General features: G+C 71.3%; 185 protein-coding genes and 1 tRNA gene (1 of these 186 cut by a window edge). 83 read left to right on the forward strand and 103 right to left on the reverse strand.

Features of this window, described 5'->3' with window-relative positions; all coding sequences use genetic code 11:
* Positions 1 to 197: 197 nt before the first annotated feature.
* The 5 genes from AAHG03_RS10285 to AAHG03_RS10305 form a co-directional block, all read right to left on the reverse strand.
* A complete protein-coding gene (locus AAHG03_RS10285) occupies positions 198 to 599 on the reverse strand; it encodes a PilZ domain-containing protein (RefSeq protein ID WP_342150538.1) in 402 nt (133 codons plus the stop codon).
* Between the two features lie 84 nt (positions 600 to 683).
* Positions 684 to 911 (reverse strand): hypothetical protein, encoded by a 228-nt coding sequence (locus tag AAHG03_RS10290; protein WP_342150540.1) that lies wholly within the window; start codon positions 909 to 911, stop codon positions 684 to 686.
* A gap of 140 nt (positions 912 to 1,051) precedes the next feature.
* Positions 1,052 to 1,477, reverse strand: a complete 426-nt coding sequence (locus AAHG03_RS10295; RefSeq protein ID WP_342150541.1) for a helix-turn-helix domain-containing protein — start codon at positions 1,475 to 1,477, stop codon at positions 1,052 to 1,054.
* Entirely contained in the window at positions 1,465 to 1,746 is a 282-nt protein-coding gene (locus tag AAHG03_RS10300) for a type II toxin-antitoxin system HigB family toxin (RefSeq protein WP_342150542.1), read from the reverse strand. The genes AAHG03_RS10295 and AAHG03_RS10300 overlap by 13 nt, the downstream gene beginning before the upstream one ends.
* Before the next feature lie 51 nt (positions 1,747 to 1,797).
* The gene (locus AAHG03_RS10305; RefSeq protein ID WP_342150543.1) at positions 1,798 to 3,855 is read right to left on the reverse strand and encodes an NAD(+) synthase; all 2,058 of its coding nucleotides are present in this window, start codon (positions 3,853 to 3,855) and stop codon (positions 1,798 to 1,800) included.
* Between the two features lie 393 nt (positions 3,856 to 4,248).
* Between AAHG03_RS10305 and AAHG03_RS10310 the strand changes: the two genes are divergently transcribed.
* From AAHG03_RS10310 to AAHG03_RS10325, 4 genes are all read left to right on the forward strand, one after another.
* A complete protein-coding gene (locus tag AAHG03_RS10310) occupies positions 4,249 to 7,497 on the forward strand; it encodes a DNA translocase FtsK (RefSeq protein ID WP_342150780.1) in 3,249 nt (1,082 codons plus the stop codon).
* 160 nt (positions 7,498 to 7,657) lie between these two features.
* A complete protein-coding gene (locus AAHG03_RS10315) occupies positions 7,658 to 8,605 on the forward strand; it encodes a LolA family protein (RefSeq protein WP_342150544.1) in 948 nt (315 codons plus the stop codon).
* Positions 8,606 to 9,016: 411 nt separating this feature from the next.
* Positions 9,017 to 10,651 (forward strand): putative bifunctional diguanylate cyclase/phosphodiesterase, encoded by a 1,635-nt coding sequence (locus AAHG03_RS10320; RefSeq protein WP_342150545.1) that lies wholly within the window; start codon positions 9,017 to 9,019, stop codon positions 10,649 to 10,651.
* Positions 10,652 to 10,668: 17 nt separating this feature from the next.
* Positions 10,669 to 11,115, forward strand: coding sequence for a BLUF domain-containing protein (locus AAHG03_RS10325; RefSeq protein ID WP_342150546.1), 447 nt, complete (start codon positions 10,669 to 10,671; stop codon positions 11,113 to 11,115).
* Between the two features lie 218 nt (positions 11,116 to 11,333).
* Here the strand turns inward: AAHG03_RS10325 and AAHG03_RS10330 are convergent, their stop codons facing one another.
* Positions 11,334 to 11,621 (reverse strand): GIY-YIG nuclease family protein, encoded by a 288-nt coding sequence (locus AAHG03_RS10330; protein WP_342150547.1) that lies wholly within the window; start codon positions 11,619 to 11,621, stop codon positions 11,334 to 11,336.
* A 195-nt stretch (positions 11,622 to 11,816) separates the two neighbouring features.
* Here AAHG03_RS10330 and xth point away from each other — a divergent pair, with 195 nt between their 5' ends.
* Positions 11,817 to 12,626 (forward strand): exodeoxyribonuclease III, encoded by an 810-nt coding sequence (xth, locus tag AAHG03_RS10335; protein WP_342150548.1) that lies wholly within the window; start codon positions 11,817 to 11,819, stop codon positions 12,624 to 12,626.
* A gap of 223 nt (positions 12,627 to 12,849) precedes the next feature.
* Here xth and AAHG03_RS10340 read toward each other — a convergent pair whose 3' ends face one another.
* Positions 12,850 to 14,244, reverse strand: coding sequence for an amino acid permease (locus tag AAHG03_RS10340; protein WP_342150549.1), 1,395 nt, complete (start codon positions 14,242 to 14,244; stop codon positions 12,850 to 12,852).
* 232 nt (positions 14,245 to 14,476) lie between these two features.
* Here AAHG03_RS10340 and AAHG03_RS10345 point away from each other — a divergent pair, with 232 nt between their 5' ends.
* The gene (locus AAHG03_RS10345) at positions 14,477 to 16,186 is read left to right on the forward strand and encodes a DEAD/DEAH box helicase (RefSeq protein WP_342150550.1); all 1,710 of its coding nucleotides are present in this window, start codon (positions 14,477 to 14,479) and stop codon (positions 16,184 to 16,186) included.
* A 477-nt stretch (positions 16,187 to 16,663) separates the two neighbouring features.
* Here the strand turns inward: AAHG03_RS10345 and AAHG03_RS10350 are convergent, their stop codons facing one another.
* Complete coding sequence (locus AAHG03_RS10350) at positions 16,664 to 17,575, reverse strand: hypothetical protein (protein ID WP_342150551.1); 912 nt, start codon at positions 17,573 to 17,575, stop codon at positions 16,664 to 16,666.
* A gap of 654 nt (positions 17,576 to 18,229) precedes the next feature.
* Between AAHG03_RS10350 and AAHG03_RS10355 the strand changes: the two genes are divergently transcribed.
* Genes AAHG03_RS10355 through AAHG03_RS10370 form a run of 4 tightly spaced genes read left to right on the forward strand, consistent with a single transcriptional unit; the run spans position 18,230 to position 21,860 of the window.
* Positions 18,230 to 19,684, forward strand: a complete 1,455-nt coding sequence (locus AAHG03_RS10355) for an ATP-binding protein (RefSeq protein WP_342150552.1) — start codon at positions 18,230 to 18,232, stop codon at positions 19,682 to 19,684.
* Between the two features lie 10 nt (positions 19,685 to 19,694).
* Positions 19,695 to 20,423 carry a response regulator transcription factor gene (locus AAHG03_RS10360; RefSeq protein ID WP_342150553.1) on the forward strand — a complete coding sequence of 243 codons (729 nt, stop codon included), beginning with the start codon at positions 19,695 to 19,697 and terminating at the stop codon, positions 20,421 to 20,423.
* Positions 20,420 to 21,085, forward strand: coding sequence for a TenA family protein (locus AAHG03_RS10365; protein WP_342150554.1), 666 nt, complete (start codon positions 20,420 to 20,422; stop codon positions 21,083 to 21,085). Before AAHG03_RS10360 ends, AAHG03_RS10365 begins: the two co-directional genes overlap by 4 nt.
* Entirely contained in the window at positions 21,066 to 21,860 is a 795-nt protein-coding gene (locus tag AAHG03_RS10370; RefSeq protein ID WP_412759739.1) for a DJ-1/PfpI family protein, read from the forward strand. Before AAHG03_RS10365 ends, AAHG03_RS10370 begins: the two co-directional genes overlap by 20 nt.
* Positions 21,861 to 21,867: 7 nt before the next feature.
* On the opposite strand, the gene AAHG03_RS10375 is transcribed toward AAHG03_RS10370, so the two are convergent.
* Positions 21,868 to 22,734, reverse strand: a complete 867-nt coding sequence (locus AAHG03_RS10375) for a Brp/Blh family beta-carotene 15,15'-dioxygenase (RefSeq protein WP_342150555.1) — start codon at positions 22,732 to 22,734, stop codon at positions 21,868 to 21,870.
* A 92-nt stretch (positions 22,735 to 22,826) separates the two neighbouring features.
* A complete protein-coding gene (locus AAHG03_RS10380; protein WP_342150556.1) occupies positions 22,827 to 23,579 on the reverse strand; it encodes a bacteriorhodopsin in 753 nt (250 codons plus the stop codon).
* A gap of 293 nt (positions 23,580 to 23,872) precedes the next feature.
* Between AAHG03_RS10380 and AAHG03_RS10385 the strand changes: the two genes are divergently transcribed.
* Positions 23,873 to 25,363 carry an amino acid permease gene (locus AAHG03_RS10385; protein ID WP_342150557.1) on the forward strand — a complete coding sequence of 497 codons (1,491 nt, stop codon included), beginning with the start codon at positions 23,873 to 23,875 and terminating at the stop codon, positions 25,361 to 25,363.
* A gap of 63 nt (positions 25,364 to 25,426) precedes the next feature.
* Here AAHG03_RS10385 and AAHG03_RS10390 read toward each other — a convergent pair whose 3' ends face one another.
* From AAHG03_RS10390 to AAHG03_RS10410, 5 genes are all read right to left on the reverse strand, one after another.
* Positions 25,427 to 25,768 carry a DUF6883 domain-containing protein gene (locus AAHG03_RS10390; protein WP_342150558.1) on the reverse strand — a complete coding sequence of 114 codons (342 nt, stop codon included), beginning with the start codon at positions 25,766 to 25,768 and terminating at the stop codon, positions 25,427 to 25,429.
* A 3-nt stretch (positions 25,769 to 25,771) separates the two neighbouring features.
* Entirely contained in the window at positions 25,772 to 26,086 is a 315-nt protein-coding gene (locus tag AAHG03_RS10395) for a hypothetical protein (RefSeq protein WP_342150559.1), read from the reverse strand.
* Positions 26,083 to 26,988 carry an MBL fold metallo-hydrolase gene (locus tag AAHG03_RS10400; protein ID WP_342150560.1) on the reverse strand — a complete coding sequence of 302 codons (906 nt, stop codon included), beginning with the start codon at positions 26,986 to 26,988 and terminating at the stop codon, positions 26,083 to 26,085. The genes AAHG03_RS10395 and AAHG03_RS10400 overlap by 4 nt, the downstream gene beginning before the upstream one ends.
* Before the next feature lie 187 nt (positions 26,989 to 27,175).
* Entirely contained in the window at positions 27,176 to 28,372 is a 1,197-nt protein-coding gene (locus AAHG03_RS10405; protein WP_342150561.1) for a murein L,D-transpeptidase family protein, read from the reverse strand.
* Positions 28,373 to 28,709: 337 nt separating this feature from the next.
* Positions 28,710 to 31,322, reverse strand: a complete 2,613-nt coding sequence (locus tag AAHG03_RS10410) for an ATP-binding cassette domain-containing protein (protein ID WP_342150562.1) — start codon at positions 31,320 to 31,322, stop codon at positions 28,710 to 28,712.
* Positions 31,323 to 31,623: 301 nt separating this feature from the next.
* Between AAHG03_RS10410 and AAHG03_RS10415 the strand changes: the two genes are divergently transcribed.
* From AAHG03_RS10415 to AAHG03_RS10430, 4 genes are all read left to right on the forward strand, one after another.
* Positions 31,624 to 33,360 carry a DUF3341 domain-containing protein gene (locus AAHG03_RS10415; RefSeq protein WP_342150563.1) on the forward strand — a complete coding sequence of 579 codons (1,737 nt, stop codon included), beginning with the start codon at positions 31,624 to 31,626 and terminating at the stop codon, positions 33,358 to 33,360.
* Positions 33,357 to 34,532, forward strand: coding sequence for a hypothetical protein (locus AAHG03_RS10420; protein WP_342150564.1), 1,176 nt, complete (start codon positions 33,357 to 33,359; stop codon positions 34,530 to 34,532). Before AAHG03_RS10415 ends, AAHG03_RS10420 begins: the two co-directional genes overlap by 4 nt.
* Before the next feature lie 105 nt (positions 34,533 to 34,637).
* The gene (locus AAHG03_RS10425; protein ID WP_342150565.1) at positions 34,638 to 35,411 is read left to right on the forward strand and encodes a class II glutamine amidotransferase; all 774 of its coding nucleotides are present in this window, start codon (positions 34,638 to 34,640) and stop codon (positions 35,409 to 35,411) included.
* A gap of 467 nt (positions 35,412 to 35,878) precedes the next feature.
* Entirely contained in the window at positions 35,879 to 36,613 is a 735-nt protein-coding gene (locus AAHG03_RS10430) for a sigma-70 family RNA polymerase sigma factor (protein ID WP_342150566.1), read from the forward strand.
* A 232-nt stretch (positions 36,614 to 36,845) separates the two neighbouring features.
* Here the strand turns inward: AAHG03_RS10430 and AAHG03_RS10435 are convergent, their stop codons facing one another.
* Together AAHG03_RS10435 and AAHG03_RS10440 are read right to left on the reverse strand one after the other, a co-directional pair.
* A complete protein-coding gene (locus AAHG03_RS10435; protein WP_342150567.1) occupies positions 36,846 to 37,370 on the reverse strand; it encodes a Ros/MucR family transcriptional regulator in 525 nt (174 codons plus the stop codon).
* A 336-nt stretch (positions 37,371 to 37,706) separates the two neighbouring features.
* Positions 37,707 to 38,120: a hypothetical protein gene (locus AAHG03_RS10440; RefSeq protein ID WP_342150568.1), complete on the reverse strand. Its 414-nt coding sequence runs from the start codon at positions 38,118 to 38,120 to the stop codon at positions 37,707 to 37,709.
* Positions 38,121 to 38,303: 183 nt separating this feature from the next.
* On the opposite strand from AAHG03_RS10440, the gene AAHG03_RS10445 reads away from it, so the two are divergent.
* Positions 38,304 to 39,479 (forward strand): vWA domain-containing protein, encoded by a 1,176-nt coding sequence (locus AAHG03_RS10445; RefSeq protein ID WP_342150570.1) that lies wholly within the window; start codon positions 38,304 to 38,306, stop codon positions 39,477 to 39,479.
* A 129-nt stretch (positions 39,480 to 39,608) separates the two neighbouring features.
* Here AAHG03_RS10445 and AAHG03_RS10450 read toward each other — a convergent pair whose 3' ends face one another.
* Together AAHG03_RS10450 and AAHG03_RS10455 are read right to left on the reverse strand one after the other, a co-directional pair.
* A complete protein-coding gene (locus AAHG03_RS10450) occupies positions 39,609 to 39,929 on the reverse strand; it encodes a 2Fe-2S iron-sulfur cluster-binding protein (protein ID WP_342150572.1) in 321 nt (106 codons plus the stop codon).
* 129 nt (positions 39,930 to 40,058) lie between these two features.
* A complete protein-coding gene (locus AAHG03_RS10455; RefSeq protein ID WP_342150574.1) occupies positions 40,059 to 40,400 on the reverse strand; it encodes an Hpt domain-containing protein in 342 nt (113 codons plus the stop codon).
* Positions 40,401 to 40,744: 344 nt separating this feature from the next.
* Between AAHG03_RS10455 and AAHG03_RS10460 the strand changes: the two genes are divergently transcribed.
* Positions 40,745 to 49,006, forward strand: coding sequence for an apolipoprotein A-IV repeat region-like domain-containing protein (locus AAHG03_RS10460; protein ID WP_342150576.1), 8,262 nt, complete (start codon positions 40,745 to 40,747; stop codon positions 49,004 to 49,006).
* Positions 49,007 to 49,248: 242 nt separating this feature from the next.
* On the opposite strand, the gene AAHG03_RS10465 is transcribed toward AAHG03_RS10460, so the two are convergent.
* Together AAHG03_RS10465 and AAHG03_RS10470 are read right to left on the reverse strand one after the other, a co-directional pair.
* Entirely contained in the window at positions 49,249 to 49,689 is a 441-nt protein-coding gene (locus AAHG03_RS10465; protein ID WP_342150578.1) for a DUF1489 family protein, read from the reverse strand.
* A gap of 96 nt (positions 49,690 to 49,785) precedes the next feature.
* On the reverse strand, positions 49,786 to 51,012 hold the full coding sequence (locus AAHG03_RS10470) for a hypothetical protein (RefSeq protein WP_342150580.1): 1,227 nt from the start codon (positions 51,010 to 51,012) through the stop codon (positions 49,786 to 49,788).
* A gap of 150 nt (positions 51,013 to 51,162) precedes the next feature.
* Between AAHG03_RS10470 and AAHG03_RS10475 the strand changes: the two genes are divergently transcribed.
* A complete protein-coding gene (locus AAHG03_RS10475; RefSeq protein WP_342150581.1) occupies positions 51,163 to 52,341 on the forward strand; it encodes an MFS transporter in 1,179 nt (392 codons plus the stop codon).
* 299 nt (positions 52,342 to 52,640) lie between these two features.
* Here AAHG03_RS10475 and AAHG03_RS10480 read toward each other — a convergent pair whose 3' ends face one another.
* Complete coding sequence (locus tag AAHG03_RS10480; protein ID WP_342150582.1) at positions 52,641 to 55,754, reverse strand: efflux RND transporter permease subunit; 3,114 nt, start codon at positions 55,752 to 55,754, stop codon at positions 52,641 to 52,643.
* Positions 55,755 to 55,791: 37 nt separating this feature from the next.
* Positions 55,792 to 56,964 carry an efflux RND transporter periplasmic adaptor subunit gene (locus tag AAHG03_RS10485; protein ID WP_342150583.1) on the reverse strand — a complete coding sequence of 391 codons (1,173 nt, stop codon included), beginning with the start codon at positions 56,962 to 56,964 and terminating at the stop codon, positions 55,792 to 55,794.
* 215 nt (positions 56,965 to 57,179) lie between these two features.
* Here AAHG03_RS10485 and AAHG03_RS10490 point away from each other — a divergent pair, with 215 nt between their 5' ends.
* The 4 genes from AAHG03_RS10490 (at position 57,180) to AAHG03_RS10505 (ending at position 61,173) form a co-directional block, all read left to right on the forward strand.
* Positions 57,180 to 58,322: an ABC transporter permease gene (locus AAHG03_RS10490; protein WP_342150585.1), complete on the forward strand. Its 1,143-nt coding sequence runs from the start codon at positions 57,180 to 57,182 to the stop codon at positions 58,320 to 58,322.
* 122 nt (positions 58,323 to 58,444) lie between these two features.
* Positions 58,445 to 59,179, forward strand: a complete 735-nt coding sequence (locus AAHG03_RS10495) for an ABC transporter ATP-binding protein (RefSeq protein WP_342150782.1) — start codon at positions 58,445 to 58,447, stop codon at positions 59,177 to 59,179.
* Between the two features lie 179 nt (positions 59,180 to 59,358).
* Positions 59,359 to 60,441, forward strand: coding sequence for an MlaD family protein (locus AAHG03_RS10500; RefSeq protein ID WP_342150586.1), 1,083 nt, complete (start codon positions 59,359 to 59,361; stop codon positions 60,439 to 60,441).
* Positions 60,442 to 60,561: 120 nt separating this feature from the next.
* Positions 60,562 to 61,173, forward strand: a complete 612-nt coding sequence (locus AAHG03_RS10505; RefSeq protein ID WP_342150588.1) for an ABC-type transport auxiliary lipoprotein family protein — start codon at positions 60,562 to 60,564, stop codon at positions 61,171 to 61,173.
* A gap of 210 nt (positions 61,174 to 61,383) precedes the next feature.
* Here the strand turns inward: AAHG03_RS10505 and AAHG03_RS10510 are convergent, their stop codons facing one another.
* The 8 genes from AAHG03_RS10510 to AAHG03_RS10545 all read right to left on the reverse strand — a co-directional run bounded on the left by AAHG03_RS10510 (position 61,384) and on the right by AAHG03_RS10545 (position 69,545).
* Positions 61,384 to 63,720: a TonB-dependent receptor family protein gene (locus tag AAHG03_RS10510; protein ID WP_342150590.1), complete on the reverse strand. Its 2,337-nt coding sequence runs from the start codon at positions 63,718 to 63,720 to the stop codon at positions 61,384 to 61,386.
* A 92-nt stretch (positions 63,721 to 63,812) separates the two neighbouring features.
* Positions 63,813 to 65,207, reverse strand: coding sequence for a PepSY-associated TM helix domain-containing protein (locus AAHG03_RS10515; RefSeq protein ID WP_342150592.1), 1,395 nt, complete (start codon positions 65,205 to 65,207; stop codon positions 63,813 to 63,815).
* 43 nt (positions 65,208 to 65,250) lie between these two features.
* A complete protein-coding gene (locus AAHG03_RS10520; RefSeq protein ID WP_342150593.1) occupies positions 65,251 to 65,622 on the reverse strand; it encodes a hypothetical protein in 372 nt (123 codons plus the stop codon).
* A gap of 312 nt (positions 65,623 to 65,934) precedes the next feature.
* Positions 65,935 to 66,315 (reverse strand): hypothetical protein, encoded by a 381-nt coding sequence (locus AAHG03_RS10525; protein ID WP_342150594.1) that lies wholly within the window; start codon positions 66,313 to 66,315, stop codon positions 65,935 to 65,937.
* A 103-nt stretch (positions 66,316 to 66,418) separates the two neighbouring features.
* Entirely contained in the window at positions 66,419 to 66,565 is a 147-nt protein-coding gene (locus AAHG03_RS10530) for a hypothetical protein (protein WP_342150596.1), read from the reverse strand.
* 365 nt (positions 66,566 to 66,930) lie between these two features.
* Complete coding sequence (locus AAHG03_RS10535) at positions 66,931 to 68,277, reverse strand: HAMP domain-containing sensor histidine kinase (RefSeq protein WP_342150597.1); 1,347 nt, start codon at positions 68,275 to 68,277, stop codon at positions 66,931 to 66,933.
* Between the two features lie 110 nt (positions 68,278 to 68,387).
* Entirely contained in the window at positions 68,388 to 69,059 is a 672-nt protein-coding gene (locus tag AAHG03_RS10540; protein WP_342150598.1) for a response regulator transcription factor, read from the reverse strand.
* A gap of 186 nt (positions 69,060 to 69,245) precedes the next feature.
* Positions 69,246 to 69,545, reverse strand: a complete 300-nt coding sequence (locus AAHG03_RS10545; RefSeq protein ID WP_342150599.1) for a PepSY domain-containing protein — start codon at positions 69,543 to 69,545, stop codon at positions 69,246 to 69,248.
* A gap of 189 nt (positions 69,546 to 69,734) precedes the next feature.
* Here AAHG03_RS10545 and AAHG03_RS10550 point away from each other — a divergent pair, with 189 nt between their 5' ends.
* The 4 genes from AAHG03_RS10550 (at position 69,735) to AAHG03_RS10565 (ending at position 73,997) form a co-directional block, all read left to right on the forward strand.
* The gene (locus AAHG03_RS10550; RefSeq protein ID WP_342150600.1) at positions 69,735 to 70,397 is read left to right on the forward strand and encodes a thermonuclease family protein; all 663 of its coding nucleotides are present in this window, start codon (positions 69,735 to 69,737) and stop codon (positions 70,395 to 70,397) included.
* Positions 70,398 to 70,575: 178 nt separating this feature from the next.
* Entirely contained in the window at positions 70,576 to 70,734 is a 159-nt protein-coding gene (locus tag AAHG03_RS10555; protein WP_342150602.1) for a hypothetical protein, read from the forward strand.
* Between the two features lie 59 nt (positions 70,735 to 70,793).
* On the forward strand, positions 70,794 to 70,916 hold the full coding sequence (locus AAHG03_RS10560; protein WP_342150603.1) for a hypothetical protein: 123 nt from the start codon (positions 70,794 to 70,796) through the stop codon (positions 70,914 to 70,916).
* An 84-nt stretch (positions 70,917 to 71,000) separates the two neighbouring features.
* Positions 71,001 to 73,997 carry an AMP-binding protein gene (locus AAHG03_RS10565; protein WP_342150604.1) on the forward strand — a complete coding sequence of 999 codons (2,997 nt, stop codon included), beginning with the start codon at positions 71,001 to 71,003 and terminating at the stop codon, positions 73,995 to 73,997.
* A 1-nt stretch (position 73,998) separates the two neighbouring features.
* Here AAHG03_RS10565 and AAHG03_RS10570 read toward each other — a convergent pair whose 3' ends face one another.
* Positions 73,999 to 74,208, reverse strand: a complete 210-nt coding sequence (locus AAHG03_RS10570) for a hypothetical protein (protein WP_342150606.1) — start codon at positions 74,206 to 74,208, stop codon at positions 73,999 to 74,001.
* Positions 74,209 to 74,342: 134 nt separating this feature from the next.
* A complete protein-coding gene (locus AAHG03_RS10575; RefSeq protein WP_342150608.1) occupies positions 74,343 to 76,607 on the reverse strand; it encodes a xanthine dehydrogenase family protein molybdopterin-binding subunit in 2,265 nt (754 codons plus the stop codon).
* A 147-nt stretch (positions 76,608 to 76,754) separates the two neighbouring features.
* Between AAHG03_RS10575 and AAHG03_RS10580 the strand changes: the two genes are divergently transcribed.
* From AAHG03_RS10580 to AAHG03_RS10640, 13 genes are all read left to right on the forward strand, one after another.
* A complete protein-coding gene (locus AAHG03_RS10580; RefSeq protein WP_342150610.1) occupies positions 76,755 to 76,997 on the forward strand; it encodes a hypothetical protein in 243 nt (80 codons plus the stop codon).
* 6 nt (positions 76,998 to 77,003) lie between these two features.
* The gene (locus tag AAHG03_RS10585; RefSeq protein ID WP_342150612.1) at positions 77,004 to 77,360 is read left to right on the forward strand and encodes an MmcQ/YjbR family DNA-binding protein; all 357 of its coding nucleotides are present in this window, start codon (positions 77,004 to 77,006) and stop codon (positions 77,358 to 77,360) included.
* 65 nt (positions 77,361 to 77,425) lie between these two features.
* On the forward strand, positions 77,426 to 77,563 hold the full coding sequence (locus AAHG03_RS10590; protein ID WP_342150614.1) for a hypothetical protein: 138 nt from the start codon (positions 77,426 to 77,428) through the stop codon (positions 77,561 to 77,563).
* Positions 77,564 to 77,568: 5 nt separating this feature from the next.
* A complete protein-coding gene (locus AAHG03_RS10595) occupies positions 77,569 to 77,874 on the forward strand; it encodes a hypothetical protein (protein ID WP_342150615.1) in 306 nt (101 codons plus the stop codon).
* Complete coding sequence (locus tag AAHG03_RS10600; protein WP_342150616.1) at positions 77,871 to 78,107, forward strand: hypothetical protein; 237 nt, start codon at positions 77,871 to 77,873, stop codon at positions 78,105 to 78,107. The genes AAHG03_RS10595 and AAHG03_RS10600 overlap by 4 nt, the downstream gene beginning before the upstream one ends.
* A 4-nt stretch (positions 78,108 to 78,111) precedes the next feature.
* On the forward strand, positions 78,112 to 78,330 hold the full coding sequence (locus AAHG03_RS10605) for a hypothetical protein (protein WP_342150617.1): 219 nt from the start codon (positions 78,112 to 78,114) through the stop codon (positions 78,328 to 78,330).
* Positions 78,331 to 78,498: 168 nt separating this feature from the next.
* Positions 78,499 to 80,187, forward strand: a complete 1,689-nt coding sequence (gene kaiC, locus AAHG03_RS10610; RefSeq protein WP_342150618.1) for a circadian clock protein KaiC — start codon at positions 78,499 to 78,501, stop codon at positions 80,185 to 80,187.
* A gap of 2 nt (positions 80,188 to 80,189) precedes the next feature.
* Positions 80,190 to 80,561: a circadian clock KaiB family protein gene (locus AAHG03_RS10615; RefSeq protein ID WP_342150619.1), complete on the forward strand. Its 372-nt coding sequence runs from the start codon at positions 80,190 to 80,192 to the stop codon at positions 80,559 to 80,561.
* Positions 80,558 to 80,911: a circadian clock KaiB family protein gene (locus AAHG03_RS10620; RefSeq protein WP_342150620.1), complete on the forward strand. Its 354-nt coding sequence runs from the start codon at positions 80,558 to 80,560 to the stop codon at positions 80,909 to 80,911. The genes AAHG03_RS10615 and AAHG03_RS10620 overlap by 4 nt, the downstream gene beginning before the upstream one ends.
* Positions 80,904 to 82,640 (forward strand): ATP-binding protein, encoded by a 1,737-nt coding sequence (locus AAHG03_RS10625; RefSeq protein WP_342150621.1) that lies wholly within the window; start codon positions 80,904 to 80,906, stop codon positions 82,638 to 82,640. Before AAHG03_RS10620 ends, AAHG03_RS10625 begins: the two co-directional genes overlap by 8 nt.
* A gap of 304 nt (positions 82,641 to 82,944) precedes the next feature.
* Positions 82,945 to 84,357, forward strand: a complete 1,413-nt coding sequence (thrC, locus tag AAHG03_RS10630; RefSeq protein WP_342150622.1) for a threonine synthase — start codon at positions 82,945 to 82,947, stop codon at positions 84,355 to 84,357.
* 6 nt (positions 84,358 to 84,363) lie between these two features.
* A complete protein-coding gene (locus tag AAHG03_RS10635; protein WP_342150623.1) occupies positions 84,364 to 85,659 on the forward strand; it encodes a M16 family metallopeptidase in 1,296 nt (431 codons plus the stop codon).
* 153 nt (positions 85,660 to 85,812) lie between these two features.
* Complete coding sequence (locus AAHG03_RS10640; RefSeq protein WP_342150624.1) at positions 85,813 to 85,959, forward strand: hypothetical protein; 147 nt, start codon at positions 85,813 to 85,815, stop codon at positions 85,957 to 85,959.
* A 271-nt stretch (positions 85,960 to 86,230) separates the two neighbouring features.
* Here AAHG03_RS10640 and AAHG03_RS10645 read toward each other — a convergent pair whose 3' ends face one another.
* The 3 genes from AAHG03_RS10645 to AAHG03_RS10655 are packed head-to-tail and all read right to left on the reverse strand — an operon-like array spanning position 86,231 to position 88,941.
* Positions 86,231 to 87,547 carry a Gfo/Idh/MocA family protein gene (locus tag AAHG03_RS10645; protein ID WP_342150625.1) on the reverse strand — a complete coding sequence of 439 codons (1,317 nt, stop codon included), beginning with the start codon at positions 87,545 to 87,547 and terminating at the stop codon, positions 86,231 to 86,233.
* A 36-nt stretch (positions 87,548 to 87,583) separates the two neighbouring features.
* Positions 87,584 to 88,426, reverse strand: a complete 843-nt coding sequence (locus AAHG03_RS10650; protein WP_342150626.1) for a phosphatase PAP2 family protein — start codon at positions 88,424 to 88,426, stop codon at positions 87,584 to 87,586.
* Positions 88,423 to 88,941: a 2'-5' RNA ligase family protein gene (locus AAHG03_RS10655; protein ID WP_342150627.1), complete on the reverse strand. Its 519-nt coding sequence runs from the start codon at positions 88,939 to 88,941 to the stop codon at positions 88,423 to 88,425. Before AAHG03_RS10655 ends, AAHG03_RS10650 begins: the two co-directional genes overlap by 4 nt.
* A gap of 109 nt (positions 88,942 to 89,050) precedes the next feature.
* Here AAHG03_RS10655 and AAHG03_RS10660 point away from each other — a divergent pair, with 109 nt between their 5' ends.
* Positions 89,051 to 89,995 (forward strand): alginate O-acetyltransferase AlgX-related protein, encoded by a 945-nt coding sequence (locus AAHG03_RS10660; RefSeq protein ID WP_342150628.1) that lies wholly within the window; start codon positions 89,051 to 89,053, stop codon positions 89,993 to 89,995.
* Between the two features lie 244 nt (positions 89,996 to 90,239).
* Here the strand turns inward: AAHG03_RS10660 and AAHG03_RS10665 are convergent, their stop codons facing one another.
* Positions 90,240 to 93,599: an SEL1-like repeat protein gene (locus AAHG03_RS10665; RefSeq protein WP_342150629.1), complete on the reverse strand. Its 3,360-nt coding sequence runs from the start codon at positions 93,597 to 93,599 to the stop codon at positions 90,240 to 90,242.
* Positions 93,600 to 94,039: 440 nt separating this feature from the next.
* On the opposite strand from AAHG03_RS10665, the gene AAHG03_RS10670 reads away from it, so the two are divergent.
* The 6 genes from AAHG03_RS10670 to AAHG03_RS10695 all read left to right on the forward strand — a co-directional run bounded on the left by AAHG03_RS10670 (position 94,040) and on the right by AAHG03_RS10695 (position 100,823).
* Positions 94,040 to 95,830, forward strand: coding sequence for an acyl-CoA dehydrogenase C-terminal domain-containing protein (locus AAHG03_RS10670; RefSeq protein ID WP_342150630.1), 1,791 nt, complete (start codon positions 94,040 to 94,042; stop codon positions 95,828 to 95,830).
* 161 nt (positions 95,831 to 95,991) lie between these two features.
* Positions 95,992 to 97,200 (forward strand): acetyl-CoA C-acetyltransferase, encoded by a 1,209-nt coding sequence (locus AAHG03_RS10675; protein ID WP_342150631.1) that lies wholly within the window; start codon positions 95,992 to 95,994, stop codon positions 97,198 to 97,200.
* A 120-nt stretch (positions 97,201 to 97,320) separates the two neighbouring features.
* A complete protein-coding gene (locus AAHG03_RS10680; RefSeq protein ID WP_342150632.1) occupies positions 97,321 to 97,806 on the forward strand; it encodes a DUF2059 domain-containing protein in 486 nt (161 codons plus the stop codon).
* Positions 97,807 to 97,895: 89 nt separating this feature from the next.
* Positions 97,896 to 100,100, forward strand: coding sequence for an FAD-dependent oxidoreductase (locus AAHG03_RS10685; RefSeq protein ID WP_342150633.1), 2,205 nt, complete (start codon positions 97,896 to 97,898; stop codon positions 100,098 to 100,100).
* Between the two features lie 83 nt (positions 100,101 to 100,183).
* Positions 100,184 to 100,567, forward strand: a complete 384-nt coding sequence (locus AAHG03_RS10690; protein WP_342150634.1) for a hypothetical protein — start codon at positions 100,184 to 100,186, stop codon at positions 100,565 to 100,567.
* 91 nt (positions 100,568 to 100,658) lie between these two features.
* Positions 100,659 to 100,823: a YqaE/Pmp3 family membrane protein gene (locus AAHG03_RS10695; RefSeq protein WP_091941568.1), complete on the forward strand. Its 165-nt coding sequence runs from the start codon at positions 100,659 to 100,661 to the stop codon at positions 100,821 to 100,823.
* Here AAHG03_RS10695 and AAHG03_RS10700 read toward each other — a convergent pair whose 3' ends face one another.
* From AAHG03_RS10700 to AAHG03_RS10710, 3 genes are read right to left on the reverse strand one after another with little or no spacing between them, the layout of a single operon-like run.
* Positions 100,824 to 101,294, reverse strand: a complete 471-nt coding sequence (locus tag AAHG03_RS10700) for a secondary thiamine-phosphate synthase enzyme YjbQ (RefSeq protein ID WP_342150635.1) — start codon at positions 101,292 to 101,294, stop codon at positions 100,824 to 100,826.
* The gene (locus tag AAHG03_RS10705; protein WP_342150636.1) at positions 101,291 to 103,246 is read right to left on the reverse strand and encodes a cisplatin damage response ATP-dependent DNA ligase; all 1,956 of its coding nucleotides are present in this window, start codon (positions 103,244 to 103,246) and stop codon (positions 101,291 to 101,293) included. The genes AAHG03_RS10700 and AAHG03_RS10705 overlap by 4 nt, the downstream gene beginning before the upstream one ends.
* A complete protein-coding gene (locus tag AAHG03_RS10710) occupies positions 103,243 to 104,301 on the reverse strand; it encodes a ligase-associated DNA damage response exonuclease (RefSeq protein WP_342150637.1) in 1,059 nt (352 codons plus the stop codon). Before AAHG03_RS10710 ends, AAHG03_RS10705 begins: the two co-directional genes overlap by 4 nt.
* Before the next feature lie 49 nt (positions 104,302 to 104,350).
* Between AAHG03_RS10710 and AAHG03_RS10715 the strand changes: the two genes are divergently transcribed.
* Together AAHG03_RS10715 and AAHG03_RS10720 are read left to right on the forward strand one after the other, a co-directional pair.
* Positions 104,351 to 105,301: a class I SAM-dependent DNA methyltransferase gene (locus AAHG03_RS10715; RefSeq protein WP_342150638.1), complete on the forward strand. Its 951-nt coding sequence runs from the start codon at positions 104,351 to 104,353 to the stop codon at positions 105,299 to 105,301.
* A gap of 88 nt (positions 105,302 to 105,389) precedes the next feature.
* Positions 105,390 to 106,145 carry a YoaK family protein gene (locus AAHG03_RS10720; protein WP_342150639.1) on the forward strand — a complete coding sequence of 252 codons (756 nt, stop codon included), beginning with the start codon at positions 105,390 to 105,392 and terminating at the stop codon, positions 106,143 to 106,145.
* 108 nt (positions 106,146 to 106,253) lie between these two features.
* Here the strand turns inward: AAHG03_RS10720 and arfB are convergent, their stop codons facing one another.
* Positions 106,254 to 106,679 (reverse strand): alternative ribosome rescue aminoacyl-tRNA hydrolase ArfB, encoded by a 426-nt coding sequence (arfB, locus tag AAHG03_RS10725; protein ID WP_342150640.1) that lies wholly within the window; start codon positions 106,677 to 106,679, stop codon positions 106,254 to 106,256.
* A 24-nt stretch (positions 106,680 to 106,703) separates the two neighbouring features.
* A complete protein-coding gene (locus AAHG03_RS10730) occupies positions 106,704 to 106,982 on the reverse strand; it encodes a BolA family protein (protein WP_342150641.1) in 279 nt (92 codons plus the stop codon).
* 138 nt (positions 106,983 to 107,120) lie between these two features.
* On the opposite strand from AAHG03_RS10730, the gene AAHG03_RS10735 reads away from it, so the two are divergent.
* The 4 genes from AAHG03_RS10735 (at position 107,121) to cobT (ending at position 111,470) form a co-directional block, all read left to right on the forward strand.
* Positions 107,121 to 107,816 carry a J domain-containing protein gene (locus tag AAHG03_RS10735; RefSeq protein WP_342150642.1) on the forward strand — a complete coding sequence of 232 codons (696 nt, stop codon included), beginning with the start codon at positions 107,121 to 107,123 and terminating at the stop codon, positions 107,814 to 107,816.
* A 239-nt stretch (positions 107,817 to 108,055) separates the two neighbouring features.
* Positions 108,056 to 109,039, forward strand: coding sequence for a cobaltochelatase subunit CobS (gene cobS, locus AAHG03_RS10740; protein WP_342150643.1), 984 nt, complete (start codon positions 108,056 to 108,058; stop codon positions 109,037 to 109,039).
* A 17-nt stretch (positions 109,040 to 109,056) separates the two neighbouring features.
* Positions 109,057 to 109,554 carry a DUF29 domain-containing protein gene (locus AAHG03_RS10745; RefSeq protein WP_342150644.1) on the forward strand — a complete coding sequence of 166 codons (498 nt, stop codon included), beginning with the start codon at positions 109,057 to 109,059 and terminating at the stop codon, positions 109,552 to 109,554.
* Positions 109,555 to 109,559: 5 nt separating this feature from the next.
* Entirely contained in the window at positions 109,560 to 111,470 is a 1,911-nt protein-coding gene (gene cobT, locus AAHG03_RS10750) for a cobaltochelatase subunit CobT (protein ID WP_342150645.1), read from the forward strand.
* 160 nt (positions 111,471 to 111,630) lie between these two features.
* Here the strand turns inward: cobT and AAHG03_RS10755 are convergent, their stop codons facing one another.
* A complete protein-coding gene (locus AAHG03_RS10755) occupies positions 111,631 to 112,554 on the reverse strand; it encodes a transporter substrate-binding domain-containing protein (RefSeq protein ID WP_342150783.1) in 924 nt (307 codons plus the stop codon).
* 168 nt (positions 112,555 to 112,722) lie between these two features.
* On the opposite strand from AAHG03_RS10755, the gene AAHG03_RS10760 reads away from it, so the two are divergent.
* Positions 112,723 to 114,489, forward strand: a complete 1,767-nt coding sequence (locus tag AAHG03_RS10760) for a glycosyltransferase (protein WP_342150646.1) — start codon at positions 112,723 to 112,725, stop codon at positions 114,487 to 114,489.
* Here AAHG03_RS10760 and AAHG03_RS10765 read toward each other — a convergent pair.
* The 4 genes from AAHG03_RS10765 to egtB all read right to left on the reverse strand — a co-directional run bounded on the left by AAHG03_RS10765 (position 114,440) and on the right by egtB (position 118,094).
* Complete coding sequence (locus AAHG03_RS10765; protein ID WP_342150647.1) at positions 114,440 to 115,033, reverse strand: SCO family protein; 594 nt, start codon at positions 115,031 to 115,033, stop codon at positions 114,440 to 114,442. The genes AAHG03_RS10760 and AAHG03_RS10765 overlap by 50 nt on opposite strands.
* Before the next feature lie 130 nt (positions 115,034 to 115,163).
* The gene (locus AAHG03_RS10770) at positions 115,164 to 115,592 is read right to left on the reverse strand and encodes a DUF992 domain-containing protein (RefSeq protein WP_342150648.1); all 429 of its coding nucleotides are present in this window, start codon (positions 115,590 to 115,592) and stop codon (positions 115,164 to 115,166) included.
* A 218-nt stretch (positions 115,593 to 115,810) separates the two neighbouring features.
* The gene (egtD, locus tag AAHG03_RS10775) at positions 115,811 to 116,788 is read right to left on the reverse strand and encodes an L-histidine N(alpha)-methyltransferase (RefSeq protein ID WP_342150649.1); all 978 of its coding nucleotides are present in this window, start codon (positions 116,786 to 116,788) and stop codon (positions 115,811 to 115,813) included.
* Positions 116,789 to 116,831: 43 nt separating this feature from the next.
* Positions 116,832 to 118,094 carry an ergothioneine biosynthesis protein EgtB gene (egtB, locus tag AAHG03_RS10780; protein ID WP_342150650.1) on the reverse strand — a complete coding sequence of 421 codons (1,263 nt, stop codon included), beginning with the start codon at positions 118,092 to 118,094 and terminating at the stop codon, positions 116,832 to 116,834.
* A gap of 203 nt (positions 118,095 to 118,297) precedes the next feature.
* Here egtB and murI point away from each other — a divergent pair, with 203 nt between their 5' ends.
* Both murI and AAHG03_RS10790 read left to right on the forward strand, forming a co-directional pair.
* Positions 118,298 to 119,167, forward strand: coding sequence for a glutamate racemase (gene murI, locus AAHG03_RS10785; RefSeq protein WP_342150651.1), 870 nt, complete (start codon positions 118,298 to 118,300; stop codon positions 119,165 to 119,167).
* A gap of 98 nt (positions 119,168 to 119,265) precedes the next feature.
* Positions 119,266 to 120,036 carry a DUF6065 family protein gene (locus AAHG03_RS10790; RefSeq protein ID WP_342150652.1) on the forward strand — a complete coding sequence of 257 codons (771 nt, stop codon included), beginning with the start codon at positions 119,266 to 119,268 and terminating at the stop codon, positions 120,034 to 120,036.
* A gap of 108 nt (positions 120,037 to 120,144) precedes the next feature.
* Here the strand turns inward: AAHG03_RS10790 and AAHG03_RS10795 are convergent, their stop codons facing one another.
* The 3 genes from AAHG03_RS10795 to AAHG03_RS10805 form a co-directional block, all read right to left on the reverse strand.
* The gene (locus AAHG03_RS10795; protein ID WP_342150653.1) at positions 120,145 to 120,489 is read right to left on the reverse strand and encodes a diacylglycerol kinase; all 345 of its coding nucleotides are present in this window, start codon (positions 120,487 to 120,489) and stop codon (positions 120,145 to 120,147) included.
* Complete coding sequence (locus tag AAHG03_RS10800; protein ID WP_342150654.1) at positions 120,486 to 121,538, reverse strand: AbrB family transcriptional regulator; 1,053 nt, start codon at positions 121,536 to 121,538, stop codon at positions 120,486 to 120,488. The genes AAHG03_RS10795 and AAHG03_RS10800 overlap by 4 nt, the downstream gene beginning before the upstream one ends.
* Before the next feature lie 80 nt (positions 121,539 to 121,618).
* The gene (locus AAHG03_RS10805) at positions 121,619 to 122,062 is read right to left on the reverse strand and encodes a PACE efflux transporter (RefSeq protein ID WP_342150655.1); all 444 of its coding nucleotides are present in this window, start codon (positions 122,060 to 122,062) and stop codon (positions 121,619 to 121,621) included.
* A gap of 91 nt (positions 122,063 to 122,153) precedes the next feature.
* On the opposite strand from AAHG03_RS10805, the gene AAHG03_RS10810 reads away from it, so the two are divergent.
* Positions 122,154 to 123,053, forward strand: coding sequence for a LysR family transcriptional regulator (locus tag AAHG03_RS10810; protein ID WP_342150656.1), 900 nt, complete (start codon positions 122,154 to 122,156; stop codon positions 123,051 to 123,053).
* Here AAHG03_RS10810 and AAHG03_RS10815 read toward each other — a convergent pair.
* Positions 123,045 to 123,995 (reverse strand): LysR substrate-binding domain-containing protein, encoded by a 951-nt coding sequence (locus AAHG03_RS10815; RefSeq protein WP_342150784.1) that lies wholly within the window; start codon positions 123,993 to 123,995, stop codon positions 123,045 to 123,047. The two genes, AAHG03_RS10810 and AAHG03_RS10815, sit on opposite strands and share 9 nt — an antisense overlap.
* Before the next feature lie 145 nt (positions 123,996 to 124,140).
* Here AAHG03_RS10815 and AAHG03_RS10820 point away from each other — a divergent pair, with 145 nt between their 5' ends.
* Positions 124,141 to 125,730 (forward strand): catalase, encoded by a 1,590-nt coding sequence (locus AAHG03_RS10820; protein WP_342150657.1) that lies wholly within the window; start codon positions 124,141 to 124,143, stop codon positions 125,728 to 125,730.
* 137 nt (positions 125,731 to 125,867) lie between these two features.
* On the opposite strand, the gene AAHG03_RS10825 is transcribed toward AAHG03_RS10820, so the two are convergent.
* The 5 genes from AAHG03_RS10825 to AAHG03_RS10845 form a co-directional block, all read right to left on the reverse strand.
* Positions 125,868 to 126,584, reverse strand: a complete 717-nt coding sequence (locus AAHG03_RS10825) for a BA14K family protein (RefSeq protein WP_342150658.1) — start codon at positions 126,582 to 126,584, stop codon at positions 125,868 to 125,870.
* 172 nt (positions 126,585 to 126,756) lie between these two features.
* Complete coding sequence (lnt, locus tag AAHG03_RS10830) at positions 126,757 to 128,445, reverse strand: apolipoprotein N-acyltransferase (RefSeq protein ID WP_342150659.1); 1,689 nt, start codon at positions 128,443 to 128,445, stop codon at positions 126,757 to 126,759.
* A 24-nt stretch (positions 128,446 to 128,469) separates the two neighbouring features.
* A complete protein-coding gene (locus tag AAHG03_RS10835; protein ID WP_342150660.1) occupies positions 128,470 to 129,609 on the reverse strand; it encodes a hemolysin family protein in 1,140 nt (379 codons plus the stop codon).
* 45 nt (positions 129,610 to 129,654) lie between these two features.
* On the reverse strand, positions 129,655 to 130,140 hold the full coding sequence (gene ybeY, locus AAHG03_RS10840; protein ID WP_342150661.1) for an rRNA maturation RNase YbeY: 486 nt from the start codon (positions 130,138 to 130,140) through the stop codon (positions 129,655 to 129,657).
* A 70-nt stretch (positions 130,141 to 130,210) separates the two neighbouring features.
* Positions 130,211 to 130,489: a hypothetical protein gene (locus AAHG03_RS10845; RefSeq protein WP_342150662.1), complete on the reverse strand. Its 279-nt coding sequence runs from the start codon at positions 130,487 to 130,489 to the stop codon at positions 130,211 to 130,213.
* 47 nt (positions 130,490 to 130,536) lie between these two features.
* Between AAHG03_RS10845 and AAHG03_RS10850 the strand changes: the two genes are divergently transcribed.
* Positions 130,537 to 132,669, forward strand: a complete 2,133-nt coding sequence (locus AAHG03_RS10850) for a sodium-translocating pyrophosphatase (protein WP_342150663.1) — start codon at positions 130,537 to 130,539, stop codon at positions 132,667 to 132,669.
* Between the two features lie 124 nt (positions 132,670 to 132,793).
* On the opposite strand, the gene AAHG03_RS10855 is transcribed toward AAHG03_RS10850, so the two are convergent.
* On the reverse strand, positions 132,794 to 133,036 hold the full coding sequence (locus AAHG03_RS10855) for a hypothetical protein (RefSeq protein WP_342150664.1): 243 nt from the start codon (positions 133,034 to 133,036) through the stop codon (positions 132,794 to 132,796).
* Positions 133,037 to 133,205: 169 nt separating this feature from the next.
* Here AAHG03_RS10855 and AAHG03_RS10860 point away from each other — a divergent pair, with 169 nt between their 5' ends.
* Entirely contained in the window at positions 133,206 to 134,366 is a 1,161-nt protein-coding gene (locus AAHG03_RS10860; protein ID WP_342150665.1) for an L-dopachrome tautomerase-related protein, read from the forward strand.
* 61 nt (positions 134,367 to 134,427) lie between these two features.
* Here AAHG03_RS10860 and AAHG03_RS10865 read toward each other — a convergent pair whose 3' ends face one another.
* The 5 genes from AAHG03_RS10865 to AAHG03_RS10885 form a co-directional block, all read right to left on the reverse strand.
* Entirely contained in the window at positions 134,428 to 136,140 is a 1,713-nt protein-coding gene (locus AAHG03_RS10865) for an adenylate/guanylate cyclase domain-containing protein (RefSeq protein ID WP_342150666.1), read from the reverse strand.
* A gap of 260 nt (positions 136,141 to 136,400) precedes the next feature.
* A complete protein-coding gene (locus AAHG03_RS10870; protein WP_342150667.1) occupies positions 136,401 to 139,502 on the reverse strand; it encodes an efflux RND transporter permease subunit in 3,102 nt (1,033 codons plus the stop codon).
* Positions 139,503 to 139,539: 37 nt separating this feature from the next.
* A complete protein-coding gene (locus AAHG03_RS10875; RefSeq protein ID WP_342150668.1) occupies positions 139,540 to 140,763 on the reverse strand; it encodes an efflux RND transporter periplasmic adaptor subunit in 1,224 nt (407 codons plus the stop codon).
* Entirely contained in the window at positions 140,760 to 141,368 is a 609-nt protein-coding gene (locus tag AAHG03_RS10880; RefSeq protein ID WP_342150669.1) for a TetR/AcrR family transcriptional regulator, read from the reverse strand. Before AAHG03_RS10880 ends, AAHG03_RS10875 begins: the two co-directional genes overlap by 4 nt.
* The gene (locus AAHG03_RS10885) at positions 141,365 to 141,631 is read right to left on the reverse strand and encodes a hypothetical protein (RefSeq protein WP_342150670.1); all 267 of its coding nucleotides are present in this window, start codon (positions 141,629 to 141,631) and stop codon (positions 141,365 to 141,367) included. Before AAHG03_RS10885 ends, AAHG03_RS10880 begins: the two co-directional genes overlap by 4 nt.
* 366 nt (positions 141,632 to 141,997) lie before the next feature.
* Here AAHG03_RS10885 and AAHG03_RS10890 point away from each other — a divergent pair, with 366 nt between their 5' ends.
* Both AAHG03_RS10890 and AAHG03_RS10895 read left to right on the forward strand, forming a co-directional pair.
* On the forward strand, positions 141,998 to 142,735 hold the full coding sequence (locus AAHG03_RS10890) for a hypothetical protein (RefSeq protein WP_342150671.1): 738 nt from the start codon (positions 141,998 to 142,000) through the stop codon (positions 142,733 to 142,735).
* Positions 142,736 to 143,028: 293 nt separating this feature from the next.
* Complete coding sequence (locus AAHG03_RS10895; RefSeq protein WP_342150672.1) at positions 143,029 to 145,350, forward strand: Tex family protein; 2,322 nt, start codon at positions 143,029 to 143,031, stop codon at positions 145,348 to 145,350.
* A 54-nt stretch (positions 145,351 to 145,404) separates the two neighbouring features.
* Here AAHG03_RS10895 and AAHG03_RS10900 read toward each other — a convergent pair whose 3' ends face one another.
* Positions 145,405 to 145,845: a DUF779 domain-containing protein gene (locus AAHG03_RS10900; RefSeq protein WP_342150673.1), complete on the reverse strand. Its 441-nt coding sequence runs from the start codon at positions 145,843 to 145,845 to the stop codon at positions 145,405 to 145,407.
* Positions 145,846 to 146,186: 341 nt separating this feature from the next.
* Here AAHG03_RS10900 and AAHG03_RS10905 point away from each other — a divergent pair, with 341 nt between their 5' ends.
* A complete protein-coding gene (locus tag AAHG03_RS10905) occupies positions 146,187 to 148,865 on the forward strand; it encodes a nitrate reductase (RefSeq protein ID WP_342150674.1) in 2,679 nt (892 codons plus the stop codon).
* Positions 148,866 to 149,061: 196 nt separating this feature from the next.
* Positions 149,062 to 150,519: a siroheme synthase CysG gene (cysG, locus tag AAHG03_RS10910; RefSeq protein WP_342150675.1), complete on the forward strand. Its 1,458-nt coding sequence runs from the start codon at positions 149,062 to 149,064 to the stop codon at positions 150,517 to 150,519.
* A gap of 275 nt (positions 150,520 to 150,794) precedes the next feature.
* On the opposite strand, the gene AAHG03_RS10915 is transcribed toward cysG, so the two are convergent.
* From AAHG03_RS10915 to AAHG03_RS10950, 8 genes are all read right to left on the reverse strand, one after another.
* The gene (locus AAHG03_RS10915) at positions 150,795 to 152,957 is read right to left on the reverse strand and encodes a molybdopterin-containing oxidoreductase family protein (RefSeq protein ID WP_342150676.1); all 2,163 of its coding nucleotides are present in this window, start codon (positions 152,955 to 152,957) and stop codon (positions 150,795 to 150,797) included.
* Positions 152,958 to 153,223: 266 nt separating this feature from the next.
* The gene (gene glgB, locus AAHG03_RS10920; protein ID WP_342150677.1) at positions 153,224 to 155,590 is read right to left on the reverse strand and encodes a 1,4-alpha-glucan branching protein GlgB; all 2,367 of its coding nucleotides are present in this window, start codon (positions 155,588 to 155,590) and stop codon (positions 153,224 to 153,226) included.
* 132 nt (positions 155,591 to 155,722) lie between these two features.
* Positions 155,723 to 158,989: a maltose alpha-D-glucosyltransferase gene (gene treS / locus AAHG03_RS10925; protein ID WP_342150678.1), complete on the reverse strand. Its 3,267-nt coding sequence runs from the start codon at positions 158,987 to 158,989 to the stop codon at positions 155,723 to 155,725.
* Positions 158,990 to 159,123: 134 nt separating this feature from the next.
* A complete protein-coding gene (locus tag AAHG03_RS10930) occupies positions 159,124 to 162,501 on the reverse strand; it encodes a maltotransferase domain-containing protein (protein ID WP_342150679.1) in 3,378 nt (1,125 codons plus the stop codon).
* 65 nt (positions 162,502 to 162,566) lie between these two features.
* Complete coding sequence (locus AAHG03_RS10935; RefSeq protein WP_412759740.1) at positions 162,567 to 167,474, reverse strand: malto-oligosyltrehalose synthase; 4,908 nt, start codon at positions 167,472 to 167,474, stop codon at positions 162,567 to 162,569.
* Positions 167,475 to 167,485: 11 nt separating this feature from the next.
* Positions 167,486 to 169,291, reverse strand: coding sequence for a malto-oligosyltrehalose trehalohydrolase (treZ, locus tag AAHG03_RS10940; RefSeq protein WP_342150682.1), 1,806 nt, complete (start codon positions 169,289 to 169,291; stop codon positions 167,486 to 167,488).
* Between the two features lie 244 nt (positions 169,292 to 169,535).
* The gene (locus tag AAHG03_RS10945; RefSeq protein ID WP_342150683.1) at positions 169,536 to 170,018 is read right to left on the reverse strand and encodes a DUF2852 domain-containing protein; all 483 of its coding nucleotides are present in this window, start codon (positions 170,016 to 170,018) and stop codon (positions 169,536 to 169,538) included.
* An 87-nt stretch (positions 170,019 to 170,105) separates the two neighbouring features.
* On the reverse strand, positions 170,106 to 170,732 hold the full coding sequence (locus AAHG03_RS10950) for a TetR/AcrR family transcriptional regulator (protein ID WP_342150684.1): 627 nt from the start codon (positions 170,730 to 170,732) through the stop codon (positions 170,106 to 170,108).
* A gap of 410 nt (positions 170,733 to 171,142) precedes the next feature.
* Between AAHG03_RS10950 and zigA the strand changes: the two genes are divergently transcribed.
* The 3 genes from zigA to speG are packed head-to-tail and all read left to right on the forward strand — an operon-like array spanning position 171,143 to position 173,284.
* Positions 171,143 to 172,360 carry a zinc metallochaperone GTPase ZigA gene (gene zigA, locus AAHG03_RS10955; protein ID WP_342150685.1) on the forward strand — a complete coding sequence of 406 codons (1,218 nt, stop codon included), beginning with the start codon at positions 171,143 to 171,145 and terminating at the stop codon, positions 172,358 to 172,360.
* Complete coding sequence (locus tag AAHG03_RS10960) at positions 172,360 to 172,680, forward strand: hypothetical protein (protein WP_342150686.1); 321 nt, start codon at positions 172,360 to 172,362, stop codon at positions 172,678 to 172,680. Before zigA ends, AAHG03_RS10960 begins: the two co-directional genes overlap by 1 nt.
* A 55-nt stretch (positions 172,681 to 172,735) precedes the next feature.
* Positions 172,736 to 173,284 carry a spermidine N1-acetyltransferase gene (gene speG, locus AAHG03_RS10965; protein ID WP_056238068.1) on the forward strand — a complete coding sequence of 183 codons (549 nt, stop codon included), beginning with the start codon at positions 172,736 to 172,738 and terminating at the stop codon, positions 173,282 to 173,284.
* A 162-nt stretch (positions 173,285 to 173,446) separates the two neighbouring features.
* Here speG and AAHG03_RS10970 read toward each other — a convergent pair whose 3' ends face one another.
* On the reverse strand, positions 173,447 to 174,736 hold the full coding sequence (locus tag AAHG03_RS10970) for a hypothetical protein (RefSeq protein WP_342150687.1): 1,290 nt from the start codon (positions 174,734 to 174,736) through the stop codon (positions 173,447 to 173,449).
* A gap of 420 nt (positions 174,737 to 175,156) precedes the next feature.
* Here AAHG03_RS10970 and fabZ point away from each other — a divergent pair, with 420 nt between their 5' ends.
* The 5 genes from fabZ to AAHG03_RS10995 are packed head-to-tail and all read left to right on the forward strand — an operon-like array spanning position 175,157 to position 178,920.
* Positions 175,157 to 175,630, forward strand: a complete 474-nt coding sequence (gene fabZ, locus AAHG03_RS10975; RefSeq protein ID WP_342150688.1) for a 3-hydroxyacyl-ACP dehydratase FabZ — start codon at positions 175,157 to 175,159, stop codon at positions 175,628 to 175,630.
* A gap of 5 nt (positions 175,631 to 175,635) precedes the next feature.
* Positions 175,636 to 176,442, forward strand: a complete 807-nt coding sequence (gene lpxA, locus AAHG03_RS10980) for an acyl-ACP--UDP-N-acetylglucosamine O-acyltransferase (RefSeq protein WP_342150690.1) — start codon at positions 175,636 to 175,638, stop codon at positions 176,440 to 176,442.
* A gap of 2 nt (positions 176,443 to 176,444) precedes the next feature.
* Positions 176,445 to 177,293, forward strand: coding sequence for an LpxI family protein (locus AAHG03_RS10985; RefSeq protein ID WP_342150691.1), 849 nt, complete (start codon positions 176,445 to 176,447; stop codon positions 177,291 to 177,293).
* Positions 177,290 to 178,453: a lipid-A-disaccharide synthase gene (lpxB, locus tag AAHG03_RS10990; RefSeq protein ID WP_342150693.1), complete on the forward strand. Its 1,164-nt coding sequence runs from the start codon at positions 177,290 to 177,292 to the stop codon at positions 178,451 to 178,453. The genes AAHG03_RS10985 and lpxB overlap by 4 nt, the downstream gene beginning before the upstream one ends.
* Positions 178,450 to 178,920, forward strand: a complete 471-nt coding sequence (locus AAHG03_RS10995; protein WP_342150695.1) for a YaiI/YqxD family protein — start codon at positions 178,450 to 178,452, stop codon at positions 178,918 to 178,920. The genes lpxB and AAHG03_RS10995 overlap by 4 nt, the downstream gene beginning before the upstream one ends.
* Positions 178,921 to 179,049: 129 nt before the next feature.
* Here the strand turns inward: AAHG03_RS10995 and AAHG03_RS11000 are convergent, their stop codons facing one another.
* The 4 genes from AAHG03_RS11000 to AAHG03_RS11015 all read right to left on the reverse strand — a co-directional run bounded on the left by AAHG03_RS11000 (position 179,050) and on the right by AAHG03_RS11015 (position 183,288).
* Entirely contained in the window at positions 179,050 to 180,444 is a 1,395-nt protein-coding gene (locus AAHG03_RS11000; protein WP_342150697.1) for a hypothetical protein, read from the reverse strand.
* Positions 180,445 to 180,528: 84 nt separating this feature from the next.
* Entirely contained in the window at positions 180,529 to 182,676 is a 2,148-nt protein-coding gene (locus tag AAHG03_RS11005) for a helicase-related protein (RefSeq protein WP_342150699.1), read from the reverse strand.
* Between the two features lie 104 nt (positions 182,677 to 182,780).
* Positions 182,781 to 183,032, reverse strand: a complete 252-nt coding sequence (locus AAHG03_RS11010) for a hypothetical protein (RefSeq protein ID WP_342150702.1) — start codon at positions 183,030 to 183,032, stop codon at positions 182,781 to 182,783.
* 178 nt (positions 183,033 to 183,210) lie between these two features.
* Positions 183,211 to 183,288: transfer RNA gene (locus tag AAHG03_RS11015), tRNA-Pro, on the reverse strand.
* Positions 183,289 to 183,620: 332 nt separating this feature from the next.
* Between AAHG03_RS11015 and AAHG03_RS11020 the strand changes: the two genes are divergently transcribed.
* The 3 genes from AAHG03_RS11020 to AAHG03_RS11030 all read left to right on the forward strand — a co-directional run bounded on the left by AAHG03_RS11020 (position 183,621) and on the right by AAHG03_RS11030 (position 186,544).
* The gene (locus tag AAHG03_RS11020) at positions 183,621 to 183,935 is read left to right on the forward strand and encodes a hypothetical protein (protein WP_342150703.1); all 315 of its coding nucleotides are present in this window, start codon (positions 183,621 to 183,623) and stop codon (positions 183,933 to 183,935) included.
* Between the two features lie 330 nt (positions 183,936 to 184,265).
* A complete protein-coding gene (locus AAHG03_RS11025; protein WP_342150704.1) occupies positions 184,266 to 184,970 on the forward strand; it encodes a carbonic anhydrase in 705 nt (234 codons plus the stop codon).
* Positions 184,971 to 184,981: 11 nt separating this feature from the next.
* Positions 184,982 to 186,544 carry a SulP family inorganic anion transporter gene (locus AAHG03_RS11030; RefSeq protein ID WP_342150705.1) on the forward strand — a complete coding sequence of 521 codons (1,563 nt, stop codon included), beginning with the start codon at positions 184,982 to 184,984 and terminating at the stop codon, positions 186,542 to 186,544.
* Between the two features lie 103 nt (positions 186,545 to 186,647).
* Here AAHG03_RS11030 and hflX read toward each other — a convergent pair whose 3' ends face one another.
* Positions 186,648 to 188,045 (reverse strand): GTPase HflX, encoded by a 1,398-nt coding sequence (hflX, locus tag AAHG03_RS11035; protein ID WP_342150706.1) that lies wholly within the window; start codon positions 188,043 to 188,045, stop codon positions 186,648 to 186,650.
* 214 nt (positions 188,046 to 188,259) lie between these two features.
* Between hflX and AAHG03_RS11040 the strand changes: the two genes are divergently transcribed.
* Positions 188,260 to 188,493 carry a hypothetical protein gene (locus tag AAHG03_RS11040; protein WP_342150707.1) on the forward strand — a complete coding sequence of 78 codons (234 nt, stop codon included), beginning with the start codon at positions 188,260 to 188,262 and terminating at the stop codon, positions 188,491 to 188,493.
* A gap of 107 nt (positions 188,494 to 188,600) precedes the next feature.
* On the opposite strand, the gene hfq is transcribed toward AAHG03_RS11040, so the two are convergent.
* From hfq to AAHG03_RS11085, 9 genes are all read right to left on the reverse strand, one after another.
* Positions 188,601 to 188,855 carry an RNA chaperone Hfq gene (gene hfq / locus AAHG03_RS11045; RefSeq protein WP_003600267.1) on the reverse strand — a complete coding sequence of 85 codons (255 nt, stop codon included), beginning with the start codon at positions 188,853 to 188,855 and terminating at the stop codon, positions 188,601 to 188,603.
* Positions 188,856 to 189,042: 187 nt separating this feature from the next.
* Positions 189,043 to 190,413: a nitrogen assimilation response regulator NtrX gene (gene ntrX, locus AAHG03_RS11050; protein WP_342150708.1), complete on the reverse strand. Its 1,371-nt coding sequence runs from the start codon at positions 190,411 to 190,413 to the stop codon at positions 189,043 to 189,045.
* Positions 190,410 to 192,779 carry a sensor histidine kinase NtrY-like gene (locus tag AAHG03_RS11055; RefSeq protein ID WP_342150709.1) on the reverse strand — a complete coding sequence of 790 codons (2,370 nt, stop codon included), beginning with the start codon at positions 192,777 to 192,779 and terminating at the stop codon, positions 190,410 to 190,412. The genes ntrX and AAHG03_RS11055 overlap by 4 nt, the downstream gene beginning before the upstream one ends.
* A gap of 242 nt (positions 192,780 to 193,021) precedes the next feature.
* Positions 193,022 to 194,521, reverse strand: coding sequence for a glucose-6-phosphate dehydrogenase (zwf, locus tag AAHG03_RS11060; protein ID WP_342150710.1), 1,500 nt, complete (start codon positions 194,519 to 194,521; stop codon positions 193,022 to 193,024).
* Between the two features lie 77 nt (positions 194,522 to 194,598).
* Positions 194,599 to 196,257: an efflux transporter outer membrane subunit gene (locus AAHG03_RS11065; protein ID WP_342150711.1), complete on the reverse strand. Its 1,659-nt coding sequence runs from the start codon at positions 196,255 to 196,257 to the stop codon at positions 194,599 to 194,601.
* Entirely contained in the window at positions 196,257 to 199,577 is a 3,321-nt protein-coding gene (locus AAHG03_RS11070) for an efflux RND transporter permease subunit (protein WP_342150712.1), read from the reverse strand. The genes AAHG03_RS11065 and AAHG03_RS11070 overlap by 1 nt, the downstream gene beginning before the upstream one ends.
* A gap of 292 nt (positions 199,578 to 199,869) precedes the next feature.
* Positions 199,870 to 203,010, reverse strand: a complete 3,141-nt coding sequence (locus AAHG03_RS11075; RefSeq protein WP_342150713.1) for an MdtB/MuxB family multidrug efflux RND transporter permease subunit — start codon at positions 203,008 to 203,010, stop codon at positions 199,870 to 199,872.
* Positions 203,011 to 203,287: 277 nt separating this feature from the next.
* The gene (locus AAHG03_RS11080) at positions 203,288 to 204,694 is read right to left on the reverse strand and encodes an MdtA/MuxA family multidrug efflux RND transporter periplasmic adaptor subunit (RefSeq protein ID WP_342150714.1); all 1,407 of its coding nucleotides are present in this window, start codon (positions 204,692 to 204,694) and stop codon (positions 203,288 to 203,290) included.
* A 180-nt stretch (positions 204,695 to 204,874) separates the two neighbouring features.
* Positions 204,875 to 205,048, reverse strand: coding sequence for a hypothetical protein (locus AAHG03_RS11085; RefSeq protein ID WP_342150715.1), 174 nt, complete (start codon positions 205,046 to 205,048; stop codon positions 204,875 to 204,877).
* Positions 205,049 to 205,473: 425 nt separating this feature from the next.
* On the opposite strand from AAHG03_RS11085, the gene AAHG03_RS11090 reads away from it, so the two are divergent.
* The 3 genes from AAHG03_RS11090 (at position 205,474) to AAHG03_RS11100 (ending at position 208,648) form a co-directional block, all read left to right on the forward strand.
* Positions 205,474 to 206,634: an aminotransferase gene (locus tag AAHG03_RS11090; RefSeq protein ID WP_342150716.1), complete on the forward strand. Its 1,161-nt coding sequence runs from the start codon at positions 205,474 to 205,476 to the stop codon at positions 206,632 to 206,634.
* A 369-nt stretch (positions 206,635 to 207,003) separates the two neighbouring features.
* Positions 207,004 to 207,408 carry a DUF4112 domain-containing protein gene (locus AAHG03_RS11095; RefSeq protein WP_342150785.1) on the forward strand — a complete coding sequence of 135 codons (405 nt, stop codon included), beginning with the start codon at positions 207,004 to 207,006 and terminating at the stop codon, positions 207,406 to 207,408.
* Positions 207,409 to 207,445: 37 nt separating this feature from the next.
* Complete coding sequence (locus AAHG03_RS11100) at positions 207,446 to 208,648, forward strand: ABC transporter permease (protein WP_342150717.1); 1,203 nt, start codon at positions 207,446 to 207,448, stop codon at positions 208,646 to 208,648.
* A 219-nt stretch (positions 208,649 to 208,867) separates the two neighbouring features.
* On the opposite strand, the gene AAHG03_RS11105 is transcribed toward AAHG03_RS11100, so the two are convergent.
* From AAHG03_RS11105 to gloB, 5 genes are all read right to left on the reverse strand, one after another.
* On the reverse strand, positions 208,868 to 211,123 hold the full coding sequence (locus AAHG03_RS11105; protein WP_342150718.1) for a glycoside hydrolase family 3 N-terminal domain-containing protein: 2,256 nt from the start codon (positions 211,121 to 211,123) through the stop codon (positions 208,868 to 208,870).
* A 136-nt stretch (positions 211,124 to 211,259) separates the two neighbouring features.
* Positions 211,260 to 212,420, reverse strand: coding sequence for a GGDEF domain-containing protein (locus AAHG03_RS11110; protein WP_342150719.1), 1,161 nt, complete (start codon positions 212,418 to 212,420; stop codon positions 211,260 to 211,262).
* A gap of 103 nt (positions 212,421 to 212,523) precedes the next feature.
* Positions 212,524 to 213,516, reverse strand: a complete 993-nt coding sequence (locus AAHG03_RS11115; protein WP_342150720.1) for a site-specific tyrosine recombinase XerD — start codon at positions 213,514 to 213,516, stop codon at positions 212,524 to 212,526.
* Positions 213,513 to 213,665, reverse strand: coding sequence for a histidine kinase (locus tag AAHG03_RS11120; protein ID WP_342150721.1), 153 nt, complete (start codon positions 213,663 to 213,665; stop codon positions 213,513 to 213,515). The genes AAHG03_RS11115 and AAHG03_RS11120 overlap by 4 nt, the downstream gene beginning before the upstream one ends.
* A gap of 169 nt (positions 213,666 to 213,834) precedes the next feature.
* On the reverse strand, positions 213,835 to 214,614 hold the full coding sequence (gene gloB / locus AAHG03_RS11125; RefSeq protein WP_342150723.1) for a hydroxyacylglutathione hydrolase: 780 nt from the start codon (positions 214,612 to 214,614) through the stop codon (positions 213,835 to 213,837).
* Positions 214,615 to 214,850: 236 nt separating this feature from the next.
* On the opposite strand from gloB, the gene AAHG03_RS11130 reads away from it, so the two are divergent.
* From AAHG03_RS11130 to AAHG03_RS11145, 4 genes are all read left to right on the forward strand, one after another.
* Positions 214,851 to 215,585 (forward strand): class I SAM-dependent methyltransferase, encoded by a 735-nt coding sequence (locus AAHG03_RS11130; protein ID WP_342150786.1) that lies wholly within the window; start codon positions 214,851 to 214,853, stop codon positions 215,583 to 215,585.
* 122 nt (positions 215,586 to 215,707) lie between these two features.
* Positions 215,708 to 216,415, forward strand: a complete 708-nt coding sequence (locus AAHG03_RS11135; RefSeq protein ID WP_342150724.1) for a MarC family protein — start codon at positions 215,708 to 215,710, stop codon at positions 216,413 to 216,415.
* Between the two features lie 237 nt (positions 216,416 to 216,652).
* A complete protein-coding gene (dapB, locus tag AAHG03_RS11140; protein ID WP_342150725.1) occupies positions 216,653 to 217,450 on the forward strand; it encodes a 4-hydroxy-tetrahydrodipicolinate reductase in 798 nt (265 codons plus the stop codon).
* A 213-nt stretch (positions 217,451 to 217,663) separates the two neighbouring features.
* Positions 217,664 to 218,302, forward strand: a complete 639-nt coding sequence (locus tag AAHG03_RS11145; protein ID WP_342150726.1) for a 2,3-bisphosphoglycerate-dependent phosphoglycerate mutase — start codon at positions 217,664 to 217,666, stop codon at positions 218,300 to 218,302.
* A 122-nt stretch (positions 218,303 to 218,424) separates the two neighbouring features.
* Here AAHG03_RS11145 and bchI read toward each other — a convergent pair whose 3' ends face one another.
* The 11 genes from bchI to AAHG03_RS11200 all read right to left on the reverse strand — a co-directional run bounded on the left by bchI (position 218,425) and on the right by AAHG03_RS11200 (position 227,526).
* Positions 218,425 to 219,435, reverse strand: coding sequence for a magnesium chelatase ATPase subunit I (gene bchI, locus AAHG03_RS11150; protein WP_342150727.1), 1,011 nt, complete (start codon positions 219,433 to 219,435; stop codon positions 218,425 to 218,427).
* Positions 219,436 to 219,775: 340 nt separating this feature from the next.
* Positions 219,776 to 220,117: a hypothetical protein gene (locus tag AAHG03_RS11155; RefSeq protein ID WP_342150728.1), complete on the reverse strand. Its 342-nt coding sequence runs from the start codon at positions 220,115 to 220,117 to the stop codon at positions 219,776 to 219,778.
* Position 220,118: 1 nt separating this feature from the next.
* Positions 220,119 to 220,586, reverse strand: coding sequence for a PTS IIA-like nitrogen regulatory protein PtsN (gene ptsN, locus AAHG03_RS11160; protein ID WP_342150729.1), 468 nt, complete (start codon positions 220,584 to 220,586; stop codon positions 220,119 to 220,121).
* 117 nt (positions 220,587 to 220,703) lie between these two features.
* Complete coding sequence (gene hpf, locus AAHG03_RS11165) at positions 220,704 to 221,312, reverse strand: ribosome hibernation-promoting factor, HPF/YfiA family (RefSeq protein WP_342150730.1); 609 nt, start codon at positions 221,310 to 221,312, stop codon at positions 220,704 to 220,706.
* Between the two features lie 240 nt (positions 221,313 to 221,552).
* Positions 221,553 to 223,094: an RNA polymerase factor sigma-54 gene (rpoN, locus tag AAHG03_RS11170; RefSeq protein ID WP_342150731.1), complete on the reverse strand. Its 1,542-nt coding sequence runs from the start codon at positions 223,092 to 223,094 to the stop codon at positions 221,553 to 221,555.
* 386 nt (positions 223,095 to 223,480) lie between these two features.
* On the reverse strand, positions 223,481 to 223,768 hold the full coding sequence (locus AAHG03_RS11175) for a GIY-YIG nuclease family protein (RefSeq protein WP_342150732.1): 288 nt from the start codon (positions 223,766 to 223,768) through the stop codon (positions 223,481 to 223,483).
* A gap of 123 nt (positions 223,769 to 223,891) precedes the next feature.
* Entirely contained in the window at positions 223,892 to 224,758 is an 867-nt protein-coding gene (lptB, locus tag AAHG03_RS11180; protein ID WP_342150787.1) for an LPS export ABC transporter ATP-binding protein, read from the reverse strand.
* A gap of 16 nt (positions 224,759 to 224,774) precedes the next feature.
* The gene (locus AAHG03_RS11185) at positions 224,775 to 225,506 is read right to left on the reverse strand and encodes an LptA/OstA family protein (RefSeq protein WP_342150733.1); all 732 of its coding nucleotides are present in this window, start codon (positions 225,504 to 225,506) and stop codon (positions 224,775 to 224,777) included.
* Complete coding sequence (gene lptC, locus AAHG03_RS11190) at positions 225,503 to 226,228, reverse strand: LPS export ABC transporter periplasmic protein LptC (protein ID WP_342150734.1); 726 nt, start codon at positions 226,226 to 226,228, stop codon at positions 225,503 to 225,505. The genes AAHG03_RS11185 and lptC overlap by 4 nt, the downstream gene beginning before the upstream one ends.
* Positions 226,229 to 226,447: 219 nt before the next feature.
* Entirely contained in the window at positions 226,448 to 227,074 is a 627-nt protein-coding gene (locus AAHG03_RS11195; protein ID WP_342150735.1) for a ribonuclease D, read from the reverse strand.
* Positions 227,075 to 227,160: 86 nt separating this feature from the next.
* The gene (locus tag AAHG03_RS11200; RefSeq protein ID WP_342150736.1) at positions 227,161 to 227,526 is read right to left on the reverse strand and encodes a ComEA family DNA-binding protein; all 366 of its coding nucleotides are present in this window, start codon (positions 227,524 to 227,526) and stop codon (positions 227,161 to 227,163) included.
* Positions 227,527 to 227,775: 249 nt separating this feature from the next.
* Here AAHG03_RS11200 and AAHG03_RS11205 point away from each other — a divergent pair, with 249 nt between their 5' ends.
* Positions 227,776 to 228,111 (forward strand): CsbD family protein, encoded by a 336-nt coding sequence (locus tag AAHG03_RS11205; protein WP_342150737.1) that lies wholly within the window; start codon positions 227,776 to 227,778, stop codon positions 228,109 to 228,111.
* A 196-nt stretch (positions 228,112 to 228,307) separates the two neighbouring features.
* Here the strand turns inward: AAHG03_RS11205 and AAHG03_RS11210 are convergent, their stop codons facing one another.
* Positions 228,308 to 229,021, reverse strand: the 3' end of a protein-coding gene (locus AAHG03_RS11210) for a sensor domain-containing diguanylate cyclase (protein ID WP_342150738.1). 807 nt of this gene lie beyond the right edge of the window; the window shows 714 of its 1,521 coding nt (coding positions 808-1,521); the start codon falls outside the window, past its right edge; the stop codon is at positions 228,308 to 228,310.

Genomic DNA, 229,021 nt, shown 5'->3' on the forward strand with positions numbered 1-229,021 from the left:
GAACCGGCTCGATCGCTGCCCACTCCGCGTCCGTCAGATCAAACCGTGCCATTCACGATCCTCCATGGCTGGAGGACCAACGATCAGCGTGGGCAACCGTGCCAATCGTTATGAGTTCGCGGCCTAGACCGCTGGAGCCCTCCTTCGAGGCCGCTGCGCGGCCCCTCAGGATGAGGGGGATGGGTGGGACAGACGGCTCAGGCCGCGCTCGCCTTCGCAGCCCCGAGCGTGGCGAGCACCGAGCGCAGGGCCGCGTTCTCGGCTTCCAGCTCGGCGATCCGGCGCAGCAGCACGCCGATGGAGGCGTCGGGCATCGGCGGCGGCTCGGCGGCGGCCGGTTTCGCTTGGTGGTCGGTGAAGACGATGCCGACGCCGCCGTCGCGGCGCCAGCGCAGGGCGGAGCGGAAGGTCTCGTCCTTCTGCGGGATGTAGAGGTCGAACACCTCGGGCAGGGTGCTGGTCTCGGAGAGTTCCAGCCGCGCGCCGGTCTCCGACATGTCGCGGATCAGGCAGTCCATCGAGGACGCGCCCTTGTTGAAGAGGATGCGCCCTTTCAGGAAGGTGCGCTTGCGGATGTCCTGGCGCTGCTCGCTGCTCATGGAGTCGGCCTCCGTCCCCGACGATTCCGGAGAGCCTACCCGCCAGCCGTTAAGGAAAGCTCGACTCGATCGCCGAGTCGGGCCTCAGGAGACTTTCTCGTCGAGCGCCTGGAACAGGTAGAAGCCGTTGAAGCGCACGGCGGTGGCGGCGGCGCGGTCGTCGAAGCCGGGCGGGGGGCTCGCCTGCCCGTCGATCTTGCCGCCGAAGGTCCAGCGGCGCCCGCCCACGAAGCGCGGCACGGCGTGGCTCTCCGGCACCGCGCAGCACAGGGCCTCGCCGCCCTTGCGCCGGAACACGTTGTAGCTGCGCATCGCTCGCCTCCACTTCGCCGCTTCGTCGAGCGGGGCGGATAGCCCATCAATCGGTCCGGTTTGTGTCGGCCAAGCCCCCATCGTGGCCGGGGGAGGGCGGGGTGTGCGGCGGCGCACGGGGCGGTGCGCCGACCGCTCCGTCAGAGGAACGATCCCGGCGCGACGCCGAACCGCTCCGCGAGACGCCGGATCTGGCCGAGGTTCAACGCCCGCCGTCCGCTCAGGATTTCCGAAACCACCCCTTGGCTACCCACCTCCGGCAGGTCGCCCTGGCGCAGACCGTGCTGCTCCATCAGCAGGCGCAGGATGTCGGCAGGTGTCGCGTCGGGCAGTCGATGCTGCGCCTCGTCGTACTCGCCGATGAAGCCGCCGAGCATGTCGAGCAGACCCGCGAGCGGGTGCCCCTCCTCGCCCGCGCCCGCATCGAGCAGCCCGTTCATCACCCGCACGGCGGCGTCGTAGTCCGCCGCGTCGCGGATCGGATGCAGCGGCACGCGTTCGGCCAGCGCCCGGAAATGGCCGGTCAGCGTGTCGAGTTCGTCATGGCTGAACGTCAGGGCTTCCATGCGTCGTATTCCCTGTGCGTGAAGACGTGGCGCACGAAGAGTTTCTGCGTGTCGAAATGGATCGCGGCGACGATCCGGTACTTGTTGCCGCCGATGTCGAAGACGTAGAAATCCTTGACGCGATCGGTCGCGTTGAAGGCGCGCTTGAGGTCGGCGAAGCTGCGGAACGTGCTCGCCTCGACGATGCGGCGCCACGCCTGAAGCGCCGTGGCCGCGGGCGGATGGAGCGCCGCGAAATCCACCAGCGCCTTGTTGGAGATCACCCGCATGCCGCCCTGTATCTCAGAATGAGATACAGGGCAAGGTTGCGAGGGTCGCCCTCACTCCGTCGGCACGTTCCGCTCCAACTCGTCCAGCCACGCCCGCGCGGTCGAATCGGAGGGGGCGCGCCAGTCGCCCCGGGGCGACAGGGCGCCGCCCGCCGAGACTTTTGGGCCGTTGGGGAGCGCCGAGCGCTTGAACTGGCTGAAGCGGAAGAATCGGTCGAGGAACACGGCGAGCCAGCGCCGGATCGTCGGCAGGTCGTAGGCGACGCGCTTGGCTTGCGGAAAATCCGGCGGCCAGTCGCCCCGCCCCGCATCGCCCCAGGCGTGCAGCGCCAGGAACGCGATTTTCGAGGGCGCAAAACCGTGGCGCAGGGTGAACCAAAGATTGAAGTCCTGCAGCGCGTAGGGGCCGATCTTGGCCTCCGTGCTCTGCGGCCCCTCCCCCTCCGAGGCGGGCACGAGTTCGGGCGAAATCTCGGTGTCGAGCACGGCGCGCAGCGTCCGGTTCTCGGCCTCGCCGAACTGCCCGGAGGCGATGACCCAGCGGATCAGGTGCTGGATCAGGGTCTTGGGCACGCCCGCGTTGACGCCGTAATGGCTCATCTGGTCGCCGACGCCGTAGGTGGACCAGCCGAGCGCCAGTTCCGACAGGTCGCCGGTGCCGATGACGATGCCGCCGTGCTGGTTGGCGAGGCGAAACAGGTAGTCGGTGCGAAGCCCCGCCTGCACGTTCTCGAAGGTGACGTCGTAGACCGCCTCGCCCCGCCCGAACGGATGGCCCATGTCGCCGAGCATCTGCCGGGCGGCGGGGCGGATGTCGATCTCCTCGAAGGTGGTGCCGAGCGCCCGCATCAGGGCGTGGGCGTTGGTCTTGGTCTCGTCCGAGGTGGCGAAGCCCGGCAGCGTGTAGGCCAGGATATCCTTTCGCGGCAGGCCAAGGCGGTCGAAGGCTTTCGCCACGACGATCAGCGCGTGGGTGGAATCGAGCCCGCCCGAGACGCCGATCACCGCCCGCTTGGTGCCCGTCGCTGCGAGCCGCTGGGCGAGGCCCGCGACCTGGATGTTGTAGGCCTCGTAGCAATCCTGGGCGAGGCGGGCCGGGTCGGCGGGCACGAAGGGAAAGCGCTCGACGCGCCGCTTCAAACCGAGATCGCCGGACGGCGGATCGAGGCGGAACGGGACCGTGCGGAAGGCCGCGCCGCGGGCCCGCGCGTTGTCGTCGAGGCTGCCGGCCTGACGCCGTTCCTGGGTCAACAGATCGAGGTCGATGTCGGCGAGCGTCGCCACCGGCCCCTCGGGGAAGCGCTCGCCCTCAGTCAGCCGCACGCCGTTCTCGTCGATGCTGGTCTGGCCGTCCCAGGACAGGTCGGTGGTGGATTCGCCCGCGCCCGCGGCGGCGTAGACGTAGGCGCACAGGCCCCGCATGGAGGCGGCGCGGGTCAGGAGTTCGCGGGAATCGGCCCGGCCCACGGTGATCGGGCTGCCCGAGGGGTTGGCGATGACGGTCGCGCCCGCCAGCACCGCCTCCATGCCCGGCGTCTGCGGCACCCACAGGTCCTCGCAGATCTCGATGGCCAGCCGCAGGCCCGGCACGTCCTCGGCCGTAAACAGCAGGTCGGTGCCGAACGGCGCCTCGACGCCGGCGACCCGGATGGTCTCGGCCGTGATCCCGGCGCCGGAGGCGAAGTGGCGCTTTTCGTAGAACTCCCGGTAGTTCGGCAGGTAGCTTTTTGGGACGACGCCGAGCAGGCGGCCGCCGTGGATCGCGAGCGCCGTGTTGTAGACCCGGTGGCGCCAGCGCAGGGGCGCGCCGACGACGAGGACGGGGGTCAGCCCCGCGCTTGCCGCGACCAGCCGGGCGATCCCGGCCTCCACCGCGTCGAGGAGCGCGGTCTGAAGGAATAGGTCCTCAATGGCGTAGGACGAGACGCAGAGTTCGGGGAAGACCGCGAGCGCCGCGCCCTCCGCGTGGCACGTGTCGGCGAGCGCCAGAATCGCCGCGACGTTGGCCGCCGGGTCGCCCGGATGGCTGCGCCCGGTGCAGGCCGCGACCCGGGCGAAGCCGTGGGCATAGAGCGAGCGGAAGGGTTTGGGCGGGTTGCTCTGGCTCACCGTGACCTCGACGCTCGCCTTCCGCCGGAAAAGGACGGAAAGCCTGATTAACCAATGGGTTGAAGGCGTATCCTCACCCTTTCCGGCAGCAGCCGAGGGCAAGTCCCCGAAAAGGCCGCCAAGGGTTCAACCGTGCAGGAGAATATCCGGTTCGGTGGCGATCCGCACCGCGCCCGCGGGACGGGTGATCCGCGGGGAGGGCAAGCGTTCGTTAACGACGATCCGCCTAACTGGGGGAGAACCGCTCCAGGGGGAGCCGGAACCTTGTTTCGAGTCATCTCACAGATCATGCGCGCTTCGGGACGGCCTCCGCATTCGCATCGAGATCCGTCGCGGCCGAGCCGCGGCGGTGACCGGCTGGACCTCTCGGCGGGCGGCCTCGCCCACCGGCTGATGAACCTGCGGTCCAACATCGCCCGGCGCCTCGTCGGCGCCCCGCCCGCTCCGCCGCGGGCGCTGCCCCGCGCGCTCCCGCATCCCCTCGCCCACGCGGCCGAGCCGGCGCTCCCCGGCCCGGACGGGTTCGATTCCGGCGCGATGCCGAGCTGGCTCGTGCCGCCGGGCGCCATGCTCGGCCGTGGCTCGGCCCAACCGGCTTGGGAGCCGCAGGAGCCCGCCTTCGAGATGCCCGCCCCGGCCCGGCCCTACGAGGCCTACGGCGATGGGGCCGATCCGGCTTTCGAGAGCCGCATCGACACCCGCGCCTCCGGGCCCGGCATCCTCGTGCGCACGCCGCGCCGCCCCGCCGCCATCGCCCCCGAGGCGCCGGCCGTGCCGGCCGTCCACGCGATGCAGAAGGGGCTGGCCCAGGCGATGCCGCAGCTCAACCCCGAGCCCGCCGTGCGCTTCACCCGCACGCCCGATCCGGTGCTGATGGAGCGCCGCCGCCGGGCGCTGGAGGCCGAGCAGGAGGCGCGAGACCGCGCCCAGGCCCTGCTCGACGCCCAGGTCGCCGCGCAAGCCGCTGCGGAAGCGGCTGCCCGCGAGGCCGAGCAGGCGCATCTGGCCGCCCTCGAAACCGCCGAGCGCGAAGCCGCGGAAGCCGCCGCGCGGGCCGAGGAATCGGCGCGGGCGCTCGCCGCGCAGACCGTGGAATCGGCCGTCGGCGTGCCGAGCTGGCGCCGCCCGTTCGTACCGCCGCCGGGCGTCAGCTTCTTCCGCACCCCCGACCGCCGGCCCAAAGCCGTCGAGCCCGCCCCCGCCGCGGTCGCGCCGGAGCCGGTCACGATCGAGGCCGTCGCGCTGCCCGTCGAGGCCGCCTTCGACGCCCCGTTCATCCCGCCGGTCCCGGCCGAGCCGTCCGATTGGGCCGACGTGCCCGATTGGTCGGAGCTGCACGGCTGGTTCGGCCCCGCCGAGGGTCAGGTGGTCGAGGTCCGGGTCGTCGGGGCCCATGCGTCCGAGACCCTGGCCCCCGAGGTCCAGGCGCCCGAGGTCTCGGCCGTCGAGGCGTCGCTGATCGAAGCCTTCACCGTCGAGGCCGTCCAAGTCGAGCCGGCTCCGGTCGAGCCCGCCCCGGCCCCGGAGCGCCCCGCCTTCGCCGCGGCCCCGCGCCGCCGGCTGCACGCGATGGCGGCCCGCGCCGCGATCTTCCCCGCCGACACCTACGAGGCTCTGAGCGGCCCCGGCTTGGTGACGGCCGAGGCGCCGGTCGCGGAGGCGGCCCCCTCCCCTGCCCCGCAGGCCGTCGTCGTCCAGCCGGAAGTCTTGGCTCCGCAGCCGGTCGCCCAGCCGGCCCAGATCCAGCCCATCGCCCAGACGGTCGCCGCGGTCCAGCCGCTGACGATCGCCGCCCGCCCGGTCCTGCTGCGCAGCAAGGCCGCGCCCGCCGACGAGGCCGCCCTGATCGCCGAGGCGTTCGAGGAGCCCGCCGACGAGGCCGCCCCCGAGCCCGTCGCCGAGGAGCCGGCCCCCGTCGCCGTCGAGGCCGAGAACCGGCCCCGCGCGTATCTGCCCGAGCGCCCGGCCCTGATCCCGGCCGGTCGCCATCTGGAGATGACCTTCGTCGGCAACGCCGACTACACCCTGCCCTCGCTCGAATTGCTGGCCGAGCCGCCGCTGCCCGACGGCGAGGAGGTCGATGCCGACGAGCTGGAGCAGAACGCCCTCAACCTCCAGCAGACCGTGCAGGACTTCGGCGTCCGCGGCGATATCCTGGCCGTGCGCCCCGGCCCCGTCGTCACCCTCTACGAACTGGAGCCGGCGCCGGGCACCAAGTCGAGCCGCGTCATCGGCCTGTCGGACGACATCGCCCGCTCGATGTCCGCCGTCTCCGCCCGCGTCGCCGTGGTGCCGGGTCGCAACGTCATCGGCATCGAGCTGCCGAACCCGGTGCGCGAGACCGTGTACCTGCGCGAACTGCTGGCCTCGGTCGATTTCGTCGAGACCAAGCACAAGCTCGCCCTGTGTCTGGGCAAGAACATCGGCGGCGAGCCGATCATCGCCGACCTCGCCCGGATGCCGCACCTGCTGGTGGCCGGCACCACCGGCTCCGGCAAGTCGGTCGCCATCAACACCATGATCCTCAGCCTGCTCTACCGCCTCAAGCCGGAGGAGTGCCGCCTGATCATGGTGGATCCGAAGATGCTGGAGCTGTCGGTCTACGACGGCATCCCGCACCTGCTCTCCCCCGTCGTCATCGACCCGAAGAAGGCGGTCATCGCCTTGAAGTGGGCCGTGCGCGAGATGGAGGAGCGCTACAAGAAGATGTCGAAGATCAGCGTGCGCAACATCGACGGGTACAACGCCCGGATGAAGGAGGCGCGCGAGCGGGGCGAGATCATCACCCGCACGGTCCAGACCGGCTTCGACCGCACCACCGGCGAGGCGGTGTTCGAAGAGCAGGAGATGGACCTGTCCGCCCTGCCCTACATCGTCATCGTGGTCGATGAGATGGCCGACCTGATGATGGTGGCCGGCAAGGACATCGAGGGCGCGATCCAGCGGCTCGCCCAGATGGCGCGCGCCGCCGGCATCCATCTGATCATGGCGACGCAGCGTCCCTCGGTCGATGTCATCACCGGCACGATCAAGGCGAACTTCCCGACCCGCATCTCCTTCCAAGTGACCAGCAAGATCGACTCGCGCACGATCCTGGGCGAGATGGGCGCCGAGCAGCTGCTCGGCCAGGGCGACATGCTGTTCATGGCGGGTGGTGGCCGCACCACCCGTGTCCACGGCCCGTTCTGCTCGGATTCGGAAGTCGAGACCGTCGTGGCGCACCTGAAGCGCCAGGGCCGGCCCTCGTATCTCGAAGCGGTGACGGCCGACGACGGCTCGTCCGACCAGCCGGAAAAGCCCGCCAAGGGTTCGAAGGCCGCCGCCGCCAAGGCCGAGAAGGACGACTTCGCGGAAGTCGAGGAGGCCGACGCCCCGGTCTTCGACATCGGCGCCTTCGCGGCGACCGCGGGGGCGGAAGGCGGCGAACTCTACGAGCAGGCCATCGCCGTGGTGCTGCGCGACCGCAAGGCCTCGACCAGCTACATCCAGCGCCGCCTCCAGATCGGCTACAACCGCGCCGCCTCGATCATGGAACGGATGGAGATCGAGGGCATCGTCGGACCGGCCAACCACGCCGGGAAACGCGAGATTCTGGTCGAAGGCCTCGCCGGTGCGCCTGCCGGCGGCTACGACGACGAGTAGAATCAAAATCCGGCCCCGTCGCATATTCGCCACAGGGGCCGGCTCTATCGCAGATCACGATGTCGGACCCTCGGTGCCCCCTCGGCGCCGAGGCCCGTCCGCACCCGATGGGGCCGCCCCGCCCGGCCCCCACGCCCGCACTCTGGGAGATGCCCACACGATGACTGGCCGACGCTTCCGCCCCGCCGCCGGTCCGCTGCTCGTGATGGCCGCGCTGGCGCTCCAGCCGCAGCCCGCGCACGCTCAGGTCTCGTCCTTCCTCGACGGCCTGTTCGGCCGGAAAGAGGAGCCCCCGGCCCCGCCCGCGGCCCCCGAGCCCGAGCCGGAGCCCGCTCCGGCCGTGCCCAAGAAGGCGGAGAAGCAGTCTAAGCCCGCCAAGGAGAAGGCGGCGGCAGCGGACAAATCTCAAGAGAAGACCGGCAGCATCAAGCCGACGGCGGCCAAGCCCGGCGCGCCCGCGCCTGCCGCGGCGGCGCCCGCCGGCACCCGCGTCGCGGCGGTCGGCGCGCCGAACCTCGGCGCCTCGTTGCAGGATGCCGACCCGGCCCAGATCGTCGCCGGGGCCAACGCCTACTTCAACAGCTTCCAGACGCTGACCGGCTCGTTCATCCAGATCGGCGCCGACGGGCGGCGCATCGGCGGCAAGCTCTCGCTGGTCAAGCCCGGCCGCCTGCGGTTCGAGTACGACCAGCCCTCGCCGCTGGAAGTGGTGGCCGACGGCACCTCGGTCGCCGTGCGCGACCGCAAGCTCAATACCCAGGACCTCTACTTCATCTCGCAGACGCCGCTGAAATTTCTGCTGCGCGAAAAGATGGACCTCGCCCGCGACCTGACGGTGACCGAGGTCACGAACGATCCGGGCGGCGTGCGCATCGCGCTGGAGGACCGCTCGACGCTCGGCGGCACCTCCAAGATCCAGCTCTATTTCGACGCCGAGATGAAGACCCTGTCGCAGTGGCGGATCACCGATCCGCAGGGCTACCTCACCACGGTCCAGCTCACCAACCTGCAGAAGGGCAAGGCGGTCGATCAGTCGATGTTCTTCATCAATTACGGCCGCGCCGAGGACAAGGCGATCCAGCGCCAGCTCCAGGGGCAGAACCCCTGAGACCGGGTTCGAGGGGATCGCCTCGGCTTGCCGCCCCGCGCCGTCATCGCGAGGCGAAACTGACGCGATCCAGGGCGCGCGGCATACGGAAACGGCGAGACCGCGCCGACGGACGCGGCTCTGTGAGCGATCTCTCCGGCCCCTTCGGAGCGCTGGATTGCTTCGGCTCCTCCTCGCAATGACGGTGTGAGGCGAAACCCGAAGCGATATCAAAAGACGCTCAGGGCCGTAACATAGGCTATCGGCGCGCCGAAAACCCACTTAGGTTACCCTCGAAACTGCGAAAAACCCGGTTAGATTCGGGACTACGCCCAAGACGGCGAGCGAATTTAACAATCCCTTCAAGTCTCGGCCGCTCAATGACGGTGCCGCCACGCTGAGGCGGCGTCATCCGAGACGTGACCCGGCCGCATGCCCGCCCCCTCCGCCGTGACGTCCCTCCCCGCCGGCCCGTTCGAGGCGGCGCTCGCCGAGATGGCCACCCCCCTGCTCCTGCTCGACGCGGGCGGCAGCGTGACCTTCGCCAACGACCGCGCCGCGGTGCTGTTCGCCGGGAGCCCGCCGGTCGGGCGCGCCCTCCCCGCCCTGCTCGCCGCCCGCGGCGCGGCCGAGCCGGGGGCCTTCGACGACGCCCTGCGCGCCGGCCGCCCGGCCCGCGAAGGCCTCGCGCTCAACGGCGGGCGCCGCGTCGAGGCGGCGTTGGCGCCCCTGTCGAGCGGCGGCTTCGCGCTCACCTTCGAGGACGTGACCGAGCATGTCCGCAGCGCCGCGCTCGCCCGGCTGGAGCCGCTGACCGGCCTGTGCAACCGCGCCGAGCTGCACGAGCGCCTGGGCGCCGAACTCGCCGCCGCCGAGCGGGCCGGCGCGCCGCTCGCCGTGCTCCTGCTCGATCTCGACCGGTTCAAGGCGGTCAACGACACGCTCGGCCATCCGGTCGGCGACGCGCTGCTGCGCAAGGTGGCCGAGCGCCTGCGCAACGCCGCCCGCCGGGAGGACGTGATCGCCCGCCTCGGCGGCGACGAGTTCGCCCTGGTGCAGGTCGGCCGGGCCGGCGCCGACCAGCCGCGGGCGGCCGAGGCGCTGGCCGCCCGGCTCGTCGATCTCGTCGGGCGCACCTACGTGCTCGACGGCCAGATGCTGAACGTCGGCGCCAGCGTCGGCATCGCCCTCTATCCCGACGACGGGCGCGGGGCCGACGACCTCCTGAAGCACGCCGACCTCGCGCTCTACCGCGCCAAGGCGGACGGGCGCGCCACCTACCGCTTCTTCGAGCCGGCGATGAACGTCGCGGTGCAGGCCCGCCGCAGCCTGGAGATCGACCTGCGCCGGGCGCTCGCGCTCAAGCAGTTCACCCTCGCCTTCCAGCCGCAGATCAGCCTGGAGACCGGCGCGGTGTCGGGCTTCGAGGCGCTGCTGCGCTGGCACCACCCGGAGCGCGGCCCGATCTCGCCCGCGACCTTCATTCCGCTGGCCGAAGAGATCGGCGTCATCGTCGGCATCGGCGAGTGGGCGCTGCGCACCGCCTGCCGCGAGGCCGCGTCCTGGGCGCAGCCGGCCTCGATCGCCGTCAACCTGTCGCCGGTCCAGTTCCGCGGCGGCAAGCTGGTCGAGACCGTGATGCTGGTCCTGGCCCAGACCGGCCTCGACCCGGCCCGGCTGGAGCTGGAGATCACCGAGGGCGCGCTCCTCGACGATACCGACGGGGTGCTCACCGTGCTGAACGGCCTGCGGGCGCTCGGCGTGCGCATCTCGATGGACGATTTCGGCACCGGCTACTCGTCCCTGAGCTACCTGCAGAAATTCCCCTTCGACAAGATCAAGATCGACCAGTCCTTCGTGCGCGGCATGGCCGGCAGCGCCGAGTGCGGGGCGATCGTGCGGGCCATCGCCCGGCTCGGGGCGAGTCTCGGCATGCGCACCACCGCCGAGGGGGTCGAGACCGCCGACCAGCTCGACGCGATCCGGGCCGAGGGCTGCTCGGAAGTCCAGGGCTACCTCACCGGCCGCCCGATGCCCGCCGACCAAGCCGCCGCCCTGCTCATCTGACCCGCTGCGAGGCCCCCATGACCGACGATCTGCGCCGTCTCGTCTACTACAGCCGCAACCGCACCGTCGGCGCGCCCGAGGCCGTGGACGCCACGATCCGCGCGATCCTCGCGACGAGCCGGACCAACAACGCCCGCGTCGGCGTCACCGGCGCGCTGATGTTCAACGCCGGCTGCTTCGCCCAGGTGCTGGAGGGCCCGAGCGACGCCGTGGAGGCCACCTTCGAGCGCATCCAGCAGGACGAGCGCCACGGCGACGTCTCGCTCCTGGCCTACGAGGCGGTCGCGACCCGCCTCTTCACCGACTGGTCGATGGCCTATGTCGGCGCGTCAAAAGCCGAGGCCGACCGCTACGGCGATGTCGCCGACACCAGCGGCTTCGACATCGCCCGCATGACCGGCGACCGCCTCTGCGCCGTGCTGCACGGCCTCGCCCTGGAGGAGGAGGCGGCGGTCGCGGCCTGAGAGAAGGCTTGGACGCCCCCGTCACCACACCGCCGTCATTCCGGGGCCGCGCAGCGGAACCCGGAATCCATCCGTGATGCGGGAAGCCCGGTCGAAGCCGAACCGTCGCGGCCAGTCGTGGATTGCACACCTCCGGCGCGCCCCTTCGGGTCTAGGTTCGCTTCGCGCCCCGGAATGACGGGGAGAAGAGGAGAAGGGATGCACGAGGTACGGACCGGTCAGGCATTCAGCCGACCGTAGAGATCGTCCCAATCCGGGTTCATCGCCTCGATCAGCGCGACCTTCCAGGCGCGGTGCCATTTCTTGATCGCTTTCTCGCGGGCGATGGCTTCGTCGATCCGATCGTGGAGCTCGTACCAAACGAGGCGATCGACGGCGTGACGCGCGGTGAAGCCTGGCGCCGCCTTCGTCTTGTGCTCCCAGATGCGCCGAGACAGGTTGCGCGTGACGCCGAGATAGAGCGTGCCGTCCCGCTTGCGCGCCAAGAGGTAGACGGCACAGATCACGTTGTCCTCCGCCGTCGATCCGAATCGCTGAAGAGCGAATCCGATATCTACGGCTGGCTGCAAGACCCGTCTTCGGCCGCGCATCACGGGTGGATTCCGGGTTCCGCTGCGCGGCCCCGGAATGACGGGAGGGCGGTTCCCGTTCCGCCCAGCCTCGGTTATCGGAGCGAGGCTTACTCCTCTCAGGCTGTCCCCGTGCGCCTCACCGTCACGACCTGGAACATCAACTCGGTGCGGCTGCGCATCGAGTCCGTGCTGCGCTTCCTGCGCGAGGTGCGGCCCGACGTGCTGTGCCTGCAGGAGACCAAGTGCCCGGACGAGCTGTTTCCGCTCAAAGCTTTTGAGGGCACGGGCTACGAGAACGTCGTCTACGCCGGCCAGAAGGGCTATAACGGCGTCGCCATCCTCTCGCGCTTCCCGCTCCTGACCCGCGAGGTCATGAGTTTTTGCGGCAAGCCGGACGCGCGCCACATCTGCGCGGCGCTCGGGCCCGAGGCCGGACAGGCGGCGGGGATCGTGCTGCACGATTTCTACGTGCCGGCCGGGGGCGACGTGCCCCATCGCGAACTGAACCCGAAATTCGCGCACAAGCTCGACTTCCTGGCCGAACTGCGCGCCTGGGGCGGGCGCCGCGTGTCCGGCCCAGCGATTCTGGTCGGCGACCTCAACGTCGCGCCGCTGGAGCACGATGTCTGGTCGCACAAGCAGTTGCTCGACGTGGTGAGCCACACCCCCGTCGAGACCGAGGCGCTGGAGACTCTTCGTAATGAGGCCGGCTGGATCGACGCCGCCCGCCTGCTCACCCCGGAGCCGGAAAAGATCTACACGTGGTGGAGCTACCGCTCGCCCGATTGGGCGGCGGCCAACAAGGGCCGGCGCCTCGACCACGCCTGGGTCTCGCCCGATCTCGCCGGCACGGTGCGCCGGGTCGAGGTGTTCCGCGAGGCGCGCGGCTGGGACAAGCCCTCCGACCACGCGCCGGTGACGCTGACCCTCGAATTATGAAGCCGGGAACGCACGGTGCCCCTCCGGCATTGGACTGGCAACCCAACAGTCCAAACGGAGACAAGCCCCGCATGCGTGGCATCCTGCGCCAGATCCTCGTCGTCTTCCTGTTGCCCAAGGCCATTTCGTGGGTCCGCCGCCGCTACGGCGGGGGCCGCCACGCAGGCCCGTCCCACCGCTCCTACTGATTTTCTCCGGCCCGGATCACCCGATCCGGGCCGTTTCATATCCGGCGGCGGCCGTAGCCGAACCAGATCGCCAGCCCGACCGCGAGCCAGAGGGCCAGCCGCAGCCACGTGTCGCCGGGCAGGCTCGCCATCAGTGCGAGGCAGGCGAGAATCCCCAAAATCGGCACGACCGGCCCGCCCGGCACCCGGAACGGGCGCGGACGCTTCGGTTCGGTCCGGCGCAGGATCAGCACGCTGGCGCAGACGAGCCCGAAGGCCAGCAGCGTGCCGATGCTGACCAGTTCGCCGAGTACGTCGATCGGCACCAGCGCCGCCACCAGCGCGGTCGCGATCCCGATCAGCCCCTGCGCCGCCCACGGCGTCCGCCAGCGCGGATGCACGCTCGCGAAGAAATCCGGCAGCATCCGGTCGCGGGCCATGGCGTAGAAGATGCGCGCCTGCCCGTAGAGGGCGGTGAGCGTCGCGGTGGTCAGCCCCAAGAGCGCCCCGACCTTGATGGCGAGCGCGAAGCCGCTGAGCCCGGTGGCGTCGATGGCCTTGGCGATCGGGTCCGGCACGGCCAGCTCCCGATAGGGCACCAGCCCGGTCAGCACGCCCGCGACCGCGATGTAGAGCAGGCTCGTCACGATCAGCGCGCCGATGATGCCGATGGGGGCGTCGCGCTGCGGGTTGCGGGTCTCGCCCGCCGCGGTGGCGATGGTCTCGAACCCGACATAGGCGAAGAACACCACGCCGGCCCCGCGAAAGATTCCGCTCCAGCCGAAGGCGCCGAACGCGCCCTCGTTGGCCGGCACCAGCGGCGACCAAAGCTCGGGCTTGAGATGCGCCGCCCCGATCCCGACGAAGGCCAGGATGATCGCGACCTTGAGGGCGACCAGCGCCGCGTTGACCCGCGACGCCCCGCGATTGCCCGCGATCAGCAGCGCGGTCAGCGCCAGCACGATCCCGGCGGCGGGCAGATTGACGACCCCGCCCTCCCCCGGCGCGGCGGCGAGCGCCGCCGGGAGCTTGAGCCCCGCATCGGCCAACAGACTCTGGGCGTAGCCCGACCAGCCGACCGCGACGGTGGCGGCGGCCAGCGCGAATTCGAGCACGAGGTCCCAGCCGACGATCCAGGCCGCCAGCGCCCCGAAGGTGGCCCGCGCGTAGGAATAGCTCGACCCCGCCACCGGCATCATCGCGGCAAGCTCCGCGTAGCACAGGCCCACGAGCCCGCTGGCGATGCCGCCGAGCACGAAGGACAGCATCAGCCCCGGCCCGGCATAATGCGCGGCGGCCGTGCCGGTCAGCACGAAGATGCCGGCGCCGACCGTGGCGCCGACGCCGATGCAGACGAGGCTGAACGCCGAGAGGTTTCGGGCAAGCTCCGGCTCGTCCGCCCGCGCGGCGGGGATGTCGGCGAGGCGTCCGCTCAGGGGCGTGTCGGCCATGCGCTCCTCGTGTGATCGGTTCGGCGACGATACGGGGGTTTCCCGGGCCCTGGCGAGAGCGGCCCGTCCCCCGTCCGGTCACGGTGCAGGGAGCGGGCCGCACGGCTGGCCCGGAGCCTTCGGCCCGGCGCAACGCCGCCGCGCGGCCCGCGTAGTGGTCGGCGTGCCTTCGAGGCGCTAGAAGCGGCCTACCGATTCCCGATCCGGCCCCTTTGGCCGTGAAGGCGACCCCTTGCCCTTTCCGCCCCTACCCACCCCCCTCGCCCGGGCGCTCGACGCGCGCAGCTACGCCGAGCCGACCCCCGTCCAGCAGGCCGTGCTCGACGCGGAAAGCGGGCGCGACCTGCTCGTCTCGGCTCAGACCGGCTCGGGCAAGACCGTCGCCTTCGGGCTCGCCATCGCGGGCACGCTGCTCGACGAGAACGAGGCCCTGCCCCCGCCCGGCGCCCCGCTGGCGCTCGCCATCGCGCCGACCCGCGAACTCGCGCTCCAAGTCCAGCGCGAGCTGATGTGGCTCTACGCCGAGACCGGCGCGCGGGTGATCGCGAATGTCGGCGGCATGGACCCGCGCCGCGAATCGCGCGCGCTGGAAGCCGGCACCCACATCGTCGTCGGCACGCCGGGGCGCCTGCGCGACCATCTCGAGCGCGGCCGCCTCGTCACCGACAATCTCCGCGCTGTCGTCCTCGACGAGGCCGACGAGATGCTCGACATGGGATTCCGCGAGGATCTCGAATTCATCCTCGCCGCGACCCCGCCCGCGCGGCGCACGCTGCTGTTCTCGGCCACCCTGCCGAAGGCCATCGTGACGCTGGCCGAGCGCTACCAGCGCGACGCCCTGCGGTTGGCGGTCGCGGGCGAAACCCGCGGCCACGCCGACATCGCCTACCGCGCCGTGCGCGTGATGCCGCGCGAGGTGGAGCACGCCGTCGTCAACGTGCTGCGCTTCATCGATGCACCCGTCTCAATCGTGTTCTGCAACACCCGCGACGGGGTGCGCCATCTCCAGGCTTCGCTGACCGAGCGCGGTTTTTCCGCCGTGGCGCTCTCGGGCGAACTGGGACAAGGCGAGCGCAACGCCGCGCTCCAGGCGCTGCGCGACGGCCGCGCCCGCGTGTGCGTCGCCACCGATGTGGCCGCCCGCGGCATCGATCTGCCCGGCCTCGACCTCGTCATCCACGCCGACCTGCCCCACGACGCCGAGGTGATGCAGCACCGCTCCGGCCGCACCGGCCGCGCCGGTCGAAAGGGCACCAGCGTCGTGCTGGTGCCGGCCTCGCGGCGGCGGCGCGCCGAGCAGATGTTCGCGATCGCCAAGGTCAACGCCGAGTGGAGCGGCCCGCCCACCGCGGACGAGATCCGCGTGCTCGACCGCGAGCGGATGATGGCCGACCCGCTGCTCGCCGAAGTCGAGTCGGACGAGGACCGCGACTGGGAGAAGGAATGGGCCGAGGCGCTGTTGGAGCGCTTCCCGCCGGAGCGGCTGGCGGCCTCGCTGGCCCGGCTCTACCGCTCGCGCATCCCCGTGCCGGAGGACGTGACCGATCCGGGCTTCGAGCCGCCGCGCCGCGCTGACCCTCGCGTCGGCGCCCCCATCGGCGCCCCGCGCGTCGGCGACGACGAGCCCGGCGTCTGGTTCCGGCTCAACATGGGCCGGCGCGACCGGGCCGAGCCGCGCCGCCTCCTGCCGATGCTGACCCGCCGCGGCGGGATCGGCCGCGGCGACATCGGCGCGATCCGCATCTTCGACCGCGAGACCACCTTCGAGATCCGCGGCAGCGCGGCCGACGCCTTCGCCGACGCCTTCGCCCGCCGCGGTCCCCCGGACGTGCGCGTCGAGCGGATGCAGGGCGAAGCCCCCGCCCCCGGCAAGCCGCCCAAGAGCCCGCGCGCGGCCAAGCACCGCCGCGAGGTCGTCGGCAAGACGGCGCAGAAGCGCTGATTCTTCTGGGATTTTTTGGAAGGGTTGCCGCAGCCGCCACGGCTCGGGGCAACTCGCGCCTTCATGGCGAGGCGGAACTGACACAATCCAGGGTGCGACCGTGCTGGATGAGGCGAGACAGTATCCGTCGTCCCGTCATCGACGGAGCGACTTGGTCGGAGAATGCGGAGCGCTGGATTGCGTCAGTTCCGCCTCGCAATGACGGCGTGATCGAACGGACGCGTCGTTGAGACGGTCTCCGGGTCGATCGCTGGTCTGCCGAGCGCTCTGAACGCCGGACGGGACCAGTCCCCATGCGTTGGCCGGACGAGGCGCCTCTCCTCCCCCTTGCGGGGAGGAGATGGAGGTGGGGGTGGTTCAGGCGGAACCGTCACGGTGCCTTCTGCCCGACCCCCACCCCTGACCCCTCCCCGCAAGGGGGAGGGGAACGCGCCTTCCTCGGTTCGAGTCGCTCGTCAGGGAGCGAAGCCCTCGCCCCTACTCCCCGTCCTTCTTGCCCATCAGCCCGCCGACGGTGGCGTTCCAGCCGTCGCGGAGCTGGCGTCCGCCGGGGATCTTCATGCCGAGCAGTTCCGGCTCGTCGTCCGCCACGGCGGCGGCGGGCGCCGGCGCGGCGGGGGTGGCTTCGGCCGTCGTCACGCGGGTGCGGGCGGCCGGCTTGCGCGCGGCCTCCTTCTCGGCCTTGTCGGGGCGCGGCGTCGCCTTCGCCTCGGCCTTTGGCGTCTGCGGCTTGGGCGTCTCCGGCTTGGCCGGCAGGGAGACGAAGCGGGCCGGCTGCTCGGCCTTGGCCCGCACCGTCTCGGTCCGCGCCGGCGCCAGCGGTGCCGCGACCTTCGCCGGGACGACGGCCGCCGCGGTGCGGGCCGGCGCCAGGGTCGAGGCCGGCTCGATCGGCAGGTTCGGGCGCCCGGATGCGGCGCGGACGGGCTCGGCCTTCGGTTCGGGCTTGGGCGCTTCGACCTTGGCGACCGCTGGCTTCGCGGTCTCGGCGCGGGCCGGCTCGACCTGAGCGGGCGGGGCCTTGGCGGCCTGGATCGGAGCGGCGGGCATCTCCGCCCGCTGCGTCGGCGGCTCGGCGGGGGGCAGCGACAGCCGCGTCGGCGCTGGCGCCGGTCCCTCGGCCAGAGCCGGCACCCCATCCTTCAGGTCGGGCCATTGCGAGGCCACGGGCGCGACCGCGACCGGCCGCACCCGCGGGTCGGCGAGGCCGGAGAAGAACGAGAACGCCCCCACGGTGAAGCCCGCGAGCGCGGTGCCGCCCAGCACGATCCCGGCGGCGAGGCGCAGGCGCGGGCGGCCGGCGCGCGGCGGACCGGCGTTCGGGCGAGTCTCGGACGGGTGGATCGCCACCGACATGCGGCCGGCCTCTTGCACGTTGTACCCCTGCAACAACTCCGCCCCGACAATGCGGCGGCAAGATGTCCTGACAGTCCGATCCAGTGTTCGACGGGCCGCCATCCGCGCGAAAGCGTCCGCGAATCTGACGACGACCCTCGCCCGGCCAGGACTTTCGGAGTCTTGCCGGCTCACGCGAGCCTAACCCGGGAACTCACGACTCTTAACGGCGACAGGTTTAACGGAGGGTGCATGGCGCCCTCCGCCCCGGTGGTGCGCGGCGGGACGAGGGGACGGCGTGCCCGGTTCGGACGGCGAGGAGTCTCTTCCCCGTCGTTGGCTCCCGCGACGGCGGGGCGGCGGGTGTCTGCCGAGGGCCCGCCCCAACGGCGAGGACTTCTCCTCGTCGTTGGCCCCCGCGACGGCGGGGCGGCGGGCGTCCGCCGGGCGCGCCGCGTTCGACCATCGGTCGGACGCGGCGCAACTGAGATAAGAGAAACATCAGTGCCCCGGCCCCGGCCGCGGCGCCCGGCGGCATGGACTTTCACCCCCCGATCGGCCACGGTGCCGGTGTCGAAACCGCAGGAATTCGAGACCTTTAACCGATGCGGACTTGCCGAATGATCCCGAGCGCCCCGCGCCGGCCGTCGGCCTGACCGATCGCGAGGCTCCGTGCCGAACCCCGCCGCTCCTCCCGCTCCCGTCGAGATGCCCCCGAGCCAGGCGCCCGCCCCCGCGGTGACGGCGAAGAACCCGGCCGCGCCGTTCTGGGCCGGTTGGTCGACGCGCACGCGGCTGGTCCTGACCGTGCTGGCGATCGACGCGCTGGTCGCGCTGTTCTCCTGCGGCCTCATCGTCCTCAACGCCCGCCACGCCGTGAAGGTGGAGATGGACGCGAGCCTCGCCACCGTGGAGCCGCTCGTCGCCGAGACGATCCAGTCCCTGCGCAGCCCCAGCCCCGACAGCGTGCTCCACGCCCTCGACCTGCGCTTCCGCGCCCTGCGCCACGTCCGCGTCGCGATCCTCGACGCCGCGGGCGCGCGGGTCGGGGCGAGCCCGTCCCGGCCGCGGCGGGAGGCGCAGGAGGCGCCCGCGTGGTTCGTTGGGCTGATCGCCCCGGCCCCGCGCCAGCACGACCTGCCGATCGCGATCGGCGGGGAGCGCATCGGCACCGTGGCGATCACCACCGAGCCGCTCGACGAGATCGAGGAGGTGTGGGGCTATGCCCGCTCGCTCGCGCTGGCGAGCCTCGTTCTCAACCTCTCGGTGCTGGCCGCCCTCATCGTCGCGCTGGGGCGCATCCTGCGCCCGCTCGACCAGCTCGCCGCCGGCCTGACCCGGCTGGAGCGGCACGACTACACCGCCTCCCTCGACCCGCCGGCCTCGCGCGAACTCGCCGTCATCGCCGGGCGCTTCAACCGCGTCGCCGGGGCGCTCGCCGAGGCGCGGGCCGCCAACGGCCGCCTCAACCGCCAACTCCTCACCGCCCAGGACGACGAGCGCCGCCGCACCGCGCTCGAACTCCACGACGAGTTCGGCCCCTGCCTGTTCGCGCTGGAGGCCAACGCCGCTTCCGTCGCCCGCCTCGCCGCGGGCGAGACGGCGATCGACCGCGCCCGGCTCAGCCAGCGCGCCGCCGACATCGGCAGCATCGTCGGCCAGGTGCAGACGCTCAACCGCGACCTGCTCAACCGCCTGCGCCCGCACGCGCTCGGCGAGGTGCCGCTCACGGATTGCCTCAACCTGCTCCTGCGCGATTTCTCCCGCCGTCATCCGGGCACGACCTTCGAGGGCCGGTTCGAGGCGCTGGCGCGGGGCTACGGCGACCTCGTCGATCTCACCGTCTTCCGCTGCATCCAGGAGAGCACGACCAACGCCGTGCGGCACGGCGCCGCCGCCCATGTCTGGGCCGAGGCGCGCGAGGTCGCCGAGGACGGCGGGCGATGCTTACGGATCGACGTGCGCGACGACGGCAGCGGCGTCGCTCCCGACCACCGCGTCGGCCTCGGCCTGTCGGGCATGCGCGAGCGGGTCGAGGCGCTGAGCGGGCGCTTCACCCTTGACAACGGCGCGCCGGGCACGGTTGTCCGGATCGTCATCCCGATCGACCCCGAGCACGACGGCGAGGATTTTTCCGCCCCGCCCGTGCCCCAGGAAAAGTGATGCGCCGGCCATGAACGCGCAGACGATGTCCGCGACCTCGCCCAAGGGGGAGGCGCCGCGAGGGCTGCCCGGCCGCGGGCCGGTGGGCAAGGACGCGGCGAGCGTCGCGCCGGTCCTCGTCATCGACGATCACCCGATCGTGCTCCAGGGCTGCCGCCGGGTGCTGGAGGATGCCGGGATCGAGACCGTGGTGGAGGCGACCGGCGTGGTCGCGGGCTACCGCGCCTTCCACCGCCTGCGCCCGCAGGTCGTGATCTGCGACCTGACCTTCCAGGGCTCGGGGCTGGCCGGCCTCGCCCTGATCCGCCGCATGCGCGCCATCGAGCCCGAGACCCGCGTGCTGGTCTTCTCGATGCACAACGATCCGGTCATCGTCTCCCGCGCGCTGGAGGCCGGGGCGCTCGGCTACGTGCTCAAGGACCACGCCTCGAACGAGCTGTTCCAGGCCTTCGAGCGGGTGCGCGTCGGCGAAGTCTTCCTCGACCGGCGGCTCGCCACCGAAGTCGCGATGCTGCGCGCTGACCCGCGCCGCACGCCCGAGACGCAACTCACCCCGCGCGAGCAGCAGATCCTGGCCCGCCTCGCGCAGGGCAAGTCCTACGGCGCCATCGCGGCCGACCTCTCAGTCTCCTACAAGACCGTCACCAACGCCTGCTCGCAGATGCGCCAGAAGCTGCGCGTGCGCACGCTCGCCGAACTGATCCACGTGGCGGTGACGCAGGCGCAGCGGCAGGGATGAGCCGGTTCTCGCAAGACGCCTGGGCGCGGAACCTCTCCGCCTACGAGGCGATCCGCACCATGCCGTTCAACGCCGAACTCGCGGCGGGCACGCTGGGGGCGGACAGATTCCGCCGCTACATCGTGCAGGACGCGCATTACCTGATCGGCTTCGGCCGGGCGCTCGCGCTCGCCGCCGCCAAGGCGCCGGACCCCGACCGGATCGTCCAGTTCGCCCGCGGGGCCGAGACCGCCATCGTGGTCGAGCGCGCGCTGCACGGCGGGTTCTTCCAGACCTACGGCATCGACCCTGCGACCTTTGCCGCCACGCCGCTGTCGCCTCCTTGCGACCACTACGTCTCGTGGCTGATGGCGAGCGCCTACGCCGAGCCCTACGAAGTGGTGCTCGGCGCCCTGCTCCCGTGCTTCTGGATCTACGCCGAAGTCGGCCGCGACATTTTTTCGAAATCTGCCGCGGACAATCCGTACCGGGCCTGGATCGATACCTATGCGGGGGAAGACTTCGCGCAGGCCGTCGCCGCAATGATCGCCGCGACCGACGCGGCGGCCGAGGGCGCTTCCCCGGCGCTCCGCGAGCGGATGCACCGCGCCTATGCCCGCGCGACCCAGCTCGAATACCTGTTCTGGGACGGGGCTTATCGCGATGTCGCCTGGCCGGTCTGACGACGCGGCGACACTCGACCGCCGCGCCTTCACGGCGGCGGCGCTCGCCGCCGCGCTGGCCCTGCCGGAACGAGCCATGGCCCTCACCGAGCCCACGGCGCCATCGAACGTCACAAAAACAATCGCGATCCTGCTCTATCCGGGCATGACGGCGCTGGACGTGGTCGGCCCCCAGACCATGCTCGCGGGCCTCGGACCCGTCGAGTGGGTCGCCGCCCGCACCGGGCCGGTCATGAGCGACACCGGCCTGTCGCTCGTCGCGACCCACGATTTCGACTCGTGTACCCGCGACCTTGAGGTTCTCCTCGTTCCCGGCGGCGACGGCACGCCCGCGCAGATGCGCGACGCCGCCACGCTGGCCTTCCTCGCCGACCGGGCCGCGCGCGCCACTTGGGTGACGAGCGTCTGCACCGGCGCGCTGATCCTCGGCGCCGCGGGCCTGCTGCGGGGCTACCGCGCCACCTCGCACTGGTGCGTCCGCGACGCGGTGCTGCCGTTGCTCGGCGCCGAGCCCGTCGATGGGCGCGTGGTGTTCGACCGCAACCGCGTCACGGCGGCGGGCGTCTCCGCCGGCCTCGACTTCGCCCTGGCGCTCGCCGCCCGCCTGCGCGGCGATGCCTATGCCAAGACCGCGCAGCTCGTGGCGGAATACGCGCCGCAGCCGCCGTTCACTGCCGGCACCCCGGCCGCCGCCGGACCCGAGATCGCGGGGGCGGCCGGGGCGATCCTGGCCGACCTCGTCGCGGGATCGCGCGCGGCGGCCTCGGAACGCTGAGCGGTCTTCAGCCGCGCAAGCCCGCCTCCGGACGCGGCCGGGCGGAGGCGATCCGGTCGAGCAGCACGTGGGGCGCCGTCAGCGCGGACAGCATCTGCAGGGTCAGCGCCAGGAGCGTGGCCGTCGGGCCGGGCGAGCCCGGCGCGTAGAGCGGCCACAGGCCGGCGCCGAGCCCGAGGGTGAGGGCGAAGATCGGCAGCGCGGCGCGCACAGCCCGGCCCATCGTGTCGATGGCGGGCGCCCGCACGGGATCGCGCACCAGGGCGCGCATGTGGCGCGGCCCGTGCAGGCCGACGAAGTACAGGGCGAAGGCGGTGAGCGGCGGCAGCAGCCAGAAGGCGGCCGCAAGACCCGCGCATTCGGCCAGCACCGCGCGGCGCGGCCGGTGGATGGCGAGCCACAGGACGGCCCCGGCGAGCCAGAGCCAGGCCGCCGCACTCCACCACGTGGGCAACTCCGGCATCGGCACGCGTGCGACGAGCGCGAAGATCTGGGCGGTTTCCTCCGGTCGCAGCAGCGCCGGGAGCGCGATCGGCAGCCCCCCGCGCACGAGCGCCTCGATGGGGCGGCCGGGCCCCGCATCCTCCTCGCCGAAATGCAGGACCGACAGAGCCAGGAAGCCCGCCAGGGTCACCAGCGGCGCGACTTGCCATGCGACGAGCACCAGCGCCGACAGGCCGAGATACGGCAGGGCGAAGATTCCGAACCACAGCCGGCCGAAGCGCGGGCGCAGCAGGGGCGCGGCCACCGCGCCGTCGAGCGCCCCGTGGGGCACGCCGAGCACGATGGTCGCCGCCAGCGCCGCGAGCCAGGAGGCGTCCCGCGGCAGGAGCGCCGAGGCGCTCAGGCCGAGCCCGACCAGGGCGGCGGCCACGATCCTGGCCGAGTGCGGGAGCCGTACCCCCACCGCCGGGAGGGCGCGGCTCGCCCCGAGGGGCGGAGCGAGGGGGCGAGCCGCGCCGGCCATCAGGCCGCCCGGCGCAGCGGCGTGGCCGAGGGGCGGGTCTCGGTCAGATCGCGATCGACCGCGCGGGTCGTCTGGATCGTCGCCATCAGGCCATAGGCCACCTTGGCGGTGAGATCGAGCACCGCGACGATGCCCAGCGCCAGGGTCGGCGACAGGAGGCCGAGACCGTCCTGCCCGACGAGCAGCACCACCGGATAGGCGCACCAGACCACGGTCAGGAACACGGCGTTGCGCAGGAAGGCCGCGCGCACGTCGCCGCGCTCCGCCGCGTTCTCCTCGCGCAGCTGCACGAAGATGCCGTAGAACACCGCCAGGAACGCGCCGCAGGAGATGGCGAACCACGTCCACTTCACCCAGGCGACCTCGGACAGGCCGAAGGCCAGGGCGGTCACGATCATGATCAGGTCGGAGCCGATCAGGCCCCACACCACCGCCGGGCGGCGCAGGCCCGAATGCATCGCGGTGCGCGAGAGGCCGACGAGCAGCAGCGGCGTGGTGAAGGCCCAGTCGATGTAGCGGGCGAAGTAGAACTGGCGCGCGGCCTCCGCCGCCTCGGGCCCGGCTGGGAGGACAAGGCTGCCCTGCCCCGTAGCCATCGCGAAGTACGAGCAAGCGGCGATGATCGGCACGATCCCGTGGATGATCGTGTCCGCCTCCTCGGCTTGCGTCCGCCGTTTGCCCAGGAACAGGATGGCGGCGGCACCCGCGGCCATGCCGGCAAAGCCCAGCCAGAGCCAGAACTGAGGCGTCATCGATTTCTCGTTGTGTTGGGATGAAGGAAGCGCTGCGAACGTGGCGGCGCTTCCGGGCAATCTGGGCCGGGAGGGGATGTTTCTAGGACTGTGGTCACAGTCGCGTGAGGACAGGGCCTCCGCCCCACGCCGCAGCCCCCGCGGCGCGCATCCCGCCGCCTCCGGCCCGTCCCTTGCACGCCGAAGTCGCGTCAGCCCGTTGCTAGGCCGGCGGTTTCGGGATTGATCTCGGTTTCGAGAGAACCAGATCGGTTTACGGCAAAGGTTTTCTCCGGCGGGAGTGGCGGACGGACATGGCGTCAGGCTTGGCGAGCGACCTGTTTCGGATCAAGACGCTGGAGCGGCTGAACGCCGACGCGGAGGCCGGCGACAACAAGCTGGAGCGCCATCTCGGGCCCTGGAGCCTGATCGGGCTCGGCATCGGTGCGGTGATCGGGGCGGGGCTGTTCTCGCTCACCGGCATCGCCGCCGCCGAGCATGCCGGCCCCGCCGTCGTCATCTCCTTCGCCATCGCGGCGATCGCCTGCGCGTTTGCCGGCATGTGCTACTCGGAGCTCGCCGGCATGATCCCGGTGGCGGGCTCGGCCTACACCTACGCCTACGCCACCATGGGCGAGTTCATCGCCTGGATCATCGGCTGGGACCTCGTGCTCGAATACGCGGTGGGCGCCGCCACCGTCTCGGTGAGCTGGTCGCGCTACGTCACGCGCTTCCTTCAGGACACGGTGGGCGTCACGTTGCCGGGGGCGCTGGTCCACTCGCCGTTCGAGACCTACCAGCTCGCCGACGGCACCATGGCCCACGGCCTCGTCAATCTGCCTGCGATCTTCATCATCGTGGCGGCCTCGGCCCTGCTGATGGTCGGCATCCGCGAATCGGCCCGCGTCAACGGCGCGGTGGTGCTCGTGAAGATCGCCGTCGTGCTCACCGTGATCGGGGTGGGCCTGTTCTACATCAAGGCGCAGAACTACGACCCCTTTCTGCCGGCCAACACCGGCACCTTCGGCGAGTACGGCTGGAGCGGCGTGATGCGGGCGGCGGGCGTCGTGTTCTTCGCCTATGTCGGGTTCGATGCGGTCTCGACCGCGGCGCAGGAGGCCAAGAACCCCCAGCGCAACATGATGATCGGCATCCTCGGCTCGCTGTTCATCTGCACGATCCTCTACATCGCCTTCGCGGGCGTGCTGACCGGCCTCGTCCACTACGACGCCATGAAGGGCGACGCGGCGCCGGTGAACACGGCCATCGCCCAGACGCCGTTCCCGTGGCTCAAGGGCCTCGTCACCTTCGGCGTGATCTGCGGCTTCTCGACCGTGATCCTCGTGCTGCTGCTCGGCCAGAGCCGGGTGTTCTACACCATGAGCCAGGACCGGCTGCTGCCGGGCTTCTTCTCGGCGATCCACCCGAAATGGAAGACGCCCTACCGCTCGAACCTGTTCTTCATGGTGTTCACCAGCGCGCTCGGCGGCTTCCTGCCGATCAGCCAACTCGGCCACATGACCAGCATCGGCACGCTCTTGGCCTTCATCCTCGTCTGCATCGGCGTGATCATCCTGCGCCGGACCCAGCCCGACGCGCCGCGCGCCTACCGCACCCCGCTGGTGCCGCTGGTGCCGATCCTCGGCGTGGTCTCCTGCGCCGCCATGATGGTCTCGCTCGACGGCGAGACCTGGCTGCGCCTGATCATCTGGCTCGGCATCGGGCTGATCATCTACTTCGCCTGGAGCCGCCGCCACAGCCGCATCGGGCGCGAGGAGGGGGGCCGGGCGACGACGGCGATGTGAGGGTTTTGGCTCGGGTCGAAGCTATCCGAAGGCCTTGCCGAACGCCCTCGGCAAGGCCATTCGCTATTCGGCCTGCGGGATCGCGGTGATGAAGCGCGCAGGCCCCGCTGCGTCCTTGATCCAGCCTGTCCGGATCACCGGATTGCGACCGTCCGGCGTGCTGATCGGGCCGACGACGTTCCAGCGCTGCCCGTACGCATCGTCCGGTAATCGAGTGACGAGACCTGTCTCGGGATGGCGGTGGATCGCGTCGATCAGCCTCTGTGGATCGTCAGGATCGAAGCCGAAGCTCGTGAAGAAGCGGTAGCGGCTGTCAGCCTTGGCTGACGCTTGGCTCAAGAGGTAGTCGGTGATCTTCCTCCGGTCGACGACGCGAACGAAGAGAGGGTGGTCCGCGTCGAGCAAGCGTCAGTCGTCGTCGATGACGACGTTCAGTTCGTGCGCCACAACGGTCACGACAGCGTCGAACGGCTCCACGACATCGACGACATAAGCCTCGCCGCCTTTCAGAACCTCCACCACCGTGCCGGACGCACCGGCCGGTACGCGCTCCCCGTCCCAGGAGGTCTGATCGCTGCGGAGTGCCACCGTGCCGAAGAGGACGGGGGCCGTCGGCCACCGTTGCAAGTCCCCTTCCAGGCGAACCGGTTTCGTCATCGGGAGAAGGTAGTCCGGCGAAACCGCCTTTGCAAAGTCCCGCAGCAGCGTGATCGCCGCCCTCAAGCCCGCCGCGCCACGGCCCGCACCGGCGGCTCGGCCAAAGCCACCAGGGGGCGGCCGACTTCGATCGACTGGCGCTCGCGGGCGATGAAGGCGGTGGGCATCTCGGCCTGCATCTCGGCCTCGACCCCGCGCAGTTGCGCGTCGGAATGGCAGGGATGGAGGTGGATGATGGCGAGCGCCTTGGCGTGGGCGGCTTTGGCCAGCTCCACGCCCTTCTGCCACGTGGAATGGCCCCAGCCCTTGCAGCAGGGATATTCGCCCTCGGTGAACATGCCGTCGTAGACGATCAGGTCGGCGCCCTCGACGAAGCGCAGCAGCGCCGGGTCGGGCCAGTTGGCGCCGTGCTCGATGTCGCTGATGACGCACAGCCGCTTGCCCGCGTGGTCGAAGCGGAAGCCTGTCGAGCCCTGCGGATGGTCGAGCAGGATGGTGTCGACCCGCGACCCGTCGGCGAAGGTCAGCGGCTCGCCCGCCCGGAAGCCGTGGTGGCGGAAGGTGCAGGGCAGGATGTCGAGGGTGACGGGGAAGAGCGGCGGCGAGAACAGCCGGTCCAGCGCCGCCTGGGCGCTCTGCCCGTCGAGATTCCCGCAATAGGTGTGGATGGTGCGCTCCGCGTCGAGCACGGCGGGCTTGAAGAAGGGCAGGCCGGCGCTGTGGTCGAGATGGAGATGGCTGAACAGCAGGTCGATCTCTTTCGGCAACTCGTCGCGGCAGCCGCGGCCGAAGGCGCCGAGGCCGGAGCCCGCGTCGATCACGAACAGGCGCTCGCCGCAGCGGACTTCGAGGCACGGCGTATTGCCGCCGAACTCGGCCGTCTCCGGGCCGCTCGTAGGCGTCGAACCGCGTACGCCCCAGAAACGTAAGGTGAGGGCGTCGTCCTTGGCCGGACTCGTCAGGGTCATGGGTCGCTACCGTTGCCCGGGCGGGGTCCCGAGCCTTCCACAGTGACAGCGCCGCCGCACGCATCCGCTTGACGATCCGCGGCGGTCCTTCGGCCTTCTATGCGGCCGGAGTGTACCGCGCTGAGATGGGCGGCGGCCATGCGGGTGCGTGTGCGAGCCCGCACACGGCGTTTTGATCTGTGTAAAGTCAGCGCTGCGCCACGCGCTCGACCGTCGGTTGCGGATCGGCGAAGGCGGGCGGAGCAAGGCCGCCGTCGAGGGCGGCGCGCACGAGGCGCGGCAGGGTCTCCTCGTAGCGGGTGGCGGACGCGAACAGGGGCGTCGGCCCGCCCTCGAACGGCGCCCGGTAGGCCGCGCGATACGAATAGAACGGCGTGCCCGGCCCGATCACCGCGGCCCACAGGCTCTCCGGCATCGCGGCGGGCGGCACCGGTTTGCGCCGGGCGGCGATCAGCACGACCTCCTGGCCGGCATAGGCCAAGGCCTCGGGTCGGCTGATGTCGCCGACGGGAAAGCCCTGGCTGATGCGGTGGGCCCAGAAGGCGTGCTGGCCGCCGTCGGAATAGGTGGTGCGCACGGCCGCCGCCCCCTCTTCCGTCATCTCGGCGATGCGCTCGTTCTCGCTCCGGTGGAGCGCCTGCGCGGCGGCTTCCTTGTCCGGGTCTCGCGAAGGCTGGAAGGCGTAGCGCCCGGCGGCGACCCCGACGACCGGCTCCTCGCCGGTGGCCTCGAACCGGTCGGAGCCCTCCTTCAGCTGGCGCCAGAAGCCGATGTTCGGGTCGGTGCGGTGGCGGGCCATGTTGGCGGCCGTCATCCGGAACGGGAAGGCCTGGAACTGGAAGGCCGTCTGCCCGCCGGCAAAGGCCTCGCGGGCCACCGCGAACAGCTCGCCCGCGACCTGATCCGTCATGGCGAAACACCCCATCGACGAGCAGATGCCGTGCACCATGATCGCCGAGCCGGTGGCGCCGTGGGCCCGGTCGTAGGCGTTGGGATAGCCGATGTCGAAGGAGAGGTAGTAGCGCGAGTTCGGGTTCATCTGGCTCTTGGCCACGGTGTAGAACCCCTCCGGCACCTGCCGGTCGCCGTTCTTCGTCTTGGGCCCGAGCTGCCCCGACCAGCGGCAGATCGGGTAGGTCTTGATCGGCACGTAGCGCCCGGCGCCGTTGCGCTTCCACAGCTCGATCTCGGATTCGCGCTTGTAGGCCCGCAGCAGGATGGGGGACGCGGCCGTGGTGCCCTTAGCGGTCATCAGCGCCAGGGTGGCGGCAGGGATCGGCTGGCTCGCCTTGTCGGCGCGGGCCGGCACCGCGACGGCGAACAGCGCGAGGAGCGCCAGCAGGAGGCGGCGGAGAAGGGCAGCGGGCGCGTCGGGGAGGAGCATGCACCGTCTCGATCGAGACCGGCGGAGAAGTGCCTCATGAAACTCCCGACCCCATGCGGGCCCGCATGGGGTCGGGAGTTTCATGAGAGACACTTAGGCCGGCGCCGCCCGCGGCGGCACGGCCCAATGCCTGCGCGACGTTTGAGGCGGATTTGCGGGGGCCGACGCTCAAGGTGTGAAGGACCGCCGTATCCCCACAAACCCCCTCATCCTGAGGTGCGAAGCGTAGCGTAGCCTCGAAGGAGGGTTCCAGTGCGCTCAGCGATCCCTGGAGCCCTCCTTCGAGGCCCGCCGAGGCGGGCACCTCAGGATGAGGGTGAGGGTGGGATATGCCAAGTCACGCCGGCGCCCGCTGGGCGGGCGCTTCCAGCCGCAACCCGTCGATGCCGGTCACCGTATTCCGCTCCACCCGGATCACCGCGTCGAACGGGGCCTGACGGCGGAGCGTCGCCTCGTCGGGCAAGCAGACGATCAGGCCGGCGCCCGCGCGGACGGCGCGCAGGCGGGCGATGCGGGCGGTGATCTCGTCGGGCTTGCGCTCGTCCAGCGTCGAGCCGACGACGAGGATGTCGGGGCGGCGCACGAGGCAGCGCACGAACTCGATCGCCACCCGCTCGCGCGGGCCGATGGCGCCCTCCCCCAAAACCGCGCGCTGGCCCGGCGCCGTGCCCGCGGTGCCGGCGGCGATGCGGGTGGCGAGCCCCAGACGATAGACCGTCGGCTCCAGCCCCTGCTCGGCCAGCACCCGGCGCACCAGCGTGCGGACCCGTGCCTCGGCCCCGGCCTCCCCTTGCGTGATGCGGCCGAACAGCAGGTTCTCCTCGAGACTCGCGGCGGCGGTGAGCCGGGCGGGATCGTAGAACTCGACCTTCTCGCGGTAGCGCGGGGGGAGCAGCGCGGCGAAGGAGTGGCGGGCGGCGACGAGGCGCTCTTCCAGCGCGACGTCGATCAGGCCGAAGCGGTGGCGGGTCTCGTTGTAGCGCAAAGCGAGCCCGATCAGCCGCTCGCGGTCGCGCTGCCCGGCCGGGCCGCGGCGGAAGGCGCGGGCCTCCGGCTGGCGGGCGACGAGATCCTCGAAATAGCCGCGCTCGTCGGCCGGGAACAGCGAGAAGGTCTCGAACAGCGGGTGACCGTCGGGGAGGTCAGAGAAGATTTCGACGGTGGAGCGGGCGACCTGCAGCCCGACCTCGACCAGCGTCCGGGTCAGGTCCTCGGCTTCCAGCACGGCGCGCAGATAGGGGTGGGCGGCGAGCCGCGCGGGCGAGAAGGCCGGGCCGACCGCCTCGCCGAACAGCAGGTTCTCGCCGAGATCGGCCTGATGGTTGTAGCGGGCGGGGTCGAACGGCTCGACCAGCCGCTCCATCCCCTGCGCGGCGAGCGCCTCGCGCACGGCCCGGCGGGCGGCGACCACGGCCTCGGCGGTGGCGGGGTCGTCCTCCGGGTCGACCGAGGCTTCGAGGCCCCGCTCGTAGACGAAGGCGTCGAGTCCGGTGAGCTTGAGGATGGCGATGCGCTCGGCGATGCCCGACGCCTCGCGGTCGCCGCTGCGGGCGCCGTAGAGCAGGTTCTGGCGAAGCGTCCCCTCGATCAGGATGGCCTCGGCGCCCGCGAGCGCGATGCGCCGGGCCCGCTCGGCGGGCTCGAAGGCGCGCAGCGGCGTGCCACCATAGGTGAGCGCGCCCGCGGTCGGCTCGATCTGGCCGGCGAGCAGAGCGGCCAGCGCCCGCACGCCGCTGCCGCGCGGGCCGACGAGGGCGATGTGGGCCGGCATCGGCAGGGTGAGATCGACGCCGGTGAGCCGCTCGCCGCTCGCCGGATCGTAGGCACCCACGCCCTTGGCCGCGAGCACGCCCGCTTGCGGGAACGGCGCGAAGTCGCGCGCCGCGCCGGCGGGCCTCGGTTCCAGCGCCTCGACGATGGCGGCGATGTCGCGAAACAGCGGGGCGACGGCCCGGCGCTCGGCCCAGAGCCGCAGGCAGGCCGAGACGAGGAGCGCGGCGATGCCGAAGGCGCCCGCGGCCGCGGCGAGCGCGCCGGGGAGCACGTTGTCGGCTTCTGTCGCCGCCTCGCCCTGCCACAGGGCGGTGGCGATGAGGAGCGCGGGCAGGATCACCACGAGCGCCAGCGCCGGAGCGCGGGCATAGGCGAGCCGGGCTTCCGCCCGCACCAGGGCCGAGCGGGCGGCCCGCGCGCGAAGCCCGAGGCGGCGGCGCTCGAACGCTGCGGCGCCGTGGGCGCGCACGGCGGGCATGCGGCGGATCAGGTCGCGCAGGCCCGCTTCCGTGGCGGCGGTGTCGTCGCGGCGCAGGCGCGCGCGGGCGGCGGCGCGGCCGAGCAGCAGCGCGCGGGCGAGCCCCGTGGCGACCAGCAGCAGCGCGACCACCGGGACGAGGCGGGGCGCGGCGAGTTCGGCCATCACCAGCGCCAGCAGGATCGCCGCGACGGTCAGCCCCGGCAGGACGACGCCGACCGCCGAGACCATCCCCATCCGGGCGAGCGCCCGCCCGACCAGGCCGGGCAGCGCCCGCAGGTCTTCCCGCGCGCCGGGCGGCGAGGCGAGAATGGCTTCCCGCGCCCGCGTCCGCAGCCGCGCGGTCGCCCGCGCCTGGACCGAGAAGCACAGGAGCGCCACGACGCCGCCGAGCGCGGCGAGCGCCAGCGCCGCGACGCTGAGCGCGGACAGCGCCATCAGCGGCAGTTCGGACGGCGGCAGGAGCCAGCCGGAGAACAGCACCGGCGCCTCGTTGAGGTGATGGCCCGGCAGCGGCAGGGCGATGCGCAGGAACGGCAGCGCGTCGGGGCTCGAGCGGGTCAGCACGGCGATGAGGTCGCGCAGGCAGATCAGCACGAACAGCGCGAGCGGGCTCCCGAGGCCGACCGCGAGCCCGAGCGCCGCCGCGTGGCGCCGCGGCGCGGAGGCCCAGGCGAACAGGATCGGATCACGCTGCATGAGCGGGCCTTGCGGCGAGGCCGTTCGCGGTGGTTCGATGGGGCATCGGCGGCTCGCACGGCGATTTCAGATGGGCGGCGAAGGCGGCGCCCCGCCCTCTTCGCATGGATAGGCTGCGGCGCAAGCCCGGTGCGCCGGACGGCCCCATTGCATTCGGGCATGGCGGTTGCTCTTTGAGGTGCGCCGGGACACATCCCGCGGCGGGTCGCCGGCCCGATTCCGCCTATCGTATCCGTTCAGAATGAGGTCCGGTCCGGCGGTCATGACGCGGCGTCCGCCCTTCCCTCCCCCGGCTGCGGGCTTGGGCCCCTCGGCCGACGAGCGCCTGCTCGGCCCCCCGGTCGTGTCGCCCACCGTCACCGTGGCGGGGATCGGCGCGGCCGCCGCCCGCGCCGTGCTGGCGCCCGCGGGCCCCGCCCGGCGGCTGGCGCAGATCGCGCTGCCCGTCGCGCTCCTGGGCTGGCTCGTCCTCGCCCCGGTGCAGGCGCCCTTCCCTGCGGCCGGATTCGGCTGGTGGGCGGGGCTCGCCTCCGGCTGCCTGACCATCTTCGGGCTGTTGCTGCTCGCCCGCGTCGATTGGCGCTGCGGCATCGGCCGGCTCGCCCAGACCGCGGCGCTTGCCGCCTGCCTCGTGGCGCTGCTCCACCCCGCCCCCGGCGACCGGACCGCGCTGATCGCGCTGACGCTCTGCGCGCTCGGCCTGTGGGCGGCGGCCCTCGTGCCCGATCTCGCCGACCTGCGCGCGCGGCCGGAGATGCCCCCGTGGCGCGCCCGGCTCTACCGCCGCGCCGCGCTCCGGTGGCACGGATCGGCCCGGCAATGGCTCGCCTGGGAGCGGGCCTGCCGGGCGCTGGCGCTGGCCGGCCTGCTCGCGGCCTTCGCGCTCCAGACCGACCTCGCCCTGACGCTCGCAAGCCTCGGCGACCGCTCCGACACCCTGCTGCCCGTCGCCCTCGTGGTCGGCGCGGTGCTGTCGGGGGCGGGGCTGATCGCGGCGCTCGCCGCCGCCCTGCGCCGTGCACCGGGCTTCGACGGCTTCGTCACCGGGCGCCATCTCGACATCCTCGGGCGCCTGATCCTGGCGCTCGGCCTCGCCGGGCTCTACTGCCACGTCACCGAGGCCGTGGTGGCCGGGCTCTACGGCGCTCCGCCCGAGCGCGCCGCCCTGGCCGAGCGGCTGGCAGGCACCGGGGCGCCGGCCTTCTGGACGCTGCTGGGGGTCGGTCTGCTGCCGACCCAGGCGCTGTGGGTCGGCGCGGCGCGGCACAGCCCCGTCACCCTCGGCCTCGTCGGCGCCCTCGTCGCGCTCGGGGCCGGGGCCGGCCATGTCCTGCTCGTGCCGCCCCCCGCGACGGGCTACGCGGCGGCCCTGCTCGCCGAGATGGCCGGGCCCGCCGCCCTGTTCGGGCTCGGGTTGATCGCCGCCTTCCGCCTCGTGCCCGCGGTCTCGGTCGCCGAGATGCGCGGGCTCGCCCTCATGCACAACCGCAGACCCGTCACCCTCCCCGCCGGGGCCGCCGGCCCGCCGCCGGAAGCCGGGCTCGCCGCCGCCTTCGCCTCCGAGGCCGCCCTGGTCGAGGCCCTGCGCGGCCTCGGCACGCTCGACGCGCTCCCCCTCGAAGCCCACGGCCCCGCGCCGATGCCCGAGGCCGCCGCCGCGCTGCGGCGCGACGAGCGGGCGGTGCGCGAGGCTGCTCTGGTCGGCGGCGCGCTGGCGGGCCTCGCCTTCCTCGCCGCCGAGGTGCTGCGGGCGCCCGGCAGCCTCTCCGACATCCCCGCTCTCGCCTGGGCGCGGCTGGCGATTCCCGCGCTCGCCGCGGCGGCGGCGGGCGCCGCCCTCGGGGCCGGCGCGGCGCTGGCGTGGCACCTGCGCCGGCCCGCCGCCGCGCCGCCCTCGGACTGGCGCGAGGTCTTCGTCCTCACCCTCATGCCCGATACCCAAAGCCCCTCCGCGGGCGCGCTCGCCCGGCGCCTGTCGGCCCTGCCGGAGAAGGCCGGGCGACCGCTCGCCCTGCGCCGGGCGGAGCCCGCATCATGAGCGTCGACGAGCGCGGCGCCGCCGCCCGCAAGGCGCTCGGCGCCAAGACCGCCGCCGGCTACTTCCTCGATCCCGCCCGGCGCTCGCTCGCCGCCTTCGTGGCCGGCGCCGCCTGCCTCGCCCTCGTCGCATGGCTCGACGGTCTGGCGCGGCTCGCCCCATCCTACCTCGCAGCCTGGACCTGCCTGCTCGCCCTGCCCGCGGGCGCGCTGCCCGTCGCCATCATGATCGAGCGGGCCGATGCGTGGCGCCCGCAGCCCGAGACCGCGCTGCTCGAGACGCTGCGCGGCCTGCTCGCCCTGATGCCGGTGGCCGCTTTGCTCGCCCTGCCGATCCCCTTCCTCGCCCCCCTGCTCTATCCCTGGACGCAAGGCGCAGAGATCGGAGGCGGACCGGACACGCCGTTCGCCGCCCTGTGGTTCTCGCGCGCCGCCTTCGCGGTCCGGCTCGCCGTCACCTTCGCCCTGTGGATCGGGCTCGCCCTCCTCTTCGCCCGGCGCGGCGGCGAGCCCTGGGGCAAGGCCGGGCGGATCGACGACGGGCGGGCGGTGCTGGGGCTCGGCCTCCACACCGTGGTCGGGACGCTGGCCGCCGACGACCTCGTGATGGCGGTGGACGGGCGCTTCCACGCCGCCGCCTTCGGCCTGCTCGCGATGGCGGCGTGGTCGAGCCTCGCGCTCGCCGCCGCGGTGCTGATCGCCCCGCCCGACATCGGCCCGGCCCGGCGCCGCCACGACCGGATGACGCCGCTCGCCGTCCTGCTCCTCGTCTCGGCGGGCCTGCACGCGGTGCAGTTCCTGATGCTCGGCTCCGACCCGGCGGCGGCCGCATGGTACGGCGTCCGCGGCGGCACGGCGGGCCGCGCCCTCATGATCGTCTCCGGCCTCCTCGTGGCGCTCGCCGCCGCCCTCACCCTGCGGCCGGGCGACAACCGCACCCGGTTCGTCGCGGCCTTCGTCGTGGCGGCGCATCTCGCCGAGATGGCGTGGTTCGTCACGCCCTCCTTCGCGGGCAAGTTCCGCATCGGCACGACCGACCTGCTGGCGCTCGCCGGCGTCGCCGGGCTCGCCATGGGGCTGACGCCCCCGCTGCGGCGGCTGTTTCCGGGGCTCGCCGTCACCCCCGCTTGGCCCGGCCGCGAGGCCGCCCGGCGCTTCACCGAGCGGCGTTGAGCGGCTTTTCTCGCGGAAAAACTCTCCCTTTCCGCGGCGCACGCTCTACACTCGCCCTCCCGTCCGGCATTCCCCGCGCGACACCGAAAAGACGACCCGCGACCCATGTGCGAACTGCTCGGAATGAGCGCCAACGTGCCGACCGACATCCGCTTCTCGTTCGCGGCGCTCGCGAAGCGCGGCGGGGAAACCGGTCCCCACGCCGACGGCTGGGGCATCACCTTCTACGAGGGCCGCGGCTGCCGCGCGTTCCACGATCCCGAGCCCAGCGCCCGCTCCGAACTTGCGAAGCTTCTGCGCCGCTATCCGATCAAGAGCCGCATCGTCGTGGCCCACGTGCGCAAGGCCAACCGCGGCCGGGTCAGCCTGGAGAACACCCATCCGTTCTCCCGCGAATTGTGGGGAAGGCGCTGGACCTTCGCCCATAACGGCCAGCTCAAGGGCGTGAAGAAGCTGCCGCTCGGCGGGTTCGAGCCGGTCGGCACCACCGACAGCGAATACGCCTTCTGCTGGATGCTGTCGCAGTTGCAGGCGCGCTTCCCCAAGGCGCCGCGCCCGGCCCGGCTCGAATCCGTGATCGCCGGGCTCGCCCGCGACCTATCGGAACTCGGCGTGTTCAACATGCTGCTCTCCGACAGCCGCACCCTCTACGCCCATTGCGGCAAGCGCCTGTGCTACCTCACCCGTCGCGCCCCCTTCGGCACCGCGACCCTGATCGACGAGGATTGGCGCGTGGACTTCGCCCAGGAGACCACCGAGACCGACATCGTCACCGTGATCGCCACCCGCGCGCTGACCCGCGACGAGACCTGGACCGAGCTGTCCCGCGGCGACACCCTGGTCCTCACCGACGGCGACGTGCGGGTGATCGGGGGCTGACGCCGCCGCAAACGCCCGTCATTCCGGGGCCGCGTAGCGGAACCCGGACCCGGAGGGGCGCGCCGGAGGCGTGCAATCCACCCGTGATGCGCGGCATCACACGGCGTCGCGGCCAGTCGTGGATTCCGGGTTCGCTTCGCGCCCCGGAATGACGGTGGAGCATTCCGGGCCACCGCGAAAAGCATCCGCAGTCCGACGGCGGTCCGATCAAGGTTCCGCGAGCCGGCGGCGCGCCCATCACTGGCGTGCGGCGCGCCTCGTCCGATTTGCCGCATCCTCGGGTCGTCGGTGCGGGGCCATCTCTTCTCATGGGTGTGGCTTTCACGCCCCAGACTGCGCAAGCGCGGCCGTATTCGCCCGCCGCAGGGTGCGCCGGAGCGTCCGATGCGCTACAACTATGTTAAGCCACGCTCGGACCCGCGACCGCCGCCCGAGACCCTCGCCGCTTCAGTGATCGCCAGAGCCCGATGCACAACGACACCGACGCCACCCTGGATCGCCCCGCGATGACCGACGGCCGGCCCAAGCTCTCCGATTCCATCCGCACGCATCTCGGCGACCACCTGCGCACCGTCTACGAGACGCTGGGCGCGGGCGAGGACACGCCGACCCGCTTCTCCGACCTGATCGGCAAGCTCGAAGCCGCCCTCAGGGCGCAGGGCGAGCGGGTGGACCCCGAGTTCCGCAACGGCCTGCTCGCCGCGGTGCCGTCGCTCCGGGCGTTTGCCCTGTCGCTGACCTCGAACCCGGCCCGCTCCGACGACCTCGTGCAGGACACCCTGTTGAAGGGTTGGCAGCACCGCGCCCGGTTCCAGCCCGGCACCAACCTCAACGCGTGGCTCTTCACGATCCTGCGCAACATCTTCTACTCGGACCACCGCAAGCGCGTGCGCGAGGTCGAGGATCAGGACGGCTCCTACGCCGCCCGCCTCGCCACCGCCCCGCACCAGGGCGACCGGCTCGACGTGGAGGACCTCCAGACGGCACTCGCCAAGCTGCCGCCGGACCAGCGCGAGGCGCTGGTGCTGGTCGGCGCCGAAGGCGTCTCCTACGAGGAGGCCGCCACCATCATGGGCTGCAAGGTCGGCACGGTGAAGAGCCGCGTCAGCCGCGCCCGCGGGCGCCTGGCCGAGCTGCTCGGCTACGACGAGGAGGATCTGTCCTCCGACCGGTTCATCCAGTCGGCGATGCCGGACGCCTGATCGGCGGGTTTTCGTCGCTGACAGTCTTCCAAACGAGAAGAGGCCGCCCAAGGGCGGCCTCTTCTCGTTCGTGCTTGTGTTCACGGATCGCGGCGAACCAATCGTCGGATCGCGCTCGCCTTATCCAATGAGTGCGGAGCCCTGGATTGCTTCGGCTCCGCCTCGCAATGACGGTGCGGGTATTCGACACTCCCACCACGCTCACGCGATGGGAGTCTTCCCAATCCTCGGATCAGGCCGCGGCCTTGCGGCGACCGCCGGTCTTGCGGCCTTCGCCCGCGGCCTTGCGCGGGGCGGGCGTCTCGGAGACGGCCTCGTCCGCGGCGGCGGTCTTGGGCGCGGGCTTGCGGCGCTGCTGGCCGAGGCCGAGATCCTTGGCGAGCGCCGAGCGGGCCGCCGAGTAGTTCGCCGAGACCGTCGGGTAATCGGCCGGCAGGCCGTAGCGGCGGCGGTAGCCCTCGATGTCGAGGCCGTGCGTGGTCAGGTGGCGCTTGAGCGTCTTGTACGGCTTGCCGTCGATGAAGGAGATCAGCGCGTCCGGCGTGATCGACTTCTTGATCTGGGCGGACGAAGCCTTCTCGATTTCTTCTTCCTGCGGGGCCTGCGGCGCCGACAGGCTGGTCAGGGCGGCATGCACCTGCGTGATCAGGGCCGGAAGCTCGGCCGACGGAAGAGAGTTATTCGAGACATAGGCCGAGACGAGATCCGCGGCGAGTTCGACACGATCGAGCTGAGACACCTGACTGGCTTCCGACATGCTGCAATTCCTGATTTGCCCCACGATCTTCGAAGTATAAGGATTGCCGCACAGTTCAAGTGGGTTTCAGGGGGTTTTCCCGGGAAGTGACTACCAAAATCGAGAAATCGTGTGGTGCAGCGCCGTCATTCGAGCGATCTGGCCCTCCGCACGGTTCCTTTCGCACCGTTCAAGGTGATCTGGGCAAGCTGAGGTTCGGTCGAGACGGGGCGGCTGACCGGTTGATTCGGGTGCTTCACAGAGGCGTGCCGCGCTTGAGGTCACGAGAACCGGTCGAAGCGCGGCGCGTGCGGAGGATTGTCGATATTCATACGATGCAGGTCCGTCCCGGCCGGATCAGAACCCGAACGAGGTCTGCACCGCCGGCCCGCTCGGGGCCGGGCGCGGTGACGGGCGATGGGCCGGTTTGCGTTCCGGCTCGGGCAGGCTGCAGCGGTAGACGACCGCGTCCGGCGGACCCAGGGCGGCGTGGAGCGGCACCGTCACGGTGTCGCCGGAGAAGCGCCAGTGGCGGGTGCCGCGGTCCCAGTAGAGCCACACCGTGGTGTCGTGGCCGGCCACGTCGAACACCGCCGCGCGCTTCGACAGGGCCCGCACCGTCCGCGGTTCGTACAGGCCCTTGCGGCGGTAGGCCTCCTGCGAGGCCGCGTCCTGGCGCTCGACGAAGGTGTTCTGGACGATGCGGAGCGTCGCGCCGGGCTTGCGCAGGAACTTCTTGAAGTCGCTCAAGGAGCGCAAGACCACGGGCATCGCCTTCATCCTGTCGTCACGTCACGCACGCGCTCCGCATGGGTCCGACGCAGCTTCAATGAGGCGGGTGACGGTTGTGTGCCGCGCGCGAAGACCCGCGGGGTCGATATCCACCGGAATCCGCCGTCCTCCACAGGACGCCGCCGGCTTGACCCGCCGGCCCGCCTCGGGCGTTCTGCCCCGATGCTGCTCTCCTTCTTCACGAGCCTGCGCGAGGCCCGCGTCCCGGTCAGCTTGCGCGAATACCTCACCCTGCTTCAGGCGATGGAGCGGGATCTGCCCGAGAAGCGCGTGGAAGAGTTCTACTTCCTCGCCCGCACCGTGCTGGTGAAGGACGAGGCCCATCTCGACCGGTTCGACCGCGTCTTCGCCACCGTGTTCAAGGGGCTGGAGACCTTGGGCGAGGCGGTGGAGCCCGCGGCGATCCCCGAGGAATGGCTGCGCAAGCTCGCGGAAAAATACCTCACCGAGGCGGAGAAGGCCGAACTGAAGGCGCTCGGCTGGGACAAGCTGTTCGAGACCCTCAAAGCACGCCTCGCCGAGCAGCGCGAGCGCCATCAGGGCGGCTCGAAATGGATCGGCACCGGCGGCACCTCCCCCTTCGGCGCCTACGGCTACAACCCGGAAGGCATCCGCATCGGCCAGGACGGCAACCGCAACTTCCGCGCCGTGAAGGTGTGGGACAAGCGCGAGTTCCGGGACCTCGACGACACCCGCGAACTCGGCACCCGCTCCATGCGGGTCGCGCTGCGCCGCCTACGCCGCTTCGCCCGCACCGGGGCGGCCGACGAACTCGACCTCGACGGCACCATCCGCGAGAGCGCCCGCCAGGGCTTCATCGACGTCAAGCTGCGGCCGGAGCGGCGCAACGCCGTGAAGGTGCTGCTGTTTCTCGATGTCGGCGGCTCGATGGACTGGCACGTGGAACTGGCCGAGGAGCTGTTCTCCGCCGCCCGCTCCGAGTTCAAGCACTTCGCCCACTTCTACTTCCACAACTGCCCCTACGAGGCGGTGTGGACCGAGAACCGCCGCCGCCACGAGGAGCGCATCCCGCTCCTCGACGTGATCCGCACCTACCCCTCGGACTACCGCGTGGTGTTCGTCGGCGACGCCTCCATGAGCCCCTACGAGATCGCCCATCCGGGCGGCTCGGTCGAGCACTGGAACGAGGAGCCGGGCGCGGTCTGGATGCAGCGCGTCCTCGACCATTTTTCGAAGGCGGTCTGGCTCAACCCCGTGCCGCCGGAGAACTGGGCCTACACCCAATCGATCGGCATGATGCGCCGCCTGATGGCCGACCGCATGTTCCCGCTGACCCTCGAAGGCCTCGACGGCGCCATGCGCGCGCTCCTGCGATAAGTCCGGGATTGCAAAGGGATCATCCCTTTGCCGGGGCACCGGGGCGGAGCCCCGGTTTCCTCGTCAACCAGGGCTTTGCCCTGGACCCACGAAAGGGATGATCCCTTTCGAAACCCGTGACGAGGTCGCTCAGCCCTGGCGCGCGGGCGTCGTGACGGTCAGGCCGTCGAGGTCCGGGCTCACGCGGATCTGGCAGGACAGGCGCGAGGTGGCGCGTACGTCGGAGGCGAAGTCGAGCATGTCCTGCTCCATCGGCTCGGCCGGGCCGACCTTCTCGGCCCATTCCGCATCGACGTAGACGTGGCAGGTGGCGCAGGCGCAGGCCCCGCCGCACTCGGCGTCGATGCCGGGCACGTTGTTGCGGATCGCCGTCTCCATCACGGTCGAACCGACCTCGCCGTCGATCGTGCGGGCCGTACCGGCGTGATCGACGAAGGTGATCTTGGGCATGCCTAGCTCCAGGGGCGTCTTTCGCGCGCCGCGCGCGTTCCGACGGATGGCGATTGCTTGGGGGCCGCCGCGCCAGAATGCAAGCCGAGAGATCGACGCGCGGGCTCGCGTGAAACGCGCCCGAGGGCTTCAGGTGCCGGAGCCGGGGCCGTCTTCTTCGATATGCGCCAGCGTGTCCGCGACCGCCGCCTCCAAGGCCGCGAGATCGGGCGCCGCCTCGCCCGCGCGGAGCGCGGCCTCGACCGCGGCACTGACGGCGGCCACCCGCGCGGCGCCGACGCCGAGCGCCGCGCCCTTGAGCGTATGGGCGAAGTCGGCCCGCTCCGCCGCAGGTCGGTCGACGGCGGCGATCAGCGGCATCAGCCGCCGGCCCTGTGCGACGAACAGGCCGAGCACCTCGTCGGCGAGGTCGGCATCGCCGAAGGTCTGCGCGCCCAGATGCGCGCGGTCGATCAGGGGAAGCTCACTCATATAAGCCGTCTCGTCACGGTCTTGTCGGGGCGGGTCTCTTCACCCTGCGGCCCATCCCCTGTGGGCGGCTCGGGCCTATCCACAGCGCAGGCCCCCGCGGGGCGTACCGGTTTAACCCGCGGCGCGTCAGAGTTCGAAGCGGACACCCCCTGCCAGGTCCCGGCTTGGTAACCATTCCGTTAAGGTTTTATGGGGGCTCCGCCGGGTCCGCCTATCCGGGGCGCGATCCGCAGGACTAAGGTGCCCCGGTCAAACGGGTAAATCCGTCTTCGCTGCTGAGATCGCCTCGGGTTAAAGCCCTTTGCGCCTCGCGGCCGGACGGCGATGCGTAACGAGGCGTTTGCATGGCCACCGACAAGAAGCTTAAAGATCCGGCGGAGGCTGCCCTCTCCGCGATCGAACAGGCTTTGAATCTGGACATTCCGGCCGCCCGCGTCGAGCCGCGGCTGCCCGATGTCGGCGACAACGATCCCCTGTCCGATCCGCTGGCCGAGGCCAACGGGCGGCGCATCCCCAATCTCGACCTCGATAGCGTCGGCGATCTCCCGCCGCCCGAGCGCCGCTCCCGCCGCGAGGGCGGCCTGTTGCCGCCCGACCGTTCGCTCGTCGCCAACGACGACCGCCAGAACATCGGCATCCTGCAGCAGACCCTGCGCGTGCGCCCCTCGCGCAAGCCGTATGTCTTCGCCGGCATCGCCTCGTTCCTGTGGCTCAACGGCCTCGTCGCGCTCGCCTGGAACCAGTCCGGCGGCGACCTGAAGGCGTTTGTCACCGGGCTCACCGCGCTCCAGGCCGCGGTGGTGGCCACCGCCATCGCCGGGCCGATCGTGCTGTTCCTCATCACCGCGATGCTGGCGGTGCGCGCCCACGAGATGCGCCTCGTCGCCCGCGCGGTCGGCGAGGTCGCGATCCGGCTGGCCGAGCCCGAGAGCTTCTCGACGGATGCCGTTCTGACCATGTCGCAGACGGTGCGCCGCGAGGTCGCCGCGGTCGGCGACGGCGTCGAGCGGGCGCTGGCGCGGGCCGGCGAACTCGAAACGCTGGTGCGCGGCGAGATCTCGACCCTGGAGCGGGCCTATTCCGACAACGAGATCCGCATCCGCACCCTCGTCGATGAGCTGATCGCGCAGCGCGAGTCGATCGTCGCCAACGCCGACCGGGTGCGCGGCGCCATCGCCGGCTCCCACGAGAACCTGTCCTCCGAACTCGACGGCGCCGCCGAGCGCATCGTCGCGGCGATCACCGGCGCGGGCGACCGCGTGACGGGCGCGCTCGATTCCCGCAGCGGCGCCATCACCGCGGCGCTGACCGAGGTCGGCGACCGGGTGGTCGGCAACGTCTCGACCCGCGGCGACGACCTCGTGCGCCAGATCGAGGCCACCAGCGCGGGCGTGCGCGGCAGCCTGGAGACGATCGGCACCGACCTCACCGCGACGCTCCAGCAGCGCGCCGACGAGGTGACGAAGGCCTTCGAGCGCACCGGCGGCGCGCTCACCCGCACGCTCGCCGACAATGCCGGCGCGGTGGCGAAGTCCTTGGCCGAGACCGGCACCACCCTGATCGCGGCGCTCGACAGCCAAGGCGGCGCCGTGCGCGAGACCTTCGAGCGCTCGGCCAAGGGCCTGGAGGAGACCTTCCTCTCCCGCGGCACCGAGCTGACCGACCGCTTTGCCGAAACCGGCGGCGTCATCACCGCCCGCTTCGCCGAGACCGGCGAGGGCCTGCGCCAGCAATTCGCCGCCACCGGCACCGGCATCGCCGAGGACATCTCCGCCCGCGGCGCGGCGCTCCGCGCCGAGATCGAGACCGCCGGCACCGGCGTGTCGGAACTCATCGAGGGCCGCGGTCGCGACGCCCAGGCCGCCCTGGCCATCGCCGCCGGCAGCGTCGCCCAGGACTTCTCAGCGCGCGCCGAGCGGGTGCGCGACGAACTCGTCGCGGCCGCCACGAAGGCCGCCGAGGGCGTGGACGGTCGCGGCGGCGAACTCGCCGGCCGGATCGAGGCCGTCGCCGGTCGCATCGACGAGACCATCACGGTCCGCGGCGCGGCGCTGGCCTCCGGCCTCGACGGTTCCGCCGAGCGCGTCGCCGGCCTGATGACCGGGCATGCGGCGCAGGCCGTCGCCCAGGTCGAGCAGGCTCTGGCCGGCCTCGGCCAGGGCTTCGCGTCGAATGCGGACCGCACCGCCGCCACCCTGCGCGAGAGCGTCGAGCGCCTCGGCGCCGACTTCACCGCCCGCTCCGGCGGCGCGAGCCAAGCCATCCGCCGCGGGGCGGAGGAGGCCGTTCTGGCGCTGACCGCCAGCGTCGGCGAGGTCGAGACCCGCCTGCGCGAGGCCGCCGTCGCCGCCGCCGCGCTGCTCGCCGCCGGCACCGCCGAGTCCGCCGAGCGGATCGCCCGCGCCTCCGACGAGACCGCGGGCGCCGCGAGCGCCCGCGCCGACGAGATGGCCGCCCGCCTTGGCGAGGCCGGTGAGGCCCTGCGCCGCGCCGCCGACGAAGCCGCCAGTTCCGTGGCCGCCCGCTCGACCGACGTGGTCGCGGGCTTCCGGGGTGCCGCCGAGGGCGTCGGTTCCGAACTCTCCGCCCGCGCGGAAGCCGCCGTGCAATCCCTGCGCGACGCGCTCGCCCGCGTCTCCGACGAGCTGTCCACCCGCAGCACCGAGGCGACCGGCGCGCTCGCGCTCGCAGCCGGCCACGCCGGCGGCGAGATCGCCAGCCGCACCGACCAGTCGCTCCAGGCCCTGCGCGACGCCCTGCACCGGGCCGGCGACGAGCTGTCCGCCCGCAGCTCCGAGGCCACCGGCTCGCTCTCCCTCGTGGCCGGTCAGGCCGGCGGCGAGATCGCGGCCCGCACCGAGCGCGCCGCCGACGAGCTGCGCGGCCTGCTGCATCAGGTCGCCCAGGAGATCGCCGCCCGCGGCGCCGAGGCCACCGGCACGCTGGCGCTGACGGCGACCCAGGCCGGCGGGGCGTTCGGCGACCGCGCCGAGCGCGCAGCCCAGGAGATGCGCGATCTCCTCGACCGCGTGTCGGCCGAGATCGCCGCCCGCGGCGACGCGGCGAGCGGCGCGCTCGCCCGTACCGCCGAGCAGGTCGGCGCCGAGATCGGCGGTCGCGCCGAGGGCTCGCTCCAGACCCTGCGCGAGACGATTGCCCGCCTCGGCGAGGAACTGACGGCGCGCAGCAACGAGGCGACCGCCGCGCTCGCCCGCACCGCCGAGCAGGCCGGCAGCGAGGTCGGCGGCCGGACCGAGGCATCGCTTCAGACGCTACGCGAGACGATTGCCCGCCTCGGTGAGGAGCTGGCCGCCCGCAGCCAGGAGGCCACCACGGCGCTGGCCCGCACCGCCGATCAGGTCGGCGGCGACGTGACCGGCCGCACCGAGACCGCTCTGCTGGCGCTGCGCGAGGCGCTCGCCCGCCTCGGGGACGAGGTCGCGGCCCGCGGCGAGGCCGTCTCCGGCGAGATGGCCCGCACCGCGCAAGGGCTCGGCGCCGACCTCTCGGCCCGCCTCGGCGAGCTGGAGGGCGCGCTCAGCGATCACGGCCGCGGCGCCGTCGGCCTCATCGGCACCCATTCGGACGAGGCCCGCGCCAAGCTGGAGGGGGCCGGCCGCGAAATCGTGCTCGCCATCACCGAGCACGCCGCCCGCGTCGGCGACGCGCTCAACCGCAGCCACGCCGCCTTCGCCGAGACCGCCGAGGGCCGCGCCAAGGCCGTGGACGACGTGCTCGGCAACCGCTTGGCCGCGCTCCAGGACATCATCGCCCGCGGCGACATCCTGGCCGAGCGGATCGACGGCGGCGCCCGCGCGCTGGGCGAGACCGTGGACGGCCGCCTCTCCGACATCGACCGCACCCTCACGACCCGCGGCCAGTCGCTGGTGACGGCGCTGACCGACAGCGAGCGCGCCATGGCCGAGACGGTCGCGGCGCGCATCGCCGAGATCGAGGCCGGCGCCGCCCGCCGGACCGCCGAGATCGGCGAGACCTTCGCCTCGCTCGCGGGGCAGGTCGACGACCGCCTCGGGGCGCGGGCCACCGCCCTCAACGAGGCTTTGGTGCTGCGCACCGCCGAGATCGCCCGCACCCTGTCGGAGGGCGACCGCTCGCTGGGCGATGCCCTCGACCGCCGCGTCGCCGACCTCGCGCAGAACCTCGACCGCGCCGCGGGCGACGTCGTGCGCCGCCTCGACGAGGGCGCCGGCCGCCTCGACACCGGCGTGCTCGCCCGCCTCGGCGCGCTGTCGGCCACCCTCGACGAGCGCACCCGCCAGCTCGACGAGAATTTCGGCGTCCAGGCCCTGGAGGCCGTGCGCCTGATCGAGACCCGCACCCGCGAGGTGGACGAGGCGCTGACCCGCCGCATCCGCGAACTGGTCGGCCTGATGGAGACCCGCAGCGGCGGCGCCAGCGACGCGCTCACCGGCCAGATCGCCGCGATCGAGCGCCTGTTCGACGAGCGCGCCGAGAGCCTGTCGCGGCTCTTCGATGAGCGCGGCGGCTCGGTCGCCGACGACCTCGAAAGCCGCGGCCGCGCCGTCACGGACGGCCTCGGCCGGCGTCTGGTCGAGATCGCCTCGCTGTTCGACCAGGGCGGCACCTCGCTGGGCGAGCTGCTCGACCGGCGCGGCACGGCGCTGCTCGCCGGTCTGCGCGACCTCGTCGCCCAGACCGACGGCCTGCTCGGCGACGGCGGCGGGCGCCTGCGCGCGGCGCTGGACGCCCACCGCGACGAGATCCGCGCGCTCCTCGACGGGCGCGGCGAGGAACTGCGCGGCCTGATGACGGACGGCGCCGAGGCCGTGCGCGGCCGGTTCGACCAGGGCCTCACCGGCCTGCGGGCGACGCTGGACGAGCGCGCCCACGCGGTGCAGGATGTCCTCGACGGCCGCACGGGCGAGATTCGCGCGCTGCTCGACAGCCGCACCACCGAACTGCGCGGCCTCGTCGAGGGCGGGGAGGCGGGCCTGCGCGCGACCTTCGAGACCGGCGTCGCCGGCCTCGGCGGCACGCTGGACGAGCGCACCCGCGAGGTGCGCGACCTCCTCGACGGCCGTGCGGGTGACATCCGCACCCTGCTCGACAGCCGCACCCTGACGCTCCGCGACCTCGTGGAGGGCAGCGAATCCGGCATCCGCGGCGGCTTCGACGCGGCGCTCGCCACCCTGCGCCAAGCCCTCGACGAGCGCACCCGCGAGGTGCAGGACGTGCTCGACGGCCGCGCGGGCGAGATCCGCTCGCTGCTCGACAGCCGCACCACCGAACTGCGCGGCCTCGTCGAGGGTGGCGAAGCCGGTCTCCGCGGCGGCCTCGACACCGGGCTCGCCGCCTTCCGCCAGACGCTCGACGAGCGCGCCCGCACGGTCCAGGACCTGCTCGACAGCCGCACCAACGAGATCCGCGCGCTGCTCGACGGGCATGCCGGCCGCCTCGACGCCGACGTCCAGGGCCGCATCCTGCCGCTGCACGACACGCTTGCCGAGCGCGCCAACGCCCTCGTCACCACGCTGGAGGGCGGCCTGACCCGCGCCGCGGGCGAGGTCGATGCCCGCACGCAAGGCATCGCCGCCCTGTTCGACCAGCGCCTCGGCGTGCTGGGCGACCTCGTGGACGGCCGCGGCCTCCAGATCGCCCGCACCGTCGATACCCGGGCCCAGGAGCTGCGCGCCCTGTTCGACGAGATTCACGCCACCCTCGACACCCTGGTGGACGACCGCTCGACGGCGCTCACCGGCCGCCTCGACGCCCAGGCCAGGGCGATGATCGCGGTGTTCGACGAGCGCATGAAGAGCCTCGACGGCGTGGTCGAGGGCCGCTCCGCCGCCTTCGCCCAACTCGTCGCCGGACAGGCCGACCTGCTCGGCCGCTCGGTGGAGGAGCGCAGCGCCGCCTTCACCGCCCGCATCGACGCGCGGCTGCGCGCCTTCGCCACCGTGGTGGCGACCCGCGCCGACGCGCTCGCCGAAGCCTTCGACGAGCGCCAGGACGCCTACGCCGCCATGGTGGACGGCGGCACCGCCCGCATGGTCGCGACGCTGGACGAGCGCACCAAGCAGCAGGCCGCCCTCGAGGCCGGCCTGCGCGAGCGCCACGACGCCTTCGCCGCGCTGATGGAGAGCGGCGCCGGCCGCATCGCGGCGGCGCTGGACGAGCGCCTCGCCGGCCTCGGCGCGACGCTCAGTGAGCGTCAGCAGGCGCTGGCCGCCCTGGTCGAGGACGCCGCCGGCCGCATCGCGGCGACGCTCGATGAGCGTCGCGCCGGCCTCGACACGGCGCTCACCGAGCGCCAGCAGGCCCTGGCCGCCGCGGTGGAGAGCGGGACCGGCCGGATGGTCGCGACGCTCGACGAGCGCACCCGCAACCAAGCAACTGCCATCGAGGCCGGCACCGCCCGGATCGCCGCGGCGCTGGACGCGCGCGCCGAGCGCCATGCGGGTCTCGACGCCGCCCTGACCGAGCGCGAGCAGGCCTTCGCGGCGCTGATCGAGACCGGCACCGGCCGCATGGTCGCTGCGCTCGACGAGCGCGCCGAGCGTCAGGCCGGCCTCGACGCCGCCCTCACCCGGAGCCGCGACGCCTTCGCCGCCCTGGTCGCGGACGGCACCGCCCGCCTCGCCGCGACTTTGGACGAGCGCGCCGAGCGTCAGGCGGCGTTCGACGCCGATCTCACCGAGCGGCATCAGGCCTTCGCGTCGCTGGTCGAGACCGGCACCGGCCGCATGGTCGCGGCTTTGGACGAGCGCGCCAAGCGCCACGCCGCCCTGGCGCAGGCCCATGCCGAGGCGCTCGGCACGGTGCTGGACCAGCGCAACGCCGCGCTGACCCGCCTGATCGACGGCCCGGCCGCCGCGCTCGCCGCCGCGCTCGCCGAGCGCGAGGAGGCCCTGGACCGGCTCATTGCCGAGAAGGGCACGCCGCTCGCCGACACCCTGCGCGAGCGCACCGAGGCGCTGACCGCCCTGACGCACCAGTCGGCCGACGCGCTCCGCGCGGCGCTGGACCAGGGCGCGGCGACCTCCGTCGCGGCGCTCAACGAGGCCGACGAGCTGGTGCGCGAGGGCGCGGGCGCCGTCGTCGCCCGGATCGAGCGCGCCAATGCCGGCCTCAAGGACCTCGTCGAGGGTGCGAGCCAGAACCTCGGGGCGGTCGAGCAGGGCCTCGGCGCCCGCGTCGAGCAGATCCAGTCGGCCCTCGACCGGATCGCCGCCGAGACCGGCCGCGGCGCCGAGCGCGTCTCGGCCCAGGTCGTGGCTTTGCGCGAAGTCTCGCAGGGGGCGCTGCAGCAGGCGGCCTCCCTCGCCGACACGCTCGACGCCCGCGGCACGGCGCTCGCCGAGCGCACCGGCGCCCAGGTCTCGGCGCTGGCCGGCGCGGCCTCGGAGCTGGAGGCGGTCGAGGCGCGGCTGGCCGAGAGCCTCGCGGCCCGCCAAGCCGCGGTCGAGGCGGCGCTCGCCCGCATCGAGGAGCGCACCCGCGACATCGAGGCCCGCACCGGCCGCTTCGGCGGCGTGGTCGAGGAGACGCTGCGCACCGCCGAAACCCGCGCCAAGGAACTCGGCGACAGCCTGTCCCAGGCGGCCCGGACCGCGGGCGCGGCGGTGGCGGGCGACTTCGAGCGCCTGCGCACGGGTGCCGGCGAGGAGAGCACCCGCACCGCGGGGGCCGTGCGCGAGGCCATCGAATCGGCCTCCGCCCGGATGATGGAGAGCTTCGCTTCCGCCTCCGACGGCTTCGGCGCGTCGGTCGCGCGGATGAGCGAGATGGCCGCCGAGATCCGCCGCGAACTCGACGCCACCCGCGCCGACCTCCAGCGCGGCGTGCTCGAACTCCCCCGCGAGACCCAGGACGCGACGAGCGAGATGCGCCGCGTCGTGGCCGAGCAGATCGATGCGCTGAACGAGCTGTCCGCCCTGGTGGCCCGCTCGAACCGCTCCGTCGATGTCGCCCAGCCGGCAGTCCAGGCCCGTACCGCCACGCAGGGTCGCGCCGCCCCCCCGCAGGCCCCTGCCCCGCAGCCGGCCCGTGCGCCTGCGGCGCAGGCTCCGGCCCGTCCGCAGGCGGCCCCGACCCAGGCGCCGGTGCGGCCCGCCGCGCAGGCCCCTGTTCAGGGCAAGCCCGGCACCCGCGACAACCGCGGCTGGCTGTCCGACCTCCTGACCCGCGCCTCGATCGACGAGGAGGAGGGCGCGGCGCCGGCCGCCCAGGCTCCGGCACAAGCTCCGGCCCCTGCCCCCGAGGCCCCGGCCGCGGCGGAGCGCGTCTCCCTCGACGCGATCTCGACCGACATCGCCCGGATGGTCGATCACCAGGCCTCGGTCGAGTTCTGGCAGCGCTACCGCCGCGGCGAGTCCGACCTGTTCGACGGTCGCCTCTACACGGCGCAAGGCCGCCAGACCTTCGAGCAGATCCAGCGCCGCTACCGCGCCGACGCCGACTTCCGCCGCACGGTGGACCGCTATGTCGGCGAGTTCGAGCGCCTGCTCGGCGAGGTCACCAAGAACGACCGCGACACCCGCCGCGCCGACGCCTACCTCACCTCCGAGACCGGCAAGGTCTACACCATGCTGGCCCACGCCAGCGGCCGGTTCGACGAGATGTGAGGCGAGGGCGCCGGCAAGACGATACGACAAGACGACACGAAGGGGGCCTCGCGGCCCCCTTCTTCGTTTCGGCCCATGGTCCTCCCACCCACCGCCCTCATCCTGAGGTGCCCCTTGTCGCGGCAAGGGGCCTCGAAGGAGGGCTCCAGGGATCGCGCAATACGCTGGAGCCCTCCTTCGAGGCCGCTTCGCGGCACCTCAGGATGAGGGGAATGGGTGGGAGGCGCGCCGGTCGGCGGCGCTCAGATCAACCCCAGCGCCACCAATTCCCGCCGCAGGCTCTCGGGCATCTCGGCGATGTCGCCCGCGCTCATGCGGTCGAGGTCGGGCGGGGCGTCGGCGGGTTCGAGATAGCGCCAGCCCTGGAACGGGCGGCAGGGGCGGGGACTGACCGGCGTCACCGCGGGGTCGAGGACGAGGCGGCAGCGGTCGATGCCGTCGGTGCCGGTGAACGGCTCGATCGCCAGGATCGGCTGGCGACAGCTCAGCGCGCCCTTCATCACCCAGTAGATCGAGCCCTGCCCGGCGATGGCGCCAGCGCGCTTCGGCACCATGCGGGTGACGTGGGACGGGCGCGGGTCGGCGCCGACGCTCAGGGCCACTTCGCGGTGCCCGGCGATCCGCGCCTCCAACTCCCCGATCGAGGCGGGACCGACGCACAGCTTCAGGAGATGCAGGGCCATGGCCGGGTCGGTGACGGGATAAGGAAAGGCGGGCGGGGCGCCCGTGCGCTTACTCCGCCGCGACGCATCCGGGAACCGTCATCCGCGTCGCGGGCCTCACGCGAACAGCGCGATCTTCTCCTCGATGCTGAGTTCGTCGAGGTCGAGGAAGGCGGCGGCGAGGTCGTCCACTGGGGCCGGCGCGGGGGCGGCGGGCGCCGCCTCGGCGGCCGGGGCGGTCTCGGCGGGCGTGTCGAACAGGTCGCCGAGAGCGGCCTCCGCCACGGCCTCGTCCGCGACGGCGGCGTCTTCGTCCTGCGCCAGCAGCGCCTCGGCCAGGGCGGCCACGGCGCGATCCGCGTCGGTCTCGGCCGCGTCCGGCACGGAGGCCTCGGGCCGCTCCGCTTCGGCGGCGACGATCTCGGCAACAGTCTCTTCGACGAGCGCGTCTTCGACCAGAACCTCTTCGGCAACGGCCTCGACCCCGGCGGCAAAGTCGATGGCAGGCTCGGCCGCGATGTCCGCCGACGCCGCAGCCTCGGGCGCGGCGCCCTCCCCCTCGAACGGGTCGGCGGGCACGAAGGCCAGATCCTCGTGCAGTGCCACCGCCGAGAGCGGCGGGCGGGCCGGGGCCGTGGGGGCGGCCGGGCCCTCCATGTCGAGGAAGCGATCGACGTCGGTCTGGTCGAGCGCCGCGTTCAGGGTCGCGGCGGTGTCGCGGCGGATGCGGGTCTCGGAGTCGAGGTCCGGCACGCCGGCCTCGGCGCCCCAGATGCCGATCATGGAGGCGATCCGGTCCTCCAGGTAGCGCAGGGTGTGGACGATGCGGCTGGTGCGCTGCGCCGTCAGGTCCTGGAACGAGCAGGCGGTGTAGATCTGCGTGGCGTGCCGGTCGAGGTCGTCGCAAAGCGCGCCGTCGGCGCCGGTCTCGCGCAGCGTCCAGGCGGCCTCCTGCACGGCTTCGGCCGCGCCGAGGATGTCCGAGGTCGCCCGCTCGGTGGCGCGCACGATGGAATCGAGCGCTTCCGAGGCCACCGTCAGGCGGCTCTCGCCGTGGTCGGGGGCGGTGAGCGCGGCCACCTCCGCCCGGGTGCGAGCGATGGCGTCGGCCATGTCCATGAGGTCGCCGCGGAAGCGGACCACGTCCTCGCCGCCGCCGCGCTCGCCCGTCACCGCCGATTCGAGCCGGTGGATCGCGCCGAGCAGCACGTCGGTGTCGGCGTTGCGGTTGCGCCGCGCGTACTCCTCCAAGAACCACCGGCCGCGCTCGGTCTCCCGGACGGCGGCCTCGATCAGGTCGTATTGCGACGCATCCTGCGGCGTCAGGGAACGCGAACTCGACATCACACCCCGCAAGGACACGGGCGCCCGCGAGGACCGCAGGCCCGCGACGATTGACGGACAGACCCGACATTGACAGGTGTCGTTTAACGCCTGCTTACGCTAACCCCTGCCCTCCCCCTCGGACGCGCATCACGACGGGACCGGCGGCCTTTGTCCTCACCCTCCCCTGCGACCGAACCGGACCCGTTGCGGCTCGGCCTGCTCTACGCGGTCGTCTTCGTCGAGATCGGCGTGGCGATGCCGTTCATGCCGGTCTGGCTCGGCGCGCTCGGGCTCGATCCGGGGCTGATCGGCCTGCTGCTCGCGCTGCCCATCGCCACCAAGATCGTGGCGACGCGCCCGCTCGCCGGCCTGATCGACCGCGGGATTGCCCCGCGCACGCTGCTGGCGGCGGGTAGCCTGACGCTCGCCCTCACCTACGCGCTGATGCCGGCGGCGGCCGGCCTCGCGGTTGTCTTGCTGGCGCTGCTCGTGGTGCTCAACGCCGCCGCGCAGGCGCCCTTGGTGCCGAGCATCGACTACCTGACGCTCGCCGCCGCCCGCCGGGCGCCGAAACGGATCGATTACGCCCGCATCCGGATGTTCGGCTCGGTGTCCTTCCTGCTTGCCAACCTCGCGGGCGGGGCGCTGCTGGGATGGCTCGGCGGGCAGGTGGCGGTGCCGCTGCTGCTGACCGGGCTGGCGCTGATCGCCGCGACCGTGGCGCTCGTCGCGGGCGAGCGGGCGGCGCCGCGCGAACGGCCGCCCGAGCGGGTCGGCCCGCCCCCTCGCCTGCCGCTGCGGCTGTGGCTGACCATCGCCGCCGCGGCGCTGATCCAGGCGAGCCACGCGGCGATCTACGCCTTCGGCAGTCTGAGTTGGGCCGCGCACGGCGTCTCGGCGCCGTGGATTGGCGCGCTGTGGGCCATCGGCGTCGCCGCCGAGATCGCGCTGTTCGCCGGGCTGAGCCACCTGCCCGCGCGCTGGCGCAGCCCGTTCCGCCTGCTGGCGCTCGGCGGCATCGCCGCGGTCGTGCGGGCCGTGGGGTTGAGTGCGGCGGAGGGCGATCTCGCGTGGCTCGTGCCGCTGCAAATGCTGCACGCCCTCACCTTCGGGGCGACGCATCTCGGCGCGATGAACGCGGTCTCGGCCTTCGCGCCCGATGGGGCGCGGGGCCGGGCGCAGGGCACGGTGGGGGCCTCGACCGCGCTGGTCTCGGCCCTGGCGACGCTGGCCTGCGGGCCGGTCTACGGCGCGCTCGGCAGTGGCGCGACTTTCCTGATGATGGCGCCGCTGGCGGTCGGGGGGCTGTGCCTCGTCGCGCTCGCGCGCCGGACGGCCGGCGCGTGAGCGTATCCGCGAAGGTGAAGCAGCGGCACTCGCGTCTTAGTGGAAGACGCCGAAGAACCACAGCAGCATAATGATCGGCAGCGGAATGCCGATCAACCAAAGAAGTCCACCTTTGAGCATGGATCGTCCCTCCGTCGTCTGACGTGGGAAGCACGGCGCACGGCCCTTTGTTCCGGCGCGACCCAAGTCATGGGTTCGAAGGGTAAGCCCTTCGCGGGTCCAGGGCGGAGCCCTGGTTTGGAAGGAAACCGGGGCTCTGCCCCGGTGCCCCGCCAAAGGACTCGTCCTTTGGGAACCCGTTACTTCGCGCGCCGGAATCCCCGCTCGGCCAACCCCTGGAAGACCACGTAGAGCATCGGGATCAGGAACAGGCCGATGGTGGTGGCTGCGATCATGCCGGCGAAGATCGGGGTGCCGATGGCGCGGCGGCTGATCTCGGCGGCGCCCTCGGCGAAGACGAGGGGGACGAGGCCGAGGATGAAGGCGATGGAGGTCATCGCCACCGCGCGGAAGCGCACCGAGGCGCCGGCCACCGCCGCCTCGCGGATCGAATGGCCGTCGGCGCGCTGTTTGCGGGCGAACTCGACGATGAGGATGCCGTTCTTCGCGGCCAAGGCCACCAGCACCACGAGGCCGACCTGGGCGTAGAGATCCAGCGAGAGGCCGGCGACCAGGATGCCGCCGAGCGCCCCGAGCACGCCGACGCTGACCGAGAGCAGCACCGGCACCGGGATCATCCAGCTCTCGTAGAGCCCGACGAGGAACAGGTAGGCGAAGACCAGCGACAGGCCGAGCACCAGCCCGGACTGCCCCTGCGCTTGGGTTTCCTGATAGGCGGTGCCGGTCCATTCGAAGCCGTAGCCGTCGGGCAGGGTCGCGTCCGAGACCGCCGCCATCGCCTTGAGCGCCGTGCCGGACGAGACCCGCGCGGCGGGGCTGCCTTCGATGGGGATCGAGCGGTAGTTGTTGTAGCGCGTCAGCACCTGCGGGCCGCCGACGAAGCGGGTCGAGGCGAAGGAGCGCAACGGCACCTCGTCGCCCTTGGCGTTCTTCACGTAGACCTGCCACAGGGCCGAGACCTTGTCGCGGTCGCCCGCCTCGGCCTCGATGTTGACCTGCCACGTGCGGCCGAAGATGTTGAAGTTGTTGATGTAGGTGCCGCCGAAGGTCGCCTGGAGCGTGTCGAACACGTCGCCGAGGTTGACGCCGAGCACGGCCGCCTTGTCGCGGTCGATGTCGAGGAACAGCGACGGGTTGGCGGCGGTGTATGTGGTGAACACGTCCGCCAGTTTCGGGTCGGCGTTGGCGGCGGCCATCAGGCCCTGCGCGACGCTGCCGAGTTCCTCCGGGCTCTGGCCCTCGATGGCCTCCAGCGCGTATTCGAAGCCGCCGCTGGTCGAGAGGCCGATGATCGGCGGCATGTTGAAGGCGATCACCTCGCCGCTGCGGATCGACTGCGATTCTTCCGTAATCCGGGCGATCAGCGCCTGCGCCGAATCCTCCGGCCCGGTCCGCTCCGCGAACGGCTTCAGGTGGACCAGCATGAACGCCATGTTCGGGGCGTTCACCGTGTCGAGATAGGAATAGCCGATCACCGAATAGGTGTCGGCCACCTGCGGCATCGCCAGGATCTGCTGTTCGAGCTTCGTCACGGTCTCGGCGGTGCGCGACACCGAGGCGCCGTCCGGCAATTGGACCGTGACGAAGAAGGCGCCCTGGTCCTCGGACGGCAGGAAGCCGCTCGGCGTCAGCGCCGCGAGCGCGTAGATGCCGCCGCCGCAGGCCGCCACCAGCGCGAGGCCGACGAGGCTGACCCGGACGAACCGGGTGACGACGGTGGCATAGCCGATCCGCGTCCGCTCGATCGCCCTTTGCGTCAGGCCGGCGAGCCCGCGGGCGTGGCCGCCGCGGCGCAGCAGCACGGCGCAGAGCGCGGGCGAGAGGGTGAGGGCCACCAGCGCCGAGATCACCATGCTGGCCCCGATCGTGACCGCGCATTGCCGGAACAGCACGCCGGACAGGCCGGGGATGGCGGCGAGCGGCACGAACACCGAGAGCAGCACCAGGGTGATGGCGAGGATCGGCCCGGTGACCTCGCGCATGGCGACTTTTGTCGCCTCCGGCACGGAGAGGTCGGGCCGCTCCTCCATCACGCGCTCGACGTTCTCGACCACGACGATGGCATCATCCACGACGATGCCGATGGCGAGCACCATGGCGAGCAGCGAGATGGTGTTGGCCGAGTAGCCCAAAGCCAGCAGCACCGCGAAGGTGCCGATCAGGCTGACCGGCACGGCGAGCGCCGGGATCAGCGCGGCCCGCAGGCTGCCGAGGAACAGGTAGACGACGAGGACGACGAGCAGGAACGCCTCGGCGATGGTCAGCAGCACCTCGTGGATGGTCTGATCGACGAAGGTGGTGGCGTCGTAGACGACCTTCGACTTCACCCCCGGCGGGAAGCGCTTGCTCACCCGCTTCAGGGTGGCGTCCACGGCGTCCGCCGTCTGGACCGCGTTGGCGCCCGGCGCGAGCTGGATCGCGATGGCGACCGCGGGCTTGCCGTTGAGCCTCGCGATGGCGTCGAGGTTCTGCGCGCCCATCTCGACGCGGGCCACGTCACGCACCCGCAGCACCGAGCCGTCGGGGTCGGCGCGCACGACGATGTTGCCGAACTCCTCCGCGGTCGAGAGCCGGCCCTTGGTCTGGATGTTGAACTGGAACTGCTGGTCGTTGCTGACGGGGCGCGCCCCGACCCGGCCGGCGGCGGCCTGCACGTTCTGGGCGTTGACGGCGTTGACGATCTCGGACGGCGCCATCTTGAGGTTGTTGAGGCGATCGACGTCGAACCAGATCCGCATCGAGTATTGCTGGTTCACGAACAGCGAGGCCTGCCCCACGCCGGGCGTGCGGCTCAGCTCGTCCAGCACGCTGATGGTGGCGTAGTTCGTCAGGAACAGCGGGTCCTGGCTGCCGTCCTCGCTGTAGAGCATCAGGTATTGCAGGATCGCGGTGGCCTGCTTCTGCACCGTGACGCCCTCCTGCCGCACCTCCTGCGGCAACTGGGCGAGGGCGGTCTGGACGCGGTTGTTGACGTTGACGGTGTCGATGTCCGGGTCGCTGCCGAGCTTGAACGAGACGGTCAGGCTGTAGCTGCCGTCGTTGCCGCTCATCGACTTCATGTAGATCATCTTGTCGACGCCGATGACCGCGGCCTCCAGCGGCTGGGCGATGGCGGCCTCGACCACCTCCGCCGAGGCGCCCGGGTAGGTCGCGCTGACCTGCACCTCCGGCGGCACGATCTGCGGGAACTGCGCGACCGGGATCTGGGTCATCGCCAGGAGGCCCGCCAGCGTCACGACGATGGCCGCCACCACGGCGAGCCGCGGGCGGTCGATGAAGATCGAGGAGATCATCGCGGACTCCGAACTTTGTCCCGTCGAGCCGAGCGGCTCACCGGTTGCCCTCCGGACCGCCCGGCGCGGGCGAGGCCGCCACCGGCTCGCCGGCGCGCACGCGCTGGAGGTTGTCGGTCACGATGGTCTCGCCGTCCTTGAGGCCGGACGTCACCGTGGTGCGGGTGCCGACCGGCTGCCCCAGCCCGACGTTGCGGCGCTCCGCCTTGCCGTCGGCGGCCACGACGTAGACGTAGTCGCCGCGCTGATCCGTCAGCACCGCCGCGCGCGGGATCGTCACGAGGCGCACCGGCTCGGGGTTCTCGACGATCACGGTGACGAACTCGCCGTCGATGAGTTCGCGCACCGCGTGCCCGGCCCGGTTCTCGCCGCGGGCCGGGTTGGCGAACACGCCGCGGATGGTGAAGCTGTCGGTGGAGGCCGAGACGGTGTTGTCGGTGAAGTCGACCCGGCCGGTCTCCCCGTAGGTCCGCCCGTCGGGCAGGACGATGCGCAGCTTGAGCGCATCGAGACCGCCGACCGAGGCGAGGCGGTGGCGCAGATCGATCACCGTGCGGGTCGGGATCGTGAACAGCAGGTACATCGGGTCCTGGCTCACCACCGTCGTCAGCACGCCGGTGTCCGGCGAGACGAGGTTGCCCGCGGTGATCGCGGTGCGGCCGACCTTGCCGTCGATGGGCGAGGCGATCGTCGTGTAGCTCAGGTTGATCTGCGCCGTCTTCAGGTCGGCCTGCGCCCCCTGGAGCTGGCCCTGCAGCGAGCCTTCCTGCGACTGGTCCTCATCGACCTTCTGCTGCAGCCCGGCGGGGCTGCGCATCAGCGAAGTCGAGCGGGCGAGGTTGATGTCGGCGAGCTTGAGCTGCGCCTGGATGTTGGCGAGCGCCCCCTTCTTCGAGGCGACGTCCGCCTCGAACGGCGCCGTCTCCAGCCGGTATAGCACGTCGCCCTTGCGGACGTCCTGGCCTTCCTTGAACACCACCTCGTTGAGGAACGACGTGACGCGGGCGACCGCCGAATAGCGCGACACCGCCTGGATGCGGCCGATGTACTTCTCGGTCTCGGTCACCTCCTGCGCCGAGACCGTCAGGGTGCCGACCGCGGGGGGCGCGCCCTTCGGCTCGGCGGCGAGCGCCGGACCAGAGAGAAGCAGGGCGAGGAGGAGCGTCCCGCGCGCGAGGGGCGCGGCAGGGGCACGGCCGAAAACCGACATCGCAACCTCGATCCCGACAGGCGATCCACCCGCCCGGCGTCTTTCGCCGGGCGTGTCGGGAGCGGGGGGCCTCCCGGATGGCGGCGTGCAGAGGCATCAAAGACTATCAAAAGTCAACGAATCCTTCCCCGTTTGTCCCCCCATGCGGCGATGCGGTATAGAGACCGCTTACGTAGTCCGACCCGTCCCAGCCGGGACGCCAGCGGGAGTGATCCGTGCGGATCGAGAACGGCTCCGGTACGCTCGACGCCGCGGGCGCCGACCTCGACGGCGCGCGCGTGACCCTGCGCGGGCGCTGGACCGCCGACCAGGGCCCGGCGGTGGAGCGGGCGGCGGCCGGCATCGCCGCCCACGGGCGCGGCCAGCCGGTGGTGATCGACCTGAGCGGCGTGCTGCGCCTCGACACGCTCGGCGCCTGGGTCCTGGAGCGGACGCGCGCCGAGATCGAGGGGGCGGGCTCGCGCCTCGCCTATGCGGGCGCGCGGCCCGAGCACCGCATCCTGCTCGGCGAGATGGGCCTGCGCGAGCCCGAGCCGAAGGCGCGCGACACCCGCAACCCCGGCATCCGCGCCCTCGACGGGCTCGGGCGCCGCGTCGCCCGCGGCGGGGCCGAGGTGCTGGCCGGCATCGCCTTCCTCGGGGAAGTGGTCGCGGCGGCCGGCAGGGTCGCGCGTCGCCCGAAGACGTTCCGCACGGCGGCGCTGGTCAACCAACTCGAACAGGTCGCCTTCCGCGGCGTGCCGATCATCGTGCTGATCTCGTTCCTCGTCGGCGGCATCGTCGCGCAGCAGGGCATCTTCCAGCTCCAGCGCTTCGGCGCGCAGAGCTTCGTCGTGAACCTGATCGGCCTGCTGATCCTGCGCGAACTCGGGGTGCTGCTCACCTCGATCATGGTGGCGGGCCGCTCCGGCTCGGCGTTCACCGCCGAGATCGGCTCGATGCGGATGCGCGAGGAGGTCGACGCGCTGCGCGTCATGGGCCTCGACCCGATCGAGATCCTGATCCTGCCGCGCATCCTGGCGCTGGTGATCGGCCTGCCGATCCTGTCCTTCCTCGGCTCGCTCGCCGCGCTCGCGGGCGGCGGGCTCACGGCGGCGCTCTACGGCGGGCTCACCGTGGACGGGTTCCTGGCCCGGCTCCAGGCGGCAGTGTCGTTCCACCACTTCGCCGTCGGCCTGATCAAGGCGCCGTTCATGGCGCTCACCATCGGCATCATCGCGACGATCGAGGGTTTCGCGGTCCAGGGCTCGGCGGAATCGCTCGGCCGCCACGTCACCGCCTCAGTCGTCAAGTCAATCTTCATGGTGATCGTGCTGGATGGCCTTTTCGCGGTCTTCTTCGCCGCGATCAATTTTTGACGCCTGCGCGGACGCACAGCTTGGCAGATTTTTCTCCAGCCCGGCCCCAGATCGACGCGAACGATGTGGACGCGATCATCCGCGTGCGCGACCTCGTCGTGACCTTCGGCGAGCGCGCCGTGATGAAGGGGCTCGACCTCGACATCCGCCGCGGCGAGATCTTGGGATTCGTCGGGCCTTCGGGGCAGGGTAAGTCGGTGCTCACCCGCACCATCCTCGGCCTCGTGCCGAAGCGCTCGGGCACGATTCAGATCTTCGGCGAGGACGTGGATTCCATCTCGCTCGCCCGGCGGCGCCAGCTCGAGCAGCGCTGGGGCGTGCTGTTCCAGCAGGGCGCCCTGTTCTCGGGGCTCACCGTCAAGCAGAACATCCAGATGCCGATGCGCGAGCACCTGAAGCTCTCCGAGCGCCTGCTCGACGAGTTCGCCCGGCTCAAGATCGAGATGGTCGGCTTGAAGCCCGACGCCGCCGACAAGTACCCCTCGGAGCTGTCCGGCGGCATGATCAAGCGCGCGGCGCTCGCCCGCTCGCTGGCGCTCGACCCCGAGATCCTGTTCCTCGACGAGCCGACCTCGGGCCTCGACCCCATCGGCGCGGGCGAGTTCGACGACCTCGTCTCGACCCTCAAGCGCACGCTGGGGCTCACCGTCTTCATGGTGACGCACGATCTCGACAGCCTCTACACCGCCTGCGACCGCATCGCGGCTTTGGGCGACGGCAAGATCATCGCGGAAGGCACGATCCGGGAGATGCTGGACCACGACCATCCGTGGCTGCGCTCCTACTTCCACGGCAAGCGCGCGCGGGCGCTGGCGCCGGCGGCTCCTGCTCCGCAGCTGGCTTATGCCCATGCGTGAGACGGTAATGCTCCCCCCGAGCGGTGATGCCCAAGCATCGCCGCTCGCCCGCGCGACTGCGCGGCGGCGGTCGTCCGCCGGGCGTGCGTCTTCCGACCACCGGTCGGGAGAGGCACAACTCAATGAACGTGCGGTGGCGCACCGCCTCGGCCCTCCGGATCGGGAACAGAGCTAGACCGATGGAGACCCGCGCGAACTACGTCCTGATCGGCGCCTTCACCATCGGCGTGGTGCTGGCCGCCTTCGGCTTCGTGTTCTGGCTCCAGGGCGGATCGCGGGGGCAGGCGACCCAGGCGCTCCGCATCGTCTTCTCCGGCTCGGTCGGGGGTCTGGCCAAGGGCTCGACGGTGTCGTTCAACGGCATCAAGGTCGGCGAGGCGCTCGACGTGCGCCTGCTGCCGCAGGACCCGCGCCGGGTCGTGGCCATGGTGCAGGTCGATCCCTCGACGCCGTTGCGCGCCGACACCCGCGCGCGCCTCGATTCCGCGATGCTGACCGGCGTGTCGCAGATCTCGCTGTCGGGCGGCAGCGCCGACGCGCCTCCGCTGAAAGCCGGCTCCGGCGACCAGATGCCGACGATCTTCGCCGATTCGAGCGACATCCAGGACATGATGGCCGCCGCCAAGCAGATCGCGCAACGCGCCGACGACGTGTTGCAGCGCCTCGACAAGGTGGTGGCCGGCAACGAGGGCGCGATCACCCGAACGCTGGCCAACGTCGAGGCCTTCTCGAAGACGCTGGCCGATGCCGGCCCCTCCATCGCAGGGCTGGTGAAGGCGGTGGACGGGCAGCGCCTCAACCGGGTGATCGAGAACGCCGACACCTTCTCGACCGCGCTCGCCAAGTCCGGCCCCGACATCGAGGCCGGCCTGCACGACGCCCGGCAGCTCGCGGCCAAGCTCAGCGCCTCGGCCGACCGGATCGACGGCGTGCTCAAGGGGGCGGAAGGCTTCCTCGGCTCGGCCTCGGGCCAGCAGGGATCGAGCACCTTCTCGGACATCCGCGAGGCGGCGGTCTCGGTGCGCGATGCGGGCCGGGCCTTCCGCACGCTCTCGGAGAACCTCGACAAGCGCACCGCCAACATCTCGACGAGCTTCAACCGCCTGTCGGGTTCGAGCCGCCGCGAGGTCGAGGCGCTGGCGACCGACGGGCAGCGCACCCTCAACACCCTGAGCCGGGCGGCGCGCAGCCTGGAGCGCGACCCCTCCCAGGTGATCTTCGGCGGCAAGCCGTCGTTGCCGGAATACAACGGCGGGCGCTGACGTCATCTCACGTGCCCGATGTGCCGGGGCGCACCGCCCCGTTCGAGCGTTGCCGTAAGCTTGGCGTGGTAGGGTGACGCTCCATTCCCTGCTCGACGCGAACGGACGGTGCCCGAGCGCATGACGCGACTTCTCCTCCCCGCCTTCCCGGCCCGCGCGGCGCGTGCCGCGACCGGCCTCGCGCTGCTGGCCGCGCTCGCCGGCTGCGGCGGCGGCGGCGCGACGCCCCTCACCTTCGACCTCGCCGCCCTCCCCGGCCAGCCGCGGGCGGGCGGGGTCGCGCGTTCCCTGGTGGTGTCGGAGCCCGTGGGCTTGCAGCCGATGGAGGCCGACCGCATCATCGTGCGCGAGCGCGGCGGCTCGCTGTCCTTCCTCGGCGGCGGCCAGTGGGCCGACCGGCTGCCGCGCCTGATCCAGACCCGGATCATCCAGAGCCTGGAGAATTCCGGCCGCCTGCGCTCGGTCTCGCGCCCCGGCGACAAGATCCCGTCCGAGTACCTGCTGGTCAGCGAGATCCGCGAGTTCGACATCGATTCCGGCTCGGGCGAGGCGGTGGTGGACCTGTCCGCCAAGCTGATCGCCGAGGGTACCGGCCGCGTCGTCAACGCCCGCGTCTTCACCGCCCGCGTCCCCGTCCCCAAGGTCGATCCCCAGACCGCCGCCACCGGCCTCGACGCCGCGCTGAGCCAAGTGCTCGGCGATCTGGTGCGCTGGGTGAACGCGGGACGGTAGAGCCGACCTCTTCTCCCACCCTCTCCCCCTCATCCTGAGGTGCTCAGCCGAAGGCTGAGCCTCGAAGGAGGGCTCCAGTTCGCTCAGCGATCCCTGGAGCCCTCCTTCGAGGCCGCTGCGCGGCACCTCAGGATGAGGGGATTTGTCGGGGGGAACGGGCCCCTCGACCGTGGCATTCGTCCGCTCGCTCGCCCCCACCCCCTGCAGGTCTCAGAACGACAGCTTCATGCCGGCCACGAAGGTGCGCGGCGCGCCCGCGTAGATCGAGCCCACGGTCGAGGCGAGCGACCCCCGGCCGTTCAGGAGGCCCGTGTCGCGGTTGAGCGTGTTGGCGAGCGGATTGGCGGAGGCGACGTAGACCGTGTCCAGCACGTTGCGGACCTCGCCATAGAGGTCGATCCGCTTGGCGTAACCCTCCGGCAGCAGGGCCGAGTAGTGGACGTTGAGATTGACGATCGCGTAGCCCGGAACCTTCAGCAGGTTGGAATTGTCGGCGAAGTACCCGCCCTGCGCCACGACTTCGGCGAAGCCGCCGAGCCCGGCCAGCGGACCCGCCGGCACGTCGTAGCCGACGCGGGCGAGCAGCTGATGGTCGGGTACGCCGGGGATGCGGTTGCCGGCGCGGTTGAACGGCCGCGTGATGTTTTCGAATTCGGGAGGGGAATCGGGGAAGTCCGGCCGCGGCGGGAGTTGGCGCCGGACGCTGAGCTGCTCGACGTAGTCGGTGTAGACCTGATCGTCGAAGGTGTAGGCGAGCACGCCGTTCCAGCCTGGCGCGAAGGCGTAGCTCGCGGCGAGTTCGATGCCGCGATGCTCCGAGGCCGGGGCGTTGAAGGTGTAGTTGAGCAGGCCCGCCCCCGGCGATTGCGAGACGAACTCGTTGCGGAAGAACTCGTAGAAGCCGGTGAGGCTGAGCCGCAGCCCCTCGACCGGCAGCCAGTCGCCGCCGAGGTCGAAGCCGAGATTCTCCTGCGTCTTCAGGCCGGTGTTGTTGCCGGGGGCGCCCAGCGGCGTGACGAACAGCGACGAGTACGAGGGCGTGGCGTAGCCGGTGGCGACCCGGCCGCGCAGGGCCCAGGTCGGGTCCGGCTGGTAGACCAGGGCGAGTTCGGGCGCGACGTTGAGGAAGCGGCGGTCGGCGATGGCGCGCGGGAGCGTCTCGGTCCCGTTGGGCGCGAAACTGCGGTTGCGCCCGTTGATCGTCGAGTTCTCCACCGAGAGGCCGGTGACGGCCTTCCATTCGGGCGAGAGTTCCAGCTCCAGCCGCGCCCGGCCGCCGAGGTTCGTTTGCAGCGCGTCCTGCAACGCCACGAGCGAGCCGAGCCGGGCACCGCCGAACGGCGTGAGGTTGAAGGTCGAGGCGGTGACGTCGACGGCGCTGTACGACAGCGCGACGTAGCCGACGGCCGGAAGCCCCAGAAAATCGCCGCGGCGGGTGAGGTCGGTCAGCAGGCTGTAGGAGGGCAGGCTGCCGCGGCCGGCGGAGGTGAAGAACGGCTGGTTGTAGTTGCGCTCGTCGAAGCCGGCCTGCACCCGCCACGTCGTCTGCGCGTCGATGTCGTGCTCGAAGCGCGCCGCCACGATGGTGCGCCGGTCGTTGCGGCGGAAGCCCGCCTGCGCGGCGGTGGCCGCCACCCCGCCGAGGGTGAAGGTCGCGCAGCCCGGCGCGGCGGTCAGGGCCGTATCGCAGCCGCGCTGGTACGGGTTGAGGCGGTACTGGTCGAGCGAGGCGCGACTGGGGATGTTGGCGTCGATCTCGTTGTTGATCACCTTGAGGGTGAAGCGGTTGTCGGGGGTCGGCGTGTAGCTCGCCAGCAGGTTGACGGTCTGGGTGTCGTAGCTCGAATGCTGCTGGTAGCCGTTGCCGCGGACGTCGCTGGCGAACAGGCTGACCTCGAACGGACCGCTGACGCCGCCGACGGTGAAATAATTGCTGAGGTAGCCGAAGCTGCCGGCATCGACGCCGTATTCATACCCATTGATCTCGCGGCCGGTGCGGGTGCGGAAGGCCAGCGCGCCGCCGGTGGCGTAGTTGCCGAACAGCGCCGATTGCGGGCCCCGAAACACGTCGATGCGGGAATAGGCGCGGGGATCGACCAGATCGAAGCGCGAGGCGCCGTCGGCCTGGGTGACCGGGAAGCCGTCTTCCAAGACCACCATGTTGCGGGTCACGCCGGTGGAGCGGGCGTTGTTGCCGCGGATCGAGATCACCACGTCGCGCCCGCCGTTGCCCTGACGCACGGTGACGCCGGGGCTGTCGAGCAGCACCGAGCCGATGCTGGTGGCGGGCCGGTTCGCGATGGCCTCGCGCCCGACCGCGGTGACGATCTGCCCGACCGGCTGCTCGATCGGCAGCGCCGCCGCACCGGGCGGGGCGGCCACTCCAAACTTCTTGTCGTTGGGTGATGCCCCTCCGCCGGAGCCGTTGCCCCGGCCCTCGCCGGCGACCGAAATCTCTTCGAGGGTGACGGCTTCGGGCGCGGCTTGGGCGGCGAACGGTTGTGCGGCAAGCAGGCAGAGGGCGGCGCGGCGCAGGGGGGCGGGCATGATGGGCTCGTCGGAAACGGAGAAGGGGAGCGGCGCCGGAGGCGGTCGCGAATGGCGTGTCGGCGGGCGCGGAAAAAAAGCGCCCGGCCGGATCAGGAGGCGTGGGCGGCCGGGCGCAGGGCGCGCGGGCGGATCAGCGCGCGGGCGCCGAGGTCGAGGCCGATCAGGGCGAGGATCGCGAGGCCCGTCAGCGGAAACAGCGCGCCGAGGCCGAGCACGAGCCCGGTCACGCCCGCCATCACTCGGCGATCCCGCGGCAGCGGCGGCACGCCGAGCCGGCCCGCGGGGCGGCGCTTCCACCACATCACGCCCGCGGTGACCGCGAGCAGGATGGTGGCGAGGCAGAAGGCCAGCATCGCAAGCTGGTTCGCGCGACCCAAAAGCTCGCCCTTGTGCAGGCCGATGCCGAGTTGGATCGCCTGCCCCACCGGGCCGATCTGCGAGAACCGCACATCGACCAGGGGCCGGCCGGTGTACTGGTCGAGGGAGACCATGCGCTGGGCCGTCACGTCGCGGGGATAGGCGGCCGCCGCGTAGACGCCGGTCTCGCCCAGCGGCAGGGCGAGTTCGAAGCCCGCGGGCATGCCCATCCCGCGCAAGATCGCCGCCGCCCGGTCGAGGCCGATGGCGTGTGCCGGGCGCGGCTCCGAGCGGGGCACGGGGGCATCCTGCATCGTCCAGCCGGGCTCGTTGAGCACGGCGCGCATCGGCACCGCCGAGACCGGCTTCTCGGCCCAGAGCTGGCGCGGCTGGCCGAGGCCGGCGGCGTTCGACCACGCCCGCAATTCCTGCCCCCACCAGCCCGACCACGGCAGGCCGGTGAGCGCGAGAAAGAGCAGGCCGCCGCCCGCCAGGAACCCGGTGACGGCGTGGAGGTCGCGCCACCACACCCGGCGCCGCGGGGTCTCGCGCACCCGCACCACGCCGCCCGATTGCCCCCGCGGCCACCACAGAAAGGTGCCGGTGATCACGAGGATGACGGCGAAGCCCGCCACGATTTCGACGACGAGGTTCGCGGCCGGTCCGAACAGGGTGAGGCTGTGCAGCCGACGCACCACGCCGGAGAATTCCTGCGCCGCCGGCAGGGCGTCGAGCACGTGGCCGCGATACGGATCGAGGAAGACCAGTGTCCTGTCCGCCCCGACCGTCATGGTCACGAGCGCCGAGGCGGTCGGGCCGGCGGGCTCGGTGTAGGAGAGCGGCACGCCGTCCGGCACCGCCTGCATCGCGTTGAAGACGAGGCGGTCCGGCCCGAGCGGGGTGCCGGCGGGCGCCACCACGGTGCGGTGGGCGAAGACCGAAGCGTCGATCTCTGGCTTGAACAGGTAGAGCGCGCCTGTGGCTGCGAGCAGGATCAGGAACGGCAGGCAGATCAGCCCGGCATAGAAGTGCCAGCGCCAGACGGCGCGGTAGACGGCCTCGCGCAGCGGCCTGCGCACGCGATCACGCGCGGCGGCCGGGGCGGAGCCCAGGAACGGAACGGACATGGGACGGGAGCCCGAGGTCTGAGGGATCGAAAGAACGGATCGCTCAGGCGGCGGGGGGACCTCGCGGGCCGACGGCCGGATCGGGGGGCGCGCGGGCGCGCGCTGCTTCCGAGGGCGGCCACGGCAGGGGGGCGGCTTCGGGCGGCCAGTCGGCGGTGATCGCCGCGACGGGCGTCGGCGGCAGGCCGAGTTGGGGCGCCTGCGCCTGGACGCAGCAGGCGTGATGGCGGCAGGCGGGACCGCCGTCGTCGGACGAGCCCGCCCCGATCCCGTGCTCAGCGCAGAGGATTTCGCCGGCCATCGCCGGCGCGATCGGTGCGAGCGCGGTGAGGAAGGCCTGGAGGACGAGCGCGTAGAGCGCGATCACCCCGATGATCGCGCGGCCGGTCACGAAGCGTGGCGGGCGCTGGCGCATTGCGGCACTTAAGCGGCGCTGCGGCAAACGGTCAACGCGCCGCGGCGGGGTTTGCGGGGCAATCGCGCCGCGCCGAGGTTTTGGGGTCGGATGGGGGCCACGGCGCAACACCTGGTCGTGCCATACTCTGCACCGTCATTCCGGGGCTCGCCGAAGGCGAGAACCCGGACCCGAAGGGGCGCGCCGGAGGCGTGCAATCCACGACTGGGCACGACCCCTCGTACAGCCGCGCATCACGGGTGGATTCCGGGTTCCGCTGCGCGGCCCCGGAATGACGGCAGAGGGTTTTTACCGATCCGACGCGGTCCGGCCTCAGCCGCCGGCCTTCAAACTCAGGTTGGCGATCAGCCGGGCGGCGTCCTTCGGGTCGGCGCGCCAGATGCCCGCCGGCTCGTCCTCGGGGGCGGGGACGAGGCCGAGGCGCTCGGCGGTGCCGGCGCGTTCGGCCGTGGGAAGGCCGGCCTTGGTCAGCGCCTCGTCCCAGGCCTCGACCGCGGTGCGGGTGCCGGACTTGCAGGACAGGTCGCCGAGCGGGCTCTCCTTCAGGATGTCGAAGCCGCAATCGGCCTGCACGGTGGCGCGCGCCTTCATCACCTGCCCGAGCGTGGTTGCGGCGAGCGAGCCGTCCTGCGCCTGCGCCGCGAGCGGCGCCATCAGGCACAGCGCGAGGGCGAGTGATCCGCGTGCCGACATCCGTGTCCTCCCCGCGGTTTCGTCCGCTTGAGGCGAAGGTGCCGGCTTTCCCGCGGTTTGTGAAGATTCCTCAGGAAGTCTCTCGCCCGCCGGACGTTTTGCCTCACGCCGAGCGGTCGGCGCGCTTGAGGGTGAAGCCGATGCGCCCGCCGCCCTCGGCGTCCGGATTGCGGATTTCGCGCATGCGCGGCGCGTGGCCGTCGATCAGGAGCACCAGCACGGTCAACACCAACAGAACCTTGGAGGCCATGGCCTCAGAACCCTCACGCTTGTTGCAGTGCGGTATAGGCTCGAGCTTTGCGTTTCTCGCATGCGCTGGCGCACAGACGCCGAGAGGATGAGTCGGTCGGCGGCGGGCATGGTGAACGAAGGGTTAGGGCCACCGTGATCCGCGAGCCCGCAACCGCACCCCCTCGCCCGCTTGCGGGGAGAGGGCTTCGGCGACCCTGTCGTCGCCGAAGCGAGCCGGCAGGCGAAGGTGAGGGGGCGGTTCAGGATGAGCCACATCCGTCGAAGCCCCCTCACCCCCGGCTGCCGCCTTGTCGCGACGACGACGAGGTCGTCGCGACCCTCTCCCCGCACGGCGGGGCGAGGGGATGCGCGGCATCGATGCGGTTACCCGGCTGAACCCGCCGGCCAGTGCAGCGTCACCCGCAGGCCTCCCAACTCGGAGCGATCCAGCCGCAACCCCGCCCCCGCGGCCTCCGCGAGGTCGCGGGCGATGGCGATGCCGAAGCCGGTGCCGGGGCGGGTCTCGTCCCAGCGGCGACCGCGGGCGATGCCGGCGATCGCCGCCGCGCTCATGCCGGGGCCGTCGTCCTCGACCGTGAGATGCCCGGCCTCCCCGGCCGATTCCCCCGAGACGCGGATGCGGCGGTGGGCCCATTTGCGGGCGTTGTCCAAAAGGTTGCCCAGGATCTCGGTGAGGTCGCCCTCGTCGCCGGGGAAGGCCAGGGTGTCGGGCAGCGCGATCTCCCAGCGCAGGGCTTCGCCGTCGGGCAGGCGCTTGAGCGCGCCGACGATCCGCTCGGCCACCGGGGCGGTGGGTGAGATGCGCCGCCGCAGCCCCCCCGAGGCGGCCCGCGCGCGGGCGAGCGTGCGCTCGACCTGGCGGGCCATGGCGCGGGCCTGCTCGGCGATCTCTTCGGACAAGGCGGGGTCGGCGCCCTCCGTGCGGCGGGCGAGCGCGTCGAGCACGGCGAGCGGGGTCTTCAGGCCGTGGGCCATGTCGGCGGCCTGTGTCCGGGCGCGCTCCAGGTCGCGCTCCTGCGCGTCGAGCAGGCGGTTGAGGTCGGCCACCAGCGGGCGCACCTCCTCCGGGAATTTTTCGGGAAGACGCGTTCGCGCGCCGGAATGGACCGCGGCGAGATCGGCCCGCAGCACCCGGAACGGGGCGAGCGCGCGGCGCACGAACAGCGCCATGGCGAGCGTCAGCGCGGCGAACAGCGCGACCAGCGAGGGCACGAGCAGGCGCAGGAAGGTGGCGCGGCTATGGGCCAGATCGCGGCGGTCCTCGGCCACGGTGACGGCGAGCGCCACGCTCTCGCCGCGGGCCGGAATCGTCACCCGGCGCGTCACCGCGATCAGCCGGCTGCCGTCCGGCCCGTCGAGGTCGCCCACCGCCGGCTCGGCGGTCGTGTCCGGCACGGTGCCGAGGCCGCGGTCCCAGAGCGAGCGCGAGCGCAGCGTCTGCCCGCCCCCCTCGATCTGCCAGTAGAGCCCGCCGTAGGGCGTGGAGAAGCGCGGGTCCGGCGGCTCCTGCGGCAGGGCCAGTGCCCCGTTGCGACCGAGCGCGACCTGTCCGGCGATCAGCTTGGCGACCCGGTCGAGCCCGTCCGCCGTGCGGGCGTCCAGCACCCGGTCGAGGATCACGGTGAGGCCGATGCCGGCGAGCGCCAGGGCGATGGCGATCAGCGCGGCGGCGGCAAGCCCGAGGCGCAGCCGCAGCGAGTCGCTTCGCATCCTGAAGTGCACCGCCCCCGACCTTCGGTCGGGATCGGTGCGCCCGGCGGACGCCCGCCGCCCCGCATTTGCGGGGGCGATCGACGACGAAGAGTCGTCGCCGACCGGGTTCACGCGCCCTCCGGGTCGGCGGGCACGAGGTAGCCGTGGCCGCGCCGCGTCTCGACCACGCCGGGGCCGAGCTTGCGCCGGAGCCGGGTCAGCAGGGCCTCCAGCGCGTTGGCCTCGCGGTCGCTGTCGCTGCCGTGGAGATGGTCCAGGAGTTCGCCCGCGGGCACGACCTGCCCCTGGCGGTGCATCAGGAAGGCGAGCAGGCGGTATTCGAGCGCCGTCAGGTCGATCTCGCGGCCCTCGATCGAGACCGCGCGGGTGCGGGTGTCGAGTTCGACCTCGCCCGCCCGCAGCACCGGCGAGGCGTGGCCGGCGGTGCGGCGCAGGATCGCGCGCAGCCGCGCCACCAGCTCCTCCATCCGGAACGGCTTCTGCAGGTAGTCGTCGGCGCCCGCGTCGATCCCCTCGACGCGCTCGCGCCAGCCGTCGCGGGCGGTGAGGATCAGGACGGGCAGCCGCACGCCGGCCCCGCGCAGGCGGCGCAGCACGCCGAGCCCGTCGAGCCGCGGTAGACCGAGATCGAGCACCATCGCGTCGTAGGTCTCGGTCTCGGCCTTGAACCACGCCGCCTCGCCGTCGCCGACGCTCTCGGCGACGTAGCCGGCCCGCTCCAACCCGGCCCGCAGGTCCGCGGCGATGCGCGGCTCGTCCTCGACGATCAGGATGCGCATGGGGGGATTCCGGTGGGGGAGGAGCGGTTATCGTAAGCCGCTTGGGCGGCAGGAGTGCGCGCCTCTCCTCCCCCTTGCGGGGAGGAGCTGGAGGTGGGGGTGGTGCAGATTGAGGCGTGAGCGGTGCCTCCTGCACGACCCCCACCCCTGACCCCTCCCCGCAAGGGGGAGGGGAACGCGCCCGGCTCAATCGTCGTCGTCATCGTCGATGACCTTGAGGGAGCCGGCGTCGATCTTCACGTCGCGGCGGCGCCCGTCCGCGGAGAGGATGCGCAGCTTGTAGAACCAGCGCCCGTCGTCGCGCTTGAGATCGACCGCGACCACGTCGCCCGGCACGGCGGACTTGGCGGCGGCGAGCACGGCGTCGAGGGGGCGGATCTCGCCCCGCTCTAGGGCGGCCCGCGCCCGCTCGCCGTCGCTGTCGGCGTGCGCTGGCGTGCCTGCGAGCAGCAGGGCGATCAGGAGGAGGCGGAGGGGGCGCGGCATGACGGAGTGTCCGGGACCGGGGAGGGATGCCCGAATCCCGCTGACGCGAGGCTGACGGGCGGCGTCAGGCCGGCGCGGGGGCCCGCCTGCGAGAAGGCGGCACAGACGGCACAGACGGCACAGACGGCACAGACGGCGCACCGGCCCCGGCCGGGCCGCCCGCCACCCCTCTCGCGAAAGAGCCATCCGATGTCCCTCACCGCCACGATCGCCCTGCTCTACGCCGCCTGCCTCGTCGGCGCCATCGCCAGCCCGGCCGTTGCCAAACCGACGGCGCCCCAGCCCGCGCGCCGCCGCCCCTGGCGCGCCCCGGTGGTGCTGGGCCTGCCGCTCGCCGCGCTCATGCTCGGCGCCCCGGTCCGGCCGGCCCAGGCCGGCGAGGCCGCGACCCGGATCGCCGCCCTCGCCGCCCCCGTCGTCAGGCTGGACGCTGCGCTCGCCGGCCCGGCCACGGTGATCGACGGCGCCACCCTCGCGCTCGGCGGGCGGCGGGTGCGGCTGCACGGCATCGCGGCGCCGGGTCTCGACCAGACCTGCTTCGACGCGGGGGAGCGCGGCTACCCCTGCGGGCGCGTCGCCGCCGAGGCGCTCGCCGCCCGGATCGGTGACGCGGCGATCACCTGTGAGGCGCAAGGGACGGCGGAGGACGGGGCCCCCCGCGCCCGCTGCCGCCTCGGCGGCGACGACCTCGCCGCCTGGCTCGTCGAGAACGGCTACGCGGTGGCCGACCGGGGCGTCTCGGCCGACTACGCGGCGCAGGACGCGCGCGCCTGGGGCCGCCGCCGCGGCCTGTGGGCCGGCGTGTTCGATCTGCCGACGAAGGCGGCGCGGACCGCGACCGCCGGGCTGTGACGCGGATCGACCCCGCCGCCGGTGCCCGCAACGGTTGGGCCGAGCCGCGGTCCGACTCCGCCCAGGGTGTGTCGCTGGGGCGACATCGGGTCGGATTCGGCCGCGGGGCGCGGGCACGAGGTTGATTTCGCCCGTGTCCGCCCCGATGCTCGCCGCTCCCTCATTCAGGAGAGCGAGCATGACCACGCGCGTCCAGATGGAAACGATCCACGGTGAAGGCGTCAACCGCCTCCAGCCGGAGACGATCAACGGCGAAGGTCCCGGCATTCCGGGCGGTATTCGCTCGCCGATGTCGTCGCTGCCGCCGATCCCGAAGGTCGTCGTCGTCCGCCTGTGAGACGTCCGGGCGCGCCCGTCCGCGGCGCGCCGACTCCCCCGCCCGATCAGGAGAACGGCATGAACATCCGCTGCCAGATGGAGACGCTCGGTGCCGAGGGTCCGCCCCCGCCGCCTTCGCCGGCCTTCGACGCCACCTCCGGCCTTCCGCCGATCCCGAAGGTCGCCGTCATCCGCCTCTGAGGCCGGCGTCCTGATCTCGCGCCTCGCAGCCCGCTGCCGGACCCTGTAAGGGTCGGGCGCATCGCAGCAGGCGTTTTCGAGATCATGGACCAACGTGACGAGACCCCTCCGCGCGCCCTCGCCCGCGGCGGGGCGCTGACCCGTGACCCGGCGCTGCCGCCGACCCTGCTCGGCGTCGTCGCAGCGCAGATCGCGCGCGCGCCCGAGCGGCGGATCTGGTCGATGTCCGCCGCCGGGCCTTTTCCGTCGCGGACGCACGGGGCGCTGTGGGTGCGCTCCGCCCATCTCGCGACCGCCCTCGCCGCGTCAGGCGCCGGGCCGGACCGCCCGGTCGTCCTGCTGATCCGCGGCGTCCTCGATTTCGTCCCCGCCTTCTGGGCCGGCCTGCGGGTGGGCGCCACGCTGGTGCCGCTGACCGGGCAGGCCGGATCGCGCGAACTCGGCCGCGACGACGCCCCCTTACGCGCGGCCCTGGCGCGGCTCGACGCGCCGGTCGTCCTCCACGACGACGGCTTCGCCGACTGGGCCGCGGCGGCGCCGGAGAGCGGCGCGCTGCCCGCCGGCACGACCCTCCTGCAACTCGATGCCTGCGAGGCCGAGGCTCCCTTCACGGAGGAGCGCCCTTGCGCCGAGCCGTGCTGCCTCGTCGCCACCTCGGGCTCGACCGGGCAGCTCAAGCTCGTCGCCCTGAGCCAGGAGACGATCCTCAACCGCTTCCATCAGGCGCGGCCGAAATCGCCGGTCCCGGTGGTCTACCTGTCGAGCCTGCCCATCGACGGCATCAGCGGCATCGCCGTCGCGTTCCACATGAACCGCGAGGTCGTCCACGTCGATCTCGCCGACTTCGCGACCCAGCCGCTGCGGGTGCTCGACGCGATGGAGACCCTGGGGGTCACCCACGGACTGATGACGAGTTCGCTCGCCGCCTACCTGCTGAAGGCGGCCGAGGGGGGCGCCGAGCGCCGCTGGAATCTCGGCGCGCTCCAGTCGATGGGGTTCGGGGCCGAGCCCGTGGTGCCGGCGGTGATGCGGCGCCTACGCGCGCTGTTCGCCCGCCACGGCGCCCCGCATGCCCCGCTCTCCGCCGGCTACGGCACCACCGAGACCGGTGCCCTGATGGCGGGGGCCGAGCAGGGCCTGGGCCCGCCTTCCGCCGATGCCGACCCGGCCGATCTCGGGCCGCCCGCCCCCGGCGTGGCCTTGCGCGTGGTCGATCCCGCGGGCGCTGTCGTGGCGGAAGGGGAACTCGGCGAGGTCGAGGCCCTGTGCCCGCAGACCCTGTTCTCCGGCTACCGGGGCGAGCCCGAGGCGACGCGGGCGGCCTTCACCGCCGACGGCTGGTACCGCACGGGCGATCTCGGCATCATGGCCGGCGGGCGCCTGACGCTGCACGGCCGCGCCAAGGACGTGCTCATCACCAACGGCCGCAAGCTGTCGCTGGCCGAGATCGACGCCGCGCTCCAGGCCGGGCTCGACCTCGCGGTGCGGGCCCATGCCTGCGCCGTCCACTGGCCCGGCGAGGAGAGCGAGCGCCTCGTCGTCGTGCTCGCCGCGGAGGCCGGGGCCGTCCATCTGGAGCTGGTCGCCGCCGAGGCCGCGGCCATCGTCGGCCGCCGCTTCGGCCTCGCGCCGGGGCGGGTCGTCGCCGTGGAGCCCGACGCGATCCCTCTCACGGGGGCCGGCAAGATCCGCCGCCGCGCGCTGGCCGACGACATCCGGGCCGGCCGCCTCGGCACCGTGCTGCGCCACCGGGCGGCGCGCCCGGACACGCCCGAGGCGGCCCCGCCCGCCGAGCAGGGCGTCCCGGCGATCTGGCGCGCGGTGCTGGCGATCGAGGGGCCGCTCGACGCAGGCGCCAACTTCTTCGATCTCGGCGGCGATTCCTTACGCGCGCTGGCGCTCGCCACCCGCATCGGCGAGGCCTACGGCGGCTGGATCGCCCCGGAGGCGTTCTTCGCCGACCCGACGCTCGCGACCCTGGTGCGGCTGGTGTCCAAGATCGGCGCGGCGCCCGCGGGTCCGGTCGCGCCCGATGCGGCGGACCCCTCGGCCCCCCTGCCCTGGCCGCTGCCGGACGACCTGCGCAGCCGCCAACTTAGCCTGATGGAGACCTGGGCCGGCACCCGCCCGACCCGCGACCGGCTGGTGGCGGGCCTCAACGTCGCGGGCGGGCGCCCGCCGCTGTTCTGGGTGTTCCAGGTCGAGAGGGAGTTCCGCCAGCTCGCCCGGCATCTCGGGCCGGATCAGCCGCTCTACGGCTTCCGCTCCGGCAGCGGGGTGATCCGGTACGACGAGGACGAGATCCAGCGACTCGCCCTGCGCTACGTCCACGAGATCGTCGAGACCTGCCCCGAGGGGCCGGTCTTGCTCGGCGGCAACTGCCAGGGCGCCCTCATCGCCCAGCCGGTGGCCCAGCACCTGCTGCGGCGCGGGCGCCACGTGCCGCTGCTGGTGCTGATGGAATGGGGGTTCGCGCCCCAGCCCTATGGCGGGCGGGTGATCCATCTCTACGGCCGCGACAGCCTCGCCCGCCATCCCGACCACCGCTACCGCGATCCGGAGCGGATGTGGCGGCGCCTGTATCGGGACCATCGCCGGGCCGAGATTCCCGGCGCGCACGCCCAGTTCTTCCGCGACGAGAATGTCGGGGCGCTCGCCGAGACCCTCACCGAGGCCATGGCCCGGGCGCTGGCCGAGCCGCCGCTGGTGCCGGTGCGCGACGCCTACCGGGTGGACCTCGCGGTGGCCGATCCGCCCGCGCGGATGGCCCCCGGCGAGAGCCGCACCCTGGCGGTCAAGCTGCGCAATGCCGGCCCCTTCACGTGGGACGGTGAGGCGTTCGGCCTGTCCTTGCGCAGCGTCTGGGTCGGGGGGAACGGCGAGCCCGTCGCCGTAGCGCGCGGCATCGATCTACCGCTGCCGCTGCGGGCCGGGGGGGAGATCGATCTGAGCCTCGCCGTCACTGCCCCCGAGGCGCCCGGCGCCTACGATCTCGTCATCGACCTCGCCGACGAGGGCTGGACCTGGGCCCCGCTCGCCCCGACGCCCGCCTTCCGGCAGGCGGTGACGGTCGCGCCCTGAATCAGGCGGCCTTGCCGTTCCGCTTGCCGTCGCCGGTCGCGGCGCGCACGTCGGCGGGTTTGGGCTCGTAGGCGCACCACAGGCACTGGCCCCGCTCGGCCGCCTTGGGGTCGTTGCGCTGGGAGCAGACCGGACAGATCGTCAGCACGATCCGCTGGCCGCGCACATAGGCGAGGCCGCGGCCCAGGAAGGTGACGGCACCTTGGGGCATGGAATCGATTCGGTTGTGGGCGGAAGCAGTGCCCGCTCCTTACCGGATCGCAACGCCAAGACGACTCGCCCGGACGGCATGGGCCGGACGCGCGGCAAGCATAGCCGGCTCGCAAGGCCCGGCGTCGCCCCCGCCTACGGCAGATGCTCGGCCCGGATCGGCAGGCGGCGCAGGCGCCGCCCGGTGGCGTGGTGGACCGCGTTGGCGATGGCCGCGTTGACGCCGATGATGCCGAGTTCGCCGAGACCTTTCAGGCCGAGCGGGTTCACCGCCGCGTCCGGGTCCGGCACCAGCACGGCCTCGACGCGGGGCGCGTCGGCGGCGGTGGCGACCAGATACTCGGCCAGATCGTCGTTGCGGTAGCGCCCGCGGTCCAGCACGGTCTCTTCGAGAAGCGCCGAGCCGAGGCCCCAGATCATGCCGCCGGTGAGTTGGCTGCGGGCGGTCAGCGGGTTGAGCACCCGCCCCGCCGCGAAGGCGCCGGTGAGGCGCGGGACACGGATCTCGCCCGTCTCCGCGTGGACATGCACCTCGGCGAACTGCGCCCCGAATGCCCAGGCGAGCGTCCCGCCCCTCCCCCCGGTCCCGAGCGCCATCTTGCCGGTGCGCACCTGATCGAGCGCCTCGGGCCCGGCGCCCTCGGGCGTGTACTCGGCCAGCGTCTCGACCGCGCCGCCGCAGAGCGCCACGGCTTGCATGAGCGGCAGGGCGCGCCCGTCCGGCGCGTGCAGCCGGCCCCCGTCGCAATGCAGGGCGGCGGGATCGGCACCCGCGAGCGGCCCGGCCGTCGCGGCCTGCGCGAGGCGCGCCCGCACCTGATCGCAGCCGAGCCGGAGCGTGTGCATCAGGCTCGTGGTGGTGGAGGAGCCGCCCGACAGGCCGGCTGCCGGCAACGCCGTGTCGCCGAGGCGGATTTCGACCCGCTCGACCGCGACGCCCAGCCATTCCGCCGCGCCCATCGCCAGCAGGGTCGCGATGCCGTTGCCGATCTCGTGATGCGCCGTCTCGACCCGCGCCGAGCCGTCCGCGTCGAGGCGCACCCGCATCGTCGCGGGCGCGGTCTTGACCGGGCGCACGGAGGCCGCGCAGCCGAGCCCGACCCGCCACGGCCCCTCCCGCATCGAACCGGGCGTCGGCACCCGCCGCCCCCAGTCGAAGGCCCGCGCGCCGGCGTCGAAACAGGCCATCAGCGGCCGGCTGGAGAAGGCTTTTCCCGCAATCGGCTCGTGACTTGTGTCGTTGCGCCGCCGCAGCTCGATCGGGTCGAGCCCGAGCGCCTCGGCCATCTCGTCCACCGCGCTTTCTAGGGCGAACAGGTAGGGCACTTCCGGCGGCGCCCGCATCGGCCCCGGCGTGTTGCGATCGACCCGCGCCGCCCGCTCGTCCGTGCGGATCGCCGGGCAGGCATAGAGCCGCGCGGTCACGTCGGTGCCCTCCATGGCGAAGGGATCGAAGCGCGAGGCGATCACGTCGGCCTCGTGGGTGAGCGCCGCGAAGCGCCCGTCGCGACCCGCGGCGAGGCGGATGGCGTGCCGGGTCTCGGGCCGGTAGTTGGCGATGGTGAAGCATTGCCGCCGGGTCGGCACCAGCGAGACCGGCCGCCCGAGGCGGCGCGCCGCCAAGGCCACCGCGGCGGTGTGCTGGGAGAGCGCGAATTTCGAGCCGAAATGCCCGCCGATCGGGCCCGACACCACGCGGATGTCGGCGGCCTCCATCCCGAGCTGCGCGGCGAGCCCGTGGCGCACGGCTTCCACATAGCGGGTCGGCTCGTGGACGGTCAGCCGCCCGCCCTCCCAAAGGCTGGCCGTGGTGAACAGCTCCATCGGGTTGTGGTGCTGGATCGGCGTCGCGTAGCGGGCCGCGATCCGCACCGGCGCGGCCGCGAACGCGGCGTCCGCGTCGCCCACCGACGGGTCGTGATGGTCGGATTTCAGGTCGGCGAGGCGCACGGTCTCGGCGCCCGGATCGTCGAAGCTCCCCGCGAAAGGTTTTTCCGAGTAGCTCACCCGCACCGCCGCGGCGGCGGCGTGGGCGGCCTCCGTGGTCTCGGCGACGACGAGCGCCACGATCTGCCCGGCATAGGCGATTTTTTCCGAGCCGAGCGGCACATGCGAGCTGTTGGCGTGCCCGCCCGCCATCAGATGCGCCACCGGACGGATCGCGCCCGCGAAGTCGCGATGGGTGAAGATCGCGAGTACGCCCGGCACGGCGCGGGCCGCCTCGAGATCGAATCCGCGGATCGTCCCACGCACGATCGCGCTGGTGACGAGCGCCGCGTGGGCGACGTTCGCGAGCGGGACGTCCGAGGCGTAGCGCGCCGCGCCCGTCACCTTGGCCCGGCCGTCGATCCGGGCGTGCGGGCGCCCGAGCGGGCCGTTCGTCGCGTGCGTGTCCGGCATCCTCGGCCTCATCCGGTTCCGCTCGGGCAACCGGGGCCCACGCCGGCCGGTTGCCGCGCGAAAACCGCACGGGGGCCCCTCGGGCGCACCATCGGCCCGGCCCGCGCGTTGTCGGCGCGAGCCTGAGACAAAGAAGCAGGAGCCGTCATGTCGAAGCTGTTCATCGCGAAGGTCCGCGGGGCCGGGGGCGAGCGCCCCCTGATCACGGTGCGGGCGGCGGCCGAGGGCGAGGCCCGGCTGTTCGTCGAGGCCGCCTATCCCGAGGACGAGGTGCTGGAGGTGACCGAGCCCGGCGAGTGGGTCAGCGACGCCGACACCGGCTCTCGCTCCGGCGACGTGCGCGAGCATGCGGGCGTCGCGTGGCAGGCGCCCGCCGCGCGGGCGGAGTAACCCTCCATGTCCTGCCTGCCCGAGGACGTGCGGGCGCTCGCCCTGATGCTGCCGGAGGTCGTCGAGGGTGCGCATCAGGGCCATCCCGATTTCCGGGTCGGCGGGCGCATCTTCGCGACTCTCTGGACCGAGGAGGAGCGCGTGGTGCTGCGCCTCACCCCGGAGGCGCAGGCCGAAGCGGTCGAGGCCGAGCCCGACGCCTGCGCCCCGGCCCCCGGCAATTGGGGCGAGCGCGGCTGGACCAGTCTCGATCTCTATGGCGTCGAGGAAGAATTCCTGCGCGCCGGGCTGCTGGCGGCGTGGCGGGCCACGGCGCCCCCTGCCCTGATCGCCCGCACGGCGGCTTTGGCACTCGATCCGTGATCCCCGGCCACGGAACCGCCGTGGCGGATGCCGGCTTGATCCCGACAGATTGGAAGGAGAATCCGGTGACGCGATCCGACAGCCCCAAGCCCGGCGACGACCACGAGAAGGACCGCGACCAGCAATCCCAGACCCCCACGCAATCCCCCGCCGAGCCGATACCGGAGGAGGATCTGGAGCAGGTCGAGGAGCAGCCGAGCTGACGCCGATGTCCGAGCCGGACGAACGGGTGGCCGACGAGATCGCCCGGCTCGGCCTTCTGGCCGGGCTGATGGAGGTCGCGATCGGCCGTCTGTTCGAGACGGCGCAGAGCGGCGCCGAGGCCAAGCGTCTGTTCGTGGAGGACGTCCGGCGGCTCCTCGCCGACACGGGCGAGGTGCAGGCCCACTCGCCCGCGATCCGAACCTACGAGGCGCTGCTGCGGCGCCTCGGGGCGACGGAATCCGGAGACGGGGCGCTCGGCGTGGTGCCGACGCCGGAGCAGGGCCTGCCGCCCGCGGGCGCCGGGGTATGAGCCAGGGGGATTTGATTTTGGACGAGACGGGCACGGACGACGCACCGAAACGCGCCGGCATCCTCACCTTTCCGCCGGAGGTGGTGGCGGCCCTCGACGAACACTGCGCGGTCGAGCGCCTGCCCCGCGACAAGGCGATCTGCGAGATCGTCGCCGAATATCTGCGGCTCAAGGGCTATCTGCGCGTGAAGCCCGCCTATCTCTGCCGCGAGCCTTCCGAGAACGCGGGCTGAGACGATGGCGACCTCGTTCAAGGGCCTCTGGCTCGTCCCCCCGAAGCAGCCCCGCCCGAGCCATGTCCGCGTCGCGGATGCCGAGGGCGGCGAGGCGACCCTGACCCTCGACGAATACGAGGCCCGCGCCGGCCAGCCGCCTTGGCAGAGCCTGCCCTGGCAGGGCGAGCCCGGGCCGCTGCCGGACGACGGCGACAAGCACGGGCCAGAGATCAGCCTGTAGGGAGGTCGGCCTGTCGCCGAAGGCCCGGGCTGCGTAGGCGCCCCGCCTTGCCAATCGAAGCGTGGCTGAAGTACGAGCCGCGGTTCCGATGTCCGTCGAAGTGCCTGCCGCCGGTAAGTGATCGCTTCCCGGCGACTGTGTCGACCGCACCCAGCCCGAGGCCCTGCGATGAACGAGCCTCCGGCCGATCCCCACCCGGCCCTGCCCAAGGCGCCGACCGGCATCGAGGGCTTCGACGCGGTCACCTTCGGCGGCCTGCCCGCGGGCCGGCCCTCCCTGGTCTGCGGCTCGGCGGGCTGCGGCAAGACGCTGTTCGCCACCACCTTCCTCGTGAACGGCGCGACGCTCTACGGCGAGCCCGGCGTGTTCATGAGCTTCGAGGAGCGCGCCGAAGACCTCGTCGCCAACGTCGCCTCGCTGGGCTACGACCTCGACGGCCTCATCGCGGATCGCAAGATCGCCATCGACCCTGTCCGGGTCGAGCGCTCCGAGATCGAGGAGACCGGCGATTACGACCTCGAAGGCCTGTTCATCCGCCTCGGCTTCGCCGTCGATTCGATCGGCGCCAAGCGCATCGTCCTCGACACCATCGAGACCCTGTTTTCCGGCTTTTCCGACGAGGCGGTGCTGCGCGCCGAACTCCGCCGCCTGTTCGGCTGGATCAAGGATCGCGGGCTCACCGCCATCATCACCGGCGAGCGCGGCGCGGGCGCGCTCACCCGCCAGGGGCTGGAGGAATACGTCTCCGACTGCGTGGTGCTGCTCGACAACCGGGTCGAGGACCAGATCACCACGCGCCGCCTGCGGGTGGTGAAGTACCGCGGCTCCGCTCACGGCACCAACGAGTACCCGTTCCTGATCGATGCCGAGGGCATCAGCGTCCTGCCGGTCACCTCGGCCGACCTCGACTATCCGGTCTCCGACGCCGTGCTCGGCACCGGCATTGCCGGCCTCGACGCCATGCTGGGTGCCGGCGGCTTCTATCGCGGCTCCGGCATCCTGATCTCGGGCGAGGCCGGCACCGGCAAGACCATGGTCTGCGCCAGCATCGTCGATGCGGCCTGCGCGCGGGGCGAGCGTTGCCTCGCCTTCGTGTTCGAGGAAAGCGGCGCGCAGATCCTGCGCAACGCCCGCTCCGTCGGCCTCGATCTCGCCCGCCACGTCGAATCCGGCCTGCTGCGCTACGAGGCGGCGCGCCCGAGCCTCTACGGGCTGGAGATGCATCTCGCCCGGATGCAGCGCGACATCGACCGCTTCCGGCCCGACCTCGTCGTGGTCGATCCGCTCTCGGCCCTGCGCGGCCCCGACGCCGAGTTGCAGGCGACGGTTCTGCGCATGGCCGACCTGCTCAAGGGACGCGGCATCACCGCCGTGTTCACGAGCCTGCGCCCGGACGGCGGGCTCGGGAGCCACGGCGATCTCGGCCTGTCCTCGCTGATGGATGCCTGGATCAAGCTCCTCAACGTCGAGGCCAATGGCGAGCGCTCCCGCACGCTCTACGTCATCAAGGCGCGGGGCATGCGCCACTCGAATCAGGTGCGCGAGTTCACGATGTCGGGCAGCGGCCTGCATCTGGTCGATGCCTATATCGGCCCGGCCGGCGTGCTGACCGGGACGGCGCGGGCGGTGCAGGAGGCGGAGGAAGCGGCGCAAGCGCTCCGCCGCGCCCAGGAGAACCGCCGCCGCCAGCGCGAGGCCGAGCGCCGCCGCCGCTCGCTGGAGCGGCAGATCGAGGAATTGCGCGCCGACCTCGAAGCGGTGTCCGGCGAAGAGGCGATCCTGCGCGACGAGGACGCGCGGCGCGAGGCGGCCCTAGAGAGCGAGCGTGACGCCCGCGCCGTCCGCCGGGGAGGCTGAGGATGAGCGAGACCGAGATTCCCCCGTCCGACTTGCCCGAGGACGGCCGCTACCGCCTGCGCCTCTACGTCGCCGGCCAGACCGCGAAGTCCCTCGCCGCGATGACGAACCTCAAGCGCTTCTGCGAGGAGCACCTCGCCGGCCGCTACGAGATCGAGGTGGTCGATCTGATGCAGAACCCGCAGCTCGCCGCGGGCGACCAGATCCTGGCGATCCCGACCCTGGTGCGCCGCCTGCCCGCGCCGCTCAAGCGCATCATCGGCGACCTCTCCAACACCGAGAAGGTGCTGGTCGGCCTCGACATCCGGCCTGACCTCGACGCCCAGGCCGCAAGCCCTGCCGAGGCGGGCTTGCCGAAGGTGAAGCACCTGTGAGCGCCCCCGGCCGCATCCGCCTGCGCCTCTACGTCGCCGGCCCCTCGCCGCGCTCGGCGCGTACCATCGACAGCATCCGCCGCCTGTGCGAGGGGCCGCTCGCGGGCGGATGCGATCTGGAGATCGTCGATCTCTACCAGCAGCCGGGGCTGGCGGCGCAGGACGGCGTCGTCGCGGCGCCGACCCTGCTGCGTCTGAGCCCCCTGCCCGCCCGGCGCGTGTCGGGCGACCTCACCGACGAACGCCGCGTGCTGGCGACCCTCGGGCTCGACGCCGCCGGGGCGAGCCCGCTCCAGGCCGCCCAGCAGCAACAGCAGCAGGATTTGGGGATCGGAGGCGCCGATGCCTGAGCCCGACCCAGACGCCCGAATCCGCGAACTGGAAGCCCGGCTGGAAGAAGCCGAGGACACGCTCTCCGCGATCCGCCGGGGCGATTTCGACGCCGTGGTGGTCGAGGGGCCGTCGGGCGAGCGGCTGGTCTACACGCTCGAGAATGCCGACCGGCCCTACCGCGTGCTGATCGAGCAGATTCAGGAGGGCGCCTTCACCCTGGGGCCCGACGGCACGGTGCTCTACGGCAACCGGCGCTTTGCCGAGATGCTCGGCGTGCCGCAGGAACGCCTGACCGGCCAGCCGCTCGCCCGCTTCGTCGCCGAGGGCGAGGCGGCGGGGTTGGACGCGCTCCGGGAGGCTGCCGCCCGGGCGCCGGCCCGCGGCGAGCTGTGCCTGCGCGACGGCCACGGCGCCGAGCGCCCCGGCTACCTCTCGCTGAGCCGCCTGGAGAGCGGCGGCGCGCTGCTCTGCGGCGTGCTCACCGATCTCACCGCCGAGCGGGTGCGCCTGCGCGAACTCGCCGAGGCCAATGCCCGCCTGCGGGCCGAAGTCGCCGAGCGCGAGCGGATCGAGGAGGCCCTGCGCCAGTCGCAGAAGATGGAAGCCGTGGGCCAGCTGACGGGGGGCGTCGCCCACGACTTCAACAACTTGCTTACCGTCATCAAGTCCTCGACCGACCTGTTGAAGCGCCCCGACCTCCCCGAGGAGCGCCGCCGCCGCTACGTCGAGGCGATCTCCGACACGGTGGGCCGCGCCGCCAAGCTCACCGGCCAACTGCTCGCCTTCGCCCGGCGTCAGGCGCTCAAACCCGAAGTGTTCGATGCCGGCCGCGGCGTCGCCGCGGTCGCCGACATGGTCGGCACGCTGACGGGGGCGCGCATCAAGGTCACGACCCAGATCGATCCCTGTTTCGATGCCGCGGGCGCGCCCTATGCCTGCCTCGTCGAGGCCGATCCGAGCCAGTTCGACACCGCGCTCGTCAACATGGTGGTCAACGCCCGCGACGCCATGGACGGCGAGGGCACGCTGACGATCCGGGTCGGCCACGCCGACCGCATCCCGGCGCTCCGCACCCACCCGGAGGTGGTCGGCGACTTCGTGGCGGTGTCGATCACGGATAGCGGCTCCGGCATCGCGCCCGCCGACCTCAACCGCATCTTCGAGCCGTTCTTCACGACGAAGGGCGTCGGCCAGGGCACCGGCCTCGGACTGTCCCAGGTGTTCGGCTTCGCCAAGCAATCGGGCGGCGACATCGCCGTCGAGAGCGATCTGGGCCGGGGCACCACCTTCACCCTGTTCCTGCCCCGCGCCGGCATCGCTCCCACTCCGGCCGAGCCCGCGGACGAGCCCGAGCCGCTGGCGCCGGGCCACGGCACCTGCGTCCTCGTCGTCGAGGACAACCGCGAAGTCGGCGCCTTCGCCACGCAGGCGCTCGCGGAACTCGGCTACGGCACCGTCTGGGCCATGGACGCCGACCAGGCGCTGGCCGAACTGGAGCGCACGCCCGAGCGCTTCGACGTGGTCTTCACCGACGTGGTGATGCCCGGCATGAACGGCGTCGATCTCGCCCGCACGATCCAGGCGAAGCGGCCGGAGATGCCGGTGGTGCTCTCCTCGGGCTACAGCCACGTGCTGGCGGAAGACGGCCACCACGGCTTCCCGCTGCTGCACAAGCCGTATTCGGTCGAGGACCTGTCGCGGATTCTGCGGCGGGCGGCGCGGCGGAAGATGGCGCGGCGGGGGTGAGCGAGTGTCGTTCGGCAGGATGAGGCGCCTCTCCTCCCCCTTGCGGGGAGGAGGGAGGAGGTGGGGGTGGTGCAGAAGGCACCACAACGCCCCATCCTGCCCGACCCCCACCCCGGACTCCTCCCCACCCAGATCGGGCCTGCCCGATCTGGGCAAGCAAGGTGCGGATCTCGGGCAAGCCCGAGATCCGTGGGGAGGGGAACGCGCTCCTTCTTGATGCTTCGGCATCTCGAAAGAGATGCATGGCTCCGCTTCGACACGGCCGCCCGAAGGGTGTAAAGGGGCCGCCTTCCCGGAGGCCCCCTTGCTGCACGTCTCGACCCGCGGCGCCGCCGCGCCCTTGAGCTTTTCCGATGCCCTGCTCGCCGGGCTCGCCCGCGACGGCGGCCTCTACGTGCCGCAGAGCTGGCCGCAGATTTCCCGCGAGGAGATCGCGGGGTTTGCCGGGCAGCGCTACGCCGAGGTCGCCAAGCGCGTCCTGCGCCCGCTGATCGACGGCGAGATTCCCGACCGCGAACTCGATGAGATGATCGAGCTGGCCTATTCGGGCTTCCGCCATCCGGCGATCTGCCCGCTGGCGCAGCTCGACGACAACCTGTTCCTGCTCGAACTCTTCCACGGCCCGACGCTCGCCTTCAAGGACGTGGCGATGCAGCTGCTCGGGCGGCTGATGGACCACGTGCTGCGCAAGAAGGGCGCGCGCGCCACCATCGTCGGCGCGACCTCGGGCGATACCGGCTCGGCGGCGGTGGAGGCCTTCAAGGGCCTCGATCAGGTCGACGTGTTCATCCTGTTCCCGCACGGGCGCGTGTCGGAGGTGCAGCGCAAGCAGATGACCACGGTCAACGCGCCGAACGTCCACGCGCTCGCCGTCGACGGCAATTTCGACGATTGCCAGAACCTCGTGAAGGCGATGTTCCAGCACGCCGACTTCGCCGACGCGGTGAAGATGTCGGGCGTCAACTCGATCAACTGGGCGCGCGTCGCCGCGCAGACCGTCTACTACTTCACCGCCGCGGTGGCGCTCGGCGCGCCGCATCGCCCGGTGTCGTTCGCGGTGCCGACGGGCAATTTCGGCGACATCCTCGCCGGCTGGGTCGCCAAGAAGATGGGGCTCCCCATCGAGCGGCTGATGATCGGCACCAACGCCAACGACATCCTGGCCCGCACCCTCGAACACGGGTCGTACGAGCCCCGCGGCGTTCAGCCCACCACGTCGCCGTCGATGGACATCCAGATCTCCTCGAACTTCGAGCGGCTGCTGTTCGAGGCTCTGGGGCGCGACGCCTCCTCGCTCGGGCGCCTGATGGACGGCCTCAAGCAGTCCGGCGGCTTCTCGCTCAGCCCCGAGGTGCTGGCCACGGTGCGCGGTGAATTCGACGCCACCGCCGTCCCCGAGACCGAGGTCGCCGACGAGATCGCCGGCACCTTCCGCCGCACCGGCATGGTGCTCGATCCCCACAGCGCCATCGGCGTGCGCGCCGCCCGGCGCCTGCTGGAGAAGGACGCGCATACGCCCGTCGTCGCCCTCGCCACCGCGCATCCCGCGAAATTCCCGGATGCCGTCTCTCAGGCGACCGGGGCCGGGCGCCCGGCCCTGCCGCCGCATCTGGCCGACCTGATGGACCGGCCCGAGACGGTGGCGCGGCTGGCCAACGACCAGGGGCAGATCGAGCGCTACATCACCGAGCACGCCCGCATCACACGAGGCGACTGAGCCTGCATGAACCAGCATTTCTCGACCTTCGGCGCCTCCCCCGGCCTCACCATCACCCGGCTCGACAACGGGTTCACGGTGGCGAGCGAGACGATCCCCGGCGTCGCCACCGCGACCCTCGGGGTCTGGGTCGGGGCCGGCTCGCGGCACGAGCGGGCGGACGAGCACGGGCTCAGCCACCTCATCGAGCACATGGCGTTCAAGGGCACCGCGACGCGCTCGGCCCGCGCCATCGCCGAGGAGATCGAGAATGTCGGCGGCGAGATCAACGCCGCCACCAGCACCGAATCGACCAGCTACACCGCCCGGGTGCTCGGCGAGGACACCCGCGTCGCGCTGGACGTGCTCGGCGACATCCTGACGAATTCCGTGTTCGATGCCGGCGAACTCGCCCGCGAGAAGGGCGTGATCCTGCAGGAATACGCGGCCGTCGAGGACACCCCCGATGACGTGGTCTACGACGCCTTCATCGAGACGGCCTTCCCCGGCCAGCCGATCGGCCGCCCGATCCTGGGGCGCCCCGAGACCATCAACTCCTTCGACCGCGAGGCCATCGAAGCCTACATCGCCCGCGAATACGTGCCCGGCCGCATGGTGCTGGCCGCCGCGGGTGCGGTGGAGCATGCCGAGATCGTGGAGGCCGCCCAGCGGCATTTCGGCGGCCTCAAGCCCGTCGAGGCCCCGCCCGTGGTCGCGGGCGTCTACGGCGGCGGCGAGCGGCGCATGAGCAAGCGCCTGGAGCAGGCCAACCTCGTGCTCGGCCTGCCCGGCCTGTCCTTCCGCGACGACGGCTACTACGCCCTGCACCTGTTCTCGCAGATTTTGGGCGGCGGGCTGACCTCGCGGCTCTGGCACGAGGTGCGCGAGACCCGCGGCCTCGCCTACGAGATCCAGGCCTTCCACTGGCCGTTCGCCGATTGCGGCCTGTTCGGCATCGGCGCCGGCACCTCGGGCGCCGACCTGCCCGAACTCCTGGACGTCACCCTCGCGACCACCCGCGAGGCTGCCGAACAACTCGACGAGGCGGAGCTGGCCCGCGCCAAGGCGCAGCTCAAGGTCTCGCTTCTCTCCGCTTTGGAGACGCCGGGCGGGCGCATCGAGCGCAACGCCCGCCAGCTGCTCGCCTGGGGCCGGGTGATCCCGCCGGAGGAACTGATCGCCAAGGTCGATGCCGTCACCGTCGCGGACACCCGCGCCGCCGCCCGCACGCTCCTGGCCGGCGCGCCGACGCTCGCCGCCATCGGCCCGCTCAAAGGTCTGCCGCCGCTGGCGAAGGTCGCGGGGGCGCTGCGCGGCGCCTGACGACGGCTTTTTCGCCCACGGCAACGTGTGCGGGAAGACTCCGCGGTGGCGGGCGAACGCGCCCTGGGTTATGGCGCACTCCCCGCCGGACCGGCCGTAGAAGCGAGCCCCGAGTGTCGCGTTGCAAGAGTCGCGTTCCATGAGTCGCGTTGCATGAACCCCGTCGCTGTCGCGACCATGGTCGGCATCACGCTCGGCTTCTTCGGCCTCGTCGCCTACGCGCTGACGGTCGGCGAGGCGTGGCTGCTCGCGGTTCTCGCGATCGTCGCCATCGCGCTGTTCGTGCGCTGGGGGGAGTAGGGCGGACGCTGTCCGGTTGATCGCGTCGTTTAGCGCGCATCCCCTCGCCCCGCTTGCGGGGAGAGGGCCGCGACGACCTCGTCGTCGGCGCGGCGAGGCGGCAGCCGAAGGTGAGGGGGCGGTTCAGGGCGAGCTTCTTCCGGACACGCCCCCTCACCGCCGCTCCGGCTTCGCCTCCGCTTCCTACATGGACGACGAGGTCCATGCAGGCCTCTCCCCGCACAGCGGGGAGAGGGGGAATGCGGCTCGACCGAAGCGATTCATCCGCCCCCTACTTCCCCTCCTCCAAAGCCGGCCCCCGCGTCGCGTCCAGCCCCTCCTTCGTCCCGGCGAGCGGGCCAACCTTCACGGGCGCGCCGGTTCGGGCGGCCTCGTAGATCGCCTCCATCAGGATCATGTCCTGCAGGCCCTCCTCGCCGGGCGTGCGGGGCGCGCGGTCCTTCAGGATGCACTCGGCCATGTGGTCGAGTTCGAGCGCGAACTGGTTCTTGGGCGTCAGCACCGGTTGGTCGCGCTGCACGTGGCTCCCCTCGCGATGCGCGATGGTGAGGCGCTGGCCGCGATAGGCGAAGGCGTTGTGGAGTTCGAAACTGCCGTTGGTGGTGTGCACCCTGAGTTCGCGGCTCTCGTGGACGCCGTAGCTGGTGCCGCATTGCGCGATCACGCCCGAGGGGAAGCGGAGCGTGAAGGCGACGCTCTCCTCCACCTCCTTGAAGCGCGGGTCGTTCTCCGGCGTCGAGACCTGCGCCTGGACCGAGACCGGCTCCTCGCCGATGAGCGCCCGCACCCCGTTGAGGCAGTAGAGCCCGATATCGGGCAGCGCCCCTCCCCCCGCGAGCGCCCGGCGCAGCCGCCACTGCTCGGGGAGCGCCGTGGTCTGGCCGTTGAACGCCTCGATCATCTTCACCCGGCCGAACTCGCCGGAGCGGGCGAGCCGCACGACCTCGCGGTTGAACGGCTCGTACTGGCAGCGATAGGCAATCATCAGCTTGACCCCCGCCTGTCGGCAGGCGTCGATCATGGCCCGCGCCTCGCCCGAGGTGTTGGCCATCGGCTTCTCGCACAGCACGTGCTTCCCCGCGCCGGCTGCCGCCAGAACGTGGTCGCGGTGCAGGCCGTTCGGGGTGACGATGTAGACCGCCTTGACCGCGGGATTGGCCTTCAGCCGGTCCCACTGGTCGTAGGAATAGACCGCGTCCTCCGGGATGCCGTACTGGCGCGCCGTCAGCTTCGCCTTCTCGGCTGAGCCCGACATCAGCGCCACGGGCCGCGCCTTCTTCGCCTCGCCGAAGGCGGGCAGGATTTCCTCCAAACTGAGGCGCCCGAGGCCGACGATGGCGAAGCCGACGCGCTCGCCCGGCGGCATCGGCGCGGGCGGCGGCGGGGGCGGGGCGTCGCCGGAATCGCGCCAGTTCGGGAACACGACGCGCTCGCCCTGCACCGCCCCGGTATCGGCCGGCACCGAGGGGCCGGGCGGGCCCGACCCTTGCGCGCTCGCCCGCGTCGCGAGGCCGAGCGCCGCGCCGGTGAGACCGGCGCTCCCCGCCGCCAGGAGGATGCGCCGGGAGAGTCGCAGATCGTCGTTCATGAGGCCTCGCCTTCGGGATAACGAGGCCGGAACGCCTCACGCGGGCGGGACGGTTCCCTTCGCCGTTCCTTCGCTCATCCCCGCGGCGACCTTCTTGTCCGTGGTCGCGGCGGTGGGGGCCGGGTCCTCGACCTCGCCGCGCCGCTGGAGCTGGAGCGCCACGAACCAGCAGAGCGCCGCCCAGGCGGCGCCGACGCACCAGCCGGCCACCACGTCGCTCGGCCAGTGCACGCCGAGATAGACCCGGCTGATGCCGACGCAGATCGTCATGACGATGCCGAGCGTCAGCAGCAGCGCCTTGACGCTGCGCCGCGGCTCCAGGCGGGCGAGCAGCGTGGCCAGCGTCAGGTAGGCGATGGCCGACATCATCGCGTGGCCCGACGGGAAGCTCGCCGTGAACACCTCCATGCCGTGCGGCACCAGATCGGGCCGGGGCCGGTGGTAGAACAGCTTGAGCACGGTCGAGACCGCCTCGCCGCCGCCGATGGCGGCCAGCACGAACACCGCGATCCGCCTGCGCCCCGACAGGGCGAGGTAGATCACCGCGGCGGCGGTGAGGAACACGATCGTCACCACGCTGCCCCAGCCGGTGATGTCGCGCATCGCCTCCTCCAGCCAGGCCGGGCCGATCGGGTCGGACAGGTCGGCGGGGTTGCGCAAGCTCAGCAGGATTTTGCGGTCGAGCGCGGCGGTCGAGCCCTCGCCGACCTCGTAGGCCAGCGCGAAGAAGGCGTAGCCCAGCGTGCTCACGACGAGCAGCGAGACCAGCGGCCCGACCTCGTTGAGATGGAGCCGCAGCCAGAAGGCGGTGGAGTGGCGCCACAGGGTGCTGCCGCCGCTGCGGGCGAAATCGGGCAGGCGCGAGGACGTCCGGGTCATGCCGCGCCTCCGAAGGGGATCGTTGCGAGCCGCTCCCAGGGCCCGCCGAGATAGCGCCACAGCAGCACGCCGGGCGCGCGGAAGCGCGAGGGCGCGAAGCCGTGGGCGAGGCTGGCGTGCAGCGCGCGCGCCGTCTCGGGCTTGACCTTGTTCTGCACCGTCACGTGCGGGCGCCAGCCCTGCCGGTCCTGCGCCGTCAACGCGTCGCGGAACGCCCCCGCCACCCGGCCGCGGAAGGCGGCGAGCGGCTCCGATTCGAGGCTGTAGGCGACGCCGCGCCCGGTGAAGCGCACGCCCGTCACCGCGACCTCGGGAGCCGGCTCAGCGCGGGCCAATGCCGTCACCGTCTCGATCACGGCGTCCGCGTCGTCGCCGGGCAGGTGGTGGAACAGCGTGGCGTGGGCCGGGATGTGGTTGAGCTTCTCCGGAAAATGGCGCCGCCGCAGGCCGTCGAACTCGGCGAAGGCGACGGCGTCCATCTGCAGCGTCAGGATCAGCGGATCGGGCTCGGGCAATGCGGTTCCTCGGCGTGTGCGCCGGGGAGATGTGGCGCGGCGGCGTTGCGGTTCCAGCTGTGGCTCTCTTACGCTGTTCAGAGCCGAGCGCGACGATTAGACAGCCGCCATGGCCCGCAGGAACCGAGAGCTCGTCCACCGGGGGCGCGAGGGATGGCTGTTCCTGATCGGGGGCACCAACGGCGTGCTCGACCAGTACCGCCGCACGCTTGCGAGCTGGTGGCATCTGCGGCGCTGGGCGCGGCTGATCGAGGCCCGCACCGCCCGCGCGCAACGGCTCGGCATCCGCGCCGTCCACACCATCGTGCCGGAAAAGCTCTCGGTCTACGACGACCGCACCCTCGATCTCGCCTACGACCCGCGCTTGTCGCCGGCCCGGCGCCTCGCCCGCCGGCTCGACCGGCTCGGCGGCTTCGTCGATCTCGTCGCCCCCTTACGCGCCGCCCGCGACGGCGCCGTGCCGCTCTACCGGCGCACCGATTCCCACTGGACCTACGACGGCTGCCTGATCGGCTACCGCGCCCTGATGCGCGCCTGCAGCGCCGTGCCCCCGCCCGACATCGCAGATCGCCCCCGCTTCGAAACGGAAGGCCTGTGGGATCTCGGCGACAAGCTGCCCGACCGGCCCCGCGAGACGGTGACGAACTGGGCGGTTTTGCGCGACGCGTCCCGCGCCTATGCGAGCCCCCTCGTCGAGGCCTACGAGGCGGCGGGCCGGGCCGGCGACCTGCATGTCGGCGCCCACGTGATCTATAAAAATCCCTCGCCCCACGCCGACCCGCGCACGGTGGTGCTGTTCGGCGATTCCTATGCGCATTACGCGCCGATCCTGCTGACCAGCCTGCTCGCCGAGTCGTTCCGCGAACTGCACGTCGTCTGGTCGTCGAGCCTGGACTGGGCCTATATCGAGCGGGTGCGGCCCGACATCCTGATGGTCGAGATGGCCGAACGCTTCCTCGCCCGCCTGCCGGACGACCGCTTCGACCTCACCGCCTTCGAGCGGCCGGAGATGGAGAAGCCGGCGCATCGGGCGGAGGCGGCGCCGGTGGTGTGAGCCCTATCCGTTTACCCTCTCGGGTGCCGCTGCATTCCCCTCTCCCCGCACGCGGGGAGAGGCCTTCATGGACCTTGTCGTCCATGAAGGAAGCGAAGCGGCGGTGAGGGGGACTCGACGGAAGAGGCTCCTCCGGAACCGCCCCCTCACCCCCAGCTGCCGCCTTGTCGCGCCGACGACAGGGTCGTCGCGACCCTCTCCCCGCACGGCGGGGTGAGGGGATGCGCGGTGAACGCCGCGTTCCTTACACCCCCGCCCGCTTCTGGAAGGAATTCGGGTTCGGCAGGTTCGGCGAGGGCGCGCCGAGGAGGGAGGTGGGCGCGGCGGCCTGCATCTTCGTGGCCGGCGCCTCGTTGGCGGCGGGATCGACGGGCTTGGGCTTGAAGCCCGCCACGATCTCGCGGGCGCGGGCGAGGTCGGCGGGGCCGAGCTTTCCGGCCACCTCGTCGCGCTTGCGGCCGGCCTCGTCGTCGCCCTGCGCGGCGGCGGTCGAGAACCAGAGATAGGACTGGACGAGGTCCTGGCTCACGCCGAGGCCGCGGGCGTAGAGCACCGCGAGGTTGTACTGGCTGTCGCGCACGCCGTGCTCGGCGGCGCGGCGGAAGGCGAGGGCCGCGGTGGCGAAGTCGGGCCGGCCGTTGGCCGCCGGGTTCTCGGCGTGCAGCACCGCGAGGTTGTGCATGGCCCGCGTGTTGCCCATGTCGGCGGCCCGGCCGTACCACGACTTGGCCTGGCCGAGGTCGCGGGTCACGCCCGCGCCCTTCTCGTAGGCGTTGCCGAGCTTGAACTGGGCCGGGGCGTAGCCGGCGCTGGCGAGCCGCTCGTAGAGCTTGGCGGCGACGGCGAGGTCGCGGGTCACGCCGCGGCCTTCCGCCTCGCGGGCGGCGAGTTCCCAGATCGCGGCGCCGTCGCCGTCGAGCGCCGATTGCTTCAGCCCGGCGAGCGCGGCCGGCACCCCGGCGAGGTCCGGGGCGAGCCCGGCCATGGAGGCGACCTGCGGCGGGCCGGCGGGCCGGGCCGCGCGCGGCGCGGGCTCCGCGAGCGACTGGGTCGTGGTCGGGTCGGCGGGCACGGCTCCCTGCGAGGGTAGCTTGCCCGGCGCGGCGTTCGGCTCGGCGGGCTTGGTCTCGGCGACCTTGGCCTCGGGCGCCTTGGTTTCAGGGGCCTTGGCGGCCTCCGGCGCGGCGGCGACGGCGTTGTTGCTCGGGGCGGCGGCCTCCTCGGGGGCCGGGCCGCTGCCGCTGACTTGGAACGCCTGATAGGCGCCGAGCGCCAGCACCACGGCGGCGAGGCCGAGCAGCAGCGTGCGGCGGCGCTTCTCGACGGCGCCGCGCACCCGCGACGGACCGCCCTCTGCGGCCTCCGTGGGCTGCGCGGCGGCGCGGGCGCCCCCGCCCATCCGCTCGCGCAGGCGGGTGGCGAGCGGCGGCTCGCTCTCGGCCTCCGCCTGCGCGGCCTGAGCCGCGCGGCGCGCGGCGGCGATGAAGCTGGTCTTGATGTCGGAGCCTGCCGGAGCGGCTGCGTCAGCCGCCGCCGGACGCCCCGGAGCCGGACGGCCGGCGCCGGGCTCCAAGAGTTCGTCGGCGCCGAGGATCACCGCGTCCTGCACATCCTCGGGGCGCGGCCGGGCGGCGCCCACTGGCGGGGTCGGCATCGACGCCGTGACCTTGGGCGCGGGCGCCTTGGGCAGCGCGCCCTTCGGCGCGGCGGGCCGCTCCTGCGAGGCGCGCGGCGTCTTGTCGGCGACGGTCTCGGCGAGCGGCAGTTCCATGGCGGCGGCGATGGCCGCCGCATGACCGGCGCGCGCCGGCGCGGCGGCGGCCATCGCGCTCGCCGAGGTCATGGTCGCGGCGGGCGCCCGGTCGAGCTGGTCGCTCAGGCGCGACAGCAGCGCCTGCACGCCCTCCATCGTGGCGTGGAGGCGCTGGTCGGAGGCGCGCTGGTGGTCGCGCATCTCGGCGAGGTCCGCCCGCAGCAGGCCGAGCGCCGCGTTCGAGGCCGCGTCCGGCGCAGCCCCGGTGAGCGCATCCTTGATCGCCGCGCGGGTCGCGCGCTCCAGGGCGGCTTCGAGGTCGGGCCCGGCCTTGGCGGGCGCGCCGTCCTTCAGGGCGGTGACCTGGGCGACGAGTTCGCCCATGGTCCGCTCCAGGCGGCCGAGCGCCGGGTCGGTGGTCTTGGGCGCGTCGAGGCGGTGGGCCAGGGCGACGACGTGCTGCTCCAGCGCGTCGAGGCCGCGGCCGTCGGTGTTCACCCGATCGACCTTCTCGGCCAGCGTCTCCAGCATGCCCTGGATCGAGGAAAAGTCCTTCGGGGCGGCGGGCTGCTGGCGCAGGTTCTCGCCCAGCGTCTCCAGGCGGCCGATCAGGTCGCCGACGGGGTTGGCGGCCGGGTTCTCCGTGGCGTCCTTGGCCGCGCGGTCCATCCGGTCGGCCAGCGCCTCGAACCGGCCGAGCAGCATCCGCGACTCCTCCGGGCTCTTCAGCTCGCTGCGGATCTCTTCGAGCAGCGGCTTCAGGGCCGCGACCTCGGACTCGCTGCCGCGCTGGAGCTGGGCGATCTGCGCGCTGATCGCCTGCACGCCCTGCGCGAGGCTCTGGATGCGCTCCGGCCCGGCCAGCGCGGCGATGAGGCGGCGAATCTCGTCGAGTTCGCCGAACACGGTGTCGAGCGCGCTCTGGTCGGCGAAGCTCGGCGCGGCGCCGGAGATCGCCCCGTCGACCTTGCCGGCCAGCCGCTCGACTTCGCCCACGACGCGGGCGTGGACGTTGGCGGCGACATCCTCGGCCAGCCGCTCGACCTGCACCCGCATCAGCTCGATCGGCGCGGCGATGGCGGCGAAGTCGCCGGGCTCGCGCGCCCGCTGCATGTCGGTGACGAGCGCCCGCATGGCCTGCTCCAGCGCGCCGACGTCGCGGCCGGTGGCGAGCCCGCCGAGCGAATCGCGCAGGCGCGTCGTCTCCTGCTGCAACTCGACGATGGCCGGCGACGGCAGGGCGGCGGGCTCAGCGGAGCGGGACGCTTCGGGAAGCGCGGCGGGGCGGCCCTCGCCGCCCTCCTCCAGCTCGCGCTGGCGGCGGCGCACCTCGGCCACCGCGTCGCGCATCTCGCTGGCGAGCGGCTTTCCGCGACGCCCGAGCGGGCGCGGCGTCGAGAGCTGGCCGGCGATCTCGCCCATGCGGCGCTCGATCTCGGCGAGGCGCCCGGTCAGGCCCGCGTCCGAGGGCTCGGTCGGAGCCTCGGACGGTTGCAGCTTGGCGGCCAGCCGCGCTTCGATCTCACCGATCATCCGCGCGGCGGCGTCGCGGGAGGCTTCGCGCTCCTCGTTGAGCGAGCGGTCGAGGGCGTCGAGCCGGGCCATCATCGCGGCGAGCGAGGCATCGACCGGGGCCGTCGCGGGGGCTTCCTGGGGTTCCGCTTCGGCCTGCGCCGGGGCGGCTTCCGGCGGGGCCTCGGAGGGCTTGCCGCCAGCCGTGACCTGCGCCGGGCCGGCCACCGATTCGATCCAAGATTCCAGCGGGACGCCCGCCCGTTTGGCGACCTCGCGGGCGGCCGCGAGCACCTCCGGGTCGAAGCTGTCGATGCTGATCGGGGCGGTCTTGCTCATCGCACGGAGATCCGGTTTCGGCAGCGTCCGGGGGCCCGGCCGGGCGCTGCCCCCTCCGGCGAGGGAGGGGGCGAGGATCGGAACGGTTGAGCAGACCTTTAACAATCTTGGTAAATGGCCGGTTAAGAGGCGGTGATGCACGGGGAAATCGTCGCTCGACCGACCCACCACTGTCATTCCGGGGCGCCGAAGGCGAACCCGGAATCCACCCGTGATGCGCGGCTACAAGGCGTCGCGGCCAGTCGTGGATTCCGGGTTCTCGCCTTCGGCGAGCCCCGGAATGACGGTGGTGTGTGTTCCAGCGACGCTTCACCAATCCGTGTTTGAAATCGGGGAAACCGCGACCGGCTCTTGCGCCCCTCCAGCGAGATAGTTTACATATGAACTATCGGCGGAGCCCCGCGTGGTCCGCCTTAAGATTCATGCGGGAGGCTGACGCGATGCCGAGCTATCGGGCCCCGGTCGAGGACACGCTGTTCCTCCTCGAAGACGTCCTGGCGATCCACCGCTACGACAACCTGCCGGGCTTTTCCGACGTCTCGTCGGACGTGCTGCAGGCGGTGCTCTCCGAGGGCGGCAAGCTCGCGGGCGAGGTGCTGGCGCCGCTCAACCTCTTGGGCGACCGCGAGGGCTGCACCCGCCACGCCGATGGCAGCGTCGTCACGCCCAAGGGCTTCAAGCAGGCCTACGACGCCTACGCCGCGGGCGGCTGGATGGGTCTGTCGGTGCCGGAGGAGTTCGGCGGCCAGGGCCTGCCGCACGTGATCAACACGGCGATACAGGACTTCGCCTCGGGCGCCAACCTCGCCCTGAGCATGTATCCCGGCCTGACGCAGGGCGCGATCGCCGCGCTCCTCGTCCACGGCTCGCAGGCGCAGAAGGAGACCTACCTGCCCAAGATGGTCGAGGGCGCCTGGACCGGCACCATGAACCTCACCGAGCCGCATTGCGGCACCGATCTGGGGCTCCTCAAGACCAAGGCGGTGCCGAACTCCGATGGCTCCTACAGTCTGTCGGGCACCAAGATCTTCATCTCGGCGGGCGAGCACGACCTCAGCGAAAACATCGTCCACCTCGTCATCGCCCGGATCGAGGGCGCGCCGGCGGGCACCAAGGGCATCTCGCTCTTCGTCGTGCCGAAGTTTTTGGTGAACGAGGACGGCTCGGTGGGCGAGCGCAACGGCGTGTCCTGTGGCTCGATCGAGCACAAGATGGGTATCCACGCCAACTCCACCTGCGTGATGAACTACGACAGCGCCAAGGGCTGGCTCGTCGGTGAGGCGAACCGCGGGCTCAACGCCATGTTCGTGATGATGAACGAGGCGCGCCTCGCGGTGGGCGTCCAGGGGCTGGGCCAGTCCGAGGCCGCCTACCAGAACGCGGTGGCCTACGCCCGCGAGCGGCTCCAGGGCCGCGCCTTGACCGGTGCCAAGAACCCCGAAAGGGCCGCCGACCCGATCATCGTCCATCCGGACGTGCGCCGCACCCTGATGCAGATCCGCGCCTTCAACGAGGCGGCCCGCGCGCTGGTGCTGTGGACGGCTTTGCAATCCGACATCGCCCACCGCTCGCAGGACGCCGCCGAGCGGCAGACTGCCGACGACCTCCTCGGCCTGATGACCCCGGTGGTGAAGGGCGTGCTGACCGACCGGGGCTTCGCCAACGCGGTCGAGGCGCAGCAGATGTTCGGCGGCCACGGCTACATCGAGGAATGGGGCATGTCGCAGTTCGTGCGCGATGCCCGCATCGCCATGATCTACGAGGGCGCCAACGGCATCCAGGCGATGGACCTGATCGGCCGCAAGCTGCCGAAAGACGGCGGCCGGGCGATGATGGCCTTCCTCACCGAGGTCCAGACCTTCATCAAGGACCATAACGAGGACGAGGCGATGAAGCCGTTCGTCGCGCCCCTTCAGCCCGCGCTCAACGACCTCCAGGCCGCGGTGATGTGGCTGATGCAGAACGCCTTCACCAAGCCCGACAACGCGGGCGCGGGCGCCACCGACCTGATGCATCTGCTGGGCAACGTCGTGCTCGGCTACATGTGGGGCAAGATCGCCAAGGCGGCGCTCGCCGCCAAGGCCGAGGGGCGCGACGCCGAGCGGATGGACGCCAAGCTGGTGCTCGGCCGCTTCTTCATGGAGCGGACCCTGCCGGAGACTTCGCTCAGGCTCGCGCGGATCAAGGCCGGGTCGGAGACGACCATGGCGCTGGCGGCGGAGGCGTTTTAAACGCATGGCTCCTCTCTCCTCCCCCTTGCGGGGAGGAGCCGGAGGTGGGGGTGGTTCAGGATGAGGCGCCCCGGTGCCTTCTGCACCACCCCCACCCCTACCCCTCCCCGCAAGGGGGAGGGGAAAGCCGCGCGGATTGAGACGGACACGAGGAAGCGCACATGCCCGAGGCCTACATCTACGATCACGTCCGCACCCCGCGCGGCCGCGGCAAGCCGGACGGGTCGCTGCACGAGGTGACGGCGCTCCGCCTCGCCGAGACGGCGCTCCGCGCCCTCAAGGACCGCAACGGCCTCGACACGGCGCGCGTGGACGACGTGATCCTCGGCTGCGTCGATCCCGTCGGCGAGGCCGGCGGCGACATCGCCCGCGCCGCGGCACTTGTGGCCGATTACGGCACCCACGTGCCGGGCGTGCAGATCAACCGCTTCTGCGCCTCCGGCCTCGACGCGATCAACTTCGCCGCCGCCCAGGTGATGGCCGGCCAGCACGACATGACGGTGGGCGGCGGCGTCGAATCGATGAGCCGCATCGGCATCGGCGCCTCGGGCGGGGCGTGGCCGGTCGATCCGGCAATCGCCGTGAAGTCGTTCTTCATGCCCCAGGGCATCTCCGCCGACCTCATCGCCACCAAGTACGGCTTCTCCCGCGACGCCTGCGACGCCTACGCCGTCGAGTCGCAGAAGCGCTCGGCCAAATCCTGGGCGGAAGGGTTGTTCAAGGATTCGGTCGTGCCCGTGCGCGACATCAACGGCATCACGCTGCTGGACCGCGACGAGCACATGCGGCCCTCCACCGACATGCAGTCGCTCGGCCAGCTCAAGCCCTCCTTCGTCCAGATGGGCCAGATGGGCGGCTTCGACGCGGTCGCGGTCGATGCCCATCCGGACGTCGAGGCGGTCGATCACGTCCACCACGCGGGCAACTCGTCGGGCATCGTCGACGGCGCGGCGGCCGTGCTGATCGGCTCGCGCGAGGCCGGCGACGCGGCGGGCCTCAAGCCCCGCGCCCGCATCCGGGCGTTCGCCAATATCGGCTCCGATCCGGCGCTGATGCTGACCGGCCCCGTGGACGTGACGAAGAAGGTGCTGGCGCGCGCCGGCATGGACCTGTCGGACATCGACCTGTTCGAGATCAACGAGGCCTTCGCCTCGGTGGTGCTGCGCTACCTCCAGGCCTTCGACCTCGACCCGGCCCGGGTGAACGTCAACGGCGGCGCCATCGCCATGGGCCATCCGCTCGGCGCCACCGGCGCGATGATCCTCGGCACCGTGCTCGACGAGCTGGAGCGCACCGGCCGGGAGCGGGCGCTGGTGACGCTCTGCATCGGCGCCGGCATGGGCACCGCCACGATCATCGAGCGCGTGTAAGGGAGGACGGGCGGCGCCGCGCCGCCCTGCCATCCTCTATCAAACGCTGCTAAGGGCCTCCCACGCCGCGCCCTTTCCTCACCGGGCGCGGGCCAAGACCGACACGGGAGACACGCCACGATGAAGACCAAGATCGCCGCCCTGAGCCTCGCCGCCGCCCTGGCGCTACCGCTCGGCGCCCGCGCCGACGAGGCCTCGGACAAGCTCGCGGTCGCCAAGACCCTGACCGAGAAGACGGTGCTGAAGAATCTCGACACCGGCTTCGGCGGGGCGCTGGAGAAGACCGTCTCGACCATGCCCGAGGACCGCGCCGAGACCGTGCGCAAGGAGGCCCGGGCCGAGTTCGACAAGCAGCGCGGCGAGCTGCTCGACGGCCTGTCGAAGCAGTACGCGGAGAAGTTCAGCCTCGACGAGCTGAAGCGCCTCGAGACGATCTACGAGGACCCGACCTACCAGAAGTTCCAGACCGTCAACGCCGACCCGAAATCCGAGGTGAACCTGCTGTCGCAGGCGGTGGTGACGCGGCTCCTCAACATGCTGACGCTGGCCGCCGCGAGCGACCAGAAGGGCGGCGCGCCGGGCGGCATGCCGATGCCGTCGAAGTAAGGACCGATTGGGGCGCCGGTCCGACCGGCGCCCGAAGCCCGCGCGGGCGGTGGCCCGGCGAGAGCCCGAGGAAGAGCCGAGGACGAGCGATGAGCGAGACTGCGAAGAACTTTCGCTTCGAGGTCGATGCCGACGGCATCGGGCTCGCGACCTGGGACATGCCGGGCCGCTCGATGAACGTCATCACCATGGCGGTGATGGACGAGCTGGAGGCCATCGTCGACACGGTGGTCGCCGACGCGGGCATCAAGGGCTGCGTCGTCACCTCGGGCAAGCCCAACTTCTCGGGCGGCGCCGATCTCACCATGCTGCAGGGCCTCGGCGTCGAGTACGAGCGCCTCAAGGCCAGTGCGGGCGAGGAGGCGGCCATGCGCCACTTCTTCGAGGAATCGCGCCGGCTCAGCCTCGTCTTCCGCAAGCTCGAAACCTGCGGCAAGCCGTTCGCGGCCGCCGTCCAGGGGCTGTGCCTCGGCGGCGCGTTCGAGCTGGCGCTGGCCTGCCATCACCGGGTGCTCGCCGACGACGACAAGACCCGCGTCGGCCTCCCCGAGATCAAGGTTGGTCTCTTCCCCGGCGGCGGCGGCACCCAGCGCGTCGCCCGCCTGATGCAGACCGGCGACGCGCTGCAGATGCTGTTCAAGGGCGAGCAGCTGCGCGCGCTCATGGCCAAGAACATGGGGCTCGCCCACGAGGTCGCCCCGGCCGCCGAGATCGTCGAGCGGGCGAAGGCCTGGATCAAGGCCGGCGGCTCGGCGCTGGCGCCGTGGGACGTGCCGAAGTTCAAGGCGCCGTCCGGAAAGGTCTACTCGCCCGCCGGCATGATGATCTGGCCCCCGGCCAACGCCATCTACCGCCGCGAGACCCACGACAACTACCCGGCCGCGAAAGCCATCCTGGCCTCGGTCTACGAGGGCCTGCAGCTGCCGATGGATCTGGGCCTGCGGGTCGAGAGCCGCTACTTCGCCCACATCCTGCGCACCAAGGAAGCGCAGGCGATGATCCGCACCCTGTTCATCTCCATGGGCGAGATCAACAAGGGTGCCCGCCGCCCGAAGGACGTGGAGCCCTCCAAGATCGGCAAGGTCGGCGTCGTCGGCGCGGGCTTCATGGGCGCCGGCATCGCCTACGTCACCGCCCAGGCCGGCATGGAAGTCGTGCTGCTCGACCGCGACCAGGCGGCGGCCGATGCCGGCAAGGCGCATTGCCACAAGCTCATCACCGGCCAGATCAACCGCGGCAAGGCCAAGACCGCCGACCGCGACGCGTTGCTCGCCCGCATCACCGCCACGCCCGACTACGCGGCGCTGTCCGACTGCGACCTCGTGGTCGAGGCGGTGTTCGAGGACCCGGCGGTGAAGGCCGAGGTGATCGGCAAGGTCGAGGCGGCGCTGCCCGCGCACGCCATCTTCGCCTCCAACACCTCGACCCTGCCGATCTCGGGGCTCGCCAAGGTCTCGCGCCGCCCCGAGCAGTTCGTCGGCATCCACTTCTTCTCGCCTGTCGAGAAGATGCTGCTGGTCGAGGTGATCCGCGGCACGCAGACCGGCGACCGTGCGGTGGCCACCGCGCTCGACTACGTGCGGGCGATCAAGAAGACCGGCATCGTCGTCAACGATGCCCGCGGCTTCTTCGCCAACCGCTGCGTGCTGGCCTACGTGCACGAAGGCCACAAGATGCTGATGGAGGGCGTGCCGCCCGCCATGATCGAGAACGCGGGCCGCATGGCCGGCATGCCGGTCGGCCCGCTCTCGCTCAACGACGAGGTCGCCCTCGATCTGGGTTTAAAAATCCTCAAGGCCACCGAGGCGCAGCTCGGCGCCTCCGCGATCGACCCGGACCAGAAGCGGCTGCTGACCGAGATGGTCGAGAACCGCGGCCGGCTCGGGCGCAAGAACAAGCGCGGCTTCTACGACTACCCCGAGGGCGGCCAGAAGAAGCTCTGGCCCGGCCTGTCCGAGATTCAACCGAACCGCCTCGACCCGGATTCGATCGATGTCGAAGAATTGAAGCACCGCTTCCTCGTGGTGCAAGCGCTGGAGGCCGCCCGCACGGTGCAGGAGGGCGTGATCACCGATCCGCGCGAGGCCGATGTCGGCTCGATCCTCGGCTTCGGCTTCGCCCCGTTCACCGGGGGCGCGCTGTCCTACATCGATTTCATGGGCGCGGCGGCCTTCGTGGACCTCGCCCGCGCGTTGGAGGCCAAGCACGGCCCCCGCTTCACCCCGCCGGACAATCTGGTCGCCATGGCCGGCAACGGCGGGCGGTTCTACGATGCGTTGAAGCGGGCGGCGTAAAACCGTCTTGACGGTGTGAGGGCCGCTCGCGATCTTTCCATCGGCCGCGGAATCATCCGCGGCCGAAGCCGGAACGACATCCGATGAGCGCGTCCGCGGGGCCTGCCGATCTCGACCTTGAGGAGCAGCGCGCCCGCATCCGCCGCATGCTCGACGAGGCCGACCGGATGGCCGCCGAGCGGTCGAAGCTTTTTGCGGAACAGAGCAAGTTCGCCGCCGAGCAGGCAAAGCTCGCCGCGGAGCAGAACAAGTACGCTGCCGAGCAGAACAAATTCGCCGCAGAGCAGAGCAAACTTGCCGCGGAGCAGAGCAAGCTCATGGCCGAGCAGGCAAAGTTCTCCGCCGAGGCGCTGAAGCTGGAGCGGGACCGGGCGCTCGCGCCCTGGCAGATCGTGGTCGGCTGCATGGCGGCCGGCGCGGCGTTCTTCGGCGCGGGCGCCGCCTTCATCAAGCTGATCGGCCCATAGGGCCGCGCCGATCCGTGATCGGCCCGGACGGAACCCAACCGCGCCGCTTTCGTTCTTGGCCCGAGCCGCACACAGCGCTTGGAGCTATCCTTTGTCGACCCTTCTCAAGATCCTGATCGCGTTCTTCCTGCCGCCGATCTCGGTGCTGATGACGAACGGATTCGGATTGCAGTTCATCATCAACGTCGTGCTCTGCCTGCTGTTCTACATCCCCGGTTCGCTGCACGCCCTCTACCTGCTGCTGCGCGACCGCTGATCAGGCGCCCACAACTGAGAGCACGATCTCGCGCCGGTGGCCCCGGTCGCGGTGCTCGATCAAGTAGATCCCCTGCCACGTGCCGAGCGCGAGGCGCCCGTCACGCAAGGGGATCGTGAGGCCGGAATCGGTCAGCATCGTGCGGATATGGGCCGGCATGTCGTCCGGCCCCTCCATCCCGTGGACGTAGTGGCCGTGGCGCGGCGCGAGGCCGTCGAGGGCCGTCATCAGGTCGGTGCGCACGTCCGGGTCGGCGTTCTCCTGAATCGTCAGCGACGCGGAGGTGTGGCGGCAGAACACGCTGACCACGCCGGCGCGGATGCTGCTCTCGCGCACGAAGGCGGCGACCGCCTCGGTGATGTCGGTGAAGCCTTGCCCCCCTGTGGCGACCGTTACCGTCGCGCTCGCCTGCCGGGTGACCTCGCCGGCCAGAAAGCCCTGCAGCGGCCCGATCCTGCCAGCACTCCTCATTCCGATCCCTCCATCGTGGCGCCCGGGGCGATCTCCTTCTCGCCGCGGGCCAGGATGCGTTCCAGCACGTCGATCCGGTCGGCCTCCGCGGGCGGCTTGTCCCAGCGGATGCGGCTGACGCGGGGGAAGCGTAGGGCGAAGCCCGACTTGTGCCGGGTCGAGCGCTGCACGCCCTCGAACGCGATCTCCAAGACCAGCCCGGCCTCGCGCCCGTGGGTCACCTCGCGCACCGGGCCGAAGCGCTTCACCGTGTTGTTGCGGACATAGCGGTCGAGCTTTTGCAGCTCGGCATCGGTGAAGCCGTGATAGGCCTTGCCGACCGGCACCAACTCGTCGCCGGCCTCGCCCGCGCGCCAGCAGCCGAAGGTGTAGTCCGAGTAGAACGACGAGCGTTTTCCGTGGCCGCGCTGGGCGTACATCATCACGGCATCGACGATGTGCGGCTCGCGCTTCCACTTCCACCACGGACCCTTGGGCCGGCCGGGCAGGTAGGCGCTGTCGCGGCGCTTGAGCATCACGCCCTCGATGGCGTCGGCATCCGCCCCGGCCCCGACCGAGGCCGGGTCGGCGCGGGCCGCCGCGAGGTCCGGCCAAGTGGCGAACGGCACGACCGGCGAGAGGTCGATCCGGGCGTGGTCGAGATGCGTCACCAGCGCTTCGAGCCGCGCGCGGCGCTCCGCGAAGGGCAGCGTGCGCAGATCCTCGCCGTCCTCCGCCAGCAGGTCGTAGGCGCGGACATGGGCGGGAAACTCTTCGAGCAGCTTCGGGGTCACCGCCTTCCGGTTGAGGCGCTGTTGCAGCACGTTGAAGGTCTGCACGCGGCTCTCGCGCAGGATCAGCAGTTCGCCGTCGATGGCGCCGTCGAACGTGATCGCCTCGGCGAGGTCGGGGAAGGCGTGCGTGATGTCCTCGCCGGTGCGCGAGTAGACCTTTCGCACCTGCTGCCCATGGGTGTCGCGCCCGCCCGCGAGCTGGACGCGGATGCCGTCCCACTTCCACTCGGCGGAAAACGCCTCCGCGTCGAGTTTGTCGAGGTCGGCCTCCTCCTCGATCGGGTGCGACAGCATCGGCGGGCGGAACGGGGCCGGGTTCAGGCTCTCGGGCCGCTCGCCCCTTCCCTCGACCCAGGCGAACAGCTCCGCGTAGGGTGGCTTCAGCCCGTGCCACACCTGCTCGACCGCATCCGCCTCGTGCCCGCCGAGTGCGCCGATTGCGGTCTTGGCCAGCCGCGCCGAGACGCCGACGCGCAGGTTGCCGGTGACGAGTTTTAGAAGAGCCCAGCGCCCGGTCTCGTCGAGGGCGTCGAGCCAGCCGGCGAGGTGTTGGGGCAGGGCGCGCTTGGGGGTGGTGGCCAGCGTCTCCACCACCTCGGCGAGGGTGGGGACGTGCGGGGGCGGGTTGTTGTGACCGAGCCCCGGTGCATCCCCTCTCCCCGACCGAAGTTGGGCCCGCCCAACTTCGGTCCTTGCTTGCTGATCCCGGGCAAGCCCGGGATCAGTCGGGGAGAGGGCTCTGCCGACCTCGTCGTCGGCAGAGCGAGGCGGCAGCCGAAGGTGAGGGGGCGTATCCGGAGGAGGCTCTTCCGTAGACGCCCCCTCACCCCCGCTACCGCTCGTCTCGCCCCCGACGAGGGGGGCTCGACCCTCTCCCCGCGTGCGGGGAGAGGGGGCGCCCTCCTCCGGCCCCGGCCAGATCAGCGCCGTGGTCTCGGCCAGATCACCCACGTAATTGTGCGACAGCGCGAACAGCACCGGATCGACCCGCTCCTCCACCAGCCCCCGGATCAGCGCGGGCTTGGCCTCGCGAAAGGTCAGCCCGCCGGTCATCGCCGCGAGCGCCCAGCCGCGCTCCGGGTCGGGTGTGCCGGCAAAGAAATCCTGCAGCAGCCGGAGCTTGGCGTTGCGGCGTGGCTCGTAGGCGAGGCGGTCGAGGAGGGCGGCGAAGTCGTTCACGACGAGGCCTCCTCCATCTGCGGGCTCGCCGCCGGATCGGGCTCGGCCTCGCCGTCGTCGCCGTAACCCAGCAGATGCAACGGCTTGGCGCGGATGCCTTGCGTGCCGCACCAATGCACCAGCGCGTCTTCCTGCCCGTGGGTGACCCACACCTCCTCCGCGCCGGTGTCCCGAATGGTGCGGCAGAGGTCGGGCCAGTCGGAATGGTCGGAGATGACGAGCGGCAGCTCGACGCCCTTCTGGCGCGCACGCGCGCGAACCCGCATCCAGCCCGAGGCGAAGGCGGTGACCGGATCGGGGAATTTGCGCGACCACAGGTCCTGGATCGAGGAAGGCGGGCACAGCACGATCGCGCCGTGCAGGTTTTTTCTGTCCGCGGCGACCACCTTGGGGGTGTCGCCGAGGGGAATGCCCTCGTCCTTGTAGAGCGCGGTCAGCCGTTCCATCGCGCCGTGCAGGTGGATCGGCCGGTCCCAGCCCTCTTCGCGCAGCAGCGCCATCACCCGCTGCGCCTTGCCGAGGGCGTAGGCGCCGACGATGTGGGCGCGCTCGGGGAAGAGTTTCACGGAATCCAAGAGCTTGCGGACTTCGTCGCGCGTGTCGGGATGGCGGAACACCGGCAGGCCGAAGGTGGCTTCCGTGATGAACACGTCGCAGGGCACCACCTCGAACGGCAGGCAGGTCGGGTCGGGCGCGCGCTTGTAGTCGCCGGAGACGACGATCCTCCCACCCTCCCCTTCGATGGCGATCTGCGCCGAGCCGAGCACGTGGCCGGCGGGCGCGAAGAACACCGTCACGTCGCCGATGCGCATGCGCTCGCCCAGCCGCGCCTCCTCGCGGCGCGCACAAAAATCCTCGCCGTAGCGGGTCGCCATGATGCGCAGCGTCTGATCCGTCGCCAGCACCGCGCCGTGGCCGGCGCGCGCGTGGTCGGCGTGGCCGTGGGTGATCAGCGCCCGCTCCACCGGCCGGGTCGGATCGACGTGGAAGCGCCCGAGCGGGCAATAGAGCCCTTCCCGCGTCAGGGTGAGGAGATCGGAGGCGCGCTGCGGCATCGGCCGGGATATAGGGCGCGGGATCGTCGAACCTTAAGCCCAAACCCCGATGTCGCATCAGCGCTCCTCCGGAAATCTCCTCGCCGACCGGCGCTACGCCTATGCCGAGGCCTGCCTCGCGGAGGGCGACGCGGCGGGCGCCGCCGAGATGGCCGAGCAAGCGCTGGAGATTTCTTCCGACTGGGCTCCCGCCTGGGTTCTGCTCGGGCGCGCCCGGGCCTTCGCGTTCACGCGAGGGGGCGCGGAGGCCGACCGGGCGGCGGCGTTGGAGGCGTTCGGACGCGCGTTGGCGCTCGATCCCGACGACGTTCTGGGCAGCCGCCTGCACCTCGCGGGCCTCGGCGCCGCGGAGGCCGCCACCGCGATCGGACCGGCCTATATTTGGGCCCTGTTCGAGGGTTACGCGCCGCGCTTCGAGCGCCATCTCGTGGACGAACTCGGCTATCGCGGGCCGCAGATGATGGTGGAGGCCCTGGATGCCCTCCCCGATGCGCCGCCGCACTTCCCCCGCGCGCTCGATCTCGGCTGCGGCACCGGCCTGATGGGCCGCGCGCTGGCGGGCCGGGTCGAAACGCTTGCCGGCTGCGACCTGTCGCCGGCGATGCTGGCGCAGGCCCGCCGCACCGGGCTCTACGCCCGCCTCTGCGAGGCCGACCTCGTCGCCTTCCTCGCAGCCGAGCCGGCGGATTCGGCCGACCTCGTCACGGCAGCCGACGTGTTCATCTATCTCGGCGATCTCGCCCCGGCCTTCGCGGGCATCGCCCGCGCCCTCGCGCCGGGCGGGCGCGCCGTCCTCACCGTGCAGTCGCCGGAGGAGGGCGAAGGCATCGTGCTCGGGGCCGACGGGCGTTACGCCCACGGCGACGCTCATCTCCACGCGGCCGCAGAGGCGGCCGGCCTCGCCGTTGTTGCGCTGCAGCAGGCGGCGATCCGAAGGCAGAACAGAGTGGACGTTCAGGGCCGAATTCTCATCCTGCGGAAAGCTCACAAAAAAGCTTGAATGTGCCGCAGCACGCATCCTGCTCGCGCGAATGCAACGAGTCGGCTTCGGTTCCGTTGTGCTGCGAAGCAGCATTCCAGGGTGAACGATGGCCGACACGACGAACAAGGCATTTCCGGCAAGCTCGGTGACGCGGGTGCCGTTCGCGCTCTCCCTGGCCGGTCTGGCGGGAACGGCCGATTCCATCGGCTTCCTCGAATACTCGCAGCTGTTCATGTCGTTCATGAGCGGCAACACCACCCGCTTCGGCGTCGCCGTGTCGAGCTACGACTGGACCGGCACCAGCCGCTTCGCCACCGTCATCGCGACCTTCTGCTTCGGCGCGTTCCTCGGCACGCTGATCGCCGCGTGGTCGGGCCGCTGGCGGCTCTCGGTGCTGCTGATCATCCAGGCCGTCCTGTTCGCCGGCGGCCTCTACGTTCCCTTCGGCACCGACGCCTTCCCGCTCCACGCCTATCCGATCGTGCTGGCGCTCGGCATCCAGAACGCCACCCTGCAGGACGAGGCCGGCCGCAGCCTCGCGCTCACCTATGTCACCGGCACGGTGGTGCGCTTCGGCGCGGGCGTGGCCAACATCCTGCTGCACAAGCCAGCGCCGTCGTTCTGGATCCAGGCGCCGCTCTGGGGCGCGCTCAGCACCGGCGCCGTCGTCGGCGGCTTCCTGCATCACTGGTTCGGCGAGAAGGCCTTCCTGTTCCCGGCGGGCTTCGCCGCCCTGCTGGCCTTCATCTCGCTCGTGCTGTCGATCGCCCTGAAAGACACGAAGTACGTCTCGGGCTGGGCCGCGCCGCAGCCCGACGCCCACCCGGAGGCCAAGCCGACCGCGACCGTCCCGGCCAACTAGCCAAGTGCCTGAAGCAGGACCGATGGTCCTGCTTCAGGCGTCCGGCGGACGGCCGCCGCCCCGCAGTCGCGGGGGCCAATCGATGACGATCATCGATCGGTGTGCGGCCTACTCCCCCTCCCCCGGGCCACCGCGCAGCCGCTTGATGCTGCCGCGGTGGCTCTTCGATTCGAGCCGGCGCTTCTTCGAGGCGAGCGTCGGCCGGGTCGCCCGCCGCGGCGTCGGCGGCACCGCGGCCTCGGCGACCAGCGCGGCGAGGCGCTCGCGGGCGTCCGCCCGGTTGCGCTCCTGGGTGCGGAAGCGCTGGGCGTTGATCACCAGCACCCCCTCCCCGGTCAGCCGCCGCCCGGCAAGCCGCATCAGCCGCACCGCCACGGCATCGGGCAGGCTGCGCGAGCGGCGCACGTCGAAGCGCAACTGCACCGCGGTGGAGAGCTTGTTGACGTTCTGCCCGCCGGGACCGGAGGCGCGCACGAAGCTCTCCTCGATCTCCGATTCGTCGATTTCGATCTGCGGCGTGCAGACGAGCGCCACGGCGCCCTCCCCTGATCGTTCGTGTCAGCCCGCTTCCGCGGGCGTGCGGGCCCGCACCGCCAGCGCGTGCAGGCCCCGTTTAAATGCCTCATCCAGCAACGAATTCACCAGCCTGTGACGCTCGATCCGGCTCTTGCCGTCGAAGGCTGCCGCGACGACGTCCAGCCGGAAATGCGTCTCCCCGCCCGGCCGGGCGCCGGAATGGCCCGCGTGCAGATGGGATTCGTCGATCACCTCCAGATGCGCGGGCGCGAGTTCGGCGCTCAAGCGCCCAGCGATCCAGTCCCTCAGGGTCTCGGCCATTTTCGAACGTCCCTTCGGTTTCGTGACGGTTCGTTGCACCGTCTCGCACCGCCGGGCGTCAAGCCCGCATCGGTGCATGCGTCATCAGGCCCGACGGCCTTGTCCGTCGGCGCGTCCGCCCCTCATAATCGACCCGTCATGGATCTCAATTCGCCCCTGTTCGACAGCATCCGCATCAAGCCGACCTGCGACGACCCCAAGGACGGCTCGAAGGCGAGTCCGAAGGGGGGCCGGGCGGGCGCGAAGGCGAGCGCGAGCACGACCACCGAGGCCACCTGCGAGGCGCCGGGCTGCACCGGGGCGGGCCTCTACCGCGCGCCGAAGGGGCGCAAGCAGGAGGGGCAGTATTACCGCTTCTGCATCGACCACGTGCGCGCCTACAACGCCGCCTACAACTACTTCGACGGCATGAACGACGCCGCGGTCGAGGCCTACCAGAAGGACGCGATGGTCGGCCATCGCCCCACTTGGTCGATGGGCGTGAACGCCGCCGCCGGGACCGGTGCGGACAAGAAGGCCGACAAGCCGGAGGCCGAGCGCGACTGGGCCTATGCCGACCCGCTCGGCATCCTGCGCGCCAACGGCCTCGGTGGATCGGGCCGGCGTCAGGCGGCGCCCGAGCCGCAGCGCCCGCGCCACACGGCCGCCGTCACCAAGGCGCTCGACGTGATGGGGCTCGACGAGAACGCCGACACCGCGGCGATCAAGGCGCAGTACAAGACCCTGGTGAAGCGCTTCCACCCCGACGCCAACGGCGGCGACCGCTCGTTCGAGGAGCGCCTGCGCGACATCATCCGCGCCCACGACGTGCTGCGTGCGGCCGGCATGTGTTGAGCCGGCACGAAGGATGCACGCGGCGCCGGTCTCCATCGTCGCGGTGAGGGCGGACATTCCGCACTTGCGTTCTATATCGCGCCTCAGGTGCCTTGACGCCCTACCCCCCTTGGCGATGCCGAGGGGCGGCGATTAAGGATGACGGCCCTTAGGCCATTGAAGTTGACGATCCCGAGACGATGCAAAGCGCGACCGCGCCGGGCCCGATGCCCCCGCCGGCCGCACCGATGAGGTCCCGTATGCTGTCCGACGAAACGCCCGCTTCCCTGCCCGACCGTCAGGTCTCCGTCCGCGAGGTGTTCGGCATCGACCTCGACCTCAAGGTCCCGGCCTATTCCGAGGCCGAGGAGCACGTGCCGGACCTCGATCCCGACTACATCTTCGACCGCGAGACCACGCTGTCGATCCTGGCGGGCTTCGCCAAGAACCGCCGCGTCATGGTCACGGGCTATCACGGCACCGGCAAGTCCACGCATATCGAGCAGGTCGCGGCGCGCCTCAACTGGCCCTGCATCCGGATCAACCTCGACAGCCACGTCTCCCGCATCGACCTCGTCGGCAAGGATGCGATCGTCCTCAAGGACGGCAAGCAGGTCACCGCCTTCCAGGACGGCATCCTGCCCTGGGCGCTGCAGAACAACGTCGCGCTGGTGTTCGACGAGTACGATGCCGGCCGCCCCGACGTGATGTTCGTGATCCAGCGCGTGCTGGAGTTGTCGGGCCGCCTGACCCTGCTCGACCAGAAGCGGGTCATCCGCCCGCATCCGGGCTTCCGCCTGTTCGCCACCGCCAACACCGTGGGCCTCGGCGACACGTCGGGCCTCTATCACGGCACCCAGCAGATCAACCAGGGCCAGATGGACCGTTGGTCGATCGTCACCACGCTCAACTACCTGCCGCACGACCGCGAGGTCGACATCGTGCTCTCCAAGGCGACCCACTATCGCGGCGAGGGCGGGCGCGACACGGTGAGCCGGATGGTGCGCGTCGCCGACCTCACCCGCAACGCCTTCATGAACGGCGACCTCTCCACCGTGATGAGCCCGCGCACGGTCATCACCTGGGCCGAGAACGCCGACATTTTCCGGGATATCGGGTTCGCGTTCCGGGTGACGTTCCTCAACAAGTGCGACGAGCTGGAGCGCCCGCTCGTGGCCGAGTTCTACCAGCGCGCCTTCGGCAAGGAGCTGCCCGAGAGCGCGCTCAACGTCGCGCTGAGCTGATCGGCATGGAGGAGCCCGTGGCGCATCCGGTCCCCAGCGATCCGCCGGAGACGGGCGTCGCCTCCGGGCGGGGTCGCACGCGCGACGAGGACGACCTCTACACCTGGGCGCGGGAGCAGGCCGCCCTGCTCCGCGCCCGCCGCTTCGCCGAGATCGATGTCGATCTCGTCGCCGAGGAGCTGGAGGATTTGTCGAGGCGCGAGTTCTCCAAGCTCTGCAGTGCGCTGCGCGTGCTGGTGATGCACATGCTCAAGTGGGATCAGCAGCCCGAGCATCGGACGGCGAGCTGGATCTACTCGATCCGCGAGCAGCGTCGCCGTCTCGACCGCCTCCTGCGCGAGAGCCCCGGCCTCAAGCCGCGGCTCGATGAGGCGCTGGCGGATGTCTATCCCGACGCGCGGGATTGGGCCGCCGACGAGACGCATCTGCCGCCGGACGAGTTCCCCGCCGCCTGCCCCTATGCCTGGGACGAGATCCGGGAACGCCCGTTCGATCTCGACTCCGTGAAGAAGTAGATCGCATGGCCCTGACCAACCGCAACAAGTCCGGCGAGCGCAAGGAGCCCGGCGCCGAGCCGCTGAAGCGCTCGGTGGCCGGCTGCCTGCGCGCCATCGCCAAGCGGCCGGAGATCGAGGTCACCTATGCCAGCGACCGTCCGGCGCTGATCGGCGACAAGGCGCGCCTGCCCGAGCCGACCCGCCGGCTCACCGCCGAGGATGCCGCGATCCTGCGCGGCCATTCGGACTCGATGGCACTGCGGCTCGGCTGCCACGACACCGGCGTCCACCGTCGCCTCGCGCCCGAGAACGCGGCGGCGCGCGCCGTCTACGACGCGGTCGAGCAGGCCCGCGTCGAGGCGATCGGCTCGCGGCGGCTGGCGGGCGTGGCCTCCAACATCACGGCGATGCTGGAGGACCGCTATCACCGCGGCGGCAAGTACGAGAACATCACCGACCGGGCCGACGCGCCGATGGAGGACGCCGTCGCCCTGATGGTGCGCGAGCGCCTGACCGGTCAGGCCCCGCCCCCGGCCGCAGCGAAGCTCGTGGAGCTGTGGCGCGAGCACATCGAGGCGCGGGCGGGCAAGAACCTCGACGGGCTGCTCGGCGCGATCGAGAACCAGCGCGGCTTCGCCCGCTCGGTGCGCGACCTGCTCTCCTCCCTCGACATGGCCGACGAGACCCCGCTCGACCAGGACGACGAGACCGACGAGGACGAGAACCAAGCCCAGGACGACGAGCAGTCCCCGAGCGAGGGCGAGGCCGAGGAGAAGTCTCAAGGCGACCGCGCCGAGATCGAGGTGACCGACGAGGCCGCCGACGAACTGGAGGAAGGCGCCACCGAATCCGCCGACGCGCCCTCGGGCGAGATGCCCGAAGAGGCCGAGGACGCGGAATCGGAGGAGGCCTCCGAATCCTGGCGCCCGCCGACCAACCGCGGCAACGAGCGCACCGGCCCGGATTACCGCGTCTACAACCCGCGCTTCGACGAGGTGATCGAGGCCGAGGAGCTGTGCGACGCCGAGGAGCTGACGCGCCTGCGCAGCTACCTCGACAAGCAGCTCGCCCATCTCCAGGGCGTGGTCGGGCGCCTCGCAAACCGCCTGCAACGCCGCCTGCTGGCGCAGCAGAGCCGTGCCTGGGAGTTCGATCTCGAAGAGGGCCAGCTCGACCCGGCCCGCCTCGTGCGCGTCGTCACCGATCCGTTCCAGCCGCTCTCGTTCAAGCGCGAGAAGGACACCGACTTCCGCGACACCGTCGTCACGCTGCTTCTCGACAATTCCGGCTCGATGCGCGGACGCCCGATCACGGTGGCGGCGACCTGCGCCGACATCCTCGCCCGCACGCTGGAGCGCTGCGGGGTGAAGGTCGAGATTTTGGGCTTCACCACCCGCGCCTGGAAGGGCGGCCAGAGCCGCGAGGCGTGGCTGGCCGGCGGCAAGCCGGGCAATCCCGGCCGCCTCAATGACCTGCGCCACATCGTCTACAAGAGCGCCGACGCACCGTGGCGTCGGGCGAGAAAAAACCTCGGGCTGATGATGCGCGAGGGGCTGCTGAAGGAGAACATCGACGGCGAGGCCCTGGACTGGGCGCACAAGCGCCTGCTGGCGCGCCCCGAGCAGCGCCGCATCCTGATGGTGATCTCCGACGGCGCCCCGGTCGACGACTCGACGCTGTCGGTCAACCCCGGCAACTATCTGGAGCGCCACCTGCGCTACATGATCGAGGAGATCGAGACGCGCTCGCCGGTCGAGCTTCTGGCCATCGGCATCGGCCACGACGTGACGCGCTACTACCGCCGCGCGGTGACGATCATCGACGCCGAGGAGCTGGGCGGCGCGATGACCGAGAAGCTGGCCGAGCTGTTCGAGGAGGATGCCGGTGGTGGGCGCATGGCGCCCGCACCGCGCCGGGCTGCCGGGGGCCGCTGAAGCCCGCTTTCATCCCACCCAATCCCCTCATCCTGAGGTGCTGCGAAGCAGCCTCGAAGGAGGGCTCCAGCAGATCGTGCGTTGACTGGAGCCCTCCTTCGAGGGCGCCGCTGCGCGTCGCCACCTCAGGATGAGGGGGATGGATGGGACGAAGCGGCGCTCAGAACGGGCTTACCGGAAAAAATCTCAAATAAAGCTCCGCATACTTCCCATCGTCCCACACCCGCTGCAACGCGTCGTCCAGCGCCCGCGACAGCGCGGCGTCCTCGGTGCGGGTCACGAGGCCGATGCCCTCGCCGAAATAGCGGTTCTCCAGATAGTCGCCGCCGACGAAGACGCAGCAGTTTTCCGAATCCTGGCCGTTGAACCAGAGGGCGAGGTTGAGCCCGTCGGCGAACAGGTAATCGACCTCGCCGCGCTTCAGCGCGCCCTCCGCGGTGGCGAGATCGGGAAACGTCTTTCGGACCGCCTTGGGGAAGAACGCCTTCAGGTAGGCCTCATGCGCGCTGCCCTCGACGGCCCCCACCGTGCGGTCCGCGAGCGCGGCGGCCGAGGGGGCGGGCAGGCTGCTGCCGTTGCGCATCGCGAAGCGCGCCGGCCAGCGGAAATACGGGCGCGTGGCGAGGAAGCGGGCGCGCAGCGCCGGCGTCAGCGGCACCGCGGCGGCGACCACGTCGCCCTGCTTGTCGTTGAGCGCATCGAGCAGGGTGTCGAAGCGGCGGGCCTGGACCGTGCAGGGGATCGCGAGGCGCTCGCACACGGCCCGCGACAGTTCCACCGCGAAGCCCGTCGGCGTGCCGTCGGGACCTGCGAAGTGGAGCGGCGGGAATTCGTCGTCGGTCATGAACCGCACCGCCCGGCCGGTCTGGGGCGCGTCCACCCGCTCGCCACGGGCGCGGGGGTTCCAGAAGTTCGGGATGGTGACGGAAGATGCCGCCGCCGGGGCCGGCTGTTGCGCGTATGCAACGCTTGCGAGCAAAAGGTTAACGCATGTTAATACAATCGTGCTTAACCCCAGGCCGCGCCTTGACGCGCGGGTTGAGGCGGCGGAGCGATACACGTGCGTAGAGAGGTCTCGGCCCATGCCTCTCCCTAGCACGGCGCGGGCTCGCAGGGAGCCGCCGCCCTGTTCCACTTCGCACGATCGCTGCCGCTGCCGACGGAGATTTCCTTCCTCGTCGGCATCCTGCCGCCAGCCGCGCTGCATCGCGCCGCCGCGCTCGCGCAAAGGCTCGGGACCGACGCAGCGACCGTGCTGCTCAACGAGGGCCGGATCGCCGAGGACGATTTCTATCGCGCGCTCGCCCGCCATCTCGGCACCGATTTCCTCGACGGCCCGATCCGACTCGACGTGCAACTGCGCTACCCGCACGTTCTCACCGCGGGCGCCGCGCCCCTTTCGGCCCACCATCATCCAAGAAGAATCGTCGCGGCGCCCCGCGGCCTCGCCATCGCCCGGCTGATCGAGGCGGCGGCGCGGATGGAGCACCCGCCCGCCCTCACCACGCCGACGCAGCTGCGGGAGGCCGTGTTCGCGCGGGTCGGCGAAAGAATCGCGGCGGACGCCTCCGATGGGCTCGCCCGGCACCGGCCCGAATGGTCGTGCCGGCCCGGCCCCCGGACCCTCGACCTGACGCTCGCCGGCCTCGTGCTCGCGCTTGTCGTCCTGCTGACGCGGCTGCCGACGCTGACGAGCCTCGTCCTGCTTGTAGTGATCCAGGCCGGGATGCTCGCGATGCTCACCGTCCGCCTCGCATCCTGCGGGATCGCGGGCGAGGCGGCTGCGCCGTCGCCCGATCTCCTGCCGGACGAGGACTTGCCGACCTACACCGTGCTGGTCGCGCTCTACCGCGAGGCCGCGGTGGTGCCCCGCCTCGTGCGGGCGCTCGGCCGGGTCGATTACCCGGCGGCCAAATTGGACATCAAGTTCCTGCTCGAGGCCGACGATTCCGAGACGCTGGCGGCCTTCCGCGCGGTGCCGATGCCGGCCCGGTTCGAGGTCGTGGTGGTGCCGGACGGCCAACCCCGCACCAAGCCGCGGGCGCTCAACGCCGCCCTGCCGCTGGCCCGCGGCGAGCACCTCGTGGTCTACGACGCCGAGGACGTGATCGAGCCGGACCAACTGCGCCGCGCCGCCACCCTGTTCGCCCGCGCGCCCGCCTCCACCGCCTGCCTTCAGGGCCATCTCGTCATCGACAACCAGGGCGACGGCTTGCTGCCGCGCCTCTTCGCCATCGAGTACGCGGCTCTGTTCGAGGTGCTGGGCCCGGCGCTCGCGGCGTGGCGGGTGCCGACGCCGCTCGGGGGCACCTCCACCCATTTCCGCACCCGCGTGCTGCGCGAACTCCACGGTTGGGACGCCTGGAACGTCACCGAGGATGCCGATCTCGGCATGCGGCTGGCGATCGCCGGCTACCATGTCGGCGACCTGCCGAGCGCGACCTACGAGGAGGCCCCCAAGCACCTCAAGGCGTGGCTGCGCCAGCGCACCCGCTGGATGAAGGGGTTCTTGCAGACGAGCTTCACCCACGCCCGCGACCCGCTGGCGACGTGGCACCGGCTCGGGCCGGTCGAGAGCCTATGCGCCCTGGCGCTCCTGCCCGGCACCGTCGCCTCGGCCCTGTTCTACCCGTTCATGATGGGGCCGGGGCTGGCCGAACTCATCCTCGGCGCGCCGGGGCCTGAGGCCGGCCTGCTGACGCAGGCGACCTATGCCGGCGCCTGGACGATCTTCGTCGGCGGCCTCGCCGCGATCCTGATCCCCGGCTTCATCGGCTGCCATCGCCGGGGCTGGCGCGACCTGATGTGGTTCGTGCCGCTGCTGCCGCTCTACTTTCTGCTGGTCAGCCTTGCTGCGTGGCTCGCGGTGATCGAACTCGCCCGCCATCCCCATCGCTGGAACAAGACCGAGCACGGCCTGTCGCGTACCTCGCGCTCCGGCGCCTTGGGAAGGGGAGTGGCCTCTGGCGTCACAGCCGCTTGCTCAGCTCCGCGGCCGTCTCCTTCGGCGACCGGTTGAGGGCCACCGCGCCGACGAAGCCGTTGCTCGCGTCCATCAGATAGACCAGCGCCGTGTGCTCCATGGTGTAGTCGTCGCCCTGCCCCGGCACCTTCTTGGCGTAGGCCCGGAAGGTCTTGACCGCCGCCGCCACCTGCTCCGGGCTGCCGGTGAGGCCGACGATGCGCGGATCGAAGCTCGCCAGATAGGTCTTCAGCGTCTCCGGCCGGTCGCGCTCGGGATCGACGGTGACGAAGGCGACCTTCAGCCGATCCGCCTTCGGGCCCATGGCGGCGAGCACGTCCGAGATCTGCTGCAGCGTCGTCGGGCAGATGTCGGGGCAATGGGTGAAGCCGAAGAAGGCGAGATAGGGCGTGCCGGCGAAATCGCGCTCGGTCACGGTCCGCCCGTCCTGATTCACCAGGGTGAACGGCCCGCCGATCCCGCTCGCGGCGACCCCCTGGCGCGCCTGCGGCACCAGCGTGATCACGGCCGCCGCGGAGAGTGCGACGAGGCCCGCCACGAAGGCGGCGATGGGCAGGAGGACGCGGCGGGACGGGGACATGAGCGGGTTCGCTTCGGGCGGGCAACGCGGGTGGCCGCATCATCACCGCCGATGCCCGCGCGGCAAGCCCCCCGGTTGCCGCGGCGAACCGCCCAACGTCCCGATGCGATGCCCCCGGGAGGGCGCCCCCTCAGCGCGCGCCGAGCGTGACCCGCGCGTCGTCCGCCGCCAGCCGCAGGCCGGTCTCGCCCCGGGCGTTGATCGGGGCGAGGTCGGCGCGGGCGCCGCGCAGCAGGGCGCCGTCCGCGGTGAAGCTGCCGTCGAGGAGGCCGGGGCGGGTGCGGCCGTCGGCGGTGCGGACGTGCCAGGTCAGGGTGCGGGCGTCCTCCCCGTCCGCGCCGGGCGGCAGGAGCGCGGCGTAGCTCTGGCGCTGCCCGTCGGCGGTGGCGAGATGGCAGGACGCGCCGCGGTTCAGGCCCAGCACGAGGCCGAGATCGGGGTTGATGCGGCAGGTCAGGGTGCCCGCGCTGCGGCCCGCGGCGGGCGTCTCGACGCCGTGGGCGTAGGCGAGGGTAGCGGCGGCGGTGCCGACGAGGAGGGCGACGAGGATCGAGCGCATGGGACGGGTCCGGGATCGGGTGTTCGGATCGACGGCCCGTCGTGGGCCGTCCGCTTCGCCGGGGAAGCGTTGCCGTTAACCATGGTCCCGATTCGTTGCCGGCCGATGCCGTCGCGTCCGGCGATTGTTACGTCGCGTTGAACGCGACGTAACGAAGCTCGAGCATCGGCCCGAGAGGTGGCACCGGCTCTCGGAAAAAGCCGATGCGGCGCAGGAAACTAGCCCATGCGGCGCAGCGCGTGGACCGAGAACAGCCCCTCAGAATCGGTCCAGGCGTCGAGCGCCGACCAGCCGGCCCGCGCGGCGAGCGCCCGGAAGCTCGCGATCGTGTACTTGCAGCTGTTCTCGGTGTGGATCGACTCACCTTGCGTGAAGGCGAAGGCGCGGCCCGCCACGTGGACCGTCTGCGCCACGCGGCTGACGAGATGCATCTCGATGCGCGATTCGGCCTCGTTGAACACGGCGCGATGCATGAAGCTGTCGAGGTCGATGTCGCCGGCCAGCTCCCGGTTGATCCGGTGCAGCAGGTTGAGGTTGAACGCCGCGGTGACGCGGGCGGCGTCGTCGTAGGCGGCCTCCAGCACGTCGCGGTCCTTCACCAGATCGACGCCGACGATCAGCGTCGCCCCCTCCCCCAGGATGCGGCCGAACCCGTCGAGCAGGCGGGCGGCCTCCGCGGGTTCGAAATTGCCGATGGTCGAGCCGGGGAAGAAGCCGGCGAGCGGCCGGCCGGACAGGCTCGACGGCAGGGCGAAGGGCCGGGTGAAGTCGGCGGCGACCGGCTCGATCGGGAGATCGGGGAAGTCGCCCTTCAGGACTTCGGCCTGCTCGTGCAGGAACTCGGCCGAGACATCGACCGGCACGTAGGCCGACAGGCCGGGCAGGTGCCGCAGCAGGCGGCGCAGCTTCACCGTGGAGCCGCTGCCGAACTCGACCAAGGCGGCGCCCTCGGGCAGGTGCGCGGCGATCTCGGGGCCGCGCTCGTCGAGGATGCGCAGCTCGGTCCGGGTCGGGTAGTATTCCGGCAGGACCGTGATCTTTTCGAACAGGGCCGAGCCGGCGGCGTCGTAGAAGTACTTGGCTGACAGGGTTTTAGGGGTTGCCCCCAGCCCGTCCCACACGTCGGTCAGGAACAGGCCGTTCTCGGGCAGCGGAAGGGTTCGAGCGTCGGCGCTCAGGCGGGGATCGATCGTCACGAGGGCACTCCGTCTGAGCGGCGGACAGGTCGGAAGGGACGCGTCAGGCGAGCGCGTCCGCGAGCCTCAGGCCCGTGAACTGCCAACGCTGATGGGGGTAGAAGAAGTTGCGGTAGCCGATCCGCGCATGGCCCTCGGGCGTCGCGACCGAGGAGCCGCGCAGCACGTATTGGCCCGACATGAACTTGCCGTTGTACTCGCCGAGCGCGCCGGAGACCGGGCGGTAGCCCGGATAGGGGCCGTAGGCGCTGCGGGTCCATTGCCAGACGAGGCCGAAGGCGTCGTCGATCAGCCCGTCCCGCGCGGCGACCTCCCACTCGGCCTCCGTGGGCAGGTCGCGGCCGGCCCAGCGGGCATAGGCGTCGGCCTCGAAGTAGCTGACATGGCGCACCGCCTCGTCCGGATCGACCGCTCGGCGCCCGGCGAGCGTCATGATCGACCAACCGTCCGTCTCGCGGCGCCAGTAGCCCGGCGCCTCCCAGCCGTCGCGCTGGACGCAGAGCCAGCCGTCGTTGAGCCAGAGTTCGGGCCGGGTGTAGCCGCCGTCCTCGATGAAGCCGAGCCAGTCGCGGTTGGTGACGAGACCCCGGTCGATGGCGCCGCCGAGGATCAGCGTCTCGTGGCGCGGGCTCTCGTTGTCGAAGGCGAAGCCGGTGCCGTCGTGGCCGATCAGGGCGATGCCCTTTTCGAGGGCAGATTTTTCGGATTTTGCCTGCGGTTTGGGCGTTGCCCAGGCAGCGTCCACGACCGGATCAAGGGGGTTCTGCGCGAAGGCGTGCAGGATGTCGGTGTGCATCAATTCCTGATGCTGCTGCTCGTGATAGAGTCCGATCTCCAAGACCGGCAGGATCTTTTGCAGCGCCTCGTCGGAGGCCTCGCGCAGCATCACCGTGACGGCGCGGTCGACGTGGGCTCGGTAGCCCGCGGTCTCCTCCGCGGTCGGCCGGGTGATCATGCCGCGCAGGAAGCGCGGCTGCCGCGGGCCGGCCTGCACGTAGTAGGAATTGAACAGGTAGTGCAGCCGCTCGTCGTAGGGGCGGTAGCCGGGCAGGTGCTCGGCCAAGAGGAACTGCTCGTAGAACCACGTCGTGTGGGCGCGGTGCCACTTGGTCGGGCTCGCATCCTCCATCGACTGGATCTGCTGGTCCTCCGGCGAGAGCGGGGCGGCGCGCCGCTCGGTCTCGTCGCGCACCGTACGGAACGCGCCGATCCAGGCGTCGCGGTCGGGGGTCTCGGCGTCGAGCGGGGGGGGCGGGAAGGCAGGTCCCTGCGGCCCGGAGTGAGGAAGTGCTGCGCTGGCGGCCATGCGGAAAATCTCCTTCCCCGTTGGACGACGCAGATAGATGTCGTTTGCTGCACGGCAACGCGCCAGCGTGGCTGTCCGTTCGTCGCACCCCAGCTTGGCGGGCGAGAAGCGCAGCCTTTTTGCAGCCGCAGTGAGGTGTCCTTAACCGTCGCGCCCGGAAACTGTCGCTTTCCATTCGCCGCGAGCGGGCCCGGGTGACGGTCATGCGGATCGATCTGATGGCAGGGGCGACACTTCCCGTGATGCGACCGGCGCAGAAGCCGCAGCCGGTGATCCTCGTGTTCGATTCCGGCCTCGGCGGGCTCACCGTGCTGGAGCAGGTGCGCCGCGCCCGGCCCGACGCCGCCTACGTGTATGCGGCCGACGACGCGGCCTTTCCCTACGGGCGCCTGTCCGAGCCGCAGCTCGTCGCCCGCGTGCTCGCCGTGATGGAGCGGCTGATCGGGCTGCACAGCCCCGATCTCGTGGTGATCGCCTGCAACACCGCCTCGACGGTGGTGCTGCCCGCGCTCCGCCAGCGCTTCGTCACGCCCTTCGTCGGGGTGGTGCCGCCGATCAAGCCGGCCGCCGCGCTGACCCGCTCGGGGCTGGTCTCGCTGCTCGCCACCCCCGGCACGGTGGCCCGCGCCTATACAAGCGACCTTGTCAGGAACTACGCCGCGACCTGCGCGGTGAGCCTCGTCGGCTCGGTCAACCTCGCCCGCTACGCCGAGGCCGAGATGGCCGGCGCGCCGGTGGCGGACGCCGCGATCCTCGCCGAGATCGCCCCCTGCTTCGACGCGCGCGCGGACGGGCGGCGCACCGACGTGGTGTGCCTGTCCTGCACCCATTACCCGCTGCTGCTGCCCCGCTTCGAGCGCCTCGCCCCCTGGCCGGTGACGTGGATCGACCCGGCCCCGGCCATCGCCCGCCGGGTGGTTCAATTGCTCGGCGAGGCCGGTCCGGCGGAAGGCTCGGAGGGCCTCGCGGTCTTCACCGGCGGCGGCGGGATCACCCCGGCGCTCGCCCGCGCGCTGACCGGGCGGGGCTTGGCCGAGACCGCAATCGAGGCGATGCCGCTTTCGGCGGACTGACGGGCCGCCTCGCCTCCCGCCCGCCGCCGCCATGGTTCCGTCGCCTTGTCCTGCAACGGCCGGACACGACAGCCAATCCCATGGTCGAGAAGGGCCCTATGGACCCGGATGCCGAACCCGCCGCCGCCCCGGCGCCCGCGACCCGCTTCGACATCTACAAAGTGGGCAAGCACCCCTTCGACATCGTGCCCGGCCGCGGCGGTCGCGATTGGATGGACGCGACCTTCAACGGTTACGCTCGGCGCTGCCTGCCGATGGTCGTCGCCAACGCCACGGGCTGGGAGATCCTGTCACCCTGCGCGTTCGAGGCGGACTGGGACGGACGGCAGGGCAAGCTGGGCGTCTCCTTCCGGGCCCTCGACGACTATCCGCATCTGGACCAAGTCGTCGACGGCGCGTTCGGCCACGGCGTGCTGACCTTCCGGTTCGGCCTGTTGTTCCGCACCGATCCGGGTTGGGCGGTGTGGTTGCGCGGCGCGCCGAACTTCTGCCCGGACGGCATCCATCCCCTGGACGGACTGGTCGAGACCGACTGGCTGCCCTTCACCGCGACCATGAACTGGCGCTTCACCCGCCCCGGCCGCGTCACCTTCGTCAAGGGTGATGCGATCGGCTTCGTCACCCTGATCCCGCACCTCGCGCTCGATCCGGTCCAGCCGACCTTCCGCACCCTCGACGAGGACCCGGACTTCGCCGAGCGTTTCACCGCCTGGAAAACGGATCGGCAGGCGGTGCAGGCGGCGTTCCTGAACTACAAGCCTGGGGATCAGGTCACCTATCCGATGCACTACGTCCGGGGGCGGATGCACGACGGCTCGCACGCGCCGGAGACCCATGTGACGAAACGCCGGCTGAAGGCGCCGCGTTAGAGCATCGGCCCGAAAGGTGGATGCCGGCTTTCGGAAAAAAGGCCGATGCGGCACAGCAACTTAGACAATCGCCCTGGATTTTATATCCTGGGCGATTGTCTAGCGCGTTCAGAACCGATCGATCAGAGCCGCCGCCCAGACCAGGGCGGCGATGGCTTGCGTCAGGAACGCGCCCGCCGAGGCGAGGTCCTTGACGATGCCGATGCGGGCGTGCCGGCCCGGATGCAGGTGATCGCACAGCTTCTCGATGGCCGTGTTCAGGAACTCGGCGGCGAGCATCAGCAGCAGGCTCGCCAGCAGTGCGACGCGGACCCAGAGCGAGCCGCCGAGCAGCAGGGCGACCGGCAGTCCGAGGATCAGCAGCACCAGTTCCAGCCGGATCGCCCGCTCGGTGCGGGCGCCGTGGACGATCCCGCGCCAGGAATTCAGGAAGGCGAGCCAGAGCGCCGTCATGGGTGAGCCTCCGGCGCCGCGCGGGCGATCCAGCGGGCGAGGATCGGCCCGGTGAGCAGCACCACGAACAGCCGCAGTGTCTGGACTGCCAGCACGAACGGCACGTCCGCCTTCGAGCCGACCGCGATGATCGCCACCGAATCGAGCCCGCCGGGGCTCGTGGCGAGGAAGGCCGTGAGGTAGTCGATGGCAAGCCACCCGGTCAGGCCCCAGGCCCAGAGCGCGCAGATCGCCACCATCGCCAGCGTCGATGCGAGCACGCTCGGCAGGGCGTGCAGCACCGTGCGCACGGTCTCCCGCGTGAAGCGCAGGCCCACATACCAGCCGATGCCGGCATAGGCCGCCGCCAGCAGCGGCTCCGGCAAAGCGAGGTCGGCGAGCCCCGCGGCGTGGAGCCCGGCGCCGAGTAGCATCGGCCCGATCAGCGCGGCCGAGGGCAGGCGCAGGAACGTGGCGACGCTCGCCCCCACCGCGGCGATGGCGAGCGTCGCGGCGACCGAGAGGAGAGCGGGGGCGGGCTGGCCGGGGGCGGAGGCCGGCGCCGCCCCATCCGCCAGAAGCCGCGCGGCGATCGAGGCCGAGATCACCACCACCGCGACGCGCACGTATTGCATGAAGGCGACGAGCCGCGCGTCCGAGCCGTGATCCTCGGCCATCGCCACCATGGCGGCGGCCCCGCCGGGCGAGGAGCCCCAGGCCGCGATGGTGCCGGGCAGCACCTGGAAGCGGGTGAGCACCACGCCGACGCCCGCCGCGACCGCCACCGTCACGAGGACGACGGCGAGGATGACGAGCCCGTCGTCGCGCAGCGTCCGGACGATCTCCCCCGTCGCGGAATGCGCCACGAGGCAGCCGACGATCGCCTGCGCCGCGAGGAACCCGAGCCGCGGCACCCGGATCGCCGCGCCGCGCACGCCGAACCCAATCGCGACCAGCATCGGCCCGAGCAGGAAGGCGGCGGGGAAGCCGGCATGGCTCAACCCCCAGCCGAGCAGGCCGGAGGCCGCGACGAGCGCGGCCCAGCCGAGAAGGTGCGGTCTGTCGATCAAGGGAGGGCGGAAGCGGCGTAAGAAGGCGAGGCCGCGCTACACCGGTCGGGCGCGCCTGTCACGGCGCGCCCGGATCAATTTCAGCGCGAGGGCTGTGCCGCCGCCCCGTCCCAGCCGCGGAGCGGAAACACCCGGTCGTAGGCGAGATTGAAGCTGAAGGCGTAGGCCACGTAGAAGGCGGCAATCGCCAGATCCATCACGAAGGCCTGGGCGAGGCCGATCCCGAGATACCACGCGATCGGCGGCAGCAGGATCACCAGCAGGCCCGCCTCGAACAGCAGGGCGTGCCCGACCCGCAAGGTCAGGCTCTTGTTCGTGTGGCCGACGAGGCGCTGCATCAGTCGGTCGAAGCCGAGGTTGTACACGTAGTTCCAGGCGGTGGCGGCCATCGCGCTGCCGACGCCGATCACGCCCATGTCGGAGCCGTGCAGGCCGAACAGCAGGCTGCCGAGCGGGATCATCATCGCGAGCCCCACGAGCTCGAACAGGATGGCGTGGCGGATACGGTCGCGCGTGCTGCGCATGGTCTGGCCCTCGGAGCGGGAGAAGTTGTCCGGGGCGTTCTATCTGCCATAGTCCGGGTCTCAAGTTAGGACGTATCGGAAATCCAGATAGATGACTGTCTCGCTCGATCAGCTCCAGGCTTTCGTCGCGGCGGCCGAGGCCGGCTCGTTCTCCGGGGCCGCGCGCACCTTGCGCAAGGCGCAGTCGGCGGTCAGCACGCAGGTGGCCAATTTGGAGGCCGATCTCGGGCTCGACCTGTTCAGCCGAGCGGGGCGCAACCCGGTGCTGACGCCCGCGGGCGAGCGGCTGCTGTCGGAGGCCCGCGTGGTGCTCGACCGGCGCGAGCACCTGATCGGCGTGGCGCGCAGCCTGGAGCGGCGGGTCGAGAGCCGGCTGGTGGTCGCCATCGACGAACTCTATCCCGAGCATGCGCTCGGCGCCCTGTTCGCCGACTTCGCCGCGCGCTTCCCCTTCGTGGAACTCGAACTGCTGTTTCCGCTGATGGAGGACGTCAGCCGCATGGTGCAGTCGGGCGCGGCCGATCTCGGCGTGATGTGGCGCCAGGAGGTGCTGCCGACCGAACTCGGCTTTCAGACCATCGGCTGGGTGCCGCTCAAGCTCGTCTGCGGGCGCGACCATCCGCTGGCGAAAGAGCGGGTGGAGTGGGAGGAGCTGAAGCGCCACCGCCAGATTCTGGTGGCCGCCCGCAGCGACGGCCCGGAAAAGCGCCGCCTGCGCGTCGCCGCCGAGGTGTGGTGGGTCGAGAGCCACTGGGTGATCCTCGAGATGGTCAAGCACGGCATCGGCTGGGCCTTCGTCACCGACCACGTCATCGCCGCCTCGCTGACGGCGCCCTACCTCGTCACGCCCGACCTGCAGTTCGACCAGGGCGACTGGCCGATCGCGCTGGAACTGGTCTGGCACAAGCAACGCCCCTGCGGCCCCGCCGCCGCGTGGCTGCGCGAGCGGTTCGCGGCGGAGCGGATCGGGGGGCTGTCGGCGTCAGGCTGAGGCGCCGTCCGCCAACGCTTCTTCCTCCCGAAACGCCCGCGTGTTCGCGGGCGCGTGCATCCGAAAGAACGCGGCGAGCGAGGCGAGCCCCGCCGCCCGCGGGTCGCTGGAGCGCCACGCGAGCGCGACCGTGCGGCCGGGCCCCTCCCCCTCGAAGGCGCGGGTGACGGTGAGGCCGCTCGGGTCGGGGCCGGGGGGAACCGCGAGCGCCGGGATCAGGGTGTAGCCCGCGCCCGCCGCCACCATCGAGCGCAGGGTCTCCAGGCTGGTGGCGTGGCGCCCGACCGCCCGCGGGGCGCCGCAGGCCGCGATGGTCTGGTCGCGCAGGCAATTGCCCTCGTCCAGCAGCAGGAGGTCGGGCCCGCCCACCGTGTCGGCCCGCGGCGGCGCGCCTTGCGCCAGCGGGTGATCGACCGGGCAGGCCAGCCGAAACGGCTCGACGAAGAGCGGCGACAGCGTCAGCCCCGAGGCCGCCACCGGCAGCGAGAGGAGCGCCGCGTCGATGCGCCCGTCGCGCAGGCCGTCGAGGATCTCGGCGGTGCGGGCCTCGGACAGCGCCAGCGTCAGCAGCGGGAATTCCTGGCGCAGCAGCCGCAGGATCAGGGGGAAGTAGTAGGGCCCGAGCGTCTGGATCGCGGCGAGCACGAGCCGCCCGGTCAGCGGCGAGCCGCGGCCCTCCACCGCGAGCGCCAGCAGGCGCTGCGCCTCGGCCAGCACCACGCGGGCCTGCCGGACGATCCCCTGCCCGGCGAGCGTCAGGAGCACGCCGCGGTTGGAGCGTTCGAACAAGGCCAGACCCAGATGGTTCTCCAGTTTGCGCACCTGCACCGAGAGCGTCGGCTGGCTGACGTTGCAGCGCTCGGCGGCGCGGCCGAAATGGCCCTCGTCGGCCAGAGCCACGACGTATTCGAGGTCACGGAGCGAGAGACCGGAGAGATTCATAGACTGCATCTATCACGCTCTTTGTGACGATGCATTTGCCAATGGGTCACTCAGGGTTCATACCGCCAACCCAGAACGGTTCCAGGCTATTGCCCGCCCCACGGGGCCAGTTCGCCCGCCGTTCCACCCGAGGAGAGAGTACCGCATGAGCGAGAACCGCCCGATTCTGACGACCCGCCAGGGCCATCCGGTCCGCGACAACCAGAGCACGCGCACGGTCGGCGAGCGGGGCCCCGCCACCCTCGAGAATTACCAGTTCATCGAGAAGATCACCCATTTCGACCGCGAGCGCATTCCCGAGCGCGTCGTCCACGCCCGCGGCGCCGGCGCCCACGGCTATTTCGAGACCTACGGCAAGATCGGCAACGAGCCGGCCTCGAAGTACACCCGCGCCCGCGTGCTGAACGAGACCGGCGTGAAGACCCCGGTCTTCGTGCGTTTCTCGACCGTGGCCGGCGCCAAGGAGAGCCCTGAGACCGAGCGCGACCCGCGCGGGTTCGCGGTGAAGTTCAAGACCGTCGAGGGCAACTGGGACCTCGTTGGCAACAACCTCAAGGTTTTCTTCATCCGCGACGCGATCAAGTTCCCCGACATGATCCACGCGTTCAAGCCGGACCCGGTGACGAACCGCCAGGAGGCGTGGCGCTTCTTCGACTTCGTGGCCCAACACCCCGAGTCGATCCACATGGTGACGCACCTCAAGTCGCCCTGGGGCATCCCGGCCAACTACCGCGAGATGGAAGGCTCGGGCGTCAACACCTACAAGCTCGTCAACGACCGGGGCGAGGCGGTGCTGTGCAAGTTCCACTTCGAGCCCAAGCTCGGCGTGCGCAACCTGACCTCGCAGCAGGCGTCCGAGATCCAGGCCAAGGATGTCGGCCACGCCACGCGCGACCTCTACGACAACATCAAGGCCGGCAACTTCCCCGAGTGGGAATTCTGCGTGCAGATCATGCCCGACGGCCCGAACGACCACCTGTCGTTCGATCCGCTCGACGACACCAAGCTGTGGCCGGTCGAGGACTTCCCGCTGCTCCCCGTCGGCCGGATGGTGCTCGACCGCGTGCCGGACAACTTCTTCGCCGAGGTCGAGCAGTCAGCGTTCGGCACCGGCGTTCTGGTCGACGGCATCGACTTCTCTGACGACAAGATGCTCCAGGGGCGCACGCTGTCCTACTCGGACACGCAGCGCTACCGCGTCGGCGCCAACTACCTCCAACTGCCGATCAACGCGCCGCAGCCCGGCGTGAAGGTCTATTCCAACCAGCGCGACGGCCAGATGGCCTATGCGGTGGACGGCACCGGCCCGAACAAGCACATCAACTACGAGCCCTCGACGCTCAGTGAGGGTCTGCGCGAGGCGCCCAAGCCCGCGAAGGACTATCACCAGCCGGTCGAGGGGCGTCTGGGCCGCTACCAGACCTCGCGTACCGAGGACGACTACACCCAGGCCGGCGTGCGCTACCGCTCGTTCCAGGATTGGGAGCGCGACGACCTGATCGCCAACCTCGTCGCCGACATGAAGCAGTGCCCCGAGCCGATCCAACTGCGGATGGTCTGGCACTTCTGGCACGCCGACGAGGATTACGGCCGCCGCGTCGCGGAAGGCGCCGGGATCGATCTGGAGAAGGCCAAGGCCCTGCCGCCGCTGCCGGGCCGCGCCGCCCCGGGCAAGCGCCTCGCGCCCGAGACCTACGCCGACGGCTCGCAGGCCCACAAGGTCGCCGCCGAGTAGTTTTTTTGGACGTTTTCCCCCGGGCGGTTCTCGCCGCCCGGGGGCATAAGAAGAACCCCGCTCGACCGTGAGGTCGGCGGGGTTCTTTCGTTCGGGCCGATGGGAAGGCCGGCGGGGCCGGCCTCCCGTGCGACCCGTTACGGGCAGGAGCGGCGAACGCCGCCCTTGGCGATGTAGGTGCCGCTCGCCGGGTCGTAGGTCTTGAAGCGGCGGGCGCAGTACTCGTCGTCGCGGGCGGGCGCGGCCTCGACCACCGTCTCGGTGCCGTAATAGCCGGCCGGAGCGTAGTAGCCGTTGTCGTAGTAGCCGCCGTAGCCGTAGCCCGGATAGCCGTACCCGGCGCCGTAGCCGAGGGCGGCGCCCGTCGCGAGGCCGAGCCCGAGGCCCAGACCCACGCCGCCGTAGCCGTAGCCGCGACCGCGGTTCCAGCCGTAACGGTTGCCGTAGCCGTAGCCGGGGCGGTTGTAGCCGTAGCCCGCGCCGTATCCGGGCCGGCCGCCGACGCCGTATCCGGCGCCGTAGCCGCGGCCCGCGCCGATGCCGTTGTTGCCCGGGATGCCGAGCGCGCCGGCCTGACCGAGGCCGATGCCGACCCGGCCCGGCGCGCCGACGTTGCGGGCGAAGCCCTGATTGCCGAAGCCGCCGCCGTTGAAGCCGCCGCCGCCGATGGCGCCGCCACCGCCGATCCGGCCCGCTCCGCCACCGCCGCTGAAGCCGGCGCCGCCGCCAGCGCCGATTCCGAGGGCGCCGCCGCCGCCGAGGCCAACGCCGGCGCGACCCTGCGCGTCCGCGCCCGCCGGCATGAAGGCCAGCGCGCCGACGAGCGCGGCCGAGGCCGTGAGAATACGCTTCATGGTGAAGATTCCCGTCTCCGGAGGCCGCGTGATGCGGTCCCATGACCGGCCGCGCCTCCCATTGACGGTTGAAACGCCCGAGAGCGCATTGGGCTCCAACGGCTAAGTGTCTCAGTCGATTGATAAGTGTTGGGATTAAATCCGACGCTGGCGCGATGACCGGATCGGATCGTCAGGCGCGGCGGAAACGCCCGGCGAGCGCCGCCAGCAACACGGCGAGCCACATCAGGGCGAAGGGCAGATCGCCGAGGCTCGCGTAGAGGGTGCGGCCCGGCAGCCGCTGCGGCAGGCTTGAGTCGAGCACGCCCTCGGTGCCGAGCGGCAGGCTTCCCAGGATGCGGCCGTGGCCGTCCACCACCGCCGAGATGCCGGAATTGGCGTCGCGCACCAGCGGCAGCCCCTCCTCCACCGCCCGCAGGCGGGCTTGCGCGAAGTGCTGGCGCGGGCCCGGCGTGTCGCCGAACCACGCATCGTTGGTGAGGTTGAGGATCAGCCCCGGCACCGCGGGGGCTGCGTCGCCGGAGGCCGGCGGCAGGATCGCGCCGGGGAAGATCGCCTCGTAGCAGATCGTCGCCGCCACCGGCGGCAGGCCCGGGACGGAGAGGATGCGCTGGCCCTCGCGGCTCCCCGGCGTGAAGCCGCCCGGCACCGCCACGAACTGGCGCAGGCCGACCGCCCGCAAGGCGGCGTCGAGCGGCCCCGGCAGATACTCGCCGAAGGGCACAAGATGGACCTTGTCGTAGACCTCGCCGATCCGCCCGCCGGGGCCGATGGTCAGGATCGAGTTGTGGAACACCGCGTTCTCGCGGGTCAGCGGCTCGCGCCCCCGCGCCGCGCCGGTGACGAGCTGCTTGCCCTCGGGGAGCGCGGCGCCGATGCGCCCGAGCGCCTGCGGGTCGCGCTGGATCAGGAACGGGAAGGCCGATTCGGGCCAGATCAGGTGGGTGACGTCGGCAATGCCGGTGCGCTCCGGCGAGAGCGCCCGGTCGCTCATCTCCAGATATTTTCCCACGATCTCGTCGCGGATGTCGGCGCGGAAGCGCGCGTCCTGCGGCACGTTGGGCTGGATCAGCCGCAGGCGCACGCCGGCCACCGTCGGATCGGGCGAGGCCGGCAGCCGCAGAGCGCCGTAGCCGGCCAGTGCCGCCAGGACGACGAGCGCCGCGAGCGAGGGGATGAGCCGTCCGCGCGCGGTGGTTTCGGTGGCGAGCGTCGCGGGTGCGGCGGCGATGAGGATCGCCAGCAGCGTCAGCCCGTAGAGCCCGATGACGGAGGCCGCCTGCATCGTCCACAGGTTGGAGCCCAGCGCCATGCCGAGCGTGTTCCAGGGAAACCCCGTGAACAGGTGCCCGCGCAGCCACTCGGCCCCCGCGAGCCCGACGGCGAGCGCGGCGATCCGCGCGGGCCCGCGCGACCACAGGAGCCGCGCGGCGGCGAAGCCAAGAGCGGAGAACACGGCCAGCACGGCGGGCAGGCCGAGCACGCCGAGCGGCATCGCCCAGGCGAACTGGTCCGCCTCCACGAGGAAGGCGGCGCCGAGCCACCACAGGCCGGCGGTGAAGTAGCCGAAGCCCCAGGCCCAGCCGATCCCGGCGCCGGCCAGCAGCGTGCGCCGGAGCGAGCCGCCGACCGTGGCCCCGTCGATCAGCCAGACGGCGACGGTCAGCGAGACGATGAGCGCAGGAAACAGCCCGTAGGGCGGCATCGCCAGCGCGCCCAGCGCCCCGGCCGCGACGGCGAGCCCGAACCGGCCCCAGCCGTGGCTGAGGATGACCCGGTGCGCCAGCCCGTCGAGCACGCCGACGCGCGCCGCATTCGGGCGTGCGCCATCGCCGACCACGCGGGCGGACCTCGCTCTCATGACCGGCTCACGGTTCGTTTTCGATCAATGGCCGGATTCGGCGGCCTGGGGCCCGTCCGCCACCGGATTGCGCGGCGGCGGCAGGGCGAGCGGGACCACGGTGCCGATCTTGGCCGGCGCCCGCTGGAGCTTGATCCGCTTCACCCGGCGGGGATCGGCGTCGAGCACCTCGAACTCGATGTCGCCGGGGCCGGCGATCACCTCGCCGCGGGACGGCACGCGGCCGGCCAGCGTGACGATGAGGCCGCCGATCGTGTCGATCTCCTCGGCCATCTCGCCGACCGCCGCCACGAGATCGACGCCGGTGGTCTCGGCGACTTCGGCGAGCCCGGCGCGGGCGTCGGCCACGAAGGCTTCCGTCTCGCCCTCCATCCGGTGGACGAGATGGCCCTCGGCCACGTCGTGCTCGTCCTCGATGTCGCCGACGACCATCTCGATCAGGTCCTCGATCGAGATCAGCCCGTCGGTGCCGCCGTACTCGTCGATGACCAGCGCCATGTGGGTGCGCGTCGCCTGCATCCGCACCAGCAGGTCGATCGCCGGCATGGAGGGCGGCACGAACAGCACCGGGCGCTGGATGCGGGTGGAGGCGAGCGTGGCCGACAGATCGACCTTGCCGAGATCGAGCCCGCGCAGCGCGCGGCTCGCGGGCTGGCGCCGGGGCCGCGGGGCGGGCTTGGCCTCCGCCGCCGCATCCGGCGCACCGGCGGTCGCCGCGGCGGGCGGGGCGCGGCGCGGGCCGGCCTCGGCTTTCGCCGCGAGGTATTCCACGAAGTCGCGGATGTGGACCATGCCGCGGGGATCGTCGAGCGTCTCGCCGTAGACCGGCAGGCGCGAATGGCCGGCGGTGCGGAACAGCTTGAGCAGGTCGCCGAGGCTCGTCTCGACGGCGACCGCGACGATGTCGGCGCGGGGCACCATCACGTCGTCGACCCGCACCTTGTGCAGGCCCAGCACGTTCTTGAGCATCGCCCGTTCGAGGGGCGAGAACGCATCCTCGCCGGTATCGGGCTCGGCCAGCGCCTCCTCGATGCCGGCGCGCAGCGAATCGCGCTGGCGCAGGTGGAAGACGCTGAGCAGACGGTCGTACCACGCCTCGCGGGGCGGTTCGGCGTCGGCGGTCGGCGCGGCAAGGGCCGCGCCGCGACTTCGGTCGTTGGTCATCGGTCTCTGGATCGGAGGGATCGGGACGGCCGGATCGGCCGCGATTCACCCCTCGTAGGGGTCGGGGATGTCGAGGGTGCGAAGGGCGGCGACTTCGAGCGCCTCCATGGCCTCGGCTTCCGCCTCGCCGGTCTCGTGGTCCTGTCCGAGGAGGTGAAGGGTGCCATGGACCAGGAGATGGGCGAGATGATGCGCCAGCGGCTTCGACTGCTCGCCAGTCTCGCGCACGAGCGTCTCATACGCAAGGACGACATCGCCGAGCGGGCGCGGCGCGCCGGGATGGGAGGGTTGCGCGGGCGCCGGGAAGGAGAGGACGTTGGTCGCCTTGTCCTTGCCGCGCCATGTGCGGTTCAGCACGCGCACGGACGCGTCGTCGGTGAGCAGCACGCTGACTTCCACCGGGCCGGTCGGCGAATCGGGGGCGACGGCGAGCCCCGCCTCGACGGCGCGGATCGCAAAGGCTTCGAGGCCGGGCACCGCCTCCTCCCAGCGGGGATCCTCGACGGCGACGTCGATCTCGGCTTGGCTCACGGACGGCGGCTCGGCTTGCGGTGTGGGCGGACCGTTTAGCATCACCCGCGACGGGGCGTCGATGACCGTCTCAGGCGACCCACGCCGTCGTCGTGGGTGTCGCCCGGGGACGGTGCAGGTCCGGCCCGAGATGCCCGACCCCGGAGCGCATCATTTCATACAATTCGCCGGCGTTGTGCGTCGCATCGATTGCATCGCAAAAAGTAAAATTCCGGAACGATCGTTCAACTTTGCCGTCCAAACCGGGTTCGAACGCGCCGGGCGTTTGCGCTCCCCGCTGAAGTTTGGCAATCAAGTTCCGCTCTTTCAGGGAGGGCGCCCAAAACCCGAGCAGCACGTCCCAGGCCATCCCGGCCAGGCTCGGAAAACCACAATCATAAATCCAAGGACGCACGAATGACCGCACTCTTGCTGATCATCGTGGGCGGGCTGTGCGCCGTCGCCTACGGTGTCGTGACCATCCGCGACGTGATGCGACGGGACGCGGGAACGCAGCGCATGCAGGAGATCGCAGGCGCCATCGCCGAGGGCGCGCAGGCCTATCTTAAGCGCCAGTACCTGACGATCGGCCTCGTCGGCATCCTCCTCTTCGCCCTGCTGGCCTATTTCCTCGGGATCAAGGTCGCCATCGGCTTCCTGATCGGCGCGGTGCTCTCGGGCGCGGCGGGCTTCATCGGCATGAACGTGTCGGTGCGCGCCAACGTCCGCACCGCCCAGGCCGCGACGCAGTCGCTCGGCGGCGGGCTCGACGTGGCGTTCAAGTCGGGCGCGGTCACCGGCATGCTGGTGGCGGGCCTCGCGCTGCTGGGTGTCGCCCTCTACTACCTCTATCTCACCCGCGGCGTCGGCCTCGCGCCGGGCAGCCGTGAAGTGATCGACGCGCTGGTGGCGCTCGGCTTCGGCGCTTCGCTGATCTCGATCTTCGCGCGTTTGGGCGGCGGCATCTTCACCAAGGGCGCGGATGTCGGCGGCGACCTCGTCGGCAAGGTCGAGGCCGGCATTCCCGAGGACGATCCGCGCAACCCGGCCACCATCGCGGACAACGTCGGCGACAACGTCGGCGACTGCGCCGGTATGGCCGCCGACCTGTTCGAAACCTACGCGGTCACGGTCGTCGCCACCATGGTGCTCGCCGCGATCTTCTTCGCCGGCAACCCGGCCGTGCTCGAATCGATGATGCTCTATCCGCTCGCCATCGGGGCAGCCTGCATCGTCACCTCCATCGCCGGCAGCTACGCGGTGAAGCTCGGCGCCAACCAGTCGATCATGGGCGCGCTCTACAAGGGCCTGATCGCGGCGGGCGTGCTCTCGGTCGCGGCCATCGCGGCGGTGAACTTCGCCCTGTTCGGCGCCTTCTCGACCACCTTCACGACCAACACCGGCATCACCTTCTCCTCCGGCGCCCTGTTCGGGTGCGCGGTGCTCGGCCTCGTCATCACGGCGCTGATCGTCGTCATCACCGAGTACTACACCGGCACGAACTTCCGGCCCGTGAAGTCGATCGCCGAATCCTCCGTCACCGGCCACGGCACCAACGTGATCCAGGGACTGGCGATCTCGCTCGAATCGACCGCTCTGCCCGCGATCATCATCGTGGCGGGCATCATCGCCACCTACGCGCTCGCCGGCCTGTTCGGCATCGCCATCGCGGTCACCGCCATGCTGGCGCTCGCGGGCTTCATCGTCGCGCTCGACGCCTTCGGGCCCGTCACCGACAACGCGGGCGGCATCGCCGAGATGTCCGGCCTGCCCTCCGACGTCCGCAAGGCCACCGACGCGCTCGACGCGGTCGGCAACACCACGAAGGCCGTCACCAAGGGCTACGCCATCGGCTCGGCGGGGCTGGGCGCGCTGGTGCTGTTTGCCGCCTACACCTCGGACCTGAACTACTTCATCGCCAACGCCAGCCCGACGCAGTACCGCTTCTTCCAGGGCGTCACCGTCGATTTCTCGCTCTCCAACCCCTACGTCGTGGTCGGCCTGCTGCTCGGGGGCCTGATCCCGTTCCTGTTCGCCGGCATGGCGATGACGGCGGTGGGCCGCGCGGCCGGCGCGGTGGTCGAGGAGGTGCGCCGCCAGTTCCGCGAGAAGCCAGGCATCATGCAGGGCACCGACCGGCCCGATTACGGCCGGGCCGTCGACATGCTGACGCGGGCGGCGATCAAGGAGATGATCGTCCCCTCGCTCCTGCCGGTGCTGATGCCGGTGGTGCTGTTCTTCGTGATCCAGGCGATCGCGGGCAAGGGACAGGCCTTCGCGACCGTCGGCGCCTCGCTGCTCGGCGTGATCCTCACCGGCCTCTACGTCGCGATCTCGATGACGTCCGGCGGCGGCGCCTGGGACAACGCCAAGAAGTACATCGAGGACGGCCACCACGGCGGCAAGGGCTCCGACGCCCACAAGGCCGCGGTGACCGGCGACACCGTCGGCGACCCCTACAAGGACACGGCCGGCCCCGCCGTGAACCCGGCGATCAAGATCACCAACATCATCGCCCTGCTGCTGCTGGCGATTTTGGCGCACGCGTGAGGCGGATGCCGAGGCGGTCCCGGCGGACCGCCTCGCAATGACGGAGTGGCGAACGAAAGAACCCGCCGCGGTCCCCCGCGGCGGGTTCTTTCGTTTCAGGACTTCAAAAGAATCCCAAAAAGAATCAGTCGCACGACTCCTTGGTGACCGTCTTGCGGTCGCCGACCTCGTTCTCCTTAGTCACGGTCTTGCTGGAGCAGCCGGTGGTGGTGCTCTCGCGGCGCTCGACCGTGGTGGAGGAGGTGGTGGCGGGGCGATCGACCACGACCCGATCCGGCGCGTCGCGCTCGATCACGGTGGTCTGGGCGCTGGCGCCGGTGAGGCCGGCAAGCGTCAGGGCGGCGGCGGCGAGAAGAGTGGTCCGCATGGCGTCCTCCAAAGGCAAGAAAACTGCGCTCTCAACGAGCATCGAACCTCAACCGTTCCGAATCCTCCCGCTTCCCGCACACGAAACAGGAGCCTGACGGTTTCGTGAGGGAGCTTGGCCGGAAAGCCGCCGGTTCCGGGGAGGATTTCTCAACCTTCGAGGCCCCGGCATGACCCACAAGACCCTCGCGCTCGCCGCGCTGCTGCTCGCGGGCGCCGCAGCCCCGCCCGCCCTGGCGCAGGGGACGGCGCAGCTCACCAAGGTCGCGAGCTTCGGGCACCAAGTCACCGGCATCACCGCCTCCCGCGACGGGCGCCTGTTCGTCAACTTCCCGCGCTGGAGCGAGGACGCGCCGGTCTCGGTGGCCGAGCTGAAGGACGGCAAGCCCGTCCCCTACCCCGACGAGGGCTGGAATTCGTGGCGCAATGCCCGGGCCGACGAACTCTCGCCCAAGGACCATTTCGTCTGCGTGCAGAGCGTGGTGGCCGACGCCCAGGACCGGCTGTGGGTGGTCGATGCGGCGGCGCCCGCCATGGCCCACGTGATCAAGGACGGCCCGAAGCTCGTCGGCATCGACCTGAAGACCAACAAGGTGATCAAGACGATCCCCTTCGATTCGACCGTGGCGCTCCAGGGCTCCTATCTCAACGACGTGCGCATCGCGCCCGACGGCAAGACCGCCTACCTCACCGATTCCGGGGCCGAGGGCGCGCTGATCGTGGTCGATCTCGACGGCGGTTCGGCCAAGCGCCTGCTCGCGGGCGATCCCTCGACCATGCCGGACAAGTCGGTGACCGTGAGCTACGACGGGAAGCCCCTGCGCCGGCCCGACGGGCGCGGCGTGACGTTCGCCGCCGACGGCATCGCGCTCTCGCCCGACGGCAAGACGCTCTACTGGCAGGCGATTAAGGGTAAGACGCTCTACAGCCTGCCGACCGACGCGCTCACCGGCTGGGCCGCCTCTTCGCTCGTGCCGGAGACGCTCTCGGACAAGAGCCTGTCGGGCAAGGTGGCGCGGGTCGGCGAGAACGGCGTGGCGGACGGCCTCCTCATCACCCGGCGCGACGGGCGGATGATCGTGACCTCGCCGCAGGACGATTCGGTGAAGATGCGCGACCTGTCGAAGGCGGACGCCCCGCTCACCACGCTGGTGCAGGACCCGCAGCTGCGCTGGCCCGATACGCTGAGCGAGGGCCCGGACGGCACGATTTACCTCACCACCTCGCACATTCAGGACTCGGCCGACTACAAGCCCGGCGCCCCGGTGAGCCTGCCGACGGAGCTATGGGCGATCAAGCCGGGGGCCGACGCCACCGGTTCGACTCGTTGATAAGGATCGAGCGCTTGTCCCTTCCCCGCAAGGGGGAGGAGAGCCCGCACGACAGTCGGCCTCACACGGATGCCGGGGCCCCCGCCCCGATCAGCCGTGCCCGCAGCGGCTGCGCCCGGCCCGTCAGCGTCAGCTCGGTCAGTTCCCCCGGCGCGATCCCGGCGGCGCGGTAGACCGCCTCGGAGACGATGGCGACCTGGCCCATCGGCTTGGTCAGCGCCTCCAGGCGCGCGGCGACGTTGATCGTGTCGCCGAGCGCGGTGAAGCGGGCGTCGGCCTCGTCGCCGAGTTCGCCGACGATGGCGGTGCCGGCATGCAGGCCGATGCCGTAGCGCAGGCGCTCGCCGAGGTCGGCGGCGAGCATGCGGTTCAGCTGTTCCACCTCCGCCGCGATGGCCTCGACGGCCGCGAGCGCCGCGCGGGCGGCCTTGGACGTGTCGCCGTCGAGGCCGAACAGGGCCATCAGCCCGTCGCCGAGATGGCGGTTGACGCTGCCGCCCTGCGCCCGCACCGCGTGGCCGACGGCACCGAGGAAGCGGTTGATGACGAACACCGTGTCGTAGGCGAGCCGCTCCTCGGCGAGCCGGGTCGAGCCACGGAGATCGGCGAACAGCACCACGACGAAGCGCTCCTCGCCGGTCCCGGCCCGGTCCGACAGGCCGGCGGACAATCCCTTGGCGTGGGGCGTGAACAGCGGCGCCACGGTCAGGTCGCGGTCGGGCCGGAGCTGACAGGCGAGCCGGATGCCGGGGCTGGCGCCGATGCGCTCCAGCACCGCGCGCTCGGTGCGCTCAGGTGCGGGGAGGAAGCGCCCGCGCTCGCCGTCGACCACGCGGATGCGGCAGGTCGAGCAGCGCCCGCGTCCGCCGCAGATGCTGGCATGCGGGATGCGGCCCCGGCGGCTCGCCTCCAGGACGCTGGCGCCGCGCGGCACCCGCACGACGCGTCCGTCGGGATAGCCGATCCGCACGAGGCCGCCGCGGACTTCCAACAGCGTGCGCCGGCCGCGCGCCAGCAGCACGAGCCCGACCGCGCCCGCATAGGCCGCGAACAGCCCGCGCCGGATGGCGTCGAGCCGCTCGATCTGCGCCGCGTCGCCGATGCGCCGGACGGCGAAGACGCGCTCGCGCCAGGCCGGGTCGGCGGCGGCCAGCGCCACGGCGCGCCCGCCCTGCACGGTGCCGAGGAGCGCCAGCACCGGCACCAGCACGGCGCCGGCCAGCAGCCAGGGGGCGAAGCGCGGATAGGCGGGCTTCAGCCGGAGCCAGAAATGCAGGCCGAGGCAGCCGTGCAGCCACGCGGCGAGCAGCCCGAGCGTCAGCGAGACGCCGGTGCCCGCCGGGCTCGCGACCCAGAACGCCCAGAGCACCTGCGGATAGCCCCGCTCCAGCCCCTCGGCGCTCCAGGCGATCCGCGTGCCGACGACATGGTCGAGCAGCAGCAGCGGCACCGCGAGCCCGAGCAGGAGCTGCGCCGACTCGCCCGGCCGCAGCCGGAACAGCCGGCGCTCGTAGAGGGATTGCAGGCCGAGCGCGAGATGGGCGGCGAGCGCGCCGTAGAGCAGGAACACGGCGACCGGGTTGCGCCAAAGCGCGACCTTCACCTTCAGCCCGGCATGGAGCGCGCCGAGTGAGACGTTGCCGAGCGCATGGCAGAGCAGGTGGCTCAGCACGTAGGCGAACAGCACGAGGCCGCTGGCGAGGCGCACCTGTCGCAGGGTCGGGCGCGCCCGCGCCCAGGGGCGCCCGCCCGCCGCCTCCGCCGCCTGCCCCAAGGTGAAGAACTCCCGTGTCCGCGCATTATCCGTCTGCCACGACCGGCGGACCCGCGCGAGGGGGCGGCGTGTGGGTCGGTCGACTCACCCCCTGACTCACCGCCGTCATTCCGGGGCCGCGCAGCGGAACCCGGAATCCACGACTGGCCGCGACGGTTCGGCTTCAGCCGGGCATCCCGCATCACGGGTGGATTCCGGGTTCGCCTTCGGCGCCCCGGAATGACGGGGGGAGAGGCTTAGCCAAACTCCGGCCCGCGCCCTCACTCCCCCGGATGCGGCGCGACGGCGTGCGCGTGGGCCGGCGCCTCGTCGCGCGGGCCGACGAAGCGGCCGAGCCCGCGCCCGAGCAGACTGCCAAGGCTGTCCATCAGCAGGAACACCGCGGGCACGAACACCAGCGAGAGCAGCGTCGAGACGATCAGCCCGGCGATCACCGCGACCGCCATCGGCGCGCGGAACTCGCCGCCGACGCCGAAGGCCATGGCGGAGGGCACCATGCCGGCCGCCATGGCGATGGTGGTCATGACGATGGGGCGCGCCCGCTTGCGGCCGGCGTCCACGATGGCGGTGACGCGGTCCACGCCCGCGCGCATCTCCTCGACGGCGAAGTCCACCAGCATGATGGCGTTCTTGGTGACCAAGCCCATCAGCATCAGGATGCCGATGACGACCGGCATCGAGATCGGCATGTTGAACAGCAGCAGGCCGAGGATGGCGCCGCCGATGGAGAGCGGCAGCGAGAACAGGATGGTGAGTGGCTGGAGGAAGTTGCCGAACAGCAGCACGAGGACCGCGTAGACCATCATGATCCCGGCGCCCATCGCCATGAGGAAGCCGGAGAACACCTCGCCCATGATCTCGGCGTCGCCCGTCTGGCGGATCATCACGCCCGGCGGCAGGTTCTTGGCGGTCGGCGTATTCAACGCTTGCTCGATCAGCGAGCCGAGCGCGTCCGAGCCCTCCATGTTGGCTTCCACCGCGACGCGCACGACGCGGTCGTAGCGCTCGATCGCGCCCGGCCCCTGGTCGAGTTCGATGTCGGCGACCGCGGCGAGCGGCACGGCGGTGCCGTTCTTGGCCGGGACCTTGAGGTTTTCGAGCTTCGCCACCGCGCCGCGGGCGCTCTCGGGCAGTTGCACGCGGATCGGCACCTGCCGGTCGGCGGCGTTGAACTTCGCCAGATTCAGGCCGATGTCGCCGATGGTGCCGACGCGGACCGTCTCGGCGATGGTGTCGGTCGAGACGCCGAGATCGGCCGCCGCACCGGGTTTTGGGCGGATGCGCACTTCCGTGCGGTTGAGGGGTGCGGTCGACATCACCGAGACGAGGTGCGGGATCGCCGCCATGTCGCGCTGGAGGTTGGCCGCGACCTCGCTCACCACCGCCACGTCCGGACCGCCGACGACGAGCGCCAGATCGCGCTGGCCGTTGTCGCGCAGCGTCCACGAGCGGATGTCGGGCTCGTCGGCGAGGATGCCGGCGATCTCGGTCTCCAGCGTCCACTGGCGCTTGGCCCGCTGGTTCTTCGGCGTCAGGTTGACGATGAGGGTGGCGAGCCGGGTCTCCTTCTTGCCGCCGGCCTGCCGCCCGCCGTCCACGAAGACGGACGTGACCTCGGGCAGCGCGCGGATGCGCTCCACCACCCGGTCGGCGACCGCCATGGTGTCGGGGAGCCGCGCACCCGGCGCCAGCTCGATCATGAACAGGGTGCGGGCGTTGTCCTGCTTGGGCACGAAGCCCGAGGGCAGCATTTTCGTAGACGCCAGCGACCCGACGAACAGCGCCAGCCCGACGAACAGGGTGATCCACTTGTGGCGCACCGACCAGCCGACGAGGCGGGCATAGGCCCGCATCACCGGGCCCTCGCGCTCCTCCGCATGGCCGTGGTCGCGCAAAAAGTAGGCGGCGAGCATCGGCGTGATGAGGCGGGCGACCAGCAGCGACATGAACACCGACACCGCGATGGTCAGGCCGAACTGGATGAAGTAGCGGCCCGCAATGCCGCCCATGAACGAGACCGGGGCGAACACCGCGATCAGCGTCGCCGTGATCGCGATGACGGCCAGCCCGATCTCGTCGGCGCCCTCGATCGCCGCGCGGTAGGGCGATTTGCCGAGCCGCATGTGCCGGACGATGTTCTCGATCTCGACGATGGCGTCGTCCACGAGGATGCCGGTCACCAGCGTGATGGCGAGCAGGCTGATGCCGTTGAGGGTGAAGCCGAGCGCGTCCATCGCCCAGAAGGTTGGGAACACCGAGAGCGGCAGCGCCACCGCGGCGATCAGGGTGGCGCGCCAGTCGCGCAGGAACAGGAACACCACGATCACGGCGAGCAGGGCGCCCTCGATCAGGGTGTGCATGGCCGAATCGTAGCTGCCGATGGTCGCCGCGACCGAGGAATCGATCGTCTCGAAGCGGATGTCGGGATAGTTTTGGCGAAACTCCGCGATTTTCTGCTCGACGCCTTTGGCGACCTCTGCGTCGCTGGCGCCGGAGCCGCGGGAGACCGAGAAGGCGACGACCGGCGCGCCGTTGAAGCGGGCGAAGGTGCGCGGCTCCTCGATGCCGTCCTCCACCGTGGCGAGGTCGTCGAGCCGCACCTTCCGCCCGCCGGGCAGGACGATGGTGGTGGCCTTGAGGTCGCGGATGGTGCGCGCGGCGGCGAGCGTGCGGATCGACTGCTCGCGCCCGCCGATCTCGCCGCGCCCGCCCGCCATGTCGACGGAGGTGGCCCGCACCTGCCGGTTCACCTCCGCCGCGGTGATGCCGAGCGCGAGAAGCCGGTCGGGCTGGGGCGTGATGCGGATTTCCCGCGCCACGCCGCCCACGCGCTCGACGCCGCCGACGCCCTTCACCCCCTGAAGCGTGCGGGCGACCTTGTCCTCGACGAACCACGAGAGTTCGGCGGGCGTCATCGCCGGGGCGGTGACGCCGTAGATCAGGATCGGCAGGCCGGTGATCTCGACGCGCTGGATCACCGGCTCGTCGATGGTGCGCGGTAGGTTGATGCGGATCTTGGAGATCGCGTCCTTCACGTCGTTGACGGCGCGGTCGGTGTTCACCTCGAGCCGAAACTCGACCGTGGTGACGGAGGAGCCTTCGGTGATCGCCGAGGTGATGTGCTTGACCCCGCGCACGCCCGCGATGGAGTCCTCGACCCACTTCGTGACCTGCGTCTGCAACTCGGAGGGCGCCGCGCCCCCTTGCGTGATCGTGACCGAGACGATCGGCACGTCGACGTTCGGCATGCGCGTGACGGCCAAGCCCCGGAAGCTGACGAGGCCGAGCACGATCAGCACGAGGAACAGGACGAGGGGGGCGATCGGGTTGCGGATCGCCCAAGCGGAAACGTTCAGGCGCATCGGGGCGACCCGCTCATTCTTTCAGGAAAAGCGCGCCTCAGCGCGCGTCGGCGGTGGCTTGCGGCGAGGGCGCCGACGCGACCGCGGCGGCCCGGCCCGGAACGGGGACCGGACGGACCCGGTCCCCATCCCTCAAAAAGCTGCCGGCGCGGGCGACGACGCGCTCGCCGTCGTTGAGGCCGGCGCGGATCTCGATGTCGTCGTCGTCGGACAGGCCGGTGCGGACCTCGCGCGACTCGACCCGGTCCTCGGCGACGACGAGGACCGAGCTGCGCTTTCCCCCGCCGTAGAGCACCGAGGCCTGGGGCACGGTGACGCCGCGGGTGCGGGCGAGTTCGACCGCGCCGCGCACGAAGGTGCCGATGCGAAGCCGCGGATCGGGATCGAGGCGCACGCGCACCTTGCCGAGCCGGCTCGCCCGGTCGACCTCGGGGTAGACCACGCGGACGGAGCCCGACACGCGCTCGCCCTCGCCGATCTCGATGAAGGCGGGCGCACCTTCGCGCAGCAGCGGCAGCCGGGTCTCGATGACCTCGCCCTCCAGCTCGATCTCGCCGCGCGCGATCAGGCGAAATAACGGCTCGGCCGCCGACGAGGCCGCCATGCCGACGCGGGCCGTGCGGCGGCTGACGATGCCGGCCTCCGGGGCGCGGATTTCGGTGCGGGCGAGGCGCAGTTCGAGTTCGGCCTTCACGGCCTGCGCCTGCGCCAGATCGGCCCGGGCGATGGAGAGGCCGTTGCGAGCGAATGTCAGCTTGCCCTCGGCCTGGCGGAGCGCCGCGGTGCGGCTTTCCATCACCACCGCGGTGGCGTTGCCGGTCTGCATCAGCGACTTGGCGCGCTCGAAGGCGAGGCGGGCTTCCGTTTCGGCGGCCTCGGCCTGCTCGATGCTCGATTGCGCCTGTGGGACGGCGGCGGTGGCCTTCTCGACGAGCGCCGCCTGCTGGGCGAGCTGGCGGTCGATCAGGTCGCGGTTGAGACGGGCCAGCACCTGCCCCTTGGCGACGCGGGCGCCCTCCTCCACCAGCAGCTCGACGATGCGGTAGCCGTCGATTTCGGGGCTGACCAGAATTTCGTCGCGGGGCACCAGCGTGCCGGTGACGACGATGCTCTCGACGATCTCGCGGCGCGCGGCCTCGACCACGCTGACGGTGGGGGCCCGCGGCGTGACGGCCGCCGCGGTCTCGGCGCGCACCGCCGGGGCCGCTGCGATGGCGAGGCCGGCTGCGGCGAACAGAAGAAGGCGGCGGGCGGCGCTCATGCGGCGGCCTTGTGCGCGAGGCCCGCATCGATCAGGGCAAGCAGCTGCCTGACCGCCGGGCCGGGTTCGTAATCGGGGTTGAGGGCGCGATCGACGATGATCCCCTTCATCAGGGGAGCGATCGCCTCGTACAGGCCGGCGGCGTCGCATCCCGGCGCGATGGCCGAGAAAATCTCGATCAGCCACGTGCGGCCTTCCTGGTCGCCGCGCTCGATCATGGTGCCGATGGCCGGGTTGCGGGTCGCCTCGGCCCAGAGGTCGAGGCGCAGGATCGCCGCGCCGCGGGTCATCTCGGTGAAGTAGGCCGCGAGAATGCCGGTGAGCACGCCGCGGCGGTCGCCGCTGCGCTCCAGCATCTCGACCAGCACGGCGCCGCGCTCGCGGTCGCGCTCGGCGAGGCCAAGGACGACGGCTTCCTTCGAATCGAAGTAGCGGTAGATGTTGCCGGGGCTCATCGCCGCCTCGCGGGCGAGGTCCTGCATCGTCGTGCGGTGGAAGCCGTTGCGCACGAAGCAGGCTTCCGCCGCGTCGAGGATGTGGGCCTGCCGTACGGCTTGCGCCGAGGTCGGCTCGATCCGGGTCTGAACTGCGGCGCTCGCGCTCACGAGGCGGCTCCCGGCAGCACGGCCGGTAACACGGCACACGCGCGGGGCTGGCCGTCGAGGTCGGCGCAGAGCCGGGCCTGCCAGCCCGTCTGGCCCGCTCCGGTCCAGCCGATCAGCGCGAGCCACGCCATCGCCACGACGAGGCAGAGGGCGAGGTTGGCCGGGGTGCAGATCTCCTGGGCGACGCGCAGGACCCGGAGCTGAAGCCGGCTCGGGCGGGAAGCGGATTTTTCTTCCCAACGACGATCGAGAGTGACGCTCACGGGAACCTCCTGCGCTGCCGAGGTTGATAGTGAACGTTCATTCTCATGTCAATGAACGTTCATTCTCATCGCGTGCGAGCGGGCACGTTCGGGCGGCCTGTGGCCGGGATGCGACGCTAGGCGGCCCCTATCGGCGTTCCTGACCGTATCTCTCGATGAGAGGTTCGGACGCTCTCCTCCCCCTTGCGGGGAGGAGGTAGGAGGTGGGGGTGGTGCAGACGGCACCGCGACGCTCGATCCTGCCCGACCCCCACCCCTACCCTTCCCCGCAAGGGGGAGGGACATGCGCGCGCCATGACCCTGACCGTTCCATCGCCGTCGACACCCCCGAGCGCCCTCCCCGGCGCGTCGGGTTAGGCCGCTGCCATGGCGACATCGGAATGGCGCGAGAGCCGCAACGCGGCGGCCCGGGCGCGGCTGGAAAAGTCCCTGCGGCCGGGCTTTCCCGCCCACGTGCTGCACCACGCGCTGACGCGTCCGCTGATTCCGCCGACGCCGAGCCGGGCGGTGGCGAGCTACTGGCGCCATCACGTCCTGCGGGCCGACCGCCTCGCCCGCGCGCTCGCCGCCCGCACCGGCGCGCCGGAGGGCTGGACGTGGCAAGTGGGGGGTGGCGAGGGCCGGCCCGCGAGCTTCCGGGTGCCGCCCGCGCCCTTCCGCGAGGACGCCCACGCCCCCGGCCCCGGCGCCTGCCGCATCTGCGGCGGGCCGGTCTTCCGCTTCGGCTGGCACCGGGATCTCGCGGGCGACGGCGCCCCGAGCAAGCGGGCCGGCTGGCACGCCGCCTGCGTGATCGCCTGGGAGTTCTGGTGCGCGCCGAGCGACCATCTCAAGGAATTGAAGGCGCGCCAGCGCCACCGCTGCGCCGTCTCGGGCAAGCGCCTGCTGCGGGGCGCGGAGGTCGATCACCGCCTGCCGCTCTACCGGGTCTGGCGCGAGGAGCGCGACCTGCCCTGGCCGTTCCTGCTCGGCCATTGGGGCGCGCCGAACCTGCAGGTGGTCAACCGCGCCGGCCATGTCCTGAAGTGCCGCGAGGAGGCGGACGAGCGGGCGGCCACGCGGCGCGACGCGTCGGTGATCGCGCCGGACGACGATTTGGCCTGATCGGTAGGGCTTCCAAAGCCAGTCTAACCTCGCCGTCATTCCGGGGCTCGCCGCAGGCGAGAACCCGGAATCCACGACTGGCCGCGAGGGCGCAGCTTGAGCCGGGCATCCCGCATCACGGGTGGATTCCGGGTTCCGCTGCGCGGCCCCGGAATGACGGCGGTGGGGATGGGGCGCGAGCCAGACGCGCGTCCTGCGAAGTGCGACGCCCTCACCCTCCCCGCTTTCGCCTTGCGTCTCGCGGCAACCGCTTTATCCCGTGCCCCCCTGCCGCCCGCGATGGAGACCCCCCGATGGCCGTGACGAAGACCGTGAACGGGCTCATCGCCGAGGAACTGGGCGTCCGCGAGGGGCAGGTCGCGGCGGCGGTCGAGTTGCTCGACGGCGGCTACACGGTCCCCTTCGTCGCCCGCTACCGCAAGGAGGCGACGGGCTCGCTCGACGACGCGCAGCTGCGCACCCTGGCCGAGCGCCTCGGCTACCTGCGCGACCTCGCCGAGCGCCGCGCCACGATCACCGAGAGCATCCGGGCCCAGGGCAAGCTGACGCCGGAGCTGTCCGCGGCGATCGCCGGCGCCGAGACCAAGGCGCGGCTGGAGGACATCTATCTCCCGTTCCGCCCCAAGCGCCGCTCCAAGGCGCAGACCGCCCGCGAAGCCGGGCTGGCGCCGCTGGCCGAAACCCTGCTGGCCAAGCCCGAGACGCATCCCGAGCGGGCGGCGCAAGCCTACGTCGCCGCTGACAAGGGCATCGACTCCGCGGAAGCCGCGCTGGAAGGGGCGCGGGCCATCCTGATCGAGCGGTTTGCCGAGGATGCCGACCTGATCGGGCGCCTGCGCGAGGACTTTTGGAAGACCGGCGAAGCGGTCTCGCGCGTGCGCAAGGGCAAGGAGGCGACGGGCCAGAAGTTCGCGGATTACTTCGACTGGCGCGAGCGCCTCGAAAAGATGCCCTCGCACCGGGTGCTGGCGCTGTTCCGCGGCGAGGCCGAGGAGGTGCTGGAGATCGGCCTCTCGGCGGACGGCGAGGATTCGCCCTCCGGCCTGCCCGGCCCGTTCGAGCTGGCGGTGTGCCGCCGCCACGCCGTCTCGGCCCGCGGGCGCCCGGCCGATGCGTGGTTGCTTGAGACCGTGCGGCTCGCGTGGCGCACCAAGATCCGCACCGGCATCAAGGCGGACCTGCGCACCCGCCTGTTCGAGCGGGCCGAGGACGCTGCCGTGAAGGTGTTCGCCGGCAATCTCAAGGACTTGCTGCTGGCCGCCCCCGCGGGCGGGCGTGCCACCCTCGGGCTCGATCCGGGCTACCGCAACGGCGTGAAGGCGGCCGTCGTCGACGCCACCGGCAAGGTTCTGGCGGTCGAGACCACCTACCCGCACGAGCCGCAGCGGCGCTGGAACGAGTCGGTCGCGGCACTCTCAAAACTCTGCCGGCGCCACGGTGTCGAGCTGATCGCGGTGGGCAACGGCACCGCCTCGCGCGAGACCGATCGGCTCGCCGCCGAGATCATTTCGGCCAACCCCGACCTGAGCCTCGCCAAGGTGATGGTCTCGGAGGCCGGCGCCTCGGTCTACTCGGCCTCGGCCATCGCGTCGAAAGAGCTGCCCGACCTCGACGTGTCGCATCGTGGCGCCGTCTCGATCGCGCGGCGGCTTCAGGACCCGCTGGCCGAACTCGTGAAGATCGACCCGAAATCCATCGGCGTCGGCCAGTACCAGCACGATATCGGCGAGCAGAAGCTGTCGCGCTCGCTGGACGGCGTGGTCGAGGACGCGGTGAACGCCGTCGGCGTCGACGTGAACACCGCCTCCGTGCCGCTTCTCGCCCAGGTCTCGGGCCTCGGCGAGTCGGTGGCGGCCAAGATCGTGGCCCACCGCGACGGCAACGGCCCGTTCCGCACCCGCACGGCGCTCAAGAAGGTGCCGGGGCTCGGGCCCAAGACGTTCGAACTCGCCGCGGGATTCCTGCGCATCCCCGATGGGACCGACCCGCTCGACCGCTCCGGCGTCCACCCCGAGGCCTATCCGGTGGTGCGCCGCATCTTGGAGGCGACGAAGAGCGACATCAAAGTGCTGATCGGCAACGCGGCGGTGCTGGGCGGGCTTTCCCCTGAGCGCTTCGCCGACGAGCGCTTCGGCGTGCCGACCGTGCGCGACATCCTCAGGGAGCTGGAGAAGCCCGGCCGCGATCCGCGCCCCGCCTTCAAGACCGCGAGCTTTCAGGAGGGCGTCGAAAAGATTTCCGACCTCAAGCCGGGGATGCAGCTGGAGGGCGTGGTCACCAACGTCGCGGCCTTCGGCGCCTTCGTCGATGTCGGCGTGCATCAGGACGGGCTGGTGCACATCTCGGCGATGGCCCGCCGCCGCATCGCTTCACCGTCCGAGGTGGTGAAGGCGGGCGACGTGGTGCGGGTGCTGGTGCTGTCGGTGGACGTGCCGCGCAAGCGCATCGGCCTGTCGATGCGGCTGGACGATCCGGTGGACGGGACGCCGGTGGCGGCGCGGAGCGCTCCGCGGCCGGTCTCGCCGCCGCCGCGGACGCCCGCGCCGCAGCCAGAGCGCGGCGGCGCGCTGGCCGACGCGTTCCGGCGGGCCAAGGGGCAGCCCTCGGGGCGGTGAGGCCCCTCCCCCGTGCGGCGGGACCGGCGCTCGGAATGCGGGAAGCCCGATCCCTCAGAGCTGGCAGGCGCCGGCCAGCGCCTCGTTCTCGGCCTGCGAGAACAGTCGCGAGCGGATGTGGAACCGCTTCTCGCGGCCGTTCTCCAGGGAGAACATCCCGCCGCGGCCGGGCACCACGTCGAGGATGATGTGGGTGTGCTTCCAGACGCCGAACTGCGAGCGCGAGATGAAGAAGTCCGCGCCCCCGACCTGGCCGAGATGCACGTCGCCGTCGCTGGTGATGAAGTCGCCGACGGGGTAGCACATCGGCGAGGAGCCGTCGCAGCAGCCGCCCGACTGGTGGAACATCACCGGGCCGTACTCGGATTTTAGCTCCGCGATGAGTTCCAGCGCGGCGGGCGTCGCCGTCACGCGCAGCGGCGTGCCCGCGTTGTCGGCCTGCTCGGCGGTGACGGGATCGATGGTTTCGGCCGGGTGCGGCGTCGGCTCGCTCATGGTCCAAATCTCCCTTTGATGTTGTTGTCGTTATGTGAGGCCGGCTCGGCGGATTTCCACGAATCCGGTGTCTGCGGACGAGACTAGCGCATCGTCTTGGATATCGTATCCAGAACGATGCACTAGGTTCTTGTGCCGCATCGGTTTTTCCGAAAGCCGGCGGCCACCTTTCGGACCGATGCTCTAGCAGGGCGGCCGGGCCCCCGACATTCGCCCTTGGGCGCAAGCGGCCCGACCGCCCAGCGATGCGCCGATCCGCCCCGGCGCGGGAGCCGCGTGCATGGCGCCCGGCCTGATCCTTGCTCTGCGGATTTTCGAGAAGAATCCGCCGAGGATCCGCCATGACCCAACCGTCTCCCGCTCTCGCCGCGCCCGCGGTGAAGACGACCTGCCCCTATTGCGGGGTGGGCTGCGGCGTGCTGGCCACGCCGGACGGGCAGGGCGGCGTCGGCATCGCGGGCGATCCCGAGCATCCGGCGAATTTCGGCCGGCTCTGCTCCAAGGGTTCGGCGCTCGGCGAGACCGTCGATCTGGGGGACCGGCTGCTGAAGCCCACCGTCGACGGGCAGGTTGCCTCCTGGGAGGGCGCGTTGGGTGCCGTCGCGGGCAGCCTCAAGAGAATCGCCGAGCGGCACGGGCCGGATTCGATCGCCTTCTACCTCTCGGGCCAGTTGCTGACGGAGGATTATTACGTCGCCAACAAGCTCGCGAAGGGGTTTTTGGGCACGCCTCATGTCGACACGAACTCGCGGCTCTGCATGTCGAGCGCGGTCGCGGCCCACCGCCGCGCCTTCGGCTCCGACACGGTGCCGGGCTGCTACGAGGATCTCGACGAGGCCGACCTGATCGTGCTGGTCGGCTCCAACGCCGCGTGGTGCCACCCGATCCTGTTTCGCCGGATGATCGACGCCCGCAACAAACGCGGCACGAAGATCGTCACGGTCGATCCCCGCCGCACCCAGACCGGCGAGGAAGCCGACCTGCATCTGGGGATCGCGCCCGGCACCGACACCGCCCTGTTCTCCGGGCTGCTCGTCCATCTCGCGGATCGGGGCAAGCTCGACGCCCGCTTCATCGCCGAGCACACCGCGGGCTTCGACGGCGCTCTGGAGCGCGCCCGCCAGATCGCCCCGGACGCCGCCGCCACGGCCCGGGCCACGGGGCTCGCGGAAGCCGAGGTGCAGGCCTTCTTCGACCTCTTCGAACGGACCCAGAAGGTCGTCACCGGCTTCAGCCAGGGCGTGAACCAGTCGGCCCAGGGCACCGACAAGGGCAACGCCATCATCAACTGCCACCTCGCCACCGGGCGGATCGGCAGGCCCGGCATGGGCCCGCTCTCGCTCACCGGTCAGCCCAACGCCATGGGCGGGCGCGAGGTCGGCGGCTTGGCCAACATGCTGGCCGCCCACATGCATTTCGCGCCGGAAGAGGTGGACCGCGTCCGGAGGTTCTGGAAGGCCCCCAACATCATCACCGGCGAGGGGATGAAGGCGGTGGCGCTGTTCGAGGCCATCGAGCGGGGCAAGATCAAGGCTTTGTGGGTGATGGGCACCAACCCGCTGGTGTCGATGCCGCGGGCCGACCGCATCCGCGACGCGATCGCCGGGCTCGACCTCTACGTCGTGTCGGAGGCCATCGCGACCAGCGACAGCGCGCGGGCGACCGGCAAAAAAACGGTGCTGCTGCCCGCGCTCGCCTGGGGCGAGAAGGACGGCACGGTGACGAATTCGGAACGCCGCATCTCGCGCCAGCGCGCCTTCCTGAAAGCCCCGGGCGAGGCCCGGGCCGATTGGGCGATCATGGGCGACGTCGCCCGCCGCCTCGGCTACGGCGACCACTTCGCCTACCGCTCGGCGGCCGAGATTTTTCGCGAGCACGCCGCGCTCTCGGCCTTCGAGAACGACGGCACCCGCGACTTCGACATCGGCGGTTTGGCCGACATCACCGAGCGCGCCTACGACGCGCATCTGCCCGCGCAATGGCCGCTGCCGAAGCGCGAGGCCAAGGGCCGCGCCCGGCTCTTCGCCGATGGGCGCTTCTTCACCTTCGACCGGCGCGCCCGCTTCGTCGCGGTGCAGCCCCCGGCCTTGGCGCAGGCCGCCAGCCCGGAGCGCCCGCTGGTGCTCAACACCGGCCGCGTGCGCGACCACTGGCACACCATGACCCGCACCGGCAAAAGCCAGCGGCTCTCGGCTCACCGCGCCGTGCCCTTCGTCGAGGTCCATCCCGACGATGCGGCCCGCTTCGGCCTCAAGGACGGCGGCTTCGCGAAGGTAACGACGGAGGCCGGCACCGCGACGCTCGAAGTGACCGTGACGGACGGCGTGCGGCCGGGCTCGGTGTTCGTGCCGATGCACTGGAGCGACATGACGTCTTCCGATGGGCGCGCCGCCGCGCTCGCCCGCGGCGTGACCGATCCGGTCTCCGGCCAGCCCGAGCTGAAGGCGACGCCCGCCGCCGTCGAGCCGGTCGCCTACCGCTCCCGCGGCTATCTGCTGACCCGCACGCCCCTCGCCGCCCCCGCGGGCTGGTGGTGGGCGCGGGCGACCGTTTCCGGCGGCTCCGGCCTGCTGTTCGCCACCCAGGAGGGCTCGCGCGAGATGGCGCTGGCGATCCGCGGGCTGTTTCCCGGCCAGGAACTCGCCGAATACGTCGATCACGCCCGCGGGCTCTACCGCTGCGCCGTCTACGGCGACGGCAAGCTCATGGCCGCCCTCTCGGTCGCGCCGGGCGAAAGGCGGCCGGATTGGGAACTCGCCAAGCAGGTGTTTGCGCAACCCGATCTCGACGCGGTGGACCGGCGCACGCTGCTCTCCGGTCGGGCGGCGGGGGCCTCGGCGGGCCCTGTGGTCTGCGCCTGCCACGGCGTCGGGCTCGACGTCATCACGGCGGCCATCGCGGGCGGCGCCGGCTCGGTCGAGGCGGTGGGCGCGGCCTGCAAGGCGGGGACGAATTGCGGCTCGTGCATCCCAGAGATCCGCAAGCTCCTGCCCGGAGCGCTTGCGCGCAACGCCGCCTGAGCGCAAGTTTTCTCACCTGCTCTCCTCCCCCTTGCGGGGAGGAGCCGGAGGTGGGGGGCGGGCAGGAGGCACCGGTGCGGTTCCTCCTGAACCACCCCCACCCCTGACCCCTCCCCGCAAGGGGGAGGGGAACGCGCCGGCCTTCGTCGCGCAGACGAACGGCTTACACCGAGCAACGAAGTCCGCGTCGAAGCCCATGAGCACACCCCGCCAACCCCGCGAAACCCGCGCCGGCCTCGAGCCGCTGGCGGTGCTGCCCGTGTTCGTGCCGCTCCAGGACAAGCGGGCGGTGCTCGCCGGCTCCAATGCGGGCGCGCCGTGGAAGGTGAAGCTGCTCGCCGCCGCGGGCGCCCGCGTCGATGTCTACGCCGAGGAGCCGAGCGAGGAGCTGCGCGGCGTGCCGGCCGAGATCGCCGCCGGCTCGGTGACCCTGCACGAGCGCCGCTGGACCCCCGAGGATCTGCAGGGCGCCGCCTTCGCCATCGGGGCGATGGAGGACGAGGACGATTGCGTCGCCTTCGTCGCGGAAGCGCGCCGGGCCGGCGCCATCGTCAACGCGGTGGACCGGCCGCATCTGTGCGACGTGAAGTTCGGCGCCATCGTCAACCGCTCGCCGCTCGTCGTCGGCATCTCGACCGAGGGCGCCGCCCCGGTCTTCGGCCAGACCGTGCGGGCGCGCATCGAGGCGATGCTGCCGCGCGGCTTCAAGCACTGGGTCGGCGCGGCGCGTGACTGGCGCGAGACCGTCTCGGCCCGCTTCCACGGTTTTTCCGAGCGGCGCGGCTTCTGGGAGCGCTTCACCGACCGCGCCTTCGCCGAGCCGGATCGGGCCCCGACGCAAGAAGACCTCGACGAACTGATGGGGCAGGCCGAGGCGCTGCCGCTGGGCGGAGCCGTCACGCTGGTGGGCGCCGGACCGGGCGACGCCGAACTCCTCACCCTCAAGGCGCTGCGGGCTCTGCGCAACGCCGACGTGATCCTCTACGACGACCTCGTCGCCCCCGAGATCCTCGACTACGCCCGCCGCGAGGCCCGCACGATGCTGGTCGGCAAGACCGGGCACGGCCCCTCCTGCCGCCAGGACGACATCAACGCCCTGATGGTCTCGCTGGCGAAATCCGGAAAGCAGGTGGTGCGGCTGAAATCCGGCGATCCGCTGGTGTTCGGCCGGGCCGGCGAGGAGATCGAGGCCTGCCGGCTCGCCGGCATTCCCTGCACGGTAGTGCCCGGCGTCTCGGCGGCGCAGGGCGCGGCCGCGGCTCTCGGCGTCTCGCTGACCCACCGCGACGCGGCGCGGCGCCTGCAATTCGTCACCGGCCACGACCGCCGCGGCGCGCTGCCCGACGACCTGAACTGGGGGGCGCTCGCCGATCGCAGCGTCACCACCGTGGTCTACATGCCCAAGCGCACGCTCGGCGCGCTGCTGGAGCGGGCGATCACGGAAGGCCTCGCGCCGACGACGCCGGCGCTGGTGGTGTTCAACGCCACCCGCCCCGGCCAGCAGACGGTCGCCGGCACCGCCGCCGACCTCGCCGGCAAGGTCGAGGCGTCGGGGTTCGAAGGCCCGGCGATCCTGATGGTCGGCGAGGCGCTGGGCCGCCGCGAGGCCGGCACGGCGCTGCCGGGGCCGGAACTGCACGCCGCCGCGTCCTGAAGCGCCGCGCCGAAGCTCGCCGCGCGGCGGCCCCGCCCCTTGCGGCAGGGCGAATCACCCATGAGCAATGAGGCCGGCGGGGCCCGCCGTCCCATCCGGACCGCGGCGTCCTGAAGGCCGATGGCGGCGCGCGGGGCCGCCACCGCAGCACGACCCGCGCAGGGAAGATCGCCGCCCGTCCATCGAGTGGCGTCAAAGCGCGGCCCGCGGCTCGAATTCGAACCGCGGACCGTCTAAAGCATCGTCCCGAAAGCCGGGAGAGGCGCAGCGTCTCGTCAGTTCGAGCGGGACACCTCGACGAGATTATCCGAGAACGACGGCGCGTGGCCCATGTCGGTGAAGGCGCCCGACGAGATGCTGTTGACCGTGCCCTCGTTGAGCTGGCGCCAGTAGCCCAGCGTCGCCACCACGATGCCGGGGTTCACGTCGTCGGTGATGCGCGCCACGCCCTTGAAGGCGCCGCGGTCGTTGCCGACCTGGACCCGGTCGCCGTTGCGGATGCCGCGGGCGTCGGCGTCGGCTTGGTTGATCATCACGAACTGCTCGCCCTGGCCCTTCTGCTTGTCCTCCATGTTCGCGTAGCACGAGTTCAGGAAGTAGTGGCTCTTGGGCGAGACGATGTTGAGCGGGAAGCGCTTGGCGAGTTCCGGATCGTTCGTGTGCGACTCGCGCGGGCCGAGATAATCGGGCAGCGGGTCGAGGGCCTCGCCCGGCTGGAAGCCCTCGTACATCTGCCGGAACGGGGGGGCGACGAAGTTCGTGGCGCCCTCGACCTTGAACATGCACTTGCCGGTGGGCGTCGGGAAATTACCCTCCCGGTGCGGCGCGCGGTCGTCGGGCGTGCCGACCTTCAGGCGGGCGAAGCCGTGCTCGCGCATGTAGGCGAGGTCGATGCCCTCGCAGGCCGGCGACGACCAATCGACGTAGTGCTCCAGGCACTCCGAATCGGTCCATTGGAAGTTCTCTTCCTCGAAGCCGAGCCGCGCGGCGAGCCGGCGGAAGATCTCGTTGTTCGGGATCGCCTCGCCGGGCGCCTCGGCGCACTTGGTGTTGTAGGTGAGGTAGAGGTGGCCCCAGGACAGGATCATGTCCTCCATCTCCGCGCCCATGGTCGCCGGCAGCAGGATGTCGGCGTAGGAGGCGGTGTCGGAGATGAAGTGCTCGGCCGAGACCATGAACAGGTCCTCGCGCATCAGCCCCTCGACGATCTTGTCGGTCTCGGGCGCCTGCGTGACCGGGTTCGAGTTCCAGCACATCATCGACATGATCGGCGGGTCGAGCAGCATCTCGCCGGTCAGCGCCCGGCCGATCTGCAGGTTCGAGACGACGCGGGTGCCCTCGGGGATCAGGTCCGGGCGGCAGATCACGTCGAACTTGTAGGGGTGCTCCCACACGCCGAACTGGGTGATGCCGCCGCCGACATGGCGCCACGCGCCGGTGAGCGCCGGGATGCAGGCGACCGCCCGGATGGTCTGGCCGCCGCCGTAATGGCGCTCAAGCGCCACGCCGATGCGGATGCCCACCGGCTGCTCGGTCGCCATCTCGCGGGCGAGCCTGCGGATGTCGTCGGCCGAGACGCCGGTGATCTCGGCGGCCCATTCGGGCGTGCGGGTGCTGGCCCGCTCCTTCAGCTCCTCGAAGCCGACCGTGTAGTTGTCGACGTAGTCCTGATCGACCAACCCCTGCTCGATGATCGAATTGATCAGCGCCATGGCGAGCGCGCCGTCGGTGCCGGGCTTCGGGGCGATGTGCCAGTCGGCGGCCTTGGCGGTGCGCGAGGCGTAGGTGTCGATCACGACGACCTTGGCGCCCTTCTTCTGGGCGTCCTTCACGATCGCCCAGTGGTGCAGGTTGGTGCTGACCGAGTTGCAGGCCCAGATGACGATGTACTTAGAGTGGATGTAGCTGTCCGGGTCGAGGCCCGCGGTCGGGCCGACCGTGAGCAGCCACGCGGTGCAGGAGCCCTCGCCGCAGAAGGTGCGCTCGGTGACGGTGGCGCCCATCCGGTTGAAGAACGCGTCGCCGCCGTTCAGCCCGTGCACGAGGCCCTGGTTGCCGAGATAGCTGTAGGGCGCGATGGCCTGCGGCCCGTGACGGTCGATGATGTCCTTCCAGCGCGTCACGATGGTGTCCAGCGCCTCGTCCCAGCTGATGCGCTCGAATTCCTTCGAGCCCTTCGGGCCGACCCGCTTCATCGGGTAGAGCAGCCGGTCGGGATGGTAGTGGCGCTTCTCGTAGTCCTTGAGCTTCACGCAGAGGCCGCCGCGGGTCATCGGATGATCCGGGTTGCCGCGCACGCCCTGAAGCTGTCCGTCCTTGACGTCGAACAGCATCGAGCAGGTGTCGGGGCAATCGTGCGGGCAACCGCCGAAGAACGTCTCCGTCAGGCTCTCGGCCTCGGCGACGATCAGGGAGTCCGGCTTGACGATCTCGTTCATGGTTCCTCCGCGCTCGAACCGGGGCCTCGTTCGATGGGCCGGGCTTCGATGGCTGGAGGCAGCATGCCTCAACTCAAGAATAATTCAAATCCGAAGGAGCGGGGCGGCAGGATGGTGCTGGTCGCCGCCTCGCCACTTCGTGTTCCGATCCACACCGTCATCGCGAGGCGAAGCCGAAGCGATCCAGGGCGCGACCTCTCCGGAGAGTGCGGAGCGCTGGATTGCGTCAGTTCCGCCTCGCAATGACGGAAGTATGTGAGGGCCGATCAGCCCTCACGCACGAGGATGAGCGTCGCCAGCGGCGGCAGGGTCAGGCGCAGCGAGTGCGGCTGGCCGTGGCTCGCCTCGGCCTCCGACTGCACCCCGCCCATGTTGCCGACGTTCGAGCCGCCGTAGCGCTCGGCGTCGGAGTTGATCGCCTCGCGGTAGTAGCCGCCCACCGGCACGCCGACGCGGTAGCCCTCGCGCGGCACGGGGGTGAAGTTCGAGACCACGATGACGACCTCGCCCTCGGTCTTGCCCTTGCGGGCCCAGGCGATGACCGAGTTGTCGGAATCGTCGGCCACCAGCCATTGAAAGCCGCCGGGCTCGACGTCGCGGGCGTAGAGCGCGGGGGTGCTCGTGTAAACGTGGTTGAGGTCGCGGATCAGATCCTTCACGCCGCCGTGGAGCTTGTCGTCGAGCAGGTGCCAGTCGAGCGACTGGTTGTGGTTCCACTCCCGCTCCTGGCCGAACTCGCCGCCCATGAAGAGCAGCTTCTTGCCCGGATGCCCCCACATGAAGCCGAAATAGGCGCGCAGGTTGGCGAATTTCTGCCAGCGGTCGCCGGGCATCTTGCCCAGCAGCGAGCCCTTCCCATGCACCACCTCGTCGTGGGAGAGCGGCAGCACGAAGTTTTCCGAGAAGGCGTAGAGCAGGCCGAAGGTCAGGTTGTGGTGGTGGTAGCGCCGATGGATCGGGTCCTCGGACATGAACTTCAGGGTGTCGTGCATCCACCCCATGTTCCACTTGAAGCCGAAGCCGAGGCCGCCTGTGTAGGTCGGGTGCGAGACGCCGGGCCATGAGGTGGATTCCTCCGCCACCGTGATGGTGCCGGGGGCGTGGCTGTAGGTCGCCTCGTTGGTCTTGCGCAGGAAGTTGATGGCGTCGAGGTTCTCGTTGCCGCCGTACTGGTTGGGAATCCACTCGCCCGCGCGGCGCGAATAGTCGAGGTAGAGCATCGAGGCCACCGCATCCACGCGCAGGCCGTCGAGATGGTAGTGCTCCAGCCAGAACCGGGCGTTGGCGGTGAGGAAGGCCGAGACCTCCTCGCGGCCGAAATTGTAGATGTAGGTGCCCCAATCCTGATGGAAGCCCTGGCGCGGGTCGGCATGCTCGTAGAGATGCGTGCCGTCGAACAGGCCGAAGCCGTGGGCGTCGAGGGGGAAGTGGCCCGGCACCCAGTCGAGCAGCACGCCGATGCCGGCCTCGTGCGCGGCATCGACGAAGGCGCAGAAGTCTTCGGGCGTGCCGAAGCGGCTCGTCGGCGCGAACAGCGAGACCGGCTGATAACCCCAGGAGCCGTCGAACGGGTACTCGGTGATCGGCAGAAGCTCGATATGGGTGAAGCCGAGTTCCTTGACGTAGGGGATCAGGCGCTCGGACAGCTCCTTGTAGGTGAGGTAGCGGTTGTTTTCGCCCGGCACGCGGGCCCACGAGCCGAGATGGACCTCGTAGACCGACATCGCCGAATGGCGCGGGTCGCCCTTGCCGCGGGCCTCCATCCAGGCCTTGTCCTGCCACGCCGGCTCGCCGAGGCCGTGCAGGACGGAAGCCGTCTGCGGCGGGTGCTGCGCCCGGAAGGCGAGCGGGTCGGCCTTGAGCGGCAGCAGCGCGCCGTCGGGGCCGCGGATCTCGAACTTGTAGTTCTGGCCGGCGACGAGCCCGGGGACGAACAGCTCCCACACGCCGCCGCTGCGCCACAGCCGCATCGGGTGGCGGCGCCCGTCCCACTCGTTGAAGTCGCCGACCACGCTGACGCGCCGGGCGTTGGGTGCCCAGACGGCGAAGCGGTAGCCGTCGATGCCGTCGAGCGTGCCGGCATGGGCGCCGAGCACGCGGTAGACGAGGTTGCTGCCGATCTGGCGCAGGCCGTCGATCTCGTGCTGCTCCAGCGAGGGGCCGAAGCCGTAGGGGTCGTGGCGGCGCGCCGTCGAGCCGTCCCACAGCTCGACCTCGATCTCGTAGAGCGGGCGGCCCTCGCTCTTGACGCCGGCGACGTAGAACCCGTCGGGGTGGACGCGCTCGAACGGCAGGCTCTGGCCGCCGGTTATCAGCTTGGCGCCCTTGGCCTCGGGCAGGATCGCGCGGACCTCCCAGGCGCCGGGGCCGACCTGATGGGGGCCGAGCACGCCGAAGGCGTCGCCGTGGTCGGCCGACATCACCGCGGCGACGGCCTCGGGGGAGAGCGCGGTGTCGCGCGGCTGGGAGACCGGGCGGCCGACCCGCGGCGCGGACTGGTCGCCCGCGAGCGAATCCGTAGGCCGGGGCGCCTGGGCCTCGACCGTGCCTGACCTGTTCGGGACGTCGGCGGCCGCGCGGCCCTCGTTCGAGGGCGTCGCCGAGGCTCGCACCTTGTCGTCCAGAGCCGTCATCCAGTCACCTCTTCCGATGCCGTTTCGATACGACAACGAGCCGGAGCGCTTCGCGCTCCGCCCCGATGTCGCTTCGTGTCCCATGTGGGGCCGGACCGCCGCGGGGCGGGCCCGGCCCTCACGCGGCTGTTCTTAGGCCAACGCGCGGTCGCGCTTGGCCTCGTCCAGCATGTTGAGAACCCCCCGTGCCGGGATTTCGATCCAGTCCGGACGGTTGTTGACCTCGTAATCGACCTCGTAGAGCGCCTTCGTCAGCAGGCTCAGGCGCAGCAGGCGGTCGTGCGTCTCGGCGTCCTGCACGGCGGCCGGGCTGTCGGCGACAGCCTGCGAATAGCCGTCGAGGAAGGCTGCATCGATCATGCCGCGCCACGCGATCGAGGCGTTGCGGGCCCGCTCCTCGCTGTCGCCGAAGCGGGCGGCGATCTCGCGCACCACGGTCTCGGCGCCGTAGGCGAAGGAGCGCAGCATGCCGGCGACATCCCGCAGCGGCGTCGACTTGGCCCGGCGCTGCTCGACCGGCCGCGAGGGCTCGCCCTCGAAATCGACGATGATGAGATCGCCTTCCGAGGCCAGCACCTGGCCGAGATGGTAGTCGCCGTGGATGCGGGTCTTGGTGGCGCCCCGCAGCGGGCCGGAGGAGAGATCGGCGATCAGCGCCTCGACCTCGCCGCGGCGGGAAGCCAAGGCTTCTGCGGCCGAGCCCGGCGACCACGCGGTGATGGCGTCGAGGCCGCGGAAGGCGCGGGTGGCCTGATGGCGGGCGTCGTCGGCGAGCGCCTTGAGGTCGTCGTCGGTGAACGGCTCGACCGCGAAGGCCGCGTCCTCGGTCGGCGTCGCGAACGCTTTGTGCAGTTCGGCCGTGCGGCGACCGAGCAGGATCGCCCAGCGCAGGTGCGAGGCGAAAGCCTCCTCCGGCGTCGGCGCCTCGCTCTCGGGGGCGAGCACGACGGTGTCGAAGTCGCGCCGCAGACCCTCCAGCATCAGGGTCCAGGCGTCGCCCTGGTTCAGCACGAACTTTTGCAGGAGCGCGAGCGCCGTGCGCGTGCCGTCCTCGCTGACGTGTTCCACGACGCCCAGCAGCGCGGGCGTGTTGGCGAAATGCGCCTCTTCCGTGAGGAAGCGGCCGATCTCGATCTCCGGATGGGTGCCGGGCTGGAGACGGCGCAGGAGCTTGAGCATCATCCGGGCGCCGATGGCGATGGAGGTGTTGCTCTGCTCCGCCGAGAGGCGACGCACGTCGGCGGCCTCGAACGGTACCTCGGGGTCGTAGGCCGAGGTGGTCGAGAACACGATCTTTCCGCGCTCCGAGGGGATGGTCGCGCCGTCGCGCATCGCCTCGATCAGGGCCACCGCGAAGGGGGCGGCGGCGGCGGCCTCGTAGAGCAGGCCGGTGCGCGGTCCGCGGCGGACGCGGGCCACCGCATGGTCGAGGAGCGCCTCGTCCTCGCGGCCCTCATCGACGGCGAGCGGCACGAAATAGTCCTGGCGCTCGCCGTTGGCCAGCGTCACCGCCACGCGCGGCAGCAGGAACTTGCCCTCGCCCGCGGCGTCCTTGACGATGGCGCTATCATCGACCTGCACGGCCTTGATGCGCGAGCCCTTGGCGCCGAACCAGCGGCGCGAGTTGATGAAGGCGGGCGCCACCGTGCGCTCGAAGGCGGTGCGCTCGCGGCCCTCGATCAGGGTCTCGACGCCGCCGGTCAGCACCAACGTGAACAGCTCCGGGGTCGCGGGCTGGGGGCCGATCTCGCCCGTGTTCGCCGCCGAGAGCGAGAACCAGTAGAAGCCGTAGGCCGGCAGCGTCAGCAGGTAGGGCAGCTCGCCGATCGCCGGGAACTGGCTGCCGCCGGTCAGCTCGACGGGAATCGCCCCGCGGAGATCCGACAGGTCGAGCTGCACCGCCTGCGGGGCGCGCGAGAGGTTGGCCACGCACAGGATGCGCTCGCCCTCGTGCTCGCGCAGCCACGCCAGCACCTTGCGGTTGGTCGGATACAGGAACTGGATCGCGCCGCGCCCGAGCGCGACGGAGTTGTTGCGGATCGCGATCATGCGCCGCGTCCAGTTCAGGAGCGAGGTCTGCGCCTGGATCTGCGCCTCGACGTTGATCGCGTCGTAGCCGTAGATCGGGTCCTGGATCGCGGGCAGGAACAGCCGCTGCGGGTTGGCGCGGGAGAAGCCGCCGTTGCGGTCTGGCGACCACTGCATCGGCGTGCGCACGCCGTCGCGATCACCGAGATAGATGTTGTCGCCCATGCCGATCTCGTCGCCGTAATAGAGCACCGGCGTGCCGGGCATCGACAGGACGAGGGACTTCATCAGCTCGATCTTGCGCCGGTCGTTCTCCAGAAGCGGCGCGAGGCGGCGGCGGATGCCGAGATTGATGCGGGCGCGCCGCTCGGCAGCGTAGAACGACCAGAGGTAATCACGCTCCTCCGCGGTGACCATCTCGAGCGTCAGCTCGTCGTGGTTGCGCAGGAAGATCGCCCACTGGCAGCCCTCCGGGATTTCCGGGGTCTGGCGCATGATGTCGGTGATCGGGTGCCGGTCCTCGCGGGCGATCGCCATGTACATCCGCGGCATCAGCGGGAAGTGGAACGCCATGTGGCATTCGTCGCCGTCGCCGAAATACTGCGCGGTCTCCTCCGGCCACTGGTTGGCCTCGGCCAGCAGCATCCGGTCGGGGTAGCTCTCGTCGAGCGCCGCACGGATCGCCTTGATGACGTCGTGGGTCTCCTTGAGGTTCTCGCAGTTCGTACCGTCGCGCTCGATCAGGTAGGGGATCGCGTCGAGGCGCAGGCCATCGACGCCCATGTCGAGCCAGTAGCGCATGGTCTCGATGACGGCTTCCAGCACCTTCGGGTTGTCGAAGTTGAGGTCGGGCTGGTGGCTATAGAAGCGGTGCCAGAAATACTGCTTGGCGACCGGGTCCCAGGTCCAGTTCGAGGCTTCCGTGTCGAGGAAGATGATGCGCGTGTCGCCGTAGGGCTCGTCGGTGTCCGACCAGACGTAGAAGTCGCGTTCGGGCGAGCCGGGGGGCGCCTCGCGGGCGCGCTGGAACCAGGGGTGCTGGTCCGAGGTGTGGTTGATGACGAGCTCGGTGATGACGCGCAGGCCCCGCTCGTGCGCCGCCGCGACGAACGCGCGAAAATCCTCCATCGTCCCGTAGGACGGGTTGACGTCGCGGTAGTCGGCGATGTCGTAGCCGTCGTCGCGCAGCGGCGAGGGATAGAACGGCATCAGCCAGATCGCCGTGACGCCGAGGTCGCGGACATAGTCGAGCTTCTGGGTCAGGCCCTCGAAGTCGCCGATCCCGTCATTCGTCGAGTCGAAGAACGACTTGACGTGGATCTGGTAGATGATGGCGTCACGGTACCACTGCGGATCGCTGCGATCGATCATCGCGTCGCTGCCTCACGTCACTTCGAGAGCGGGGCCGGCCCCCAGGGTGCCGGGTTGCGAGCCTGCTGGGCCCGCTTCTTGGCGAGAACGCGACGGAAACGCCGCGTCCTGCACGATCTAACGGCGGGGCCGGTTCAGACAACCCGGCGCGGGCGCAGGCGCCAGACGATCGCCGAGCGCTCAGTAGGGTCGAGCGCGATGCGGTGGCTCTTGCCGTACAGCTCGAACTTGTAGCCGAGCAGCAGGTCCTCGACCTCGACCGCCCCGTCGTCGGGCAGGCCGAACAGCCACAGCGGCACCTCGTAGGTGCATTCCTGGCGGTTCCTCGGGTCGAGGTTGACCATCACGAACACGCAATTGTCCCGCTCGGGCGTGACCTTGGCGTAGGCGATGATGTTATCGTTGAACGCGCCGGTGAAGTGGATATTGCGGAAGTCCCACAGGGCCGGGTTGTCCCGACGGGCTTGATTCAGCTTGATGATGTGCTCGCGGATGTTGCCGGGGCGGTGATAGTCCCACGCCTTCAGCTCGTACTTCTCCGAATCCAGATACTCTTCCTTGCCCGGGTACGGCGCGGCCTCGCACAGTTCGAAGCCGTTGTAGATGCCGTAGACCGACGAGAGCGTCGCAGCGAGCGTTGCCCTGACGATGAAGCCCGGCCGGCCGCTGGTCTGGAGATAGTAGGGATTGATATCGGGGGTATTCGCAAAAAAATTCGGGCGGTAGTACTCGCCCATCTCGCCGGCGAGTTCGAGGGCGTATTCGGTCAGCTCCGCTTTCGTGTTGCGCCACGTGAAGTAGGTGTAGCTCTGCTGGTAGCCGGCCTTGGCGAGCTTCTTCATCATCTTCGGCCGGGTGAAGGCTTCGGCCAGGAAGATCGCGTCGGGGTACTGGGCGTTCACCTCGCGCAGCATCCACTCCCAGAACGGGATCGGCTTGGTGTGCGGGTTGTCGACGCGGAAGATGCGGGCGCCGTGGGCGCACCAGCCGAGCACGATGTCGCGCAGCTCGATCCAGAGCGAGGGCAGCGCGCCGGCGTAGAAGGTGACGTTGGAGATGTCCTCGTACTTCTTCGGCGGGTTCTCGGCGAATTTCAGCGTGCCGTCGGGTCGCCATTCGAACCATTCGGGATGGTTCTTGATCCAGGGGTGATCCGGCGAGCACTGGATCGCGAAGTCGATCGCGACCTCCATGCCGTGGGCGTGGCTCGCCGCGACGAGCTGGCGGAAATCCTCCAGCGTGCCGAGCTCCGGGTGCACCGCCTCGTGGCCGCCCTCCTCGGAGCCGACGGCGTAGACCGAGCCGACATCGCCTTCGAGCGCCTTGAGGGTGTTGTTCTTGCCCTTGCGGTTGGTCTTCCCAATCGGGTGGATCGGCGTGAAGTAGAGCACGTCGAAGCCGAGTTCGCGGATTTCGGGCAGGCGCGCGATCACGTCCTTGAAGGTGCCGTGGCGGTTCGGATCGCCCGATTGCGAGCGCGGGAAGATCTCGTACCAAGCCGAGAACCGGGCGGCCAAGCGGTCGGCGATGACCGGCACGTTCACGGGATAGCGCGAGGCGTTCACCCGCTCGGCGTTGCGGCGGATCAGGGCGGTGGCGTCGGGCGCCAGGATCTTTTCGAGGATCGCGGGTGACCCTTCCGACTCCGCGGCGAGCGCGGCGATCAGGGCGTTCAGCCGCTCCTTGTCGCGGCCCTCGGCGAGGTCGGCGGCGATCTGGACGAGTTCGACGCCCTCGATCATCTCCAGCCGCACGTCCACGCCCGCGTCGCGCTTCTTCAGCGTGTCGCGCATCCAGGACGAGAAGGCGTCGCGCCACGCTTGAATCGTGAACTCGTAGCGGGCGTTCCGCTCCAGCGGGAAGTGGCCGGCCCAGCGGTCGTTGTCGACGAACACCATCGGGTCGCGGCGCCACGCCTCCTCGCCGACGACGCGGGAGAGAACCGCCGCGTTGATGATCTCGTGGCCGTCGGAGAAGATGTCGGCCTCGACCCGCACCTGCTCGCCGACGACGCGCTTGACCGCCGAGCGACCGCCGTCGATCTCCGGGCTCACCGCCTCGATGACGACGCGGCCCTTGCCGTCGGGCGTGGTCGAGGGCGGGGGAGCCGCGACCCGGGCGCGCTCGGCCACGAGAATGCGCAGCTCGCCCGGTGCCAGATCGATGCTGGCACCCGGATGGAAGGCGATGGGCTCGGCATCCGGCGTGCGATCGACGAAGGCGCCGAGCAGGCCGCCGGTCCGCGCGATCAGCGCGCCGGCCTCGACGGGCGCGGGTGCCTCGCCCGGATTGTAGAGCACCAGCGTCGCGGAGTTCGCGGATGCGGCGTGGCCGGTGTCGGTGCGGAACAGGGCGACGAAGGGCGCGTCGGGGGCCGAGAGGCGCATCTGCGCGCCCTCGACATTGGCCGCGGGCACCTCGGCCTTCAGGGCGTTGATCGCCGCCACATAGCCGGAGATGTCGATACCGGTCTCGTGCTCGCGCGCGCCGGGATTGGTGTCCACCACGTGGAGCGAACGGCGATAGCCCCACTCGTAGCCGATCGGCATCAGCACGCCGGCCGAGTAGAAGGCGGCGAGCGCGTAGCGCGCCCTGAGCCGCGCCGCGATCGCCTCCGGCCCGCCGGGGATGTCGGCGGCGAGCCGCGCCATGTCGTGGTTCTCGGGGAAGGCGATGGAGGGCGCCACCACCCGCAGGCGCTCGTACTGCTCCAGGGCCCAGGGCGCCTTGAGGTTCCACCACGCGAACGAGTTGAACAGGTAGTCGAACCCGGCGCCCGCGGTCGCCTGCGCCTCCTCGAAGGTGCAGCCCAGCGTCTCGGCGGCGAACAGCGTCTCCGGCTCGCGCTCCTTGGCCGAGCGGATCAGGGCGCGCCAGACATCCGGCGGCACCTTGTAGGCGGCGTCGCAGCGGAAGCCGCGCACGCCGAGCCCCTGCAGCTTGGCGATGTAGCCGTCGAAGATGCGGGTCAGCTCCAAGCGCGCGTGGTCGGAATGATAGTCGAGTTCGATCAGGTCGCCCCAGACCGTGCGCTTCGACGGATCGTCGGGATCGATCGCCGCCGGGCTCACCGGCTTGCCCTCGGCATCGCGCACGAACAGGTCCGGCCGCTCGTGGAACAGGCGGGCGTTGTCGGCGGTGTGGTTGATGACGAGGTCGCTCATCACCGCGATGCCCTGGGCCTGCGCCGCCTTGCAGAAGCGGGCGATCTGCTCGTCGTCCGAGCCGCCGTCGGCATCGCGGAAGCGCTCGTCGAGCCGGTCGAGGTCGGCCACCGCGTAGAGGCTCTTCGAGCCGCCGGTCTGGTGGAACGGGTTGAGGTAGATCCAGTCGAACCCGAGACCGGCGATCCGCGGCAGCTCGGCGGTCCAGGCCGAGACCGTGCCAACGAGCAGCGGAAACAGGTTGTAGATGCGCGGCCCCTCGGCGCGGGGGGCGAAGGCGGCGGGAAGCGCCACGGTTCCCGCGTCGGTCCGCGTCGCGGGCGTCACGGCGGTGTTCGGTGCGTTCATTCTCGCCTCCGTCTTCTGGCTCGGGCGTCTGTCTGTCTACGGTTCGGTCGTGGGAGGACGGGCCGTCAGGCGGCCCGTCGCAGCACCAGATAGGGCAGGCTCGCGAAGAGCCGACCGAGATCGAGCCGGCCCTCGCCCGCCTCGACGGTCTCGCCACTGACGACATCGGTCCAGCGGCTGCCCGCGGGCACCGTCAGCGTCGTGCCGGCAAACGCCTTGCCGTCCCAGGCACCGTCCGGCGTCAGCCGGGCGACGAGGCGCGGCACGGCGACGATCAGGTCGTCCTCGCCGGTGGTCGCCGCCGAGCGGGTGAAGGCGATGACGTGCTCCGCGCGCTCGCCCTCCGCCGTCAGCGGCCGGTAGTCGGCGTCGGCGTAGAAGGCCGGGCGCGCCGCGCGGTCGGCGAGGAGGCGCGCGAGCGTCGCCTGCTTGATCCGGCCGTCCGACCACGAGCCCATCAGGTCGGCGGGCGCCCTGCCCTCTTCGAGCGCCCGGGCGCGGGCCTCGTAATCGACCGGGCGGCGGTTGTCGGGATCGACGAACGAGAAGTCCCAGAACTCCGTGCCCTGATAGGTGTCCGGGATGCCGGGCAGCGTGCACTTGAGCACCGTGCGGCCGAGCCCCGTGAGCATGCCGAGATAGGCGAGCCGCTTCGCGAAGGGTCGTAGCCGCGCGAGGCAGTCGGAGCCGGGCTTGACCAGTTCGGCGAACAGCGCGTGGACCGCGCCCTCGTAGGCCTCGTCGACATTGACCCAACTCGACCGGCGCTTGCTCTCGCGGAGCGCCTTCTCGGCATAGGCGTCGAGGCGCTTGCGGAAATCCTCGATCGCGCCCGCGTCGTCGCCCTCCAGCAGTTCCAGCGGCCACGCGCCGAGGATCGCCTGGAGGAACATCCACTGGTCGTTGGCGTCGGGCGCTGGCCCGTCCTCAATGGTCTTGAGATGGGGCAGCGAGGCGCGCCGCCACGTATCCCAGGCCCGCGCCCAATCCTCCGGCAACTCGGACAGGGCGAGCTGGCGCGAGCGGGCGTCCTCGCCGCGCTTGGTGTCGTGGGTGGCCGTGGTGATCATCGCGTTCGGCCAGTCGCGGGCGCGCGCGGCCTGGAGCGCGTGGAAATGCTCGGCGTCGATGCCGTACTCGCCGGGATCGCCCCCGACCTCGTTGAGCGCCAAGAGCTCGACGAAGCGGTAGAACAGCGTGTCTTCCAGGCTTTTGGCCATCACCGGCCCGGTGAGCTGCTGGAAGCGGCGGCGGTAGCGCAGGACCACGCCCGGGTCCGGCTGGCCGGCGCCGCCGACCTCGATCCGGCCGAGAAGCGCGTCCGCCGCGAAGTCGTGGACCGAGCGGTCCGGCAGCGCGCTCCAGCGCTTGGCCTTGCGCACGGCCCCTTCGATCAGTTCGACGTCCTCGTCCTCGATCTCGCTCTCGTCGAGATCGCCCGGCAGATACGAGCGGTAGACGGGGAAGCGCGCCACGATCTCGATCAGGGCGCGACGGATCGCGTTGGTCGAGAAGTCGCGGGTGCGCCGGTCGGCGTCGGCGATCTGCTTGAGGTCGCCGGTCATCACCTCCAACTCGGAGGCGAAGCTGATCTCCAGAATCTCGGCCTTGGCGGCGCGGAACTGGAAGCCGTAGGGCTCGTCCACCTCGGTGGCCCACTGGTAGAATTTTTCGATGCGGGGCTTGAGGCCCTGATCGACCAGGATGCCGTCGAGCTGGTTCAGCACGTCGTAGCCGGTGGTGCCGGCGACCGGCCAGTCGCGAAGCTTCTCGCCGGGCTCGAGAATCTTCTCGACCACGATGTAGAAGCCGGGGCCGACCGCGGCCTGGAGCGCGCGGGCGTAGCCGAGCGGATCGGCCAGACCGTCGATGTGATCGATGCGCAACCCGTCGATGCGGCCCTCGCGGATCAAGCGGAACAGCAGGTCGTGCGACTTGGCGAACACGTCCGACAGCTCGACGCGCAGCCCCGCGAGCGAGTTCACGTCGAAGAAGCGGCGGTAGTTGATGTCGCTCGACGCGATCCGCCAATGGGCGAGGCGATAGCTCTGCTGCTCCAAGAGGCGGTGGAGCGGCCCGAAGGAATCGGGGTAGTCGCGGTTGCCGTTGAGGAGATGCAGCGCCCGGTCGATGGCCGCCGCAATCTGCGGCGAGGCGCGCACGGCCGCCGCGAGATCGCGCTTCAGGGCCTCGGCCGCCTCCGGCATGGCGCGGCGGCGCTCAGGGTGCGCCTCCTCGCCAATGGCGCGCAGCTGCTCGGAGATCTTGAGCACGTCCGCCGACATGTCGTCGCCGATCTCGCCCAGCGCGGCGAGCGCCCGGTTGAGGATCGTCGGGTAGTGCAGCGGGCAGATCGGGAACTGGTGCTCGTAGTGCCAGACGCTGAAGGCGCCCGCCGGCTCGTCGAACTTCAGCTCCAGCGTGCCCTTCTCCAGGGCCTCGCCGTAGCGCTCGCCGAGGAAGGGGATGACGAGCTTGCCGTTGGCGCCCAGCCGTTCCCAGTCGATGTCGTAGGCGTTGGCCTGAGGCGACAGGCCGCCCCATTCGAGCACCGAGAGCCACCACGGATTGTCGGCCCCGCCGACGCCCATGTGGTTCGGGACGATGTCGAGCAGGAGCTTCAGCCCGTGCGCGTGCATCGCGTCGGTGAAGCTCCGAAAACCTTCCTCGCCGCCGATCTCCGGGTTGATCTGCGAGTGATCGACGATGTCGTAGCCGTGGGTCGAGCCCGGCCGCGCCCGCTGCAGCGGCGAGGCGTAGACGTGGCTGACGCCGAGCTTAGCCAAGTAAGGAACGATCTTCTCGGCGTCCGCGAAGGTGAAACCTTCGTGGAATTGCAGGCGGTAGGTCGCCCGCGGCGGGGCCGAGCTGAGCCGGGCGGCGCCCGAGCGCGGTCCGCGCGCCTCCGCGGAGAGCGCGGCGGCGAGCTTGGCGAGCGGCCCGCCCGGCGCGGCGATGTCCGACAGGTCGCGGTCGAGCTTGCGCCGCCAGTTCGGATAGCCTTCCGTCGAGCCCGGCACGTTGGCCTGGGAGAGCTCGCCGACGACGTCCTCGTACTGGACGGCCGTCAGGATCGACGGCGCGCGGGCGAGATAGCGCGCGGCGGCCTCGAAGGGTGCGTGTTCCGGCGGCTCGGCGGAGGGGAGAAGCTGCTGCGAGGCCAGCGCTTCCGACAGGCGCCAGCGCTCGGAGACGCGCTCGGTGCGCTCGGATTCGGCCCGCTCGGAATCGTAGAGGCCGAGCGACTGGCGCGTGTCGGTGTCGACGCCGCGCCACCAGCCGACGAAGGTCGGCAGGTCGTGAGTGGTGATCGCGGTGAGCGCGTCGGTCGGGTAGGCGTCCGGCGCCTTGAAGGCCCCGCCCTCCTGCCGCTCGAAGGCGAGGATGCGGTAGCTGAGGATGCCCGACGCCATCAGGGCGTCGGAGAAGCCTTCCGGCGCCGTGCCGAGGTCTTCGGCGATGACGAGGCACTTGGCGCGGTGGCTCTCCAGACGCAGCACCGCCAGCATCGGCTCGAACGGCATGGCGACGTAGGCGCCCTCGCGGGCGGATTTCCCCAGCGGGATCAGGAACAGCCGGGCGAGCTGGAAGGCGTGGTCGATGCGGATCGCGCCGGCATGGCGCATGTTAGCCTTCACCAGCGCGCGGAAGGCCTTGAGGCCGTCGCGCTCCATCTCCAGCGGATCGAAGGCGGGCAGGCCCCAATCCTGGCCCTTGGGGGCCAGGAGGTCCGGCGGCGCGCCGATGGAGACGCCGTTGGCGAAGCGCTCGGGGTGAGACCAGATCTCGGAGCCGCCGCGGTCCGCACCCACCGCGAGGTCGCGGTAGAGGCCGAGCCGCATGCCGGTTTCCAGCGCGATCTCGGACGAGGCTTTGAGCTGCCCGTCGGCGAGGTATTGCAGGAAGACGTGGTAGCCGACGCGACCGGCGTGGCCCTCGGCGAAGGCCCGGACGGCCTCGGTGCCGGCCCGGCGGTACTCCTCGGGCCAGTCGCCGAGCCAATGGGCGCCCTGCCCCCGAAAATGCTCGGAGAGCGCGTCGAAGGTCGCGTGCGATTCGAGGTTCTCGCTGCCCTCCTCGCGGAAGGCGTCGAAGGCGGCATCCTCGCCGCGGCGGGCCGCCGAGTCCTCCCAGTAGGCCTCAAGGACGGGGCTCAGCACCTCCCAGACGCCGGCGTGATCGACGAGCGCGGTGTCGCGCAGCGACCCGATGCGGGCGCGGTGGGCTTCGAGCACCTCCGCCGCGCGGCTCTCCGCAAAACCCGGCAGGGCGCCGGGCTCGATGTAGAGCGTTTCGAGAAACAGCCGCGAGGACGGCGAGTAGGGCGAGATCTTGGTCCGGTCGCTCGGAAACAGCGCGTGGGCCGGGCTGAGGCCCAGGAACGAGGCGCCGCGCAGGCCCGCGTCGCGGGCGGCGCGGCCGGCATCCGCATAGGTGCCGATTCCGAGATTGGTCGGCGAGCGCAGGCCGTAGAGCTGGGTCGCGAGGCCCCAGTCGCGGGCGCCGTCCTCGGCGTAGGCGCGCGGGCGCCAGCAGCGCTGCGGCGCGGCGACGACCCAGCTGTTGGACTTGGCCTCGCCGAAGCTCACGGTGAGCCGGTGATAGCCCGGCGTCAGCGGCGGCAGATCGAAGCCGGGGCCGTCGGCGGACGGCGTCAGCGCGGCGCGGCCCTCGCGGGCGCGGTCGTGCTCGTCCACCAGCCGCCACGCGACGGTGCCGGTGGTCTCGTTCGTTCGCAGCTTCACGCGTAAGGCGCGGCGCGCCTCCGCGGCCAGCAGCGGCGGCGCGAGGCCTGCGCGCACCGCTTCGACGGCCTCCAGGCTCCGGGCGATCTCTTCGGGGTTGCCGGCCGGGAAGCCGAGGGCTTCGAGCATGCCGCGCCGCACTTCCAGCGGGGTATCGACCCGCTGCCCGAAGGCGTCGGTGAAGCCGTCGGCGATGCCGACGAGGGAAGCGAGGGTTTCCAGAGTCACGTCGCGTCCGCTCACTTCACGTCACCGAGGAGAAACAGGCCGCCCCAGGGGCCGAGCTGCCCGCTCTGGCGCGAATAGCCGTTCGACCAGATCACCTGACCGCCGCCGACATCCACCGCGTGGTCGTCGTCACCGAAGTTGGCGACGAAGCGCAGCGAGCCGCCCTCGTAGCGCCATGTCACGTCGATCACGCCCGGCGCCGAGAGGTCCGTGGTCGCGCCGCGATAGGCGGTCTTGGTCAGGGGCACGACGTTCTGGTGGCGGATCTGGAGCAGGTTGCGGGTGTCGGCCCAGACCGCGCGGTGCGGCTCGCGCTCGGCCTCGTCCCAATCGATCTTCGAGTCCGAAAAAGTCTTCTCCTCCGTCGGATCGGGAATGACGGAGGTGTCGTCGGCGAACGCCGCAAAACTCTTGAACTCGCGGCGGCGCCCCTCGCGCACCGCCTTGTTCAACTCCTCGTCCGGCGCGAAGTCGACGAAGAACAGGAACGGCGCCGAGGCCGACCATTCCTCGCCCATCCACAGCATCGGGATCTGCGGCGCGAGCAGCAGCCCGGCCCGGGCCAGCGCCAGCTTGCCGGGATCGGCGAGGTGGCTCAGCCGCTCGCCGAGTGCGCGGTTGCCGACCTGATCGTGGTTCTGGAGGAAGGTGACGAAGGCGGACGGCGGCAGATGGCCTGAGGGCTCGCCGCGGGGATGGTTGTCGAGCGTCGGGAAGGGTTCGCCCTGATAGGCGAAGCCCTCGGCGAGGCTGCGGGCGAGATGCTCGATCGGCCGATCCGCGAAGCTCGCGTAGTAGCCGGCATCCTCGCCCGTCAGCAGCACGTGCCAGCCGTGATGGAGGTCGTCGGCCCATTGCGCGGTGTGGAGGATCGGCTTGGCCCCTCCGTCGCGCTCCAGCCAGGAGGCTTGGTTCGCCTCGTTCTCGAGGATCAGGTGGACGTGGCGGTCCGGGAAACTTTTGCGGATCGTCTCGGCCAGCTCGGCCAGGAAGTGCTTTTGCGAATCGTCGAGGATGGCGTGTACCGCGTCGAAGCGGATGCCGTCGAAATGGTATTCCTCCAGCCAGTAGAGCGCGTTCTCGATGAAGTAGTCGCGCACGACGCGACCCGACTCCTTGCCGTCGAAGTTGATCCCGGCGCCCCAGGGCGTCTGGTGGCGCTCGGTGAAGAAGGTCTTGGCGTAGGAATGGAGGTAGTTCCCGGCCGGGCCGAAATGGTTGTAGACGCAATCGATCAGCACCATCAGGCCCTTGGCATGGGCGGTGTCGATCAGGTGCTTCAGCTCCTCCGGGCGGCCGTAGGCCGAGTCCGGCGCGTAGGGCAGCACGCCGTCGTAGCCCCAGTTGCGGGTGCCCTTGAAGTCGGCGAGCGGCAAGAGTTCGATCGCCGTGATGCCGAGATCGATCAGGTCGTCCAGGCGCTTTTCCAGGCCGGTATAGGTGCCCTCGGGGGTCGCCGCGCCGACATGCACCTCGTAGACGACGGCCTCTTCCCAGGGGCGACCCTTCCACTCCGCGTCGGTCCAGTCGAACGTGGCCGGATCGATGACTTCGGACAGGCCCGAAACGTCCTCCGGCTGGAAGCGCGAGGCCGGGTCCGGCACCACGAGGTCGCTATTGATCCTGAAGCCGTAGCGGGCGCCGGCCTTGACGCCGGGCAGCGTCGCCACGCGCCAGCCCTCGCCGGCCTCGGGGATCGGATGATCCGTGCCATCGACCACGAGGGTCACGTCGTCGGCGGTGGGGGCCCAGAGGGCGAACCGCACCCCGTCCTCGGCCGCTTCGCTGCCGAACCGCATCGCATGGGCGCGCCGCATCAGGCCACCGCTCTCCGCTGGAAGGTCAAAGGTCGTGTCGGCCCGGCGGGCGTGTCCTCGTGTCTCACAAGGCGCCGCGCCACAGCTTGTTCCCCACCGTCGCAGTTATGGCGGCTCGGCCCTGCGGCAACCGTACACGGCCGGGGAATCGCTGCACTGCACGCGAAATCCTCCGGACGAAGAAAGGGCGCCCCACCGGAACCGGCGGGACGCCCTCGTCATGATCGCGATGTCGGAGGCGGGGTTACGCCTGGTAGGTCGGGCCGCCGCCCTCGGCGCGGCGCTTGGCCATGAAGGCGTCGAACTGCTCGCGGTCCTTGGCCCGCTTCAACTCCTCGACGAACTCGGCGAAGGCTTGGCTCTCTTCCTGGAGGGCACGGCGGCGGGCCTCCAGGCGCTCCAACTCGGCGTTGCGGTACTCCTCGAAAGCCCAGTTGCCGCTCGCATTCCGGCCGAAGCCGGTATTGCCTTTGGCGGCCTCGAAAGCGCGGGCGAAGCGCGACTGGCCGTTGGTGCTGCCGAAGCTCCACGCGCCGGAGCGGGCGAACTCGCGCATCTGGTCGAGCGCCGGGTAGCCGGCGATCTTCCAGGCCACGTAGGCGACCGCCACGGGCCAGACGTAGATGAAGCTCACGACGATGGCGCCGATCTCGATCGAGCGCTTCGGGAACGGGCCGCTGCGGTGGGACGCACCACGAGCCCAGGGAGAGGTAGAGGACGTGTTCACGGCTGCATGGCTCCGGGTGTGAATGTGAACAACATTCACATGCGGGGCCGCCTGCGCGGTTTCAAGGGCACGACACGCGGAAGTCGTTCAGGGCGCCGGTTTCGACCTTTCGCCGGCTCCGTGCACCAGGGCGAGCACGCCCGCGCGCAGCAACTCGTACTTGTCCGGGCCGCTCTTCGGCAGTTGGCCCGCGGCCGAGAGCGTGGCGATGCCGTGCGACAGCGCCCAGACTTCGAGCGCGAGAAACCGCGGATCGACGCCGTTGAAGCCCTCGGGGAAGGTCGCGTTCAGGGCCTCCACCAGCAGGTCGAAGGGATTGGGCCGGTCGGGCGCGGGGGCAGGCGCGGCGGCACCCCGCACCTCGAAGATCGCGGCGTAGTAGCCCGGCTCCTCCTCGGCGAAGGCCAGATAGGCCTCGCCCATGCGGGTGAAGCGCTCCAGCGGCGTGCCGCGGCCGGTCAGCGCCCGCGCCAGCCGCTCGGCGAGGTCGGAGAAGCCGCGGCCGGCGACCTCTTCGAGCAGGGCCTCGCGCCCGCGGAAATGGCGGTAGAGCGCGGCGGGGGTGACGCCGACGAGGCGGGCCGCATCGACCAGCGTGAAACCGCCGATGCCGCGCTCGGCGATGAAGCGGCGCGCGGCCTCGATCAGCGCCTCCTTGAGGTTGCCGTGGTGGTAGCTGCGCCGGTCGCCCGGTCCCTCGCGCCAGGGTCGCACCCCTCGCCTCCTCGCTCCGGCGGCCGTTCATGCCGCCTCTCGGTGACGCGCGAGCCGGCCCTCGAGTTCGGCGGGGTCGCACGAAAGCGCCTTTTCCCGCGAGTCGCGCGGCAAGTCGACTGCCTTTGCGCAAGGGGCCCGTCGTCCACGCAATGCCTCCGTCATTCCGGGGCGCGAAGCGAACCCGGACCCGAAGGGGCGCGCCGGAGGCGTGCAATCCACGACTGGCCGCGACAGTTCGATTGCGACCGGGTATCCCGCATCACGGGTGGATTCCGGGTTCCGCTGCGCGGCCCCGGAATGACGGCGGTGGCTTTGTTGGGGACCGGCCGAAGCTGCCCCCGAACCGACCAGGGCTTGACGGCTGGTGCAAATGAAACGTTATAAAGTTACATACTCAAGGAGCCCCGATGCCCGCCACCGACGCCCGCCTTCCCGTCACCGTGCTGTCCGGCTTCCTCGGCGCGGGCAAGACGACGCTGCTCAACCACGTGCTCAACAACCGCGAGGGCCGCCGCGTCGCGGTGATCGTCAACGACATGAGCGAGGTGAACATCGACGCCGACCTGCTGCGGGCCGGCGGCGCGAACCTGTCGCGCACCGACGAGCGGCTGGTGGAGATGACCAACGGCTGCATCTGCTGCACGCTGCGCGACGACCTGCTCGCCGAGGTGCGCCGCCTCGCCGGTGAGGGTCGGTTCGACTACCTGCTGATCGAGGGCACCGGCATCGCCGAGCCGCTGCCCGTCGCCTCGACCTTCTCGTTCCGCGACGAGGCCGGCCACGCACTCGCCGACGTCGCCCGGCTCGACACGATGGTCACCGTGGTCGATGCCGTGAATCTCCTGAAGGATTACGGCTCCAACGAATTCCTGAGGGACCGCGGCGAGACCGCGGGCGCCGAGGACACCCGCACCCTGGTCGATCTGCTGGTGGAGCAGATCGAGTTCGCCGACGTGGTGGTGATCAACAAGGCCGGCGACGTGAGCGCGGAACACCTCGATTTGGTCCGCTCGGTGGTGCGCGGCCTCAACGCCGACGCCCGCCTCGTCGAGGCCGCGCATGGGCGCGTGGAACCTGAAACAATCCTAGACACCGGCCTGTTCGACGAGGCGAAGGCGCAGGAACATCCGCTCTGGTTCAAGGAACTCTACGGCGCCCACGAACACGTGCCGGAGACCGAGGAATACGGGATCGGCTCGTTCGTCTACCGGGCGCGCCGGCCGTTCGATCCGCAAAAATTCCAGGCCTTCGTGAACGCGACGTGGCCGGGGCTGATCCGGGCGAAGGGCCATTTCTGGCTCGCCACCCGGCCCGACTGGGTCGGCGAGTTCTCGCTGGCCGGCGCGGTGGCGCATGTCGGCGCCATGGGCTTCTGGTGGGCGGCGGTGCCGCGCCGCCGCTGGCCGGAGGAGGAAGTGTTTCGCGAGCGGCTGCACGCGGTCTGGAGCGACAATTGGGGCGACCGGCGCCAGGAACTCGTCTTCATCGGCCGCGACATGGATCGGACGGCGATCACGTCCGCGCTCGATGCCTGCCTCGTCGGCGCGGAGGCGGCGCGGTTCGAGCCGGAGGCGTTCCGCCACCTGCCCGATCCGTTCCCGGCCTGGCGCCGGGCGGCGGCCTGATGGGCTTCGTCACCCTCCGCGACTGGCGCGCCCGCTCGGCGGCGCTGGCGCAGAGTGCCGCGCGCGCCAAGGCGCTGATCGCCCCGGCGCTCGGCCTCACGGAAGACGACGCGCTCTCGGTCAACGAGATCGTCTGCCACGATCCCGCCTGCCCCGGGGCCGAGACGGTGGTGCTGGTGATGCGCGCGGGCGAGCCGACGCGGGCGCTCCGCCTCCCCTGCGGGCTCGATGCGGTGACGGCGGCGGAAGCCGCGGCGCTGGCGGTGGAGGAGGCGGCCCTGCGCGGCGTTCGAGAGCCGGCTTTCATCATTCCGTCGTGACGGCCGTGGGAGTAGGCCTTGGGGCAAAGCCACAGCCCCACGGCCCGAGACCGCCATGAGCATCAAGCTGAGACCGCTGGAGCGCGAGGACCTCCTCTTCGTGCACCAGCTCAACAACAACGACAGCATCATGCGCTACTGGTTCGAGGAGGCCTACGAGTCCTTCGCCGAACTGGCGCAGCTCTACGAGCGTAACATCCACAACCAGACCGAACGGCGCTTCATCATCGCCACCGAGCGGAGCGAGCCCGCCGGGATGGTCGAGCTCGTCGAGATCAACCACCTGCACCGCCGCTGCGAATTCCAGATCGCGATCCACCCCGACCATCAGGGCAAGGGCTACGCCAAGCGCGCCACCCGCATCGCCATCGACTACGCGTTCAAGGTGCTCAACATCCACAAGCTCTACCTGCACGTGGACAAGGACAACAAGCGCGCCGCCGGCATCTACGAGAGCTGCGGTTTCCGCCCCGAGGGCATCCTCAGGGACGAATTCTTCGTGAACGGCCGCTATCGGGATGCGGTGCGGATGTGCTTGTTCCAGCCGGATTATCTCGCCGAGCGTGGCGCGGGCGAGGTGACCGAGCCGGTGCTGAAGACGTAATTTTTTGCGACGACGGCCTCGCCTCGCAATGACGGTGTGAAGCGGGAAACGGGAGCGCAGGTTCGGAAAAACGAAAACGGCTCCCACCCGCAGCGGGTGAGAGCCGAATTCCTTGGGCTTCGAAGCCGCGCCCCACGGAGGGGCGCGGCTCAGGGCAGACCCTTACCGGGCGCCCATGCCCTCGCGGCCACCGGCGCCGCGGCCGGACTCCATGCCGCCCGAGGCGTTGCCCTTCATGCCGCCGGCCTCGCCGCCGCGGCCCATCGAACCGCGGTCGGCGCCGCCCTTGTCGGAGGCGTTGCGGACGTTGTCGCCGCCCTCGCCGCCGCGCATGCCGGCATTGCGCATGCCGTCACGCTCCATGCCCTTGTTGTCCTTGCCCTCGCGCATGCCGCGCTCGTTCATGCCCTTGTCGTTCATGGCCTTGTCGCCGCCCATGCGCTGGTCGCGACGGTCGCCGCGCATCTCGTTGCGCTCGTTGCGCTGCGAATCGCGGGTCTCGGTGCGGCTGGCGTTGCGCACGTCGGTGCGGCTGGAGCGGCTCTGGCTGAAGCCGGCGCTGACGGCACCGCCGGTGCGCTCGGTGGTCGAGACCGTGGTGGAGAGGCGACGGTATTCCGGCGAGCCGTAGAGGACGCGCTGGCCGCGGATCGTCACGTAGCGGCGCTCCTCGCCGACGCTGACGAGGCGGCGGTACTCGGGCGAGCCGTAGATCACGCGCTGGCCGCGGACCGTGACGTAACGGCGGCTCTCGCCCCCGACGCTGACGAGACGGCGGTATTCCGGCGAGCCGTAGATCACCCGCTGGCCGCGGATGGTCACGTAGCGGCGCGGGCCCGAGGTGGTACGCTCGCTGACGATCAGGCGGCGGTACTCGGGCGAGCCGTAGACGACGCGCTGGCCGCCGATGAACACGAACCGGCCCTCGCGGCGGTAGCCGCCGTCCACCGTGGTCGAGCGCACGTCGGTGCGGCTGCTGACGCGGGTGCGGTCGTTCTCGCGGAGGCTCGAACGCTCGCTGCGGTCGCCGCGCATCCGCTCGCCGCGCTCACCCCGGTCTGCGGTGTCGCGGTCGCGACCGGCGCGCCCGTCCATGCCGCGCTCGCCGCGACCCTCGCGGGCCATGTCGCCCTTGCCGGCCTTGCCCTCGGCCTTGTCCATGTCGCCGCCGCGGCCACCCGCCTCGCGGCCGGCCATGTCGCCCTTGGCGTCACCCTTCGCGTCGCCGCCCTTCATGGCGCCGCGCTCGGCCTTGTCGGCCTTCATGCCGGCGCCGCCGCGCTCGGACCCCATGCCCTCGCCGCCGCCGCGGGACTGCATGCCGCCCGAGGCGCCGCCGCGCTCGGCACCCGCCTGCATGCCGCCGCGCTCGGCGCCGGCACCGGCCGCGCCCTGAGCGTAGACCGAGGTGCTCATCAGCAGGGCGGCAAGACCCAATGCAACCGTTCTCATGGCGTAACCTCCAAATTCGAAAGACGCCTTCAAACGCGGCAGATATCGAAACGGTTCGCCAAAAAACTTGGCGTTTGGAGATGATTTTCACGCCGTTCCGTCACTGACCGGCATTGAATAAAGCTTGGCCATAAGGCCGGAGACACCATCCGAGGCCTTGGAGCGGAGCGCGATAACTACCGTGGGGCGCGGACCGTTCCGCGCGAATGCAGATGTCGATGCGCAGCGGCGGTTGCGCCCCGGTTGCCCGATGGCGGGCCGGTTCTCCGACGCCGGGCGCGTCCGCTGTGGCCCGATCGCCCCAAACGTCTTGCATCCGCCCGATTTTCTGCCGAAGAGGCCGCATTCAGCCGGACAGGGTCGCCGGAGCGGGCGGCAAAGGCCGCCCTCGGATGCGTCGAGCGGGGAGCGTTGGGACCGATGAGCGAAGAGCCGCGGGAGCTGGGATCGGCCGATATCCAGAAGGTTCTGGAATTGCTGCCCCACCGCTACCCGTTCCTGATGATCGACAAGATCATCGAGATCGACCGCGACGAGAGCTGCATCGGCATCAAGAACGTCACCGCCAACGAGCCGCAGTTCACCGGGCACTTCCCCGGCATGCCGGTGTTTCCGGGCGTGCTCTTGATCGAGGCCATGGCCCAGACCGCCGGCGCGATCTGCTGCCGCCACGTCATCGGCGACCGGGCGGCGGAGCTGAAGACCAAGCAGGTCTTCTTCATGACCATCGACAAATGCAAGTTCCGTAAACCCGTCGTCCCCGGCGACCAGGTGCGGCTGCACATGACCAAGATGAAGCAGCGCAAGACGATGTGGTGGTTCCGCGGCGAGGCCCGCGTCGACGGCACCCTCGTCGCCGAGGCCGAGATCGGCGCCATGCTGGTGACGGAGTGAAGCCCGTGCACGATGGCATCCACCCGAGCAGCGTGATCGAGGACGGCGCCCGCCTCGGCGAGGGCGTGCGGATCGGCCCGTTCTGCCATGTCGGCCCCGAGGTGACCTTGGGCGACGGCTGCGAACTCATCAGCCACGTGGTCGTGGCCGGCCGCACCACGGTCGGCGCGCGCACCAAGATCTACCCCTTCGCCTCGATCGGCCATCCGCCGCAGGACCTGAAGTATCGCGGCGAGCCCTCGACGCTCACGGTCGGCGCCGATTGCCTGATCCGCGAGGGCGTGACCATGAATCCCGGCACCGCGGGCGGCGGGCTGGAGACGGCGGTCGGCAACCACTGCGCCTTCCTGGCCAACAGCCATGTCGGGCACGATTGCCGCGTCGGCGACCACGTGATCTTCTCCAACAACGTCATGCTCGCCGGCCATTGCACGGTGGGCAACTACGCGATCCTCGGCGGCGGTGCGGCGGTGATCCAGTTCGCGCGCGTCGGCGACCACGCCTTCGTCGGCGGCCTGTCGGGGCTGGAGAACGACTGCATTCCCTACGGCATGGTGCTGGGCAACCGCGCCTACCTGTCCGGCCTCAACATCATCGGCCTGCAGCGCCGCGGATTCTCCCGCGAGGACATCCATGCGCTCCGCCGCGCCTACCGCCTGCTCTTCGCGCAGGAGGGCACGCTGATGGAGCGGGTCGAGGACGTGGCCGCCGAGTTCGACACCCATCCGGCGATCCACGAGATCCTCTCGTTCATCCGCGAGGGCGGCAAGCGCTCGATCTGCACGCCCCGCGCCGTCGCCGCGGCGGTCTGAGCGTGGTTGGGGCTGCCCGGCCGCTCGCTTTGGTGGCCGGGGCGGGCCGCCTGCCCGAACTCGTCGCCGCCTCGCTGGAGCGGGCGGGCCGGCCGTTCCGGGTGCTGGCCGTGCGCGGCTTCACCGAGCGGGCGATGCGGGCGCGCGCCGACGCGACCGTCGATCTCCTCGACATCCCCGGCACGCTGCGCATCCTCAAGGAATGGGCGCCCGACGCCGTGGTGCCCGCGGGCGGCGTCGCCCGCCCGAGCCCGGCGGCACTCCTCAACGCCGCCCACGCGGTGAAGAACCGCGACATCCTGCGGGGGCTCGCTGGCGGCGACGACCGGCTGCTGCGCGCCGTGCTGTCGCTGCTCGAAGAGAACGGCCACCGCGTGCTCGGCGTCCACGAGGTCGCCCCCGACCTGCTCGGGCGGCCCGGCCGCCTCGGCAGGCACGCGCCGGACAAGGACGCCGCCCTCTCGATCGCCACCGGCCGCGCCATGCTCGGCGCGCTGAGCCCGTTCGATGTCGGGCAAGCCGCGGTGGTCGCCGCCGAGCGGGTGATCGCGGTCGAGGGGCCGGAGGGCACCGATCGGATGCTGATCCGCGCCCGCGCGCTCGGCCGCAAGCCGTTCGGCTACGGCAGCGCCCCGAAGGGCACGGTGCTGGTGAAGCTGCCCAAGCTCGGCCAGGACCTGCGCATCGACCTACCCGCCATCGGCCCGCGTACGATCCACCGCGCGGCGGCCGCGGGCTGCGCCGGCATCGCCATCGGCGCCGGCCACACCCTGGTGATCGACGCGGGCGCGACGGTGGCGGCCGCGGACGCCGCCGGGCTCTTCCTCATTGGCCTGGAGGTCGCGCCGTGAGCCTCCATCAAAAAATCTGGCTGGTGGCGGGCGAGGATTCCGGCGACCAGCTCGGCGCCAAGCTGATCCGCGCCTTGCGCGCCCTCTCGCCCGCGCCGCTGACGCTCGGCGGCGTCGGCGGCGAGGCCATGGCGGCGGAGGGGTTCGCCTCGCTCTTCCCCATCGATGACGTGGCGGTGATGGGCTACCTGCCGGTGCTCGCCCGCGCCCGCACCCTGCTGCGGCGCATCCGCGAGACCGTGGACGACGTGGTGGCGGCGCGCCCCGACGTGCTCGTCATCATCGACAGCCCCGGCTTCACCCACGCGGTCGCGACCCGCGTGCGCAAGCGCCTGCCGGGCCTGCCGATCGTCGACTACGTCTCGCCGAGCGTCTGGGCGTGGCGGCCGTGGCGGGCCAAGGGCATGGTGCCCTTCATCGACCACGTGCTGGCCCTCCTCCCGTTCGAGCCGGAGGCGCATCGCCGTCTCGGCGGCCCGCCCTGCTCTTACGTCGGCCATCCGCTGATCGAGCGCCTGTCCGAGCTTCGCCCCTCCGCCGAGGAGCAGGCGATCCGCGAGGGCCGCCCGCCGGTGCTCGCGGTGCTGCCGGGCTCGCGCCGCTCCGAGATCGAGCGGCTGATGCCGGTCTTCGGCCGGGCGATCTCGGAACTCGCCAAGCGCGTCGGCCCGTTCGAGATCGAGCTGCCGGCGGTGAGCCGCCACCGGGCGCTGATCGAGCGCCTCGCGGTCGCCTGGGACCGGCATCCGCGCATCGTCCACGGCGAGGCCGCGAAGTACGCGACCTTCCGCCGGGCGCGGGTCGCGCTCGCGGCGTCGGGCACCGTCACCCTCGAACTCGCGCTGTCGGGCGTGCCGATGGTGGTGGCCTACCGGGTCTCGCGGGTGGAGGAAGTCATCGCGCGCCGCCTGATCCAGGTGCCGACCATCGTCCTGCCGAACCTGATCCTGTCCGAGAACGCCATGCCGGAATTCGTGCAGACCGATTGCACGCCCGAGCGGCTGGCCGACACGCTCGCCCCGCTGATGGCTGGCGGCTCGGCCCGCCGGACCCAGCTCGACGCGCTGAGCCGCATCGACGGGATGATGCGGTTGCCTGGCGACGAGGAGCCGAGCCGCGCGGCGGCTCGCATCGTTCTCGCGGCGAGGCGCGCGGCATGAGCGCGCCCGACCCGATCCGCATCTACGTCGATGCCGACGCCTGCCCGGTGAAGGACGAGGTGTATCGCGTCGCCGGCCGTTACGGGCTCCACGTCTTCGTCGTCTCGAACGGCTTCCTCAACCTGCCCCGCGAGCCCTGGATCGAGCGCGTGGTCGTCGGCGATCAATTCGACGCCGCCGACGACTGGATCGCCGAGCGGGCGAGCCCCGGCGCGGTGGTCATCACCGCGGACGTGCCGCTCGCGAGCCGCTGCGTGAAGGCCGGCGCGGTGGCGCTGAGCCCGACCGGCAAGGCCTTCACCGACGCCTCCGTCGGCATGGCGCTCGCCACCCGCAACCTGATGCAGGAGCTTCGCGAGGCCGGCGCCATCACCGGCGGCCCGAAGCCGTTCTCGAAGGCCGACCGCTCCGCCTTCCTCGGCGCCCTCGACCGCGCCATCGTGCGCCTGCGCCGCGAGCGAAGCTGAAGCCAAGTCCGAGGTTTCGAAAGGACAAGTCCTTTCGCGGGTCCAGGGCAGAGCCCTGGTCGGCGAAGCCATCATGGGGCTCCGCCCCAAACCCCGCCGAAGGGATGATCCCTTCGGAATCCCAGGACTTCAGTTGATCTCCGCTGTGAAGCTCATGGTGAGGGCGTTGCCGCTCGCGCCGAAGGCGGTGTTGCCGAGGGTCACGCGGGTCCCGCTCTGCGTCCCGATCACGGTGCCGCCGGCCCCGGAGGTGAGGTTGGCGAGCGAGCCGACGGCGGCGTCCTTCAGGCTGACGCCATCGGGCAGCGACAGCTGGAGCGAGGCCGGGGCCTTGCCGGTCCAGGCGACTTGGAACCGCGCCTGCATCCGCAGGGTCTTGCCGACGATCTCGTAGCTGGCGTGGCTGTGCGTCACCCGCACGCCCGAGCCGCCGGTCGGGGCGTAGGCCGGCGTGTAGGTCGCCCAAGCGCCACTCGACCCACTTGCGCCGAGCGTCGTCGCGGCGCCCGCGGCGTCGGTCAGGGTGAGCTGGCCCGCGCGATCGACGGTGAGGCTCGCGAAGGTCGCGCCCGCCTCGTCGGTCCACACCACCGCCTGCCCGCGCCGGACCCGGATCGGATCGTTGGCCGCGAAGGTCGCGCGGGACAGGTCGATGCCGTGGCTCCAGAAGCCCCAGGCCTGCCCGACGCCGTAGGGTGCGAGCGCCGCACTGGTGCCGCCCCAGAACGAGAAGCCGCGCCCTCCGCCGCCGAGTTGCGCCGCCTGCGCCGTCGGCACCAGCGCGTTCCGGTCGGTGCCGAAGCCGGTATGGGTACGCGGAACGTCGCCGCCGAGCCGGGGCGACGGGTTCGAGGACGGCGAGACCATCACGCCGTAGGTGACGTTGGTGCCGACGCCGGGCTCGCCCGCGAAGTTCGCCTCCGGGACGAGGTTGAGGCCCCCGACCTGTTGCAGCGGGTTGCCCGGATAGACCGTGGGACTGGAGGGGCTGGCCTGATAGCCGGTGTCGGCGCCCCGGTTGGTCAGGTTCCACTCGGCGACCGCGGCCCCGACCTTGCCCGTCGCCGTCGCGGGCGAGCCGACCTGGATGAACTGCCCGAGCTTGGATTGGGTGTTCGTCGCATGGGTGCCGCGGAAATCCGCGATGACCGTGTGGGCGACGTCGAAATTCGGGTTGGTCGCGAACGAGATGTAGGTCTGCCCGAGCCCGCTGGCCGTGTTCGGGCCCCGGTTGACGGCGTAGACTTGGTGCAGGGACGTGGTGTCGCGCGGCGAGGCCATGTCGACCGAGCCCTCGAACGGGCCGAGCACGCGGGTCGCGCCGGTGAAGGTGGGGGATGCCAGCGGCGCCCGCTCGGCCAGGAGCTTGGCCAGCGTCCCCGCGGCGGCGTTCGGCGACGGGACCACGCTCATCCGCGACAGGTCGCTGGTCGGCGAAGCCGCCGGGGTGGGCTCCAGCGCCGCCGCCGGCGCGAGTGGGAGCGCGGTCCCGAGGATCAGGGCACGCAGCGGGATGGATCGCATGGACGGCTCCGGATCGGCGATCTGGGACCGGGACCATGCCGTCATGGTCGAACCAAGGCCGACCCGGAAGGTCTCTCGTTGCTGTTAATTCCGGGCCTGGATGGGGCGGCGGGTCCGGCGTTCCGCCTTGCGCGTCGCCGTCTCCCGCAGGTGGTGCTCGATCGCGTCGTTGGCGCGCCCCCGCATCTGCAGGATCGCCTCCACGTCGTCGAAGGTCTCGGGGAAGCGCCGGGCGAGCCAGAGATAGGCGCTGGCGAGCTTCACCGTCCGCTCCTGATAATCGAGTTCGCCCGCGAGGCTCGCGCGCAGCGCCGGCACGGTCGCGCCCCCGGCGCGGGCTTGGCTCCAGCGTTCCAGCATCCCCATGGCGATCTCGTCGCGCCGGTTGATCGGGCAGACCGAGAACACGAACTTCTCCTCGATCGGCAGGCGGGCGCGGTCGATCGTGCGTGCCACGTCCAGAATCTCCTCGAGCGCCGAGGGCTGGAAGGGCGAGCCGGCGTAGAAGGTGGCGCGGGCGAAATGCGTCATCACCTCGGTGAGGCTGTTCGTGCGCATCTCCTCCGCCACGGAGCGGATCGCGGTCAGGTCGGGGCGCACGAAGAAGCGGGTGTCGGCGGCCGGCGCCGTCGGCGCGCCCGACAGCGCAAGGCGGATCGGCTCGAGCGCGATGGGGTCGGTCGCCGCGACGTAGCCGACCTCGTGGTGCCCGTAGCGCCCGGCGCGGCCGGCGATCTGGCGGATTTCCGAGTTCGTGAGCGCCCGCTCCCCGGTGCCGTCCCACTTGCGCACGGCCGAGAAGACGATCCGCTTCAGCGGCCCGAGGTTGAGGCCCATCCCGACCGCGTCGGTGGTGACGAGGACGTTCGCCTCGCCCGAGCGGAACCGTGCGGCCTCGGCGCGGCGGACCTCGGGCGAGAGCGCCCCGTAGATCGTCGCGACCCGGTGCCCGCGGGCGACCAGGATCTCGCGGTTCTCGTGCACGGCGCGCCGCGAGAAGGCCACCACGGCGTCGCCCGGCTCGACCGTCTCCAGCGGGACCGCCTCGTCCTGCAGCAGCAGCGGCGACTTGCGCTCGAAGGGTATCACCTCCAGCGATTCGTCGGCAGCTTCCGCCGCGCGGCGCACGTAGGACAGGGCGTCGTCCGAGCCGCAGACGATGACGGTCCGGGCCGGCACCCCGAACAGGGCGTTGGTCCAGGCCCAGCCCCGGTCGGGGTCGGCGAGCATCTGGATCTCGTCGATCACGGCGACGTCGATCGGGCGCGACAGGTCGGCGGTCTCGATGGTGCGGGCCGTGTGGGTCGGGTCGGTCTCGCCCAGGACTTCCTCGCCGGTGACCATGCCGGCCCGCAGCCCGCGCTCGCGCAGGGCCTCGTAGTTCTCCAGAGCCAGCAGCCGCAGGGGCGCGAGGTAGGCGCCGGTGGCGGCCTCCGTCAGGGTTTGCAGGGCCGCGTAGGTCTTGCCCGAATTGGTCGGCCCCATGTGGAACAGGATGCGCCGGTTCAGCCGCCGCGCCGCGCCGAATTTTTCGATGTAGGCCCCGAACCCGACCTGATCGCGCAGGCGCCGCAGGCGGGAGCCCTCGCGGGCCACCGCCTTGGCCCGCTGGCGCACCGGCGCCAGGGCATCCGCCAGCGAGCGGGCGAGCTTGGGACCGAAGCGGAATTGGCGGGAGCGCAGCGAGCGGTCCATGTGTTCGAGATAGGCGGCGGCGTCGGCGCCGACCTCGCGCAGGTCGGCCAGGATCTGGCCCCTGAGCCGGTCGATCGGCTTGCGCAGGGCGCCGACGATCTCGGCTTCGGCCCCCGTCAGGGCGGCACGCAGGCCGTCGAGGCGATGGGTCGGATCGTTGCGCGCGGCCATGTCCGCCAGGATTTCGGCCGCCTCGCGTTCGGGGCCGGCCTCCACCCGCAGATCCATCCGGCCGGCATCGAGCAGCGGGATCGCGACGCGGAAGGTCCAGACCACGCCGTCGTCCTTCGCGACCGTGGCCCTCAGCGCCGGGATGGCGCGCTTGAGCGCGGGGATTCCGGTCTCGACGAAGGCGCGCGCCGCAGCCCTCTCCCGCAGCGCCCGGGCGACGCGCTCGTCCTCGACCTCCGCCCCCATTTCCGGCAGTTCGAGATGGACCCGCAGGGCTTCGAGATCGCCGCTGCGAGCCGGCAGGCCGAGCCGCACGACGGACTCGGCCAGGCTCTCGATCGTGGGGCGCAGGCGCTTGCGGGCCATGAAGGCGGGTCTCGGCGAAGGGGGACGGCGGGGCGGTCGGTCGGGTCAGGCGGGCAACGGGCACGACCGGCTCAGGGTTCGGTGCATGGCCTCCAATCCGGTTCCTACAGCCAGCGCTCGTCGATGTCGGTGGCGTTGTAGGCCGGCAGGGGCTGATGCTCGTCGCCTTCGGCGAAGATCACGACATCGCTGGGCCCGACCTCGTACCGGGCGATCCGGTCCCACCTGCGATGGATCATCCGCGGCCCGCCCCAGATGCGGTAGGCGTTCCAGTAGCGGTCGTTGCGAAAGCCGACGTAGTGGACGCAAGCGGGCCGATCTCGCCAAATCTGCTGCGCGCGACGCGGCGGCTTCACGGTGAGGCCGTGAGCGGGCCGGACGCAGGCCGTCGGCAGGACCGGCCGGGATGCTGAATTGGGAGCAGGCTGCCGAATACCACGGCCGTTGGATACGGGACGAACATCGGCGGAAACAGGGCTCGCAGACCGCCCCGGAAGGCCTCGGCGCAGACGAGGCTCGATCCCTGTGAAGTAATGGTCGGAGTGGCGGGATTCGAACCCACGACCCCTAGTCCCCCAGACTAGTGCGCTAACCGGGCTGCGCTACACTCCGACGCCCCAGAGGGCTCGGCGCTCTTAGCTTTCCGGCCGGGGCCGCGCAACCCCTTTTCCGGGCGATCGACCGCGACGAATGCGGGAATGCCCGCCCCTCCCCCTCCGATGTTTCCGCCGCCGCCCCCTGAATGCATCCCGCGACACGGGCGCCGCCCGGCCCGTGTCGTGACGGCGCGCACCCGGCGGTCGCGCAGGGGCGGATTATTTTTTGAATATATTTGCGTGACAATTCGCACTTTCAAAATAATTCCCGAAGCAATAGCCTCGTTTTGTCAGAGAAGTACGAACAGAAAAGTTCAAGTCTCAGGGATTAACGAGGATCAAAGCGTCATGAAGGGTATCGTTGCTTTCAGTGTTCTGGCGATGGTCGGCCTGCCGCTGGCGGCTCAGGCGGAATCCGGCAGCGGCAGCCGTCAGGCGGCCGGCGGCGGCTTCATGAGCAGCTACCAGGACGACCCCTACCACGACCCCCGCTCGCTCCACTCGCAGCGCGCGGGCACCGGCCAGATCCTCGGCGCGCCCATGCTGAGCGAGAATGCCGGCGTGAAGGGCGGCCCCGTCCGCTCGGCGATCCGCCGCGGCGACGTCGATCCGAACTGGGCGACCACCGGCAGCCTGCCGAAGAAGCGCCGTCCGGTTCGCTAAACGATGATCGGGCGGCGCGGTCGAAGGGCCGCGCCGCCTCCCCGCCTCCCCGCGCCGGCCCTCTCGGGCCTGACCGTCCCGGGCCATCCCGGTGGCGCGCTGTCGCCTGTCCGGGATGATCGCACCGCACAAGAACGTGCCCCGGCCACACGGTCTCGTGAACGCCTTCAGGCTATTTCTGCCCTGTCATTCGAAGTCGAAACGGGGTTAGCCTTCGCTCGCAAAAGTCGAAACCGCCTGCGGCGGGATAAAAACTGACCTGCCGCACCGAATATCTCAGTCGCTGCAACGAACTGTACGTGCAAGCGATCTCGAAGAACGAGGATCGGCGTGGACGATATCATCCAAGGCATCTCGAATTTCCGCGGAAGTATCTTTCCGGGGCAGCAGCAGATGTACCGGCAGCTGGTCCGCGACGGGCAGCATCCGCAGGCGCTCATCATCGCCTGCGCGGATTCCCGCGTCTCGCCGGAGCACATCACCCAGTCCGGCCCCGGCGACCTGTTCGTCTGCCGCAACGCTGGCAACATCGTCCCGCCCTTCAGCCAGCAGAACGGCGGCGTCTCCTCGGCGATCGAATACGCGGTGGTGGCGCTCGGCGTGCGCGACATCGTCGTCTGCGGCCACTCCGATTGCGGCGCCATGAAGGGGCTGATGACGCCGGACGCGCTCGCCGCCATGCCGAACGTCGCCGCCTGGCTGCGCCACAGCCATGCGGCGAGCCGCATCGTCTGCGAGGCCTATCCCGCCGGGATGGACCCGAAGGACCATCACCGCGCCTTGGCGCTGGAGAACGTCGTCGTCCAGCTCAGCAACCTGCGCACCCATCCGAGCGTCGCCGCCGGCCTCGCCAAGGGGCAGTTGCGCCTGCACGGCTGGTTCTTCGAGATCGAGAGCGGGCAGGTGCTGGCCTATTGCGGCGAGGCCGGCCGCTTCGTGCCGATCGATCAGGCCGGCGACATGCCGGTCGCCCACATGCCGGCCCAGCGCATCGCCGCGCCCGAGATGGCGCGCGTCGCCGTCGCGGCCGAGTGAGGGCATCCGCCATGCGTGCCTCCCTCTCGCGGCTGATCCCGCCGACCCTCGCGCGGGACCTGCCCGCCTCCTTCGTGGTCTTCCTCGTGGCGATGCCGCTCTGCATGGGCATCGCCATCGCGTCGGGCGTGCCGGCCGAGCGCGGCCTCATCACCGGCGTGATCGGCGGCATCGTCGTCGGCTTCCTCGCCGGCGCCCCGCTTCAGGTCAGCGGCCCGGCCGCGGGGCTCGCCGTCATCGTGTTCGAGTTCGTGCGCACCCACGGCATCGACGCGCTGGGGCCGGTGCTCGTGGCGGCGGGCGCGATCCAGCTGCTCGCGGGCGCCCTGCGGGTCGGCGGCTGGTTCCGGGCGATCTCGCCCGCGGTCGTCCACGGCATGCTCGCCGGCATCGGCGTGCTCATCGTGCTGGCGCAGATCCACGTCCTGACCGACGCGCTCCCGAAGGCCAGCGGCCTCGACAACCTCGTGGCCATCCCGGCCGCCTTCTTCAACTTCGTCTCCGGCGAGGGCAACCGCTTCGGCGCCATCGTGGTGGGCCTCGTCACCATCGTGACGATGATCGGCTGGGAGAAGGTCCGCCCGGCTCGCCTCAAGCTCCTGCCCGGCGCGCTGGTCGGCGTCGTCTCGGGCACGCTGGTGGCGGTGATCGGCGACCTCGCGGTCAAGCGCGTCGAGGTGCCCGAAAACATCCTCTCGGCCGTGGCCCTGCCGGGTGCGGGCGATTGGAGCCGCCTCACCGAGCCGGCCATGATCGTCATGGCGATCACGCTCGCCGTCGTCGCCAGCGCCGAGAGCCTGCTCTCCGCCGCCGCCGTGGACCGCATGCACGACGGCCCGCGCACTCAGTACAACCGCGAACTCGGCGCGCAGGGCGTCGGCAACGTCCTCTGCGGTCTGGCCGGCGGCCTGCCGATGACCGGCGTCATCGTCCGCTCCTCGGCCAACGTCCAGGCGGGGGCGGCCACCCGCGCCTCCACCATCCTGCACGGCAGCTGGATCCTCGCTTTCCTGCTCGTCCTGCCGATGGTGCTGAAGCTCGTGCCGACGGCGGCGCTCGCCGGCATCCTCGTGGTGACGGGCTGGCGCCTCGTCAGCCCGGCGCATGCGAAGCACCTGCTCCAGCGCTACGGGATGGCCACCGCCGCCATCTGGCTCGTCACCCTGGTGATGGTCGTCGCCACCGACCTGCTCACCGGCGTGCTGATCGGGCTGGCCCTCAGCCTCGTGCAGGTGGTGCCGCACCTCCTCAAGGGCAGGCTCCGGATCGAGGGCGGCGCCGCGCAGACCGTGCAGGGCGGGACCCTCCAGGCCGTGCCGGAACTGCGTCTCTCGGGCTCGGCCACCTTCCTCCAGCTGCCCCACCTCAACGAGGCCCTGGAACGCACCCCCGACGACGGCCCCGTGCGACTCGCCGCCCAGGACCTCCACCACGTCGATCACACCTGCCTGGAGATGATCCAGGAATGGGCGACCCGCCGCGCCAAGGCCGGCGCCCGCGTCGAAGTGGTCGGCGGCGGCGGCGGGTTGAGGCACAGCCTCGCCATGGCAGCGCATGCCGCGCCGAAGGACTGAGGCCGAAATGAAGAAGCCCGGTGCCGCTCAAGCGGCACCGGGCTTCTTCGTGTCAGGGCTCTGCCCTGACGACCCGCCGAAGGGCTTGCCCTTCGGAATCCCGTTACGGCGTCGCGATGCGGCGGGCCGCCTCGAAGCGGTTGAGGAATCTGGGTTCCTTTTCCGGGGCGATGCGGATCGTCAGCGCGATCTCGCCGCTGTCCTCGGCCTGCCGGTCCAGCACCTCGGCGTTCTCGTAGAGCCAGTTGAGCGCGGCTCCGTCCTCCGGCGGCAGCGTCAGCGCGAAGGTCGAGCGGGCCCGCGCCACCTGCCCCTCGATCCGCTCGGCGAGCGCCGGCAGCCCCTCGCCCGTGAGCGCCGAGACGAGGATCGGCGCCGGCCCCGCGCCGCGATGGGCCGAAGCGAGGTTGAGCAGCCGGGTGCGCTCGCCCTCGTCCAGAAGGTCGGCCTTGTTCCACACCTCGACGATCCGCTCGGCATCCGCCTCGATCCCGAGTTCGCGCAACACCTGCTCCACGTCCTCGGCCTGGGCCTGGGTGTCGCCGTGCGAGACGTCGCGCACATGGAGCAGGATGTCGGCCTCGATCACGTCCTCCAAGGTCGCCCGGAACGCGGCGATCAGCGAGGTCGGCAGGTCCGAGATGAAGCCCACCGTGTCCGACAGGATCACCGTCTCGCCGTGCGGCAGCTTGGTGGCGCGCGCCGTCGGGTCGAGCGTGGCGAACAGCATGTCCTGCGCCTTGACCTCGGCCTTCGTCAGCGCGTTGAACAGCGTCGACTTGCCCGCGTTCGTGTAGCCGACCAGCGCGACGATCGGGTACGGCACCCGCGCCCGGCTCTTGCGGTGCAACCCGCGGGTGCGCGCCACCGCGTCGAGATCGCGCTCGATCTTGGTCATCCGCTCCTGGATCATCCGGCGGTCGGCCTCGATCTGCGTCTCGCCGGGACCGCCGAGGAAGCCGAAGCCGCCGCGCTGCCGCTCCAGGTGTGTCCACGACCGCACCAGCCGCGACTTCTGGTAGGCCAGATGCGCGTGCTCGACCTGCAGCGTGCCCTCCCGCGTCGAGGCGCGGCGTCCGAAAATCTCCAGGATCAGGCCGGTCCGGTCGATGACCTTGGTGCCCCACGCCTTCTCGAGGTTGCGCTGCTGCACCGGCGACAGGGCGCAGTCCATTACCACGAGGCCGATCTCGTCCGCCTTGACGAGGCCCGCCATCTCCTCGACCCGGCCCTTGCCGAGATAGGTCGAGGGCCGCGGGCGTTGCACGTGCACGCCGATCGCCTGCGCCACGTCGAGTTCGATCGCGGCGGCCAGCCCCACGGCCTCGTCGAGCCGCGCGTCGTCGGAGCGGGTGTTCTCCGGCTGGCCCGGCGCGAAGCGCTGCGCCACGCGAGTGAGATACGGCCCGACCACCAGCGTGCGGGTCGAGGCGGCGATCTCCCCCTCGGGGGCGGCCTGCCGCTGGAGTCGCGCTTCGCCGGGGGTGAGCGGTTCTGTCATGAAGTCCTCGTGCGCGAACCCGTCCAACCCGGTTCCGGCGCCTCACCGGTTATTTCGATCAGGAATCGACTCTGTCGAGGGCGCGGTTCCGGCCGACGTCCCTCAGTAGAATGCGGGCCCGCTTCACACGAACGTGTCGGCTCCGTCATGGCTCCGCGGCTTGCCGCGGTCGATGCGGCGTGCCGATACCGGAGGCGACGACGGGGGCGATCCGGTGAGCCTGATCCACAACGAGCGCACGAAGCTCCGGGCCACCGCGCTGAACGGCATCGCCATCGCTTCCATCGCCGCAGGCTTCATCACGCCGCTGGCTGCGGTGGCCTTCGGCATCCAGGGAGCGGCCTCACGCGGAACATGGCCGACCGCCGTCGCGGCATTGGCTTTCCTCGCGGTCGGCGTCGGCCTACATCTGTTGGCGATCCGCCTGCTCGGAGAACTCGTCGAATGACGACAAGCGACCTGTTCCTGCTGGCGCTGGGTCCCGCCATCGCCCTGGCCGCCGGCCTGATCATCTACAGGCTCGGCATCCGCGCCTCACGCGTCGGGCGCTGAGTCTCACGCCTTCTCGGGCGCGGTCTCGTCCGGCTCGAACAGCTGTACGGGGTGGCCCGGCATGATCGTCGAGATCGCGTGCTTGTAGACGAGCTGCGAGTGGCCGTCGCGGCGCAGCAGCACGCAGAAGTTGTCGAACCACGTCACCACGCCCTGGAGCTTGACGCCGTTGACGAGGAAGATCGTCAGCGGGATCTTGTTCTTGCGGACATGGTTGAGGAACGTGTCCTGGAGGTTCTGAGCGCGCTCGCCCGCCATTTTTCTTATCCTTGTTTCGCCACCGGCATCGCGGGAGCACAATTCGGACCGCGCGGAACCCGACCGCCCGCATCGCCGAAACCCGCTTCCCCAAGCGGTCCCATTACAGGGCGAAGCTTCTCCGGACGCAAGCCTTTCCTCGCGCCCAAGCGTCGCCATACCCCTGTTGTGCCAGGAGCGGATCGTCTCAGGGGCCGATGCCGAGCGACTTCAGCTTCCGGTGCAGGGCCGAGCGCTCCATGCCGATGAACTCGGCGGTGCGCGAGATGTTGCCCGAGAACCGGGCGATCTGCGCCACGAGATATTCCCGCTCGAAGATCTCCCGCGCCTCGCGCAAAGCCAGACTCATCAGCTTCTCGCCGCCCGCGCCGGTTGGGGTCGTCGGCACCAGCGCGCCGATCTCGGTCGGCAGCATCTCGGAGGTGACCTCCTGCTCCGGGTCCGACTGGGTCAGGATCATCAGCCGCTCGACGTTGTTGCGCAGCTGGCGGATGTTGCCGGGCCAGTCGTGGGATTGCAGCACCGCCATCGCGTCCTCGGCGATGCGCCGCCGCGGCAGGCCGGTGGCGGCCGAGATCTGCTCCATGAAGAAGGCGATGAGTTCCGGCACGTCCTCGCGCCGCTCGGCGAGCGACGGGATGCGGATCGGCACCACCGAGAGCCGGTGGAACAGGTCCTCGCGGAAGCGCCCGCCCGCGATTTCCTCCGGCAGATCGCGCGAGGAGGACGAGATGATGCGCACGTCCACGTGGACGCGGGCCGTGCCGCCGACGCGTTGAAAATTCTGATCGACGAGGACGCGCAGGATGCGGCTCTGCGTCTCCTTCGGCATATCGGCGACTTCGTCGATGTAGAGGGAGCCGCCATGGGCCTCCTCCAGCGCGCCGACGCGCCGCACCCGGCCCTCGCCAGCCTCGACGCCGAACAGCTCGGCTTCCATCGTCTCCGGCGTGATCGTCGCCGCGTTGATGACCACGAACGGGCCGCTCGCCCGCGCCGACGCCGCGTGCAGCGTGCGCGCCGACAGCTCCTTGCCGGCGCCGGGCGCGCCCGAGATCATTACGCGGGCATTGGTCGGCGCCACGCGCTCGATGGTCTGGCGCAGCTGGTTAACCGCGACCGACCCGCCGACGATGCGGCTCGCCTGCCCCGAGCGCACCTTCAGGTCGCGCACCTCGCGCTTGAGGCGCGAGGCTTCCAGCGCGCGCTCGGCGACGAGGATGAGCCGGTCGGCCTTGAACGGCTTCTCGATGAAGTCGTAGGCGCCGGATTTGATCGCCGCGACCGCGGTCTCGATGTTGCCGTGGCCCGAGATCATCACCACCGGCAGGTCGGGATGGCCGGTCTTGATCAGGTCGAGCACCTGCAAGCCGTCGAGGCGCGAGCCCTGGAGCCAGATGTCGAGGAAGACGAGGTGGGGCCGGCGCGATTCGATCGCGGCCAGCGCCTCGTCGGAGCCCGCGGCGGTGCGGGTGCGGTGGCCCTCGTCGTCGAGGATGCCGGCCACGAGGTCGCGGATGTCGGCCTCGTCGTCGACGATCAGGATGTCGGCGCTCATGGCTGCATCTCCGCGACGCGTCGCGCTTCCATGGCGCCCTCCCTGTTCTTGTCCATCGTCGTCCCGTCTCGCGGCGCGCCCGCCGGGCGGTCCCGTTCCGATCCGGCGCCCTCGCCGACATCCCGCGGCAGCCGCATGCGGACCTGTCCGCCGCGCCCCTCGGGGTTGTCGTTGAGCTCGATCCCGCCGCCATGCTCTTCGAGCACCTTCGACACGATCGCCAGCCCGAGGCCGGTCCCGCCCTCGCGGGTCGTCATATAGGGTTCGAGCAGGCGCTGGCGCCCCTCCGCCGGAAAGCCTTTTCCGTTGTCGGTCACGTCGATCACGACGAAGGCGCCCTCGACGGTGAGCTTGAGGCTCACGCGGCCTTGGCCGCCGTCGGCGGTCAGCACCTCTTCGGGCACGGCCTGCACCGCCTCGACGGCGTTCTTGAGGATGTTGGTGAGCGCCTGCGAGAACAGCCGCACGTCGAAGGCCGCGACCACGCGCCCGCGCTCGTCCTCGCCGACCGTCTCGAACGGGAAGTCGATGTCGGGATGCGCCATGCGCAGCATGAACAGGTTCTGGCGGCCGATCTCGGCCAGATCCTGCTGGGTGATGGCGGGCTTGGGCATCCGGGCGAAGGAGGAGAACTCGTCCACCATGCGCTTGATCTCGTCGACCTGACGCACGATCGTGGCGGTGCACTGCTCGAACACCTCCTTGTCGGCGACGATGACCTTGCCGTACTTGCGCCGGATGCGCTCGGCCGAGAGCTGGATCGGGGTGAGCGGGTTCTTGATCTCGTGGGCGATGCGCCGCGCCACGTCGGCCCAGGCCGAGGTGCGCTGCGCGGTGACGAGGTCGGTGATGTCGTCGAGCGTCACCACGTAGCCCCGCGCTTCCCCTTGCGCCTGCTCGCTCGTGACCCGCACCGCGATGGTGCGCTCGCGCCCTCCCCGCACCAGCTGGATCTGCTGCTGCAAGGCGCGGTGGCGGCCTTCGGCTTCCGGAAACAGCGCGGCGATCTCCGGCACCGCCTCGGTCAGCGGGCGACCGACGAGTTCGGCGGCGCTCAAGCCCAGCGTCTTTTCCGCGCTCGGGTTGGCGATGGTGATGAGCCCGCCCGCATCGACGCCGAGGACGCCCGGCGACACGCCGGACAGCACGGCCTCGGTGAAGCGGCGGCGGCGATCGATCAGGTCGCTCGCCGCCCGCAAGCCGTCGTGCTGGCGGCGCAGCTCCTGCGTCATGGTGTTGAAGCTCTCGCCGAGATGCGCGAGGTCGCCGTCGGATTTCCGCGCAGGAACGCGGGCGTAAAAATTGCCGGCGGCGACCTCGTCGGCGGCGTTGATGAGGCGGCGGATCGGCGCCACGAAGCGGTTGGCGAAGTTGAGCCCGAACCACACCGCCGAGAGCAGGGTGATCAGCGCGATCAGCACGAAGACCGAGGCGAAGGTGACCTGGATCGAGTAGCGCAGGTCGTCGAAGGCGAGGTACTCGGCCGCCGCCGCGCGGGACACGCCGGGGAAGTCGATGGCGAGCTGGCTCACTTCCCGCTGCACCAGCAGCACGGCGTTGTCGTAGGCCGGCATCCGCAGCAGCGCCGCGAAGACCCGCCCCTCGTTCGGTAGCAGGCAGATCGGGTCGCTGGATTTGGCCGCGTCCTCGAAGGCGGCGGCCGAGGGCAGCCGGGTCTGCTTCAGCACGTCGATGTTGGCGCGGGCCACGATGTCGTTGGGCCCGCGCATGATCTTGGCGATCGGCAGGCCGAGCGCCTGGGCGCGGGTGGTCATGAACGACTCGAACCACTCGCGGTTCACGTCGAATTGCGGGCGCGCCCGGGTCAGGTCGTCGGTGAGGATGCGGATCTCGCGGGCCAGCGACTGGCACTGGTTCTCCAGATGCGCGTCGGCGATCTGGACGGATTTCAGCACCACGTCGCGGACCCGGTCGGTGAAGCCGAGCGACAGGCCGCGGTCGAGCGTCACGGTCGCCACGATGGCGAGCAGGATGGTCGGCAGGATCGCGATCAGGCTGAACAGGCCGACGATGCGGGTGTGCAGCCGCGCCACCGTCGCGTGCGCCCGCCGCGCGTGGAGGAAGACGCGCGATTCCCAGGCGATGACGATGACGAGGCACAGCACCAGCGCGACGTTGATCGCCAGCAGCGTGATGCCGGTGTTCTGCGACGGCGTGACCTTGATCAGGCCTGCCAAGATCAGGAAGGTGACGCTCGCCGAGATCAGCGCGACGACGACGACGGCGGCGCCGATCCAGCCGGGCCCCCGCGGCGGCGCGGTGAAGGGCTGCGGCGCGACCACGCCGCTCTCCGCGGACGGGGCGTCGGACGGCGTCTCTCGATTGCGTCGCGACAGGAACGGCATCGCTGATGCAGGGCCACGACAGTGTGGCGAAATTAATACAAGTCGGGGCCAGGAGGGGGCTTTCGGCCGCCTCGACGCGCCGCTTGTATCCCACCCACTCCCCTCATCCTGAGGTGCGCAGCGAAGCGGAGCCTCGAAGGAGGGCTCCAGCTCGCGCGCGATCCCTGGAGCCCTCCTTCGAGGCCGCTTCGCGGCACCTCAGGATGAGGGAGTTGGGTGGGATCGGCCGGTCGAAAAGACTTCTACAGCGGCAGCCACGTGTGCCCGTCGCGGGCGAGCAGTTCGTCGGCCTCCTTCGGGCCGGCGCTGCCGGCCTCGTAGGGCACCACCGGCGCGTCCTTCCAGGCTTGCAGCAGCGGCTCGACGGCGGCCCAGCCCGCTTCGATCTGGTCGGCGCGCTGGAACAGGGTCGCGTCGCCCATCAGGCAGTCGTAGATCAGCGTCTCGTAGCCGACCGTCGGCGAGGTCGCGAAGAAGTCGCCGTACCGAAACCCGTTCTCGACCGGGGCGATGTGCATCTGCGGCCCCGGGCGCTTCACGTTGAGCGTCGTGGTCGCGCCCGGATCGGGGCTGATGCGCAGGCGCAGGACGTTGGGCGTCAGCTCGGTGACGGGGGTGTCGGAGAACAGCCGGAAGGGCGGGGGCCGGAAGTGCACCGCGATCTCGGTGTGGTGCCGGCTCATCCGCTTGCCGGTGCGCAGGTAGAACGGCACGCCGGCCCAGCGCCAGTTCTCGATCTGGAGCTTCAGCGCGACGTAGGTCTCGGTGCGCGAGTCCTTGGCCACGTCCGGCTCGTCGCGATAGGCCTGCACGTCGCGGCCATCGACCCGGCCGGCCGCGTACTGGCCGCGCACCGCGTCCTCGGGCCGGATCGGGCGCACCGCCTCGACGAGCTTGGCCTTCTCGCCGCGCACGGCCTCGGCCTCGAACGAGTTCGGCGGCTCCATCGCCACCATGGCGAGCAACTGGAACAGGTGGTTCGGCACCATGTCGCGCAGCGCCCCGGTCGGCTCGTAGAAGCCGCCGCGCGCCTCGACGCCGATGGTCTCGGCCGCGGTGATCTCGACGTGGCTGACATGCTCGCGCCGCCAGACCGGCTCCAGCATGCCGTTGGCGAAGCGGATCGCCATGATGCTCTGGACGGTCTCCTTACCCAGGAAGTGATCGATCCGGTAGAACTGGCTCTCGTCGCCCTGCGCCAGGATTTTCGCGTTGAGCGCCTTGGCCGAGGCGAGGTCGGAGCCGAACGGTTTTTCGATGACGACGCGGCGGAACGCGCCGTCCGCCTGCTTCAGCAGGCCGGCTCGGCCCAGGCCCTCGACCACGGGGGCGAAGAAGCGGGCCGCGACCGCGAGGTAGAACACGACGTTGCCCTGCACCCGCTCGGCCAGCGTCCGGTAAGTGGCATCGTCGGCAAAATCGCCCTGCATGACGTGCAGGCGCTCGCGCACGAAGCCCCAGGCCTTCTCGTCGATCTTGTCCGGGTGGAACTCGGCGGACGGATCGTGAGTGAACGACGCCATCGTGTCGGTGAGATCCTGGCGCCAGCCCTCATCCGTCAGCTTGTTGTGATCGACGCCGAGGACGGAAAAATTCGGGTCCAGCAGGCCGCCGCCCGCGAGGTTGTAGAGCGCCGGCATCAGCAGGCGCTTGGTCAGGTCGCCGGCGGCACCGAAGATCACGAGCGTGCAGGGGGGCGCCGGGGGGCTGACGGGGTTTTTCTTGTCGGTTGCGTCGGCCATGGGGCGGCTCCGGTGGAAATGCCTCGACAACAGCCCCCGCGGGGTCGTGTTCCGGCAACGCTGCCCCGCTTCCCCCGCTACTCTTCGGTGCGGACCGCCTGTCCGCGGTCGATCGGCAGGCGCGGGCCCTTCAGCTCCTCGCCGGTCGGCAGGGAGCGGGCGTCCCAGCCGCCGCCGAGCGCGCGGATCAGCGCCACCGCCGTGGTGAAACGGTTGAGCCGGATCTGGAGCGCGGTGATCTCGTTGTTGATCTGGAGCGACTGCGCGGTCACCACCGTGGTGAAGTTCTGCGTGCCGGCGCGGTACTCGTTGAGCGTGATCTCGACGGCGCGGCGGGCGGAGGCGACCGCCTCGTCCTGCTTGGCCTGCTGCTGGGCGAGGATGCGCACGCCGGCGAGCCCATTCTCGACCTCGCCGAAGGCCGTCAGCACCGTCTGGCGGTAGCTCGCCACGGCGGCCTCGTAGGCCGCGCGGGCCGATTGCAGCACGGCGGCCCGCGCGCCGCCGTCGAAGAACACCTGCTCGCCCGCCGCCGAGATCGCCCAGACGCGGTTGGCCGCCGAGAACACGCCGTTGCTGGCGAGCCCCGAGAAACCGCCGGAGGCCGAGAGCGTGACGGTGGGGTAGAAGGCCGAGACCGCGACGCCGATCTGCTCGCTCTGCGACTGCACCAGCCGCTCGGCCTGCGCGATGTCGGGCCGCCGTTCCAACAGGTCGGAGGGGATGCCGACCGGCACGCCGGGCGGGCGCACCGGCAGCGGCGCGAAGGGCAGGTTCAGCTCGGAGGGCGGGCGCCCGGTCAGGATCGCCACCGCGTGCTCGAAGGTGGCGCGCTGGAGATCGACGGCGATCAGGCTGGCCTGGGTCGTCTGCAACTGCGTCTGCGCCGTGATGACATCGGAGCGCGCGGCCACGCCCGCGTTGTACTGGTTCTCGGCTATGCTGAGGCTCTTCTTGAAGCCCTCGACGTTCTCTTGGAGCACGCGCTTCAGGGCATCGTAGTAGCGCATCTGCAGGTAGGAGGTGGCGAGTTCCGCCTGCAGGCTGAGGCGCACCAGGGCGAGGTCGGCCGCCGAGGCTTGGGCTGCGGCGACATCGCTCTCGATCTGGCGGCGGATGCCGCCGAACAGGTCGAGTTCCCAGCTCGCCTGCGCCTGGAGCGAGACGGTGGTGCGCTCGGTGCCGAGCGTGCGCGACCGGGTGATGCTCGGCGCGCCGATCACCGTGGGGAACAGCGCGGCGCGGGCCTGGGCCACGAGGGCGCGGGACTGGTCGTAGAGGGCGACCTGGGCGCGGAGATTCTGGTTGTCCACGTCGATCGCCCGAATGAGCCGGTCCAGGGTCGGGTCGTTGAACACCCGCCACCAGTCGCCGCGCTCGGAGGCGTCGCTCGGGCGGGCGACGCGCCAGCCTTTCTTGGACTGCACGTAGGCGAGGCTGTCCTCGCGCAGGCCGCCCTGCTTGAAGCCGAGCGGGGTCTCGACGGACGGGCGGGTGTAGTCGGGGCCGACGAGGCAGCCGGAGACGGATAGAGCCAGCGCCGCGACGCCTAAGAAACGAGCGCGCGCAAAAACCCTCCCCCCTCTGCGGGGGAGGGTGGCCCGCGAAGCGGGTCGGGAGAGGGGAGCGACGGTGCCGGAAGCGTCGCCCCCTCTCCCGCCTGCTCCGCAGGCACCCTCCCCCGCAGAGGGGGGAGGGTTATGATCGGGCGCGTGCGTCACGAACGAAAAATCCATCACTCGGCCGGCATCGCCGCCGTCCCGCCCCGGCGGCGGCGTTTCGCCCAGAGCCGGAGACGGTCGAGATACAGGTAGACGACCGGGGTCGTGTAGAGGGTCAGGATCTGGCTGACGATCAGGCCGCCGACGATCGCGATGCCGAGCGGCCGGCGCAGCTCCGCCCCCTCCCCGCCCGCGATGATCAGCGGCGCGGCGCCGAGCAGCGCGGCCATCGTCGTCATCATGATCGGGCGGAACCGCAGGACGCAGGCCTCGAAGATCGCCTCCCCCGGCGGCAGGCCGCGGGTGCGCTCGGCGTCGAGGGCGAAGTCGATCATCAGGATCGCGTTCTTCTTGACGATGCCGATGAGCAGGAAGACCGCGATGAGCGCGATGATGGTGAACTCGGTCCCCGTCGTCAGCAGCGCCACGAGGGCGCCGATGCCGGCGGACGGCAGCGTCGAGAGGATCGTCAGCGGGTGGACGTAGCTCTCGTAGAGGATGCCGAGCACGGCGTAGACGGCGAGCAGCGCGGCCAGGATCAGCAGCGGCTGGCGCGAGGACGATTCCTGAAAGCTTTTCGCGGTCCCGGCGAACTCGCCGTGGATGGTCTGCGGCAGTTGCAGCTCGGCCATCGTCTTCTCGATGACGGCGGTGGCGTCGCCCAAGCTCTTGCCCGGCACGAGGTTGAACGAGATCGTGGTCGCCACGAACAGGCCCTGGTGGGCGACCTGCACCGGCGCGCTGCCGGTCTCGAACCGGGCGAAGGCCGAGAGCGGCACCATCGTCTCCTTGGCGCTCGACACCGGCGCGCTCGACGAGGCGCCGCCCTTGCTCGCCGCGATGGCGTTGGAGGCGGCGTTGCGGGCGGAGTCCGCCGCGATGCTGGTCGCGTCGGTGGCCGAGCCGGATGTGGTGGAGGCCTGGACGTTGGCCGCGTCCTGCGTGGTCGGGCCCGCGACGGTGCCGGCGACCGCGTTGGTCGTGGCCGAGCCCCGCGCCTTGCCCCCGGTGGTCGAGACGTAGATCGTCTTCAGCACCTCCGGGTTCTGCAGGTATCGCGGCGCGATCTCCATCACCACGTGGTACTGGTTGAGGGGGTTGTAGATCGTCGAGACCTGACGCTGGCCGAAGGCGTCGTAGAGGGTGTTGTCGATCTGGTCCGGGGTGATGCCGTAGCGGAAGGCGGTGGGCCTGTCGATGACGAGACGGCTCTCCAGCCCGCCCTCCTGTTGATCGGAGGTCACGTCGGCGAACACGTCGGTGCGCTTCTGCAGCGCCTGAAGGAGCTGGGGCGCGGCGGCGTAGAGTTCGGCCGCGGTGTCGCCCTGCAAGGTGTACTGGAACTGGGCGAAGCTCTGGCGCCCGCCCATCTTCAGGTCCTGGCGTGGGAACAGGAACAGCCGCGCGCCCGGCACCTGGGCGAGCTTGGGGCGAAGCCGCGCCATCACCTTCTCGATCGGCTCGCGCTGGCCCAGCGGCTTCAGGCCGACGAAGACGTTGGCCGAATTGGTGCCGCGCCCGCCGGTGAAGCCGACGATGCTCTCCACCGCCGGATCGGCCTGGACGATGGCGCTCGCCTGTTCGAGCTTCTGCTTCATCGCCTGGAACGAGATGCGCTGGTCGGCCTGGATGCCGCCCATGAGCTGGCCGGTGTCCTGATCGGGGAAGAAGCCCTTCGGGACGATGGTGTAGCCGTAGACGGTGAGCCCGATCGCCGCGAACACGCTGAGCGCGGTGATGCGGCGGTGATGCAGCGCGATCCGCAAGGTGCGCTCGTAGCCGCGCAGCAGCGCGTCGAAGCCGCCCTCCAGGATGCGGATGAGACGATTCGGGCGCTTGCCCCGGTGCGCCTCGGCTTCCGGCCGCAGCAGCAGCGCGCACATCATCGGCGTGGTGGTGAGCGAGAGCACCAGCGAGACGAGGATCGCCATCGACAGGGTGACGGCGAATTCCTGAAACAGCCGCCCGACGATGCCGCCCATCAAGAGGATCGGCAGGAACACGGCGATCAGCGACAGGCTCATGGAGACGACGGTGAAGCCGACCTCGCGGGCGCCGACCAGCGCCGCCTCGACCCGCGGCTTGCCCATCTCGATGTGGCGCTGGATGTTCTCCAGGACGACGATGGCGTCGTCCACGACGAAGCCGGTGGCGATGATGAGCGCCATCAGCGAGAGGATGTCGAGGGAGTAGTCCAGCATCCACATCGCCGCGAAGGTGCCGACGATGGAGATCGGCACGGCCACCGCCGGGATCAGCGTCGCCCGCCACGAGCGCAGGAAGACGTAGGTGACGAACACCACGAGCAGGATCGCGATGATCAGCGTCTCTTCCGTGGTGGCGAGCGAGGCGCGGATGGTCAGCGAGCGGTCGCCGGAGATGTCGAGGTCGATGTCGCCGGGCAGGGCCGCCTTCACCTGCGGGATCGCCGCGCGCACCCGCTCCACCGTGTCGACCACGTTCGAGCCCGGCTGCTTGTAGATGAACAGGATCACGCCCGGCTTGCCGTCGACGAGGCCGAGATTGCGCTTGTCCTCGACCGAATCGACCACCTGGCCGACATCCGAGAGGCGCACCGCCGCGCCGTTGCGATAGGCCACGACGATGTCGCGGTAGTCGGACGCCTGCCGGCCCTGGTCGTTGGCGTAGAGCTGGTAGCGGCGGTCCCCGGCGACGATGTCGCCTTTGGGCGAGTTGGCGTTGGCCGAGGCCAGCCCCGCGCGGATGCCCTCCAGGCCGATGCCGTAGTGGAACAGGGCGGTCGGATCGAGTTCGACCCGCACCGCGGGGAGCGAGGAGCCGCCGATATCGACGTTGCCGACCCCCTCGATCTGGCTCATGCGCTGCTGCACGACAGTCGCGGCCGAATCGTAGAGCTGGCCCGGCGTCAGCGTGTCGGAGGTCAGCCCCAGGATCAGGATCGGCGCGTCGGCGGGGTTGAACTTGCGGTAGGTCGGGTTGGTGCGCAGCGAGGTCGGCAGGTCGGCGCGCGCGGCGTTGATCGCCGCCTGCACGTCGCGGGCGGCCCCGTCGATGTCGCGGCTGAGGCCGAACATCAGGACGATCCGGACGGTGCCTTGCGAACTCGTCGAGGTCATCTCGTTGACGTCGGCGATGACGCCGAGCCGCCGCTCCAGCGGCGCGGCGACCGTGGTCGCCATGGTCTCGGGGCTGGCGCCGGCCATCTGCGCCTGGACGAGGATGACGGGGAAATCGACCTGCGGCAGCGGCGCGACGGGGAGCCGGACATAGGCGAACAGGCCCGCGAGCAGCAGGCCGATGGTCAGCAGGGTGGTCGCGACCGGGCGGCGGATGAAGGGTTCGGAGAGGTTCATGGCGACCCCCTCAGCCCTCCCCCCTCTGCGGGGGACGGACGTGACGGTGCCGGGCGGGGCGCGCGCGAGCCGGCGGTTCCCCCCTCTCCCCGCACGCGGGGAGAGGCCTGCATGGACCCCGTCGTCCATGCAGGAAGCGAAGCGGCGGTGAGGGGGCGCTTCCCGTAGAGGCCCCTCCGTCGAAGCCCCCTCACCTTCGGCTGCCGCCTCGCTCCGGCGACGACAAGGTCGCCGGAGCCCTCTCCCCGCGTGCGGGGAGAGGGGATGCGCGCCGTCTCCGTCGTCAGCATCCTCACGACGCCGCCTCGCCCGGCGCCAGCCGGCTTCCGCCCTCGCGCCGCCCGGTGATCCGCCGCTCCAACCGGTCGAACGCCAGATAGATCACCGGCGTGGTGAACAGCGTCAGCACCTGGCTGACGATCAGCCCGCCGGCGATGACGATGCCGAGGGGCTGGCGCAGCTCCGAGCCGACGCCGGAGCCGACGATCATCGGCACCGCCGCGAACAGTGCCGCGAGCGTCGTCATCAGGATCGGGCGGAAGCGCAGCAGGCACGCCTCGTAGATCGCGTCGCGGGGCGCCTTGCCCTCCTCGCGCTCGGCCTGGAGCGCGAAGTCGATCATCATGATCGCGTTCTTCTTCACGATGCCGATGAGGAGCACGATGCCGATGATGGCGATGATGTCGAGCGAGAGCCCGAACCACATCAGCCCGAGCAGCGCGCCGATGCCCGCCGACGGCAGGGTCGAGAGGATGGTGATGGGATGGATGAAGCTCTCGTAGAGCACGCCCAGCACGATGTAGACGGTGACGATCGCGGCGCAGACGAGAAAGAGCTCGTTCGAGAGCGCGGTCTCGAAGGCGAAGACCGAGCCCTGCGGCACCACGTTGAAGCTCGCCGGCAGCTTGATCTCCTGTTTGGCCGTCTCCAGCGCCTCCACCGCCTGACCGAGGGCGACGCCCGGCGCGAGGTTGAACGACACGGTGGTGGCCGGGAACTGGCCGAGATGGCCGATCAGCAGCGGGGCGCGGCGCTCCTCCACCTTCGCCACCGCCGAGAGCGGCACCTGACCCGAGGGCGCGGTCGAGGACGGCAGGTAGAGGGTGTTGAGCGATTCGAGCGAGGTGTGCAGCGCCGGGTCGGCCTCGAGGATGACGCGGTACTGGTTCGACTGGGTGAAGATGGTCGAGACGATGCGCTGGCCGAAGGCGTCGTAGAGCACGTTGTCGATGGTCGCGGGCGTGATGCCGTAGCGGCCCGCGGTCGGCCGGTCGATGGTGACGTAGGCCGCCAAGCCGTTGCCCTGGTAGTCGCTGGTGACGTCGGCGAGCAGGGGCGAGCGGCGCAGGGCCTCGACGTAGCGCGGCACCCAGGTCTCGAAATCGGTGAGGTTCGGGTTTTCGAGGATGACCTGATACTGCGTCGCCGACACGGCGGTGTCGATCGTCAAATCCTGCACCGGCTGCATGTAGAGCCGCACGCCCGGCACGTTCGCCGTCGCCTGGGTGAGGCGGCGGATGATGGCGCTGGCGTCGTCCTTCCGCTGCTCCTTCGGCTTCAGGTTGATGAGGAAGCGGCCGGAATTGAGCGTGACGTTCTGGCCGTCGACGCCGATGAACGAGGATAGGCTGGCCACGTCCGGGTCCTGCAGCACCACGTCGGCGAGCGCCTGCTGGCGCTCGGCCATGGCCTCGTAGGAGACGCTCTGGTCTCCTTGCGAGATGCCCTGGATCACGCCCGTGTCCTGCACGGGGAAGAAGCCCTTGGGGATGACGACGAACAGGTAGGCGGTGAGCGCCACGGTGCCGAGCGTCACGATCAGCGTCAGCCCCTGATGCGCCAGCACCACCCGCAGCGCCCGGCCGTAGGCGGCGATGACGCCGTCGTTCAGCCGCCGACCGAAGCGGGCGAGAAACCCTTCGCGGCGGGCGACCGGGCTGTCGGCGCCGTGGGCGACGGGCTTCAGGAGGCGCGCGCACATCATCGGGACGAGCGTCAGCGAGACCACCGCCGAGATCACGATGGTGGCGGACAAGGTGATGGCGAATTCGCGGAAGAGGCGCCCGACCACGTCGGCCATGAACAGCAGCGGGATCAGCACCGCGATCAGCGAGACGGTGAGCGAGATGATGGTGAAGCCGATCTCGCGGCTTCCCTTCAGCGCCGCCTCGAACGGGTCGTCGCCCTCCTCCACATGGCGGGCGATGTTCTCGATGACCACGATGGCGTCGTCCACGACGAAGCCGGTGGCGATGGTCAGCGCCATCAACGAGAGGTTGTCGAGCGAGAAGCCCCAGGCGTCCATCGCGGCGAGCGCGCCGATCAGCGACAGCGGCACCGACAGGCTCGGGATCAGCGTCGCGGAAAAGCTGCGCAAAAACAGGAAGATGACCATCACGACAAGCGCGATGGCGAGCATCAGCTCGAACTGCACGTCGTGGACGGAAGCCCGGATCGTCACCGTGCGGTCGGTGAGCACCGCGACCGAGACGGCGGCCGGCATCGTCGCCTGAAGCTGCGGCAAGAGCCGCTTGATGCGGTCGACGGTGTCGATGACGTTGGCGCCGGGCTGGCGCTGGATGTTGAGGATGACCGCGGGCGTGCGGTCGGCCCAGGCGCCGAGCCGGGTGTTTTCCGGCGCATCGACCACGTCGGCCACGTCGGTGAGGTGGACCGGGGCGCCGTTGCGGTAGGCGATGATCGAGTTGGCGTAGACCGAGGGGTCGCGCACCTGATCGTTGGCGTTGATGGCGTAGGACTGGGTCGGCCCGTCGATGTTGCCTTTCGGCGTGTTGACGTTGAGGTTGGCGATCGTCGTGCGCAGGTCGTCGATGTTGAGGCCGTAGGCGGCGAGCGCCCGCGAGTTGAACCGCACCCGCACGGCGGGCCGCTGCCCGCCGCCCATGCTGACGAGGCCGACGCCCGCCACCTGACTGATCTTTTGGGCGAGCCGCGTCTCGGCGAGGTCGCGCACCTGGGTCAGCGGGATCGTCGCGGAGGTGAGCGCCAGCGTCAGCACCGGCGCGTCGGCGGGGTTGACCTTGGCGTAGATCGGCGGCGCCGGAAGGTCGGAGGGCAGCAGGTTGCCCGCCGCGTTGATCGCCGCCTGGACCGACTGCTCGGCGATGTCGAGGGGGATGTCGAGGTTGAACTGCAGCGTGACGACGGAGGCCCCCGCCGAACTCTGCGAGGACATCTGGTTGAGGTTGGCCATCTGGCCGAACTGCCGCTCCAGCGGCGCGGTCACCGCCGAGGTCATCACCTCGGGACTGGCGCCGGGATAGAACGTCTGCACCTGGATCGTCGGGTAATCGACGGCGGGCAGCGCCGAGACCGGCAGGTTCAGGTACGACACCGCGCCGACGATCAGAATCGCCAGCATCATCAGGGTGGTGGCGACCGGGCGCAGGATGAAGAGGCGGGAGGGGTTCATAGGAACACGCCTTCGCCAGCCGCGCGCTCAACCCTCCCCCCCACGGATATCGGGCTTGCCCGATATCCGTATTTCCAAGTGCTCAAGTCGGGCAGGCCCGACTTGAGTTGGGGGAGGGTGGCCCCCGAAGGGGGTCGGGAGAGGGGAACCCGGCTTCCGGAGAATTCACCGTCAGCCGCGGCCAAGCGGAAGCGTGGTTCCCCTCTCCCGCCTGCTCCGCAGGCACCCTCCCCCGCAGAGGGGGGAGGGTATTTCTGCGCGTGCGACACCGTAACCATCACGGCTGCGGCCGCCTGCGGCCCCGGTGCTCGCCGGCGCCGTCCTTCGCGCCGGTCGTGCCGTCCGCCGCGGGCGTCGCGGGAGCCCCCGGCGCCGCCGAGCCGGCGGTCCCCCCCGGTGCCCCCGAGGCCGGCGCCCCGCCCTGCCCCGCGGAGTGCCCGACGACGCGCACCGGGGCGCCCTCTCGCAGGCGGTCGGTGCCGTCGGTGACGACGCGGTCGCCGGGGGTGAGGCCGGAGGTCACGACGGTGCGGGTGCCGTCGGTCTCGCCGGTCTGGATCTTGCGGACCGTAACCTTGTCGTCGCCGTCCATCAGGTAGACGTAGGTGCCGGGCGTGCCCCGCAGGATCGCAGCGTTGGGCACGAGCGCGGCGTTCTCAATGGTTTCCACCGTCAGCCGCGCGTTGACGAACTGGTTGGGAAACAGCTCGTCGTCGGCATTGTCGAACAGCGCCCGCAGCTTCACCGTCCCCGTGGTCACGTCGATCTGGTTGTCCACCGTGTCGAGCTTGCCGGTGGCGATCTCGTGCTGGTCGCCGCGGTCGTAGGCCCGCACCGTCAGCTTGGCGCCCTGGCGCAGGCGGCGCATCACCCGGTTCACGTCGTCCTCGGGCAGGGTGAACACCACCGAGATCGGATGGAGCTGCGTGACGACCACGATGTTCGTCGAGCCGGCGGTGACGTAGTTGCCGAGATCGACCTGCCGCAGGCCGACGCGGCCCTCCACCGGCGAGACGATGCGGGCATAGGTGAGGTTGAGGCGCTGCTGATCGACCAGCGCCTGGTCGGCCGCGACCGTGCCCTCGTTCTGCTTCACCAGCGCGGCTTGCGTGTCGACGTTCTGCTTCGAGATCGAATCCTGCCGGTTCAGCGTCTGGTAGCGCTGGAGATCGAGCTTCGAGTTCTGCAGCAGCGCCTGATCGCGGGCGAGCTGGCCCTGGTACTGGGCCAGCAGCGCCTCGTAGGGCCGCGGGTCGATCTGGGCGAGGAAGTCGCCCTCCTTGACGGTCTGGCCCTCGCGGTAGCCGATCTTGGTGAGGTAGCCGCTGATCTGCGAGCGCACGGTCACGGTCGCGAGCGGCGTCACCGTGCCGAGGCCTTGGAGCACCACCGGCATGTCGCCGGCGACGATGGGCGCGACGCCGACCGCCTGCTTCATGTCCGCCGAGCGGCCCGGACGGCCGGGCGCGGCGGGGTTGCCCGCTGCCGGCTGCTCGGCGGGCTGCTTACGCGCCTCGTAGCTGCGGTGGGCGACGGCGCCCGCGCCGCCGAGCGCCAGGAGCACGAGCATCCAGCGGCCGAGGCGGCGGCGCTTGCGCGCCGGGGCAGCCGGAGGCGCCTCCCGGTCCGGGGCTTCCCGGTACTGGCGGGCCGTGTCCGTGCGGATCGGCGAACTCTCGTTCATCCTCAAGACTCGTCGGCGAGCGGGGTTTTTTGTTTATCGCGCGGCCATGATCACGCGGACTTTGGCTGCCCGATTCAACATAGCGGCGATCTGCTGGCGAACCGCAGCAGCCGGTTGCCGCATCCCCCGGGATTTACGGCAACAGGATCGCCCATTTTTGAGAGGGGCAATGCGGTGTCTCTAGGGCGCCGACGTTTCCGGCGTGTTGCTGGCCGGCGCCTTGTCCTTGGGGGGATAGAGTCGCACCACCTCCCGAAAGGCCTCGTCCACCGGCGTCACCGGCACGAGCGCCCGCAGCGACAGCCCGGCGAGGCCGACGCCGAGGGCGAGTAGGAGGCAGGTGATGCGTCGCATGGGTCCGTCCCCGGCGCTTGATCGAAGGCTATGGGGAGCGGGCACGAAAAAGGCCGCCGTGTCGAGCGGCGGCCTCTTCGAGCGACCGGACCGGCCGGCCACACCAGAGAAACGAGGGGGCGAAGTTCCTCGGGTGCGGCGGCCGGTCCGACCGTGGGCACAACATGACTTCACGGCTGACGATCGTCAACATTCGTCAGCCCTCGAATCGACGCTTCCGACCGGTTTTGCCGCCGACTGGACTGGGTCATGTGCGTGAACGCACGCGACCAACTGCCGGCCGGCGGGTCACCTCAAGATTTTACCGGATCGGCCCTTGTTTTCGAAACAACTCGGTCCAGCGCGGGCAAGTCGTCGGCGGGCGACTGTGCTTGGGGCGCGCGCCCCGCTTGGAGGCGCCGCCCGATTCTGCCAAGACGCGGGGCATGACCCCGCGCTTCAACCCCGTCTTCGCCGACTTGCCCGAGACCGTCTTCGAGACGATGTCGGGCCTCGCCCGGACGCTCGGGGCGATCAATCTCGGCCAGGGTTTTCCCGACGGCCAGGGGCCGGACGACGTGCGCGCGGCGGCCGCCCGCGCCCTCGACACGGTCAGCAACCAGTACCCGTCGATGATGGGCCTGCCCTCGCTGCGCAGCGCCATCGCGGCGCATTACCGGCACCATCAGGGGCTCGACCTCGATCCCGAGCGCGAGGTGATGGTGACTTCGGGCGCCACCGAGGCGCTGGCCGGCGCGCTGCTCGCCCTGGTGCGGCCGGGCGACGAGGTCGTGCTGTTCGAGCCGATGTACGACGCCTACCTGCCGCTGGTGCGCCAGGCCGGCGGCGTGCCGCGCTTCGTCACCCTCAAGCCCCCGCATTTCGGCCTGGACGAGGCGGCGCTGGCGGAGGCGTTCACCGAGCGCACCCGCGTCGTCGTCCTCAACAACCCGCTCAACCCGAGCGCCACGGTCGTTTCCGACGCCGACCTGATGCTGCTGGCCAAGTTCTGCTGCCGCTTCGACGCGGTCGCGGTCTGCGACGAGGTGTGGGAGCATCTCGTCTTCGACGGGCGCCGCCACGTCCCGCTGATGCGGCTGCCGGGGATGCGCGAGCGCACGGTGAAGATCGGCTCGGCCGGCAAGATCTTTTCGCTCACCGGCTGGAAGATCGGCTTCGTGATGGCCTCCGAGCCGCTGATGCGGGGCCTGTCGCGGGCGCACCAGTTCCTCACCTTCACGACGCCGCCCAATCTCCAGGAGGGCGTGGCCTACGGCCTCGGCAAGGACGACGCCTACTTCGAAGACATGCGTGCGGGGTTCAGTCGCTCCCGCGACCGGCTCGCCGCCGGGCTGACGCGGCTCGGCTTCACCGTGCTGCCGAGCGCGGGCACCTACTTCCTGTCCATCGACATCGGCGACGGCCCGGAGGGCGACCGGGCCTTCTGCGAGCGGATGGTGCGCCGGCACGGCGTCGCCGCGATCCCGATCAGCGCCTTCTACGCCGAGGGAGCCGTGCGCAATCTCGTGCGCCTGTGCTTCGCCAAGTCCGACGCGACGCTGGATGCGGCGCTGGAGCGCCTCGCCGGGATGCCCCGGTCGATCTGAAGGCCGGTCCGGTCGGCGCGTCCCACCCACCCCCCTCATCCTGAGGTGCGCAGCGAAGCGGAGCCTCGAAGGCGGGCTCCAGGGATCGCGCGATACGCTGGAGCCCTCCTTCGAGGCCGCTGCGCGGCACCTCAGGATGAGGGGGATGGGTTGGATGGACCGGTCATACGAGGTCGAGCGATCTTGCCGAGGCGGTTCTTGTCGAAGCTGTGAGGCGGGGCCACATCCTGCGTCATGACCACGCGAGTCGATACCCCTCACATGGCCTTCCGCGAGCCCAACGGCGCCTTCCGCGAGCCCAACAGCGCCTTCCGCAAGCCCGACGGCGTCTCCGGCGGCGTCTTCCGCGAGACCGCGGGCGCGGCGCAGATGCGTCGCCTCACCGATACGAGCCCGGAGGCCAGCCTCCTGCGCCTGGAGCAGCTGGCCCACCTGATGGACTCGGCCTTCGTCGTGCCGGGCATCAACCGCCGCGTCGGCCTCGACGCGGTGATCGGCCTCATCCCCGTCGTCGGCGACATCGCCGGCATGGCGATCGCGTCCTACATCGTCTACGAGGCGAAACGGCTCGGCGCGCCGCGCTGGCTCGTCTGGCGCATGATGGCGAACGTTGCTCTGGACGGCGCCGTCGGCGTGGTGCCGCTGGCCGGCGACGTGCTCGACGCCGCCTTCAAGGCGAACCGCCGCAACGTCGCCCTCCTGCGCCGCCATCTGGAGCGCAAGGGCGGCTTGCGCCCGAGCGAGATCGAGGGCACCGCGACCCGGCTCGACTGAGCTGGCACCGGCCGCCCTCTCAGTGAGGGTTGAGCCGATGAACGAAGTCCTGCGACCCGAGCCCGATGCGGTGCCCGTCACCGCGCCGGGCAACGCGCCGCAGATGCAGCCGCTTCCGACCGCGTCGCGCCGCGGCCTGTCGCCGCTGAACCGGCGGCGGCTCGCCAACTTCCGCGCCAACCGCCGCGGCTATTGGTCGGCCGTGCTGTTCGCGCTGCTGTTCGTGACGAGCCTGTTCGCCGAGTTCATCGCCAACGACCGCCCGCTCGTGGTGCAGTACAAGGGCGAGTGGCTGTTTCCCGTCCTCGTCGATTACCCGGACGAGAAGTTCGGCGGTTTCCTGGCCCAGACCGATTACCGCGCGCCCGAGACGCGCCGGGAAATCGAGTCGAACGGCTGGGCGCTGTGGCCGCCGATCCCGTATTCCTACAACACCTTCATGAGCGACCTGCCGACGCCGTCGCCCTCCCCGCCGACGTGGATGCTGTCGGACGAGCAGTGCCGCCCCGTCGCCGAGCGGGCCGGCGCCAAGGCCGAGGGGCGGGCGCTGGGCTGCCGCGACATCGAACAGCATTGGCTCGGCACCGACAACGCGTCGCGCGACGTGCTCGCCCGCGTGATCTACGGCTTCCGCATCTCGGTCCTGTTCGGCCTCGTCCTCGCCGGCCTGTCCTCGGTGATCGGCGTGATCGCGGGCGCGGTGCAGGGTTATTTCGGCGGCTGGACCGACCTGATCTTCCAGCGCGTGATCGAGATCTGGTCGGCGATCCCGACGCTCTACCTCATCATCATCATGTCGGCCTTCCTCGTGCCGAGTTTTTTCACATTGCTCGCGATCCTGACGCTGTTCGCCTGGACGGCGTTGGTCGGCGTCGTGCGTGCCGAATTCCTGCGTGCGCGCAACTTCGAATACGTGCGGGCGGCCCGCGCGCTCGGGCTCTCCAACATCCGCATCATGACGCGCCATCTCCTGCCCAACGCCATGGTGGCGACGCTGACCTTCCTGCCGTTCATCCTCAACGGCTCGATCACCACCCTGACCTCGCTCGACTTCCTCGGCTTCGGCCTGCCCCCCGGCTCGCCGTCGCTGGGCGAGCTGCTGGCGCAGGGCAAGGACAACATCAACGCGCCGTGGCTCGGGCTGACGGGCTTCTTCGTGGTGGCGGCGATGCTGAGCCTGCTGGTGTTCGCCGGTGAGGCCGTGCGCGACGCGTTCGATCCGAGGAAGACGTTCGGGTAAGTTTTCAGGATCGAGCGTTCTCCTCCCCACCGATCTCGGGCCTGCCCGAGATCGGCACAGTGCTTGCCCAGATCGGGCAGGCCCGATCTGGGTGGGGGAGGAGGTAGGAGGTGGGGGTCGGGCAGGAGGCACCGCTTCCGCCTCATCCTGAACCACTCCTACCCTTGATCCCTCCCCGCAAGGGGGAGGGAACCCGCACCTTATCCCTGGAGGTCGGCCCTACCGCTGCGCCTGATCCCCGCCCGGCGGGCCGCGCCAGCCGGTCTCGACGGTGAAGCTCACCATCCGCGTGCCCGTAGAATCGCCGCCGACGCCGACGCGGTACTCGCCCGGCTCGACCATCAGCGTGCCGTCGGGCTCGTGATAGCCCAGCTCCCGCGCCGGGATGCGGAAATGGGCGGTGCCGGTCTCGCCCGAGGCGAGGTCGAGGGTCACCGCGCCCTTCAGGAGGCGCTTGGGGCGGCTGCGGGTCGCCACCGGCTGGCCGAGATAGAGCTGCGCTATCGCCCGCCCCGGCCGCGGGCCGATATTGGTGACGGGCGCGCGTACCTCCAGCACCGCTTCATAGCGGTCGCCGACGCCCACTTTCGGCGTCAGCACCTCCGGCTCGCCGTAGGCGAAGCGCGTGTAGGACAGGCCGTGGCCGAATGGGAACAGCGGCAGCGGCGATTCGTCGGCGTAGCCCATGGTCCAGCGGCTGTTCGGGATGTGCGGGCGCCCGCCCGGCAGCGCGTCGTAGGTCAGCGGCATCTGCCCGACCGTGCGCGGCCACGACACCGGCAGTTTTCCCGAGGGGCTGACGTCGCCGAACAGGGTTTCGGCGATGGCGGGGCCGCCCTCGGTGCCGGGAATCCAGGCCATCAGCATCGCGTGCGCCCGCTCGGGGGCGCTGCCGAGTTCGGTCGGGCGCCCGCCGAACACCACGAGGGCCACCGGCTTGCCGGTGTCGGCCAAAGCCGCGAGCAGATCGTGCTGCAGCCCCGGCCAGTTCAGATAGGCGGTCGAAGACCCCTCGCCCGAGCGGTCGCGCGGCTCGCCCATCACGGCGACGACGAGATCGGCCCCGCGCGCCGCCTCGACCGCGGCGGCAAAGCCCGTCCGCTCCGTGCAGACCCGCGGGCAGCCCTCTGAAAACGTCACTTCGACGCCCGAGGCCGCGGCGCGCTCGCGCAAGCCCGTGAGGATCGTGACCGCGTCCTGCGGCTGGCCGTTGCCCTCGTGCGGGCCGACCTGATCCCAGGCGGCGTCGGCGAAGGGGCCGACGAGCGCGATGCGGCGCACGCGCCTGGGGTCGATCGGCAGCACGTCCTCGCGGTTCTGGAGCAGGACGAGGCTGGCACGCGCCGCCTCGCGGGCGATCCGCCGCGTCTCGGGCAGGAGCAGGCGGCTCTCTGCTCCGATCGCGTCGATCAGCGGGCGTTCGAACAGGCCGAGCCCGAACTTCAGCCGCAGCACCCGCCGCACCGCCGCATCGACCGCGGCCTCCGGGATGCGCCCGGCCCGCACCTCGTCCGGCAGATGGCGGAGGTAGAGCCCGCTCGTCATGTCCATGTCGACGCCGGCAAGCATCGCCTTGCGGGTGGCCTCCGCCCCGTCGCGGGCGACGCCGTGCTTCACGAGGCTCGCAATCGCCTGCCAGTCGGCGACGACGAGGCCGGTAAACCCGAGCTGGCGGCGCAGGATGCCGGTCATCAGCCCGGCGTCCGCCGTCGTCGGCACGCCGTTGAGAGCGGTGAGCGCGGTCATCACCGAATCCGCGCCCGCCCGGATGCCGGCGCGGAACGGCGGCAAGTGGAGGTCGTGCAGTTCGGTCGGGGCCACATAGGTCGCGTCGTAGTCGCGCCCGCCGAGCACGGCGCCGTAGCCCGCGAAGTGCTTGAGCGTGCTGGCGAGCCCGCCGTCGCGAAACCCCTCGACCTGCGCGGCGGTGAGCCGCCCGGTCAGCCACGGGTCCTCGCCGAGGCCCTCGACCACGCGGCCCCAGCGCAGGTCGCGCGCCACGTCGGCCATCGGGGCGAAGGTCCAGTTGATGCCGGCCGCAGCCGATTCCCGCGCCATGGCGGCGGCGGAGCGGCGCACGAGACCCGGATCGAAGCTCGCGGCGAGAGCCAGCGGCAGCGGGAAGATCGTGCGGTAGCCGTGGACGACGTCGAGCCCGACCAAGAGCGGGATGCCGAGCCGCGAGGCGCGGGCGGCGCCGTCGGCCTCGGCGGCCAGCCACGCATTGCTGAAGTTGATCACCGCCCCGACCTCGCCGCGGCGGATCGCGCCGGGATCGTTCAGCGGCTCGTTCGAGATCAGGTTGAGCTGGCCGGCCTTCTCCTCCAGGGTCATCCGGGCGAGCAGGGCCTCGATCCGGGCCTCGGTCGACGGCGCCTCGATGGGGGTGGCAGCTCGGGCAGGGATCGGCTGGGCGTGCGCCGCGCCGAGACAGAGCCAGGCCGCCGCCGCGCGGCGGGCCCACCTCGCCATCATCCCCCGCATCCCCGTCCCCTCCCGTTTGCGGGGGCGATCATAAGCACGGCTTTACGGCTCGGCCATGCGGGTCGGTGGCGTCGTCATCAGGATGCCGTGAAGAAGCGCGGCGATTTTTTCGATGTTGCCGGTCGCCTCAGGCCGCCAGCACCGCCTTGCGGGCGGGCGTCGCCTCGACCTTCACCTGATCGCGGCCGTTGTGCTTGGCGCCGTAGAGGGCCCCGTCGGCACGGCGCAGCAGGTCGTCGAGGTCGCTGCCGGCCTCACCCACGGCGATGCCGACGCTGACGCCGACGCGCAGGTCGGGATAGTCGGGATGCGCGATGCGGCCGACGGAATCGCGCACGCTCTCGGCGAAGCGGGCGGCGAGCACCGGGCCGGTCTCCGGCAGCAGGCAGGCGAATTCCTCGCCGCCGAGGCGCCCGAACACGGCGTTGCGCGGCAGCATCGGCGCGGCGGCGTGGCAGAAGGCGGTGAGCACCGCGTCGCCGACGCTGTGGCCGTAGCGGTCGTTGATCGCCTTGAAGTGGTCGAGGTCGAGCAGGAGCAGCGCGGCGGGCCGGGCCGCGAGGCAGGCCTTGGCGCGGGTCACGAAGGCGCGGCGGTTGGCGATGCCGGTGAGCGCGTCGGTCTCGGCGGCCTGCCGCTGCTCGCGCTCCGCCCGCTCCTTGGTCAGCGCCATCAACACGAAGGCGATGGCGACCGAGTAGAGCGTGCCGACGAAGCACAGGATGGCGAGCCAGGGCGAATCGGGGAAGGCCGAGACGGACGGCGGCGGGAAGGCGAGCGCGAGCGGGATGCGGACCCAGTAGATCGCGGCATAGGTCCCCAGCAGCACGAGGGCCGGATAGCGCGAGATCAGCGGCTCGGCGCGGCCGCCCCAGATCGTCCAGGCCCCCAGCGCGCAGTAGATGCCCGCGAGCGTGGAGGCGAGGATGACGCGGGCCGGCATGGAGGCGTAGAGCGCCGGCACGAAGCAGGCCGCGATCCAGAGGGCGGATCCGGCCAGGGCCCAGCCGAGCAGCGGACGGCGGCCCTCGAAGGCGCGCACGCCGCTCCAGATCAGGCCGTAGGCGGCGATGATCACGGCGTTGCCGATACCGATCGAGACTGGATCGGGAATCACGCCGCGCAGGCCCAGCATGCAGGACGCGCCGCTGCCGGCGATGTGCGCGAAGCCCCAGATCGCGAGCGCCCGCTCGCGCCGGGTCTGGCTCCACGACAGCAGGTACAGCACGCCCACCACGAAGGTGACGGCGACCGTCATCAGAAAAAGGGTCGGCACATCGAGGCGCATCGTTGCCCTTGATCGGTGCGGCGGAGGCGGCGCGGGCCGCTTCGACCCCTGGTTACCCTATCAGTTCCGCAGGTTTCTTATCCAGTCCACATCCTCGCGATTTTTAACACGCTCTACTCGGCTGGATTGTGGTGTCGTCCTCCGGCGCATCGTTGAGCGGGTGCAAGTCGCGCACCATGCCCTTCAGCCGCTCGTCGAGGACGTGGGTGTAGATCTGCGTCGTGGCGATGTCGGCATGGCCGAGCAGTTCCTGCACGATGCGCAGGTCGGCGCCGTTCTGGAGCAGGTGGCTGGCGAAGGCGTGGCGCAGCACGTGCGGGCTGACCCGGTCGGTGCGCAGGCCCGCCGCCGCCGCCACCGTCTTCAGGTCGCGGGCGAAGACCTGGCGGGCGATGTGGCCGCTCTCGCTGTCGGCGGGAAACAGCCAGGGGCCGTCCGGGGGCAGGAGCGCCGCGTGGGTCGCCATCGCGGCGCGGGCGAGGTCGGTCAGCGGCACCAGCCGCTCGCGCCCGCCCTTGCCCTTGACCACGAGATAGCGCTCGCGGCTCGCGGCGGCCGAGCGCGGCAGGGCGATCAGCTCGGAGACGCGCAGGCCCGTGGCGTAGAGCAGTTCGAGCAGGCACAGCATCCGCGTCGCGGCGCGCGCCTCGGCCCGGTTCTCGGGATTCGCCTCGGCCCGCTCGCGGGCGACAGCCAGCAGGCGATCGACCTCCGCCACCGACAGGATCTTGGGCAGGCCCTTGGCCCGGCGCGGCGAGGCGACCGGCGCGGTCGGGTCGCCCTCGGCGAAGCCCTCGGCGTAGAGGAAGCGGTGGAAGCCGCGGATGCAGGACAGGCGGCGGGCCGCCGACGAGGCCTTCAGTCCCCTCGGCTCCAACTCGGCGATGTAGGCGCGGACATCCTCGGCCTCGACCTCGATGGGCTCCAGCCCCTGCTGGCTCAGATAACTGAGGTAATCGTCGAGGTCGCGCCGGTAGGCCGCGAGCGTGTTGGCGGCCGCTCCCCGTTCGGCGGCGAGCATGTCGAGGTAGTCCCGCGCCAGATCCTGCCGTGAAAGATCCGCCCGCGCCGCGTCCGGCGGCGGGGCCGCACTCATCGGTTGCCCGGCTGCAGCTTCGTGTTCGGGATGTTCACGATGATCTCGCGCGGGGTCGGCTGGACGAAGGTCGCGAGCGCGAACATCCCGGCGAAGACCAGCCCCGCGAGGATCGCGATCGTGGCGAGGAAGCGGAACAGGGTGGGCAAGGGAACCGGCCTTTCGGCAAGGCTACGCGGACGAGCGGCCTCTAATCGCGCCGACGTGTTGCCGCCGTGTTGCAATGCGGGACCGCCCGCCCCGATTCCCACGGGGCGGCGGCGAAGGCAAGGACCGGCAGAGCACAGGTCGGGTCAAATCCGCTGGGCCCGCGGCGGTTCAGAACCGGTTCTTCCAGGCCCTGAGTGCGGTGAACACCGCCGCCGGATCGGTGCCCTCGGGAAGATCGACGGAACGCGCCAGCGCCGGTTCGCCGGCCCGCAGGAACGGGTTCGTCGCCCGCTCGTCGCCGATGGTCGAGGGGACCAGGAAGCCGCCCGCCTCGGACAGCCGCTCGGCCTCCGCCGCGCGGGCCTTGAGGGCGGCGTTGTCGGGGTCGGCGGCGAGCGCGAAGCGGGCATTCGAGAGCACGTAATCGTGCCCGCTGTAGACCGCCGTATCGTCGGGCAGCGGCAGGAAGCGTTCGAGCGAACGCCACAGCACGGTCGGGTCGGCCTCCATCACCCGGCCGCAGCCCAGCGTGAACAGCGTGTCGCCGGAGAACACCACGTGGGCATCCGCGAAATGATAGGTGATGTGGTCGGCGCAGTGGCCCGGCGTCTCCCACACCACGGCCTCCAGGCCGCCGACCGAGACGCGGTCGCCCTCGCCGACGTAGCGGGCGGCGCCCGGCACGGCCGAGCCCGCCTTGACCGGCGCGGTGACGCGGGCGCCGGTGCGCTCCACCACCTCACTGATGCCCTCGATGTGGTCGGCGTGGCGGTGGGTGACGAGGATGTCGGTGAGCCGCCAGCCCTCGGCGTCGAGCGCGGCCAACACGGGGGCGGCCTCCGGCACGTCGATGGCGGCGCAGGCGCCGGTCTCTGGATCGCGGATCAGCACGCCGATATTGTCGCTCCGGCACAGGAAGGCCCGGATCTCGGGGGCGGCGTTCGGCATCGGAGAACTCCCGTCGCGTCGTGTGGTCCGGAACAAGCTCGGCCGGACGTGGCCGGGGAACAGGTTCGGATGGCGGCCGGTTCCCTTGGCCGTCTTCTGTCGGCACCGGAGCGCGCCGTCCACATCCTTGGCCGCGCCCCGCTTGCCGGACGCCGCCGCGATCCCCATTGATGCCGGACGAGAGGCGCGCCTCTCACGAGTCCCGCGAAGGATCGGCCGTGCCGGCACCCCACCCGATGCGCCTCGACGTCACGGATCTGCGCGCCTTCTACGCCAGCCCGCTCGGCGCCGTGACGCACCGCGTCGTCGCCCGCTCGATTCACGGCTTCCTCGGCTCGGTCTCCGGCCTGCGGGTGCTCGGGCTCGGCTACGTCACGCCCTATCTCGGGCCGGTCCACGTCATCGCCGAACGGACGCTCGCCTTCATGCCGGCGACGCAAGGGGTGGTGAACTGGCCCTCCAGCGGGCGCTCGGTGACGGCGCTCGCCGACCCGACCATGCTGCCGCTCCCCGAGGCCGCGGTTGACCGCGTCATCCTCGTCCACGCGCTGGAAGCGGTCGAGAGCCCGAGCGAGTTGCTGGCGGAAGTTTGGCGCGTGCTGACGCCAGGGGGGCGGCTGATCCTCGTCGTCCCCAACCGCACCGGCGTCTGGGCGCGGCGCGACGCGACCCCGTTCGGCCACGGCCAGCCCTATAGCCGCTCGCAGCTCGGCCGGCTGATGCGCCAGACCCTGTTCTCGCCGGAGGGCTGGGCCGAGACGCTCTACATGCCGCCGATCCGTAGCCGCTTCTGGCTCGGCACCGCGGGCGCCTGGGAGCGGCTCGGCACGGGGCTCGCCCTCCCCTTCGCCGGGCTGCACGTGGTGGACGCGACGAAGCAACTCTACCGGCCGGTCACCGTGCGGCAGGTACGTCGCCTCGAGACCCGCGTTCCGGCGCGGGTTCTGGTCCCGGCGGGGCAGCCGGGTTGATATCGAGTTGCGCGACGCAGGACCGCTGGTCCTGTGTCGCGCGTCCGGCGGACGACCGCCGCCCCGCAGTCGCGTGGGCAATCGACGATGATGATCATCGTCGATTGGTGTAAGGCCCGCGCATGATCCCCTTCACGGGCTTCGAGTCCGCCCTCACCAGCTTCCTGCTCGCGCTGTCGGGCCTTTTTTCGATCGTGAACCCGGTCGGCTCGGCGCTGATCTTCGCGCAGGTCACCGCCGAGCGCTCGCACGCCGACCGCATGGAGCTGTCGCGCCGCATCGGCTTCTACGCCGCCCTCATCATGCTGGCCGCGCTCTGGGCCGGCGCGCCGATCCTCAACTTCTTCGGCGTCTCGTTGGCGGCGCTCCGCATCGCCGGCGGTCTCGTGGTCGCGGCCTCGGCCTGGACGCTGCTCTCGGCCCCCGAGGCGCGCGAGGCCCGCAAGCAGGCAGAGGCCGACCCGGAATCGGGCGAGAGCGTGCGCGGCGAGGGGCTGGCCGAGGTGGCGTTCTTCCCGCTCACCCTGCCCTTCACCACCGGGCCCGGCACCATCGCGGTGGCGATCGCGCTCGGCGCCAACCGCCCGGCGGAGGGGCCGGACCGGATCGGCTTCTATGTCGGCGCCTCGCTCGCGGCGCTCGCCATCGCCGGGATGGTGCGCCTCGCCTACGGCTCCGCCGACCGCGTCGTCACCCTGATCGGCCCGGTGCGGGCCCGCGTGCTCGGCCGCCTCTCGGCCTTCCTGCTGCTCTGCGTCGGCACGCAGATCACCGTGAACGGCATCGCCGACGTGCTCGGGCCGCTGATCGCCGCCGCGCATCGCGGTTGAACCACCCCCGTCATTCCGGGGCGCGAAGCGAACCCGGAATCCACCCGTGATGCGCGGCCCTACGCACTGTCGTGCCCAGTCGTGGATTGCACGCCTCCGGCGCGCCCCTTCGGGTCCGGGTTCCGCTTCGCGGCCCCGGAATGACGGTGGAGGGCCAACCCGATTGCAACGCCCTCCGGCCCGGTTCTAGAAGCACGGGGCCGGCGCCCCGCGCCCGGAACGGACAGGCGCACAAAAATGAAGCTCGTAGTCGTGGGCGCCGAGGGGCGCATGGGGCGGATGCTGATCCGCGCGGTGGCCGAGGCCGAGGGCTGCACCCTGCACGGCGCCGTCGAGCGGGCGGGGTCTTCGGTGCTGGGGCGTGATGCCGGGCTGCTGGCGGGGATCGGCGAACTCGGCGTGGCCGTCACCGACGATCCGCTGCCGCTGTTCGTGGCCGCCGATGGGGTGCTCGACTTCACCGCGCCCGCCGCGACCGTGGCCTTCGCCGAACTCGCCGCGCAGGCCCGCATCGTCCACGTCATCGGCACCACCGGCTTCTCCGAGGACGATCTGGAGCGCTTGAGGGCGGCGAGCTTCCACGCCCGCCTCGTGCGCTCGGGCAACATGTCGCTCGGCGTCAACCTGCTCGCCGGTCTCGTACGCAAGGTCGCGGCGACCTTGGGCGAGGAATTCGACATCGAGGTGCTGGAGATGCACCATCGCATGAAGGTCGATGCGCCGTCCGGCACCGCCCTGCTCCTCGGCGAGGCGGCGGCGGAAGGCCGGAACGTGGCGCTCACCGAGACCCGCGTCTCGACCCGCGACGGCCATACCGGCGCGCGCCGGCCCGGCGACATCGGCTTCGCGACCCTGCGCGGCGGCTCGGTCGTCGGTGACCACAGCGTGATCTTCGCCGGCCCCTCCGAGCGCATCACCCTCTCGCACCACGCCGAGGACCGGGCGATCTTCGCCCGCGGCGCCCTCAAGGCCGCGCAATGGGCCTTCGACAAGCCGCCGGGCCTCTACGGCATGGACGACGTGCTGGGGCTGTGAGGCCAACGACCGATCGGCGATGATCGTCTCATCGTCGATCGCCCCTGCGACCGCAGGGCGGCGGTCATGCTCCGCGCAACTTGGTATGACAGCTGTGGATTTCCGTAGCGGCTCGTCTTTTCGGCGAGGCCGCGCGAGCTTGGGCGTCGGCATGGGCTCTGCTAAGCAGCGCCGCAACGGGCCTGCCCGGTCTTCCCAGATGATGGATCTCCCATGGAGCGCATGCTCGTCCTCGCTCGCCACGGCCAGAGCGACTGGAACCTCAAGAAGCTGTTCACGGGCTGGCGCGACCCGGACCTGACCGAACTCGGCGTCGAGGAGGCCCGCACCGCCGGGCGCTGGCTCAAGGCGCAGGGCTCGCAGTTCGACGTGGCCTTCACCTCGAACCTCAAGCGGGCGCAGAACACCTGCGCGCTGATCCTTGAATCCATGGGGCAATCCGGCCTGGAGACCATCCGCTCGGAGGCCCTGAACGAGCGCGATTACGGCGACCTGTCGGGCCTCAACAAGGACGACGCCCGCGAGCGCTGGGGCGACGCCCAGGTCCACGAGTGGCGCCGCTCCTACGACGTGCCGCCCCCCGGCGGCGAGAGCCTGAAGGACACCGCCGCCCGCGTGCTGCCCTACTACATCCAGCACATCCTGCCGCGCGTCATGGGCGGCGAGCGGGTGCTGGTGGCGGCCCACGGCAACTCGCTGCGCGCGCTGGTGATGGTGCTCGACGGCATGACCACCAAGACCATCGCCAGCCTGGAGATCGCCACCGGCATCCCGCTGGTCTACCACCTCAAGGCCGACACCACGGTCGAGTCCAAGCTGATCCTCGACAAGGACATCGACGCCGCGGACTGAGAAAGTCCAGGTTTCGAAAGGACGACGTCCTTTCGTGGGTCCAGGGCGAAGCCCTGGCCGGCGGAGCCATCATGGGGCTCCGCCCCATACCCCGCCAAAGGGATGATCCCTTTGGGAACCCGTTACTCGGGCAATACCTCGGCAATCGCGCGCGCCACCCTGGCGGTCGAGCCGGACTCGTCCAGCGGGTTGCGGCGCAGGCGGTGGCGCAGCGCGCTCGGCGCCACCTGCCGCAGATGGTCGATGCCGACCGTCTCGGCGCCGTCGAGGGCCGCGAGCGCGCGGGCGGTGCGCATCAGCGTGAGTTCGCCGCGCAGGCCGTCGGTGCCGAGCGCGAGGCAGAGCCTCGCCGCCGCCTCCAGCACCGCATCCGGCACTGTAACCGTGCCGAGCCGCTCGCGGGCGGACACGATGCGCTTCTGCAAGACCTTCTCGGTCTTGGCATGCGCGGCGCAGAAGCCGTCGGGGTCGCGCTCGAACGCGTCGCGGCGGCGCACCACCTCGATCCGGGTTGCGATCTCGGTCGGCGTGCCGACCTCGCAGGCGAGGCCGAACCGGTCGAGGAGCTGCGGGCGCAGCTCGCCCTCCTCCGGGTTGCCGCTGCCGACGAGGACGAAGCGGGCCGGATGGCGCAGCGACAGGCCCTCCCGCTCCACCGTGTTGACGCCGGACGCCGCCACGTCGAGCAGCAGGTCCACGAGGTGGTCCTCCAGCAGGTTGACCTCGTCGATGTAGAGGAAGCCGCGGTTGGCCCGCGCCAGCAGCCCCGGCTCGAACGCCTTCTCGCCCCGCGTCAGCGCCCGCTCCAGATCGAGCGCGCCGACCACCCGGTCCTCGGTGGCGCCCAGCGGCAGATCGACCACCGGCACCGGGATCGTGTGGGTCTTTCCCCTGCCTTGCGAACAATGCGGACAGTCGGTGGCCGGGGAATCCGGCGAGCAGGAATAGGGGCAGCCGGCGACCGCACGGATCTTCGGCAGCAGGGCTGCGAGCGCCCGGATCGCGGTGGACTTGCCGGTGCCGCGGTCGCCGAAGACGAGCACGCCGCCCACCGTCGGATCGACCGCGGCGATCAGCAGGGCCCGCTTCATCTCCTCCTGGGCGACGATGGCGGTGAAGGGGAAGGCAGGCACCGGGCGGGGGTTTCCGTGTCTGGCGCCGATGGGGGGTCCGGTGTCACGGACGGTCGGCGAGGTGAACGATCATGCACGATTTTGGGTATCGGGCCAGCCGAGCTTGAGCGTTGTCGGAAACTCACGGTCCGTCATTCCGGGGCCGCGCAGCGGAACCCGGACCCGAAGGGGCGCGCCGGAGGCGTGCAATCCACCCGTGATGCGGGATGCCCGGTCGCAATCGAACCGTCGCGGCCAGTCGTGGATTCCGGGTTCGCTTCGCGCCCCGGAATGACGGCGGTGGTGTTCGAAACCATTCCTCAGGCCGAGTCGGTCCGTTCAGCCCCGATCCAGCTGCCGCTCACAAGCCCTTGCAACGGCTGCGCAGCAACCCGCCGAACTCCTTCTCCGACCCCTGGACCTGACTGAGGCGTTCGGCCCGTTCCGGCCCCGACAGGCAGCGGCCGTAGACGCCGGCGATGCGGCGCATGGTGTCGACGTGGCGGCGCCAGACGCGACAGCGGCTCGCCTCGTCGTCGCCCGCGCTCTCCAGCTGGTCGAGGGCTTGGCGCTGCATCGAGTTCGCCACCAGCACGTCGCGGGCGCAGGTCGCGTCGCCCTGCGCGAGGGCGGGCGTGAGGCTCGCAGCCAGGAGGAGGCCGGCAAGGAAGCCATGAAGGCCCGGAAGGAGCGGCGAAGTCATGTCAGGCGGCCTGGGTCGTGGGACCGTGGGCGAGCAGCGCGTAGAGCGCGGTGGCGTCGCGGGCGGTGCGGATGCGCTCCAGCATGCCGGGCTCGCGCAGCACGCGGGCGACCTGGGCCAGCGCCTTGAGATGGTCGGCGCCCGCGCCCTCGGGAGCGAGCAGCAGGAAGGCGACGTCGATCGGCTGGCCGTCGAGGGCGTCGAAATCCACCGGCTTCTCCAGCCGGGCGACGAGGCCGAACAGCTTGCCCAGCCGCGCCAGCTTGCCGTGCGGGATCGCCACGCCGTCGCCGATGCCGGTGGAGCCGAGACGCTCGCGCTGGAGCAGCGTCTCGAAGATATCGCGCTCGGCCAAGTCCGGCAGATGCCGGGCCGAGTGGGCGGCGAGTTCTTGGAGCGCGTGCTTCTTGTCCCGCGCGCGCAGCGACGGGACGACGGCGTCCTGACTCAGGAAATCCAGGATCGGCATGAAGACACAACGCCTTGTCGGCGGAATCCATCCATCGATCCCGCACTCGTGTACGAGGCGCCGGGGCCGGTCGAACGGCCCGGCCCTCGGGGAAGCACGCCTCGGACCGGGCGTGTCTCAGGCGCGCTCGTCCGGAGGATCGACCCACCCGATCGCGCCATCGCTGCGCCGATATACGACGTTGATGCGCCCCGTGCCAGCGTGAACGAAGACGACGACGGGGGCGCCGGTGAGGTCGAGCGCCGTCACCGCCTCGCTGACAGACTGGCGGCGCAGCGTCCGGGTGCTCTCGGCGACCACCGGTGGGTGCTCGCCGGCCTCGGTCTCGTCCTCGGCGGGCTCGTCGTCCACCTCGTCATCGGGGGCCGCGAACACGGCGTAGGCCGCCTCGACCGCGGCGCCGTTCTGCGCGCCGGCGCCGTGGTCCTTGAGCTTGTGCTTGTAGCGGCGCAGGCGCTTCTCCAGCCGGTCCGCGGTCTGCTCGAAGCTCGCATGCGCGTCGTGCGCGTTGCCCGAGGCCTCCAGCGTCAGGCCGGTGGTGAGATGGAGCACGCAATCCGTGCGGTAGGCCGTGCCGTCGCGCCGGAGCGTGACGTGGCCCGTGCAGGTGCTGCTCATGTGCGGGTCGAGGTATTTCGCGAGCGTCGCCGCCATCCGGTCCTCGACCCGGCCCCGCAGAGCCGTCCCGAGATCGAGGCCATGCCCCGTGACCCGCAAACCTGCCATCGATGTCTCCGATCTCCTCCCGAGGCATCGAGAGTTAGAAAGCGGGACTCGGCAAGTCAACGAAAAGGCAAGCCGACTTCTCGCTTGGCCTCAGGCGCCGGCGGCCGCGTCCGCGGCCTTAGGCTATCGCTCCGCTAGACGCCTCGGCTGGTGCCGAGGCCGCTCAAGCGGGGCGCTCTTCGCGCCCATCGATACGGCGCTGCCGCCCAATCTAAGGAGTCGTCTGCGGCTCGCTGCCCGTCACCGCCCGGCGTGCGCCATCCTGGCCCGCCGCCGCTCGATCGAGGAGGGAATCCGCAGCGATTCCCGGTACTTCGCCACGGTGCGCCGGGCGATATCGACGCCCTCGTCGCGCAGGCGCTGGACCAGGGCGTCGTCGGAGAGCACGTCGGCGGCCTCGGCATCGACGAGCTGCTTGATGCGGTGGCGCACGGCCTCCGAGGAATGGGCGGCGGCGCCCGCCGCGCCGGGGATCGCGGCGGTGAAGAAGTACTTCATCTCCAGCGTGCCGCGGCTGGTGCCGATCGACTTGTTGGAGGTGACCCGCGAGACGGTCGATTCGTGCATGCCGATCGCCTCGGCGACCGTCTTGAGGTTGAGCGGGCGCAGATGCGCGACGCCGTGCAGGAAGAACGCGTCCTGCTGGCGCACGATCTCGGTGGCGACCTTGAGGATGGTGCGCGCCCGCTGCTCCAGGCTGCGGGTGAGCCAGTTCGCCGTCTGCAGGCACTCGGACAGGAACGCCTTGTCGCCCTCCGCCACCGCGCCCTTCGAGACGCGGGCGTAGTAGCTCTGGTTGACCAGCACGCGGGGCAGCGCCTCGCCGTTCAGCTCCACCAGCCACGAGCCGTCGGGGGCCGCGCGCACGAACACGTCGGGGATCAGCACCTCGACGGCCTGGGCGCCGAAGGCTCGGCCGGGCTTCGGGTCGAGCCGGCGGATCTCCGCCAGCATCTCGACGAGATCCTCGTCGTCGACGCCGCAGAGCTTGCGCAGGGCGGGAAAGTCGCGCTTGGCCACGAGGTCGAGGCGCGAGACCAGCGCCTCCATCGCCGGATCGAACCGGTCCTGCTCGCGCAGCTGGATCGCGAGGCATTCGGCGAGGTCACGCGCCGCCACGCCCGGCGGATCGAAGGTCTGGACGAGCTTGAGGACGCGGGCCACGTCGTCGAGCCGGGCGCCGAGCCGCTCGGACACGGCGTCGATCGACTCGCGGAGATACCCCGCCTCGTCCACGGCATCGATCAGGAAGCTGCCGATCAGCCGGTCGAAGGGCGACGACGTGGCGAGGTCGAGCTGCGCCACCAGATGCTCGCGCAAACTGGTCTCGGCGGTGAGGCTCGCCTCAAAATCGGGGGCCTCGCCGTCGAAGCTGCCGCCGGTGTTGCCGTAGGGCGCGGGCGTCAGCGAGAGCTGGTCGCCGCCGGCCTGCTCGCGCGGGGCCGGGTTCTCGTCGGCGAAGACGTTGTCGAGGCGGGTGTCGAGCGCGCTCTCCATCTCGCTGCGGCTCGACGTCATGTCGTGGTCGAGCCAGGATTCCGGCTCGGGCGCCTCGCCGCCGTCGTAGTCGCCGCCGGACTCAGGGGCGGATTCCGGCGCCTCGCGCTCCGGCGCGGCCTCGCCCTCGGCGCGTTCGAGAAGCGGATTGCGCTCCAGCTCGGCATCGACATAGGCTGCGAGATCGAGCTGCGAGAGTTGCAGCAGCTTGATCGCCTGCAGGAGCTGCGGGGTCATCACCAGGGCCTGGCCCTGGCGCATCTCCAACCGTTGCAGCAGACTCATGGCGACGCCTAACCCCCGAGCAGCGTTGACGAATCACGATCCTTGCCGGGACCGCGCCGGTTTCGGCACAATTCTTGCTCCTTCATTTGAAAGGTCTAGCCCCTCCCCGCGCGCCCGTCAAAGCGTGATTGGCCCACGCCCCCGGGAAAACCCTCCGCCGCGGCACGGGCGCCACAGGGCGTTACGGACACGCCGACGCAATGAGGCTCACCGGGCGCCAATAAAGTGTTGCGCGCGAAGCCGTGAGTGCGGGGACTGGTTGAGAGAGGGTTAGCGGGGCCCAGCGCTTCGAAATCGCCTCAGAACTCCCGCGCCGTCATTGCGAGGCGGAGCCGAAGCAATCCAGAGCGCCACGGTGCCGAACAGGGCGCACGAAATCCGCTGCGTCAGGCCAGATCGCCGTAGAGATCGCGCCAATCCGGATTGAACGTCTCGATCATCACCCTCTTCGCGTCGCGCGAGCCAGCCTCGATCTGCTTTTCGCGAGCGATGGCATCGAGCATCGTCGCGTGCATCTCGTACCAGACGAGGAATTTGCAGCGGTAGCGCGTGGTGAAGCCTGCGAGCAGGCCCTCGCGATGCTCGTGGACGCGGCGGGAGAGGTTCGCGGTGACGCCCGTGTAGAGCGTGCCGTTCCGGCCGCTGGCCATGATGGAGACGGCCGGTTGCCGCATTCCGGTTGCGCCCGCTCGCTCGATCTTGCCGCGTCGCGCCCTGGATTGCTTCGGCTCCGCCTCGCAATGACGGCGCGGGCATTCTGAGCCGTTTTGCGAGCGACGAAGCGAGAAAATACGTTCCTACAGCCGAAAATCCTCGCCCAGATACAGCCGCCGCGCATCCTCGTTCGCCACGATCTGCTCGGGCGTGCCCTCGGTGAGGATGCGGCCGGAATGGGCGATGTAGGCGCGGTCGATCAGGCCCAGCGTCTCGCGGACGTTGTGGTCGGTGATGAGCACGCCGATGCCGCGCTGCTTGAGGTGCTTCACCAAGTCCTGGATGTCGCCGACCGCGATCGGGTCGATGCCGGCGAAGGGCTCGTCGAGGAGCATGAAGGTCGGCGAGGAGGCCAAGGCGCGAGCGATCTCGCAGCGGCGGCGCTCGCCGCCCGACAGCGCGATCGAGGGCGACTTGCGAAGCCGCGCGATGTCGAACTCTTCGAGCAGCGATTCGAGCTTGCGCTCGCGCGCCTTGCGGTCGGGCTCGGCGACTTCGAGCACCGCGCGGATGTTGTCCTCGACGGTGAGGCCGCGGAAGATCGAGGCTTCCTGGGGCAGATAGCCGATGCCGAGGCGCGCGCGCTGGTACATCGGCAGATGGGTGATCTCCATCCCGTCGAGGCTGATGAAGCCGCGGTCGGCCGGGACGAGGCCGGTGATCATGTAGAAGATCGTGGTCTTGCCCGCGCCGTTGGGGCCGAGCAGCCCCACCGCCTCGCCGTTGTGGACGGTGAGCCCGGCCTCGTGGACGACGGTGCGGGCGCCGTAGCTCTTGCGCAGGCCCTGCACGTAGAGGACGCCCTGCCCGCCCTCGCCCACCGTCTGGCCGGCCTCGGCGCGCGGCGCGGACCGGCCGCGGCCGAAGAGGCGGCCGAACAGGCCGCCCGCGCGGGGCCGCCCGGTCGGCTTCGCGTCGGCGCCCGCGCGCAGCGGAGCCGCCACCGGCATCGCGGCGCCCGTCACGTCAGTTCGCCTGCGCCCGCGTCTTCGGGGCGGGCTTTTCCGCCGCGGCCTTCGTGCCGGGCTTGCCCGCCACCGCCGGCTGGGCGCAGCCCTTCGGGCCCGCCGTGCCCGATTTCCCTTGGGCGTCGCCCCCCTGCCCCGGCACGAACATCGCGGAGACGCGCCCGCCCGCCACCGGGTCCATGTTCGCCCGGCCCGTGGCCATGTCGTAGACGAGGCGTGAGCCGCGGGTGACGTTCTGGCACTGGCTGAGCACGACGTTGCCCGTCAGGATGATGCGCTTGGCCTCCTGATCGAACACCGCGTTGTCGCCGGTGGCGACCTGATCCTTCTGCGAGACCGTCACGGGGCCGGCGCACTCGACCTTGCGGATGCCGTTGCCGGCCAGCGCATTCGCGTCCTTGGGCTTTTCCGCTTCCACTTCGGCGGCCTTGCCTGCTTCCTTGCCGGGGTCCTTGTCGCGGTCGCGTTTGTAGTGGACGGTCAGCGTCGAGCAGCGGATCGTGCTGTCGCTCTGCACGGCGACGACGTTGCCGGCGAAGACCGCCTTGCTCTCCTTGTCGAACACGTCGAGCCGGTCGGCGTCGATCTTGATCGGCCCCTTGCCGCCGCCGACGGTGCCGAGCGGGGCGGGTTTCCCGTCCTTCGGCGCCTGCGCCACGGCGCCCGCGCCCGGCGCGGTGAGCGCGAGTGCCAGGGCGGCGAGCAGGGCCCGCGTGACGGGGCGGCTCATCGGGCCGTCTCCGACGCCTCGGCGGCGGAGGTGCGGATGCGATCCGACGCCTTTTGCGCCTCCTCGCCGTGGAACACCGCCTGGACCCGGCCGACGAAGGAGATCACCCGGCCGTTCTCGATCACGTCGAGGCTGTCGGCATTGATCGAGCCCGAGGGCACCGTGACGGTGACGGGCTTGGTCGAATGGACGCTGCCGGCCTTGAAGTCGACGGTGGCGACCGAGAGGCGGATTTCCTCGCCCTTGTCGGTCCAGAGGCGGATGTCGTTCTCGAGGTTGAGCGAGTCCTTGCTCGAATCGAACACGCCTCCTTCAGCCTGCAGATAGGCGCGCCCGCCCTTGTCGTCGGTGGCGACGTGGCCCTTCATCGCCTGCAGCTCGATAATGCTGGGCTTGCGCACGTCCTGCTGCGCGGCGGTGGCGGTGATCTCGTAGCCGCGCTCGCCCTTGCGGAAGCCGGAGAGCCGCGGGCTCTCCATCGTGACCTTGGTGCCGGAGACCGAGATCGGCCCGAACTCGACCGCCGGCAGCGCCGAGGAGAGCGGCCCCCACAGCACGAAGCCGGCGAGCCCCAGCACGGCGAGGCCGGCGGCGGCGGGGATGACGCGGCGGAGCGTGCGCACCTGGGCGCTGTGGCGGCGCGCGCGGCCATGCGCCTTGCGGCGGCGCGCGGTCAGCACGTCGGCGCCCGTGTCCGTCCGAGGGGTGTCGGCCACCTGCATCGCGTTCCCGAGAGGGTCGGCGCGTGCGGTCGCGCCAGGGCCGGCCGGATGGCCCGCCGCAATGGCGAAGTTATGGCCTCGATTGGAAGAAATGATCAACGCCGCCCGCGTGCGCCCCCGCACCGACGCGCGTGCGAAACCGCCCCGAACCCACCCGTTTGCGCAGTCCGACCGTGCCCGTTGCACGGCCGCATCACGTCGGCAGCTTCAGGCAAGGGATCAGGAATGCGCGAAAATGTCGGTCTCGGGCCATCCGGCGAGGTCGAGTCGGGCCCGCGTCGGCAGGAAGGCGAAGCAGGCCAGCGCCAGATCGGTGCGGCCCTCGCGGGCCAGCATCGCGTCGAGCCGCTCGCGCGCCGCGTGGAGATGCAGCACGTCGGACGCCGCGTAGTCGATCTGCGCCTGGCTGAGGGTCTCGGCGCCCCAGTCGGAGGATTGCTGCTGCTTGGAGAGATCGACGCCGACGCATTCGCGCACGACGTCCTTCAGCCCGTGCCGGTCGGTGTAGGTGCGGGCGAGCTTCGAGGCGATCTTGGTGCAGTAGACCGGCCCCGGCATCACCCCGAAGGCCTGGAACAGCACCGCGAGGTCGAACCGGGCGAAGTGGAAGATCTTCAGCACGTTCGCGTCGCCGAGCACCTGCTTCAGCCGCTCGGCCGGATCGCCGGGGCGCACCTGCACCACGTCCGCCGTGCCGTCGCCGCGGGAGATCTGCACCACGCAGAGCCGGTCGCGATGGGGGTTGAGCCCGAGCGTCTCGGTGTCGATGGCGATCGCCGGGCCGGGCTCGAAATCGGCCGGCAGGTCGCCGCGATGCAGTCGGATCTTCTGGCTGTGTGCGGACATCGGCTGCGGCTTGAATACAGGTAAGGGGCTGCGGGCGCGCCTAGCACCCTCGCAGCCCCCTCGAAAGTCCGCTCAGGCGTGCCGGCTCACTTTTGCCGGGCGATGATCTTGTCCTTGATGTCGGCGTAGACCGCCTCGGGGATGATCTTCTTGTGCACGAGGTCGTCCTTGCCGCGGTACGGGCGGCCCTTGACGATGGCGGCCGAGCGCGCCTCGCCGATGCCCTTGAGCTGGCTCAGTTCCTGGGCCGAGGCGGAGTTGATGTCGACGAGGTCCGTCTTCTCGGCGGGGGACGCGGGCTTGGCCGCCTCGGGCTTCATCGGCGGGCTCGCGGGCGCGGCGGTCGGGGGCTTGGGCGCCGTGGGGGCGGCGGGACTGGGCGTCTGCGCCAGCGCCGGGGCGGCGAGCAGGGCGAAGGTGGCGGCAAAGGTGGCGATACGGGACGCGCGCATGTCGATCTCCCGACATCCGGCCCCGGCGGGGCCGGCGGATGGCTGCCGGCGTCGCGGGCCCAAGGATTCCCTCGGTGCCGCGCCGGCACCCTCACGGTTAGGCCCGGCCGGTTGAACCGCGTTTGAACGGGGATGGCGCCGGCTTTGTCACGCGCCGACCGGAACCGGGCCGGATGCGGGCCGTTCAGGCACCGCCGCCGGGCGGTGCGTTCCTCGGTTTCGCGCCCGGCCCCAGATGAGGAGAACCCCATGGTCGACACCGACAGGATCACCGGCGCCGCGCGCGACCTCGGCGGCCGGATTCAGGGCGCGGTCGGCGACCTGACCGGCTCGCGCCGCGACTCGGCGGAAGGCCGCCTGCGCGAGGCGCAAGGCACGGCGGAGAACCTCTACGGGCAGGCCAAGGACGCCGTGCGCCACGCGGCCGACGAGGCCTACGACTACGCCGAGGACGCCTACGAGCGCGGGCGCCACGCCGTGCGCGAGGGCCACGACCGCTCCGCCGAGTGGCCGCACGTCTCGCTGGTGGTAGCCGGCCTCGTCGGCTTCGGCCTCGGCCTGCTGGTCGCCGCCCGGCGCGATTGAGGGTGGCGATCCGGTTCCGGAGCGGCGTTGGATCAGGGGCGGGGTCGTAGCCCCGCTCTCCCCGCCGTCATTCTGGGGCTCGCCAAAGGCGAGAACCCGGAATCCACCCGTGATGCGACGCCCCTCGCACCGTCGCGGCCAGTCGTGGATTCCGGGTTCCGCTGCGCGGCCCCGGAATGACGGGTGGTGAAGCTGATCACGCCTCGACGAGCCGCAACGTCTTCGGCTCCATCCGGGGCGCGCTTTGTGTCTGGTTCCGGCCCCCCGCCTTGGCCGCGTAGAGCGCGGCATCCGCCCGGCGGTAGAGGGCGTCGGCGGTGTCCGCCGCGTCCTGGGGGCCGAGGGCGAGGCCGATGCTCACCGTCACGGCGCCCGCCTCGATCCCGGCCTCGGGGATCGCGAGGCGGGCGACCGCGGCGTGCAGCCCGGCGGCGATGCGGGCGGTTCCCGCCGCGTCGGTCTCGGGCAGCAGAATCGCGAATTCCTCGCCGCCGATGCGGCAGACGAGGTCGCCCGGCCGCTGAACGGCGCGCGAGAGCCGGTTCCCGAGCCCCCGCAGCAGGGCGTCGCCGACGCCGTGGCCGCAGCGGTCGTTCCAGCCCTTGAAGTGATCGACATCGACCACGAGCAGCGCCAGAGGCGCGCCGGAGCGCCGCGCCTCGGCCCAGCGCAGGGCCAGCATCTCGTCGTAGCGGCGGCGGTTGGCCAGCCCCGTGAGCCCGTCGGTCAGCGACAGCCGCGCAAGTTCGGCCTGCATCGCGGCGCTGCGGCGCAACTCGCGCCCGAACAGCAGCGAGAGTGCGATGGCGAGCCCGCACAGCGCCAGCACCGCGAGCCCGATGACGAGGGCCTTGTCGCGCCACTCGGCCTCGATCTCCCGCACCGAGACCGCGACGTTGAGGATCAGCGG

This window comes from Methylorubrum subtropicum (genome assembly GCF_038442325.1).
Taxonomy (GTDB): Bacteria; Pseudomonadota; Alphaproteobacteria; order Rhizobiales; family Beijerinckiaceae; genus Methylobacterium; species Methylobacterium subtropicum.

Excerpts from the sequence above, each read along its gene's own strand:
- AAHG03_RS10285 (WP_342150538.1), bottom strand. The coding sequence starts at position 599 with ATGAGCAGCGAGCAGCGCCAGGACATCCGCAAGCGCACCTTCCTGAAA.
- AAHG03_RS10290 (WP_342150540.1), bottom strand. The coding sequence starts at position 911 with ATGCGCAGCTACAACGTGTTCCGGCGCAAGGGCGGCGAGGCCCTGTGC.
- AAHG03_RS10295 (WP_342150541.1), bottom strand. The coding sequence starts at position 1,477 with ATGGAAGCCCTGACGTTCAGCCATGACGAACTCGACACGCTGACCGGC.
- AAHG03_RS10300 (WP_342150542.1), bottom strand. The coding sequence starts at position 1,746 with ATGCGGGTGATCTCCAACAAGGCGCTGGTGGATTTCGCGGCGCTCCAT.
- AAHG03_RS10310 (WP_342150780.1), top strand. The coding sequence starts at position 4,249 with ATGAACCTGCGGTCCAACATCGCCCGGCGCCTCGTCGGCGCCCCGCCC.
- AAHG03_RS10315 (WP_342150544.1), top strand. The coding sequence starts at position 7,658 with ATGACTGGCCGACGCTTCCGCCCCGCCGCCGGTCCGCTGCTCGTGATG.
- AAHG03_RS10320 (WP_342150545.1), top strand. The coding sequence starts at position 9,017 with ATGCCCGCCCCCTCCGCCGTGACGTCCCTCCCCGCCGGCCCGTTCGAG.
- AAHG03_RS10325 (WP_342150546.1), top strand. The coding sequence starts at position 10,669 with ATGACCGACGATCTGCGCCGTCTCGTCTACTACAGCCGCAACCGCACC.
- AAHG03_RS10340 (WP_342150549.1), bottom strand. The coding sequence starts at position 14,244 with ATGGCCGACACGCCCCTGAGCGGACGCCTCGCCGACATCCCCGCCGCG.
- AAHG03_RS10355 (WP_342150552.1), top strand. The coding sequence starts at position 18,230 with ATGCCCCCGAGCCAGGCGCCCGCCCCCGCGGTGACGGCGAAGAACCCG.
- AAHG03_RS10360 (WP_342150553.1), top strand. The coding sequence starts at position 19,695 with ATGAACGCGCAGACGATGTCCGCGACCTCGCCCAAGGGGGAGGCGCCG.
- AAHG03_RS10365 (WP_342150554.1), top strand. The coding sequence starts at position 20,420 with ATGAGCCGGTTCTCGCAAGACGCCTGGGCGCGGAACCTCTCCGCCTAC.
- AAHG03_RS10370 (WP_412759739.1), top strand. The coding sequence starts at position 21,066 with ATGTCGCCTGGCCGGTCTGACGACGCGGCGACACTCGACCGCCGCGCC.
- AAHG03_RS10380 (WP_342150556.1), bottom strand. The coding sequence starts at position 23,579 with ATGACGCCTCAGTTCTGGCTCTGGCTGGGCTTTGCCGGCATGGCCGCG.
- AAHG03_RS10385 (WP_342150557.1), top strand. The coding sequence starts at position 23,873 with ATGGCGTCAGGCTTGGCGAGCGACCTGTTTCGGATCAAGACGCTGGAG.
- AAHG03_RS10400 (WP_342150560.1), bottom strand. The coding sequence starts at position 26,988 with ATGACCCTGACGAGTCCGGCCAAGGACGACGCCCTCACCTTACGTTTC.
- AAHG03_RS10405 (WP_342150561.1), bottom strand. The coding sequence starts at position 28,372 with ATGCTCCTCCCCGACGCGCCCGCTGCCCTTCTCCGCCGCCTCCTGCTG.
- AAHG03_RS10410 (WP_342150562.1), bottom strand. The coding sequence starts at position 31,322 with ATGCAGCGTGATCCGATCCTGTTCGCCTGGGCCTCCGCGCCGCGGCGC.
- AAHG03_RS10420 (WP_342150564.1), top strand. The coding sequence starts at position 33,357 with ATGAGCGTCGACGAGCGCGGCGCCGCCGCCCGCAAGGCGCTCGGCGCC.
- AAHG03_RS10425 (WP_342150565.1), top strand. The coding sequence starts at position 34,638 with ATGTGCGAACTGCTCGGAATGAGCGCCAACGTGCCGACCGACATCCGC.
- AAHG03_RS10430 (WP_342150566.1), top strand. The coding sequence starts at position 35,879 with ATGCACAACGACACCGACGCCACCCTGGATCGCCCCGCGATGACCGAC.
- AAHG03_RS10435 (WP_342150567.1), bottom strand. The coding sequence starts at position 37,370 with ATGTCGGAAGCCAGTCAGGTGTCTCAGCTCGATCGTGTCGAACTCGCC.
- AAHG03_RS10440 (WP_342150568.1), bottom strand. The coding sequence starts at position 38,120 with ATGCCCGTGGTCTTGCGCTCCTTGAGCGACTTCAAGAAGTTCCTGCGC.
- AAHG03_RS10445 (WP_342150570.1), top strand. The coding sequence starts at position 38,304 with ATGCTGCTCTCCTTCTTCACGAGCCTGCGCGAGGCCCGCGTCCCGGTC.
- AAHG03_RS10450 (WP_342150572.1), bottom strand. The coding sequence starts at position 39,929 with ATGCCCAAGATCACCTTCGTCGATCACGCCGGTACGGCCCGCACGATC.
- AAHG03_RS10455 (WP_342150574.1), bottom strand. The coding sequence starts at position 40,400 with ATGAGTGAGCTTCCCCTGATCGACCGCGCGCATCTGGGCGCGCAGACC.
- AAHG03_RS10460 (WP_342150576.1), top strand. The coding sequence starts at position 40,745 with ATGGCCACCGACAAGAAGCTTAAAGATCCGGCGGAGGCTGCCCTCTCC.
- AAHG03_RS10465 (WP_342150578.1), bottom strand. The coding sequence starts at position 49,689 with ATGGCCCTGCATCTCCTGAAGCTGTGCGTCGGTCCCGCCTCGATCGGG.
- AAHG03_RS10470 (WP_342150580.1), bottom strand. The coding sequence starts at position 51,012 with ATGTCGAGTTCGCGTTCCCTGACGCCGCAGGATGCGTCGCAATACGAC.
- AAHG03_RS10480 (WP_342150582.1), bottom strand. The coding sequence starts at position 55,754 with ATGATCTCCTCGATCTTCATCGACCGCCCGCGGCTCGCCGTGGTGGCG.
- AAHG03_RS10485 (WP_342150583.1), bottom strand. The coding sequence starts at position 56,964 with ATGTCGGTTTTCGGCCGTGCCCCTGCCGCGCCCCTCGCGCGCGGGACG.
- AAHG03_RS10495 (WP_342150782.1), top strand. The coding sequence starts at position 58,445 with ATGAAGGGGCTCGACCTCGACATCCGCCGCGGCGAGATCTTGGGATTC.
- AAHG03_RS10500 (WP_342150586.1), top strand. The coding sequence starts at position 59,359 with ATGGAGACCCGCGCGAACTACGTCCTGATCGGCGCCTTCACCATCGGC.
- AAHG03_RS10505 (WP_342150588.1), top strand. The coding sequence starts at position 60,562 with ATGACGCGACTTCTCCTCCCCGCCTTCCCGGCCCGCGCGGCGCGTGCC.
- AAHG03_RS10510 (WP_342150590.1), bottom strand. The coding sequence starts at position 63,720 with ATGCCCGCCCCCCTGCGCCGCGCCGCCCTCTGCCTGCTTGCCGCACAA.
- AAHG03_RS10515 (WP_342150592.1), bottom strand. The coding sequence starts at position 65,207 with ATGTCCGTTCCGTTCCTGGGCTCCGCCCCGGCCGCCGCGCGTGATCGC.
- AAHG03_RS10520 (WP_342150593.1), bottom strand. The coding sequence starts at position 65,622 with ATGCGCCAGCGCCCGCCACGCTTCGTGACCGGCCGCGCGATCATCGGG.
- AAHG03_RS10525 (WP_342150594.1), bottom strand. The coding sequence starts at position 66,315 with ATGTCGGCACGCGGATCACTCGCCCTCGCGCTGTGCCTGATGGCGCCG.
- AAHG03_RS10530 (WP_342150596.1), bottom strand. The coding sequence starts at position 66,565 with ATGGCCTCCAAGGTTCTGTTGGTGTTGACCGTGCTGGTGCTCCTGATC.
- AAHG03_RS10535 (WP_342150597.1), bottom strand. The coding sequence starts at position 68,277 with ATGCGAAGCGACTCGCTGCGGCTGCGCCTCGGGCTTGCCGCCGCCGCG.
- AAHG03_RS10540 (WP_342150598.1), bottom strand. The coding sequence starts at position 69,059 with ATGCGCATCCTGATCGTCGAGGACGAGCCGCGCATCGCCGCGGACCTG.
- AAHG03_RS10545 (WP_342150599.1), bottom strand. The coding sequence starts at position 69,545 with ATGCCGCGCCCCCTCCGCCTCCTCCTGATCGCCCTGCTGCTCGCAGGC.
- AAHG03_RS10550 (WP_342150600.1), top strand. The coding sequence starts at position 69,735 with ATGTCCCTCACCGCCACGATCGCCCTGCTCTACGCCGCCTGCCTCGTC.
- AAHG03_RS10555 (WP_342150602.1), top strand. The coding sequence starts at position 70,576 with ATGACCACGCGCGTCCAGATGGAAACGATCCACGGTGAAGGCGTCAAC.
- AAHG03_RS10560 (WP_342150603.1), top strand. The coding sequence starts at position 70,794 with ATGAACATCCGCTGCCAGATGGAGACGCTCGGTGCCGAGGGTCCGCCC.
- AAHG03_RS10565 (WP_342150604.1), top strand. The coding sequence starts at position 71,001 with ATGGACCAACGTGACGAGACCCCTCCGCGCGCCCTCGCCCGCGGCGGG.
- AAHG03_RS10570 (WP_342150606.1), bottom strand. The coding sequence starts at position 74,208 with ATGCCCCAAGGTGCCGTCACCTTCCTGGGCCGCGGCCTCGCCTATGTG.
- AAHG03_RS10575 (WP_342150608.1), bottom strand. The coding sequence starts at position 76,607 with ATGCCGGACACGCACGCGACGAACGGCCCGCTCGGGCGCCCGCACGCC.
- AAHG03_RS10580 (WP_342150610.1), top strand. The coding sequence starts at position 76,755 with ATGTCGAAGCTGTTCATCGCGAAGGTCCGCGGGGCCGGGGGCGAGCGC.
- AAHG03_RS10585 (WP_342150612.1), top strand. The coding sequence starts at position 77,004 with ATGTCCTGCCTGCCCGAGGACGTGCGGGCGCTCGCCCTGATGCTGCCG.
- AAHG03_RS10595 (WP_342150615.1), top strand. The coding sequence starts at position 77,569 with ATGTCCGAGCCGGACGAACGGGTGGCCGACGAGATCGCCCGGCTCGGC.
- AAHG03_RS10600 (WP_342150616.1), top strand. The coding sequence starts at position 77,871 with ATGAGCCAGGGGGATTTGATTTTGGACGAGACGGGCACGGACGACGCA.
- AAHG03_RS10605 (WP_342150617.1), top strand. The coding sequence starts at position 78,112 with ATGGCGACCTCGTTCAAGGGCCTCTGGCTCGTCCCCCCGAAGCAGCCC.
- kaiC (WP_342150618.1), top strand. The coding sequence starts at position 78,499 with ATGAACGAGCCTCCGGCCGATCCCCACCCGGCCCTGCCCAAGGCGCCG.
- AAHG03_RS10615 (WP_342150619.1), top strand. The coding sequence starts at position 80,190 with ATGAGCGAGACCGAGATTCCCCCGTCCGACTTGCCCGAGGACGGCCGC.
- AAHG03_RS10625 (WP_342150621.1), top strand. The coding sequence starts at position 80,904 with ATGCCTGAGCCCGACCCAGACGCCCGAATCCGCGAACTGGAAGCCCGG.
- AAHG03_RS10635 (WP_342150623.1), top strand. The coding sequence starts at position 84,364 with ATGAACCAGCATTTCTCGACCTTCGGCGCCTCCCCCGGCCTCACCATC.
- AAHG03_RS10640 (WP_342150624.1), top strand. The coding sequence starts at position 85,813 with ATGAACCCCGTCGCTGTCGCGACCATGGTCGGCATCACGCTCGGCTTC.
- AAHG03_RS10645 (WP_342150625.1), bottom strand. The coding sequence starts at position 87,547 with ATGAACGACGATCTGCGACTCTCCCGGCGCATCCTCCTGGCGGCGGGG.
- AAHG03_RS10650 (WP_342150626.1), bottom strand. The coding sequence starts at position 88,426 with ATGACCCGGACGTCCTCGCGCCTGCCCGATTTCGCCCGCAGCGGCGGC.
- AAHG03_RS10660 (WP_342150628.1), top strand. The coding sequence starts at position 89,051 with ATGGCCCGCAGGAACCGAGAGCTCGTCCACCGGGGGCGCGAGGGATGG.
- AAHG03_RS10665 (WP_342150629.1), bottom strand. The coding sequence starts at position 93,599 with ATGAGCAAGACCGCCCCGATCAGCATCGACAGCTTCGACCCGGAGGTG.
- AAHG03_RS10670 (WP_342150630.1), top strand. The coding sequence starts at position 94,040 with ATGCCGAGCTATCGGGCCCCGGTCGAGGACACGCTGTTCCTCCTCGAA.
- AAHG03_RS10675 (WP_342150631.1), top strand. The coding sequence starts at position 95,992 with ATGCCCGAGGCCTACATCTACGATCACGTCCGCACCCCGCGCGGCCGC.
- AAHG03_RS10680 (WP_342150632.1), top strand. The coding sequence starts at position 97,321 with ATGAAGACCAAGATCGCCGCCCTGAGCCTCGCCGCCGCCCTGGCGCTA.
- AAHG03_RS10685 (WP_342150633.1), top strand. The coding sequence starts at position 97,896 with ATGAGCGAGACTGCGAAGAACTTTCGCTTCGAGGTCGATGCCGACGGC.
- AAHG03_RS10690 (WP_342150634.1), top strand. The coding sequence starts at position 100,184 with ATGAGCGCGTCCGCGGGGCCTGCCGATCTCGACCTTGAGGAGCAGCGC.
- AAHG03_RS10700 (WP_342150635.1), bottom strand. The coding sequence starts at position 101,294 with ATGAGGAGTGCTGGCAGGATCGGGCCGCTGCAGGGCTTTCTGGCCGGC.
- AAHG03_RS10710 (WP_342150637.1), bottom strand. The coding sequence starts at position 104,301 with ATGCCGCAGCGCGCCTCCGATCTCCTCACCCTGACGCGGGAAGGGCTC.
- AAHG03_RS10715 (WP_342150638.1), top strand. The coding sequence starts at position 104,351 with ATGTCGCATCAGCGCTCCTCCGGAAATCTCCTCGCCGACCGGCGCTAC.
- AAHG03_RS10720 (WP_342150639.1), top strand. The coding sequence starts at position 105,390 with ATGGCCGACACGACGAACAAGGCATTTCCGGCAAGCTCGGTGACGCGG.
- AAHG03_RS10730 (WP_342150641.1), bottom strand. The coding sequence starts at position 106,982 with ATGGCCGAGACCCTGAGGGACTGGATCGCTGGGCGCTTGAGCGCCGAA.
- AAHG03_RS10735 (WP_342150642.1), top strand. The coding sequence starts at position 107,121 with ATGGATCTCAATTCGCCCCTGTTCGACAGCATCCGCATCAAGCCGACC.
- cobS (WP_342150643.1), top strand. The coding sequence starts at position 108,056 with ATGCTGTCCGACGAAACGCCCGCTTCCCTGCCCGACCGTCAGGTCTCC.
- cobT (WP_342150645.1), top strand. The coding sequence starts at position 109,560 with ATGGCCCTGACCAACCGCAACAAGTCCGGCGAGCGCAAGGAGCCCGGC.
- AAHG03_RS10755 (WP_342150783.1), bottom strand. The coding sequence starts at position 112,554 with ATGGGCCGAGACCTCTCTACGCACGTGTATCGCTCCGCCGCCTCAACC.
- AAHG03_RS10765 (WP_342150647.1), bottom strand. The coding sequence starts at position 115,033 with ATGTCCCCGTCCCGCCGCGTCCTCCTGCCCATCGCCGCCTTCGTGGCG.
- AAHG03_RS10770 (WP_342150648.1), bottom strand. The coding sequence starts at position 115,592 with ATGCGCTCGATCCTCGTCGCCCTCCTCGTCGGCACCGCCGCCGCTACC.
- egtB (WP_342150650.1), bottom strand. The coding sequence starts at position 118,094 with ATGGCCGCCAGCGCAGCACTTCCTCACTCCGGGCCGCAGGGACCTGCC.
- murI (WP_342150651.1), top strand. The coding sequence starts at position 118,298 with ATGCGGATCGATCTGATGGCAGGGGCGACACTTCCCGTGATGCGACCG.
- AAHG03_RS10790 (WP_342150652.1), top strand. The coding sequence starts at position 119,266 with ATGGACCCGGATGCCGAACCCGCCGCCGCCCCGGCGCCCGCGACCCGC.
- AAHG03_RS10795 (WP_342150653.1), bottom strand. The coding sequence starts at position 120,489 with ATGACGGCGCTCTGGCTCGCCTTCCTGAATTCCTGGCGCGGGATCGTC.
- AAHG03_RS10805 (WP_342150655.1), bottom strand. The coding sequence starts at position 122,062 with ATGCGCAGCACGCGCGACCGTATCCGCCACGCCATCCTGTTCGAGCTC.
- AAHG03_RS10810 (WP_342150656.1), top strand. The coding sequence starts at position 122,154 with ATGACTGTCTCGCTCGATCAGCTCCAGGCTTTCGTCGCGGCGGCCGAG.
- AAHG03_RS10815 (WP_342150784.1), bottom strand. The coding sequence starts at position 123,995 with ATGAATCTCTCCGGTCTCTCGCTCCGTGACCTCGAATACGTCGTGGCT.
- AAHG03_RS10820 (WP_342150657.1), top strand. The coding sequence starts at position 124,141 with ATGAGCGAGAACCGCCCGATTCTGACGACCCGCCAGGGCCATCCGGTC.
- AAHG03_RS10825 (WP_342150658.1), bottom strand. The coding sequence starts at position 126,584 with ATGAAGCGTATTCTCACGGCCTCGGCCGCGCTCGTCGGCGCGCTGGCC.
- lnt (WP_342150659.1), bottom strand. The coding sequence starts at position 128,445 with ATGAGAGCGAGGTCCGCCCGCGTGGTCGGCGATGGCGCACGCCCGAAT.
- AAHG03_RS10835 (WP_342150660.1), bottom strand. The coding sequence starts at position 129,609 with ATGACCAACGACCGAAGTCGCGGCGCGGCCCTTGCCGCGCCGACCGCC.
- AAHG03_RS10845 (WP_342150662.1), bottom strand. The coding sequence starts at position 130,489 with ATGGCCTGGGACGTGCTGCTCGGGTTTTGGGCGCCCTCCCTGAAAGAG.
- AAHG03_RS10850 (WP_342150663.1), top strand. The coding sequence starts at position 130,537 with ATGACCGCACTCTTGCTGATCATCGTGGGCGGGCTGTGCGCCGTCGCC.
- AAHG03_RS10855 (WP_342150664.1), bottom strand. The coding sequence starts at position 133,036 with ATGCGGACCACTCTTCTCGCCGCCGCCGCCCTGACGCTTGCCGGCCTC.
- AAHG03_RS10860 (WP_342150665.1), top strand. The coding sequence starts at position 133,206 with ATGACCCACAAGACCCTCGCGCTCGCCGCGCTGCTGCTCGCGGGCGCC.
- AAHG03_RS10870 (WP_342150667.1), bottom strand. The coding sequence starts at position 139,502 with ATGCGCCTGAACGTTTCCGCTTGGGCGATCCGCAACCCGATCGCCCCC.
- AAHG03_RS10875 (WP_342150668.1), bottom strand. The coding sequence starts at position 140,763 with ATGAGCGCCGCCCGCCGCCTTCTTCTGTTCGCCGCAGCCGGCCTCGCC.
- AAHG03_RS10890 (WP_342150671.1), top strand. The coding sequence starts at position 141,998 with ATGGCGACATCGGAATGGCGCGAGAGCCGCAACGCGGCGGCCCGGGCG.
- AAHG03_RS10895 (WP_342150672.1), top strand. The coding sequence starts at position 143,029 with ATGGCCGTGACGAAGACCGTGAACGGGCTCATCGCCGAGGAACTGGGC.
- AAHG03_RS10900 (WP_342150673.1), bottom strand. The coding sequence starts at position 145,845 with ATGAGCGAGCCGACGCCGCACCCGGCCGAAACCATCGATCCCGTCACC.
- AAHG03_RS10905 (WP_342150674.1), top strand. The coding sequence starts at position 146,187 with ATGACCCAACCGTCTCCCGCTCTCGCCGCGCCCGCGGTGAAGACGACC.
- cysG (WP_342150675.1), top strand. The coding sequence starts at position 149,062 with ATGAGCACACCCCGCCAACCCCGCGAAACCCGCGCCGGCCTCGAGCCG.
- AAHG03_RS10915 (WP_342150676.1), bottom strand. The coding sequence starts at position 152,957 with ATGAACGAGATCGTCAAGCCGGACTCCCTGATCGTCGCCGAGGCCGAG.
- glgB (WP_342150677.1), bottom strand. The coding sequence starts at position 155,590 with ATGACGGCTCTGGACGACAAGGTGCGAGCCTCGGCGACGCCCTCGAAC.
- treS (WP_342150678.1), bottom strand. The coding sequence starts at position 158,989 with ATGATCGATCGCAGCGATCCGCAGTGGTACCGTGACGCCATCATCTAC.
- AAHG03_RS10930 (WP_342150679.1), bottom strand. The coding sequence starts at position 162,501 with ATGAACGCACCGAACACCGCCGTGACGCCCGCGACGCGGACCGACGCG.
- treZ (WP_342150682.1), bottom strand. The coding sequence starts at position 169,291 with ATGCGGCGCGCCCATGCGATGCGGTTCGGCAGCGAAGCGGCCGAGGAC.
- zigA (WP_342150685.1), top strand. The coding sequence starts at position 171,143 with ATGCCCGCCACCGACGCCCGCCTTCCCGTCACCGTGCTGTCCGGCTTC.
- AAHG03_RS10960 (WP_342150686.1), top strand. The coding sequence starts at position 172,360 with ATGGGCTTCGTCACCCTCCGCGACTGGCGCGCCCGCTCGGCGGCGCTG.
- speG (WP_056238068.1), top strand. The coding sequence starts at position 172,736 with ATGAGCATCAAGCTGAGACCGCTGGAGCGCGAGGACCTCCTCTTCGTG.
- AAHG03_RS10970 (WP_342150687.1), bottom strand. The coding sequence starts at position 174,736 with ATGAGAACGGTTGCATTGGGTCTTGCCGCCCTGCTGATGAGCACCTCG.
- fabZ (WP_342150688.1), top strand. The coding sequence starts at position 175,157 with ATGAGCGAAGAGCCGCGGGAGCTGGGATCGGCCGATATCCAGAAGGTT.
- AAHG03_RS10995 (WP_342150695.1), top strand. The coding sequence starts at position 178,450 with ATGAGCGCGCCCGACCCGATCCGCATCTACGTCGATGCCGACGCCTGC.
- AAHG03_RS11000 (WP_342150697.1), bottom strand. The coding sequence starts at position 180,444 with ATGCGATCCATCCCGCTGCGTGCCCTGATCCTCGGGACCGCGCTCCCA.
- AAHG03_RS11005 (WP_342150699.1), bottom strand. The coding sequence starts at position 182,676 with ATGGCCCGCAAGCGCCTGCGCCCCACGATCGAGAGCCTGGCCGAGTCC.
- AAHG03_RS11020 (WP_342150703.1), top strand. The coding sequence starts at position 183,621 with ATGAAGGGTATCGTTGCTTTCAGTGTTCTGGCGATGGTCGGCCTGCCG.
- AAHG03_RS11030 (WP_342150705.1), top strand. The coding sequence starts at position 184,982 with ATGCGTGCCTCCCTCTCGCGGCTGATCCCGCCGACCCTCGCGCGGGAC.
- hflX (WP_342150706.1), bottom strand. The coding sequence starts at position 188,045 with ATGACAGAACCGCTCACCCCCGGCGAAGCGCGACTCCAGCGGCAGGCC.
- hfq (WP_003600267.1), bottom strand. The coding sequence starts at position 188,855 with ATGGCGGGCGAGCGCGCTCAGAACCTCCAGGACACGTTCCTCAACCAT.
- ntrX (WP_342150708.1), bottom strand. The coding sequence starts at position 190,413 with ATGAGCGCCGACATCCTGATCGTCGACGACGAGGCCGACATCCGCGAC.
- AAHG03_RS11055 (WP_342150709.1), bottom strand. The coding sequence starts at position 192,779 with ATGCCGTTCCTGTCGCGACGCAATCGAGAGACGCCGTCCGACGCCCCG.
- zwf (WP_342150710.1), bottom strand. The coding sequence starts at position 194,521 with ATGGCCGACGCAACCGACAAGAAAAACCCCGTCAGCCCCCCGGCGCCC.
- AAHG03_RS11065 (WP_342150711.1), bottom strand. The coding sequence starts at position 196,257 with ATGGATTTTTCGTTCGTGACGCACGCGCCCGATCATAACCCTCCCCCC.
- AAHG03_RS11070 (WP_342150712.1), bottom strand. The coding sequence starts at position 199,577 with ATGAACCTCTCCGAACCCTTCATCCGCCGCCCGGTCGCGACCACCCTG.
- AAHG03_RS11075 (WP_342150713.1), bottom strand. The coding sequence starts at position 203,010 with ATGAACCCCTCCCGCCTCTTCATCCTGCGCCCGGTCGCCACCACCCTG.
- AAHG03_RS11080 (WP_342150714.1), bottom strand. The coding sequence starts at position 204,694 with ATGAACGAGAGTTCGCCGATCCGCACGGACACGGCCCGCCAGTACCGG.
- AAHG03_RS11085 (WP_342150715.1), bottom strand. The coding sequence starts at position 205,048 with ATGCGACGCATCACCTGCCTCCTACTCGCCCTCGGCGTCGGCCTCGCC.
- AAHG03_RS11090 (WP_342150716.1), top strand. The coding sequence starts at position 205,474 with ATGACCCCGCGCTTCAACCCCGTCTTCGCCGACTTGCCCGAGACCGTC.
- AAHG03_RS11095 (WP_342150785.1), top strand. The coding sequence starts at position 207,004 with ATGCGTCGCCTCACCGATACGAGCCCGGAGGCCAGCCTCCTGCGCCTG.
- AAHG03_RS11100 (WP_342150717.1), top strand. The coding sequence starts at position 207,446 with ATGAACGAAGTCCTGCGACCCGAGCCCGATGCGGTGCCCGTCACCGCG.
- AAHG03_RS11105 (WP_342150718.1), bottom strand. The coding sequence starts at position 211,123 with ATGATGGCGAGGTGGGCCCGCCGCGCGGCGGCGGCCTGGCTCTGTCTC.
- AAHG03_RS11110 (WP_342150719.1), bottom strand. The coding sequence starts at position 212,420 with ATGCGCCTCGATGTGCCGACCCTTTTTCTGATGACGGTCGCCGTCACC.
- AAHG03_RS11115 (WP_342150720.1), bottom strand. The coding sequence starts at position 213,516 with ATGAGTGCGGCCCCGCCGCCGGACGCGGCGCGGGCGGATCTTTCACGG.
- gloB (WP_342150723.1), bottom strand. The coding sequence starts at position 214,614 with ATGCCGAACGCCGCCCCCGAGATCCGGGCCTTCCTGTGCCGGAGCGAC.
- AAHG03_RS11130 (WP_342150786.1), top strand. The coding sequence starts at position 214,851 with ATGCGCCTCGACGTCACGGATCTGCGCGCCTTCTACGCCAGCCCGCTC.
- AAHG03_RS11135 (WP_342150724.1), top strand. The coding sequence starts at position 215,708 with ATGATCCCCTTCACGGGCTTCGAGTCCGCCCTCACCAGCTTCCTGCTC.
- dapB (WP_342150725.1), top strand. The coding sequence starts at position 216,653 with ATGAAGCTCGTAGTCGTGGGCGCCGAGGGGCGCATGGGGCGGATGCTG.
- AAHG03_RS11145 (WP_342150726.1), top strand. The coding sequence starts at position 217,664 with ATGGAGCGCATGCTCGTCCTCGCTCGCCACGGCCAGAGCGACTGGAAC.
- AAHG03_RS11155 (WP_342150728.1), bottom strand. The coding sequence starts at position 220,117 with ATGACTTCGCCGCTCCTTCCGGGCCTTCATGGCTTCCTTGCCGGCCTC.
- ptsN (WP_342150729.1), bottom strand. The coding sequence starts at position 220,586 with ATGCCGATCCTGGATTTCCTGAGTCAGGACGCCGTCGTCCCGTCGCTG.
- hpf (WP_342150730.1), bottom strand. The coding sequence starts at position 221,312 with ATGGCAGGTTTGCGGGTCACGGGGCATGGCCTCGATCTCGGGACGGCT.
- rpoN (WP_342150731.1), bottom strand. The coding sequence starts at position 223,094 with ATGAGTCTGCTGCAACGGTTGGAGATGCGCCAGGGCCAGGCCCTGGTG.
- AAHG03_RS11175 (WP_342150732.1), bottom strand. The coding sequence starts at position 223,768 with ATGCGGCAACCGGCCGTCTCCATCATGGCCAGCGGCCGGAACGGCACG.
- lptB (WP_342150787.1), bottom strand. The coding sequence starts at position 224,758 with ATGCCGGTGGCGGCTCCGCTGCGCGCGGGCGCCGACGCGAAGCCGACC.
- AAHG03_RS11185 (WP_342150733.1), bottom strand. The coding sequence starts at position 225,506 with ATGAGCCGCCCCGTCACGCGGGCCCTGCTCGCCGCCCTGGCACTCGCG.
- lptC (WP_342150734.1), bottom strand. The coding sequence starts at position 226,228 with ATGCAGGTGGCCGACACCCCTCGGACGGACACGGGCGCCGACGTGCTG.
- AAHG03_RS11195 (WP_342150735.1), bottom strand. The coding sequence starts at position 227,074 with ATGTCCGCACACAGCCAGAAGATCCGACTGCATCGCGGCGACCTGCCG.
- AAHG03_RS11200 (WP_342150736.1), bottom strand. The coding sequence starts at position 227,526 with ATGCGCGCGTCCCGTATCGCCACCTTTGCCGCCACCTTCGCCCTGCTC.
- AAHG03_RS11205 (WP_342150737.1), top strand. The coding sequence starts at position 227,776 with ATGGTCGACACCGACAGGATCACCGGCGCCGCGCGCGACCTCGGCGGC.